Origin of the sequence: Massilia sp. METH4, from assembly GCF_037094685.1 — a bacterium.
In the GTDB taxonomy this organism is placed as follows: Bacteria; Pseudomonadota; Gammaproteobacteria; order Burkholderiales; family Burkholderiaceae_D; genus Rugamonas.
In genome coordinates this window covers 1,536,114-1,763,998 of record NZ_CP146614.1, presented here as the reverse complement: position 1 = coordinate 1,763,998, position 227,885 = coordinate 1,536,114, and the positions used below count along the sequence as shown (strand labels likewise).

209 protein-coding genes, 1 tRNA gene and 2 pseudogenes (2 of these 212 cut by a window edge) are annotated in these 227,885 nt (G+C 65.5%); 117 read left to right on the top strand and 95 right to left on the bottom strand.

What is annotated here, in order from left to right; translation table 11 throughout:
* Positions 1-941, top strand: the 3' portion of a protein-coding gene (locus V6Z91_RS07860; RefSeq protein ID WP_338761801.1) for an IS110 family transposase. 73 nt of this gene lie to the left of the window's left edge; the window shows 941 of its 1,014 coding nt (coding positions 74-1,014); the start codon falls outside the window, past its left edge; its stop codon occupies positions 939-941.
* A 439-nt stretch (positions 942-1,380) separates the two neighbouring features.
* Positions 1,381-3,615, top strand: coding sequence for an NADP-dependent isocitrate dehydrogenase (locus tag V6Z91_RS07855; protein ID WP_338768832.1), 2,235 nt, complete (start codon positions 1,381-1,383; stop codon positions 3,613-3,615).
* A gap of 221 nt (positions 3,616-3,836) precedes the next feature.
* On the opposite strand, the gene V6Z91_RS07850 is transcribed toward V6Z91_RS07855, so the two are convergent.
* From V6Z91_RS07850 to V6Z91_RS07840, 3 genes are all read right to left on the bottom strand, one after another.
* Positions 3,837-4,511, bottom strand: coding sequence for a PEP-CTERM sorting domain-containing protein (locus V6Z91_RS07850; RefSeq protein ID WP_338768830.1), 675 nt, complete (start codon positions 4,509-4,511; stop codon positions 3,837-3,839).
* A 14-nt stretch (positions 4,512-4,525) separates the two neighbouring features.
* Positions 4,526-5,941: a family 43 glycosylhydrolase gene (locus V6Z91_RS07845; RefSeq protein ID WP_338768828.1), complete on the bottom strand. Its 1,416-nt coding sequence runs from the start codon at positions 5,939-5,941 to the stop codon at positions 4,526-4,528.
* A 349-nt stretch (positions 5,942-6,290) separates the two neighbouring features.
* A complete protein-coding gene (locus V6Z91_RS07840; RefSeq protein ID WP_338768826.1) occupies positions 6,291-8,372 on the bottom strand; it encodes a TonB-dependent receptor in 2,082 nt (693 codons plus the stop codon).
* Between the two features lie 141 nt (positions 8,373-8,513).
* Here V6Z91_RS07840 and V6Z91_RS07835 point away from each other — a divergent pair, with 141 nt between their 5' ends.
* A complete protein-coding gene (locus V6Z91_RS07835; protein ID WP_338768823.1) occupies positions 8,514-8,792 on the top strand; it encodes an acylphosphatase in 279 nt (92 codons plus the stop codon).
* Between the two features lie 9 nt (positions 8,793-8,801).
* On the opposite strand, the gene V6Z91_RS07830 is transcribed toward V6Z91_RS07835, so the two are convergent.
* From V6Z91_RS07830 to V6Z91_RS07810, 5 genes are read right to left on the bottom strand one after another with little or no spacing between them, the layout of a single operon-like run.
* Positions 8,802-11,132 carry an FdhF/YdeP family oxidoreductase gene (locus V6Z91_RS07830; RefSeq protein WP_338768820.1) on the bottom strand — a complete coding sequence of 777 codons (2,331 nt, stop codon included), beginning with the start codon at positions 11,130-11,132 and terminating at the stop codon, positions 8,802-8,804.
* Between the two features lie 60 nt (positions 11,133-11,192).
* Positions 11,193-14,327 carry a CusA/CzcA family heavy metal efflux RND transporter gene (locus V6Z91_RS07825; RefSeq protein ID WP_338768817.1) on the bottom strand — a complete coding sequence of 1,045 codons (3,135 nt, stop codon included), beginning with the start codon at positions 14,325-14,327 and terminating at the stop codon, positions 11,193-11,195.
* 11 nt (positions 14,328-14,338) lie between these two features.
* On the bottom strand, positions 14,339-15,535 hold the full coding sequence (locus V6Z91_RS07820; protein ID WP_338768815.1) for an efflux RND transporter periplasmic adaptor subunit: 1,197 nt from the start codon (positions 15,533-15,535) through the stop codon (positions 14,339-14,341).
* Between the two features lie 22 nt (positions 15,536-15,557).
* Positions 15,558-16,811, bottom strand: coding sequence for a TolC family protein (locus V6Z91_RS07815; protein WP_338768812.1), 1,254 nt, complete (start codon positions 16,809-16,811; stop codon positions 15,558-15,560).
* Positions 16,812-16,859: 48 nt separating this feature from the next.
* Positions 16,860-17,207 (bottom strand): hypothetical protein, encoded by a 348-nt coding sequence (locus V6Z91_RS07810; protein ID WP_338768810.1) that lies wholly within the window; start codon positions 17,205-17,207, stop codon positions 16,860-16,862.
* Between the two features lie 70 nt (positions 17,208-17,277).
* Here V6Z91_RS07810 and V6Z91_RS07805 point away from each other — a divergent pair, with 70 nt between their 5' ends.
* Positions 17,278-17,778: a DUF1993 domain-containing protein gene (locus V6Z91_RS07805; RefSeq protein WP_338768808.1), complete on the top strand. Its 501-nt coding sequence runs from the start codon at positions 17,278-17,280 to the stop codon at positions 17,776-17,778.
* A gap of 13 nt (positions 17,779-17,791) precedes the next feature.
* Here the strand turns inward: V6Z91_RS07805 and V6Z91_RS07800 are convergent, their stop codons facing one another.
* Complete coding sequence (locus V6Z91_RS07800) at positions 17,792-18,154, bottom strand: hypothetical protein (protein ID WP_338768806.1); 363 nt, start codon at positions 18,152-18,154, stop codon at positions 17,792-17,794.
* 102 nt (positions 18,155-18,256) lie between these two features.
* A complete protein-coding gene (locus tag V6Z91_RS07795; protein WP_338768803.1) occupies positions 18,257-19,144 on the bottom strand; it encodes an AraC family transcriptional regulator in 888 nt (295 codons plus the stop codon).
* A 170-nt stretch (positions 19,145-19,314) separates the two neighbouring features.
* On the opposite strand from V6Z91_RS07795, the gene V6Z91_RS07790 reads away from it, so the two are divergent.
* The gene (locus V6Z91_RS07790; RefSeq protein ID WP_338768801.1) at positions 19,315-20,070 is read left to right on the top strand and encodes an SDR family oxidoreductase; all 756 of its coding nucleotides are present in this window, start codon (positions 19,315-19,317) and stop codon (positions 20,068-20,070) included.
* A gap of 119 nt (positions 20,071-20,189) precedes the next feature.
* On the opposite strand, the gene V6Z91_RS07785 is transcribed toward V6Z91_RS07790, so the two are convergent.
* Positions 20,190-22,424 (bottom strand): TonB-dependent siderophore receptor, encoded by a 2,235-nt coding sequence (locus tag V6Z91_RS07785; protein WP_338768798.1) that lies wholly within the window; start codon positions 22,422-22,424, stop codon positions 20,190-20,192.
* A gap of 385 nt (positions 22,425-22,809) precedes the next feature.
* Between V6Z91_RS07785 and V6Z91_RS07780 the strand changes: the two genes are divergently transcribed.
* From V6Z91_RS07780 to V6Z91_RS07765, 4 genes are all read left to right on the top strand, one after another.
* Positions 22,810-23,202, top strand: a complete 393-nt coding sequence (locus tag V6Z91_RS07780; RefSeq protein ID WP_338768796.1) for a GFA family protein — start codon at positions 22,810-22,812, stop codon at positions 23,200-23,202.
* A gap of 35 nt (positions 23,203-23,237) precedes the next feature.
* Positions 23,238-23,939 (top strand): response regulator transcription factor, encoded by a 702-nt coding sequence (locus V6Z91_RS07775; protein ID WP_338768794.1) that lies wholly within the window; start codon positions 23,238-23,240, stop codon positions 23,937-23,939.
* Complete coding sequence (locus V6Z91_RS07770; protein WP_338768791.1) at positions 23,932-25,125, top strand: hypothetical protein; 1,194 nt, start codon at positions 23,932-23,934, stop codon at positions 25,123-25,125. Before V6Z91_RS07775 ends, V6Z91_RS07770 begins: the two co-directional genes overlap by 8 nt.
* A 268-nt stretch (positions 25,126-25,393) precedes the next feature.
* Positions 25,394-26,299: a PHB depolymerase family esterase gene (locus tag V6Z91_RS07765; RefSeq protein ID WP_338768788.1), complete on the top strand. Its 906-nt coding sequence runs from the start codon at positions 25,394-25,396 to the stop codon at positions 26,297-26,299.
* Here the strand turns inward: V6Z91_RS07765 and V6Z91_RS07760 are convergent.
* The 3 genes and pseudogenes from V6Z91_RS07760 to V6Z91_RS07750 all read right to left on the bottom strand — a co-directional run bounded on the left by V6Z91_RS07760 (position 26,271) and on the right by V6Z91_RS07750 (position 27,561).
* Positions 26,271-26,960 (bottom strand): outer membrane beta-barrel protein, encoded by a 690-nt coding sequence (locus V6Z91_RS07760; protein WP_338768786.1) that lies wholly within the window; start codon positions 26,958-26,960, stop codon positions 26,271-26,273. The two genes, V6Z91_RS07765 and V6Z91_RS07760, sit on opposite strands and share 29 nt — an antisense overlap.
* 93 nt (positions 26,961-27,053) lie before the next feature.
* Positions 27,054-27,220 (bottom strand): annotated as a pseudogene (locus V6Z91_RS07755) (LysR family transcriptional regulator); the annotation flags it as partial.
* Positions 27,221-27,264: 44 nt separating this feature from the next.
* Entirely contained in the window at positions 27,265-27,561 is a 297-nt protein-coding gene (locus V6Z91_RS07750; protein ID WP_338768783.1) for a hypothetical protein, read from the bottom strand.
* A 57-nt stretch (positions 27,562-27,618) separates the two neighbouring features.
* Between V6Z91_RS07750 and V6Z91_RS07745 the strand changes: the two genes are divergently transcribed.
* Together V6Z91_RS07745 and V6Z91_RS07740 are read left to right on the top strand one after the other, a co-directional pair.
* Entirely contained in the window at positions 27,619-28,200 is a 582-nt protein-coding gene (locus V6Z91_RS07745) for an XRE family transcriptional regulator (RefSeq protein WP_338768780.1), read from the top strand.
* A gap of 258 nt (positions 28,201-28,458) precedes the next feature.
* On the top strand, positions 28,459-28,644 hold the full coding sequence (locus V6Z91_RS07740; RefSeq protein ID WP_338768778.1) for a hypothetical protein: 186 nt from the start codon (positions 28,459-28,461) through the stop codon (positions 28,642-28,644).
* Positions 28,645-28,662: 18 nt separating this feature from the next.
* Here V6Z91_RS07740 and V6Z91_RS07735 read toward each other — a convergent pair whose 3' ends face one another.
* From V6Z91_RS07735 to V6Z91_RS07725, 3 genes are read right to left on the bottom strand one after another with little or no spacing between them, the layout of a single operon-like run.
* A complete protein-coding gene (locus V6Z91_RS07735) occupies positions 28,663-29,508 on the bottom strand; it encodes a multidrug ABC transporter ATPase (protein ID WP_338768775.1) in 846 nt (281 codons plus the stop codon).
* A gap of 16 nt (positions 29,509-29,524) precedes the next feature.
* Complete coding sequence (locus tag V6Z91_RS07730) at positions 29,525-30,085, bottom strand: GNAT family N-acetyltransferase (protein WP_338768772.1); 561 nt, start codon at positions 30,083-30,085, stop codon at positions 29,525-29,527.
* Positions 30,082-31,149 (bottom strand): MBL fold metallo-hydrolase, encoded by a 1,068-nt coding sequence (locus V6Z91_RS07725; protein WP_338768769.1) that lies wholly within the window; start codon positions 31,147-31,149, stop codon positions 30,082-30,084. Before V6Z91_RS07725 ends, V6Z91_RS07730 begins: the two co-directional genes overlap by 4 nt.
* 596 nt (positions 31,150-31,745) lie before the next feature.
* Here V6Z91_RS07725 and V6Z91_RS07720 point away from each other — a divergent pair.
* From V6Z91_RS07720 to V6Z91_RS07685, 8 genes are all read left to right on the top strand, one after another.
* Entirely contained in the window at positions 31,746-34,733 is a 2,988-nt protein-coding gene (locus V6Z91_RS07720) for a TonB-dependent receptor (RefSeq protein WP_338768766.1), read from the top strand.
* A gap of 131 nt (positions 34,734-34,864) precedes the next feature.
* Positions 34,865-36,403: a tryptophan halogenase family protein gene (locus V6Z91_RS07715; protein WP_338768763.1), complete on the top strand. Its 1,539-nt coding sequence runs from the start codon at positions 34,865-34,867 to the stop codon at positions 36,401-36,403.
* A 16-nt stretch (positions 36,404-36,419) separates the two neighbouring features.
* The gene (locus V6Z91_RS07710; RefSeq protein WP_338768761.1) at positions 36,420-37,139 is read left to right on the top strand and encodes a SapC family protein; all 720 of its coding nucleotides are present in this window, start codon (positions 36,420-36,422) and stop codon (positions 37,137-37,139) included.
* Positions 37,123-38,124, top strand: a complete 1,002-nt coding sequence (locus V6Z91_RS07705; protein ID WP_338768759.1) for a cupin-like domain-containing protein — start codon at positions 37,123-37,125, stop codon at positions 38,122-38,124. The genes V6Z91_RS07710 and V6Z91_RS07705 overlap by 17 nt, the downstream gene beginning before the upstream one ends.
* A gap of 22 nt (positions 38,125-38,146) precedes the next feature.
* Positions 38,147-39,649: a tryptophan halogenase family protein gene (locus V6Z91_RS07700; protein ID WP_338768756.1), complete on the top strand. Its 1,503-nt coding sequence runs from the start codon at positions 38,147-38,149 to the stop codon at positions 39,647-39,649.
* Positions 39,650-39,819: 170 nt separating this feature from the next.
* Positions 39,820-40,314 (top strand): hypothetical protein, encoded by a 495-nt coding sequence (locus tag V6Z91_RS07695; protein WP_338768753.1) that lies wholly within the window; start codon positions 39,820-39,822, stop codon positions 40,312-40,314.
* 96 nt (positions 40,315-40,410) lie between these two features.
* Positions 40,411-40,773 carry a metalloregulator ArsR/SmtB family transcription factor gene (locus tag V6Z91_RS07690; RefSeq protein WP_338768750.1) on the top strand — a complete coding sequence of 121 codons (363 nt, stop codon included), beginning with the start codon at positions 40,411-40,413 and terminating at the stop codon, positions 40,771-40,773.
* Complete coding sequence (locus tag V6Z91_RS07685) at positions 40,760-41,719, top strand: SRPBCC domain-containing protein (protein WP_338768747.1); 960 nt, start codon at positions 40,760-40,762, stop codon at positions 41,717-41,719. Before V6Z91_RS07690 ends, V6Z91_RS07685 begins: the two co-directional genes overlap by 14 nt.
* Positions 41,720-41,722: 3 nt before the next feature.
* On the opposite strand, the gene V6Z91_RS07680 is transcribed toward V6Z91_RS07685, so the two are convergent.
* Complete coding sequence (locus V6Z91_RS07680) at positions 41,723-42,718, bottom strand: SDR family NAD(P)-dependent oxidoreductase (RefSeq protein WP_338768744.1); 996 nt, start codon at positions 42,716-42,718, stop codon at positions 41,723-41,725.
* 93 nt (positions 42,719-42,811) lie between these two features.
* Positions 42,812-43,696 (bottom strand): DMT family transporter, encoded by an 885-nt coding sequence (locus tag V6Z91_RS07675; RefSeq protein ID WP_338768742.1) that lies wholly within the window; start codon positions 43,694-43,696, stop codon positions 42,812-42,814.
* A gap of 93 nt (positions 43,697-43,789) precedes the next feature.
* On the opposite strand from V6Z91_RS07675, the gene V6Z91_RS07670 reads away from it, so the two are divergent.
* Positions 43,790-44,692, top strand: a complete 903-nt coding sequence (locus V6Z91_RS07670; RefSeq protein ID WP_338768739.1) for a LysR family transcriptional regulator — start codon at positions 43,790-43,792, stop codon at positions 44,690-44,692.
* Here V6Z91_RS07670 and V6Z91_RS07665 read toward each other — a convergent pair.
* On the bottom strand, positions 44,679-44,813 hold the full coding sequence (locus V6Z91_RS07665) for a hypothetical protein (protein WP_338768736.1): 135 nt from the start codon (positions 44,811-44,813) through the stop codon (positions 44,679-44,681). The genes V6Z91_RS07670 and V6Z91_RS07665 overlap by 14 nt on opposite strands.
* Entirely contained in the window at positions 44,810-46,009 is a 1,200-nt protein-coding gene (locus V6Z91_RS07660) for an MFS transporter (RefSeq protein WP_338768734.1), read from the bottom strand. Before V6Z91_RS07660 ends, V6Z91_RS07665 begins: the two co-directional genes overlap by 4 nt.
* A gap of 160 nt (positions 46,010-46,169) precedes the next feature.
* Between V6Z91_RS07660 and V6Z91_RS07655 the strand changes: the two genes are divergently transcribed.
* On the top strand, positions 46,170-46,445 hold the full coding sequence (locus tag V6Z91_RS07655) for a DUF2917 domain-containing protein (protein ID WP_338768731.1): 276 nt from the start codon (positions 46,170-46,172) through the stop codon (positions 46,443-46,445).
* On the opposite strand, the gene V6Z91_RS07650 is transcribed toward V6Z91_RS07655, so the two are convergent.
* Positions 46,389-47,336 (bottom strand): LysR substrate-binding domain-containing protein, encoded by a 948-nt coding sequence (locus tag V6Z91_RS07650; RefSeq protein ID WP_338768729.1) that lies wholly within the window; start codon positions 47,334-47,336, stop codon positions 46,389-46,391. The two genes, V6Z91_RS07655 and V6Z91_RS07650, sit on opposite strands and share 57 nt — an antisense overlap.
* 83 nt (positions 47,337-47,419) lie before the next feature.
* Here V6Z91_RS07650 and V6Z91_RS07645 point away from each other — a divergent pair, with 83 nt between their 5' ends.
* Positions 47,420-47,851, top strand: a complete 432-nt coding sequence (locus V6Z91_RS07645; RefSeq protein ID WP_338768727.1) for an SRPBCC family protein — start codon at positions 47,420-47,422, stop codon at positions 47,849-47,851.
* Between the two features lie 83 nt (positions 47,852-47,934).
* Here the strand turns inward: V6Z91_RS07645 and V6Z91_RS07640 are convergent, their stop codons facing one another.
* The 3 genes from V6Z91_RS07640 to V6Z91_RS07630 form a co-directional block, all read right to left on the bottom strand.
* A complete protein-coding gene (locus V6Z91_RS07640) occupies positions 47,935-48,588 on the bottom strand; it encodes a hydrolase (RefSeq protein ID WP_338768724.1) in 654 nt (217 codons plus the stop codon).
* A 160-nt stretch (positions 48,589-48,748) separates the two neighbouring features.
* Positions 48,749-49,213, bottom strand: coding sequence for a DUF2269 domain-containing protein (locus tag V6Z91_RS07635; protein WP_338768721.1), 465 nt, complete (start codon positions 49,211-49,213; stop codon positions 48,749-48,751).
* Positions 49,213-50,484 (bottom strand): SDR family oxidoreductase, encoded by a 1,272-nt coding sequence (locus V6Z91_RS07630; protein WP_338768718.1) that lies wholly within the window; start codon positions 50,482-50,484, stop codon positions 49,213-49,215. The genes V6Z91_RS07635 and V6Z91_RS07630 overlap by 1 nt, the downstream gene beginning before the upstream one ends.
* A gap of 71 nt (positions 50,485-50,555) precedes the next feature.
* Here V6Z91_RS07630 and V6Z91_RS07625 point away from each other — a divergent pair, with 71 nt between their 5' ends.
* Positions 50,556-51,035: a hypothetical protein gene (locus V6Z91_RS07625; RefSeq protein ID WP_338768714.1), complete on the top strand. Its 480-nt coding sequence runs from the start codon at positions 50,556-50,558 to the stop codon at positions 51,033-51,035.
* 106 nt (positions 51,036-51,141) lie between these two features.
* On the opposite strand, the gene V6Z91_RS07620 is transcribed toward V6Z91_RS07625, so the two are convergent.
* Positions 51,142-54,258: a response regulator gene (locus V6Z91_RS07620; protein ID WP_338768712.1), complete on the bottom strand. Its 3,117-nt coding sequence runs from the start codon at positions 54,256-54,258 to the stop codon at positions 51,142-51,144.
* A gap of 145 nt (positions 54,259-54,403) precedes the next feature.
* Between V6Z91_RS07620 and fnr the strand changes: the two genes are divergently transcribed.
* Positions 54,404-55,162, top strand: a complete 759-nt coding sequence (gene fnr / locus V6Z91_RS07615; RefSeq protein ID WP_338771765.1) for a fumarate/nitrate reduction transcriptional regulator Fnr — start codon at positions 54,404-54,406, stop codon at positions 55,160-55,162.
* A 120-nt stretch (positions 55,163-55,282) separates the two neighbouring features.
* Here the strand turns inward: fnr and V6Z91_RS07610 are convergent, their stop codons facing one another.
* The 11 genes from V6Z91_RS07610 to V6Z91_RS07560 all read right to left on the bottom strand — a co-directional run bounded on the left by V6Z91_RS07610 (position 55,283) and on the right by V6Z91_RS07560 (position 67,052).
* Entirely contained in the window at positions 55,283-55,786 is a 504-nt protein-coding gene (locus tag V6Z91_RS07610) for a FixH family protein (protein WP_338768709.1), read from the bottom strand.
* 10 nt (positions 55,787-55,796) lie between these two features.
* Positions 55,797-57,182: a cytochrome c oxidase accessory protein CcoG gene (gene ccoG, locus V6Z91_RS07605; RefSeq protein WP_338768707.1), complete on the bottom strand. Its 1,386-nt coding sequence runs from the start codon at positions 57,180-57,182 to the stop codon at positions 55,797-55,799.
* Positions 57,183-57,200: 18 nt separating this feature from the next.
* On the bottom strand, positions 57,201-58,130 hold the full coding sequence (ccoP, locus tag V6Z91_RS07600) for a cytochrome-c oxidase, cbb3-type subunit III (RefSeq protein ID WP_338768705.1): 930 nt from the start codon (positions 58,128-58,130) through the stop codon (positions 57,201-57,203).
* Positions 58,123-58,299, bottom strand: coding sequence for a cbb3-type cytochrome c oxidase subunit 3 (locus V6Z91_RS07595; protein ID WP_338768703.1), 177 nt, complete (start codon positions 58,297-58,299; stop codon positions 58,123-58,125). Before V6Z91_RS07595 ends, ccoP begins: the two co-directional genes overlap by 8 nt.
* Before the next feature lie 4 nt (positions 58,300-58,303).
* Entirely contained in the window at positions 58,304-58,918 is a 615-nt protein-coding gene (gene ccoO / locus V6Z91_RS07590; protein WP_338768701.1) for a cytochrome-c oxidase, cbb3-type subunit II, read from the bottom strand.
* A gap of 7 nt (positions 58,919-58,925) precedes the next feature.
* Positions 58,926-60,341 carry a cytochrome-c oxidase, cbb3-type subunit I gene (gene ccoN, locus V6Z91_RS07585; RefSeq protein WP_338768699.1) on the bottom strand — a complete coding sequence of 472 codons (1,416 nt, stop codon included), beginning with the start codon at positions 60,339-60,341 and terminating at the stop codon, positions 58,926-58,928.
* A gap of 284 nt (positions 60,342-60,625) precedes the next feature.
* Entirely contained in the window at positions 60,626-60,766 is a 141-nt protein-coding gene (ccoS, locus tag V6Z91_RS07580; protein ID WP_338771763.1) for a cbb3-type cytochrome oxidase assembly protein CcoS, read from the bottom strand.
* Positions 60,767-60,769: 3 nt separating this feature from the next.
* Positions 60,770-63,196: a heavy metal translocating P-type ATPase gene (locus V6Z91_RS07575; protein ID WP_338768696.1), complete on the bottom strand. Its 2,427-nt coding sequence runs from the start codon at positions 63,194-63,196 to the stop codon at positions 60,770-60,772.
* Positions 63,193-63,954, bottom strand: coding sequence for a sulfite exporter TauE/SafE family protein (locus V6Z91_RS07570; protein ID WP_338768693.1), 762 nt, complete (start codon positions 63,952-63,954; stop codon positions 63,193-63,195). Before V6Z91_RS07570 ends, V6Z91_RS07575 begins: the two co-directional genes overlap by 4 nt.
* A 9-nt stretch (positions 63,955-63,963) precedes the next feature.
* Positions 63,964-65,391: an oxygen-independent coproporphyrinogen III oxidase gene (hemN, locus tag V6Z91_RS07565; protein ID WP_338768691.1), complete on the bottom strand. Its 1,428-nt coding sequence runs from the start codon at positions 65,389-65,391 to the stop codon at positions 63,964-63,966.
* Between the two features lie 11 nt (positions 65,392-65,402).
* Positions 65,403-67,052 carry a methyl-accepting chemotaxis protein gene (locus V6Z91_RS07560; RefSeq protein ID WP_338768689.1) on the bottom strand — a complete coding sequence of 550 codons (1,650 nt, stop codon included), beginning with the start codon at positions 67,050-67,052 and terminating at the stop codon, positions 65,403-65,405.
* A 325-nt stretch (positions 67,053-67,377) separates the two neighbouring features.
* On the opposite strand from V6Z91_RS07560, the gene V6Z91_RS07555 reads away from it, so the two are divergent.
* The 10 genes from V6Z91_RS07555 (at position 67,378) to V6Z91_RS07510 (ending at position 74,508) form a co-directional block, all read left to right on the top strand.
* Positions 67,378-68,685 carry a DUF6861 domain-containing protein gene (locus tag V6Z91_RS07555; RefSeq protein WP_338768686.1) on the top strand — a complete coding sequence of 436 codons (1,308 nt, stop codon included), beginning with the start codon at positions 67,378-67,380 and terminating at the stop codon, positions 68,683-68,685.
* The gene (locus V6Z91_RS07550) at positions 68,682-69,023 is read left to right on the top strand and encodes a hypothetical protein (protein ID WP_338768683.1); all 342 of its coding nucleotides are present in this window, start codon (positions 68,682-68,684) and stop codon (positions 69,021-69,023) included. Before V6Z91_RS07555 ends, V6Z91_RS07550 begins: the two co-directional genes overlap by 4 nt.
* A 42-nt stretch (positions 69,024-69,065) precedes the next feature.
* Positions 69,066-69,482 carry a hypothetical protein gene (locus V6Z91_RS07545; RefSeq protein WP_338768680.1) on the top strand — a complete coding sequence of 139 codons (417 nt, stop codon included), beginning with the start codon at positions 69,066-69,068 and terminating at the stop codon, positions 69,480-69,482.
* 1,624 nt (positions 69,483-71,106) lie between these two features.
* A complete protein-coding gene (locus tag V6Z91_RS07540) occupies positions 71,107-71,394 on the top strand; it encodes a hypothetical protein (protein ID WP_338768678.1) in 288 nt (95 codons plus the stop codon).
* 99 nt (positions 71,395-71,493) lie between these two features.
* Complete coding sequence (locus V6Z91_RS07535; protein ID WP_338768676.1) at positions 71,494-71,817, top strand: hypothetical protein; 324 nt, start codon at positions 71,494-71,496, stop codon at positions 71,815-71,817.
* 75 nt (positions 71,818-71,892) lie between these two features.
* Positions 71,893-72,375 carry a hypothetical protein gene (locus V6Z91_RS07530; protein WP_338768673.1) on the top strand — a complete coding sequence of 161 codons (483 nt, stop codon included), beginning with the start codon at positions 71,893-71,895 and terminating at the stop codon, positions 72,373-72,375.
* A 40-nt stretch (positions 72,376-72,415) separates the two neighbouring features.
* Entirely contained in the window at positions 72,416-72,763 is a 348-nt protein-coding gene (gene cdiI / locus V6Z91_RS07525) for a ribonuclease toxin immunity protein CdiI (protein ID WP_338768671.1), read from the top strand.
* A 102-nt stretch (positions 72,764-72,865) separates the two neighbouring features.
* On the top strand, positions 72,866-73,192 hold the full coding sequence (locus tag V6Z91_RS07520; RefSeq protein ID WP_338768668.1) for a hypothetical protein: 327 nt from the start codon (positions 72,866-72,868) through the stop codon (positions 73,190-73,192).
* Between the two features lie 133 nt (positions 73,193-73,325).
* Positions 73,326-73,949: a hypothetical protein gene (locus V6Z91_RS07515; RefSeq protein WP_338768665.1), complete on the top strand. Its 624-nt coding sequence runs from the start codon at positions 73,326-73,328 to the stop codon at positions 73,947-73,949.
* A complete protein-coding gene (locus V6Z91_RS07510; RefSeq protein ID WP_338768662.1) occupies positions 73,915-74,508 on the top strand; it encodes a hypothetical protein in 594 nt (197 codons plus the stop codon). The genes V6Z91_RS07515 and V6Z91_RS07510 overlap by 35 nt, the downstream gene beginning before the upstream one ends.
* Before the next feature lie 111 nt (positions 74,509-74,619).
* Here V6Z91_RS07510 and yiaA read toward each other — a convergent pair whose 3' ends face one another.
* Both yiaA and V6Z91_RS07500 read right to left on the bottom strand, forming a co-directional pair.
* Positions 74,620-75,039, bottom strand: coding sequence for an inner membrane protein YiaA (yiaA, locus tag V6Z91_RS07505; RefSeq protein WP_338768661.1), 420 nt, complete (start codon positions 75,037-75,039; stop codon positions 74,620-74,622).
* A 42-nt stretch (positions 75,040-75,081) separates the two neighbouring features.
* Complete coding sequence (locus V6Z91_RS07500; RefSeq protein WP_338768659.1) at positions 75,082-76,008, bottom strand: DUF808 domain-containing protein; 927 nt, start codon at positions 76,006-76,008, stop codon at positions 75,082-75,084.
* A gap of 94 nt (positions 76,009-76,102) precedes the next feature.
* On the opposite strand from V6Z91_RS07500, the gene V6Z91_RS07495 reads away from it, so the two are divergent.
* The 5 genes from V6Z91_RS07495 to lipA all read left to right on the top strand — a co-directional run bounded on the left by V6Z91_RS07495 (position 76,103) and on the right by lipA (position 81,413).
* Positions 76,103-76,735: a LysE family transporter gene (locus V6Z91_RS07495; protein ID WP_338768656.1), complete on the top strand. Its 633-nt coding sequence runs from the start codon at positions 76,103-76,105 to the stop codon at positions 76,733-76,735.
* A gap of 98 nt (positions 76,736-76,833) precedes the next feature.
* Positions 76,834-78,981 (top strand): DUF6600 domain-containing protein, encoded by a 2,148-nt coding sequence (locus V6Z91_RS07490; protein ID WP_338768653.1) that lies wholly within the window; start codon positions 76,834-76,836, stop codon positions 78,979-78,981.
* A 377-nt stretch (positions 78,982-79,358) separates the two neighbouring features.
* Positions 79,359-79,634, top strand: coding sequence for a DUF493 family protein (locus V6Z91_RS07485; RefSeq protein WP_338768648.1), 276 nt, complete (start codon positions 79,359-79,361; stop codon positions 79,632-79,634).
* Positions 79,635-79,709: 75 nt separating this feature from the next.
* A complete protein-coding gene (lipB, locus tag V6Z91_RS07480; RefSeq protein WP_338768646.1) occupies positions 79,710-80,396 on the top strand; it encodes a lipoyl(octanoyl) transferase LipB in 687 nt (228 codons plus the stop codon).
* Positions 80,397-80,417: 21 nt separating this feature from the next.
* Positions 80,418-81,413, top strand: a complete 996-nt coding sequence (gene lipA, locus V6Z91_RS07475) for a lipoyl synthase (protein ID WP_338768644.1) — start codon at positions 80,418-80,420, stop codon at positions 81,411-81,413.
* Between the two features lie 106 nt (positions 81,414-81,519).
* Here the strand turns inward: lipA and V6Z91_RS07470 are convergent, their stop codons facing one another.
* The 3 genes from V6Z91_RS07470 to V6Z91_RS07460 are packed head-to-tail and all read right to left on the bottom strand — an operon-like array spanning position 81,520 to position 85,465.
* Positions 81,520-83,742: a molybdopterin cofactor-binding domain-containing protein gene (locus V6Z91_RS07470; RefSeq protein ID WP_338768642.1), complete on the bottom strand. Its 2,223-nt coding sequence runs from the start codon at positions 83,740-83,742 to the stop codon at positions 81,520-81,522.
* Complete coding sequence (locus tag V6Z91_RS07465; protein ID WP_338768640.1) at positions 83,739-84,203, bottom strand: (2Fe-2S)-binding protein; 465 nt, start codon at positions 84,201-84,203, stop codon at positions 83,739-83,741. Before V6Z91_RS07465 ends, V6Z91_RS07470 begins: the two co-directional genes overlap by 4 nt.
* Entirely contained in the window at positions 84,200-85,465 is a 1,266-nt protein-coding gene (locus V6Z91_RS07460) for a c-type cytochrome (protein WP_338768638.1), read from the bottom strand. The genes V6Z91_RS07465 and V6Z91_RS07460 overlap by 4 nt, the downstream gene beginning before the upstream one ends.
* A 287-nt stretch (positions 85,466-85,752) precedes the next feature.
* Between V6Z91_RS07460 and V6Z91_RS07455 the strand changes: the two genes are divergently transcribed.
* Positions 85,753-86,886, top strand: coding sequence for an FAD-dependent monooxygenase (locus V6Z91_RS07455; RefSeq protein WP_338768635.1), 1,134 nt, complete (start codon positions 85,753-85,755; stop codon positions 86,884-86,886).
* A 4-nt stretch (positions 86,887-86,890) separates the two neighbouring features.
* On the opposite strand, the gene V6Z91_RS07450 is transcribed toward V6Z91_RS07455, so the two are convergent.
* On the bottom strand, positions 86,891-87,799 hold the full coding sequence (locus V6Z91_RS07450; RefSeq protein ID WP_338768633.1) for a LysR family transcriptional regulator: 909 nt from the start codon (positions 87,797-87,799) through the stop codon (positions 86,891-86,893).
* A 106-nt stretch (positions 87,800-87,905) separates the two neighbouring features.
* On the opposite strand from V6Z91_RS07450, the gene V6Z91_RS07445 reads away from it, so the two are divergent.
* The 5 genes from V6Z91_RS07445 (at position 87,906) to V6Z91_RS07425 (ending at position 92,188) form a co-directional block, all read left to right on the top strand.
* Positions 87,906-89,003, top strand: a complete 1,098-nt coding sequence (locus V6Z91_RS07445; protein WP_338768630.1) for an alkene reductase — start codon at positions 87,906-87,908, stop codon at positions 89,001-89,003.
* A gap of 100 nt (positions 89,004-89,103) precedes the next feature.
* Positions 89,104-89,730: a M17 family peptidase N-terminal domain-containing protein gene (locus V6Z91_RS07440; protein ID WP_338768628.1), complete on the top strand. Its 627-nt coding sequence runs from the start codon at positions 89,104-89,106 to the stop codon at positions 89,728-89,730.
* Between the two features lie 123 nt (positions 89,731-89,853).
* Positions 89,854-90,609, top strand: a complete 756-nt coding sequence (locus tag V6Z91_RS07435; protein ID WP_338768626.1) for a helix-turn-helix transcriptional regulator — start codon at positions 89,854-89,856, stop codon at positions 90,607-90,609.
* Positions 90,610-90,633: 24 nt separating this feature from the next.
* On the top strand, positions 90,634-91,365 hold the full coding sequence (locus V6Z91_RS07430) for a hypothetical protein (protein ID WP_338768625.1): 732 nt from the start codon (positions 90,634-90,636) through the stop codon (positions 91,363-91,365).
* A gap of 160 nt (positions 91,366-91,525) precedes the next feature.
* A complete protein-coding gene (locus tag V6Z91_RS07425; RefSeq protein WP_338768623.1) occupies positions 91,526-92,188 on the top strand; it encodes a uracil-DNA glycosylase in 663 nt (220 codons plus the stop codon).
* A gap of 33 nt (positions 92,189-92,221) precedes the next feature.
* On the opposite strand, the gene V6Z91_RS07420 is transcribed toward V6Z91_RS07425, so the two are convergent.
* The 3 genes from V6Z91_RS07420 to V6Z91_RS07410 form a co-directional block, all read right to left on the bottom strand.
* Positions 92,222-92,662 (bottom strand): lysozyme inhibitor LprI family protein, encoded by a 441-nt coding sequence (locus V6Z91_RS07420; RefSeq protein WP_338768621.1) that lies wholly within the window; start codon positions 92,660-92,662, stop codon positions 92,222-92,224.
* Positions 92,653-93,381, bottom strand: coding sequence for a LysM domain-containing protein (locus V6Z91_RS07415; RefSeq protein WP_338768619.1), 729 nt, complete (start codon positions 93,379-93,381; stop codon positions 92,653-92,655). Before V6Z91_RS07415 ends, V6Z91_RS07420 begins: the two co-directional genes overlap by 10 nt.
* 140 nt (positions 93,382-93,521) lie before the next feature.
* Positions 93,522-94,385 (bottom strand): helix-turn-helix domain-containing protein, encoded by an 864-nt coding sequence (locus V6Z91_RS07410; RefSeq protein WP_338768617.1) that lies wholly within the window; start codon positions 94,383-94,385, stop codon positions 93,522-93,524.
* A 103-nt stretch (positions 94,386-94,488) separates the two neighbouring features.
* Between V6Z91_RS07410 and V6Z91_RS07405 the strand changes: the two genes are divergently transcribed.
* Positions 94,489-95,904, top strand: a complete 1,416-nt coding sequence (locus V6Z91_RS07405; protein ID WP_338768615.1) for a cytochrome P450 — start codon at positions 94,489-94,491, stop codon at positions 95,902-95,904.
* A gap of 30 nt (positions 95,905-95,934) precedes the next feature.
* On the opposite strand, the gene V6Z91_RS07400 is transcribed toward V6Z91_RS07405, so the two are convergent.
* The 4 genes from V6Z91_RS07400 to V6Z91_RS07385 all read right to left on the bottom strand — a co-directional run bounded on the left by V6Z91_RS07400 (position 95,935) and on the right by V6Z91_RS07385 (position 99,431).
* On the bottom strand, positions 95,935-96,417 hold the full coding sequence (locus V6Z91_RS07400) for a nucleoside deaminase (RefSeq protein WP_338768613.1): 483 nt from the start codon (positions 96,415-96,417) through the stop codon (positions 95,935-95,937).
* 56 nt (positions 96,418-96,473) lie between these two features.
* Positions 96,474-97,556, bottom strand: coding sequence for a BMP family ABC transporter substrate-binding protein (locus V6Z91_RS07395; protein WP_338768611.1), 1,083 nt, complete (start codon positions 97,554-97,556; stop codon positions 96,474-96,476).
* A 21-nt stretch (positions 97,557-97,577) separates the two neighbouring features.
* Positions 97,578-98,426, bottom strand: a complete 849-nt coding sequence (locus V6Z91_RS07390) for an outer envelope protein (protein WP_338768609.1) — start codon at positions 98,424-98,426, stop codon at positions 97,578-97,580.
* Positions 98,427-98,651: 225 nt separating this feature from the next.
* Complete coding sequence (locus V6Z91_RS07385) at positions 98,652-99,431, bottom strand: GntR family transcriptional regulator (RefSeq protein WP_338768607.1); 780 nt, start codon at positions 99,429-99,431, stop codon at positions 98,652-98,654.
* 237 nt (positions 99,432-99,668) lie between these two features.
* Between V6Z91_RS07385 and V6Z91_RS07380 the strand changes: the two genes are divergently transcribed.
* From V6Z91_RS07380 to V6Z91_RS07360, 5 genes are all read left to right on the top strand, one after another.
* On the top strand, positions 99,669-101,261 hold the full coding sequence (locus V6Z91_RS07380) for an ABC transporter ATP-binding protein (protein WP_338768604.1): 1,593 nt from the start codon (positions 99,669-99,671) through the stop codon (positions 101,259-101,261).
* Complete coding sequence (locus V6Z91_RS07375; RefSeq protein ID WP_338768602.1) at positions 101,248-102,339, top strand: ABC transporter permease; 1,092 nt, start codon at positions 101,248-101,250, stop codon at positions 102,337-102,339. The genes V6Z91_RS07380 and V6Z91_RS07375 overlap by 14 nt, the downstream gene beginning before the upstream one ends.
* Complete coding sequence (locus V6Z91_RS07370) at positions 102,336-103,259, top strand: ABC transporter permease (RefSeq protein WP_338768599.1); 924 nt, start codon at positions 102,336-102,338, stop codon at positions 103,257-103,259. The genes V6Z91_RS07375 and V6Z91_RS07370 overlap by 4 nt, the downstream gene beginning before the upstream one ends.
* A 68-nt stretch (positions 103,260-103,327) precedes the next feature.
* The gene (locus tag V6Z91_RS07365) at positions 103,328-103,750 is read left to right on the top strand and encodes a PaaI family thioesterase (RefSeq protein WP_338768596.1); all 423 of its coding nucleotides are present in this window, start codon (positions 103,328-103,330) and stop codon (positions 103,748-103,750) included.
* Positions 103,751-103,984: 234 nt separating this feature from the next.
* Positions 103,985-104,584 carry a LysE family translocator gene (locus V6Z91_RS07360; RefSeq protein ID WP_338768593.1) on the top strand — a complete coding sequence of 200 codons (600 nt, stop codon included), beginning with the start codon at positions 103,985-103,987 and terminating at the stop codon, positions 104,582-104,584.
* A gap of 10 nt (positions 104,585-104,594) precedes the next feature.
* Here the strand turns inward: V6Z91_RS07360 and V6Z91_RS07355 are convergent, their stop codons facing one another.
* The gene (locus tag V6Z91_RS07355) at positions 104,595-105,482 is read right to left on the bottom strand and encodes a LysR substrate-binding domain-containing protein (RefSeq protein ID WP_338768590.1); all 888 of its coding nucleotides are present in this window, start codon (positions 105,480-105,482) and stop codon (positions 104,595-104,597) included.
* 115 nt (positions 105,483-105,597) lie between these two features.
* Between V6Z91_RS07355 and V6Z91_RS07350 the strand changes: the two genes are divergently transcribed.
* The gene (locus V6Z91_RS07350) at positions 105,598-105,987 is read left to right on the top strand and encodes a RidA family protein (RefSeq protein WP_338768587.1); all 390 of its coding nucleotides are present in this window, start codon (positions 105,598-105,600) and stop codon (positions 105,985-105,987) included.
* A 40-nt stretch (positions 105,988-106,027) separates the two neighbouring features.
* On the opposite strand, the gene V6Z91_RS07345 is transcribed toward V6Z91_RS07350, so the two are convergent.
* From V6Z91_RS07345 to V6Z91_RS07320, 6 genes are all read right to left on the bottom strand, one after another.
* Entirely contained in the window at positions 106,028-106,540 is a 513-nt protein-coding gene (locus V6Z91_RS07345; protein ID WP_338768584.1) for a TlpA disulfide reductase family protein, read from the bottom strand.
* 15 nt (positions 106,541-106,555) lie between these two features.
* Positions 106,556-107,215, bottom strand: coding sequence for a BON domain-containing protein (locus V6Z91_RS07340; RefSeq protein ID WP_338768582.1), 660 nt, complete (start codon positions 107,213-107,215; stop codon positions 106,556-106,558).
* Complete coding sequence (locus V6Z91_RS07335; RefSeq protein WP_338768580.1) at positions 107,208-107,804, bottom strand: phosphoheptose isomerase; 597 nt, start codon at positions 107,802-107,804, stop codon at positions 107,208-107,210. The genes V6Z91_RS07340 and V6Z91_RS07335 overlap by 8 nt, the downstream gene beginning before the upstream one ends.
* A gap of 108 nt (positions 107,805-107,912) precedes the next feature.
* A complete protein-coding gene (locus V6Z91_RS07330; RefSeq protein WP_338768578.1) occupies positions 107,913-110,918 on the bottom strand; it encodes a triple tyrosine motif-containing protein in 3,006 nt (1,001 codons plus the stop codon).
* A gap of 25 nt (positions 110,919-110,943) precedes the next feature.
* Positions 110,944-111,300 (bottom strand): YraN family protein, encoded by a 357-nt coding sequence (locus tag V6Z91_RS07325; protein WP_338768576.1) that lies wholly within the window; start codon positions 111,298-111,300, stop codon positions 110,944-110,946.
* 25 nt (positions 111,301-111,325) lie between these two features.
* Positions 111,326-112,606, bottom strand: coding sequence for a penicillin-binding protein activator (locus V6Z91_RS07320; protein ID WP_338768574.1), 1,281 nt, complete (start codon positions 112,604-112,606; stop codon positions 111,326-111,328).
* A 10-nt stretch (positions 112,607-112,616) separates the two neighbouring features.
* Between V6Z91_RS07320 and rsmI the strand changes: the two genes are divergently transcribed.
* Entirely contained in the window at positions 112,617-113,525 is a 909-nt protein-coding gene (gene rsmI, locus V6Z91_RS07315) for a 16S rRNA (cytidine(1402)-2'-O)-methyltransferase (protein WP_338768572.1), read from the top strand.
* Between the two features lie 125 nt (positions 113,526-113,650).
* Here the strand turns inward: rsmI and V6Z91_RS07310 are convergent, their stop codons facing one another.
* Positions 113,651-114,262 carry a glutathione S-transferase family protein gene (locus V6Z91_RS07310; protein ID WP_338768570.1) on the bottom strand — a complete coding sequence of 204 codons (612 nt, stop codon included), beginning with the start codon at positions 114,260-114,262 and terminating at the stop codon, positions 113,651-113,653.
* Between the two features lie 13 nt (positions 114,263-114,275).
* Complete coding sequence (locus tag V6Z91_RS07305) at positions 114,276-114,893, bottom strand: hypothetical protein (protein ID WP_338768567.1); 618 nt, start codon at positions 114,891-114,893, stop codon at positions 114,276-114,278.
* A gap of 125 nt (positions 114,894-115,018) precedes the next feature.
* Between V6Z91_RS07305 and V6Z91_RS07300 the strand changes: the two genes are divergently transcribed.
* Positions 115,019-115,095, top strand: a tRNA-Pro gene (locus V6Z91_RS07300).
* 159 nt (positions 115,096-115,254) lie between these two features.
* Here the strand turns inward: V6Z91_RS07300 and V6Z91_RS07295 are convergent.
* The 13 genes from V6Z91_RS07295 to V6Z91_RS07235 all read right to left on the bottom strand — a co-directional run bounded on the left by V6Z91_RS07295 (position 115,255) and on the right by V6Z91_RS07235 (position 130,108).
* Positions 115,255-116,163, bottom strand: coding sequence for a hydroxymethylglutaryl-CoA lyase (locus V6Z91_RS07295; protein WP_338768564.1), 909 nt, complete (start codon positions 116,161-116,163; stop codon positions 115,255-115,257).
* Entirely contained in the window at positions 116,164-117,096 is a 933-nt protein-coding gene (locus V6Z91_RS07290; RefSeq protein WP_338768561.1) for a glyoxylate/hydroxypyruvate reductase A, read from the bottom strand.
* 10 nt (positions 117,097-117,106) lie between these two features.
* Positions 117,107-119,128: an acetyl/propionyl/methylcrotonyl-CoA carboxylase subunit alpha gene (locus tag V6Z91_RS07285; RefSeq protein WP_338768558.1), complete on the bottom strand. Its 2,022-nt coding sequence runs from the start codon at positions 119,126-119,128 to the stop codon at positions 117,107-117,109.
* Positions 119,129-119,260: 132 nt separating this feature from the next.
* On the bottom strand, positions 119,261-120,298 hold the full coding sequence (gene bioB, locus V6Z91_RS07280) for a biotin synthase BioB (protein ID WP_338768556.1): 1,038 nt from the start codon (positions 120,296-120,298) through the stop codon (positions 119,261-119,263).
* 16 nt (positions 120,299-120,314) lie between these two features.
* Entirely contained in the window at positions 120,315-121,133 is an 819-nt protein-coding gene (bioD, locus tag V6Z91_RS07275) for a dethiobiotin synthase (RefSeq protein ID WP_338768554.1), read from the bottom strand.
* Positions 121,123-122,343, bottom strand: a complete 1,221-nt coding sequence (gene bioF, locus V6Z91_RS07270; protein ID WP_338771761.1) for an 8-amino-7-oxononanoate synthase — start codon at positions 122,341-122,343, stop codon at positions 121,123-121,125. Before bioF ends, bioD begins: the two co-directional genes overlap by 11 nt.
* A complete protein-coding gene (gene bioA / locus V6Z91_RS07265; RefSeq protein WP_338768551.1) occupies positions 122,343-123,683 on the bottom strand; it encodes an adenosylmethionine--8-amino-7-oxononanoate transaminase in 1,341 nt (446 codons plus the stop codon). Before bioA ends, bioF begins: the two co-directional genes overlap by 1 nt.
* Positions 123,684-123,699: 16 nt before the next feature.
* On the bottom strand, positions 123,700-124,485 hold the full coding sequence (locus tag V6Z91_RS07260) for an enoyl-CoA hydratase/isomerase family protein (protein ID WP_338768549.1): 786 nt from the start codon (positions 124,483-124,485) through the stop codon (positions 123,700-123,702).
* 10 nt (positions 124,486-124,495) lie between these two features.
* Positions 124,496-126,100 carry a carboxyl transferase domain-containing protein gene (locus tag V6Z91_RS07255; protein ID WP_338768547.1) on the bottom strand — a complete coding sequence of 535 codons (1,605 nt, stop codon included), beginning with the start codon at positions 126,098-126,100 and terminating at the stop codon, positions 124,496-124,498.
* A gap of 10 nt (positions 126,101-126,110) precedes the next feature.
* Positions 126,111-126,566, bottom strand: a complete 456-nt coding sequence (locus tag V6Z91_RS07250; RefSeq protein WP_338768545.1) for a YchJ family protein — start codon at positions 126,564-126,566, stop codon at positions 126,111-126,113.
* 329 nt (positions 126,567-126,895) lie between these two features.
* Positions 126,896-128,161: a D-amino acid dehydrogenase gene (locus tag V6Z91_RS07245; protein WP_338768542.1), complete on the bottom strand. Its 1,266-nt coding sequence runs from the start codon at positions 128,159-128,161 to the stop codon at positions 126,896-126,898.
* A gap of 101 nt (positions 128,162-128,262) precedes the next feature.
* Positions 128,263-129,525, bottom strand: a complete 1,263-nt coding sequence (locus V6Z91_RS07240; RefSeq protein ID WP_338768539.1) for a serine hydrolase domain-containing protein — start codon at positions 129,523-129,525, stop codon at positions 128,263-128,265.
* A 97-nt stretch (positions 129,526-129,622) separates the two neighbouring features.
* Positions 129,623-130,108: a hypothetical protein gene (locus tag V6Z91_RS07235; RefSeq protein ID WP_338768537.1), complete on the bottom strand. Its 486-nt coding sequence runs from the start codon at positions 130,106-130,108 to the stop codon at positions 129,623-129,625.
* Positions 130,109-130,346: 238 nt separating this feature from the next.
* Here V6Z91_RS07235 and V6Z91_RS07230 point away from each other — a divergent pair, with 238 nt between their 5' ends.
* The 8 genes from V6Z91_RS07230 (at position 130,347) to V6Z91_RS07195 (ending at position 138,412) form a co-directional block, all read left to right on the top strand.
* On the top strand, positions 130,347-131,027 hold the full coding sequence (locus tag V6Z91_RS07230; protein ID WP_338768534.1) for a GntR family transcriptional regulator: 681 nt from the start codon (positions 130,347-130,349) through the stop codon (positions 131,025-131,027).
* Positions 131,028-131,097: 70 nt separating this feature from the next.
* The gene (locus tag V6Z91_RS07225) at positions 131,098-131,979 is read left to right on the top strand and encodes an N-acetylmuramic acid 6-phosphate etherase (RefSeq protein ID WP_338768531.1); all 882 of its coding nucleotides are present in this window, start codon (positions 131,098-131,100) and stop codon (positions 131,977-131,979) included.
* Between the two features lie 46 nt (positions 131,980-132,025).
* The gene (locus V6Z91_RS07220; protein WP_338768528.1) at positions 132,026-133,288 is read left to right on the top strand and encodes an MFS transporter; all 1,263 of its coding nucleotides are present in this window, start codon (positions 132,026-132,028) and stop codon (positions 133,286-133,288) included.
* A 141-nt stretch (positions 133,289-133,429) separates the two neighbouring features.
* Complete coding sequence (locus V6Z91_RS07215; protein ID WP_338768526.1) at positions 133,430-135,070, top strand: family 10 glycosylhydrolase; 1,641 nt, start codon at positions 133,430-133,432, stop codon at positions 135,068-135,070.
* Positions 135,071-135,964, top strand: a complete 894-nt coding sequence (locus V6Z91_RS07210) for a BadF/BadG/BcrA/BcrD ATPase family protein (RefSeq protein ID WP_338768524.1) — start codon at positions 135,071-135,073, stop codon at positions 135,962-135,964.
* A 29-nt stretch (positions 135,965-135,993) separates the two neighbouring features.
* On the top strand, positions 135,994-136,845 hold the full coding sequence (locus V6Z91_RS07205) for an N-acetylmuramoyl-L-alanine amidase (protein ID WP_338771759.1): 852 nt from the start codon (positions 135,994-135,996) through the stop codon (positions 136,843-136,845).
* Positions 136,846-136,898: 53 nt separating this feature from the next.
* Positions 136,899-137,792, top strand: a complete 894-nt coding sequence (locus V6Z91_RS07200; RefSeq protein ID WP_338768520.1) for a LysR substrate-binding domain-containing protein — start codon at positions 136,899-136,901, stop codon at positions 137,790-137,792.
* Positions 137,789-138,412: a M15 family metallopeptidase gene (locus V6Z91_RS07195; protein ID WP_338768518.1), complete on the top strand. Its 624-nt coding sequence runs from the start codon at positions 137,789-137,791 to the stop codon at positions 138,410-138,412. Before V6Z91_RS07200 ends, V6Z91_RS07195 begins: the two co-directional genes overlap by 4 nt.
* Here the strand turns inward: V6Z91_RS07195 and V6Z91_RS07190 are convergent.
* The 3 genes from V6Z91_RS07190 to V6Z91_RS07180 all read right to left on the bottom strand — a co-directional run bounded on the left by V6Z91_RS07190 (position 138,407) and on the right by V6Z91_RS07180 (position 142,364).
* Positions 138,407-139,378 carry a hypothetical protein gene (locus tag V6Z91_RS07190; RefSeq protein ID WP_338768516.1) on the bottom strand — a complete coding sequence of 324 codons (972 nt, stop codon included), beginning with the start codon at positions 139,376-139,378 and terminating at the stop codon, positions 138,407-138,409. The two genes, V6Z91_RS07195 and V6Z91_RS07190, sit on opposite strands and share 6 nt — an antisense overlap.
* A gap of 97 nt (positions 139,379-139,475) precedes the next feature.
* Positions 139,476-141,116 (bottom strand): D-alanyl-D-alanine carboxypeptidase/D-alanyl-D-alanine-endopeptidase, encoded by a 1,641-nt coding sequence (gene dacB, locus V6Z91_RS07185; RefSeq protein WP_338768515.1) that lies wholly within the window; start codon positions 141,114-141,116, stop codon positions 139,476-139,478.
* Between the two features lie 9 nt (positions 141,117-141,125).
* Positions 141,126-142,364 (bottom strand): nucleoside recognition domain-containing protein, encoded by a 1,239-nt coding sequence (locus tag V6Z91_RS07180; RefSeq protein ID WP_338768513.1) that lies wholly within the window; start codon positions 142,362-142,364, stop codon positions 141,126-141,128.
* Between the two features lie 166 nt (positions 142,365-142,530).
* Between V6Z91_RS07180 and V6Z91_RS07175 the strand changes: the two genes are divergently transcribed.
* The 6 genes from V6Z91_RS07175 to V6Z91_RS07150 all read left to right on the top strand — a co-directional run bounded on the left by V6Z91_RS07175 (position 142,531) and on the right by V6Z91_RS07150 (position 150,445).
* On the top strand, positions 142,531-144,264 hold the full coding sequence (locus tag V6Z91_RS07175; RefSeq protein ID WP_338768511.1) for an ABC transporter substrate-binding protein: 1,734 nt from the start codon (positions 142,531-142,533) through the stop codon (positions 144,262-144,264).
* Between the two features lie 178 nt (positions 144,265-144,442).
* Positions 144,443-147,196, top strand: a complete 2,754-nt coding sequence (locus V6Z91_RS07170) for a TonB-dependent receptor (RefSeq protein WP_338768508.1) — start codon at positions 144,443-144,445, stop codon at positions 147,194-147,196.
* A gap of 118 nt (positions 147,197-147,314) precedes the next feature.
* Positions 147,315-148,277, top strand: a complete 963-nt coding sequence (locus V6Z91_RS07165) for an LD-carboxypeptidase (protein WP_338768505.1) — start codon at positions 147,315-147,317, stop codon at positions 148,275-148,277.
* 137 nt (positions 148,278-148,414) lie between these two features.
* A complete protein-coding gene (locus V6Z91_RS07160) occupies positions 148,415-148,879 on the top strand; it encodes a helix-turn-helix domain-containing protein (RefSeq protein ID WP_338768502.1) in 465 nt (154 codons plus the stop codon).
* Positions 148,880-148,890: 11 nt separating this feature from the next.
* Entirely contained in the window at positions 148,891-149,469 is a 579-nt protein-coding gene (locus V6Z91_RS07155) for a PIN domain-containing protein (RefSeq protein ID WP_338768499.1), read from the top strand.
* A 61-nt stretch (positions 149,470-149,530) separates the two neighbouring features.
* Complete coding sequence (locus V6Z91_RS07150; RefSeq protein ID WP_338768496.1) at positions 149,531-150,445, top strand: YihY/virulence factor BrkB family protein; 915 nt, start codon at positions 149,531-149,533, stop codon at positions 150,443-150,445.
* Here the strand turns inward: V6Z91_RS07150 and V6Z91_RS07145 are convergent.
* Positions 150,426-151,730, bottom strand: a complete 1,305-nt coding sequence (locus tag V6Z91_RS07145; RefSeq protein ID WP_338768494.1) for an ATP-binding protein — start codon at positions 151,728-151,730, stop codon at positions 150,426-150,428. The genes V6Z91_RS07150 and V6Z91_RS07145 overlap by 20 nt on opposite strands.
* A 299-nt stretch (positions 151,731-152,029) precedes the next feature.
* Here V6Z91_RS07145 and V6Z91_RS07140 point away from each other — a divergent pair, with 299 nt between their 5' ends.
* Both V6Z91_RS07140 and V6Z91_RS07135 read left to right on the top strand, forming a co-directional pair.
* The gene (locus V6Z91_RS07140) at positions 152,030-153,046 is read left to right on the top strand and encodes a MipA/OmpV family protein (protein WP_338768492.1); all 1,017 of its coding nucleotides are present in this window, start codon (positions 152,030-152,032) and stop codon (positions 153,044-153,046) included.
* A complete protein-coding gene (locus V6Z91_RS07135) occupies positions 153,046-153,750 on the top strand; it encodes a hypothetical protein (protein ID WP_338768491.1) in 705 nt (234 codons plus the stop codon). Before V6Z91_RS07140 ends, V6Z91_RS07135 begins: the two co-directional genes overlap by 1 nt.
* Before the next feature lie 152 nt (positions 153,751-153,902).
* Here V6Z91_RS07135 and V6Z91_RS07130 read toward each other — a convergent pair whose 3' ends face one another.
* From V6Z91_RS07130 to V6Z91_RS07100, 7 genes are all read right to left on the bottom strand, one after another.
* Positions 153,903-154,586 carry a response regulator gene (locus V6Z91_RS07130; RefSeq protein WP_338768489.1) on the bottom strand — a complete coding sequence of 228 codons (684 nt, stop codon included), beginning with the start codon at positions 154,584-154,586 and terminating at the stop codon, positions 153,903-153,905.
* 94 nt (positions 154,587-154,680) lie between these two features.
* The gene (locus V6Z91_RS07125; protein ID WP_338768486.1) at positions 154,681-155,808 is read right to left on the bottom strand and encodes an acyl-CoA dehydrogenase family protein; all 1,128 of its coding nucleotides are present in this window, start codon (positions 155,806-155,808) and stop codon (positions 154,681-154,683) included.
* A 251-nt stretch (positions 155,809-156,059) separates the two neighbouring features.
* Positions 156,060-156,728, bottom strand: coding sequence for an SDR family oxidoreductase (locus tag V6Z91_RS07120; RefSeq protein ID WP_338768484.1), 669 nt, complete (start codon positions 156,726-156,728; stop codon positions 156,060-156,062).
* Complete coding sequence (locus V6Z91_RS07115) at positions 156,728-157,927, bottom strand: acetyl-CoA C-acyltransferase (protein ID WP_338768482.1); 1,200 nt, start codon at positions 157,925-157,927, stop codon at positions 156,728-156,730. The genes V6Z91_RS07120 and V6Z91_RS07115 overlap by 1 nt, the downstream gene beginning before the upstream one ends.
* A gap of 24 nt (positions 157,928-157,951) precedes the next feature.
* Positions 157,952-159,718, bottom strand: a complete 1,767-nt coding sequence (gene aceK, locus V6Z91_RS07110; RefSeq protein ID WP_338768480.1) for a bifunctional isocitrate dehydrogenase kinase/phosphatase — start codon at positions 159,716-159,718, stop codon at positions 157,952-157,954.
* A 49-nt stretch (positions 159,719-159,767) separates the two neighbouring features.
* Positions 159,768-160,952, bottom strand: a complete 1,185-nt coding sequence (locus tag V6Z91_RS07105; RefSeq protein ID WP_338768478.1) for an isovaleryl-CoA dehydrogenase — start codon at positions 160,950-160,952, stop codon at positions 159,768-159,770.
* Positions 160,953-161,053: 101 nt separating this feature from the next.
* The gene (locus V6Z91_RS07100) at positions 161,054-161,461 is read right to left on the bottom strand and encodes a MerR family DNA-binding transcriptional regulator (RefSeq protein ID WP_338768476.1); all 408 of its coding nucleotides are present in this window, start codon (positions 161,459-161,461) and stop codon (positions 161,054-161,056) included.
* A gap of 78 nt (positions 161,462-161,539) precedes the next feature.
* Between V6Z91_RS07100 and V6Z91_RS07095 the strand changes: the two genes are divergently transcribed.
* Positions 161,540-162,604, top strand: coding sequence for an MBL fold metallo-hydrolase (locus V6Z91_RS07095; protein WP_338768474.1), 1,065 nt, complete (start codon positions 161,540-161,542; stop codon positions 162,602-162,604).
* Between the two features lie 290 nt (positions 162,605-162,894).
* Positions 162,895-163,302: a hypothetical protein gene (locus V6Z91_RS07090; protein WP_338768472.1), complete on the top strand. Its 408-nt coding sequence runs from the start codon at positions 162,895-162,897 to the stop codon at positions 163,300-163,302.
* Positions 163,303-163,324: 22 nt separating this feature from the next.
* Here V6Z91_RS07090 and V6Z91_RS07085 read toward each other — a convergent pair whose 3' ends face one another.
* Together V6Z91_RS07085 and grxD are read right to left on the bottom strand one after the other, a co-directional pair.
* Positions 163,325-163,912 (bottom strand): UbiX family flavin prenyltransferase, encoded by a 588-nt coding sequence (locus V6Z91_RS07085; RefSeq protein ID WP_338768470.1) that lies wholly within the window; start codon positions 163,910-163,912, stop codon positions 163,325-163,327.
* Entirely contained in the window at positions 163,912-164,235 is a 324-nt protein-coding gene (gene grxD / locus V6Z91_RS07080) for a Grx4 family monothiol glutaredoxin (protein WP_338768468.1), read from the bottom strand. The genes V6Z91_RS07085 and grxD overlap by 1 nt, the downstream gene beginning before the upstream one ends.
* A gap of 153 nt (positions 164,236-164,388) precedes the next feature.
* On the opposite strand from grxD, the gene V6Z91_RS07075 reads away from it, so the two are divergent.
* The 3 genes from V6Z91_RS07075 (at position 164,389) to V6Z91_RS07065 (ending at position 165,884) form a co-directional block, all read left to right on the top strand.
* Entirely contained in the window at positions 164,389-164,703 is a 315-nt protein-coding gene (locus V6Z91_RS07075) for a PadR family transcriptional regulator (protein ID WP_338768466.1), read from the top strand.
* A gap of 13 nt (positions 164,704-164,716) precedes the next feature.
* Positions 164,717-165,256, top strand: a complete 540-nt coding sequence (locus V6Z91_RS07070) for a DUF2812 domain-containing protein (RefSeq protein WP_338768464.1) — start codon at positions 164,717-164,719, stop codon at positions 165,254-165,256.
* 85 nt (positions 165,257-165,341) lie between these two features.
* Positions 165,342-165,884: a DUF2812 domain-containing protein gene (locus tag V6Z91_RS07065; protein ID WP_338768462.1), complete on the top strand. Its 543-nt coding sequence runs from the start codon at positions 165,342-165,344 to the stop codon at positions 165,882-165,884.
* A gap of 55 nt (positions 165,885-165,939) precedes the next feature.
* On the opposite strand, the gene V6Z91_RS07060 is transcribed toward V6Z91_RS07065, so the two are convergent.
* Positions 165,940-168,288, bottom strand: a complete 2,349-nt coding sequence (locus tag V6Z91_RS07060; RefSeq protein WP_338768461.1) for a Tex family protein — start codon at positions 168,286-168,288, stop codon at positions 165,940-165,942.
* 173 nt (positions 168,289-168,461) lie between these two features.
* On the opposite strand from V6Z91_RS07060, the gene V6Z91_RS07055 reads away from it, so the two are divergent.
* From V6Z91_RS07055 to tatC, 31 genes and pseudogenes are all read left to right on the top strand, one after another.
* Positions 168,462-171,581 carry a DEAD/DEAH box helicase gene (locus V6Z91_RS07055; protein WP_338768459.1) on the top strand — a complete coding sequence of 1,040 codons (3,120 nt, stop codon included), beginning with the start codon at positions 168,462-168,464 and terminating at the stop codon, positions 171,579-171,581.
* Positions 171,581-172,591, top strand: coding sequence for an ATP-binding protein (locus V6Z91_RS07050; protein ID WP_338768456.1), 1,011 nt, complete (start codon positions 171,581-171,583; stop codon positions 172,589-172,591). Before V6Z91_RS07055 ends, V6Z91_RS07050 begins: the two co-directional genes overlap by 1 nt.
* 69 nt (positions 172,592-172,660) lie before the next feature.
* Entirely contained in the window at positions 172,661-173,341 is a 681-nt protein-coding gene (locus V6Z91_RS07045) for a response regulator transcription factor (protein ID WP_338768453.1), read from the top strand.
* 101 nt (positions 173,342-173,442) lie between these two features.
* Positions 173,443-174,141, top strand: coding sequence for a transposase (locus tag V6Z91_RS07040; protein WP_338768451.1), 699 nt, complete (start codon positions 173,443-173,445; stop codon positions 174,139-174,141).
* A 431-nt stretch (positions 174,142-174,572) separates the two neighbouring features.
* Positions 174,573-179,288, top strand: coding sequence for a glutamate synthase-related protein (locus V6Z91_RS07035; protein WP_338768449.1), 4,716 nt, complete (start codon positions 174,573-174,575; stop codon positions 179,286-179,288).
* A gap of 20 nt (positions 179,289-179,308) precedes the next feature.
* A complete protein-coding gene (locus tag V6Z91_RS07030) occupies positions 179,309-180,772 on the top strand; it encodes a glutamate synthase subunit beta (RefSeq protein WP_338768446.1) in 1,464 nt (487 codons plus the stop codon).
* A gap of 357 nt (positions 180,773-181,129) precedes the next feature.
* Positions 181,130-182,044 (top strand): CsgG/HfaB family protein, encoded by a 915-nt coding sequence (locus V6Z91_RS07025; RefSeq protein ID WP_338768444.1) that lies wholly within the window; start codon positions 181,130-181,132, stop codon positions 182,042-182,044.
* A gap of 457 nt (positions 182,045-182,501) precedes the next feature.
* Positions 182,502-183,305: an ABC transporter ATP-binding protein gene (locus tag V6Z91_RS07020; protein ID WP_338768442.1), complete on the top strand. Its 804-nt coding sequence runs from the start codon at positions 182,502-182,504 to the stop codon at positions 183,303-183,305.
* Complete coding sequence (gene mlaE / locus V6Z91_RS07015) at positions 183,302-184,087, top strand: lipid asymmetry maintenance ABC transporter permease subunit MlaE (RefSeq protein ID WP_338768439.1); 786 nt, start codon at positions 183,302-183,304, stop codon at positions 184,085-184,087. Before V6Z91_RS07020 ends, mlaE begins: the two co-directional genes overlap by 4 nt.
* 54 nt (positions 184,088-184,141) lie before the next feature.
* The gene (gene mlaD / locus V6Z91_RS07010) at positions 184,142-184,606 is read left to right on the top strand and encodes an outer membrane lipid asymmetry maintenance protein MlaD (protein WP_338768437.1); all 465 of its coding nucleotides are present in this window, start codon (positions 184,142-184,144) and stop codon (positions 184,604-184,606) included.
* 5 nt (positions 184,607-184,611) lie between these two features.
* Positions 184,612-185,373: a VacJ family lipoprotein gene (locus V6Z91_RS07005; RefSeq protein WP_338768435.1), complete on the top strand. Its 762-nt coding sequence runs from the start codon at positions 184,612-184,614 to the stop codon at positions 185,371-185,373.
* A 122-nt stretch (positions 185,374-185,495) separates the two neighbouring features.
* A complete protein-coding gene (locus V6Z91_RS07000; RefSeq protein WP_338768433.1) occupies positions 185,496-186,137 on the top strand; it encodes an ABC transporter substrate-binding protein in 642 nt (213 codons plus the stop codon).
* Between the two features lie 47 nt (positions 186,138-186,184).
* Positions 186,185-186,490, top strand: coding sequence for an STAS domain-containing protein (locus V6Z91_RS06995; protein ID WP_338768431.1), 306 nt, complete (start codon positions 186,185-186,187; stop codon positions 186,488-186,490).
* Positions 186,491-186,691: 201 nt separating this feature from the next.
* The gene (locus tag V6Z91_RS06990; protein WP_338768428.1) at positions 186,692-187,621 is read left to right on the top strand and encodes an ABC transporter ATP-binding protein; all 930 of its coding nucleotides are present in this window, start codon (positions 186,692-186,694) and stop codon (positions 187,619-187,621) included.
* Entirely contained in the window at positions 187,618-188,379 is a 762-nt protein-coding gene (locus tag V6Z91_RS06985; protein ID WP_338768425.1) for an ABC transporter permease, read from the top strand. The genes V6Z91_RS06990 and V6Z91_RS06985 overlap by 4 nt, the downstream gene beginning before the upstream one ends.
* Before the next feature lie 24 nt (positions 188,380-188,403).
* On the top strand, positions 188,404-188,643 hold the full coding sequence (locus V6Z91_RS06980; RefSeq protein ID WP_338768423.1) for a BolA/IbaG family iron-sulfur metabolism protein: 240 nt from the start codon (positions 188,404-188,406) through the stop codon (positions 188,641-188,643).
* A gap of 9 nt (positions 188,644-188,652) precedes the next feature.
* Positions 188,653-189,903, top strand: coding sequence for a UDP-N-acetylglucosamine 1-carboxyvinyltransferase (gene murA, locus V6Z91_RS06975; protein ID WP_338768421.1), 1,251 nt, complete (start codon positions 188,653-188,655; stop codon positions 189,901-189,903).
* 16 nt (positions 189,904-189,919) lie between these two features.
* The gene (gene hisG / locus V6Z91_RS06970) at positions 189,920-190,597 is read left to right on the top strand and encodes an ATP phosphoribosyltransferase (RefSeq protein ID WP_338768419.1); all 678 of its coding nucleotides are present in this window, start codon (positions 189,920-189,922) and stop codon (positions 190,595-190,597) included.
* Positions 190,598-190,617: 20 nt separating this feature from the next.
* A complete protein-coding gene (hisD, locus tag V6Z91_RS06965; protein WP_338771758.1) occupies positions 190,618-191,937 on the top strand; it encodes a histidinol dehydrogenase in 1,320 nt (439 codons plus the stop codon).
* A pseudogene (locus V6Z91_RS06960) lies at positions 191,934-192,674 on the top strand (site-specific DNA-methyltransferase); the annotation flags it as partial. The gene hisD and the pseudogene V6Z91_RS06960, both read left to right, overlap by 4 nt.
* 386 nt (positions 192,675-193,060) lie before the next feature.
* Positions 193,061-194,149: a histidinol-phosphate transaminase gene (gene hisC, locus V6Z91_RS06955; RefSeq protein WP_338768416.1), complete on the top strand. Its 1,089-nt coding sequence runs from the start codon at positions 193,061-193,063 to the stop codon at positions 194,147-194,149.
* 58 nt (positions 194,150-194,207) lie between these two features.
* Positions 194,208-194,810 (top strand): imidazoleglycerol-phosphate dehydratase HisB, encoded by a 603-nt coding sequence (gene hisB / locus V6Z91_RS06950; RefSeq protein ID WP_338768413.1) that lies wholly within the window; start codon positions 194,208-194,210, stop codon positions 194,808-194,810.
* 20 nt (positions 194,811-194,830) lie between these two features.
* On the top strand, positions 194,831-195,469 hold the full coding sequence (hisH, locus tag V6Z91_RS06945) for an imidazole glycerol phosphate synthase subunit HisH (protein ID WP_338768411.1): 639 nt from the start codon (positions 194,831-194,833) through the stop codon (positions 195,467-195,469).
* 42 nt (positions 195,470-195,511) lie between these two features.
* Positions 195,512-196,309 carry a 1-(5-phosphoribosyl)-5-[(5-phosphoribosylamino)methylideneamino]imidazole-4-carboxamide isomerase gene (gene hisA, locus V6Z91_RS06940; protein WP_338768409.1) on the top strand — a complete coding sequence of 266 codons (798 nt, stop codon included), beginning with the start codon at positions 195,512-195,514 and terminating at the stop codon, positions 196,307-196,309.
* A 1-nt stretch (position 196,310) separates the two neighbouring features.
* On the top strand, positions 196,311-197,072 hold the full coding sequence (gene hisF / locus V6Z91_RS06935) for an imidazole glycerol phosphate synthase subunit HisF (RefSeq protein WP_338768406.1): 762 nt from the start codon (positions 196,311-196,313) through the stop codon (positions 197,070-197,072).
* A 10-nt stretch (positions 197,073-197,082) separates the two neighbouring features.
* Complete coding sequence (gene hisI, locus V6Z91_RS06930; protein WP_338768403.1) at positions 197,083-197,523, top strand: phosphoribosyl-AMP cyclohydrolase; 441 nt, start codon at positions 197,083-197,085, stop codon at positions 197,521-197,523.
* The gene (locus V6Z91_RS06925) at positions 197,520-197,855 is read left to right on the top strand and encodes a phosphoribosyl-ATP diphosphatase (RefSeq protein WP_338768401.1); all 336 of its coding nucleotides are present in this window, start codon (positions 197,520-197,522) and stop codon (positions 197,853-197,855) included. The genes hisI and V6Z91_RS06925 overlap by 4 nt, the downstream gene beginning before the upstream one ends.
* A 19-nt stretch (positions 197,856-197,874) precedes the next feature.
* Positions 197,875-198,246, top strand: coding sequence for a histidine triad nucleotide-binding protein (locus V6Z91_RS06920; RefSeq protein ID WP_338768399.1), 372 nt, complete (start codon positions 197,875-197,877; stop codon positions 198,244-198,246).
* Positions 198,247-198,413: 167 nt separating this feature from the next.
* Complete coding sequence (gene tatA / locus V6Z91_RS06915; RefSeq protein WP_338768396.1) at positions 198,414-198,647, top strand: Sec-independent protein translocase subunit TatA; 234 nt, start codon at positions 198,414-198,416, stop codon at positions 198,645-198,647.
* 20 nt (positions 198,648-198,667) lie between these two features.
* Positions 198,668-199,195 carry a Sec-independent protein translocase protein TatB gene (tatB, locus tag V6Z91_RS06910; protein ID WP_338768394.1) on the top strand — a complete coding sequence of 176 codons (528 nt, stop codon included), beginning with the start codon at positions 198,668-198,670 and terminating at the stop codon, positions 199,193-199,195.
* Positions 199,195-199,950, top strand: coding sequence for a twin-arginine translocase subunit TatC (tatC, locus tag V6Z91_RS06905; protein ID WP_338768391.1), 756 nt, complete (start codon positions 199,195-199,197; stop codon positions 199,948-199,950). The genes tatB and tatC overlap by 1 nt, the downstream gene beginning before the upstream one ends.
* A 188-nt stretch (positions 199,951-200,138) precedes the next feature.
* Here tatC and V6Z91_RS06900 read toward each other — a convergent pair whose 3' ends face one another.
* The 5 genes from V6Z91_RS06900 to V6Z91_RS06880 all read right to left on the bottom strand — a co-directional run bounded on the left by V6Z91_RS06900 (position 200,139) and on the right by V6Z91_RS06880 (position 209,213).
* Positions 200,139-202,004: a DUF885 domain-containing protein gene (locus V6Z91_RS06900; RefSeq protein ID WP_338768388.1), complete on the bottom strand. Its 1,866-nt coding sequence runs from the start codon at positions 202,002-202,004 to the stop codon at positions 200,139-200,141.
* Positions 202,005-202,112: 108 nt separating this feature from the next.
* Complete coding sequence (locus tag V6Z91_RS06895) at positions 202,113-202,598, bottom strand: hypothetical protein (protein ID WP_338768385.1); 486 nt, start codon at positions 202,596-202,598, stop codon at positions 202,113-202,115.
* 39 nt (positions 202,599-202,637) lie between these two features.
* Positions 202,638-202,997 carry a hypothetical protein gene (locus V6Z91_RS06890; protein ID WP_338768382.1) on the bottom strand — a complete coding sequence of 120 codons (360 nt, stop codon included), beginning with the start codon at positions 202,995-202,997 and terminating at the stop codon, positions 202,638-202,640.
* A gap of 97 nt (positions 202,998-203,094) precedes the next feature.
* A complete protein-coding gene (locus tag V6Z91_RS06885; protein WP_338768379.1) occupies positions 203,095-207,255 on the bottom strand; it encodes a DEAD/DEAH box helicase in 4,161 nt (1,386 codons plus the stop codon).
* Positions 207,252-209,213, bottom strand: a complete 1,962-nt coding sequence (locus tag V6Z91_RS06880) for a S9 family peptidase (protein WP_338768376.1) — start codon at positions 209,211-209,213, stop codon at positions 207,252-207,254. The genes V6Z91_RS06885 and V6Z91_RS06880 overlap by 4 nt, the downstream gene beginning before the upstream one ends.
* Positions 209,214-209,283: 70 nt before the next feature.
* On the opposite strand from V6Z91_RS06880, the gene hemE reads away from it, so the two are divergent.
* The 4 genes from hemE to V6Z91_RS06860 all read left to right on the top strand — a co-directional run bounded on the left by hemE (position 209,284) and on the right by V6Z91_RS06860 (position 215,866).
* Complete coding sequence (gene hemE / locus V6Z91_RS06875) at positions 209,284-210,363, top strand: uroporphyrinogen decarboxylase (RefSeq protein WP_338768373.1); 1,080 nt, start codon at positions 209,284-209,286, stop codon at positions 210,361-210,363.
* A 617-nt stretch (positions 210,364-210,980) separates the two neighbouring features.
* A complete protein-coding gene (locus V6Z91_RS06870) occupies positions 210,981-213,014 on the top strand; it encodes a primosomal protein N' (RefSeq protein ID WP_338768370.1) in 2,034 nt (677 codons plus the stop codon).
* Positions 213,015-213,147: 133 nt separating this feature from the next.
* Entirely contained in the window at positions 213,148-214,593 is a 1,446-nt protein-coding gene (locus V6Z91_RS06865) for a dihydrolipoyl dehydrogenase (protein ID WP_338768368.1), read from the top strand.
* A gap of 160 nt (positions 214,594-214,753) precedes the next feature.
* Positions 214,754-215,866 (top strand): HD domain-containing phosphohydrolase, encoded by a 1,113-nt coding sequence (locus tag V6Z91_RS06860; RefSeq protein WP_338768366.1) that lies wholly within the window; start codon positions 214,754-214,756, stop codon positions 215,864-215,866.
* Between the two features lie 10 nt (positions 215,867-215,876).
* On the opposite strand, the gene V6Z91_RS06855 is transcribed toward V6Z91_RS06860, so the two are convergent.
* Positions 215,877-216,359: an AtaL-like protein gene (locus V6Z91_RS06855; RefSeq protein ID WP_338768363.1), complete on the bottom strand. Its 483-nt coding sequence runs from the start codon at positions 216,357-216,359 to the stop codon at positions 215,877-215,879.
* A gap of 138 nt (positions 216,360-216,497) precedes the next feature.
* Here V6Z91_RS06855 and V6Z91_RS06850 point away from each other — a divergent pair, with 138 nt between their 5' ends.
* The 4 genes from V6Z91_RS06850 to V6Z91_RS06835 all read left to right on the top strand — a co-directional run bounded on the left by V6Z91_RS06850 (position 216,498) and on the right by V6Z91_RS06835 (position 221,148).
* Positions 216,498-218,570 carry a UvrD-helicase domain-containing protein gene (locus V6Z91_RS06850; protein WP_338768360.1) on the top strand — a complete coding sequence of 691 codons (2,073 nt, stop codon included), beginning with the start codon at positions 216,498-216,500 and terminating at the stop codon, positions 218,568-218,570.
* The gene (locus V6Z91_RS06845; RefSeq protein WP_338768358.1) at positions 218,567-218,779 is read left to right on the top strand and encodes a SlyX family protein; all 213 of its coding nucleotides are present in this window, start codon (positions 218,567-218,569) and stop codon (positions 218,777-218,779) included. Before V6Z91_RS06850 ends, V6Z91_RS06845 begins: the two co-directional genes overlap by 4 nt.
* Before the next feature lie 137 nt (positions 218,780-218,916).
* Positions 218,917-219,477 (top strand): porin family protein, encoded by a 561-nt coding sequence (locus tag V6Z91_RS06840; protein WP_338768356.1) that lies wholly within the window; start codon positions 218,917-218,919, stop codon positions 219,475-219,477.
* Positions 219,478-219,495: 18 nt separating this feature from the next.
* Entirely contained in the window at positions 219,496-221,148 is a 1,653-nt protein-coding gene (locus tag V6Z91_RS06835; protein WP_338768354.1) for a phosphoethanolamine--lipid A transferase, read from the top strand.
* On the opposite strand, the gene V6Z91_RS06830 is transcribed toward V6Z91_RS06835, so the two are convergent.
* Positions 221,141-221,776 (bottom strand): response regulator transcription factor, encoded by a 636-nt coding sequence (locus V6Z91_RS06830; protein ID WP_338768351.1) that lies wholly within the window; start codon positions 221,774-221,776, stop codon positions 221,141-221,143. The two genes, V6Z91_RS06835 and V6Z91_RS06830, sit on opposite strands and share 8 nt — an antisense overlap.
* Positions 221,773-223,005, bottom strand: a complete 1,233-nt coding sequence (locus V6Z91_RS06825) for a histidine kinase (RefSeq protein ID WP_338768350.1) — start codon at positions 223,003-223,005, stop codon at positions 221,773-221,775. Before V6Z91_RS06825 ends, V6Z91_RS06830 begins: the two co-directional genes overlap by 4 nt.
* A gap of 188 nt (positions 223,006-223,193) precedes the next feature.
* On the opposite strand from V6Z91_RS06825, the gene V6Z91_RS06820 reads away from it, so the two are divergent.
* Positions 223,194-224,045, top strand: a complete 852-nt coding sequence (locus V6Z91_RS06820; protein WP_338768348.1) for a type 1 glutamine amidotransferase domain-containing protein — start codon at positions 223,194-223,196, stop codon at positions 224,043-224,045.
* On the opposite strand, the gene V6Z91_RS06815 is transcribed toward V6Z91_RS06820, so the two are convergent.
* Entirely contained in the window at positions 224,023-225,333 is a 1,311-nt protein-coding gene (locus V6Z91_RS06815; RefSeq protein ID WP_338768346.1) for a GMC family oxidoreductase N-terminal domain-containing protein, read from the bottom strand. The two genes, V6Z91_RS06820 and V6Z91_RS06815, sit on opposite strands and share 23 nt — an antisense overlap.
* A 75-nt stretch (positions 225,334-225,408) precedes the next feature.
* Between V6Z91_RS06815 and V6Z91_RS06810 the strand changes: the two genes are divergently transcribed.
* Complete coding sequence (locus tag V6Z91_RS06810) at positions 225,409-226,800, top strand: hypothetical protein (protein WP_338768344.1); 1,392 nt, start codon at positions 225,409-225,411, stop codon at positions 226,798-226,800.
* A gap of 61 nt (positions 226,801-226,861) precedes the next feature.
* Positions 226,862-227,885, top strand: partial view of a molecular chaperone HscC gene (locus V6Z91_RS06805; protein WP_338768342.1) — the 5' portion only. The gene runs 689 nt beyond the window's last position; 1,024 of the gene's 1,713 nt are visible here — the first part of the coding sequence; its start codon is at positions 226,862-226,864; its stop codon lies beyond the right edge, outside the window.

Sequence of the window (227,885 nt, the reverse complement as noted above, 5' to 3'; positions counted from 1 at the left end):
ATGGGAAGCTCAAGAGCAAAGTGCTTCCGAACAACAGGGACGGTTACGCAGAGCTGATAAAGTGGTTGAAGAATCAGGATGTTACGCTCGATGCGGTCCATATTTGCATGGAATCGACAGGCGTGTACAGCGAGCCTGTTGCCCTGGCATTGAGCGACATGGGCATGAAGGTCAGCGTCGTCAATCCTGCCAGCATCAAAGGATTTGGCCAGAGTCTAATCATCCGAAACAAAAACGACAAAGCTGATGCAGCTCTCATTGCGCGATACTGCGCAGCGATGAGCCCAGCGCTTTGGCAGGCCCCTTCGCACGAGCAGCGGCAATTGAGGGCTTGGAACGAGCATCTGGCATCGTTGAAAGACATTCGACAGCAACAGGCCAATCGTATCGAAGCACTTGAGTTTGCAAACCAGACCGAGGTGGCAGCTCACGCCAAGACGCACTTGGATTGGCTGGACAAACAAATCAAGCAGCTGGAGAACGATATCGATGATCACATCGATCGGCATCCGGATCTCCGGCACGATGCTGAGCTGATTGAGTCGATCCCAGGCCTTGGCCGCGGGACCGCGGCCAAGGTACTTGGTCGTGTGGGGAACCTGCGGCGCTTCGGCAGCGCCAAGGAACTGGCGGCCTACATTGGGGTGACGCCACGCCAGAGGCAATCAGGCAGCTCGGTGAGGGGTAGGACTACCATTACCAGAATGGGCTGTCGCGACCTGCGGGCAGCCCTATACATGCCAGCACTTACAGCGATCAGAAAGAACCCGCTGTTAAGGGAATTTGCAAACCGGCTGCAGTCAACAGGCATGGCTAAGATGGCTGTCATCGCTGCCGTCATGCGCAAGCTCGTGCACCAGATGTACGGCGTCGTCCGCTCAGGAAAGCCATTTGACCCGAATCACATGGGCAAAAGGCTTGCGGGTGAACACGGTATCTGACCCCATGACACGAGCTCATCCATCTATCCATTGCTGTTCGTCCCTTACGCTGCCCCATGATCGGGTCAGGCCGATCGGGCGGGCTTACGATCGAATTGTTGAGGTCGTGTCACGGGGTCAGGCACCGTGACACGGGCTCGGCCATTGCCCCTGCGGCAAAAACTGGCATCCCACCCCAAGCTCGTGCATAATACCGTCCTGTCCTATATCTTATATAAGACTTGATCGGCAAGCAGGCCTGCCCGGCTACCGGTACCCGACTTCGGGCACAGCGAAACAGCGGCGATGCGAGCCCCTGCGATGTGCCGACTGGGTTATGATTTGGCGCTGTCCGTAGCGCCGCCCGGGGAGTGAAGGTGATGGAGGACTGGCGTTGACGCGCCGACCAGGCAGGCGATTTTTCAGTATCAGGAACCCCACGAATTCCGAGGAATAGCGCATGAGCAATGATCCGACCATTATCTACACGTTGACCGACGAGGCGCCCCTGTTGGCGACCCACGCATTCCTGCCGGTCGTCAGGACTTTCACCAAGCCCGCCGGCATCCGCGTCGACGAAGCCGATATTTCCGTGGCCGCGCGTATCCTCGCGAACTTCCCGGAATACCTGACGGAAGAGCAGCGCGTGCCCGACGTGCTGTCCGAGCTGGGCAAGAAGACGCTGGAGCCGGACGCGAACATCATCAAGCTGCCGAACATCAGCGCCTCGGTGGCGCAGCTGCAGGCCGCCATCAAGGAACTGCAGGGCAAGGGCTACAAGATCCCCGACTACCCGTCCGACCCGAAGACCGACGAAGAAAAAGCCATCAAGGCCCGCTACGGCAAGTGCATCGGTTCCGCCGTGAACCCGGTGCTGCGCGAAGGTAACTCCGACCGCCGCGCGCCGCGCGCCGTGAAGGAATACGCACGCAAGAACCCGCACTCGATGGCCGAGTGGTCGCAGGCATCGCGCACCCACGTGTCGCACATGACGCATGGCGACTTCTACCACGGCGAAAAGTCGATGACGCTGGACCGCGCGCGCGACGTGAAGATGGAACTGATCACCAAGTCCGGCCAGACCATCGTGCTGAAACCGAAGGTCTCGCTGCAGGAAGGCGAGATCATCGACTCCATGTTCATGAGCCGCAAGGCCCTGCTGGAGTTCTATGAAAAGCAGATCGAGGATGCCAAGAACACCGGCGTGATGTTCTCGCTGCACGTGAAGGCCACGATGATGAAGGTGTCGCACCCGATCGTGTTCGGCCACTGCGTGCGCATGTTCTACAAGGAAGCGTTCGAGAAGCATGGCGCCCTGTTCGACAGCCTGGGCATCAACGTCAACAACGGCATGGCTGACCTGTACAACAAGATCGCCACGCTGCCGGCCTCCCAGCGCGAAGAAGTCGAGCGCGACCTGCACGCCTGCCAGGAAAACCGTCCGCCGCTGGCGATGGTCGACTCGGCCAAGGGCATCACCAACTTCCACTCGCCGAACGACGTGATCGTCGATGCGTCGATGCCGGCAATGATCCGCGCCGGCGGCAAGATGTACGGCGCCGATGGCCGCCTGAAGGAAGTGAAGGCCGTGATTCCGGAATCCACCTTCGCCCGCATCTACCAGGAGATCATCAACTTCTGCAAATGGCATGGCGCCTTCGATCCGCGCACGATGGGCACCGTGCCCAACGTGGGCCTGATGGCCCAGCAAGCCGAGGAATACGGCTCGCACGACAAGACGTTCGAAGTGCCGGAAGATGGCGTGGCCAACATCACCGACCTGGCAACGGGCGAAGTGCTGCTCACGCAGAACGTGGAACAGGGCGACATCTGGCGCATGTGCCAGGTGAAGGACGCGCCGATCCGCGACTGGGTCAAGCTGGCCGTCACCCGCGCGCGCAACTCCGGCATGCCGGCCGTGTTCTGGCTGGACCCGTACCGCCCGCACGAGAATGAGCTGATCAAGAAGGTCAACACCTACCTGAAGGATCACGACACGACGGGCCTGGACATCCAGATCATGTCGCAGGTGCGCGCGATGCGCTACACGCTGGAGCGCGTGATCCGCGGCCTGGACACGATCTCCGTCACCGGCAATATCCTGCGCGACTACCTGACCGACCTGTTCCCGATCATGGAACTGGGCACGTCGGCGAAGATGCTGTCGATCGTTCCGCTGATGGCCGGCGGCGGCATGTACGAAACGGGCGCCGGCGGTTCGGCACCGAAGCACGTGCAGCAGCTGGTCGAGGAAAACCACCTGCGCTGGGATTCGCTGGGCGAGTTCCTGGCCCTGGCGGTGAGCCTGGAAGACCTGGGCATCAAGACGGGCAGCGCCAAGGCCAAGCTGCTGGCCAAGACGCTGGACGCGGCCACCGGCAAGCTGCTGGACAACCGCAAGTCGCCGTCGCCGAAGACCGGTGAGCTGGACAACCGCGGCTCGCAGTTCTACCTGTCGCTGTACTGGGCGCAGGAACTGGCGAACCAGACGGAAGACGCCGAACTGGCCGCCAAGTTCGCGCCGCTGGCCAAGGCGCTGGGCGAGAACGAGCAGAAGATCGTTGCCGAGCTGCTGGAAATCCAGGGCAAGCCGGTCGACATCGGCGGCTACTACAAGCCGGAAGATGCCAAGGTGAAGGCCGTGATGCGCCCGAGCGCCACGTTCAACCAGGCACTGGAAGTGCTGCAGGGCTGATAGTTGTTTGGCTCCAGATGAAAACGGCCGGTTGCGCGAGCAACCGGCCGTTTTTTCTTTGCCAGTGGTCGACCTTGGCGCAATCGGCAGCGCCAGCGCCTCGGTGCCGGACACCGGCTTCATGGTGTCCGACACCGGTTTTCGCGTGAAGCAGCCGACTCCGGCAAGGAAACCGGTGTCTGACACTATTTCCGCAGGAAATAGTGTCAGACACCGAACGTTCAGCGCCGCGGACTCGAGGCGCGCTTCCCGGAGCGCCAGCGGGCCAGGCCGAGGACCCCCAACCCACCCACCAGCAGCAAGCCCGTCGCCGGTTCCGGCACCGGGGAAACGCCGACGGCGACGTCCGTCATCCCCGCCAGGTGGCCATCGCCCAGCGTGGCGATGCGGAACCCCGTGAAGTACTCGCCGGCGCCGGTCGCCTGGAAGCCCTGGAACGTCAGGCCCGTCACCCCGTCGGCCAGCGTCACGCCGCCGAAGGTGTAGGTGGCCTGGTTGGTCGTGAGGGTGATATCCACCACCCTCGCAGCCCCCGGAACATCGCCTTCGGACACCGCGGCATCGAAGCCGAACAGCGTGTAGCCCGTGGCGATCGTGCCCGCCAGGCCGCTGAAGTAGTTATTGGACATCAGCGTGCGCAGCGTGCCGATGCCGAAGTCCGTGCCCGCGCCCACGGTCAGGTTCTGGTCCGACGCGTACGTGACGCCGCCGCGGGTGAACGGGTCGCCCGGCAGATGGAAGCCGGCGCCGAAGTCGTCGAAGTTGCTGTTGTAGGCAATGGTGCCGAGCGCGTTGAACGCGTCGCGATCGCCGATGACAACGACATCGGCCAATGCGCTGGCGGCAGTGGTGGCGAGCACCGTGGCCGCGGCCAGTTGAATGAGCTTGCTCTTCATGTCATCCCTCTTTTTTATTTACGCACCAGCGACCATTGCTGGCTGGCGCCGCCATGCAGCGGGTATTGCAGGACCGGCGCATTGTCCGCCGTGCTGCCGCCGCTCACCTCGGCCATCAGGCCGTTGATCTTGTTCTGGATCGTGTGCTTGCCGCTGGCGGCATTGGCGAAGCGCCACTTCTGGCCGTCGCCACCCCAGTACGACCACTGCGCCACCTTGGCACCCGGCGACATCGACACTTCCCAGTCATCCATGGCCAACAGGCTGTGCTCGCTGATCACGCTGTAGTCGCCGTTGCCGTGGCCGACCACGTACCAGTACTGGTTCTTCAGGTTGGCGAACGTCTTTTGCTGCACCATGGCGCCCGGCTGGGTGGCGCGCAGCGTCGCGGTGTCCGCCACGGTCATTGCCTTGCCGCTCGCGCCGTTCAGGAAGGTGTAACGGCCGTCGCTGACACCGTCGCAGCCTTCCTCGAAGCTGTCGAAATCGCGCGTGAGCTGCGGCCAGTCGATGTCGGTGCCGCGGTCGGCATACGTCATCTTCATGATCTGCAGCTTCGCGAAGCCGTTGTCCGCGGTGTCGTAGTAATGCGTGGAGACGAAGTTGCAGCCACCCTGCTTCAGCACGCCCACGTGGCCCGGGCCCTTGTGGCGGCCGTCGATATTGGCGAGGATGGTGCGCGGTTCCGAGTATGGGCCGTCCACGCTGGTGGCGCGCTGCACTTCCACGTAGTACGTGCTGTCGCTGCCCTTGCAGCAGGCGCCGCGGTTGGTGAACAGGTAGTAGTAATCGCCATTGCGGGTGATGTACGGCGCCTCGATGTCGCGGCGGGCATTGGTGCCGCCGGCGATCTTGGTCACATAGTTGGCCAGCTTGCCGGTGGACTGGTTGATCTCTGCCACGCCGATGCCGCCGAAGAAGGAGCCGAAGCTCATGTACACGCGGCCGTCGTGGTCGCGGAACAGGGCCGGGTCGATCGCGTTGATCTCGGCATTGCCCTTGTTGAACGATTCCACGACGATGCCCAGGTCCGTCCACACGGGATTCTTCAGCGAGGGGCTGCGCGCCACGCCGATCGCCGAGTTGGTGGTGCCCCATTGCGATACCGAGTAATAGATGTAGTACGCGCCATTCATCTGGATCACGTCCGGCGCCCAGTACGAGGAACCGTTGGCCTTGAAGTTCGGGATCTTCCGTTCCACCCAGGCCGGGTTGGTGGCGAACACGGGAGCGGGGCCGCCCTGCCAGGTCTTCAGGTCCTTCGACGTGGAATACCAGATTCCCGTGCCGGTCGTGAAATTGAAATAGGTGTCGCCATCCTTCGTGATCGTGCCCGGGTCGTGCGCATTCTGCAGCCCGGCCAGTTCGATCGCGCCGCCCGATGCGGCGCCGCATGCCAGCATTACCGCCGCTACCAGTTTTTTCAGCATTGTCTTCCTCCGTGTTGTTGTGACTTCGTAGTGTTGAATCGGTCCGGGTGCGACGGATGTGCGAACGCACCCTGCGCCGCTCGCGAGAGCGGTCGGAAAGGGGTTATTCCGAATGGCTGTAGCCGCGCGCCCTGTTGGGCCGGTGGCGCTACTGGCTATGACGACGAAACGGGAAAACGCGCGGCGGGAACGCGGCGGGCGATGCGGTTCATGGAAGTCTCCGATGGTTTGTCTTATAGGCTGCCGCCATTGCGGCGCTTTGTTGACAGCATCGTACCGAGATCGATTTGGGCGCACCAATGACTAATTTGCAAGGCGCGATACCGGTTTGGTTATCGGCGTCCTCGCGTCACTCGAACGTTTGCAACAGGCCCACCTGAAAGCGTCGGGCGACGAAATGATCGAAGCCTTCCTGGTGGAAGGAGTTCGTGCGCGTGCGGTACGTACGCTTGCTGCCATCGAAGATGTCGCTGGCGTTCACGGTCAGGCTCAGCGTGCGCGTCAGCCGGCGCTTCCACGTCACGTTCACGCTGCTGGTCGCACCATGGCGCGCCAGCGGCGTCATGCCCGCCGACTGCATGTGCGCGTCGAGCGACACGTCGTCGTCCCCCAAGCCGCACGTCACCCTGGCATTCAGGTAGCCCGACAGGCCCGCCTGGCGCACCATGCCCCGGCCATCGGGCGTGAACAGCATCACACGATACGCGCCGCCATCCATGCCCAGGCGCAGCTTGGGCCGGGGCGCCCAGTCGAGCGCGCCGGTCACGCCCGCCGAGCGCGCCCGTCCGCCATTCTGTTTTCCGGTGACGATCGCATTGCCGGCCAGCGTGCGCGCATCGGTCACGGTATCGCGGCTGCCGCGGTAGAAGGCACCCAGGTTGCCGCTCAGCGGCCCCGCCTTCACATCGGCACCGATTTCCCACGACGCGAGGACCTGGGGCTCCAGGCTTGGATTACCGCGGCTCAGGTTCTGCGCATCGACGTAGGTGGTGAACGGGTTCAGGTCGCGGGAATCGGGCCGCTGGAGACTGCGGCGGTAGGCCAGCGTAAGGTCCACCCACTCGCTGGCGGCATACCTCAGGTGCAGGCTGGGGTTGAAGGCCCGCCAATGCGCGGCGTGCGAGGTGCCGCCGGCAGGATGCACACGCCGCGTCATGCGCTCGATGCGCCCGCCCAGCAGCGCTTCCCATTTGCCTCCTCTCGCCAGGTGCGTCAGGTAGGCGGCGGACAGTGTCGTGGCCACGTCGTAGGCATTGGTGGTGCCGGCATCGGGAGTTTCCGCTCCGGTCACGGGATCGACGGCGGCCTGGTAATTGGCCAGTTCGTTGACCTCGTCCTGGAGATCGACGCCCATGCCCCACTGGCCCTGGCCGGATTTCCTGCTCCAGTCCAGCGTGGCCTGGTCGAGGCGGCGCGCCGATCGGGTGGACCCGTGGCTGAAGGCATCGGCGTGCACGGGCTGCACGAACACGTCGCGATACGATTTGTCGACCAGGGTCACCGTCCTGCTGCGCTGGACTATCGTCTTCAGCACGGTCCCGTTGCCCTGGCGGCTGTACGCCAGGCTCGCGCTGCCATCGGTCTGCTCGTTCGGGCCCTCTGAAATGCGATGGTAGATGCGCGCGCCGGCCTCGTCGTGGACGACGTTCAGCGTGTCGAGCAATGGCCGCGACCGGCGCGCATTGTGCCGCGCCGAGAGGCTGAGGGTTTCGGCCGCGCCCAGGTCGTACTCGATGCCCGCTGCCGCGCTTTCCACGGTACGGCGCACAAACACTTCGGAGGCCTGCCGCGCCTGCCCGGTTCGACCGCTCGGCGGATCGGTCCAGTCGACCGCCGAGCGGCGCGTTTTCAGGGTGCCGTCACGACGCACTCCCAGTTCCCCATGCACGCTGAACCGGTTGCCGTTCACGTCGCCGGACAGGCCCGTATTCCACAGCCCGTGGTCGGCCGCGCTGGCCCGCCATTGCGCGCGTGCGCCCGGCTTGCGGTTGCGCTTCAACACGATATTGACGATGGCGCCGCCATTGGCCTGGTGCGCGGCGGACGGGTTCGTGATGATCTCGACGCTGGCGATATCCGCGCCGTTCATGGTCTGCAGCGCCACCGCCCGCTCCTCGCCCGCCATCACGGCCGTCGGCTTGCCATCGACCAGCACGGTCACCTGCGGATTGCCCTGCACGGAGATCCGCCCGTCGGCGCTGACCGCGATCCCGGGCGTCGATTGCAGCACGTCCTGCGCGGTGCCGTTTGCCGCCCTCGGCATGGCCGACACGTCATGCACGGTCTTGTCCAGCTTCCTGGCGACGGGCTCCCTGCCGGCGGTGATCGTCACCGTCGCGATGGCCGGCGGCTCGGCCGCCGCCGGCAGCGCGATGAGCCCGAACAGCACGACTGGCCCGAACAGGATGGCGGAAAGCGGCGTTCTGCGCACGGCGTGTCCTCGATGAGAAGAGACCCGAGTATAGGAAGCGTGCCGGCCACCCGAACGCCGCGTGGGATGGATGGCGGAAGGTGTGGGACAGGCGCCGCAGCGCTACACTATCGGCACGACAAACCAACAATGGTATCCGCCATGCCAGTCCGACTGATCATCGAAGGAACCGTCCAGGGCGTGGGCTTCCGCCACGCGCTGGCAACGCAAGCCGGTGCCCTGGGCCTTGCCGGCTGGGTATGCAACCGCCGCGACGGCACGGTGGAAGCATGCCTCAAGGGCCCGCAGCAGGAAGTGGAAGCACTGGTGACGTGGGCGCACCACGGCCCGCCCGGCGCGCACGTGACCAGGGTCACGCGCACCGAGGCGGACGATGCGGACATTACGGGTACCGGCTTCCACATCGCCAGTACCCGCTAGTTGGCGGCATCAACGGTCCGTCACCGCCCTGTCCTGCCCACCCGCAGCCGCGCGCCGAATCACGATCGGCACCGATTTATACGAAGGCGTGCCGCTGCGTTCATCGTAATTGCCCAGCGCAACGAGGCTGTTCGCCTCCGGGTAGTAGGCGGCCGCCGAGCCGCGGGCGATGTCGAACGCCACGGCCACCAGGTTGCGCAGGATGCGCGGCTCGCCCGGGTGATCGCATTCCGCCACCGCCTCGATATCGACCATGTCGCCGTGTTCCAGTCCCCGCTCGGCCAGGTCGGCCTCGTTCACGAAGAGCACGTCGCGCCGGCCCGTCACGCCCCGGTAGCGGTCGTTCTTGCCGTAGATCGTCGTGTTGTACTGGTCGTGGCTGCGCACGGTGGCCAGCACCAGCGGGTTCCGTTCGCCCGGTCGGGCCAGCGGGCGCTGGCGCTTGCTGTCGAACACGATGAAGTTGGCCTTGCCCGTCGCCGTGCGCCATTCGCGCCGCATGGCCGGGCTCTCCAGGCGGAAGCCGCGCGGCTGTGCCACCCTTTCGTTGTAGTTGTCGAAGTCGGGGAACACGGCCTCGATCTTGTCGCGGATGCGGCGGTAGTCGGCAATCAACCAGTCCCAGTCCACCTTCGATTGCGGCAGCGCGGCCTTGGCGATGCCTGCGACGATCGCCGGCTCCGAGCGCAGGTGTTCCGAGGCCGGCGGCAGCGTGCCGCGCGAGATGTGCACCATCGACATCGAGTCCTCCACCGAGACCGATTGCGGGCCCGTGGCCTGGGTGTCCCGTTCAGTGCGGCCCAGGCAAGGGAGAATGAACGTGTTTTTCCCCACCAGCAGGTGCGAGCGGTTCAGCTTCGTGGCGATGTTCACGGTGAGGTCGAGACCGCGCACGGCGGCGAAGCACGCCTGCGGGTCGGGCATCGCCACCGGCAGGTTGCCGCCCAGGCAGATCAGCGCCCTGGCGCGGCCGTCGCGCATCGCCTCGATCGCCGCCACGGCGCCGTGGCCATGCTCGCGCGGCGCCTTGATGCCGAACACCCGCTCCAGCGAGTCGAGGAAGTCCTGGCTGGGGATTTCCGTGATCCCCACCGTGCGGTCGCCCTGCACGTTCGAATGGCCGCGCAGCGGGCAGATGCCGGCGCCCTCGCGGCCGACGTTGCCGCGCAGGAGCAAGAGGTTCATCAACTGCTGCACGTTCGACGTGCCATGCTTGTGCTGCGTGATGCCCATGCCGTAGCAGATGATCGTGCGCTTTGCCTTCGCATACACATCGGCCGCGGTTTCGATATCGGCGCGGGAGAGGCCCGATACCTCCTCGATCTCGTCCCACGTGGTGTCGTCCAGGTCGGCGGCCAGCGCGTCGAAGCCGCTCGTGTGCTCGCGGATGAATTCACGGTCCAGCAGGCTCGGGCCGCCATCGGCCACCTGCCGCGCGTCGGCGGCCCGCAGCGCCTTCATCATGCCCTTCAATACCGCGCAGTCGCCGCCGATGCGTACCTGGTAGTAGTGGGTGGCGATCGGCACCGCCTTCCCGATCGTCATCTCGACGGGGCTTTGCGGCGACTTGAAGCGCTCCAGGCTGCGCTCCTTCAGCGGATTGAATACCACGATGGGCGCACCGCGCAGCGCCGCGGCCCGCAACGTGGCCAGCATGCGCGGGTGGTTCGTGCCGGGGTTGTGGCCGAACGAGAAGATCGCGTCGCAATGGTCGAAGTCTTCCAGCGACACGGTGCCCTTCCCCACCCCGATCGACTCGGGCAAGCCCACGCTGGTGGCCTCGTGGCACATGTTCGAGCAATCGGGGAAGTTGTTGGTGCCGTACTCGCGTGCGAACAGCTGGTACAGGAAGGCCGCCTCGTTCGATGCGCGGCCGGACGCGTAGAACTCGGCCATGTTCGGGTGCGGCAGGCTGCGCAGCACGGCGCCGATGCGGGCGAACGCGTCGTCCCAGGAAATCGGCACGTAGTGGTCCGTGGCCGGGTCATACACCATGGGATGGGTGAGGCGGCCCTCGAACTCGAGGTTGAAGTCATCCCACTCCCACAGCTCGCCGACACTGTGCCGGGCAAAGAACTCCGGCGTGACCCGCTTGTTCGTCGCTTCCCACGACACGGCCTTCGCGCCGTTCTCGCAGAACTCGAACGACGAGCCGTGGCGCGGATCAGGCCACGCGCAGCCGGGGCAGTCGAAGCCTTCCGGCTGGTTCACCTGCAGCAGGATCGTGGTGCCGTGCACATTCATCTGCCCGCGCAACGCCTTGGCCACCGCCTGCAGCGCGCCCCAGCCGCCGGCCGGTCCGCCATACTCGCCGATCCCTGGAACATCTTTCCTTCCCATACAACCTCCCGGAGCTTTGTGTGGCGGTCGATTGTAGGGGGATCGGCATTCCGGCGAAGTTCAATACTTCTGGGTAACCGCTTCCGGCCGCCTGCGCCACGTGTACAGCGCCGGCAGGATCAGCAAGGTCAACGCCGTCGACGACAGGATGCCGCCGATTACCACGGTCGCGAGCGGCCGCTGCACTTCGGCACCCGTGCTGGTGGCCAATGCCATCGGCAGGAAGCCCAGCGATGCGACCAGGGCCGTCATCAGCACGGCCCGCAAGCGGCCCTGCGCGCCCTCGCGGATCGCCTGCTCCGGTGCGCGGCCCTGCTCGCGCAGCGCGCGCACGAACGACATCATCACGAGCCCGTTCAGCACGGCCACGCCGGACAGCGCGATGAAGCCCACGGCCGCCGAGATCGACAGCGGCATGCCGCGCAGCCACAGTGCCAGCACGCCGCCCGTCATCGCGAATGGAATGCCGGTGAACACGAGCAGGCCGTCGCGCAGGCTGCCGAACATCAGGTACAGCAGCGCGAAGACGATCGCCAGCGCCAGCGGTACCACGATGGCCAGGCGAGCGCTGGCCTTTTCCAGGTTCTCGAATTGCCCGCCCAACGCCAGCCACGAGCCGGCCGGCAGTTTCACGCCCCTCAGCTCATCCTTCAGGTCCGCCACGAAGGAGCCAAGGTCGCGCCCGCGCACATTGGCCGTGACGACCACGCGGCGCTTGCCGTTCTCGCGGCTGACCTGGTTCGCCTCGGGCACGAAGGACAGCGTGGCCACTTCGGAAAGCGGAATGCTCGCCGTCCGGCCATCCTGGGGCGGTAGCGAGATGGGCAACTGCCGCAGCGTGTCCACGTCGTTGCGCAAGCCTTCCGGCAGGCGCACCGTGATCGCGAAGCGCCGGTCGCCTTCGAACACCAGCCCCACGTCGCGCCCGCCGACGAGCGTGCCGAACGCTTCCTGCACGTCCGCCACGTTCAGGCCGTAGCGCGCGGCCTTGATGCGGTCCACCTGCAAGGTCAGCGCCGGCAGGCCCTCGGTCTGCTCGACCTTCACCTCGGCGGCGCCGGGCAGCTCCTGCAGGCGCGCGGCCACCTGCCGGGCCGTCGCCAGCATGGCCTCGGGATCGTCGCCGAACACCTTCACGGCCACGTCGCTGCGCACGCCGGAAATGAGTTCGTTGAAGCGCAGCTGGATCGGTTGCGAGAACTCGTAGTTGTTGCCGGGGATGCGGTTGGCCGCTTCCGTGATCGCCGCCACCAGCTCGGCGTGCGTCTTGCGCGGCCTGGGCCACTCGCTTTCCGGGCGCAGCATGATGTAGCTGTCGGCCGCGTTCGGCGGCATCGGGTCGGTGGCCACTTCCGACGTGCCGATGCGCGCGAACATGCGCTCGATTTCGGGGAATTGCTGCAACAGCGCGTGCTCCAGCCGCTGCTGCATCTGCACCGATTGCTGCAGGCTGGTACCGGGAATGCGCAGCGTGAGCACGGCCAGGTCGCCCTCGTCCAGGTTCGGTGCGAATTCCGTGCCCAGGCGCGTGGCCAGCAAGGCGCACAGCAGCACGGCCAGCGCGGCAAAGGTGAGCGCCACCGGCCGGTTGCGCAGCACCCAGTCGAGCACGGGCCCGTACAGGGCCCTGGCCTTGAGCATCACGCGGCTGTCGCGTTCGGCCACCGGTTGCGTGACGAACAGCGCCACGGCGGCCGGCACGAAGGTAACGGACAGCACCATGGCCGCCACCAGCGCCATCACGACCGTGATCGCCATCGGGTGGAACATCCTGCCCTCGATGCCGGACAGCGCGAAGATCGGCAGGTAGACGGTCATGATGATCAATTGGCCGAACAGCAGCGGTCGGCGCGCCTCGGCCGCCGCTGCCGCGACCTCGGCGAAACGCTCGTCGCGCGTGAGAGGCCGCCCCGCCGCTCCCTGCGCATGGGCGAGCCGCCGGATGCAGTTTTCCACGATGACCACGGCACCATCGACGATGATGCCGAAGTCCAGCGCGCCAAGGCTCATCAGGTTGGCGCTCACGCCCGCCTGCACCATGCCGGAAAACACCATCAGCATCGTCAGGGGAATCACCAATGCCGTGATCAGCGCGGCGCGCAGGTTGCCGAGGAAGACGAACAGGATCGCGATCACGAGCAGCGCGCCTTCGGCCAGGTTCTTGCGTACCGTGTCGATCGCCTTGTTGACGAGGACCGAGCGGTCGTACACGGGCAGGGCTTGCACGCCGGCGGGCAGCGAGCGGTTCACTTCCTCCAGCCGGTGGCGCACCGCGTCGGCCACGCTGCGGCTGTTTTCGCCGATCAGCATGAACACGGCACCCAGCACCACCTCGCGGCCGTTCTCGGTGGCCGCGCCCGTGCGCAGCTCGCGCCCCAGCTCTACATCCGCCACGTCGCGCACGCGGATCGGCGCACCCTGCACCACGTCGAGCACGATGTTGCGGATCTCTTCCAGCGTGCGCACCTGGCCTGGCGTGCGCACCACGAACTGCTCGCCGCCGCGCTCGATGTAGCCGGCGCCCGCGTTGCCGTTGTTGCGGTCGAGCGCCGTCACCAGCTGTTCCAGGCCCAGGCCGTGGGCGGCCAGCCGCTCCATGCTGGGCGCCACCTGGTATTCCTTCTCGTAGCCGCCGATGGTGTTCACTTCCGTCACGCCGGGCACGCCGCGCAATTGCGGCGCCACCACCCAGTCCTGGATCTCGCGCAGGTCGGTCGGCGTGTACGGCGTGCCGTCCGGCTTGCGGGCACCCTCCTTCGCTTCCACGGTCCAGTAGAAGATTTCGCCCAGGCCCGTGGCGATCGGGCCCAGCGAGGGTTCCACGCCGGGCGGCAGTCGCGAACGCGCCTGTTGCAGGCGCTCGCCCACGAGCTGGCGCGCGAAATAGATGTCGGTACCGTCGCGGAAGACGACGGTGACTTGCGACAGCCCGTACTTGGACAGCGAGCGCGTCCCCTCCAGGCCCGGCAAGCCATTCATCACGGTCTCGATGGGAAAGGTGATGCGCTGCTCGACCTCGAGCGGCGAATAGCCGTGCGCCGGCGCGTTGATCTGCACCTGCACATTGGTGATGTCCGGCACGGCGTCGATGGGCAGCCGCTGGTAGCTGTACAGCCCGAGCGCGGCCAGGCACAGCACGATGAACACGACGAGCCAGCGCCGCGCGATCACCGCGGCAATCAATTTTTCGTACATGGCGGCCCCTTTCAGTGATCGTGCTCGGCTTCGGCCTTGCCGAGGTCGGCCTTCAGCAGGTAGCTGCCGGCAAAGGCATAGCGGCTGCCAGCGGCCAGGCCCTTCACGATTTCCGTGCGCCGCCCATCCGAGCGCCCGGTGACGACCGTGCGCGCCTCGAAGCCGCCCGGCGTGCGCACGAAGACCACGCTGCGCTCGTGGATCGTCTGCACCGCCTCGGCGGCCACGGTAACGGGCGCGTCCCCTTTCGGTCCCAGCAGGTCGACCGTCGCCAGCATGCCGGGCCGCAGCCGCAGGCCGGGGTTCGGCAGCGTGACGCGTGCGGTGGCCATGCGCGTGGTTTCGCCCAGCACCGGGCCGACGAAGGACACGGTGCCCTGCACCGCTTCGGGCAGCGCGCTGGCCGTGATGGTGGCCGGCATGCCGGTCTCGACCTGTGCCAGGCTGCCGGACGGCACGGCTGCCTCGATCCATACGCGATCCAGGTCGGCGATGGTGGCCAGCGGCTGCGACACGTCGGCCGCCATGCCCGCCACGGCGGGGCGGTCGATGACCACGCCCGCCAGCGGCGCGTGGATGGTCACCCTGGCACCGCCCGAGACGGCGATACCGAGCGCGGCAAGGCGCTGCCGCGCGGCATCGGCCTGGACCCGCGCTTCGTCGTGGGCCGCCTGGGCGACCTCGAGGTCTTGCCGGGCCGAGATGCCCTCGTTCCACAGCTTGCGCTCGCGTTCGAGCGTGGTGCGCGCCAGTTGCAGGCGCTGCGCGGCGGCCGCGGCATCGGCGCGCCACTGCGCTACCTCCGGGCTTTGCAGCGTGACCAGGCCCTGGCCCTTGCGCACCACGGTGCCGGGCGACACGAGCACCGATTGCACCATGGCGCGCGCCGGTGCCGCGATGGCCACGGTGCGCTCCGCATCGGCCCGCACCTGGGCCGGCAGGTGCAGCATATCGCGGATGCTGGACGGTTGCGCCGCCTCGATGCCGATGCCGTTTGCCCTGACCTGGGCATCGGTCATCGCGATCGCGTCGGCGGCGCCCGGCGCCGGCGCCTCTTCCGCATGCCGGTCGTCATGGCCGTGCGAATCGGCGTGGCCTTCATGTTCGGGGGATTCGGTGCTTGCCGGCGCTCGCCACAGCATGAGGGCAGCCAGCAGGGCGGCGGCCACGCACATCAGCGCGATCGCCAGTTTCTGTTTTTTCGTCATGGTCGTTCTTTCAATCCTGTTTTCAATCCTGTCCTGTGGGGCCTGCCAGGCGCTCGATGTCGGCATGGGCGCGCCATGCCTCGAGCAGTGCCTGCCACTGGCGCGAACGGGCCTGGAACCAGGTGCGTTGGGCATCGAGCACGTCAAGGAACGTGAACTTGCCGTATTCGAAACCCTTCAGCGTGAGTTCGTGGACCGAGCGGGCTTCCGGCACCACGTCCTGCTCCAGGAGCAGCGCTTCGCCGCGGGCCTGGGCGTAGCGCAGGTGGGCGGCCGTGATCCCGGTGGAAGCCGCCAGCTCGGCCTGTTGCAGTTCCGCCCTGGCACCGTCGGCGCGGGCGCGCGCGGCCGCCAGGTTGCCGGTGTTGCGGTCGAACAGGGGTATCGGCACCGCGATGCCGACCACGGCCTGGCGGTGCGCCAGCTGGTCGTCGCGCTGGCTGCCGAGCGTGAGCGTCACGTCGGGAATGCGGGCGGCCCGCTCGGCGTCCGCCTGCGCCTGTCGCAGCGTCACTTGCTGGCGCGCGCGGCGCACGGCCGGCGCGCCGCCAGCCCGTTGCAGCAAGGCGGACAGCGGCTCTACCGGGGGCAGCGCGGCTGCCGTGCCGCCGGCCAGTTCGCGGCCCTCCAGGGGCTCGCCGAGCAGTGCACCGAGGGCATTGCGGGCAATCGCGAGTTCGGCGTTCGCCCGTTCCAGTTCGATACGGGCATCGGCTTGCGCGGCTCTGGCCTTGCTCGCTTCGACCGGCGAGACCTTGCCGGCGGCTACGCGACCGGTGACCGCCCCCAGGCTCTTGCCGGCCACGTCCAGCGTGGCCCGGGCAAGCCGGTACCGCTCCTGGGCGACCAGCGTGGTGTAGAACGCATCGATGACGTCGGCGCGCAGCGCCTGCCGGCGCAGCGCCGCATCGCTGCCGGCGAGCGCGAGCGCGCCTTCGGCGACGGCGATGCGGGCTTGCCGCTTGCCGCCCAGTTCGAGCGGCTGGTTGACCTGCACGGTCGTGGTGCGGCTGCCGGCGCGGTGGCCTTCGCGCACGTAGGCCAGTTCAGGGTTGGGCAGGCGGCCGGCCTGCTCGACGGTGGCCGCGCTGGCGTCGACCTCGTGCGCGGCGGCGCGCAAGGCGGGATGGCGCTCGGCAGCCAGCGCGATCGCGGCCGGCAGGTCGAGTAAAAGGTGGGGCGGAAGGGCCGTGGTTGGCTCGCCCGCCGCGGCAATGCCGCAGGCGAGTGCCAATGCCACGGCCGGGACGAAACGTCGTCCGGGCTGGATGAACATGGTGACTCCTGATGGATGATTCGGATCAGGCGTGCCGAAGGCCTGTGCTTACCGTGGAACGGCGGCGGCAACAGGCTGCCACTGCGGCCGTTCGGGGCGGCCGGGGCTATGGGATGTCAAGGTGGGTGTGGCGGTGGCGAACGTGGGCACGGTATCGTGCACGGCCGGGATTGCCGCGATCGTGGGCGGGAAACTGATCGTGTGGACGAACACGCAGGCGGCGCAATGCGGGTCGCTGGCGCTGCCGTGGTCGTCGCTGGTATCGAGTACCGGCTGGGCCGCCTGCACGTGGTGCGTCACGCCCTGCGGCGTCGTCAGGCAGCAGCGGTCGGCCATCGCCAGGGCAACCTGGAATGGATAGACCAGCAACAGCATGATGAGGATCCAGCGGCGCATGAGCATGATCGTTGGGCGACGGTACCGGATATGATACCCGGCATTACCCGAACAGCAAACAGGAGCCGCGATGATAGCGCCACCCCGTGTTTTCCTGCATTACCTGGACCGCCTCGACAAGCTGCTGGAACGCGTGGCCGCCTTCGATCCGGCCGTGGCCGCCAACCGGCTGCACCCGGACATGGCGCCGCTGCTGCGGCAGGCGCGCACCGCCATCGGCTTCACGCTGCGCGTGAGTTGCCCGCTGGCCGGGCGCGAGATCGTATCCTTCGAGGGCGATGAATTCACGCTCGATGGCGTGCGCGGCGAGCTGGCGCGTACGGCGGCCTATCTTGCCGAGTTGCCGGCCGAAGCGTTTGCCGACGTGGCGAACCGGCAGGTGGACACGGTGGCCGGCTTCGCCGCATTGCACTTCGGCGGGCCCGACTACTTCCTGATGTATGGATTACCGAACTTCTTCTTCCACTACAGCATGGTGTACGCCATCGCGCGCGCGGCCGGCGTGCCGGTCGGGAAGGCCGACTACGACGGGTATCACGCGTATCCGGCAGGGTTCTCGTTCCCCCCTTGAGTGGCTGCCGCCGTCAAGGCATGCGCGCGAAGGCGAGGAACAGCCAGGCCACGGTAATCACGACCATGCCGGTCATGGTCACGCACGACCAGGTGAAGAACCATGCCGACACCAGCGTGGCCTGCACGACTTTTTCGAACAGTACGCCAAGGCAAAAGTCGAATGCCGCCAACACGGACCAGCGGCGCAGGTAGACAGGCAGGTAGCGGCTCATGCGCCGGTTGTGCTGGCGCGCGGCGTGCCGCTCGAACAGGTCGCGCGCCGCGTTGACGTCGCGGAACAGCCAGTCGAAGAACAGGAAGCGGTACAGGAGCTGGCCGAACGACAGCTCCGGCTTGCCCGGTTCCTCCGGCAGTGGCTGTTGTTCGCTTGGCATGATGGCTTGGATGAGTGGATGACGCGGTGCGACCATACTATGTCGAATCCGGTAGCGGCAGCAATTGCCGCGTCAATCGTGCTCCAGGCGCACGCCTGGCGCTCACGCGGGTTGCACGCGCTCCCGGGCCGCGCGCGCATCGCGCGCCGGCGTGGTGCCAAACAGCCGGCCGTACTCGCGCGTGAATTGGGGCACGCTTTCATAGCCGACCGCGAATGCCGCCGTGCTGGACGTGGCGCCCTCGGCCAGCATCAGCCGGCGCGCCTCGATCAACCGCAGCTGTTTCTGGAATTGAAGGGGCGACAGCGATGTGACAGCGCGGAAATGCTGGTGAAACGACGAAGGGCTCATGCCCGCCACTTCCGCCAGCCGTTCGACGGGCAGCGGGCGCGCGAATTCCGCGCGCAGCAGCGCCACCGCCCGGGCAACGCGCTGCGCCGGGCCGTTCGGCCAGCCCAGCCGCCGCAGCGCGGGTCCGTGCCGGCCCACCAGCAGCCAGTAGTGCAGCTCGCGCACCAGCTGTGCGTGCAGCACGGGCACGGCGGCCGGCCGGTCGAGCAGGCGCAGCAATCGCAGCGCCGCGTCCGCCACTTCGACATCGGTCGCGCTCACGCGCACGGGCGCGTGTTCCCCTTCCGGCGCCGCACCCATCTGCACGGCCAATTCGGCGATGAGGGCCTGGTCCAGCTCGAGCACAAGAGACAGGTAGGGCGCCGCGAGGCTCGCCTGCGTGACCTGGCTCACCGTCGGCACGTCAGCGGTGACCAGCAGCGAATCGCCCGCGGAGAAATCAAAGGACTGCGCGCCCATCGTCACGTTCTTGCTGCCCTGGACCACGAGGCAGACGAGCGGCTTCGAGATCGCATGCTGCAACCCGCTGGGTGCGAAGGCGCGCACGGTCGCCAGGCCGGGGATGGGCGAGCGGGCCGTGCCGGCGGAGTCGGCGTGCAAGTCGGCGTAGCGGCGCACCGCTTCGAGGAGATCGGTCATTGGTAACGGGGAGATGTCTTCATGGCTTGCGTGACAGTTTCCCATGCCGGAAGCGAACCGGGGCAGCACTTTGGAGGATCAGGCAAAAAAGCCGTGATATCGCGAAATTTCCCTGTGCCCTTCGGCTGCACCATGACGGCTCCCGACAACATATCGCACAGGAGTCCAGCATGACCACCATCTCTCTCGTTACCGGCGCCAGCCGCGGCCTCGGCCGCAACACCGCCCTTGCCATCGCCCGCCGCGGCGGCGATGTGATCCTCACCTACCAGAGCCGTGCCGCGGAAGCGCAGGCAGTGGTAGCGGAGATCGAGGCATTGGGCCGCAGGGCGCTGGCGTTCCAGCTCGACAGTGGCAATGTGGCCGGTTTCGCCGCCTTCGCCGGCCGGCTGCATGGCGCCCTGCGCGAAACCTGGCAGCGCGACACGATCGACCACCTCGTCCACAACGCCGGCCATGGCGATCATGCGCTGGTGGCGGACACCACGGAGGCGCAATTCGACCGGCTGGTGGACGTGCATTTCAAGGGCGTGTTCTTCCTGACGCAGGCGCTGCTGCCCCTGCTGGCCGATGGCGGCCGCATCGTCAACCTGTCCACGGGGCTGACGCGCACCAGCTATCCGGGCTATGCCGCCTACGCGGCGGTGAAGGGGGCCGTCGAGGTGCTGACACGCTACCTTGCGAAGGAACTGGGCGGGCGCGGCATCACCGTCAATACCGTGGCGCCGGGCGCGATCGAAACGGATTTCGGCGGCGGCGCGGTGCGCGACAATGCGGACCTGAACCGCCAGTTCGCCGCGATGACCGCGCTGGGCCGGGTGGGCGTGCCGGACGATATCGGTCCCATGGTCGCCAGCCTGCTGTCGCCGGAGAACCGCTGGGTGACGGCCCAGCGCATCGAGGTGTCCGGCGGCCAGGCGATCTGAAGGCTTACAGGCTCGCGCGCAGCGACAGCGCCATGTGGCGCCGGCGCTGGTGTCGGACATCTTTTCCGGGGCATCTCCCGGAAAAGTGGCGGACACCGGTGTTCCCCGGAGCTCTCGCCCTACAGGCTCGCGCGCAGCGACAGCGCCACGTAGCGCGGATCGCCGTAGTAGTAGCTGATGCCCGTGGGCGCGAACTTCTTGTAGTAGACCTTGTCGAACAGGTTGTCCACGTTCAGTTGCAGCGCGTAGCGCTCGTTGAACCTGTAGCTGGCCATCGCGTTGAAGAGCGAGTACCCGCCCTGCCGCGTGGTCAGCCCGCCCGCGGTCACGTAGGTGCCATCCTGCGTGCGCACGCCGCCCCCCAGTGTGAAGCCCCGCAGCGCGCCATCGAAGCGGTAGCTGGTGAATACATTGAGCTTGTGGCGCGGGTCGATGCTGCGCAGCGGCAGGCCCGTGTTGGCGCTCACGGTATCGGTGATGTACTTCGTGCGGGTGTTCGTGTAGCCCGCCTGCACCTGCCAGCCCGGCAGGATTTCGCCGGCCAGCTCCAGTTCCCAGCCGCGGCTCTCGGTCTTGCCGCCGGCAACGCGGCAGAAGCCGGCCGTGTACACCGGCACGCACGGATTGATCGACGTGGGGTCCTCCACGGCCTTGCCTTCGTTCGTGATCTGGAACAGGCCCGCGGAAGCCGTCAGCCTGCCGCCGAAGAAATCGCCTTTCACGCCCGCCTCGTAGTCCTCGCCGCGGATCGGTTGCAGAATGTTGCCGTTCGCGTCCTTCGCATTTTGCGGCGTGAAGACTTCCGTATAGCTCAGGTAGGCGTTCACATGCTTGTTGAAGTCATACGTGAGGCCGGCGAATGGCGTGGCTTCGCGATCGATCTTGTAATTGCTGGACGGGGTGCGCGGCACCTCGTATTCCCACCAGGACAGACGCCCGCCGACGAGCAGCGTGAGCGGCTCGGTGACGGACAGGCGGGCCGTGCCGAACACGCCCTTCTGGCGCGTGTAGTTGGGGTTGGCGCCGCCGCTCACGGCCACGTCCCGCTCGGCATAGCTCGTGTACGGGTCCCAGGTGCGGATGTCGACGGTCTGCTGGTACAGGCTGCCCTGGCCCCAGCTGTCGATCGACTCGGTGCGCAGCGCCTCGCCGCCCACGATCAGCTCATGCCTGCGGCCGAACAGCGTGAATGGGCCATTGGCCACCAGGTTCGCCACCTTCTGCGTGCTCTCGGCGCCCGTGTACTGGGCCGTGGTCACGTTCATCAGCCAGGGATTGGTGGCGTTCGCCGGGCGCGCGAAATACGACTGCTTGAAGCCATTGTCCTTCAGCGCCAGGTGTACCCAGGCGGCGCTGGCTTTCACGTTCCAGCCGTTGCCGAAGCGGTGCTCGATCTCGGCGAAGGCCTGGTCGTTGTAGCGGTTCCAGCGGTTCCAGGCCACGCCCAGGTAGGTATCGCGCGGCAGGTACAGCGGGGAACCGTCGAGGTTGCCCGGCATGCCGCCCCAGGCGCCCGTCGCGTCCAGGTCGGTGTGCTGCAGGCTCGCCGTGATCGTGGTGTGCGGGGCCACGTCGTACTCGACCACGCCGTACAGCACCTCGCGCTTTTCCCGCTTGGCTGCCTGGAAGAAGTCCTTCTCGTCCGCCACCACCACGGCGCGGGCGCGCAGCGTGCCGGCCGCGTTCAGGGCACCGGATATATCGCCTTCCACGCGGTGGCGGTCCCAGCGCCCCACGGTGGCCACGCCGGACAGCCGGAATTCCCGCGTCGGGCGCTTGCGCACCATGTTCACGGTGGCCGACGGGTTGCCCGACCCGCGCAGCATGCCCGCCGCGCCGCGCAGCACTTCCACGCGGTCCAGCACGGCCGTATCGGGCTGCACGAACGCCGAGCCGCTCTGGCTGAACGTGATGCCGTCCACCTGCAGCGCATCGATCTGGTAGCCGCGCGAGTGATAGGTGACGCGCTCGCTGTCCGTGTAGTCGACCGACACGCCGGGCGTGTTCTGCAGCACGTCGTGCAGGTCGAGCAGGTTGCGCTCATCGAGCAGCTGGCGGGTGATCACGGTGACCGGTTGCGGGATGTCGCGCACCGTATCGAAACCCTTCATCACGCTGGCCTTGCGGCTGGCGAGCGATCCCGTGTTTTCGGTGTTGTTGTCCGCCGTGCCCATCACGGTCACGGTTTGCATCGTCTCTGCCGTTTCCGCCTCCACGGGGGCCGCTGCCGCGCGGGCTGCCAGCGGATAAGCCAGTGCCAGGCTTGCGTACAGCAGGGTCAGCGGCGCGCCGCGCCCCCTGGACTGCCGGCGAAACGGTTGCGGGGCGGGACTTGCTGCGCGATGGCGAAACATGGACAACTCCTGTATAGGGGTGGAAATGAGAATAAGAATCACTCTCAATTCTATCTGCCGGGTTGCCCCCCTGTCGATGCCCCTTTCTGGTAATTGCCAGCGCGGCGTCCTGCTGCGCCGAGCCGACGCCGGCCCCTTCGCGCTGCCGCGTACAGCTGGGTTCCCGCTTGCCGCCTTCGTCCTTGCTCCCGGCGCCGCGCATCAGGCTGGGATAACCTTCCGGCTGCGGCGGTTTGGCTTGCCTTCCAGCGCCAGCAGCACGATCACGGCGAAGATGCCGGCACGAGCGCCACCGGCAGTGAGGGAAATGGCAACATATGATGTGAAAAACCGTGCGATATCGACGCTTTCTCACTGCCCTTACATTTTTACGGAGGCGCGCAACATGCAATCACATACCGGCGGCTGCCTGTGCGGCAGCGTCCGCATCGTGGCGACAGGCGAACCAAACCGGGTGGGCATCTGCCATTGCCTGGACTGCCGCAAGCACCATGGCGCGCTGTTCCACGCCTCCGCGATCTTTCCGCAGCATGCGGTAACGGTCGAAGGCGAAACGCGCGACTACGCCGGGCGGTTCTTCTGCCCGCGCTGCGGCTCTTCCGTGTTCTCGCGCAGCGGCGACGAGATCGAGGTGAACCTGGGCGCGCTGGATGCGCCGAACCAGTTCCAGCCCACCTACGAACTGTGGACGATCCGCCGCGAGTCCTGGCTGCCGCCCTTCCCGCTCGCGCGAAGCTACGGGCACGATCGCGAGGGCACCGGCCGGGCCGAGGGTTGACCTATACTGGCGGGCATGCCAATCGCGCCGACCAGATGACGAACCGTTCCCTCTCCATCCTGGTGGTCGAAGACCACCCGACGATCGCCGCCCAGGTGGTGGGATTCCTCGATGGCTTGCAATGGCAAACCGACCATGCCGCCACCGGGGCGCTGGCCATCGAACTGGCCACGCGCGAACCCTACGACGTGGTGCTGCTCGACCTGAACCTGCCCGACATCGACGGCCTCGACGTATGCCGTGCGATCAAGGCGCGGGCGCCGCGCAACGTGCCGGTGCTGATGCTGACCGCCCGCGACGCATTCGAGGACAAGGCGCGCGGCTTCCACGGCGGCGCCGACGATTACGTGACCAAACCCTTTGACCTGCGCGAGCTGGCGCTGCGCTGCGAGGCGCTGGCGCGGCGCGGGCAGCTGCACGTGGAGCAGCAATTGCGCGTCGGCCCGCTCACGCTGCTGCCGAGGGAACGGCGCGCCTTCTGCAACGGCGTGCCGGTGACGCTGACGCAGGCCGGGTTCAAGATCCTGCTCATGCTGTGCACCGCCTGGCCACGGGCCGTGTCACGCTCGGCGCTGACGCACGAACTGTGGGGCGCCGACCCACCCGACAGCGATGCGCTCAAGTCGCACGTCTACGCGTTGCGCCGGCAGCTGGAGCGGGCCGGCGCGCCGGACCTCGTCGCGACCGTCCCGCAGCTCGGCTACCGGCTGCGGCCCGATGCGGCGACCGATGAGTAAGTCGATCCGGCACGGCCTGTTCGCCGTGCTTGCCGGCTTCACGGTGCTGATCTGTTTCTGCTACACGGGGCTGGCGCTGGTCATCGCCTACGTGACCGAGGACATGCTGGTCGACCGGCTGCTGGAGCGCGAAGCGGCCGCCATCGCGGCGCACTACCGCGCGCATGGCGAAGTGAAGGCGCCTGGCCTCGACCTCGTGCGCGTGTACCGCGGCATCGACACGCTGCCCGCCATCGTGCGCGAGCAGGCCGCCACCCGGCCGCGTGGTGAGATATTCACCGACACCGGCCAGCACTACCACCTGCGCACGCTCGACCTCGATGGCCGGCAGCGCATCTACCTGCTGGCCGATGCCGGCCCGCTGCTGGTCGTGTCGAAGCTGATCCAGGACGTCGGCGGCGTGGTGATCTTCGTTGCGCTGTCGCTGGTCGCGCTGGCGCTGTTGTTGGCGTGGTTGCTGGCCAGGTGGCTCGTCGCCCCCTTGCTGGTGCTGGCGCGCGAGGTGCGCAGCGCCGCGCCGGATGGCGAAATCCGCTTCAGCGCCCGCGAACGGCCGGACGAAATCGGCTACCTGGCGGACAGGCTCGGCACCACCCTCGCCGACCTGCATGCCGCGCTGCGCCGCGAGCATGCGTTCACGCGCGACGTGAGCCACGAATTGCGCACGCCGCTGACGGTGATGAACAACGTGCTGGGCCAGGCCGGCGACCGCTCCCTCGAGCGCGGCGAGGTGGCGCAGTTGCAGGCGGGCCTGGACGAAATCCGTGCCACCATCGACGTGCTGTTCGCCCTGGCGCGCGCCGAGCACATCGCGGCCGAACCGTTCGACTTGCGCGGCTGTATCGAAGACAGCCTGCTGCGGCTGGCGGAGCGGGGCTGGAACGACGACCGCCTGCGCCTCGACCTGCCCGACCGGCTGGCAGTGACCGGCAACCGCCACCTGGCCAGGCTCCTCATCGATAACTGCCTGGCCAATGCCGCGTTCCATGGCGCGCCCGGCCTGCGCGTTTGCTTCGCGAACGGAGTGCTGGAGATCGTCAACGCGGTCGACCCCGCCCGCAACGCCACGGTGCAGGGCTTCCTGCACGGCCAGAACCTGCTGGCACGCATCGCCACCGCGACAGGCTGGCAAATCGGCTTTCACGCCGGCCCCTCCACCTACCGGGTCGAAATTTTCCCCCAATGACACTAGGGACTGTCCCCGAATTTTTACAACAAACCGTACGGCGTTCTGCGCTGTGGATGAATTCCCGACACTCCTGGCGTTCAGCCGGCAGGGCGCCGTACGTTATTCGATCTGTTGCAAAAAATCGGGGACAGTCCCCACCGGACTTTTTGGCGCCAATACAACAGTAGTGCGGGCAGTGCGTGCGAAGGGGCCGCCGGATTTCACCGGCATTTCACCGGCCGCTGCCTATGCTGGGAGCCCGTCCACTCAAAACAGTGCCCGCACCATGAAGATCCTGACCACCCTCGTCATCCTCGCGTTGTCCATGCCCGCATTCGCGCAAGTGAAGTCGCTCATCCACAAGGAAGAGAAGCGCCGCTACCTCGTCTACACGCCGCCTTCCTACGCCAGCCAGCCCGGCAAATCCTTCCCTCTCGTGCTCAACTTCCACGGCGGGGGCATGACGATGGCCGAGCAGATGCTGTACACGCAGATGAACCGCGCGGCCGACCGGCACGGCTTCATCGTCGTCTACCCGGCCGGCATCAAGCAGGACTGGAACGTGGGCTTCGGCATGTCCTACCTGGAGGGCACCGACGATATCGGTTTCACCACCGCCTTGCTCGAGAAGCTGAAGCAGGATTACCGGGTCGACGGCGCGCGCGTCTATGCCACCGGGCTGTCGCGCGGCGGCTTCTTCGCGCTGCGCATCGCGGCGGAACTGCCGCACCTGTTCGCCGCCGTGGCGCCGGTGGGCGCGCCGATGCCTGAACCCGTCGTGCAGCATCATGCGAAGCCCGGCAAGGTCGGCGTGCTGCTCCTGCACGGTACGGCGGACCAGGTGGTGGCCTATGACGGCAAGGGAACCGGCTACCTGTCGGCGCAGGCGACCTATGACTACTGGGTGAAAACCAACGGGATCGACGCCGCGGCCAGCCGCCGCGCCATCGATACCGACACGGGCGACGGCACCGACGTGAGCTGGGTGGAAGCGGGCAACGGGCAGCAAAGCGTGGCGCTGGCCACGATCCGCGAAGGCGGCCATACCTGGCCCGGCGCCGATCCGTTCAATGTCGGGCTGCCGATCGGGAAGACCACGCGCGATATCGATGCGAATGAAGTGATCTGGCAGTTCTTTGCGAAACACCGCCGCCAGGCGGCCGTCAGAACTTCACTTTCAGGTTTGCCTTGAGTCCGCCGGAGTTGACCAGGCTGCCCCAGTTACCCGATTGCCCAACGGTATTGTGCTGAACGTCGAGCGTGGCCTTGTCGGTGACCTTGTATTGCGCACCCACGCCGAGGAAGGCACCCGTGTCGACCTCCTTCTTCGGCGCCGGCTTTTCTTCACCGAACTCGGTCTGCAGGGCCACGGCATTGCGGTTGGGCGTCATCACGCTGTGCGCGACTCCCACCTTGCCGTAAGCAAGCCACTTGTCGGTCAGCGGCAGCGTGTAATTGACGGCAAAGTAGCTGCTGAAGTTGTTGAAGTCCAGTGCCTTCGCCGCTTCTTCGGATTCGAAGGCGTCGATGCGGTGGAAGCCCCGGTTCAGCAGGCGCATATAGCCTCCCTCGATCGCCAGGTTCGGTGTCAGCTGCCAGCCGCCCACCAGCTTGGGATCGCGCTTGAACAGCCCCTTGAACAGTTTGTCGTTGGGGTGGGCGGCCTCGTTGCCGCCGAACGTGCGGGGATACGGCTGGAACGCCTTGTCGAACGATTCCTGCATGGTGGAGCGCTTCGGCGTCGAGTACAGCTTCGATGCCTGCGCTTCCTGCGATGGCTGCTCCACGACCTGGGCGTGCGCGAAAGCGGTGCACAGGATTGCTGCTGCAAAGGCGAAGCGCTGCGGGTTCATCGTTCCTCCATGTAGTGAATGCCGGTCGGGCGCTATCCTGTCATGGACTTATTGTAATGACAAGCGCGGTAACAAGTCATCACAAAGTGCACATCATGCACGCCACGCCGGCCGTAAGAGATGCCCGGCAAAGGCGCCAGCACCTCTACCCTGGCTGGCCGGGCGCGCGCCGACGGCGTGACGAAATACAGTCCGCCCATCGCCCATCCGGGAAGGCTGGCCACCAGCCGGCCGTCGCGCAGATAGTCGGCGGCGATGAATCCGGCAGCTCGCAGATGCGCGAGGCATTCTGTCCTTGATCCCCCTACGATGCCGCCTTCAGCCAATCGCGTCCCTTCTCGTCCAGTGCCGCATCGATGACATCCGGCGGCAGGCTGTACACGGTGGCCCAGGTGGCGCGGCCGTCGGCGGCGTTGGAAGGGAAGCTCGTCGTTTCGATCGGCCAGTGGTATTTGCGCTTCAGGGCGCGCACGATGGCGGCGAGGGTGACCCGGCCACGCAGCGGTTCGGCGCCGGCCTGGTCGGTGTTGGACAGCAGCACGGCGAGCACGGCGCCACGGGCGGTGCGGGGGCCTGGAAAGATCGGGGTTTTACGGGGCATGGCGTCATTGTAGTGCGGTGGATGGCGGCGCGGCGGCACGGCTGTATACTCCGCCGCATGGATATCAATCAAATCATCGCCCACCGCCTGCGCGAGCTGCGCGGCGCTCGCGCCATGACCCTGGCGGTGCTGGCGGAACAGAGCGGCGTGAGCCGCTCGAACATCTCGCTGATCGAACGTGGCGAGAGCAGCGCGACCGCCACGGTGCTCGACAAGCTGGCCGCCGCCCTCGGCGTGCCGGTCGCTTCGCTGTTCGAAAAGCCGGCCGATGTCTCGTCGCCCATCGCGCGTGCCGGCGAGCAGCCGGTGTGGACCGATCCCGCCTCCGGCTATGTGCGCCGCACCTTGTCGCCCACCGTGCCGTCGTCGATCCAGCTGGTCGAGATCACGTTTCCGGCCGGCTCCCGGGTCGCCTATGAAACGTCGTCGCACGACATCGACCGGCAACTGTGGATGATCGAAGGCCAGATGGAAATCACGGTCGGCGCCAGCCGCTGGGAACTGGTCGCCGGCGACTGCCTCCTCATGCGCCTCGACGAACCGAGCACCTACCACAACCCCGGCACCACTGCTGCCCGTTACCTGATCGCCCAGGTCATGCAGGCACCCATCGTTCCAAGGGCCATCGTCGAACGTTGATCCGCCCGCGGATGGCCGACAAGGCTCGTCCTGCGCCCGTGCCCGTGCCCGTGCCCGCGCCCGCGCCCGCGCCCGCGTGAAGCATGGCGTGTCGCGCACCGCGGCGCATCCGCTTTTCCTGCGCACCACTGCTCCTGTTGAAAAAACGCTACAAAAATCCAGTATACAAGAACGATCTGTCCGGTATACTGGATTTCAAGGATGGCCGCCGCAAGGTGCCCGGTCCGATGGCAGCGCATTGCCTCACGGGAGAGAAAAATGAACGAACACGTCATGGCGCCCCTGCCGGGCGCAGCGGAACCGTTGGAAAAGAGTGAACCACCGGCCCAGCCGCCGGCGCGCGAGACAGGCGAAGAAGCGAACGTTGACAGTGCCGCAGCGCCGGAGCGCCGCACGGTTCCAGGCGAGACGGCGAAGATGTTCTACTGGCTTGCCATGCGCTGACCGGAAGCCCGGCAATGCTCAGCCATTCGGCGGGAACCAGGCCAGCCACCACGGCATCTTCCCGCCGGACCGGTAGGCGCCGCCGTCGTAGCGCAGCGTGTATCGCTCAACCTTCGGCTCAACCTTCGGCTCAACCTTCGGCTCAACCTTCGGCTCGACCTTCGGCTCGACCTTGGGCTCGGTACGTGAGCCCTCGTTCGCTTCCCGGCTGATGCGCGCACTCACGATCAAGTCCGCGAAGCCGTGGGAGCTCGTCTTCGCCAGGCCCACGGAAAGCTTTGCTTCGTCGTAGACCAGTTCCTGCGCGGCGTTGCCGAAGCAGCCCTTGCGGGCCTCGGCGCGCGTCATGGCAAGGCCTTCGAGGACGGGCCGCAGCGTGTGGCCTTCGCGAATGAAGAGCGTCAGCTCGTCGCCCCAGCTGCCGTCGGCACAGCTGGCGCCGCGCGCATCGCTGTTGAAGCGCACGCCAAAAGCCCGCACGGTTCCCGAGAGCTGGTAGGGCGCGGTATCGATGGCCAGGCTGCGCTCGCCGAACGCCACTGCCGCATCCTCGGTGACCGCGCTTTCGTGGCTGGCGACGACTTGCCCGGTCTTCGCGTCCACCATCGCCACCACCAGCAGCTTTTCGTCCTCGCCTGCCGTGCCGAATGCGAAGGCCGACAGCAGCTTGTCGCGATCGTGCGGCCACGATCTGCAGGTGGACGAAGCAACCACGGCACCGCCTTTCAGCGCAATGCCGGCGCTCTTCGCGACGGCGGCGGTGACGTTGGCCGGGCAGGCATCGCTTGCCGCGGCATGGGCTGCCGGCGCCACCGACAGGCAGCCGATCAACAGGGCGGTGGTAGGGGAAAGAGCGGATTTCATGAGTATGGCAGACGGTTCAGCCGCACTGATTCCCGGCGAAAAAGAGGTACCAGTACAGCGCCGTTTCCCGTTGCGGCAACAGCAAGGTGCTGTACAGGTGGCGATCATGCCCGCCGAGCTGGAAACCGTACCGTGCGTACAAGCGGCAGGCCGGAACGTTGTTCGACTGCGTTTCCAGCCGCATGCCGGGAAGGCCCCGGGCCGCCGCCCAGGCCCGCGCGGTATCCAGCAGTTGCACACCCAGCCCGCGACGGCGCATGCCGCAGTCCACGGCCAGGTCGTCGACCTGGCAGAAATGGTTCCACGCGTGCGAGACGATGACATAGCCGCATACCCTTCCCGCGTCACGCGCCGCGAACAGGAACTGGCCGTCCGCCGGTTCCAGCTCGCCGTCGCTGTCGTAGGCCTTGCGGTATGGCGCGACCTGCACCACGTTGACGATATCGTTGCCGTCGAATGGCGGCACGGCTTCCTCGCTCACGTCGAACGAGAAATCGCAAGTTGCCAGCTCGCGTGCCGTGAGCCGTGCTTCCTGTGCGATGTGGAAGCCGTGCGGGCCGCCGCTGCCCACGGTCACGCCGTCTGCGGATCCGCCACCGGCATCCCCTCATCCTTCCAGCGCAGCATGCCGCCCGCCAGGTTCGCCACCTGCCCGAACCCTGCCTTGGCCAGCAGCACGCAAGCCTGCGCCGAGCGCACGCCGGAGCGGCACACCGCCACCACGGGTTTTTCCTTGTCCAGCTCCTGCAAGTGGTCCTTCAGCTGCGACAGCGGCAGCAGCCGCGCGCCGGGCAGGTGGCCCAGCTGGTCGATGAATTCGGGCGCTTCGCGCACGTCCACGATCTGCGCCTGCGCGCCATGCTCGAGCAGCGCCATCGGCTCGATCTCCCACACGCCGGAAAAGCGCAGCGTGAGCGGCGCCCAGCCGGGCGTCTCGTCCGGCACCTGGCCCCCTTCCGGCTGGCCGCAGCGCAGGTTGGCGGGAACGGCCACCGCGATCATCTTCGGATGCGGCAGGTTCAGGTTGTTCATATGGCCGGTGAAATCGCCCACGTCCACCTCACCACCCAGCCGCGGATTGAAACGGCGTTCCTCGGCCACGCTGGTGACGGTAATGCCGCGGTAATCGTGCGCCGGGTACAGCAGGCAATCGCCGGGCAGCGACAGGATCTGCTCGCGCACGGACGCGAACAACTGCTGCGGGCTGCCCTGCTGGAAGTCGGTGCGGCCGCAACCGCGGATCAGCAGGCTGTCGCCCGTGAAGGCCATGCTTTCGTCATCGAGCACGTAGGTCAGGCAGCCGTTCGTGTGGCCCGGTGTCGCCCGCACGGTGAGATGGCGGCTGCCGAAGCCGATGCGGTCGCCATGCCGCAATGGGCGGTCCACCAGCTCGGCGCCTGCCGCCTCGGCCAGGGCAATGCGGCTGCCGCAGCGCTGCCGCAGGCGCCATGCGCCCGTCACGTGGTCGGCATGCACGTGCGTGTCGAGCGTGGCCAGCAGCTCCAGGCCGAGTTCCTGCAGCAGCGCGAGGTCGCGCGGCACCTGTTCGTAGACGGGATCGATCAGCAGCGCTTCGCCGCCGTCGGCGAGCAGGTACGTGTAAGTCGATGAAGTGGGATCGAATAACTGGCGGAAGATCATGGTGGCTCCGTTCGAACGGCCGGCCTCGTGAGCCGGGCGCTGGGGGTGAGGATCCGTCATTCTAGCAAGCGGGCATCACGCCGGTCGCGCCATCTCGCCGTGCATCGTTGCCGGTACGGGAACCGCGCGCCACCGGCCGCTCCACGCCGCCGTACAGGTGAGCAGCGAATTGACGCAGCGCCAGGAGCATCGGCCGCCAGCGCATGCGTACAAGGAATGGCGCGATGTCGTGTGCGCCGCGCCGGGGAGGCTTGCTCCTTATGTGACAGGAACGCAACGCATGCTGCGGTGCGCATTGCGGCCGGAAAGTGGAAACGTTACCATCTAGCGTCATTCATCTTGCATGCGCCCGCCACCACGGCAATGAAGGAACGGCGACCCCGATGGCGAGATGCGCGACGGCATGCCGCCATGGCGAATGGAAGGCGATCACCTGCGCCGTCCAGCGCGCACTGGCACGGCAGTTTCACCACAGCAGCAACAACCAGGAAATGTATTCGGATTGACAACGCAAACAGCCGGCCCTACCATCTTCCAAGCGGAAATGGAAACGTTTCCATATTCTGGGCAAAAACCATAAGAACACAGGAGACCACATGCAATACCCCAAGACCAAAGTGAAACTGATCGCCCTCGCGGTATCCGGCGCGTGCGCCGCCGCGGCCCTGCCGGCGCTCGCGCAGGAGGTGGCGCAGGGGCCGGCGCAAGCCCAGGGCGCCGACCCGTCTTCGTCGCAGCCGATCCAGGCGGTGGTGGTGACGGGCATTCGCGCATCGATGCAATCGTCGCTGAACCTGAAGCGCAATTCCGATGGTATCGTCGACGGCATCGTGGCCGAGGACATCGGCAAGTTCCCCGATACGAACCTGGCCGAATCGCTGCAGCGCATCTCCGGTGTCTCCATCGACCGTTCGATCGGCGAAGGTTCGAAAGTCACCGTGCGCGGCGTGGGGCCCGACTTCAACATGGTGCTGCTCAATGGCCGCCAGATGCCGACCTCGAACCTGGGCGACCTGAATGGCCGCGCATTCGACTTCGCCAACCTTGCTTCGGAAGCCGTGTCGCAGATCCAGGTCTACAAGACCAGCCGCGCGGAGACGCCCACCGGCGGCATCGGTGCCACGCTGAACGTGATGACTGCGCGCCCGCTCGACCGCCCAGGCCTGCAGGCCGGCGTGGGGATCAAGGGCGTGTACGACAAGTCGTCGTCCAACCTGCCTGGCGACGTGAAGTCCGGCGACCGCGTCACGCCCGAGATTTCGGGCATCTACAGCAACACGTGGAACGACAATATGTTCGGCGTGGCGATTACCGGCAGCTACCAGGAGCGCAACCTGGGCTACAACACGGCATCCGTCTCCAGCGGCTGGAAGGGCCCGTACCCGGGCAGTTCGACCGTCTGGGGCACGATCCCGCAGCCGGGCGCGCCGGGCTCGGAGAACATCACGAACCGCCCCGGCCCGAACGATGTCTACTCGGTGCCCCAGAACCTGAACTACGCCTTCTCCGGCGTGCAGCGCGAGCGCACCAACGGCCAGCTCACGTTCCAGTTCGCCCCCCGCAAGGACATCACCACCACGCTTGACTACACGTACTCGCAGAACAAGATCCACACGCGGCGGCAAGACCTGTCGGCCTGGTTCAGCTTCGGTGCCTCCGCTTCGAACTGGACGAACGGCCCCGCCGCCGCGCCACTCGTCTACACGGAATTCCTGCCCGATGCCAGCAGCGACATCGCCATGGGCGGCGCCGACTTCGCCACCGTGAGCGAAAACAATTCCCTGGGCTTCAACGCCCTGTGGAAGGTGAACAGCGGCCTGCGCTTCGAATTCGACATCCACCACTCCACCGCCGAATCGCAGGCCGACAGCCCGTGGGGTTCGGACAACGTGCTGGGTACCGCGTCGTTCAGCCGCGGCGACACCACGGCCGACTTCACGCAGGATTTCCCCGTACTGTCGATCAGGGGTGCCGACTTCAACCGCGCGCGGCAGCAAGTCACCGGCTCGGCGTTCCGCAACGGCTACATGAAGGGGGAAATCGACCAGGCGCAATTGAAGGGCCGCCTGAAGCTGATGGAAAATTCGCAGCTGAACTTCGGTCTCTCGGCCACGGAAGTCAACAATCGCTCCGCGTTCTCCACGATGCAGCGGGACACCTGGACCGGCGCCACCAGCCCGGCCGATTACCCGAGCAGCGTGTGGCATCCGGAAACCGTGCGCGGCTACTTCGACAAGATCGACGGCTCGGGCAACCCGAACCTGTTCAACAACTTCCATACCTTCGACTTCGGGGAAGTACGCGACCTGGCCATCAAGGCATCCGGCCGGCCTGACCTGTACACGGTCAAGCCCACCTGGGATACCGACCAGCGCACGCGGGAAAAGTCGAAGGCGCTGTACCTGCAACTGAACACCGACTGGGACACGGCCCTGCCGATCCACACCGCGATCGGCCTGCGCTACGAGAAGACCGACGTGGTATCGACGGCGCTGGTGCAGACCGCCACCGGCATCGAGTGGATATCGCAGAACGAATTCACGGTGACGAAAGGCCCCCAGGACTTCACCACGCTGACCGGCAAATACCACCACCTGCTGCCGAGCATCGACAGCGATATCGAGCTGCGCCCGGACATGAAGCTGCGCGTCTCCTACGGGGAAACCATCGGCCGGCCGCGCTACGACCAGATCCAGGGCGGAACGGTGCTCGACAACCTGGCGCGCCTGGACGGCGGCACCGGCACCGCGGGCAACCCGGCGCTCAAGCCGGTAAAGTCGAAGAACCTCGACCTGTCCTACGAGTGGTATTACGGCAAGCAGAACTTCTTCGCGCTCGGCTTCTTCAAGAAGAACCTGGAAAACTACGCGGGCCAGTCGAAGATCGATGCCACCCCGTTCAACCTGCACACGCCGGTGGGCGGCGCGCTGTGGAACGAGGCCATTGCCAGCGGCTGCACGACGGCGAACACGACCTGCATCCGCAACTACATCTTCCGCAACCGTCCGACCGCGCCGGGCGTCACGCGCGGGCCGGACGACGGCGCCGGCAACCCCACCGGCACCATCGTCGGCCAGCCGGGCGATCCGGTCGCCAATTTCAGGATCACCACCTTCTCGAACCAGAAGAAGGCCGACCTGAAGGGACTGGAAGTGAACGTGCAGCACATGTTCGGCAATACCGGTTTCGGCATCTCGGCCAACTACACGTATGTCGACTCGGGCCTGGGCTTCGACAATGCCGGCATCGGCGAGCAGTTCGCGCTGGTGGGCCTGTCCGATTCGGCGAACCTCGTCGGCATCTACGAGGATGCAAAGTGGACGATCCGCGCGGCCTACAACTGGCGCGACAAGTTCCTGAACTCCACGTTCGACGCCGCCGGCCCGAACCCGAAGTACACCGAAGACTATGGCCAGTTCGACCTGTCGATCGGCTATGCCATCACGCCGCAGCTGTCGCTGCAGTTCGAAGGCATCAACCTGACCAATGAAACGACGCGCCAGCACGGCCGTCACGAGCGCATGCTGGTCGAAGCCCAGCAGTCCGGCCCGCGCTATATGTTGGGTCTGCGCTACAAGTTTTGACGATCGTTTTCATACTATGAGGGGGGAGTGGCTCCAGCGCCCGCGGAGCCACTCCGATTTTTCTTTTCAGGGTTAGTTTTTCGGTTAGACTAATTGCCTGATTTGCACTCAGGAACCATCTCAGGAAACCTATGTCCCAGCCTGTCCAGCATGTGGTCATCGTCGGCGGCGGATCGGCCGGCTGGCTGACGGCCGGCGTCATCGCGGCCGACCACCCGGCGCTCCAGGTTACGCTGGTCGAGTCGCCGGACGTGCCGCCGATCGGCGTGGGCGAAGGGACCTGGCCGTCCATGCGCGACACGCTGCACCGGATCGGCGTTTCCGAGTCGGCCTTCTTCCGCGAATGCGATGCCTCGTTCAAGCAGGGCTCCCGCTTCAACGGCTGGCGCGCGGGGGGCGGGGCCGAGGATTACTACTTCCACCCGTTCGTGCTGCCGCAGGGGTTCGGCGAGGCCGACCTGGTGGCGCGCTGGCAGCGCGATTTTGCGAACGTGCCGTTTGCCGACCTGGTGAGCTTCCAGCCGCACCTGTGCGTGCACGGCCGGGCGCCGAAGCAGCCGGCCACGCCGGAATTCGCGGCGGTGGCCAACTACGGCTACCACCTCGACGCGGGCAAGTTCGGCATCTTCCTGCGCAAGCACTGCCTGGAAATGCTGGGTGTGCGGCATGTGCCAGACCACGTCACGGCGGTGCACAGCCATGAGAACGGCGATGTCGCTTCCTTGCGGACAAAGGCGCACGGCGACCTGGAGGGCGACCTGTTCATCGATTGCACCGGCATGCAATCGCTGCTGCTGGGGGGCCACTACGGCGTGCCGCTGCTGCACCGCAAGGACGTACTGTTCAACGACAGCGCGCTGGCCGTGCAGGTGCCGTACGAACATGCGGACAGTCCAATCGCCTCGCAGACCACGTCCACCGCGCAGCGCGCCGGCTGGATCTGGGATATCGGCCTGCCGACCCGGCGCGGCATCGGCCACGTGTACTCCAGCGCGCATACGAGCGACGAACAGGCCGAGGCCGACCTGCGCGCCTATGTGGCGACTGTTGGAAATAAGGAGATGCCGGCGCCGCGCAAGCTGACGTTCCAGCCCGGCTACCGCGAGGAATTCTGGCACCGCAATGTGGTGGCGATCGGCCTTTCCGCCGGCTTCATCGAGCCGCTGGAGGCTTCCGCGCTGGCGCTGGTGGAAATGTCCGCGGCGATGGTGAGCGACGACCTGCCCGCCACCCGCGCGGCCATGGATATCGTGGCGCGCCGCTTCAACGATGCGTTCACGTATCGCTGGGAGCGCGTGATCGAATTCCTGAAGCTGCACTACGTATTGAGTACGCGTGCGGACTCCGGGTATTGGCACGACAACCGCCGTGCCGACACGATTCCTCCCCGGTTGCGGGAGTTGCTGACGCTGTGGCGGCACCGGCCGCCCTCGCGCCTGGACTTCAACCGCATCGAGGAGGTGTTCCCGTCCGCCAGCTGGCAGTATGTGCTGTACGGGATGGGTTTTGCACCCGACCGCGAACGCATCACGCGGCGCGATTCCGATGGCAACAGCGCCGACGGCTACTTCCGCGAAGCCGCCGAGCTCACGCGCAAGATGCTGCGCGGCCTGCCGTCGAACCGCGAATTGATCGACCATATCCGCCTTCACGGGCTGCAGAAAATCTAGAACAGACGAGACACCCATGCCGAACCACGTTTTACTGAACAACGTCCAGCACAAGGACCTGAAGATCATCACCCGCCACGGCGCCGGTTTCGGCGACGAAGTGATGTACGTTGCCACCTTCCCCGCCGAATTCCGCACGCTGCAGGCGCACTACCCGATCGTGTTCCGCAAGGCGGAAGATGGCCGCGGCTTCGAACCCATCGTGCTGTTCGGCTTTCAATCGGGCGAAAACCTGTTCCTGAAGGCCGATGGCTGGGATGCGACGGAAATCCCCCTGATGATCGAGCGCCAGCCCTTCCTGATCGGCCGCAACGGCGAGGAGATGCTGGTGCACGTGGATCTCGAGAGCCCACGCGTCTCCCGTACGGAGGGCGAGGCGGTGTTCCTGCCGCACGGCGGCATCACCGACTACCTGGACCGCATCAACTCGATCCTGTTTACGATCCACGAAGGCTTGCAGAGCAATGTGGGCTTCATCGACGCGCTGTTGAAGCACGAGCTGCTCGAATCGTTCGTGTTCGACATCGAGCTGGAGGACGGCTCGCAGAACCGCCTGGGCGGCTTCTACACCATCCACGAGGAGCGCCTGGCCGCGCTGGCGCCGGAAGCCATCGCGGCGCTGCACAAGGCGGGCTATCTGCAGGCGATCTACATGGCGCTGGCTTCGTTGTCGCAGTTCCGCGGATTGATTGACAGAAAAAACGGGAAGAACCGGAAGCATGCTGCCGGTCGCTGAACTGCGTGGCTTGACGCCGCGCGACCTGAACGCGCGCATCCTCACGTCCACGCAGCCGCTGCTGCTGCGCTCCCTTGTGTCGCACTGGCCGATGGTGCAGGCCGCGCTGCAATCGCAGCAGGCCGCGTCGGCCTACCTGATGCGCTTCTACCAGGGTGCGCCGGTGCTGGCGATGCTGGGCGCGCCCGACATCAAGGGCCGCTTCTTCTACAACGACGATATCTCCGGTTTCAACTACCGCCCCGTGCACGCGCCGCTGGGCGGCGTGCTGGCCGAGCTGGAGTCGCACCGCGACGACGTGGAGCCGCCCGCCATCTACGTGGGCTCCACCACGATCGACACGTGCCTGCCCGGCTTTCGCAGCGAGAACGACGTGGACCTGGGCGAGCGCGACCCGCTCGCCTCGATCTGGATCGGCAATCGCACGCGCATCTCGGCGCACTACGACGCACCGGACAACCTGGCCTGCGTGACGGCGGGCCGGCGCCGCTTCACGCTGTTCCCGCCGGAGCAGCTGGCCAACCTGTACGTTGGGCCGCTGGATTTCACGCCGGCGGGGCAGGCCATCAGCCTGGTGGATTTCCAGGCCCCCGATTTCGAGCGCTATCCGAAGTTCCGCGAGGCGCTCGCGCATGCGCAGGTGGCCGAGATGGAGCCGGGCGACGCGCTGTTCATCCCCAGCATGTGGTGGCATCACGTCGAGGCGCTCGATCCCTTCAACGTGCTGGTCAACTACTGGTGGCGGCAAACGCCGCACTACATGGACACGCCGACCAACGCGCTGATGTACGCGATCATGACCATCCGCGACCTGCCGCCCGAGCAGCGCAAGGCGTGGGAAGGGTTGTTCCGGCATTACGTGTTCGAGCAGGACGCGAATACGTCCGCTCATATCCCGCCTGCCGCGCGGCGGATGCTGGCGCCCATGACGGAAGACATGGCGCGCGCCCTGCGCGCCCAGCTGCTCAAGCGGATGAACCGCTGAACGAAGAATGCAAGGAGACAAGATGGAACAACAACGCTTGACGAAGCCGGTGCGCCGCGTGGTGATCGCGGGCGGCGGCACGGCCGGGTGGATGGTGGCCGCGGGCCTGTCCAAATCGCTGGGCAGGCTGCTCGACATCAAGCTGATCGAGTCCGACGAGATCGGCACGGTCGGCGTCGGCGAAGCCACGATTCCCACGCTGATGAATTTCCACCACCTCATGGAAATCAACGAGCAGGAATTCATGGCCGAGACGATGGCCACGTTCAAGCTGGGCATCAGCTTCGAGAACTGGCGCAACGTGAACGAGGATTACATCCACTCGTTCGGCAGCACCGGCACCGACCACTGGACGGCGGGCTTCCAGCACTTCTGGCACAAGGGCCGCGAGCGCGGCCTCGCCGGCGACTATGGCGACTACTGCCTGGAGCTGAAGGCGGGGCGGAAGAACCGCTTCGCGCACCTGCCGAACAACGGCATGAACTACGCCTACCACATGGATGCGGGCCGCTACGCCAGATTCCTGCGCCGCTTCTCGGAGCGATACGGCGTACAGCGCGTGGAGGGCAAGATCGCCGAGGTGCGCAAGAACCTGATCACGGGCGACATCATCGCCCTGCGGCTCGATTCCGGCGTGGAGCTGGAGGGCGACCTGTTCATCGATTGCACGGGCTTCCGCGCCCTCCTGATCGGGCAGACGATGGGTGTGGAATACGAGGACTGGTCGCACTGGCTGTTCAACGACAGCGCGGTGGCCTTGCAGACAACGTCGGTGCGCGATGCCGTGCCGTACACCCGCTCGATCGCCCGCGACGCCGGCTGGCAGTGGCAGATCCCGCTGCAGCATCGCGTGGGCAATGGACTGGTGTACTCGAGCCGCTACACCGACGATGAAACGGCGCTGCGCACGCTGACGGCGGCCGTCGACGGCGAACCGTTGATGACGCCGCGGGTGATCCGCTTCACGCCGGGCCAGCGCAAGCAGACCTGGAAGAACAATTGCATCGCCATCGGCCTGGCCAGCGGCTTCCTGGAGCCGATCGAATCGACCAGCATCCACCTGATCCAGCGCGGCATCATCCGCTTGATGCAGATGTTCCCGCAGGACGGCATCAGCCAGGCCGACATCGACGAATACAACCGGCAGGCCGACTACGAGATCGCCCACATCCGCGATTTCATCATCCTGCACTACACCGTAACGAACCGCCGCGACACGCCGTACTGGCGCGACGCCGCCACGATGAAGCTGCCGCCCTCGCTGCAGCACCGCATCGACCTGTTCCGCGACACGGGCCGCGTGTTCCGCGTCTCCAACGAGCTGTTCGCCGAAAACTCGTGGATCCAGGTGATGCTGGGCCAGGGCATCATCCCCGCTTCCCACCACCCCAGCGCCGACCTGATGGGCGACGAGGAACTGAACCACTTCCTCGGCAGCATCAGCAGCGCCATCGACCGCACCGTGGCCCAGCTGCCGTCGCACCAGAAATACGTGGAACAATACTGCTCCGGCACGGGGTGGTAAATCTACAACAGGGGACAGTCCCCGGTGTTGCGAAAATTCGGGGACAGTCCCCGTTGTTGTTTCGCGACGCGCGTGGCGATGGTGCTGGGGAAATGTTGCAATGTGACAAAGAGTGAGTTTTCGAACGGGAGCGATGCGCTATAACAGCGTTTTCGACCGCGGAGCCCATCTTGCGACTTGCCCCTGCCTTTGGCGCCCTGCTGGCGCTGTCCGCCACTCTCGCCAATGCCCAGGAATACCGGATGAAGGAGGAGGAGCCGCGTACCGGCACACTGCTCAAGCGCGAGAACGCGCGCCTCAGCCTGCCGCCTGACAAGACCTACGCCGAGCTGTCCGAGTCCGACAAGGCGCGCCTGCGCGGCATGTACGAGGGCATGGGCCCCGATGACGAGCCGCCGTATCCCGCACGGGGCTACCGCAGCCTGCTGCGCGCCATGTCGCAAGTGCAGGAAAGGCTGCACGTAACCGGCAATGTCGACATGGGCGTGATCGTCGGCGCCGATGGCCGGGCCAGCGAGGTAAAGGTCTATGGCTCGTCCGACCCGCAGCTCACGACCGTCATTGCCAATGTGCTGGTGCTGGAAAAGTACAAGCCGGCGCTGTGCCACGGCAAGCCGTGCTCGCAGGAATTCCCCTTCCGCATGCAGTTCACGCTACGGCACTAGGCGGCGCAACGTGCGTCTCCCCAGTTCTGATCGCTTGACAAACAGGCTGCCCCTACTTACATTACCAATAGGTTAAATAACCTTTTGGTTTACAGCATGGACGAGCAGTCATCCCACACCGAGCAACTGAGCCTCACGTTCGCGGCGCTTTCCGACCCGACCCGCCGGGCGATCCTGGCGCGGCTGGCCCGGGGCGAGGCTACCGTGTCCGAACTGGCGGCGCCCTTTGCGATGACGCAGCCGGCGATCACCAAGCATCTCAAGGTGCTCGAACGCGCGGGCCTGATTTCGCGCGGGCGCCATGCGCAGTGGCGCCCGTGCCGCCTCGAAGCGGCACCGCTGCGCGAAGCCGGCGGCTGGATCGCCCAGTACCGCCAGTTGTGGGAAGACCGCCTCGACCGACTCGACGATTACCTGGCCGGACTGCAAACAGAGGAGAACGAGCATGGCAAACGCTGACGAAGTTGGACTCACCATCCGCCGCGTGTTCGACGCGCCGCGCGAACTGGTCTTCACCACGATGACCGATCCCGACCACCTGCGTCACTGGTGGGGGCCAAAGGAATGCACGATCACGGTGGCACGCGCCGAGGCGAGGCCCGGCGGCGCTTTCCACTACTGCATGCACCCGCGCGAAGGCATGCCCGGCATGGAGGTGTGGGGCCGCTTCGACTTCCACGAGATCGCCCGTCCGCACCGCTTCGTATTCGTCAACGGTTTCGCGGACGAGCAGGGCAACCGTATCCGCTATCCCCTGCTGCCCGTCTGGCCGCTGGAAGTGCTGAACACCGTCACCCTGGAAGAAGACAATGGCAAGACGATCTTCACGCTGCACTCCGTGCCGGTGAATGCCAGCGATGCCGAGTGCGCGGCGTTCCGCGCCGGCCACGAATCGATGCAGCAGGGCTTCGGCGGCATGTACGACCTCTACGAGCAGTACCTGGCCACCGCCAATACCGCGGATCGCGAGATCGTCATCACGCGTACCCTGCGGGCGCCGCGCGAGCGTGTGTTCGATGCGTTCACCGATCCGCGGCAGATCAGCGTGTGGTGGGGACCGAACGGCTACTCGGTGGCGACGGCATCGATGGACGCGCGTGCCGGCGGCAGCTGGCGTTTCGAGATGACGGGGCCGGACGGCACACTCTGGCCGAACCTGGTCGAGTACCAGGAGGTGACGCGCCCCGAGCGACTGGTGTACCACCACGGCAGCGGCAGCGAGGGTGACCCGGGCTTCGACGTGCGCATCACCTTCGAGGAGGCCGGCGATGCCGAGACGCTGCTGACGATGCGCACGATCTTCGCGAGCCCGGAAGCGCTGGCGGCGGTGAAGAAATTCGGTGCCGAGGAGCTGGGCCGGCAGACTATCGGCAAGCTGGCCGAGTACCTCGAGCACGCGGCGTAGGCATCAGTCGCCGCGCCGGGCCGCGTTCTCGTTTTCGATACGCTCGCGATGCCCGCCATCGACACCCGTCGTGCCGGGCATCGGGCGGTGCACCGCGCCGGAGGTGGCGGGCGCCGGCGGCGCCGTCTCGAACTGGTAGTGATGGGCGACGTTGGCGGAAACGCGCTCCGCCAGATCTGGCGTCAGCCGCGAACCGAGATAGGCGGCCTTTGCCTTCCACCCCACCGCCAGCTCTTCCTGCGGGTGCACGGACACCCACACGATCGCATCGATCACCTTCTGCGGCTCGTCCATCAGCGGCATGCGCGGCGTGCCGCCCGAGTAGTTGGCCGCATGGCTGAAGAACGGTGTGTCGGTGGCCCACGGCAGCACGGTCGCCACCGAAATGTTGTCCGCGCCCGTCAGCCGCAATTCCTCGTTCAGCGAGCGCCCCAGCGACAGCGTGGCGGCCTTGGTCGCCGAATACGTGGCATGGAAGGCCTGCGGGATCACGCTTTCCACGGAACCGATATTGACCAGCGTGCCCGCACCCTGCTTGCGGAACTGTTGCACCGCCACGTGACTGCCGTAGATCAGGCCTTTCAAATTGACGTCGACGATGCGCGCATGATCTTCCAGCGGCACGGTATCGAACACGCCGATGGCGCCCACGGCCGCGTTGTTGATCCACACGTCCACCCGGCCGAAGCGCGCCACCGCCGCGTCGAGCAGGTGCCGCACCTCTTCCTGCCGCGACACGTCGGTCGGCACCACCAGCGCCGTGCCGCCACGTGCGCGCGCCTCGGCGGCCACCGCGTCCAGGGCGTCCGCGCGGCGTGCCGCCAGCACCACGTTGGCGCGCATGGCCGCCAGTTCGAGCGCCACGCCCTTGCCGAAGCCGCTGGAGGCCCCGGTGATCACATAGGTCTTGCCGGCCACCGCACTGCGTTCGTCGGCGGACAGCACGGTCGCGCAGCCGGCCAGCTGCGCGATGAACAACAGCACGATCAGGCACCGCATGCTTTTCTCCCCATTCGAATCGCGCCATGATAGGGAGATCGGCAAGCGCGCTCCGCACGATACCGCCGGGAACGAAGCGGTCGGGCACACCGGTCAGCGGTTCGTCAGCGTCACGCCCGCCGCCACCAGCACGCCGCCGGCCACCATCGATGCCAGCACCTGCTCGCCCAGCAGCAGCGCGGCCAGGCTGATGCCGAACACCGGCACCAGGTTGTTGAACACGGCGGTGCGCGAGGCGCCGATCGCCTTCACGCCCTCGTAGTACCAGACGAAGCCCAGCACCGTGCCGAACGCGCCCAGGTAGCACAGGCTGGCCCACACCTGCCAGCCGATGGCGCTCCATTGCAGCGATACCAGGTCGCGCGCCGCGCCAACGAGCAGGAACAGCAGGCCCCACAGCGCCGCGTAGGTGGTGGCGGCCACCGGCGTCAGGCCCTTCAGCGCGGCGCGGCCCACCAGCGTGTAGGCGGCCCAGCTGCTGATCGCGCAGATCATCAGCAATTCGCCTTTGCCCAGTGACTGCCCGATATCGTGCAGGGCCGCCAGCGGATCGCCGCGCGTGATCACGATGGCAGCGCCGCAGAAGGCGAGCGCGATGCCGATCCACTTCACGGCGTGCAGCCGTTCGCGCAGCAGCGCCGCGGCGGCAAGCGCCGTCACGATGGGATTGAGCGCGATGAACAGCGCCGCGCGGCCGGCCGGCATGGTGCCCAGCGCGCCGAAGAAGCACAGGTTGTACAGGAAGATGCCGGTCAGGCCCAGCGCGGCGGTCGCGGCCATCTGCCTGCCGGACAGGCGCGGCAAGCCGCCCTCCTTCTTCCAGGCCACCAGCAGCAGCAGGGCCGCCGCCACGGCGAATCGCAGCGCCGCCGCCGTCATGGCCGGCAGCGCGTGGGCCACGACGCGCCCCGCGATGAACGTGCCGCCCCAGAACAGGGTGACGCACACGAGTTTGACGTACACGAGATTGTTATTCATATTCGCACTTGCCTTTCGGGTGGAGGAAGCCATACAGTATTGCTTATCCAAACTCATGCGCAAATGAGCGAAAGCTCATGACCCATCGTCGCCATGACCTTCACCCAACTGGAAATTTTCGTGATGGTGGCCGAGATGCGCGGCTTCACGTCCGCCGCGCTGCGCCTCGGCATCAGCCAGTCCGCCGTCTCCCACGCGATCCGCTCGCTGGAGCAGGAGCTGGACGTGCAACTGGTCGAGCGCCAGCAAGCCGCCGTCGAGGTGACTGAGCTGGGCCGCCGCCTGCTGCTGCGCGCCCGTGAAATCCTCGGCCTGCAGGAAGCGATGCGCCAGGACGCCGCCGTGGCGCGCGGCCTGAACCAGGGCCTGATCCGCATCGGCTCGTTCGGCCCCACGTCGTCGCTGAAGCTGCTGCCGGCGATCCTGACGGCATTCCGCGCCCGCTATCCCGGCATCGAGGTGCAGATCGACGAGGGCCCCGATCCGGCGGTGATCAGCTGGGTGGCCGACCGCCGCGTCGATGTCGGCTTCGCCGTGCTGCCGGACGACCGCTTCGACACCGTGCCGCTGGTGGAAGACCAGCTGGTGGCGCTGCTGCCGCGCGACCATCCGCTGGCGGCCAAACGCTCGGTGACGCTGGAGGAACTGGTGGGCCTGCCCTTCATCATGCCGGAACAGGGCTGCTCGGCGCTGGTGGAGCCACTGTTCGCCAACGCGAGCCTGGCGCCGCACGTGCGCTATCGCATGTCGCAGATGGTCACCATCCTCGGCCTGGTCGACACCGGCGACGGCGTGACCGTCATGCCCGAGCTGGCGCTGCCGCACGCGCTGGCCGAAACCCACCCGCGCATCGTGGCACGGCCGCTGCGGCCCATGGTGAAGCGGCGCGTGGGGCTCATCCTGCGCAACCTGTCGCGCGCGGCGCCGGCGGTGCAGGCGTTCTGCGAGATCGCGCGAACGGCGGCGAAGGAGATGCGCCTGCTCAGCAAAGCGTAAACAGCGCGGCGATGGCCAGCACGCTGCCGGGCGCCAGCAGCGCGTCGGTGGCCCAGGCGCATACGGCGCACAGGGCGAGCACCGCCGCGACGAGGCCGAGGGTACCGCGCCGGTCCATCATGCCGCCCGCAGCCGCGCCACGGCGCGGTCGTCGATCGGCCAGTGCAGGGCGGCGGCGGCCAGTCCGATCGCCACCGAGAGCAGCCACATCGCCTCATAAGAGCGGGTCGCGTCGAACACGGCGCCCCCCAGCCACATGCCGAGGAAGCCGCCCAGCTGGTGGCCGACGAACACGAAGCCGAACAGCGTGGCCAGGTACTGCACGCCGAACACCTGCGACACCAGGCCGTTCGTCAGCGGCACGGTGCCCAGCCAGGTCAGCCCCATCACGAACGCGAAGACGTACACGCTTGCCGTGCTGACGGGCAGCAGCGCGAACGCCAGCATCGCGCCGGAACGCACCAGGTACAGCCCCGCCAGCAGGTATTTGCGGCGGTACAGGCCGCCCAACTGGCCGCACGCATAGGTGCCGGCGACGTTGGCCAGCGCGATGATCGCCAGCGCCGCCACGCCCGTTTGCGCTGGAAAACCCTGGTCCACCAGGAAGGCGGGGAAGTGCCCGGCGATGAATGCAAGCTGGAAGCCGCAGGCGAAGAAGCCCAGGTTCAAGAGCCAGAAGCCCTTGTGCGACAAGGCTTCGCGGATCGCGCCGCCCATCGACTGCGGCTGGCGCTCCGGTGTTGCCTGCTGCCGGTCGTCCAGCGGCCAGGCAAGGGGAAGCGCGAATGCCAGCACCAGCGCGAACACGGCCAGCGCTGCCATCCAGCCCAGGCCGCCGATCAATTGCTGCGTGGCGGGCACCATCGCGAATTGCCCGACCCCGCCGACGGCGCCCGCCATGCCGAGCGCCCAGCTGCGCCGCACCGGCGGCACGATGCGGCTAATGGCGCCGTACACGACACTGAAGGTGGTGCCGGAAAGCGCCACGCCGATCAGCAACCCGGCCGACAGCGCCAGCTGCACGCTCGTTACCGAGTACGCCATCAGGTACAAGCCCAGCGCATACAGCAGGCAGCCGCCGATGAGCACCCGCCGTGCGCCCCAGCGGTCGGCAATCATGCCGGTGACGGGCTGGGCCAGTCCCCAGACCAGGTTTTGCAGCGCGATCGCCAGTGCGAACGCTTCGCGGCCCCAGCCGCGGGTGCCGATCATCGGCAGCATGAACAGGCCCTGCACGTGGCGCATGCCCAGCGCCAGGCCGACGATGGCGCCGCCGCACAGCACGGCCGCCAGGGGGGAACGCAAGGTGTTCTTCATGTGACCTCCAGGTGAGGCCACAGCTTAGCGGCGTGCCGGCCGCCCGCGCCAGCGACAATTCGGCATGCGATCCATGCGCCGCGCGCATGCGGGCGATGCGTCCTTCTCGCTTGAGGCTTGCGGCAGCACCGCTGCACAATGCAGGCGGGAGGAATGAACGATGCGACTGATCCTGCACCCGATGGAACAGGCCACCCTGCAAGCCCGCGGCGCGGTACGCGTGCGCTGCCTGGGCGGCACGCTGTGGATCACCGGCGACGATGGCGCCGACCGCCTGCTGGAGAACGGCAACACGGCCGAGCTGCCGGCGCGGCAGGTCCGCTGCCTGTCGAGCGTAGCACGGTACAAGGCGGTCGACTTCGAGCTGGACGTGGTGCCGTCACGCCGCCCGAGCCGTGCTGCTGCCGTCCTGCGCCAGTTGCGCCAGCTCCTGTAACGTGATTGCCACCTGCTGTTGCAACCACTCCCGCACGAGAGTGACTTCGTGCCGCGGCTCCGGCGTGGCCTGCAACAGCCAGTAAGCATGGTCGGCGTGCGTGCGCCGCTCCATCTGCGCCACCAGCCGGCCATCCTTCAACATCGGCAGCACGAGGGCGAGCCGGCCCAGCGCCACGCCATTGCCTTCGATGGCTGCCTGGATCACCTGATCGTACTGGTTGAAGCGCAGCGTGGCCTGCGGGCGGTTGGGCAGGCCATGGCGCTGCAGCCACGGCGCCCAGTGCAGGAAGGCGTGCCCGGCATCGTCCAGGTCCAGCAGCACCTGGCGCGCCAGCGCTTCGGGGCTTGCAAAGGCGGTGGCGGCAAGCGCGGGGCTGGCCACCGGCACCACGTCCTCGTCGAACAGGCGCAGCGCGTCGGCCGGCACGGAGGAGGGCGGTGCATAGCGGATGACAAGGTCCACGCCATCCGTGCGCAAGTCCATCAGGCGGTTGCTGGTGGCCATGCGGATATCGACGTCGGCGTGAGCGGCCTGGAAAGCGCCCAGCCGGGGCAGGATCCACAGGGCGGCCACGCCGATGCTGGCGGAGATCGTCACGGGGCGGGGCACCGCATGCTTCAGGGTGTCGACGAGGTCGGCCAGCTGGTCCATCCAGGGCGAGGCCAGCTCGAATAGTTGCCGGCCCGCGTCCGTCAGGGCGATCGCCCGGTTGCCGCGCACGAACAGCGCCGTGCCGAGCCGTTCTTCCAGCGCCTGGATCTGCCGGCTGACGGCCGATTGCGTCAGGCACAGGTCCTGCGCGGCGGCGGTGATGGAGAGCCGCCGCGCGGCGGCAACGAAGCCGCGCAGCGCGTCGAGCGGCGGCAGGTTCAGCAGCGGGTGGGCCATGCGTCCTCCGGGAATGCGAGCGCCGATCATATCGCATTACAATAACCCGACCGAATGATGAAATGACCATGGATGGATGCGGCATGGACGAATGCGACATCGTGACGACCCGCGTGCTGGAAGCGCCGCGCGAGCGCGTGTTCCGCGCGTTCAGCGATCCGGCGCGGCTGGCGCAATGGTGGGGCCCGGAAGGCTTCACGAGTACCTTCCAGGGTTTCAATTTCGAACCCGGCGGGGTGTGGACGTTCGTCATGCACGGGCCCGACGGCACCACCTACCCGAACGAATCGCACTTCGTCGAGATCGTGCCGCAGGAGCGGATCGTGTTCGACCACGTTTCCGGCCACACCTTCCGCGCCACATTTGTCTTTACCGACCAGGGCGACAAGACGCTGCTGCACTGGACGATGCATTTCGGCGACCCGGCCGAATGCGCGAAGGTGGCCCGCTTCGTCGCGGGCGCCAACGAGCAGAACCTGGATCGCCTCGCGGCACTACTGCGCCGCGACGCTTGAACCAGCGCTACTGCGCCGCGACGCTTGAACCAGTGCTACTGCGCCGCGAAGCTTGAACGGGCCCGGCGCTCCGGGCCCCTTCATCAATGCCCTTCCGAGGCGTTGAACATCGACTTCGCGTAGACGATACCCAGACCGTAGGCACCGCCGTTGGCCACCGCCGTCTTCACCGTCTGGTCGTAGGTCTCGACGCGCGCCCAGTCGCGCTGCAGTTCGAGCAGGTATTGCAGCGAGGTGATCGGACGGGCACCGGCCTGCACCATCCGCTGCACGGCGCGTTCATGCGCTTCCTCGGTGATATCGCCCGAGGCGTCGGTGATCACGTACACCTCGAAGCCCTGGTCCAGCGCCGACAGTGCGGGGCCGACGATGCAGACGGAAGTCCACAGCCCGGCCATCACGATGCGGCCCTTGCCGATCTCGTTCACGCGGTCGGCGATACGCTGGTCTTCCCAGGTGTTCATGCTGGTGCGGTCGATCGGTTTCACATCCGGGAACACGGACTGGATCTCGTCGTAGATCGGGCCGGAGAACGATTCGGCGGCCACGGTGGTCAGGATCGTCGGCACCTTGAACTCGGCGGCCGCCTTCGACACCAGCGCGGCGTTATTGCGCAGCACCGTGGCGTCGATCGACTTCGTCGCGAACGACATCTGCGACTGGTGGTCGATCATGATCAGCGTGTGGTCGGCGCCGTTCAGCAGGGTTTTACCGGGTTGGGCTTTGGCGATTGGCATGTCAGTTCTCCTTGAGGTTTGTCGATATTTTCGAATGGTTGACGCCGCGTTGTTTTGTTTGCGCTGCGTCGATGGAATGAAGTATGAACAAACCAGGGAGAAAACAAAAACGGAAAGATTACCTTTCTATTATCGAAATTTTCGAATGGTTCGGCGGCCGTTACATCGGCTTGGCGACCATCAGCCAGAACACGGCCAGGAAGGCGAAGAAGGCGGGAATGCCCAGCACCACCCAGAACTTGAAGTAGCGCCAGAACTGCGGCGGCAGCGGCGTGTTCTCCGCCACCGCGGCGGCCGACAGGTCGCGCAGCCGCATCTGCAGCCACACCACGGGGAACCAGCAGAGTGCCGCGATCACGAATAGCACCACGGACCAGACGATCCACTTGCTGTGCAGCGGATAGCCGGCGATATGGATCAGGTAGAAGCCGGTGAGCGGCTGCACGATCATCGTCGTGGCCGTGAACAGCCAATCGGCGATGACGACGATGCGCGACACGACGGCGATGGCCGCCACGTTGCGGCTGATGACGGCGAACAGCAGGTACCACGCCGAACCGATGCCGGTACCGAACAGGAAGGTCGCGCTGAGGATGTGCAGCCACTTGACGATGAAGTATTCCATTATTGTTGCCCCTTTTCCAGTTCGTAGAGCAGCCAGATGGCGGCCAGCATCGGCAGGTTCTTGCTGAGCGGGCCGTACGGATGCCAGAGGAATTCCGGCAGGCGCAGCGCGATCACCACGGTGTAGAAGCCGATCAGCGCGATCTGCGCCAGCCACAGCGGCCTGCGCCAGCGCGGCGGCAGCGCCAGCGTCCCAATGCCGAACGCCAGGTCGAGGGCGCTCGCGCCGTACAGCATCAGCGGCGCCAGCATGGCCGGGATGCCGCTGCGTTCGAGCAGCCGGTAGCTGTCTTCCACCGGCCACGCGAAGGCGGAGACATAGGCTGTCCAGATCCACACGATTGCCAGGCTGATGCGCAGCATCGGCAACAGCCAGTCCAGCTGCGCTTCGCGGCGCTCGGCCTGTGGATGAGTGATGAACTTGTCCACAGCGCGCGGCGGGTGGCCCAGCAGGCGGGTCGTGGCCGACGGGTTGCCCGTGTTGCCGCGCGTGAGCATGCTCAGGGTGTCCGGCGTGAGCGGGCTGCCCGGCACGAAGCCGCCGAGCCGGGCCGCAAAGCGCGCGACGCTCGACGGCAGGCGCAGCACGCGCAGCCGGCCGAGCCCGAGCGCGCGGCGCAGGGCGGCAACGTAACCCATGAAAGGCAGCGGCGCCGGGCCCACCAGCGGTACGCGCTCGGTTTTCGGCCCGTGCTTTTCATCGAGCAGCGCCAGGATCGCCTGGCACACGTCTTCCACGTACACCGGCTGCACCGGCTGCGGCTCGCTGCCGAACTTCACCGCGAACGGCATCGTGGCCAGCATGCGGAACATGCGCGCGCTGGCGCCCTCGGGGCCGTAGATCAGCGAAGGTTGCACGATGCGGGAGCGGACCGGCAACGCGGCCAGGAAATCGTCCGCCGCCTTCTTGGACAGGTGGTAGCGGGTCGTTGCCGCTTCGTCGGCACCCAGCGCCGAGACCTGGATCACCAGGCGCACGCGGGCATCCACGCAGGCGGCGAACAGGGCGCGCGGAGTTTCCGTATGCAATCGTGCGAACGTCTGGCCGGGCGTCTCGCGGATGATGCCCACGGTGTTGATCACCACGTCCACGCCGGACAGGCGCGCCACCCACTGCGATTTTTCGCTATCGTGGGCAAAATCGGCTGCCACGAAGTCGCAGCCGGGTTGTTGCCTGCGCCCCGCGCACAGCACGCGGTGGCCCCTGGCGCGCAGCAGGGGCAACAGGCGGGAACCGAGAAAGCCGGTCGAACCGGTGAGCAGGATCAGCATCGAAGGGTCCTCGTCGTTCGGGAGGGCCCAGTATAGGGAAAAAGCCAATTTCGCAAAAAACCGGAGGATGCATGGATAACTGGAAGCAGGTGATCATCAAGGGCATGTTGCCGGGTACGCTGGCCAGCCTCACGTCGACGGGCGCGCTGGCGCTGCGCTCGAAGCAGGAAGCAGGCAGCATGTTCGCGGGCGCGAACGCGATCAGCCACTGGCTGTGGGGCGACAAGGCGTTCCGGCGCGACGCCCCCACCTGGAAATACACGCTGGTGGGCTATGCGATCCACCACGCCAGCGCGCACTTCTGGGCCAGCATCTTCGAACAGGTGGCCGGCAAGGTGCTGGACAAGCGCAGCGTGGCGCCGACCTTGGTGGCCTCGCTCGGCACGGCCGCCATGGCCTGCTTCGTCGACTACAAGCTCACGCCGCAGCGCCTGAAGCCCGGCTACGAGGAGCGCGTGTCGAAAGGGTCGCTGGCGCTGGTGTATGCGGCCTTCGCCGTGGGCCTGGCCGCCGGCGCCATGATCAACCATCGCGAGCGCAACAACACCTGACCCCGCAAAAATGTTTCCCGAAACCGGGGTCATACCCCGGTTTCAGGAAATGTTTCTCCAGATCGGGGTCTGACCCCGGTTCGAGGAAATGTTTCCGCGGCAGGGCTCAGGGCTCGCCCTGGCCCTGGGCCAGCCAGGCGCGGCCCGCTTCGAGCACCAGGGCAAGTTCATGCCGCACGGCGGCGAAGTGCGGGCCCAGCTGGCTGGCGGGCAGTTCCGCGATCGCCATCTCGGCATCCATCGTGGCCTTCGTCAGGCGCTTCGCACCCAGCACGCCGATGGCGCCGCGCAGCGCGTGGAAGGTCCGGGCCGCCGCGTGCACGTCGCCGGCCGCGAGCGCGCGCTCCGCTTCGTCTGCCGGGGCCATGCCGCCTTCCAGCGCACCTTCCACCATCTTGCGCATCAGCGCCCTGCCCTTCGGATCGCGGCCCATCACGCGGGCCAGGCTGTCCATGCTGAACACGGGTTCGTCGCTCTGCGCCGCGGGGAGCGCCTGCCGTTCAGGTTCGGGTAGCCGGCGCCGTGCCGGCAGATGCCGTTCGATCACCGTCATCATCTCGTCGACCACCACGGGCTTGGCGATGAAATCCGTGATGCCGGCGGCCACGCAGCGCTCGCGCTCGGAAGACAGCACACCGGCCGTCATCGCGATCACGGGCAGGGCCAGCTTCAGGTCCGTGCGGATCGCGGCCGTGGCCGAGAAACCGTCCAGCACCGGCATCTGCATGTCCATCAGCACGATATCGTAGCGCTGTGCATCGGCGCGCAGCACGTCGAGCGCCTGCTGGCCGTCGCCCGCCACGTCCAGCGTGGCCCCCGCATGTTCGAGGATGCCGCGCGCCACCGCCTGGTTCAGCGGGTTGTCCTCCACCAGCAGGAAATGTACGCCCTGCAGGCGGCCGGCACAGGTGTCGATCGCGGCCACCAGCTCGCTGCCGCCCGCCTTCACTACCAGCGCCTGGTGCAGCGCGTCGAACAGCGTGGAACTGGTGATGGGCTTGACCAGCACCGCATCGGCATGCGCGCTCCGCGAGATTTCCTCGAGCCGTTCGCGCGCGAAGGCATTGATCATCACCACGATCGGCTGCCGGTTCCCGTTCGACACGCGGCGGATCGCCATGGCTGGCGAATGTCCGTCCGGACCCGACATGTGCCAGTCCGCCAGCACCACGTCGTACTGGTTGCCGGTGCGCGTGCGGAACGTGTACATCGCCAGCGCGGCGCTGCCCGAATCGACGAGCTCGGCCTCCCAGCCCCAGGCGCGGATCAGGCGGCCGATCAGGTCGCGACTGGTGGCGTTGTCGTCCGCCACCAGCACGGAAAGGTGGCCGGCCGCCGGCTTGCGCGGCGCTTCCAGCCGCGGCAGCACACCGAACGGCAGCGTGAACCAGAACCGGCTGCCCTTGCCCGGTTCGCTCTCGACGCGGATCTCGCCGCCCATCAGTTCGACCAGGCGGCGCGAGATCGCCAGTCCCAGGCCCGTGCCGCCGAAGCGGCGCGTGATGCTCTCGTCGGCCTGCGTGAAGGCCTGGAACAGGTGCGACAGCTGCTCGGGATTCATGCCCATGCCGGTATCGCGCACCTCGAAGCGCAGCACGGCGCCGGACCCTTCCTCGCCCATGCGCTCAAGGCCCACCTCGACCACGACTTCGCCCTGCTCGGTGAACTTGATCGCATTGCCGGCCAGGTTCACCAGCACCTGCTGCAGGCGCAGCGCATCGCCGTGCAGCAGCCGGGGCACCTCGGGGTCGACGACGATGGCCAGTTCCAGTTCCTTCTCGCCGGCATTCATCGCCATCGTCGTACCCAGGGTGCTCATCGATTCATCGAGGTCGAACTCGACCGGCGACAATTCCATCCGCTGCGCCTCGATCTTGGAAAAGTCCAGCACGTCGTTCAGGATGCCCAGCAGCGAATCGCCGGCCGTGCGGATCATGTGCAGGTACTTGCGCTGCTGGGGGCTGAGGTCGCTGTTCTGCAGCAGCTGCGCCATGCCCAGCACGGCGTTCATCGGCGTGCGGATCTCGTGGCTCATATTGGCCACGAAGTCGCTCTTGGCGCGGTTGGCCGCCTCGGCCCGGTCGCGCGCCCGTTCCAGCTCGGCCGCGCGCTTTTCCAGCTCATCCATCAGCTCGCGCGCATGGGCGTCCGCCACCGAGCGCTCGCGCATCAGTTCGTTGAAGGCGGCCGTCAGCTCGCCGATCTCGTCGCGCGACGTGACCGGTAGTGCGGCAAAATGATGCGGTTCGCCGCGCAGGCCATGGATCGCGTTACGCAGCCGGACCAGCGGGGACATGAGCCGCAGCGTGATCCAGGTGATGACGCCGGCGGTGACGAGGGAAGCCAGCGTCCCCCACAGGGCCAGCCGCGACAGCAGGTCCTCGAAGGGTTCGAATGCTTCCTCCGCCGGCAGGTTCGCAATCAGGATCCAAGGTACCGTCTTCAGGTGCTTGTAGCTGAGCAGGGCGCGCCGGCCCTGGCCATCGGTACTGACGGTGGTGCCTTCGAAGCGCTGGCGGATCGCCATCAGCGTGGATGGGTAGCCGCCGGGGTTACGCGGCTTCATCAGCCGGGCCGGATCCGGGTGTACCACGTATAGCGACGGCTCATAGCCGGTGACGATGAAGTAATAGCCGGTGCGCCCCACCTTGGCGGTGCGCAGGTGGCCCAGCAGGTTGTCGCGGTACAGCCGCAGCACGCCGATCAGCACGCAGGCCACCTCGCCTTCCTCGCTGAGCACGGGCGCGACCATCTGCACGATCGGCTGGCCCACCGACTTGCCGATGACCGGTTCGGCGATCAGCGGGCTCTTCTCCCGCAGCACGCGCTGGAAATACGCGCGGTCGGCCACGCTGATGCCGGGGCGGCCAGGCAGCGCGGGAATGTCGGCCACGATCGCGCCGGCCGGGCTGACGACCAGGACATCGTCGAACAGGCGCAGCACGGCCCGGTAATCGTAGTACGCGCGCAGGGCCGGCGGATCATTGCAGATGTCACGCGGCTGCCAGCGCGCCGACTCGGCCACGATGTCGCGCAGCAGCACCATCTTCTCATCCAGCTCGAGGGCGGTGCGTGCGATCAGCGCGTCCTGCTGGGCGAACAGCACGCGCGTGAAGTCGTGCTGCATGCGCTGGGCCTGCAGCACGGTGACCAGCGCGATCATCAAGATGGACGTGATGGTCGTGGCCAGTGCGACTTTCGCCTTGATACCGAGCGGGCGCACGTCTCCCCCCTGCTTTGCTTTTATGGGGATACTATGCGCCGCCCGATGAATTGCAAACTGTGCGGAAGGGCACGCTACATGCAAGTTTTTGTCGATCCCGCGCATAGCCGGTACACTGGCGGTCAACCATAACCGGACCATGACGATGATGCACGAGCTCCCTTCCTTGACACTGCCCGGCGTGACCATCGAGAACCTGAAGGCGCGCTGCTCGACGTGCAGCATGCACCAGCTGTGCCTGCCGATGGGCCTGGACATGGGCGATATGGACAAGCTGGACAAGATCATCGGCCGCCGCCGCAAGGTGCAAAAGGGCGAGAACCTGTTCCGCATCGGCGACCCGTTCACGAGCCTGTACGCGATCCGGCTCGGCCATTTCAAGACGTACCAGATCAATGCCAACGGCGAGGAACAGGTAACGGGCTTCCAGATGGGCGGCGAACTGCTGGGCATGGACGCGATCAGCACCGACAAGCATTATTGCAGCGCGATGGCGCTGGAAGACAGCGAGGTGTGCGAGATTCCATTTGTCAGCTTGGAACACTTGCTGGTCGACATGCCCACCCTGCTGCGCCACTTCCACCGCATGATGAGCCAGGAAATCACGCGTGAGCAAAGCGTGATGCTCTTGCTCGGCAATATGCAGGCCACGCAGCGCTTCGCCGCCTTCCTCGTCAACCTGGCCTCGCGCTACGAGGCGCGCGGCTATTCGAGTACCGCGTTCCAGTTGCGCATGTCGCGCGAGGATATCGGCAACTACCTGGGGCTGACGATCGAAAGCATCAGCCGGCTGCTCAACAAGTTCAAGAAGCAGGGTTTGCTGAAAGTGTCGAACCGGGAAATCGAGGTGCTCGACCTGCCGCGGTTGAAGGCGATTACGGCGGGGACCGAAACCTGCGCCTGATGAGTGCCCGCGCATGCCTTGGTGTCTGACACTATTTTTCGCAGGAAAATAGTGTCAGACTCCGGTTTTCGGTGGAGGCAACCGGTGTCCGACCCCAGCGGCGGCACCAGCGCAGCCGGATCACTTCGACGCGATCGACAGCTCGCCTTCCACGGGCCACAGCCACTGCCCCTCCAGCCGCCAGCTCCGCTTCTCATCCTCCACCAGCACGGTCCACCGGCTGCGCTCGAGCGCCGGCAACGGCACGGCGAAGTTGCCGGCGGCATCCGGCCGCACCAGCAGGCGCAGGTCCTTCGCCGGCTGGGTGGCATGCGCCAGGTGCACCTGCAAGGCGCCGCGCACCGGCTCCATCGCCGACAGGCGGCCCTTCAGCACACCGTGGGCGGCGTCGTAGCGCAGTGTGACCCGCGCTTCCAGGGCGGCGGCGGCGCGATCGCGCCGCAGGTCCTGGTTGATCGCCTTGCCCTTCTTGTAATAATCGCCGACGACCAGCGCATCCTGCTGGGCGAAAGCCAGCCAGCCGGTGTAGCAGCCGGCGACCAGCACCGTGGCCGGGCCGGCCATCAGCAGCCAGGGCCACCGTTCGCGGTACCACGGGGTGGCGCTCAACGTCATCGTTTGCATGTTCTTCTCCTCAACGCGGCACGATGAATACCGCGCGCTCTTCCACCGCGAGCGCCGGATCGTCCAGCGCCGTCAGAGTAAATGTGATGTCATTGGAACCGGTCTTGCCGGCGCCATGGGGAGCCTGCACGCGCACCGGCACGGCGCGCGTCTCGGTGCCGGCCAGGTCGACCATGTCGCTCGTCGCCAGCGCCAGTCCGGGCATGCCGGCGGCAGCGATGCGGTAGCGGTGCGGCTGCTCGGAAGTGTTCATGATCTGCAGCCGGTACACGTTCTCGATGGCGCCGCCGTCCACTTCGCGGCCCATCGAACCGCGGTCGCGAATCACGTCCATCTTCAACGGCGTGCGGGTGGCCAATGCGAAGCCGACCGCGACGCAAACGATTGCCAGGGCGGCGCAATAGGCCAGCACGCGCGGCCGCAAGGCCCGCTGCCTCACTTGCACCTGCGCCTGCGCCGGCGACAGCCCGCAGGCCATGGCGCGGTCGGTGCTGTAGCGGATCAGGCCGCGCGGCTGGCCGATCTTGTCCATCACGCCGTTGCAGGCATCCACGCAGGCGGCGCAGCCGATGCATTCGTATTGCAGGCCGTTGCGGATATCGATGCCCGTCGGGCACACCTGCACGCACATCGTGCAATCGATGCAGGCGCCATCCTTTGCCTTCTTGCCGCGCGGCTCGCCCCGTTTCGCGTCATAGGTAATGATCAGCGTGTCGCGGTCGAACATGGAGCTCTGGAAGCGGGCATAGGGGCACATGTACTTGCACACCTGCTCGCGCAGCCAGCCGGCGTTGCCGTAGGTGGCGAAGCCGTAGAACAGCACCCAGAACGTTTGCCAGGGCCCCAGCGACAGCGTGGCGATGCCCGTGCCCAGCTCGCGCACGGGTGTGAAGTAGCCGACGAAGGTGAAGCCGGTCCACAGCGCGACGGCGCCCCAGGCCAGGTGCTTGGCGGTGCGCTTGCCGAGCTTGCGTGCCGACGGGCGTTGCCGGTCGAGCGCAATGCGCGCCGAGCGCGAACCTTCGATCCTTCGCTCGATCCAGAGGAAGATCGAGGTGTACACGGTCTGCGGGCAGGCGAAGCCGCACCACACGCGGCCGGCCATCGCCGTCACCAGGAACAGCCCCCACGCGCAAATGATCAGCAGCGCGGCAAGGTAGATGAAGTCCTGCGGCCACAGCACCAGGCCGAACAGGTAGAACTTGCGCGCGCCCAGGTCGAACAGTACGGCCTGGCGGTCGTTCCACGTGAGCCATGGCAGGCCGTAGTAGACGAGCTGCGTGAGCCACAGGCACAGCCAGCGCAGGCGCGCGTAGCGGCCATCCGTCTCGCGCGGGTGGATCGGCTGGCGCTTTTCATACATCCGGATGACTTGCTCCGGCACGGGGGCGTTCATGATCGGCTCTTTATCGCTTCAATGCTTTGTTTCGTTGGACAGGCCCCACACGTACGCAGCCAGCACGTGCACCTTGCCTTCGCCAAGGAAGTCGCCGAACGCGGGCATCGTGTTGTCGCGGCCGTTGCGGATGGTTTCCATGATCGTCTCGGCGCTGCCGCCGTACAGCCAGACCTTGTCCGACAGGTTGGGTGCGCCAAGCGCCTGGTTGCCGGTGCCGCCGGCGCCGTGGCAGGCCAGGCAGGCGGTGAACTTGCCCTTGCCGAACACGCTCTTGATCGGATCGGCGGCCGTGCTGCCGGAAAGGCTCAGCACATAGTGGGACACGTTCTCGATGTCCTTGTCCGAACCGACGGCAGCACCCATCGCCGGCATCACGCCGTGGCGGCCGTTCATGATGGTCTGCTTGATCACGTCCGGCGCGCCGCCGTGCAGCCAGTCCTTGTCCGTCAGGTTCGGAAAGCCCTTGTTGCCGCGGGCATCGGAGCCGTGGCATTGCGCGCAATAGGTGAGGAACAGGCGCTCGCCCATCGCCCTGGCCTGCGAATCGGCGGCGACCGCCTTCAGGTCCTGCTGGCGGTACTTGTCGAACAGCGGGCCGTACTCGCTGTCGGCCTTGGCCAGTTCGGCCTTGTACTGCCCGGCTGATTGCCAGCCCAGCTTGCCGGCATAGCTGCCCAGGCCGGGGTAGAGGAACAGGTAGGCAGCGCCGAACACGATCGTGAGGTAGAACAGCCACATCCACCAGCGCGGCATCGGTGTGTTCAACTCGGTGAGATCGTCGTCCCAGACGTGGCCTGTAGTTTCAACCACTTTGCCCGCGGCCACCTCGGCGGCGGAAACCCTGTGCACCGATTGCGTGTACAGCAGCACGCCGCAGCCGGCGATGCCCAGCACCGTCAGCACGACGATGTAGAGGTTCCAGAAATCGCTGGTGAAATCAGACATCTTGCTTCTCCTCTTCGCGCGTTTCGTCCATGAACGGCAATTGCGCCGCCTGCGCGAAATCCTGTTGCTTGCGGGCCGACCAGGCCCATGCCCAGATGCCGGCGAAGGTGATGAACGAGACCACCGTCATCACGCTGCTGGCGCTGTCGAAAATATGTTCGATATTCATGACGTCAGTTCCTTGATTTGATCAGCGTGCCCAGGCCCTGCAGGTACGCGATCAGCGCGTCCTCCTCGGTCTTGTCCACGAGGGTGGCCGGGGCGGCCTTGATTTCCTCGTCCGTGTAGCCGTCGCCCAGGCGCTGCAGCGCGCGCAGCTTCGGCACGATGTCCTGCGGTACCAGCCTGGTCTGCGCCAGCCACGGGTAGCCGGGCATGTTCGATTCGGGCACCACGTCGCGCGGGTTGCGCAGGTGCGTGCGGTGCCATTCGTCGCTGTAGCGGGCGCCCACGCGGGCCAGGTCCGGGCCCGTGCGCTTCGAGCCCCACTGGAACGGGCGGTCGAACACGAATTCGCCGGCCACCGAATAGTGGCCATAGCGCTCGGTCTCGGCGCGGAACGGGCGCACCATCTGCGAGTGGCAGGCATAGCAGCCTTCACGTACATAGACGTCGCGGCCCGCCAGGCGCAGCGGGGAGTAGCGTTCCAGGCCGGCCACCGGTTCGGTCGTCGACTTCTGGAAGAACAGGGGCACGATTTCCACGGCGCCGCCCACCGATACCACGAGCGTGACCAGGGCGATCAGCAGCCAGGGATTTTTCTCGATCCATTCATGTGAAAATTTCATTTTTTCCTCACGCTGCTTTCAGTTGCGGGATGGTGGCGACGGGCACTTCTCGGCCGCGCAGCGTCATCCAGGTGTTGTAGGCCATGATCACCATGCCGCCGAGGTACAGCGTGCCGCCGGCGAAGCGCACCACGTAGTACGGGTAGGTGGCCTTCACGCTTTCCACGAAGGTGTAGGTGAGCGTGCCGTCCGGGTTCACCGCGCGCCACATCAGGCCCTGCATCACGCCGGCGATCCACATGGCGGCGATGTAGAGCACCACGCCGATGGTGGCGACCCAGAAGTGCAGGTCCACCAGGCGGGTGCTGTACATCTTCGTCTGGCCGGCGAGGCGCGGCAGCAGGTAGTAGATCGAGCCCATCGTGATGAAGCCCACCCAGCCCAGGGCGCCGCCATGCACGTGGGCGATGCCCCAGTCCGTATAGTGAGACAAGGAGTTGATGGTCTTGATCGACATCATCGGGCCCTCGAAGGTGGCCATGCCGTAGAACGACAGCGAGACGATCATGAACTTCAGGATCGGGTCCGTACGCAGCTTGTGCCAGGCGCCGGAGAGGGTCATGATCCCGTTGATCATGCCGCCCCACGACGGTGCCAGCAGGATCAGCGAGAACACCATGCCCAGCGACTGCGTCCAGTCGGGCAGCGCCGTGTAGTGCAGGTGGTGCGGGCCGGCCCACATATAGGTGAAGATCAGCGCCCAGAAGTGCACGATCGACAGGCGGTACGAGTACACCGGGCGCTCGGCCTGTTTCGGGATGAAGTAGTACACCATGCCCAGGTAGCCGGCCGTGAGGATGAAGCCCACGGCGTTATGGCCGTACCACCACTGGATCATCGCGTCCTGCACGCCGGTGTACATCGAATACGATTTCGTCAGCGTGGCCGGCATGCTCATGCCGTTCACCACGTGCAGCAAGGTGACGGCCAGGATGTAGCCGCCGAAGAACCAGTTGGCCACGTAAATGTGCTTGACCTTGCGCTTGACGATCGTGCCGAAGAAGACGATAGCGTAGGCGATCCATACGACGGCGATCAGGATCGTGATGGGCCATTCCAGCTCGGCGTATTCCTTGCCGCGCGTGAGGCCCATCGGCAGCGTGATCACGGCCGACACGATCACCGCCTGCCAGCCCCAGAAGGTAAAGGCGGCCAGCTTGTCCGAGAACAGCCGGACCTGGCAGGTGCGCTGCACCACGTAGTACGACGTGGCGAACAGGCCCGAGATGCCGAACGCGAAGATCACGCCGTTCGTGTGCAGCGGCCGCAGGCGGCCGTAAGAGAGCCACGGCACGTCGAAATTCAGTGCGGGCCAGGCCAGCTGCGCGGCGATGATCACGCCGACCAGCATGCCGATCACGCCCCACACCACCGTCGCGATCGCGAACTGCTTCACGACCTTGTAGTTGTAGTTCTGTTCCAATTGACACCCCCGGAGTCTTTGCTTTGATATGACTCAAGGTTACGGAGGGGGGTGCTTAAAATCCTTGATGTAAGTCAAAATTGGCCGGATGCATCGACAGGCGTTGCAGCGTCCGCACCCCCCTTTTGTCGACCCACAAACGTTGCAAAAATTCGGGGACAGTCCCCATCCGTTGCGAAGCAACCAGCGCGGCCGTATCGGTGCAGAGTGCAGCGCGCGTGTTGTAAAAAATCGGGGACAGTCCCCGTGTTGTAAAGAGACCAGCGCGACTGTGGAAGCAGCGGTCAGTCGTCGTCTTGCAGGATGCGCAGGGCGGGGCCTTCGAGGTCGTCGAACTGGCCATCGTCCGAGGCCTTGAAGAAGATCCAGATCGCGCCGAACACCAGCGCGATGGACAGGGGGACGAGCAGGTACAGCGATTCCATCATCTATCTCCAGCGCAGCCGCAGCGCATTGAGGATCACCAGCGCGGAACTGGCGGCCATGCCGACGCCGGACAGCCAAGGCCCCAGCAGCCCGAGGGCGGCGGCGGGAATGGCCAGCGTGTTGTAAATGCTGGCCCAGGCGAGGTTCTGGCGAATGACGCGCATCGTGGCGCTCGCGGTGGCGGCGGTGTCGGCCACCAGGCCTAGCTGGCCGTGCAGCAGCACGGTGTCCGCATGCACCTGCGCGAGCGCGGCACCGGTGCCCATCGCGAACGACACGTCGGCGGCGGCCAGCACGGCGGCGTCGTTGATGCCGTCGCCCACCATCGCCACCACGGCGCCCTTGCGTTGCAAGGCTTGCACGTAATCGAGCTTGTGCGCCGGCAGGCAGTCGCCCAGCGCCCTGGCGATGCCCAGCTGCGCGGCCACCGCGTCGGCCAGCACCTGCCGGTCGCCGGACAGCAGAACCACCTGCTTGCCCTGCGCGCGGAAGTGGTCGATGGTGGCCTTCGCATCGGCACGCAAGGGATCGGTGATCGTGAAGCAGGCGAGCCAGCGGCCTTCGGTGCCGAGGTAGACGGCGGTGCGGTCGGGTAGCGCCGGCGGCACCGCACTGCCAGCCAGTTCGGCGACGAAAGTGCCATTGCCGAGCCGATAACGCTTCCCCTGCACCGTGCCTTCCAGCCCCTTGCCGGGCGTTTCCGCCAGGCCGGCCGCATGCCAGCCGTGCATCTGTGCCAGTTCCTCGTTCAGCGCCGCGATCGCCCGCCCGATCGGATGCAGGCTGCCTTCCTCGAGCGCGGCCGCGATGGCGATGCAGGCGTTGCGGTCCGCATCGCCATACACATGCTCCGATTGCACGGCGGGGCGGCCGGTGGTCAGCGTGCCGGTCTTGTCGAACACCACGTGGGTGGCGCGATGCAGTGTTTCCAGCACGTGCGGCTGCATGACGAGCATGCCCTTGCCCAGCAATGCATCCGTGGCGGCGGCCAGCGCCGATGGCGTGGCAAGCGACAGCGCGCACGGGCACGAGACGACCAGCACCGCGATCGCCACGGGCCAGGCCCGGGCTGGATCGATGAATTGCCACGCTACGAACGCCAGTAGAGCGAACAGCAACAGCGCCGCCGTGAAGCGCGAAGCCACGCGGTCGGCCCACTGAGCGATGCGCGGCTTCGCGCCGCCGGCGGCCTCCACCAGTTTCAGGAGGCCGGACAGGGTGCTGTGCTCGGCCGGCTGCATCACCAGCAGCACCACGGCGGGGCCGGCATTGATGGCGCCGCCGGGAACGTGCTCGCCCGGGCCGCGCGCTTGCGGCGCCGATTCACCCGTCAGCAGCGACAGGTCGACGGAAGTCCTGCCTTCGGCGATCACGCCATCGGCCGCGAAGGCTTCGCCGGTGCGGACGAACACATGGTCGCCCGGCACCAGCGCGGCGGCGCTGACCACGTTCGTGGCACCGCATGCGGGCCAGCCGGCGAAGCGCGTTGCCGATGCGGGGAGCGCATGGCGCATCCGCTCCAGGGCACCTGCTGCCTTGCGCCGCGCATGCAGTTCCAGCCAGCGGCTGGCCAGCAGCAGGAACACGAACATGGTGACGGAATCGAAGTACACGTCGCCGCTGCCGCGCACCGTGGCCACCACGCTGCCGCCGAACGCGGCGGCGATGCCCAGCGCCACCGGCACGTCCATGCCCAGCGCGCGGGCGCGCAGGCCGGCCCACGCGCCCTTGAAGAATGGCTGCGCCGAATAGAGGACGGCGGGAATCGTCAGCAGCAGGCTGGCCCAGCGCATCAGCGCGGCCATGTCGGCATCCAGCGTGCCGTCGTCGGCCAGGTAGGCTGGCGCCACGTACATCATCACCTGCATCATCGACAGGCCGGCCACGAACAGTTGCCGCCCCAGCGTGCGGCCGGCCTTGCGCAGGTGTTCCTCGTGGCGCGCCGTGTCGTACGGCCACGCGCTGTAGCCGATCGAGCGCAGCGCTTGCAGGATGGCCGAGATCTGCACGCTGTCCGGATGCCAGCGCACCGTCAGCCTTTCGGTGGACACGTTCAGGCTGGCGACGGAAACACCGGGCAGCGCGAGCAGGCGCCGCTCGATCAGCCACACGCAGGCCGCACAGCGGATGCCCTCGACGAGCAGCACGGCTTCCTTCTCGGCGCCATCGCCACCCGCGATGTATCGGGGATCGGCGTCGTACAGGCGCAGCTCGGGCGGCACGAGGTCCGCTTCCTCCGCGGTGGCCGCAAAACCGGTGCGTTCGCTGTAGTAGCTCTCCTGGCCGATGTCGACGATGGTCTGCGCGACGGCGGCGCAGCCGGGGCAGCACATGTCGCGCCGCTCGCCGCCAATCGTCACGTGCCAATCCGAGGCGGCCGGCACGGGCAAGCCGCAATGGAAACATTGCGGTTTCAGCACGGCGTTCATGCGGGTACCGCCAGGCACAGGACGTCGAGCCAGCCATGGGACAAGCCGGAGGCATGACGCGCGAGGCCGAGCACGCCGAAGCCCAGCACCATTGCTCCGCAGGCCGTGCGCACGGCGGGGTGCTGCATGGCCTGGCGCAGCCGCGCCCCGGCCATGCCAAGCCCCAGCAGCATCGGCAGCGTGCCGAGGCCGAACGCGAACATCACGGCTGCGCCGCGCGCCGCGGAGCCGGACAGCAGCGCCGTCAGCAGCACGCTGTACACCATGCCGCACGGCACCCAGCCCCACAGCACGCCCAGCGCGAAGGCCTTCGGCAAGGTATCGGCGGGCAGCAGGTATTTCATGGCCGGCAGCAGCCGGCGCCACAACCGGTTGCCGGCGGCCTCCACGCGCAGCAGGCCGTGCCAGGCATTCATCAGGTACAGGCCGAGCGCCACCAGCATGGCATTGGCCAGCAGGTAGGCGACCCCTTGCCAGTGCGCCGCCAGCGCCAATGCACCGGCGCCGTTCACGAAGCCGCCGGCCAGCGCGCCAGCCATCATGTAGCTGGCGATGCGGCCGGCGTTATAGGTGAGCACGCGCGCCGTGCCGTCGAACGCGGCGGCCATCGGCAAGGCCGGCGCGGCGGGGACGATGGGGATCGTCCGCCGCGGCGCGGTGGCACTCAGGGCACCGACGATCCCGCCGCACATGCCAACGCAATGCACGCTGCCGGCCAGGCCGACGGCGAGCACGGGCAGGAGGTTGAGCCCCATCATGTCCGTCCTTCAGATGGTGCGCGAGTAGCGCAGCGGTTGGGCGGCCACCGGCGCGGCGGCGGCCTGCTGGCGCGCCTGCCGCAGGTGGCGGTCGAACACCATGCAGATGTTGCGGATCAACAGGCGCCCTTTCGGCGTGACGGAGATCCAGTCGTCCTCGAAGGTCACGAGTCCGTCCGCCACGAAGGCTTGCAGCTCCTTCAGCTCGCTGGCGAAGTAGTCGCGGAACGGCACGGCCATGCCCTGCCCGACCGAGGCCACGGACAATTCGAAATTGCACATCAGCCGCTGGATCACGAGGCGGCGCAGCAGGTCGTCGTTGTCGAGCCGGTAGCCGCGCGCGATCGGCAGCTTGCCGCCATCGAGCCTCGCGTAGTACTCGTCCAGCGTTTTCTCGTTCTGGCTGTAGGTGCCGTTGACGGCCGAGATGGCGGAGACGCCGCAGGCCACCAGGTCCATTTCCGCATGCGTGGAGTAGCCCTGGAAGTTGCGGTGCAGGCGGCCCTGGCGCTGGGCCACGGCCAGGTCGTCTTCCGGCTTGGCGAAATGGTCCATGCCGATGTACACATAGCCGGCGGCCGTCAGGCGGCTGATGCACAGCGCGAGCATGTCCAGCTTCACCGCCGGTGCCGGCAGGTCTGCTTCCAGGATGCGCCGCTGCGGCTTGAACAGGTGCGGCATGTGCGCGTAGTTGTACAGCGCGATGCGATCCGGGTTCGCCACGATGATCTTCGAGAGCGTTTGCTCCATCGTCTGCATCGTCTGCTTGGGCAGGCCGTAGATGAGGTCCACGCTGATCGAGCGGAAGCGCGCGTCGCGGGCGGCGTTCACCACCGCCATGGTTTCCTCATACGGCTGGATGCGGTTCACGGCTTTCTGCACATCCGGATCGAAATCCTGCACGCCCAGGCTCACGCGGTTGAAGCCCTGCGCGCGCAGCGTATGGATGCGCCGCGCGTCCACGGTGCGCGGATCGATCTCGATCGAGTACTCGCCTTCCTGGTCCGGCGCGAACTCGAAGTGGCGGCGCAGGTGGGCCATCAGCTCGTCCATCTGCCGGTCCGAGAAGTAGGTGGGCGTGCCGCCGCCGAAGTGCAGTTGCTCCACGCGGTTCATGCCGGCGAACAGCTTGCCCTGCATGGCCGTTTCCTGCTTCAGGTAGCCCAGGTACGTAGCCGCCTTGGAGCGGTCCTTCGTGATGATCTTGTTACAGGCGCAGTAGTAGCACAGCCGGTCGCAGAACGGCACGTGGATGTACAGCGACAGCGGGCGGCGCCCGCCGCGGTAGGTGAGGCCCGCCACGGCCTCGAGGAAGTTGCCGTAGCCGAAACCGGCCGTGAAGCGGTCGGCGGTCGGGTACGAGGTATAGCGCGGTCCGGACATCGACAGCTTGTTGATGATGTCCGCATCGAATTGGACGGACGGCATGGTGTTCATGATGGTTCCAGTCAGGCGGCCAGTCGTTGCACGGGGTGTTTCCCGTCATGCGAGGGAGCGCGGCCAGGCCGCTCCTTGCGGGGTTGATTGCGTTTGCCGATCTTGAACAGGCTCACGGCGTTCGTCAGGCCGCGCGCCTCGTCGGCGAGGCTGCTGGCGGCCGCCGCCGCTTCCTCGACGAGGGCGGCGTTCTGTTGCGTCACTTCGTCCATGTGGGCGATCGCCTTGTTGACCTGGTCCACGCCGAGGCTCTGCTCGTGCGAGGCGGTCGAGATTTCCTGCATGATCGTCGTCACCTGCCGCACCGAGGACACCACGTGCTCCATCGTGGCGCCGGCGCGGTGCGCACGTTCCATGCCGGTGCCGACCTTGCCCACGGAGGCGTCGATCAGGCCCTTGATGTCCTTCGCGGCGGCGGACGAGCGCTGCGCCAGGTTGCGCACTTCGCTTGCCACCACGGCGAATCCGCGACCCTGTTCGCCCGCGCGGGCTGCTTCGACGGCGGCATTCAGGGCCAGGATGTTGGTCTGGAAGGCGATACCTTCGATAAGGCCGATGATGTCGACGATGCGTTTCGACGATGCGTTGATCTCGTCCATCGTGGCGATCACCTCGGCGACGATCTGGCCGCCCTCCTCGGCCACCTGCGACGCCGCCACGGCCAGCTCGCTGGCCTGGTGCGAATTGTCGGCATTGGCTTTCACGGTGGACGAGAATTCGTCGACGGACGATGCCGTTTCCTCCAGGCTGGCGGCCTGCGCTTCCGTGCGGCCCGACAGGTCCTGGTTGCCGGCGGCGATCTGGCGCGTGGCGACGGCCATCGTTTCGACGTTGACGCGCACGTCGCCGATCGTGGCGATCAGGTTGCTGTTCATTTGCTGCAGGGCGCGCAGCAGCTGGCCCACTTCGTCGGTGCTGTGCGTGTCGAACGAGCCGGACAAATCTCCGGCCGCGATGGCGCGGGCGCCGTCCAGCGCACGGGCCAGCGGTTGCAGCATGCCGGCGCGCAGCGTGTACCACAGGAACACATTGATCAGCAGGCCGACGAAGGTGGCGGCGAAGATGCCGTTGCGGGCGATGGCACTGTTTTCGTCGGCGAACAGGCTCGCCAGGCAAACCCCGAGCAGCAGTACGTTGACCACGCTGGTCGAGAGCCAGATGCGCATGCCGAGCGACACGTGCGACAGGCGCGCCAGCAGGTGCGGCAGGCCGCGGCGGATCACCTGTCCGTGGCGGATCGACAGTTCGCGGCTGCCATCGCGCAGCGCGGCATAGGCAGCGGCCGCTTCGGCGACCTGCTCGCGCGACGGCCGGGTGCGCACCGACATATAGCCGATCGTGCGGCCTTGCTCGCGCACCGGCGTGATATTCGCCTTCACCCAGTAATGGTCGCCGTTCTTGCAGCGGTTCTTGACGATGCCCGTCCACGGCATGCCGGCGCGGATCGACGCCCACAGGTCCGCGAAGGCCTCGGCCGGCATGTCCGGGTGCCGCACGATATTCTGCGGCGCGCCGATCAGTTCTTCTTCCGTGAAACCGCTGACTTCGATGAAATATGGGTTGACATAGACTATGTTGCCGTCGAGGTCGGTTTTAGAGACGATCGCATGCTCGTCGTCGAGCTCTACTTCGCGGTTCGTGACGGGCAAGTTCTTGCGCATCTGGGGTTACTCCTGGGCCTGGGATTCGTTGTAGTTATTTCTATGTGGCAATGCACCACGGTTCCCAGTTTAGGTAGAGCAACCCTCAAAAACCTTGATCCAAGTCAAAAAACCGGGATAGGTGTGGCTTCCGACGTTGTGCGGAAACAGGGCCTACTTCCGGATGCTTTCTGTGGACAGCTGCATTGCACTGCGTGCATGCCGCCAGTCGTTCTGGGCTGTTGAGCGTGATATTATTGTTTTTCTGATAAATATCATGGCTCGACATTGATGGAACGCAGAACGCTTTCATCGTCGGCCAGGCGTGTCGATCGAGGAGCTTGGCTTGTTACAGAACAGTAAAGAGCAAGTGCACTTCTGGCGGGAGTTGGAGCGGGCCGAACGATGGCTGAGTACGGGCGCCGGCGCCGCCGTGGGCCGCATCTACGACACCATGGGCCGTCCCGGCGCCCAGGCATTCGCCGGTTACGGCAGCCAGCTGGCCGCTGCGGGCGCCCGGGTCGACCGGGTGCGCGAGGCACTCGACCAATCCGGGCCCATGGCAAAGCGGCTGGTAATGCAACAGCTGTCAGGCGTCGGTCTCTCCGCGGTCTGGGATATCTTGATCGCCGCGTGCAAGGAAATCGCGCTGTACTATGGCGGCTCGGTGGTGGCCGGGGCAGTAGTGGGCGGTGCCATCGGCAGCCTCGCTTTGGGCGTGGGCGCCGTGCCTGGGGCGGTGGTCGGTACCGCGGCGGGTTCCCAGATCGGCATGTGGGTGCTGGCGCTGCTGGGGCTGAAAGAGCTCGCCGAGGGGCTCGGCAATATGTTCCCGGCCGCGATGCAGCATTACGAGCGCGGCTTCCGGGAAGCGTGGGGCCCGGCGCCGGACCATCGGCGCGATACCTGGAACAGTTCGGCTCAGCCTTCCGGCAATGCTTCCATCGGCGCATGGCATATGGCACAGGGACATGTCATCCTGGTGACGGCGATCCTCACCGCACTGGTGGCTTATCTCACGCGTGGGCGGGGTAACAAGGCGTTACTGATGCAGCAGATCCGGGAGAGCCGGAGGCTGGGGCCGAAGTTTGCAGACTGGGTAGTTGAAAATGAGCGGAGGTTGATCGCTCAGCCGCAGTTGCAGAGCAGGCCGAATAATTCGGTTGTCATGGCAGCGGGGGATTCGTTGCCGAGTGGTGGGCGCACTGAGACTGCGGTGAAGAGCGGTATTGCAACGGGTGCTGTTGGGACAAATAGCTCGGAGTCAAATATAGTGTACCGTGCGCTTACGCCTGCAGACAAAGCTTCGATTGAAGCTGGTACGGGAATTGCGGCAAAAGCACCAGATGGCACGTGGACAGCGGCTGAACATGTTGCGAACGCGGGCCCGGGCGCAGGTGGCGCTGCGTCCAATAGCCCTTGGATTTCCACTACGCGATTGCTTGATGTTGCCAAAGAGTATGAGGGTGGAAATGGCATTGTCGGGATCGATCTCAGCAAGGTTGAATCATTCCACACTGAGGTGTGGCAGACTGCTCCAAGGGTGAATGGAGTTGCAGGTCTTCCTTACCATCGGTCAATTTGGGCACAAGAAGTAACCATCTACCAGGAAATTCCACAGAACGCAATTATTAGGATCCCGGAAACAAAATGAATGATTTAGAGTTGGTTCAAGAGAATTTTCAGGAGAAGATCGGTAACCTTCTCCTGTCGGTCCAGACGACGAAAACCGTCGATTCTCAGGCATTTCAGGAGGTCGATAATAAGGCGAAGCTGTTGGCTCGTCTTCTTAAAGACCGGAAATTAATATCGAAGTCGTTGCTGAACGAATTGCACACCGCAGCAAAGATACTGCGGGCGGAGGCGCCGTACATGAAAGAGCACTCGGCCGCGCTGGTCAAGCTGGCGGAGCAGCTTGAGTTGACTTTTGACCTCATTCTTCGAGGAGAATGTCATGGCGATAGGGTCCCGGGCGTACCTCGGGTAATTTAAAAAACGAACAGTGATTTGATGGAAAATTTAGAGGACAACAGAATGTTCGTTGACTCCCAGCACGTGCCGGAACGGATTGAAGTATTGGGGTTCGAGGCTGCGGATGACAGCGTGCACATGCTTGCATGGCTCAGAAAAGGCAAAGACTTCCGCCAGTTTGTGGTCAACGATATCGAAACCGAGCTGTACGCGCAGGACGCGAATTCTCAGCTCCTGTCGGTGAACTGTAAAGAAAAGCCGACCTTTGATACGAAAGTGAAGACGGATCAACAAGCAAAAACTGGCGTAGTAACTCAATTCCGCGCAGCATTCCCAGTGTCTGTGCGTGTTCGCTCGGGTAACGGTGCCGTGTGGCGATTAGAGGTTGAGCACAGCTATCAAGCAATCAATCTTGACGTGCCTGACAAGTTTCAACTCAGGTTAGACTTTACGATCGTTGGCCATCAAATCGAAGCCTGATCTGGAGAGCTGAGCGGGACTAGGGAAGCGCTGATTTATTGCTGGTGGATGAGATTAGTCCTGAAAAACGTGTCCAAAAAGACGCAAATGCCGCGTCATACCAAGATATGGGCGGCATTTGCGGCGCAGTTGTGCGCGTTTTTCAGGGCTAAGATCGCCGCCCTGAATAAATCAGTGCTTCCCTAGGGTAGTGATGAAGTGTGGTAAGCCTGGTCAATACGCAGGGCGGGATAGTTCAAGGCGGGTAGATCTGGGCTTGCCGAGGCATGAAGATTTGACATGGCATTGCAATACTTGCAGTAGGCTAAGGGGCGAATAATCGAGCGCTCTTTGGGAAGAATTCCTTGAGTTCAACTGGCTGAGAATGGCAGAATGTACAAATTGTGGTTCTGAGCGCTGGCTTGTTATGGATAAAACCGGTCCGCGAGAGACATGGCGTTGCGAATCTTGTGGACAGAAGGAAACTTTCCATGTGTTCGATCCATCTAACCAGCCACGATTACCGGAAAATCTTGAACCGGTGTTTCGGTTTTACGGGCGCTGGGTTATCAAGCCATCAGTGCAACAAGTTTCGTAAATTCAAGCATCATTTTTCCTGCGTTAAGAAATGTGCCGGTTTCAGCGCTATTGCACAAAGCTTTAGAAAATCGGATATCGAACTTGGCCGTTTTACGGAATCTGAGATGCGTGACTTTGCTCCCACATTGCGGCAGCTGGGTATGGAAACTACGGTTTCCAATAAATAGCAGGGAGTAGTCAGGGCAGGCAGCACGGCCGCCATCGAAGCCATTAGCAGGACTGTCTCGGCCCGGAGAATTGCGAAATCAAGAAGCTGTGCGCTGCCATTGGATGCCTAGGCATGTTGCACACTCAAAGAAATCTTAATGGCACGCTTGGCTCGCGAACTCAGCCGGCCGAGCATCGTGAAACTATGTTTGGCTTCGATAATATGCTGGAGTGTTGCGTAAGTCGAAGACTTTGTAAATGAAAAGTGAGAATTTACGGGATGCTAACCTTACGTTGCCATGAAAGATGGCGGTGCGACACCACGAGACGTCTACAAAAAAGCTCTGGATGGATACAGAGAATCTGAATGCATGATGTTGATAGCCGGCGTTTTTGATCTTCCTTTGCATCAAGCACGAGAAATTGGTCATGAGATATATCGGGAGAACTTGGCTGCGCTAAAAGGCTAAGTAGCCGGCGCAGGGGCCGGGGCGCTTTCGTTTATCACAAGTGATTAGTCCGATTTTCCCGATGCTCAGATGGCGCTGAACAAAGCATCCTTTTGCAAGAAATGCCAGTAAAATTCAAAATAAAAAATTTGTTCAAGCTGCCTGAAAATGCCACCGTACTCGCATGTGAGGGAGAAGCGCTTGGTTTATCCACCATTGGTGGGCGCATCGGCAGGATTGAAAAGGATGGCGATTTACGGCAGTCAATTAGCTTCAGTTGTGAAAGAAAAATACTGAACCAAACGCGTCATAAGTCGGTCCACGCTTTTGAAACGTTCGAGAAAGTTCAACTTACGGTCGAGGAAGCGCAGAGTGGTAGGTGGATCTTGGCTATAGATTAACCCAGCAAGGCGGCAGGGCGTTTAGGGCCAATCCGTGCCCACGGCGAAATGGCTGATGAAACAGCTGTCCGGTATTGGTTTTCCCGTTGTCCCGGATATCCTTGTTTCCGCACGCAAAGAATCGCGCAGTACTTCAACGCTTTGATTCATATGAACAATCGTGAACTGGCAAAGGACGTTGAGGACTTCATCCATGGACACGGCGTAGGCTTGGATAGCTATTACATCGAGCAGACTCCATTCTCTGAAGTGCTGCGCTATAAGGATCATGATGGACGGGAGTTCGACTTGCCGATTAAGACCCTGAATTCGCTGATGCGGTTATCGCCAGATTGAAACAGTTAGGTGTCAAGCTCGTGAAGCTCGGGTAATTGTGGTGTGGCTACACGGGAGCAACATCCTTCCAGTCAAAACTCATCATATAGGGACAGGAAGATGGCGGGCGCGATTCTGATAGCGAAGAAGAATGGTGTGTCGCTGAGTACAATAAATTTCGACTACATCATAGAAAAAATCAGGGCCGACTTTTGTGGTAGCGAAGCTGCCATAATGGAGGAAATTCATAGTCCGGTGGATAACGGAGGTTTTTCCTTCATTTCGCTGGGAGAGCAAAACGGCCATGGATTCAACGTGTTCGTCCGCGCAGCGTCGATTGCCCGCGAAACCGACCTCAGGGAGCAGCCACTGTCGTGCCGCAGGCATTGCTGGGATGAGTTGATGATGGCGCTCCGCGCTGATCCGCGCGCGGAGAAATCCTAGGGAATCGCTTCTTTGATCCTGGCAAATGACATCGTCGCATGTCGAAGTATGCCGGCGCCGCCAGGACAATTTCCAATGCTGTTTGCAACTTTGCCTGTTGCTGTAAAACCGGAACTGTTCATGTTCATCGAACAAGAGATCGACGCAGACGCACTTGCTGCAATTTGCTTGTCTCCCGAAGATTTCGAGGAGGCAGCTGAAGCATTGTTGCTATTGGAGAGAAAGAACCGTCCGCTTGCCGGAAAAGTAGCATTGGAAGTCCTGACGGCGCGGATTGGCGACATATACTATCGTGCGCACGCTTTTGACGTCCTGTACAGTGCCGCCCTGGAAGTGGCAATAGAATATATCGAAATGCATGCCAGCACGGAGAGCGTCTACGTCCTGGGAACGATGCTGGAATCCGTCATGGAAGATTCCAGTGTTTTTGAAGGTCGAGATAAAATTCTGAAAGCCGTGTCATTATTGAGAAAGGCCGTAGGTGCCCGGCCGCAAGATGAACTTGATTCAATAGCGGAACAGATAGCGCTGTTCGAAGTGACTTATAAATATGGGTGACTAACGGGAGTTGTGATCATTTGCCGAATTTGCATTGAAAATGGATCTTCCAATCGTCCTCGATCGCTCCTTATTTCCTGCGCAAGCGTTCTTCAATGCGATGTCTGACTGGACTTTCATATCGACACTCGAGGCGTTTTCGAATTCGATAGGTGCAGGATTCAATGACGCAGTGTGCGAATTCCCAAGTGAAATAGAACCGGGCGATGAGTCCTTCGAGGGCGTGAAGTTCTATATTCTCGATGAGGAACTGGTAATCTCGGGCGCGGATTTTCTTTCGATTCTTGAGCAAGCATGCTCTATTTATCTGGCCAGACACCCTGCAGACCGGGATCGGGTGAGCAAGTTGTGCAGGAAGATCAGAGCGGAGCTGCCCGCCGATCATTAATGCCGCAGTTGCTCAGCTGCGGGCCAGACGGGCTGATCTAATCTTCCAGGAAGTCCACCAGACAATTGGTATGCCGTTATCTTGCAGCGCTGCGGTGCGAACATGATATTTATCCTGGACAACGATGTCTATAAAGTAGCACGGGTAACGGGGCCAGCACATAACTTCCTGGGCCTTCGCCTCGCCGATGATGGCCGCGAAATCGATGTCGTACAGCTTCCGATAAAAGTTGGGGAATACAACCGGATCGATCGGGATGCTGTCCTGGCTCAGGTCAAGCAAGGGCTGGTCGACATCAATGCGCAGTTAGGGAAGGCTTACGCGGTGTCGCAGATTTTCTTCGTTCCTTCGGATACACCGTCCACTTCAGTGTACAGGTACTTGACGGTCGAACTGATCAAATGGATCGACAGCCGCGGTGCGTTCTGATCACTAGCCCATCAGGGCATCCAGATCGCAACCGGGCGGCGGGTTCGAACGCGTCTCCTGCTCGAAGTGATGACAAAACTATCGCGGGGTCGCTGTGTCGCGACGGAATGGCGGGGAGGGGTAAGATCAAGGGATGACAGATCTCGAAAAGATCCTGGGACCGGCTTCGCCTGGATTGCTGGACCCGCAATATGTGGTTGCCGTTGCCCGCTATCAGGGAATGGTTCATTGGCTGTTGCTGGAGACCGAGAACCTGATCCTTGACTGGACAAAGTGGCGTAACGAATTCGTCGAGGCAGGCTATCAGGTGCCGGGCGTCGATGTAGCAGCGGCCCAGCGGGCCGGCATCGTGGTGCCGGATCGGGACACAGCGGGCGAGTTCTTCCATGCACCGGAAGTGCATCGGCTGAGCCTCGAATTTCTAAGGAAGGCGCTGCTGGAGCGGTTCGAAAATGCGCAGTCGTGGTGGGATGTTAGTTTCCTGTTCCCGATTGCTTTTGTCGATTTCGATAGCAGCCGTTTGGCCCCTTTCTATCACCAGGGACCGCAGCTGGAGCGATACGTTCCAGACGAGTGGGTCGGCGAGTTTGTCGACTTCGCCAATACCTATCCCGAGGAGGTGTTTCCGGCGGCGGACAAGTTCTGGGTAGTCGATGGCCGGGATTTGCTGGATGAGCTCAACGAGCGCGGTCGCTCCGCTGAAGCGAGCCGTGCGGCGGTTGATGAGCCAGATCAAGGTACGTACACCATCATTTGATCGGCGGTGTTATTTCACGCCTGACGACAAGAGCGTAACCATGCTTTTTCCGACAGATCCAGAAAAACGCCCGGAATTGTGGAGCAAGTTCACCGAAAAGATGGTGTCGGGCCAAATTGAGTTCCTGGCTCATCGTGGCGAAGTGATCAGCAGCGCGTATCGCCTGCCTGTACTGACTGAAGGACCCCATCGATTGATTGGTTCCTTTCGCTTGGCTGATGTCGTGCGGTTTGGAGCGAGTGGCGGACAACCGCTGGGACCTTATTTTGCCCTCGCGCTGCTCGCCAAAACGGCTTACCTCGTCGAATACGCAATAGATCACCGCACCCAATCGAACGAGGGTGCGGCGATGCAGGAGGCGCTACAGTCGATTGCGCTGAACCTTTTCTTCAAGTGCAGGCACATAATACGTATATCGCTTCCCCTTGTGCTTCCCGGATGGGAACTGAAGGAATGGAAAGCGCTGGCGGGCGAGAGCGGAACAACCTTGCTGAGACAGGCAAACACCGAGCCGGCCAAGGTGGATGAGGCCACGAAAAAACCGGTCGGCAAAACGTAAATCGCCGCCATACCGAAGTATGGCGGCGATTCGCAATGCAACGGAGCGCTTTTCTCGGCAGCCTCAATCAACGAAGAGATCGGTACTTCCCGGAGGACAGCGCCGTCGGCATTATTCCAACTTCTCCTGCACGACCTCCACCGGCCCGGCGCTGTCGCGCACATTCTTCTGTACCGCCACGGCCGCGAACAGGCTCAACGCATACGCCATCGCATAAAACCCCTTCTCGCTCAGCGCCAGGTTGGCATTCCACAAGCCCACGCCCAGCAGCGCGAGGGCAGCCAGCACGGAAACCCAGCACAGGTTGAAATACAACGACGTCACGCGGATACCTTCCATCCGATCACGCACGGATTTCTGCAGCGATACGGCTGAAAATAGCCCGTACAGCAGCAAGGTGAAGTAATACCCTTTCTCGTTCAGCTGCATCGTTGCATTCCACAAGCCGATGAGATAGGTGACGACGCCGACCAGCAGCGCCAGCCAGGATGCGCCCACGAAGGCGGAAGTAGGACGTTGACCAGTTGCCATGAATGCTCCTCAGTAAGATGTACGCGAATCAGACCAGAACGTTCAAGCCTTGCCCTTGACGCCGCGCAGCAGCTTGCCGACCAGCGTCACACCCACCAGGACGATGCCACCGGTCACGACGCCGACGACGATGTCGGCCAGGTGCGTCGTGATCGCACCCAGGATCGGGCCAGCCGCCGTCGCCGCGTGCTCGATCGCATGGTGCAGGAACGGCGCGCCGTGCGTGATGATGCTGCCGCCGACCATGAACATGGCCACCGTGCCCAGCACCGACAGCAGCTTCATCAGCCTTGGCGCCGTCGCCAGCAGGCCCTTGCCCAAGCCATGCAGCACGCCGGATGGGTGGCGATCCACCAGGTACTGGCCAGCGTCATCCAGCTTGACGATGCCGGCCACCAGGCCGTACACGCCGACCGTCATGGCCAGCGAGATGGCGACCAGCACCGACACCTGCTGCATGAACGGGGCGTTGGCGATGGTGCCGAGCGCGATCACGATGATCTCGGCAGACAGGATGAAGTCGGTGCGCACGGCGCCCTTGATCTTGTCCTTCTCCAGCGCAACGAGGTCGATTTGCGGATTGGCGACAGCGGACGCGAGTTCGGCATGGTGGGCCTCGTCTTCTTCCTTGCTGTGCAGGAATTTGTGCGCCAGTTTCTCGAAGCCCTCGAAGCACAGGTAGGCGCCGCCGATCATCAGCAGCGGGGTCACGGCCCAGGGGGCGAAGGCGCTGATCGCCAGCGCGGCGGGCACCAGGATCGCCTTGTTCTTCAGCGAACCCACGGCAACCGCCCACACGACCGGCAATTCCCGGTCCGCCTTCACGCCGGCCACCTGCTGCGCGTTCAGCGCCAGGTCGTCGCCCAGCACGCCTGCGGTTTTCTTGGCGGCGACCTTGCTCATGGCGGCAACGTCGTCAAGGATGGAGGCAATATCGTCGATCAGGGCAAGCAGGCTGGTTCCGGCCATCGGGCAATCTCTCTGTAATGAAAATGCGGCAATCTTACCTTACTGGCAGCGGCTGCCAGCGCGCTACAATCGCTTATTTACGCAGGACTTTCCCATGAGCTTCGCCACCTGGTTCGGTTTCGCCATCTCCGCCATCATCATCGCCCTGTCGCCGGGCTCGGGCGCCGTGCTGTCGATGTCGCATGGATTGTCGTATGGCGTGAAAAAAGCGAGCGCTACCGTGATCGGCCTGCAACTGGGCCTGTTGCTGGTGCTGTTCATCGCCGGCGCAGGTGTGGGCTCGCTGCTGCTCGCTTCCGAAGTAGCGTTCAATATCGTCAAGACGGTAGGTGCGCTGTACCTGATCTATCTGGGCCTGGCGCAATGGCGCGCCAGGGTAAACGAAGGCACTGAAGTGGTGGCAGCCCGCTCGGCGGTGCCTTCCGTGAAGCGTCGGCTGCTGACGGGCTTCCTCACGAATGCGACCAATCCGAAAGGCATCATCTTCATGGTGGCCGTGCTGCCGCAGTTCATCACGCAAAGCGAACCCGTGCTGCCGCAACTGCTGATTCTCGCCGCTACCATGGTGACGATCGATCTGACAGTCATGCATGGCTACGCCTTCCTGGCGTCGACCATGCAGGGCTATTTCCGCGACGCCCGGGCAATGCGCATCCAGAACCGCGTCTTCGGCGGCCTGCTGATGGCGGTCGGCACGGCGCTGTTCTTCGTCAAGCGTAACGCCTGAGCCGCGATTCGAAAATATTTGTAACGGACGTCTTCTTCGGCATCGTTCAGCCGTTATATGGTGGATAGCTGAACCACATAACGATTCCGGAGATAACGATGTCCCGCAAATTACTGCATTTCCTATTGCTGGCGGCCCTCGTGGCCGCTTCGTCGTTTGCGCTGGCCGTCGAGCCGCCGACGCTGGTCGGCAGGATCTCCGCGGCCGAGGGCCAGGTCACGGTGCAGACCGATGAAGGCGACGAGACCGGCTCCCTGCTGAACTGGCCCGTCAAGCGCGGCGACCGGATCTCCACGGCGCGCGGCGCGCGTACCGAATTCCGCGTCGGCCCCGTGGCAGTGCGCCTCGATGGCGACAGCGCGCTCGACATCGAGGAACTCGATGAAGACGTGATGCACCTGCGGCTGAACTACGGTTCGGCCAGCGTGCGCGTGCGCGATCCGCAGGCGCTGTCCGGCTTCGAGCTGGCCACGCCGCATGGCCGCGTTGTCCTGACCGAGCCCGGTACCGTGCGCGTCGATACCGACCGCGAGCCGGATACCACGTCCGTCTCCGTGCTGATGGGCGTGGCCCGCCTGGAAGCGGCCGGCACGGCGCTCACGCTGCGCACCGGCAAGCGTGCCGACATCCGCGGCGACGACGTGCGCACCGGCCAGGCCTTGCAGGATGGCTTCGATTCCTGGGCCTTCGCGCGCGACCGCCGCGACGAAGGCGCCATCGCCACCCGTTACATTCCCACGTACGTGACCGGCTACGAAGACCTGGATCATTACGGCAGCTGGACGGTCGACGACATCTACGGCCCCCTGTGGACGCCCCGGTCCATCGCCAGCGGCTGGTCGCCGTACAGCGACGGCCGCTGGGCCTGGGTCGCTCCCTGGGGCTGGACGTGGGTCGACAATGCGCCATGGGGCTACGCGCCCTTCCACTATGGCCGCTGGGTGACGGTACGCAACCGCTGGTACTGGGCGCCGGGCCGGATCGTCGGCCGCCCCGTGTGGGCACCGGCGCTGGTGGGCTGGGTGGGTGGCGCCGGCTGGTCCGTCGCATTCAGCGACCGCCGCCATCGCCCCGGCCTGGGCTGGTATCCGCTCACGCCGCGCGACCGCTACGTGCCGCATTACCACGTGTCGCCGGATCATGAGCGCCGGCTGGGCTGGGACTGGCGGGGCGGGCGCTGGAAATCCGTGCCGACCCGCCGCGAAGGCATTACGATCGTGCCGCGCGAGCAGTTCGAGGACCGCCGCAGCGTGCGCGTGAACAACCTGCCGCGCGCCTCGGTGGCATCGAACCCGTCCAGTCTCCCGCTGGCCGCGCCTGTGGTGCCCGGCTTTGCACGCGCGCCCGACCGCAACCGCGACGGCATTGCCGACCGGCCGCAGGTCAACCGTATCCAGACCGACCGCAACAACGACGGCCTGCCGGACCGGATGCAAGTGGGCCGTGACCGCGAGAGCATTGCCGACCGCCCGCAAGCGGACCGCAACCGCGACGGTACGCCTGATCGCTTGCAGGCCGACCGCAACCGCGACGGCACGCCCGACAGCGTGCAGGTCGACCGTAACCGCGATGGCACGCCCGACCGCCTGCAGATCGACCGCAGCCGCGATAACGTCATTTCCACGGACCGCGTGCAAGCCGACCGCATCATCGCTCCCGCCGAGCGCAGCCAGGTCGACCGCAACCGCGACGGCATAACCGACCGCTTCCGTGCCGAGCGCAATATCGACAGCGTGGCCGAGCGCATGCAGCGCGAACGCGACATGGCGCCGCGCCCGATCGTGACCGAGCGGCCGCGTATCGAGCGGCCGCAGGTGGACCGCCCGCGCGTGGAAGCGCCGCAGATCCAGCGCCCCCAGGTGGACCGGCCGGTGAGCCAGCCCGCGTTCAGCGCACCCCCGCCGGTGACGACCGTGCCGCCGCCCGCTCCGGTGCCGCAACCGGCACCGCGACCGCAGATGGAACAGGCGCCGTCGCGCTCCTTCATTGCCAACGAGCGGTTGGAGCGCCAGCGCGAGATGATGCAGGAGCGTGCCGAGGCGCGCCGCGAGATGGAAATCCGTCGCGAGCAACGCATGTCCATCCAGCAACCGCCGCCTGCGGCACCGGCACCCCAGCCACGCCCCGAGCCCATCGCCCGCCCCGCCCCGGTAGCCCAGCCGGCACCGCCCGCGCCCGCTCCGAGCGTGCAGCCGCGCGGCGAGCGCCCCGGCCGCGACCGCGGTGACGGCGCTCGCGAGCGCTAACAGCGAAATATTCCACGGCTGGGCCACATTTTTGCGGCCCAGCCCGGAATTTTGTTCATTCATCCGCGTTTTCGCGCAGCCTGTCACAAAGCAGTAGCAACCTGTCCTTACACTGACTACAGTGTCCATATGCCGGGAAAGCACGCACGACAGGGCCCTTGATGGTCCGCAGCGAGGCAATTTCCGTGACCGTTCAGGTGTCCCAACTATTCCGTGCGCAGTTTTTCTCAGCCCAGAATAGTTTTTCGGCCAGCCTTCAGGGCTGGCCATTTTTTTGCGCCGCCCCGGCGCCGGCCGCTTTCGCTAAAATAGCGGATTGGCGTGGTCATTTTCCAGGATCAGGCGCCGCTTACTCATCTGTTATCGAAGGAAGAATCATGGCTGCGATCCCACCGAAAGAGTCCCTCATCGAATACCCGAGCGACTTCCCGATCAAGGTGATGGGCCCCACGCACGATGCCTTCACCGTCACGATCATCGAAGTCATCACGAAGCACGACCCGACTTTCCACGAAGGAAAAGTCGAGACGCGCCCTTCGTCCGGCGGCAAGTACACGGGCTTGACCGTGACCGTTCGCGCCACGAGCCGCGAACAGCTCGATGCGCTGTACGCCGAGCTGTCTGGCCACCCGATGGTGAAAATCGTTCTCTGAAGTAACTGCTCACCCTTTGAGCATGAGCAAGGCCCCAGGCGTATAATAGCGGGGCTTTCTCCAACGCTACCTGCCATGTCCACCACGAGACCCGAACCGGCGGTGATCCGCCACCTCGGTCAAGCCGACTACGAACCCACGTTCGCGGCGATGCGCGCCTTCACCGATGCACGCACGCCGGAGACGCCCGACGAGCTGTGGATCGTCGAGCACCCGCCCGTCTACACGCTGGGCCTGGGCGCCGACCGCGGCCACCTGCTGGGCGGTGCCTCGCGGATTCCCGTGGTGCAGACGGACCGCGGCGGCGAAGTGACGTACCACGGCCCCGGCCAGGTGGTGATCTACCTGCTGATGGACCTGCGCCGCAACAAGCCGGGCGGCAAGCTGTATGCCCGGCAGTTCGTGCACAAGATCGAGCAGGCGATCATCAACGTGCTGGCGTCGTATCGACTGGCCGGCGAGCGCATCGAAGGCGCGCCCGGCATCTACATCGCCGAAGGCCCCAGGCGCGGGGCGAAGATCGCCGCGCTCGGATTGAAAGTGCGGGGCAACGGCTGCACCTACCACGGCGTGTCCCTGAATGTGGCGATGGACCTGGCGCCGTTCACCTGGATCAACCCCTGCGGCTACGCCGGCCTGGAAACCATCGACATGCGCTCGATGGGCGTGGACGCGGCGTTGGCCGACGTGCAACTGGCGCTGGCCAACGAGCTGGTGCGCCAGCTCGAAGCCAGCCAACCCGATCTACCCGCTGCCGCCTGACCGAATCTAACTGGAAACCTTATGACCACCGAGACCACCACAGCCAACGCCAACGCAGCCGCTTACAACCCGAGCGAAAAGCAGAAGGGCGCCAGCAAGACCTCGCGCATCCCGATCAAGATCGTGCCGATCGAGCAGGTGGAACGCCTGAAGAAGCCCGAGTGGATTCGCGTGAAGGCGGCATCGGCTTCCAGCCGCTTCTACGAAATCAAGGACATCCTGCGTGAAAACAAGCTGGTGACCGTGTGCGAGGAAGCTTCCTGCCCGAACATCGGCGAATGCTTCGGCAAGGGCACGGCTACCTTCATGATCATGGGCGACAAGTGCACGCGCCGCTGCCCGTTCTGCGACGTGGGCCACGGCCGCCCGGACCCGCTGGACGTGAACGAGCCGTCCAACCTGGCCAACACGATCGCCAAGCTGCGCCTGTCCTACGTGGTGATCACATCGGTCGACCGCGACGACCTGCGCGACGGCGGCGCCGCCCACTTCGTCGAGTGCATCACGAAGACGAAGGAACTGTCGCCGAAAACCCAGATCGAAGTGCTGGTGCCGGACTTCCGCGGCCGCCTGGAAAAGGCGCTGAACATCTTTGCGGACGGCCTGCCGGACGTGATGAACCACAACCTGGAAACCGTGCCGCGCCTGTACAAGGAAGCCCGCCCCGGCGCCGACTACCTGCACTCGCTGAAACTGCTGAAGGACTTCAAGGCCCTGTACCCGAACGTGAAGACCAAGTCGGGCCTGATGGTCGGCCTGGGCGAGACGGACGAGGAAATCCTGCAGGTGATGCGCGACATGCGCGAGCACGACATCGACATGCTGACGATCGGCCAGTACCTGGCCCCGTCGAACAGCCACCTGCCGGTGCGCCGCTACGTGCACCCGGATACGTTCAAGATGTTCGAGGAAGAGGCGTACAAGATGGGCTTCGGCCACGCCGCCGTGGGCGCCATGGTGCGCAGCTCGTACCATGCGGACGTGCAGGCGCATAACCTGCTGGAAGCAGCCGGCTGATCTGCCGCCGAGCTCGTGTCACCCTGGTGCCAGGCACCGAGAGACACGGGCTCGACAACAAAGTATTCCCGACGGCGGCCTCCTGGCCGCCGTTTTTGCATCCTGGTCAACCCGCTGCCAGCAGCGGCAACCCGAATACCCTCTTGCCGGCAGCCTGCGCGAAGGCATTGGCCAGCGCGGCCGCCATCGGGCCCTGCGCCGCCTCGGCCACGCCGAGGAACGGCTGCCCTGGCTGGTCCAGCAATGCGATATCGAGCGTGCGCGGCATGCCGGAAAATCGCAGGATCGGATAGGTCGCCCAGTCGAAGCTCTTCACGCCATCCTCGCCATGGTGCAGCGCTTCAAGCAGCGTCCAGCTGGTGGACTGGATGATGCCGCCTTCGAGCTGGTTCCTGGCCCCGTCCGGGTTGACGACCTGCCCGCAATCGGCCGCCGCCGATACCCTGAGCACGTGGACCTCATGCTTGTCCTGGTCGAAGAAGATTTCGATGGCGATCGCCACGTAAGCCATCGTGTTCTTGTACTGGCCGAAACCGAATCCGATGCCATGCCCGGGCCGCGCAGCCCGTTGCCGCGACCAGCCGAACCGCTGCGCCGCACTGCGTATCACGGCCTGCGCGCGTGGCACGGCGGCGAGATGCCCGAGACGGAACTCGACCGGGTCGATACGCGCCAGCGCGGCCAGCTGGTCCATCGTGCCTTCGATGGCCACGATATTGAGGTGCGCTCCCAGCGAACGCATCGCCGACGTGCGCAGCGGCGTCACCGGCAGGAAATGGTTCACCACCCGGATGTTCGGCACTGCGTACAGCGGCAGCGCATTGCGGTCGCCGCCGCCCTCTGGCTGCGGCATGGGCAGGGAGGGCGACGGCACGAACGGCCTGGCAAGCAGCTGCGCGGGCAGCAGCTTGCCCGCGTTGCCGGGCCTTTCGTTGTGCGAACCGCTCCATACCTCGTACTGCCAGTAGTCGATCCGGTTCTCCGGACCCAGCGCGGCAACGACCGTGCTCACCATGGCCGGGGCGAAAGGCTCCCACAGGTGTTCCTGGTCGCGCATCAGCTGCACCCGGATCGGCCGGCCGGGTACTTCGCGCGCCAGGAGCGCCGCGTCCGCGGCCACGTCGTCGGCGCCGTTCTGCCCATAGCAGCCCGATCCCTCGGTATGGATGCAGCGCACGGCGTCCGGCTTCATCGCCAGCATTTCTGCGAGCGCCTGACGCAGGGGAAAAACGCCCTGGGTGTGCGTCCACACCGTCATGCGCCCCGCGTCCAGGTGCGCCACGGCGCAGGATGGGCCGATCGAGCCGTGCAGCACATACTGTTTCGTGTACCGGTTGCGAATCGTGCGCAGGCCGGGACGCAGCGGGCCGCCGCGCTGGAGGATCGTCTCGTCCTGCGATGGTATGCGCTGCAGGTAGTCATGGATCGCACGCCGGCCCGGCAGCGCCGCGCCGCCCTCCCATTTCGCCGTGGCCGTCAGAGCGTACATCGCCTGGATCGCATGCCATTCTTCCACCGCGATGACGGCCAGGTAGTTGCCATTGCGGACCACGGCGTGCACGCCCTTCATTCTCCGCACCGCTTCCACGTCCACTGCGGCCAGTTGCGCGCCGGGGCGCGGCGGACGCACGACACGCGCATGCAGCATGCCAGGCAAGCGCAGGTCCTGCACATAGGCCTGGCCGCCGGTCACCTTGGCCGGAATATCCACCCGCCGCACAGCCTTGCCGATCACCGCATACGCGGCCGGCGGCTTCAGGTCCGACACTTCGGAGGCGGCACGCCGCAGCGTGATGCCGGCAATCGCCTCGCCGTAGTGCATGGACCGTCCATCGGGCGCGACGGCCCGGCCATCGCGCAACCGCACCTGGTGCGGTGCCACGCCCCAGCGGCGCGCCGCTCCCCCGCGCAACAGCGTGGCGACCTGGGCGCTCGCATGCAGCAGTGCCGTGCCGCTGTCGGCCATCGTGTGGCTGCCCGCGGTGAAGCCTTCGTTCGGCGTCAGGTCCGTGTCGCCGGCGATGAAGCGAATGGCCGGCAGGGGCAGCGCGAGCTGCTCGCAGGCGACCTGCATCAATGCCGTGCGCACACCGGTACCCAGTTCCACCTTGCCGCTGCAGACGGTCACGCGGCCATCCGCGGCGATGCAGATCCAGGAGTCGAGCATGGGCGTGCGCTGCAGGCTGCCGGCCAGCTTCGGATTGGCCACCGGCGGTACGCCCATGCCGTTGAATTCGGCGCGCGCCAGCGACGGCAGCAGGGAAAAGGCGACGACCAGCGCGCCACCTTCGAGGAACGCGCGGCGCCCCGCATGGACCGGGCGGCTCACGCCTTGCCCCCGCTGGCGGCGTCCTTGATGGCCGCGAAGATGCGCGTGTGCGTTCCGCAGCGGCACAGGTTCGGCTCCATGTGCTCGCGGATCTGCTGGTCGGTCGGGTTCGGAACCCGGTCCAGCAGGGCCTGCGCGCGCATCAGCATGCCGGCGATGCAGTAGCCGCACTGGGCCGCCTGGTGCCGGATAAACGCGGCCTGGAGCGGCCCCGGCGCGGCGGCCGTTCCCAGCCCCTCCACGGTACGCACGGAACGCCCTTCCAGCGTGGCCAGCGGTGCCAGGCACGAGAACACGGCCTCGCCATCGACGATCACGGTGCAGGCGCCGCACTGCCCCATGCCGCAACCGAACTTCGCGCCGTTCAGCTTTCCTTCATTGCGCAGTACGTAGAGCAGCGGCGTGTCCGGGTCGGACGAGAACCGCGTCGCGCGGCCGTTCAGAGTCAAGCTGGTGGTCATGGTTGAAGTTCCTTGCGAATGGCTGCGCTTTGCCTGGCGACGTCGTGCCAGGCTTCCTGCCCGTCCAGGTCCTGGCGCAGGTAGGCCGCCAGGCTGGCGATCTGCTCGTCGCTCAAGGTCGCCGCGAACGGCGGCATGTACACGGCGGAGCCGCCGTGCCAAGGTATGCCCGCGAGGACGGTCTGCACGAAATTGACCGGCGTTCCGGACAAGAGGGCACTGCTGCGGGCGAGCGCGGGGCGGCCACCGATGCGCATCATGGCGGCCGGTGCGGCATGGCAGCTGGCGCAGGCGGCATCGAACACGATCCTGCCCTGGGCGATGGCGCTTCCGGCCGGCGCCGTTGCCGGTGGCGCCTTGCCGGAGCCGGGCGGCGCACTCTCCTGGATGCTCATCAGGTAGCTGGCCATGGCCAGCGCATCCTCGCGCGGCACCTCGGCCAGCCGCTCGGCCACGGGCCGCATCGGGCCCTTGGCCGCGCCGTGGCCGAGGGCCAGCCCGCCGTGCAGGTAATCGGCGAGCTGCTGCGTGGACCAGGGGTTGCGCCCCTGCGTGAGCCGCGTCAGTGCCGGGGCATGCCAGCCGTCGATCTCGCCGCCGCCGAACGCCGGCTTGCGTTCCCCGCCCAGCACGTTCAGGCCGCTGTGGCAGGAAGCGCAGTGCCCGAGGGTGTCGACCAGGTAGCGTCCGCGCTCGATCGTCGCGCCATGCGCCGGCGCTTCGGCACCGTTGCCCGGCGTGAGGAACAGCACGTTCCAGAATGCCAGCAGCGGCCGGAAGTTCAGCGGAAAGACGAGTTCGTTCGCCGGCGGTGTGTAACGCACGGCCGGCCGGCTCATCAGGTAGGCGTAGGCCAGGCCAATGTCGCGGTCGCTCATGCGCGTGTAGTGCGTGTAGGGGAATGCCGGGTACAGCAGGTGACCGTCGCTGGCGACGCCGCGGCGCAGCGCGCGCGTGAAGGCGGCCTGGGTCCAGCGCCCGATGCCCGTCTCGGCATCCGGCGTGATGTTGGTGCTGTAGATGGTGCCGAACGGCGTCTTGAGCGGCAGCCCGCCGGCATAGGCCCTGCCGGTGGCCGAGGTGTGGCACACCATGCAGTCGCCCAGCGCGACGATGCGCCGTCCTTCTTCCAGCACCTGGGCGGATGCCGCGGGCATCGGTGCAGCCGCCGCGGGCATCGCCGGCTCGCTGCTCCATCCATACAGCACTGCGAGGATCGATACCGCGCCCAGCAGCCCGGTGACGGCAAGTTTGATGTTCATGGATCATCCTGTGGTGGCGGGCCCCGTGGCGTGGACGGTCATGCCCGTGCCAAAAATTATCGGACAACGCATTGCCGCAGTCCCCCGCCGTTTGGCCAGTCCGCGATCAGGCGATACAGGGATTCGGGCGATCCGCTCCACCGCTTAAGCTGCGTGACTCGAGATGGATTCTGCCAGCGGGCGGCCGCCCTGGCTTTGCATGATCGGCAAAGGGCCTTTGCGCCGCGTCGCGCTTCCCGAAAGCGGCCGCCCGCCCTACCTTGAAGCGAACGATGAAAGGATGTGCCATGAACGAGGAAGCGAAAACGGCTGGCCGCAAGGCGGTCGTCATCGGCGGCTCCATCGGGGGGCTGACCACCGCGGCGCTGCTGCGCCGCGAAGGATGGGACGTGGAAGTCTTCGAGCGCTCGCCGTCGGACCTGTCCGGCCGGGGCGGCGGGCTGGTGCTGCAGGGCGACATGCTGCGGGCACTGCACCAGGCCGACATCGGCTGGCACGGCACGCCGGGCGTGACGACGGTCGACCGGATCTTCCTCGCGCGGGACGACAGCGTGATCCGCCGGCTGCACATGCCGCAGACGCAGACCTCGTGGAACGCGCTGTACGGCATGCTGAGGGATGCCCAGCCGGCGGTGCATGCCGGGTTCGCATTGACGGGCTTCGAGCAACGGTCCGGCAAGGTGACCGCGCACTTCGCGAACGGCCGGCACGTGGAGGCCGATCTGCTGGTCGGCGCCGATGGCGCCCGCTCGCAGGTGCGCAGGCAAATGTTCCCCGGACTGCAGCCTCGCTATGCGGGCTACGTGGCCTGGCGCGGCCTGGTGCCGGAAACGGAGCTGCCGGACGGGCTCCGGGACCGGCTCGACCACACCTTCGTGTTCCAGCAAGGCGAGCGGCACATGTTCCTCACGTATCCGGTGCCGGGTGAGGATGGCGCCACCGGTCCTGGCAAACGCCGGTGGAACTGGGTGTGGTACCTCCCTGCGGACGCCGGCGCGGCGCTCGACGCCATCCTGACCGACAGCGATGGCCGGCGGCACGAGGCATCGCTGCCGCCTGGCGCCATGGCGCCCGCCACGACGCAGGGACTACTCGTACAGGCGGGCGATATCCTGGCGCCTTCGCTGCGGGCGCTGATCGAGGCGACCTCAAGGCCGTTCGTCCAGGCGATCGTCGATTTCCAGGCGCCGGCAATGCGGGACGGGCGTGTGCTGCTGCTCGGCGACGCCGCGGCCGTCATCCGGCCGCATACCGCCAGCGGTACCGGCAAGGCTGCGGCGGATGCGATGGCGCTGGCGCATGCACTGCGCGACGGCTATGCCGACAGTCGGCTGGACGGTTGGGAGCGGGTGCGCCTGGCGGCGGCGCGCGAGCTGGGCCAGTGGGGCGTGGAGCTCGGCGCAGGCATCATGGGCAGCTGATGCTTCACTGGTCCTTGAGGCGCTGTGCGATGAAGTCGACGAATGCACGTACTTTCCCGGAGCCGCGGCGGTTCGGCTGGTAGACGGCGAACACGCCGACATCCATCGGTCCCGGGTTGCTCTCGAAATCCGCCAGCAGGGCGGCCAGCCTGCCCTCTTCCACGTCCGCGCTGACCAGCCAGTCGGGCAGCAGCGCGATGCCCGCGCCATCGAGCGCCGCTTCGCGCAGCACGTCGGAACTGTTGGCGACCAGCCGGCCCCGCACCGCGATCTCGACGGTTTCGCCATCCTTCAGGAAACGCCATCCCGGCCGGCGCGACAAGCCTGTGTATGCGAAGCGCAGGCATTCGTGCTGGAGCAGGTCCGCGGGAACTTGCGGCATGCCGCGGCGCTCGAGATAGGAAGGGCTCGCGCAGACGATGCGCCGGTGGCCCGCAAGCCGCCTTGCCACCAGGTCCGGCTGGCTGTCCGCCGCGCCGATGCGGATCGCCACATCGATCGCGTCGCCTACCATGTCCGACAGCGCGTCGGACACCATCAGTTCGAGCTCCAGGCGGGGATGGACCTGCTGGAGTTCGGCCAGGTGCGGCGCGATATAGAGCCGGGCAAAGGCCACGGGCGCGCTCACCCTCAGCAGTCCCCGCGGCCCCGCGTGCGCCGAAGCCGCCGCGTCATCGGCCTCCTCCAGACTGGCCAGGATCGCCTGTGCCCTCGCGAAGTAGTCGGCGCCGGCTTCGGTCAGCGTGACCTGGCGCGTCGAGCGGTTCAGCAGCGGCGCACCCAGGCGCGCCTCGAGGCCGTCGACGAGGCGCGCGACCGTGGACGGCACCAGCCCGAGCTGCCTGCCGGCAGCGGAAAAGCCGCCGCTCGTGGCCACGGCGCAAAAAGCATGAAGTTCGGAGAAGCGGTCCATCGATTCCTTTGCAGATTGGGCAAAGCGCCTGTGCGGCCGGGCTGGCTTATCACGGCACCGTGCCATGGCTACGATGCCTCATCGACAACGAACACGGAGCAATGCCATGAAAGCCATCCTGCAATCCGCCACGCTCGGCGACCTCGCCATCGCCAACCGTATCGCCATGGCCCCGGTCACGCGCAGCCGCGCGGGCACGGACGGGGTACCCGATGACCTGGCCGCACAATACTATCAACAGCGCGCATCGGCCGGCCTCCTCATTTCGGAGGCCACCAATGTCTCCCCCGCGTCGGCGGCCTTCGAACTGGCGCCCGGCATCCACACGCCGGAACAGGCAGCGGGATGGCAGCGCGTCGCCGCGGCCGTCCACCGGGAAGGCGGCAAGCTGTTCATGCAGCTCTGGCACGGCGGCCGCGTCGGCTCGTATGCGCTGCTCGGCGGCGCGGCACCGCTGTCGCCATCGGGCGTCAACGACGACCTGCACCTGTTGCAGGTATACGGCATGCTGCGCAACGGCCAGTACACGCGCATCGCCGCTTCGCCGTCGCGCGCCATGGAGCGCGCCGAGATCTTCAGCGCCGTGCGCGCGTTCGGCATCGGGGCGGCCAACGCGCTCGAGGCGGGGCTCGATGGCGTGGAGATCCACGCGGCCAACGGCTACCTGCCGCAGCAGTTCCTGTCGCCCCACGTCAACCGGCGCACCGACGACTTCGGCGGCGGCATCGCGAACCGCGCAAGGTTCCTGCGCTTGGTGATCGAGTCGGTCATGCTGTCCTTTCCCGCCGCGCGCATCGGCGTGCGCATTTCGCCCTTTGCGCAGTACAACAACGCGCGCGACCCGGCCGTGGCCGAGACCTATGGTTACCTGCTGCGCATGCTCGACGAGTACGGGATCGGCTATGTCCACGCGGCCGACACGAACGCCTGGGGCGGCGCGCCGGACATGGAGGAACTCCTGTCGCTCGTCCGCACCAACTACCGGGGCTTCGTGATCGCCAACGGCGGATTGACCCCGGAGGCGGGCGATGGACTGATCCGCGACGGCCGGGCCGACATGGTGTCCTTCGGCCGGCAATTCATCGCCAACTCCGACCTGGTGCGCCGCATCGCGCAGGGTGGGCCCTACAACGAGCCCGATCCGTTCACGTTCTACGGGGGCGGCGCCAGGGGGTATGTCGATTACCCGGCACTGGCCGCCTGACTCCGACAGTCCAAAAGTGCAATGCCGCATGCCACTTTCGAACGATCCGATGCACCGTCGGGCACGGTAGCATGCGGGAGCCAATCGAACAGGAACACCCATGACCGATCACTCCACCACCCCGCTCCGCCTGTCGATCGGCAGCGCATGCGGCGTCCAGTTCGACGTCGTCGCCTGGGGGCCGGCGCAAGCCGACGTCGACCTGAGCGTTGCATGCATGTTCGAGCGCGAAATGACAAACGCCGGCATGTCCGGCGGACTACTGGCGCTTGACGGAGCCCTCGGCGGCCGGCTGGCACGCCTGCGGCAGGCCGGCGCCTTTCGGGCGCAGCCGATGGAAACCCTGTTGATCACAATGCCTCCGGCGGGCGTGGCGTCGCGGGCAATCCTGGTGATCGGCATGGGCGACCCGGCATTGCTGGACGGCGAAACGCTTCGTCGTGCGGCGCGGGTTGCCATGCGCGAAGCGATCCGGTTCGGTGCCGCCTCGATGGCCTTCGCTCCCAGCGTGCTCGATGCCGGCCATACCGATAACGCCGGGCTCTACATGCAGGACGTCATGGTGGATGGCATGCTGGGCGCCCTGCGCGCCGAGTACATGCTGGCTGAAGCCGGCCTGTCGCCCTTGCCGAATCTGCGGCATTGCAGTTTCGACGTTGGCGCCCCCCGGGCGCAGGCGGCACATCGCGCCTTCGTGGAAGCGTTCGATCGCCTGGCTACCCGTTGACCGCGGGCAATTTCCGACCTCCCCTGCATCGATATTCTTACCAATTCATCAATATTCACCTTCCCAGTCCTGCATGAATGGCCAAGAATACGGGCTATTCGATGACTGGCAGAAAGGGAAGTGATGAATTTCGGCGACAAGCTGAAGAAACTCCGCACCGAACGCGGCCTCACCCAGCCGCAGTTCGCCGAGCAGCTGGGGATCGAACAATCCTATCTGTCCAAGCTGGAGAACGACAAGTCGGTCCCTTCCGCCGACATGTTCGCTACCATCCTTGCCGGCACGGGCCTGGATGCCGCCACCTTCCTGGACGGCATCGACAAGCAACTCCTCGCCACCACCCTGCGGCACATCCCCGCTGTCAGCCAGTTCAACACCCAGGCCGAGGCGGAGCAGGTCCACGACCACAAGAAATGGCTGTACGGCTGCGGTCTCGCCTGGCTCACCGGTTTCGCCATGATGCTGGCGGCGAACGACGGCATTTTCTTCTCCAACAAGATCTACCGCTATGAGTCGCCCGGCGTGATCCTGCCCGGCGAAGCGGACAACATCTTCGACAAGCAGCAGGAAATCCTCAGTTTCCAGATGATGGCCAAGACCATCACGCATGAACAATTCGCCAGCCGGATGGCCGACTTCAAGGCCAACCGCGCCCGGCCCGCCATTGCCGAGACGAGGACCGATCGCGGCGGCTTCTACGTGGAGCCGGCGCGCAACGGCCACCGCCGCTTCGAACTGGTCAAGACGCGACACGAGGAAGCGCCGGAAAACCGCATTCTCCAGTTCCTTGGCGCGGTCGTGCTGGCATCCGGTTTCGTCGGCCTGTTCATCGAATGGCGGCTGCGCCGCATCCGCACCAGGCAAGAAAAACGCCCTTGACCAACCCTGAAAGGAGACACCCGCATGTCGCAGATCCGTACTTTCCTCACCGGCGCCATGACAATGGCTGCCGCGCTGGCCGCCGTGGTAGCGCTTACTGGCGCCAAAGCCGAACGCAAGGCCGAGTTCGACGAGATCACCGTCGGCCGCATCAATATCGTCGAGCCGGATGGCACGAAGCGGATGGTCATTTCCAACAAGGCGCAGTTCCCGGGCGACTTTCTTCAGGGAAAGGAACGCGAGCGACCGGATCGCCGCTCCTTTGCCGGCATGTTGTTCATCAACGACGAAGGCACGGAAAACGGCGGCCTGATCCAGAAGGGCGGCATCGGGCCCGATGGCAAGGTGACGTCCGGCGTCTCGCTGACGTTCGACCGCTTCCGCCAGGACCAGGCGCTGCAACTGATCAATACCGACAGCGCCACCACCCAGAGGACCGCCCTGATCATCAACGACGTGCCGCCCCATACCCTGACCGTGATCGGCGACGGTAAGCGGTTCGCCGAGGAAGCACGCAAGTTGCCGGAGGCGGAACGGCGCGCCTACTGGGACAAGCTGGCCGACGAAGGCAAGCTGAGCATGAACCGCATCTGGCTCGGCAACACGAGCGAGAAAGGCTCGTCGCTGCAATTGAAGGATGCCAGGGGGCGCACGCGGATGCAGCTGCAGGTATCGGCCGACGGCAAGGCGCAGATCCAGATGCTCGACGAACAGGGCAAGGTGGTCAAGTCGATCGAGCCCGGCACGGCAGGGTAGCGGTAGCTGGACGTTTCGCCGCGCGACCGTATAATCGGGCTTCCGCTGCACACAGCCGAGCTGCCGTCGACCGCGGACCATCTGGCGAGACGTCGGCTCTTCATGACCTGTCTGTACGGACGGCGGCTCACGGGCCGCCGTTTTCATATCGGGACCCGCCATGACCGTACGCATCGAACCCTCCTGGAAGCAGCACCTGCAAGCCGAGTTCGACAAGCCCTACTGGACCGAGCTCACCGACTTCGTGCGCGCCGAATACCAGGCCGGCCAATGCTGCCCGCCCGGCAGGCACATCTTCCGCGCCTTCGACCTGACGCCCTTCGACAAGGTGAAAGTGGTAATCCTCGGCCAGGACCCATACCACACGCCCGGCGCCGCGATGGGCTTCTGCTTTTCCGTCCCCGAGGGCAACCGCCCGCAACCCAGCCTGCAAAACATCTTCCAGGAACTGGAAAACGACCTGGGCGTGCGGCGCACCCGCACCGATCTCTCCGACTGGGCGGAACAGGGCGTGTTCCTGCTGAACGCCGTGCTGACCGTGCGCGCCCGCGCCGCCGGTTCGCATGCCGGCAAGGGCTGGGAGACGTTTACCGATACCGCGATCCGCACGCTGTCGCAGGAGCGCGAGCACCTGGTGTTCATCTTGTGGGGCAGTTATGCGATCGCCAAGAAGGCGCTGATCGATACGAAGAAGCACCTCGTCATCACGTCGCCGCATCCTTCGCCGTTTTCGGCGCACAAGGGGTTCTTTGGGAGCAGGCCGTTTTCGAAGGCGAACGATTATTTGCGGGCGGTAGGCAAGGAGCCGATCCGGTGGTGTTGAACGTCTCCAGCAAAGATAAAGGCTTTGTTCGACTCATTTAAGATATAGAGACGAGGAAAACCGTGTCAACTGATTACTACGTTCCCTATTTAATTCGTAAATGCAAGCCAGACGCCGTAATTCCAGAGCATTTCCAATTGCCCCTCCACCGAGCGCAGCAGCTAATGCGCACTGTTCGTCCCGGTATTTCAAGAAGGCACGTTTAGAAATGTTGAACTGCATATGAGCGGCAGCTATGTATTTTTGCCGTTCATCCCAACGGCTCATGGTTGCAGCAAATTTTTTTTCCGCTGCGTTCACGGCTGTCGAACTGTCGCGTACGCTATCTTCCAGGCAGTCACGCATCCCTGCTTGGGAACTGTACGAGCAAGTGTCGAGTATTTCTTCAACTGGAGCGATGTTCTGCTGATCGGCGCTATGCGCACTGAAAAGAATCAGCCAAAGCCCAAGAGCGGACCAAGTGTTCAAGCGCATGTGGCCTCCGAACCATATTTCACCAACTTGAGAGCGAAACTGAGCTTTTCTGCGTACCTCACATCCCCACCACCATTGTAGAGCTTTGCAACGTCTTCGATGGCGAATGGTAGCCAGCCGACTATCACCCTTTGTACGGCGCCCTTTCGATACAAAAGAACCTGCCCAGGGCGCAAGATCGTCGCTTTAGGATTCAGCTGACGCAGGATGTCAGTCGTAGTGCCACAAACCTTGGCAATTCTTGCCATACTGTCGCCTCGGTTGACAGGGGCCTCGTATATTTTCGGGTCGTCAGACACGACGCTGCGAAATTCGAATTTCGCCATCCTCATCAAGAGGTATGCTATACCTGCACGTATGTTGTAGGACGGTATAGTTCTCGCGGCGTTGTGATCCAGCGTGGCTTTCAAGCTGGGCGGCATGATTATGTCTCCACCTTCTTTCCCACCAAGTAGGGCATCGAGCCCTGGATCGCCTAGAACGCCGATTTGCATCGGCTTTACTCGCCATTGTATATGACCTGCGCCGGTTTCTACCCAAAGCATGGCTTTTACAAGACGCCAATCCACAATGACATACCCAGGGGAGCCGGCTAAATGTCGATCAAATTCCGAAATGGAGGTTTTGATTTCGCAATCATACGTATGCCACTTTGCTTGGCCGACACCCTTGATCAAACCATCCTTCCACATCTCGAAGGAGCCCTTCGGAGTTGCCATTGGTTCCCCCATGCGTGCAGTGATTCATTCGCTCGATGATAATGAACAAAGCAGGGGATGACTTTGCTTCAGGGCAATGGTCTGCTAAATGCGACTGTCAAGACTTGAGTCAGCAATGAAGTTGCTAGTTATTAACGTGCTCACCACCAGATCCGATACGGCCAATAACTCTCATCCGTCTGCGCCAGACGGATGATCTCCCGCGGGCTGGCACCAATCAGTTCCCGCGCCTCGCGTGACAAATGCGCCTGGTCGGAATACCCGCCGCGCAGGGCGACATCGGACAGCGATAGCTGCCCGGCCTGCTGCTCGTCGCGCGCCGCCAGCAGCGATTCCTCGACACGAGCGAGCCGCCGCAAGGTGCGCAGCGGATGCCCGGCCCAGGCGCGCACGCGCCGCTCGACCATCCGAGCGCTGCGCCCTGCGCCTGTCGCCGCGGCGCGCACGGCCAGCGCCTGCACCCAGTCCCGTGCCGGCGACCACGTCGCCGCGCCGGAAGCGACGCCGCGCGCGACACGCCAGCGCGGCTCCAGCCAATCCTCGAACAGCCGGATGCGCGCCTCGTCGTCCGCCGCCGCCAGCACGGCGCCGGACACCGCATCCCACTCATCGCCGAGCACCGCGTCGACCTGGGCCATGGTGTCGAGCTGCGCCGCCATGTCGAGGCCTGTCAGCGCATGCAGCGCGTCGGCGAAGAACAGCACCGTGAACGTATGCACGGGACCGGGATTGCCGGTCATGAAAGGCTGTGTCCATGGCCCGGAAAAGATGGCCATGCCTTGCTGGGCCACGGCGCCGGCCCTGGCCGGTTCCAGCAATTCCCCGCTGCCCTCGATCATCCATGTGATTGAGCAGAACGGCGTGGCTGGAAAGCGGTTCAGGCGCTGCCCGGGGGCCAGCTGTACACCGAGCGTGCTGCGCACCATGTAGCCGCGAATGCAGGATGCCAGCGCCACGCGGGGCGGCACGAGGCGGGCGGCGGTCGGAGGCAAAGTCGTGGTCATGGCGTGATGTTAAACCAGTCATCGAGTGCCCACGTGTCGCAAACATTCAAGACCGGCGGTGCGCCGCACGGCACACTGGCACCATCGAATGCAAGGAGCCAGCATGAGCGTTGCCACCCTCAAGACCCCCCTGCCGCAAACCATCGCCGAGCTGCCGGCCCCGCGCGGCCTGCCGCTGCTGGGCAACGCCCTGCAATTGCGGCCGTCGACCATCCATCTTGCGATGGAACGATGGAGCCGGAAATACGGGCGCATGTTCCGCGCCCGCATCGGGCCGCGCGAAGTGGTCGTGCTGTCCGACAGCGCTGCCATCACGGCCGTGCTGCGCGACCGGCCGGACGGTTTCCGGCGTCCTGCCATCACGGCCGAGGTCTCCGCCGAACTCGGTGGCAACGTGGGCCTGTTCCTGGCCGAGGGCGACGCGTGGCGCAACCAGCGCCGCATGGTGATGAGCGCCTTTTCACCCACGGCGATCAGGGCCTACTTCGACCGCATGGCGCAAGTCGCGCAGCGGCTGGAGCAGCGCTGGGTGGCGGCCGGCGACGGCGAAATCGACCTGACGGGCGATTTGAAACGCTACACGGTCGACGTGATCGCGGGTCTGGCATTCGGCGCGGACGTCGACACAATTGGCAATGGCGACGATGCGATCCAGCAGCACGTCGAAACGGTGCTGGCGGGGGTGGCACGCCGTTCGCTGCTGCCCTTCCCTTACTGGCGCTGGTTCAAGCTCCCGGCCGACCGCACGCTCGAGCGTAGCGTGCGCGCTGTTCGTGAAGCCACGGATGGTTTCATCGCCAGCGCACGCGAGGCGATGGCTGCCGATCCCACGCTGCGGGAACAGCCGGCGAACATGCTGCAAGCGATGCTGGCCGCAGCCGACCGGCCGGACAGCGGCGTCGACGACAGCTCCGTGGCCGGCAACGTCACCACCATGCTGCTGGCGGGCGAGGACACCACGTCCAGCGCGCTGGCCTGGCTGATCTGGCTGCTGTGGCAAAACCCGGATGCGCTGGCGCGCGTGCAGGAGGAAGTACGCCAGCATGCCCAGGTGCCGACGCTGGAAAGCATCAACGCGCTCGACTACCTGGAAGCATGTGCCCTCGAAGCGATGCGCCTGAAGCCGCCCGCGCCGTTCATCCCTTTGCAGGCGCAGCGCGAAACCACGGTGATGGGCGTGAAGCTGCCGAAGGATACACTGCTGTGGTGCGTGCTGCGGCACGACAGCGTGGATGGCGGCGTGTTTCCGGAGCCGCACAGCTTCGAGCCGGAGCGCTGGCTGGCGGGAGGCGGCGCGGACAAGGGCGTGGCGCTGCCCTTCGGTGCCGGCCCGCGCATGTGCCCAGGGCGGTACCTGTCGCTGATCGAGTTGAAGGTGGCGATGGCGATGTTGCTGGGGCGGTTCGAGCTCGTCGATGTGCAGGCGCGGGATCGGTTGGCGCCGGACGAGGTGATGGGGTTTGTGATGGGGCCGACGGCGATGAGCATGCGGTTGCGTTCGAGGAAAACCGCTGGCTGACCCCGCCGGCGCCGGGGGCGTAATGAAATGTCAGCTCTTGTGCCAGAACCCCTGGTGGGCCACCTTCGCCTCCTCCTCCCGCCACGGCCCGATCACCTCGGTCGGCCTTTGCCCGGCGGCGAACACCTGCCGGCACGGCAGCGACAAGGTCGGATTCTCGGGATCGCTGCCCGTGAGCGACAGCAGCGTCGCTTCGGACATCGCGTACACCACGCGCCCCACGCCGCTCCAGTAGGTGCCGCCGGCGCACATCGCGCATGGTTCGGCGTTCGTGTACATCGTGGCGCCCGCGAGCTTCTCGGGCGAATACTGCGATGACGCGATGCGCAGTGCATTCATTTCCGCGTGTGCGGTGCGGTCGCTGCTCGATGCGTTCATCGCCTGCGCGATCACATTGCCATCCGCATCGGCGATGATCGCGGCAAACGGATGGTGGCCTTCGTCGCGCGAGCGCTGGGCCAGCGCGAGCACGTCCGTCAGGAACTGGTGGTCGCGCGCTGTCGGTTCTGCCATATCGTTATCTCGAAAAAAAAACGGAACGGGGGCAAGCCCGTTCCGCCAAAAGGAATTTACTTTGGAATCGTGCCTTCCACGCCCTGCACGTAGAAGTTCATCGACATGAGCTCCTTCATCGGCATCGCCACGCCGGCAGGCACCTTGAGGGCGCCCGACTGGTCCTTGATCGGGCCCGTGAACGGCGTCGAGGTGCCGGCCGTGAAGGCGGCCTTCTTCGCCTCGAAGATCTTGGCCGCGTCGGCCGGCACCACCGGGTTCAACGGCGACATCTTGACCATGCCTTCCTTCAGGCCGCCGTGCACGTGGCCGGTCTTCCAGGTGCCCGCCAGCACGGCCTTGGCCACCTCGGTGTAGTAGCCGCCCCACTGGTTGGTGCTCGCGGTGAGGTGCGCCTTCGGTGCGAAGCGCTGCATGTCGGAATCCCAGCCGAACGCGTACTTGCCCTTTTCCTGGGCCGCCTGCAGGGTGGCCGGGGAGTCGGTGTTCTGCGTCAGCACGTCGGCCCCTTGCGCGATCAGCGTTTCCGCGGCCTGGCGTTCCTTGGCCGGGTCGTACCAGCTGTTCACCCAGATGATCTTGGTCTTGATCCTGGGGTTCACGCTTTGCGCGCCCAGGGTGAAGGCGTTGATGTTGCGGATCACTTCCGGCACCGGGAACGAGCCCACGAAGCCCAGCGTGTTCGTCTTGGTCATCTTGCCCGCGATGATGCCCTGCAGGTAGGAACCTTCGAACAGCCGCGCCTCGTAGGCGCCCATGTTCTTCGTGGTCTTGAAGCCGGTGGCATGCTGGAACACCACGTTCGGGAATGCCCGCGCCACTTTTTCCGTGGGGTTCATGTAACCGAATGACGTCGTGAAAATGAGCTTGTTGCCATCCGCCGCAAGCTTGCGGATTACACGCTCCGCGTCCGCGCTCTCGGGCACGTTCTCGACATACGTGGACTTCACCTTGCCGCCCAGCGCCTTTTCCATTTCGAGGCGGCCCTGCTCATGGGCATAGGTCCAGCCGGCATCGCCCACGGGGCCGATGTAGACGAAACCCACCTTCAGAGGTTCCTGCGCCTGCGCCGGTGCGATGACGGCCGCGCCCAGCGCGGCGGACAGGGAGGCAAAGGCGAGCAGCTTGCGACGATTCATGATGTTCCTCTTTCAGGTTGGTCAGAAATGGTATTCGGCACGCACCATCGGGGTTCGTGCGGTGGCGCCGGGAACGGTCTTCGACGGGTTGCCGAATTTGTTCTTCCAGTACTGGTAGGCCACGCCGAGCTTGAAGGTGTTCTTGTTCGCGCCGACCAGCGAGCTGACGTCGTACATCAGCTTCATGTCCACGTTGATCTCGACCGCGGTGGGGCCGCCGTATTCGTTCTTGCCCTTGGTGCCGATGTAGTTCGCATAGCCTTCGAACGCCAGCGGCACGTTCGGGAACGGAATGCTCCAGGAGCTCATCAGGGCAGCGTGCGTGTCGTAGCGGTAGCGGTTGGTGGCCGTTTGCGTATAGCCGTTGTACGGAGCGTTGGATTCATGCAACGCTACCAGGCTCACGTCCCAGAAACCGGGCACGTCGAACATGAACGTGGGGCCGAGCACCAGCATGCGCTTCTTCGAGTTGTAGCCCGCGTCGGTCTTGCTGTTGATGTCGAAGCCGGCCACGATGCCCAGGCCGCGGATCGGGCCGTACTTGAAGCTTTTGCCGGTGATCTTGCCCAGGTCGAAGGTGTGGCGATACAGCGCATAGGCCTCGTGGGCCCCCGACTTGGACCCGACCGCGGACGGGTCGTTCTCGTCCGACATCAGGTAATCGACACTGAAGAAATTGGTGCCGTACTTGTAACCGCTGGCATGGCTGAAGTTCACGACGTGTTTCACGATATCGGCACCGTTGTACGGCTCGGAAAACTTCGAGCCGTAGCGATAGCTCAGCGACGTATCGCTCCAGTCGGCGGCCTGGGCGGCGCAGGCGGCGGTGGCGGCGAGAGCGAAGGTAGCAGCGAAACGAATGGTGTTCATGCGTGGTCCTTGTAAGTGTTGTGTAACGGATTGCATCCAATGTGCCGATTGATTGCATGCAACGTCGACAGTACCTTAGCAAGTACCGGGCCACCCCTCCTGTGTCCTATGCAGGTGTGTCCTCCGCTCTTAAGCCCCGCACCAAGACGGTTCGCTCCACGGTGCCGATGTGCAATGCCGGTGCATTATGCACACAACTTTGGAGCGTTTTGTATACAATCTTTTTTATAGCCCGGCTAGCGCTTCGGCCAAACTCAGCTTGCGTTCGGGTGTGCCCAAATGCAGCCGCGCCTCGATCTCTTCCAGGTGGTGTTCGATCAGCCTGGTGGCGCCCTCCACATCCTTCTTCTCGATCAGTGCCAGCAATTCGTCGTGCTCGTGGTTGCCGCACATCGGCGTGCCCGGATTCTCGTAGACGGCGATGATCAGCGAGGAGCGCGACACCAGTTCCACCATGAAGCGCTGCAGCACCGTGTTGCCGGCCAGTTCGGCCAGCAGCAGGTGGAATTCGCCGCCCAGGCGGATCCACGCCGCACGGTCACCGTTGCGGCGCGCCGCTTCCTCCTCGTCGAGCGCGGCGCGGATGCGCTTGATCGATGCGGGCGTGATATGCCGGATCACCAGCGGCACGATCTCGCGCTCGATGGCCCGGCGCGCCGTGAACACGTCGCGCGCTTCCTCCGGCGATGGCGAGGCAACGACGGCGCCGCGATTCGGCCGCAGCACCACGATGTGGTCGTGCGCCAGTCGCTGCAGCGCCTTGCGCACCGTGGTGCGGCTTACTTCATACAGTTCGCAGAATTCCGCCTCGCCCAGCCGCGTGCCGGGCGGCAGGCGGTGGCTCATGACCGCGTTGACGACGGCGCTGTAGATGCGCAGGTCGACGGCGGCGGCGCCGCGCTTGCCCGGCTGGCGTGGCCGGGTTGGCTGGTTCGTTCCTTCGGCCGGGTCGGCCTCGGGCGTGCGGTGGCTTCGTGGGCGCTCCGCTGGGGCTTGCTTGGTCATTGACAGTCTCCGCTTCGCTCGGGATCGGGCTCGATCCGTACGCGATCGTAGTTGTAAAGCAGGAATCGTGCACGACACGGAAGAGGGATCATCGGCAGGATGCACGCAATTGGTGAGATAGTGCACATGTCATGGTGCAGTTTGTATACAAATCGACGCATCCGTTGTTCCCATCGCGGCGAAAACGGTGGCATGTTCCTTGCAGAAGCCTTGCGGTTACCCATGAAGGAGCCGTACATGACCGAACCACAGGCCCCGCCGGACGGGCGGCAGAAAACCGAACCGAGGCTGCGGCTGCTCGGGATTTCCAAGATCTACCCCTCCGTGGTCGCCAACGACAGCGTGGACCTCACCGTGATGCCGGGCGAAATCCACGCCGTGCTGGGCGAGAACGGCGCCGGCAAGAGCACCTTGATGAAGATGATCTACGGCGTCACGCACCCGGACGCCGGCGAGATGCTGTGGGAAGGCAGGCAGGTGACCATTCCCTCCCCGGCCGCCGCGCGTCGCCTGGGCATCGGCATGGTGTTCCAGCACTTCGCGCTGTTCGAGACCCTCACGGTGGCCGAGAACATCGCGCTGGCGCTGGACGAGAAGATCACGCCCGCCAGACTCGCCCCGCGCATTCGCGAAGTATCGGCACGCTACGGCCTTCCGCTCGATCCGGATCGGCGCGTGCACAGCATGTCCGTCGGCGAGCGCCAGCGCGTGGAGATCGTGCGCTGCCTGCTGCAGTCGCCGCGCCTGTTGATCATGGATGAACCCACGTCCGTCCTCACGCCGGACGCGGTGCAGAAGCTGTTCGTGTCGCTGCGCCAGCTCGCCGCGGAAGGCGTGAGCATCCTCTACATCAGCCACAAGCTCGACGAGATCCAGGCCCTGTGCGACAAGGCCACGGTGCTGCGCGCCGGCCGTGTATCCGGCACCGCCACACCGAAGACCCAGACGGCCCATGAACTGGCCGAACTGATGATCGGCGGCGACCTGCCCACGTGCACGCTGGCGCCGCGCGAACCCGGCGAGGTGCGGCTGGCGCTGGACAAGCTGTCGCTGCCCAGCCCCGAGCCTTTCGGCATCGACCTGCGGAACATCACGCTGGACATCCACGCCGGCGAGATCGTCGGGCTGGCCGGCGTTTCCGGCAACGGCCAGCAGGAATTGATGAAGGCCATCTCCGGCGAGGTGCCATTGCGCCACGCGCAGGGTATCCGCCTGTTCGGCCAGGACGTGGGCCGCATGAACGCCGCCGCGCGCCGCCGCCTCGGCCTGGGCTTCGTGCCGGAAGAGCGGCTCGGCCGCGGTGCCGTGCCGGGCATGTCGCTGACCGATAACGCGCTGCTGACGGGATACCTGGCCGATGCCGCCGGCATGCTCGCGCATGGTCTCATCCGGCACGGCGCGATCCGCGAATTCGCCGGGCGCGTGATCGAGCGCTTCAAGGTGAAATGCGGCGGGCCCGGTTCGGCCGCCTCCAGCCTTTCCGGCGGCAATCTCCAGAAATTCATCGTCGGCCGCGAGATCGCGCTCGCGCCGAACGTGATGGTGCTGGCCCAGCCCACCTGGGGCGTCGACATCGGCGCGGCGATGCTGATCCGCCAGGCGATCATCGATCTGCGCGACCAGGGCGTGGCCGTGCTCGTGATTTCCGAGGAGCTCGACGAATTGTTCATGATGTGCGACCGCATCGCCGTGCTGGCGAAGGGCCGGCTGTCGCGCGCCGTGCCGGTGAAGGAAGCCACCATCAACCAGATCGGAGTGTGGATGAGTGGCGACTTTTCCACAGCCAGCGAACCACTGTCCAAGGAAGGAAGCGACCATGTCCCGGCTTGAAGCCCGCTCCGCACCCTCGCGCGCGATGATGCTCGCGTCGCCGCTCCTCGCCGCGCTGGCCATGCTCGTCACCGGCTCGATCCTGTTCCTGTTCCTGGGCCAGGAACCGCTGCACGCGTTCTACGTCTACTTCATCAAGCCGGCCACCACGCTGTACGGCATCGGCGAACTGCTGCTGAAGGCCACGCCCCTGATCCTGTGCGGAGTGGGCCTGGCGATCGGCTTCCGGGCCGACGTGCACAATATCGGCGCCGATGGCCAGCTGACGATGGGCGCCATCGCCGCTGGCTGCGTGGCCCTGTATTTCGATGGCGTCGAGGCGCCCTGGGTGCTGCCGCTGATGCTCGCTGCCGGGGCGCTGGGCGGCATGGCGTGGGCGGCGATCCCCGCCCTGCTGCGCACGCGCTTCAACACCAGCGAGATCCTGGTGAGCCTGATGCTGGTGTACGTGTCCTACCTGCTGCTCAGCTACCTCGTGCACGGCCCGCTGCGCGATCCGGACGGCTACAACTTCCCACAATCGAAGATGTTCGGCGAGGCGGCCACGCTGCCGCTGCTGGTCGAAGGCTTGCGCGTGAACGCCGCGTTTCTGCTCTCGCTGGTCGGCGTCGTCGGCGCCTGGTTCTTCTGCAAGCATACGTTCGCCGGGTACCGCATGCAGGTCAGCGGCATCTCGCCGGCCGCCGCGCTGTATGCGGGCTTTTCGGCGCCGAAGAACGTGTGGCTGGCCTTTCTCGTCAGCGGCGCGATGGCGGGGCTGGCGGGTGTCGGCGAAGTGGCGGGACCGCTCGGCCAGCTGCAGCCTTCCGTGTCGCCCGGCTACGGCTTCGCGGCGATCATCGTCGCGTACGTGGGCCGCCTGCATCCGGTGGGCGTGCTGCTCGCGGCGCTGCTGATGTCGCTGCTGTACATCGGCGGCGAAGCCGCGCAGATCGAGCTGCAACTGCCATCGGCCATCACCGGCCTGTTCCAGGGCCTGCTGCTGTTCTACCTGCTGGCGGCCGACCTGTTCATCCATTACCGCTTCAAGCCGCGCGTGCGCGCCCTGCCGCACGCCAGGAAGGAGATCACCGCATGAATGCCGAATACGTGATCGCATTCCTGGCCAGCACCGCGGGTGCCGCCACGCCACTGGTGCTGGCTTCGTCCGGCGAACTGGTGGCGGAACGCTCAGGCGTGCTGAACTTGGGCCTCGAAGGCATCATGCTGGTCGGCGCCGTGACGGGTTTCATGACCACGCTGCATACAGGGTCGCCGGCGATCGGCATGCTGGCCGCGCTGGCGGCCGGCATGGCGATGTCGCTGGTCTTCGCCTTCCTCGTGCTCACCTTGCAGACGAACCAGGTGGCCACCGGCCTGGCACTGACGCTGTTCGGCATCGGGCTTTCCGCCTTCCTCGGCCGCGATCTCGTGGGCCAGACGGTCGCGCCGATCGCGCCGCTGTCATTCCCCGGCTTGTCGGACATTCCCTTCATCGGGCCGTTGCTGTTCCGCTTCGACGCGGTCGTCTACCTGTCCCTGCTGCTGGTGGTGCTCGTCGGCTGGATACTGGCGCGCACGCGCATCGGCCTGCAGATCCGCGCCGTGGGCGAGGCGCCGCACAGCGCCCATGCGATCGGCATGCCGGTCGTCAAGCTGCGCTATGCCGCCGTGCTGTTCGGCGGCGCCATGGCCGGCGTGGGCGGCGCCTACATGTCGCTGGCGCTCACCCCCATGTGGGTCGAGGGCATGGTGGCCGGCCGCGGCTGGATCGCGCTGGCGCAGGTCGTATTCGCCACCTGGAAGCCGCGTAATCTCGTGCTGGGCGCCTACCTGTTCGGCGGCGTGACCGTGCTGCAGTTTCACGGCCAGGGACTGGGTCTGGCCGTGCCGTCGCAGTTCCTGTCGATGCTGCCGTATCTCGCCACGATCGCGATCCTGGTGATCATCTGCCGCGATCCCAAGACGATCTTGCTGAACAAGCCGATGTCGCTGGGGCAGAACTTCAAGGCCGATTAGAAGTCACGCTCGGCCGGCGCGGCGCCTCCCCTGGTTTATCATGCAACGATTCAAACCGGGGAGACACCATGGACGAGATCCAGCAAAAACTCGAACGCTTCAACAGCCGCGCCAACGGCACGCTGCCGGACCACATGAACATCCGCTTCACGCAAGCGGCGGAAGGCGAGCTGTCGGCGGAGATTGAAATCCAGAAGCACCACCTTGCGCCGAACGGCTTCCTGCATGCCGGCACGGTCGTCACGCTGGCCGACACGGCCTGCGGCTACGGCTGCTTCGTCAACCTGCCCGAGGGCGCCGAGAACTTCACCACCATCGAGCTGAAGTCGAACCACCTGGGCACGGCGCGCGAAGGCACCATCGCGGTGACCGCCCGGGCGGTCCACATGGGCAAGACCACGCAGGTGTGGGATGCCACCGTGAGCAACAAGGCGACCGGCAAGACCATCGCCCTGTTCCGCTGCACGCAGATGGTGTTGTACCCAAAATAAAATGCTGTACGCGGGATTAGCCATCATCGCGGCAGGGATCGTGGCGGCGATATCGCCCATCCTGCGCGAGTGGTACCAGCACAAGAGGCGCAAGGAGCGCGAGGAGCAGGATCGACGGTAGGAAAGTGTACTGGTACGATTGCCTGCACTAGGACAGGAAGTTTCGTGGCCACTGTATCGGTACTGTACCAGTCGCTTCGATTAGCATGGATTCGTCACCCGCGGAGCGAAGCCATGAACACCCTGATCCCCTTCCTGCCATTGATGATGTTCGCCTTCGTGTCCTCGATCACGCCCGGGCCGAACAACATCATGCTCACCTCTTCGGGCATCTGGTTCGGCTTTCGCCGCTCGATCCCGCACATGCTGGGCATTACGATCGGCTTCGGCGTGCTGTTGGCCATCTGCGCGGCCGGCATCGGCGCCCTCGTGATGGCGGTGCCGGCGGCGCAGTTCGCGCTCAGGGTGGCGGGCTCCGGCTACCTGCTCTACCTCGCCTGGCAACTGCGCGACATGCGCTTCGATGGCCCGGCCGAACAGGTCCGCCGGCCCATGGGCTTCTTCGCGGCGGCCGTCTTCCAGTTCGCCAATCCGAAAGCGTGGGTGATGGCGATCACCGGCAGCTCGGCCTTCCTGCCGCAGGGCATGCCGGTGCCGCTGGCGATCTTGCTGTTCTGCCTGATCTTCTGCGCGGTGAACCTGCCCTGCATCTCGGTGTGGACCGGGGCGGGTGCCCTGCTGCGGCGCTACCTGTCGCAGCCGCTGTGGCGCAAGGTGTTCTGCTGGACGATGGTGGCGTTGACGGTGTATTCGGCACTGGCGATGTGGATGTAGTTCACCGGTATCAACGGACAGTCCCGGCCTCGGTGCGCAGCCAGCCGAGCGCCGCCTCCACATGCGGCGCCGGCGCATGCCCGGCACTGCGCACGAGGTGATAGGTATGGCCGGGAAGCGCCGGCCCGAACGGTTGGACGAGCCGCCCTGCCGCGATCTCGGCCGCCACGAGGTCGAGGCTCAGCAAGCCTACGCCCTGCCCGGCCAGCACGGCGCCGATCGCATGGGCTTCGTCCGAAAAACGCAGCTGCCGGAGCGCCGATTGCCATGCCAGCCCGGCGGCGGTAAACCAGTTTTCCCAGGTTGGGTTGAGCGGATGCTGCCGTTCCCACTTGAAGTCGACCAACGGCATCCGTTCCAGGTCGGCAGGCGTGGCCACGCCCAGCTCAGGCGCGGCAACCGGCGCGAAGCGATCCGTGAACAGCGGCTCGGCCACCATGCCGGGATACCGCCCACGCCCATAACGTATCGCCAGGTCGGCACCGCCATTGCCCAGCTCGACGGTTTGGTCGGATGCATGAAATTCCAGGTCGATCTCCGGGTGCAGGGCGCCGAAGCCCGCCGCCCGCGGCGCCAGCCAGTAAGCCATGAAGGCGCTGGTGGTCGAGATGGTGACGCGCTGCCGCGCCGGCGCCCGGGCAAGGCGCTGCAATGCCAGCTCGAACGTATTGAACCCATCGCGCAGCACCGGATATAGCGACTTGCCGGCGTCGGTCAGCACGACCTTGCGCACCTGCCGCTCGAAGAGCGGCAAGCCAGTGTATTCCTCGAGGGCGCGCACCTGGTGGCTGACGGCGGTTGGCGTGACCGACAGCTCGCTGGCCGCTTCCTTGAAGCTGCCATGCCGTGCCGCCGCTTCGAAAGCGCGCAGTGCGGAGAGAGGGGGAAGCCGGCGCATGGGTTTATAGGTGAGTCCTGTTCATCTGACGCCTGACGATTTCGAGTTTGTCACGGCTGCCCGGCGCTCGTATCTTCTCCGTGCCGGCACCCACCAATATCGAGAGGACTTTATCATGCTAGAACGCGTCATTACCCAGCCCGACAACTACGAACCTTATCTGCTGTCGCAGGCGATCCGATTCGGCAACCTGCTGTTCGTATCCGGCCAGGCCGGTGCCGGCGACGATGGAAAGATCGTGGCAGGCGGCTTCCGCGCGCAAGGCGAGCAGGCGTTCGCGAACCTGCGCCGGGTCCTGGAGGCGGGCGGCTCCAGCCTGAAGGACGTCATCAAGGTCACGATCTTCGTGACCGACATGGGGCACTTCCAGGACGTGGTCGAACTGCGGCGGGAGTTCTTCAGCGCGCCCTACCCGGCCGATACGATCGCCGAAGTCAGGGCGCTGTACGACCCGGCGGCGATGATCGAGATCGAGGCGATCGCCGCGGTGCGGACGAAGAGTTGACGGCCTGAAAAACAAAAAAGACGCCGCAGCGTCTTTTTCGTCACCCCTTCAGCGCCTTCGCCAGCAGCTCGTGCAGCGCCGCGAATTCCGGCTTGCCTACATAGCGCTTGATGATCTTGCCATCCTTGTCGATCACGAAGGTGGTGGGCGTGAGCGACACGTCGCCGTAGGCCTTGGCGGCTTCGCCGGTGATGTCGAGCGCCACCTTGAACGGCAGGCGCCGCGTTTCGGTGAAATTGACCACGTAGTTGGGCGGGTCGTATTTCATCGCCACGGCGATGAATTCCAGGCCCTGGCCCTTGAACTTGTTGTACGTGTCGACCATTTCCGGCATCTCGGCCACGCAGGTGGCGCACGAGGTGGCCCAGAAATTGACCATCACCACCTTGCCGCGCAGGTCGGCCGGCGTGATGCGCTCGCCCTTGATGCCGGTGAACGTGACCTGCGGCGCGGCGGGCGCGCTGTTCAGCGAAGAGTAGGCGGCAAAGCCCAGGCCGGCGATCACGGCGGCCGCGATCGCCGGCTTGATCCAGGCTTTGGAAGAGGTAGTCATGATGCCGCCGGACGGTCAGTTCGACGCCTGCGCCGGAGCCGGCGTGTTCTGGAACTGCTTGTACTCCTCTTCCGAGATGTACTCGAACACGCGCACCACCTTCGTCACGCCGCTCACGCCGCGCGCGATCTCGGTCGCGCGGTTGGCTTCGAACTGCGTTACGCGGCCCATCAGGTAGACTTCGCCGCGCTCGGTCACGACCTTGAAGGAGTTGGCCGAAATATCCTTTGCATCCACCAGGCTGGCCTTCACTTTCGTGGTGATCAGCGTGTCGTTGGAGCGGGAGGTGTAGCTGGTCGGGCCGGAGATGGCCAGCTCGTTGACGACCGACTGCACGCCCTCGATCGCCTTCACTTCGCGCTCGACGGCTTCCTTCTTCGCCTGGTTGGGCACCTCGCCGGTGATCAGCACCTTGCGGTTGAACGCATTCACGTTCACATGGCCGGTATCGTCAAGGATGTTGCGCAGCCGCACGTCGGCCTTGACGGCGATCGCCTTGTCTTCCGTCTGCGCGCCGAAGGTGCGCCGGTCGGACGCGGCCATCGTGCCGGCGACGGCACCGCCGACCACCAGGCCGACGCAGCCCGACAGGCTGCTCATCAACGCGCCGCCCAGCAGGGCGATCGCGACGGGACGCTGCAGACGGCTCAGCAAGGCCGGGTAACGACTACTCATGCACATCTCCTCCGAACAGGGCGACGTCGATGCCGTCGCAGATGCAATGGATGCAAGTGAGGTGGACTTCCTGGATGCGGGCCGTGCGCTCGGCCGGCACGCAGATATGGACATCGGCATCGGTCAGCATCTTGCCGATCGCGCCGCCGCCCTTGCCGGTCAGCGCCACCACGCGCATCTCGCGCTCCAGTGCCGCCTCGATCGCCGCCATCACGTTGGCCGAGTTGCCGGACGTGGAAATCGCCAGCAGGATATCGCCGGCCTGGCCGAACGCCTGTACCTGCTTGCTGAAGATTTCACGGTAGCTGTAGTCGTTGGCCACCGCCGTGAGCAGCGACGTATCGGTGGTCAGTGCCAGCGCGGCCAGCGGCACGCGCTCGCGCTCGAAACGGCCGACCAGTTCCGCAGCAAAATGCTGGGAGTCGGCTGCCGAGCCGCCGTTGCCGCAGGCGAGAATCTTGTTGCCGTTGGAAAGGGCTGAGAACATCAGGTCGATCGCCTGCGCCAGCGGTTGGGCGAGCACGGTGGCGGACTGGATCTTGGTTTCTGCACTTTCGTGGAAGTGCGAAAGGATGCGTTGATTGGTCATAGTCTTCAAATTATATAGTGCTGTGGACCGCCACGACCGGCAACACCTGTTAATAATGCTTACAAAAGCGGCTTAACAAAAGGACATCTGTCGATGTCCCTACCTGGCTCAGTAGGCCTTTTTGGCGGGAACGGTGACCGTGATCCGCGCACCGGCGCCCGGCTTGCTGTCGATTTCGAGCGTGCCGCCGATGCAATTGGCGCGCTCGCGCATCCCCACCAGCCCATAGTGGCCGGGGCGGTGGCCGGCCGTCGCCACGGCCTCGTCCAGGCCACGGCCATCGTCGCGGATCCGGGCAACGAATGCGCCGGCGCCGTATTCCAGTTCCAGGGCGATGCGCGTCGCTTCCGCGTAATGCGAGGCGTTGAACAGCGCCTCGCGGGCGATGGCATAGATTTCCTCGTGCACGTCGGGGCGCAGCGGCCGCGGCTTGCCGAGCACCTGCATGTCGAACGCGTGCGGCCGGTGCGCCGCCAGCCCCTTGCCGAACTGGCCGAGGGTCAATTCCAGCACCTCGGGCGCGGAGGAGGCACGCAGCGCCATGATCTGGTCGCGGCCTTCCACCAGCAGCTGCTCGGCCAGGTCGAGCGTATGGTCCAGGCGCGCACGCTCCGGTGTACCTTCCTTCAGGTGCAAGCTCTGGGCGTGGAACGACAGCAGCAGCGACTGGATGCTTTGCAGTAGCGTGTCGTGCAGGGCGCGGGCGATGCGGGTCCGTTCCGTCAGGCGCGCATCCCAGCGCTCGCGCATGCGGCGCGTTACGTATCGCAGGCGCAAGGCATAGGCGGCGTACAGCAGCAGGGCGCCGCTGGCCACCAGCAGGAGCTTGAACCACATGCTTTGCAGGAAAGTCGGGGGAATGTCGATGTCGAGCACCGCGCTATTCGTGTTCCACAGACCGTCCTCGTTCGAGGCGATCACCTCGAAGCGGTATCTGCCCGGCGCCAGGTTCGTGTAATGCGCCTGGCGGCGCCCGGCCCCCTCCTGCCACGCGGGATCGAGGCCCACGAGCCGGTAGCGCAGGCGCACCCGCTCGGGAATCGACAGCGAGAGCGCGGTGAAGTCGAGCTGCAGGTTGCGCGTTCCCTGCGGCAGGTTCAGGACTCCGTCGCGGATGGCGTAACGCACGCCCTCGGAGACTGCGTCCACGATTTCGACCGGCGGTGGCAGCGGGTTGCGCAGGATATTGGCCGGGTCGATGGTGCCCACCGATCCCGCGGTCGCGTACCACAACAGGCCGTCGCTCGACCGGCGCAGCGACGGTACCGGGCGCAATTGCGGCGCATGGCCCTGCATGCCATCCTGCGCATCGAAACGCTCGAATGGCACGGCCGTGGATGGGGCCTTCAGCCAACGGTCCATCGCGGGCGCGGCAATGCGGTACAGGCCGTCGGCGCCGTGGAGCCACAGCTCGCCGCCGGGCAGGCGGACGATGCCGGATATACCGCGGAAGCGTTCGTCGCGCGCGCCGTGCAGGGCGGTGATACGGCCATTCCGGTACAGCGCCACGCCCTCTTCTCCACCCAGCCACATCGACTTGCCATCGGCATGAAGCGCAAGGATGGTGCCCAGCCGCAGGCCCTGGTCCGGTCCGATCCCGCGCACGTTCGCCGCGCCGACGATCGTGACGAGACTGCGCAGATGCCCCATCCAGAGGTTTCCTTCGGCATCGCGTGCCATGGTCGTGGTCAACAGGTCTGGAATGCCTTGCCGCCCGCCCGATTTGCTCCAGGCGCCGTCGACTAACCTGTAGACGCCTTTGCCCGCCGAAAACGATGCCCACAGCGCGCCATCGCCGTCCTGCTGGAGGGCGTGCACGCGCAGCCCCTTCACTTCGTCCGGAAAGCCGATCGTGGTCACCGTGCCGTCCCGATCGCGCCGCACCACGCCTTCCATGCCGCCCAGCCATACCACGCCGTCCGGTGCCGTGTAGCTGGCTGTCAGCTTGCCCGGCACTTCGCGGGCGATGGGCCCATCGGGTCCATACCGCCACAGGTCGCGCGCATAGTCGCCCACCCACATATCGCCTTCCGGTCCGGCCACGAGCGCCGGAAACTCGAGCTGCCGGGGGAAAGGCGTGGTGCGCAGGCGATTCGGCCGCAGCCGATCGATACCGCGCGACGTGCCGAACCACAGATTGCCTTCGCGGTCCTGGAACGATGCGCCCAGCATGGGGCCGCTGATGCCGTTCGCCGTGGACAGTAGCTGGTCCGGCATGGCGCGGCCATCCGGCGTCACCTTGCGCTCCACGCTGTTCGCATGCAACATCCACATCGTGCCCTGGCGGTCGAAGCGCATGCTCACGCCTGCGAGCTCGGGGCTGCCCGGGTACCCGGCGGGCGGTGCCGCCGTGCGCACCCTGTGGTAGCCGCCCTCGAAATCGTTGCCCCATATCGTGCCGTCCGGCGCCTCGCATAGCGAAACGAGGGTCTTGCGCGGCCATGCGTGGGTGAAGCGGCGCTCGCCGGACCGGCGGAAGTAGGCGCCCGAGTTCGTCCCGATCCACGTCGTGCCATCGCGCGCGAACAGGATCTGGAACACGCCCAGCGCCGGCAGGCCCTCCTCCGCGCCAAGGTAGCGGAACCGGTCACTGCCCGGTGCGTGTACTGCCACGCCATCGCGCATCGCCACCCACATCGCACCGTCCGGTGCCGGCTCGATATGCATCACGCCGACGGGTTGCAGGCCCCCGTTCTCCGTGTAGGTGCGCGTGCCATCCTTCCTGAATACCGACACGCCGCCGACGCGGTAGCCGACCCAGACCGCGCCGTCCGGCGTGGCGGTCAGGCCCATGATGTTGCTGGACTCGAGCCGGTGTCCGTAGACCTTGTCCATGCGCTCGAAACGCACGCCGTCGAACCGGTACAGGCCGTTCGGCGTGGCGATCCACAGCCATCCGTCGGGCCCCTGCGCAAACTTGGTGACGCCGCCGGGGGCGCCATCGACCTCCCTCCACGCGGTGTGCGTGTAATCGGAAAGCAGGGGACCCGGCGCGGCGGAGGAAGACGGATGCCCGATAATCAGCAGCAGCAGGAGCAGCAGCAACAGCGGCAGGGTCTTGAACGCGCGCAGGATCATCAGGTGGAACGGAGGGGCAGGCCGGAAACCGGTCATGGTAAAGCATCCGCCCGCCGGACTGTCACCGGTCGTCCACCATCACGTTCTTCAGCCACTCGATCTCGTCGCCATCGATCGCCACCACGTCGAAGCGGCAGGGCGGCAGCCTGGGAAAACGCAGCAGGTAGACCTGCGCGGCGATCTTCATGCGGCGCTGCTTGGCGGGCGTGATGCTGGCGGCGGCACCGCCGAAGGCGCGGCTGCGGCGCCGGCGCACCTCCACGAACACGAGGTTGGCGCCGTCGCGCATGATCAGGTCGAGTTCCCCGCCCTTGCAGCGGAAGTTGCGCTCCACCAGCGCGAGGCCGTGGCGCCGCAGGTGCTCGAGGGCGGCATCCTCGCCCAGCTGGCCGTTTTCCTGTTTGTCGGTGCGGGCCATGGGGTATGGACCTCAGGCGTGGAACTCAGGGCGTGGCGAGGGGCACGGGCACGCCGTTGCGGTAGACGGCGGCAGGTTCCAGGCGCTTCACGCGCGCCGGGCCGCTGCCAAAGTCGATCGAGAGCTTGCCCGTCACGCCATCGAGCGAGATCGGCTGGCCGGGGCGCAACGCGATTTCGCGCGCCACGCGGAAGGCGTCGATGCCGAGCGCATACAGGCGCTCCATGTCGGCGGTGAGGCGCTCCTCGTCGCGCGGTACCGGTTGCGGGTAGCTCGCCACCATGGGGCTGTCGCGCTGGATCTGCCAGGGCAGGTCGAGCAGCTTCACGCCGTCGAGCTCGGGGCCCTGGTACAGCGACACGCGGCCGGGGTTCAGCGACGAGGTGCCGTACAGCGGAATCTCGCCCAGCGGCGGGGCGGAGAGGGCCACGCGCAGCTGGCGGGCCTGGTCGGCGTCGAGCGCGGCGAACAGCAGGTCCACCGGCTGCTCGACGAGGCGGGCGCGCAGCGCCACCAGTTCCGGATCGCTCAGGTAGCCGTTCAGCGCGGTGAGTTCGAGCGTCTTGGTGGCCATGCCCACTTTCGGCGCATGATCGGCGAATGCGGTGGCGATGCGGCGCTGCCATGCGGTGCTGCCGGAGACGATGATCACGTTCGCGCCGGGGTGCTCGCGCGCCGCCCAGTCGGCCACCTGCCGCGCCTCTTCCTCGATCGACAGGCCGATCGACAGCATCTTCGGCGGCAGCACGGTGCCTTCGCGGCCCTCCGGATGGTTCAGCGCGATGGTGGGCTTGTTCACCAGCGGGCTGCCGGCGACGGCGGTAACGGCGGAGCGGGCCAGCGGGCCCACGATAATGTCGTGCTGCGCCTGGGCGTTCTGGTAGGTGGAGAGGACATCGCTTGCCGCATCGCCCGTCTCGACGACGGTCACTTCGAAGCCGGCGCCTTCGCGTTCCCACGCCGCCATGAAGCCGGCGCGCACCGCGTCGGCGGCGCGGCCCAGCGCTTCGGAGCGCAGCGGCAGCATGAGGCCCACGCGCACCGGCTGGCCGGGCACCGCGGCGGCGGCCTGTTCCTCGGGCGCGGCGCCGGGCATGGCGACCGCGAAGGTTTCCACCTGTGCCGCTTCTTCCGGCGGCGGCGCGGGCGGCCGCTCGGGCGGCGCCGTCACGCGCGGCGGCGGGCTTGTCACGGTTTCGATTGGCGCGCACAATGCCCCCGGGCTGCCGCACGGCGTGCTGCAAGCGGACACGGAAAGCGCGGCCACCACGCACAACAGCAGTGTTTTGATCTTTTCAGCGAGCATCCTACCCCCAATGACAGTTCACGAATCCAGCCCGATCGCCGCCCTGCCGGTGCTCGGCGAGACCGCGCTTCAGACATATCCTACGGCAACATTGTATGTAGTGGCCACCCCCATCGGCAATGTTACCGACATCGGCCTGCGGGCGCTGCACGTTCTCGGACTGGTCGACGCGATCGCTTGCGAGGACACGCGCAACACTGCCCACCTGATGCAGCGCTTCGGCATCAGCAAGCCCCTGCTGGCCGCGCACATGCATAACGAAAGGGAAGCGGGCGAGGCGATCGTGCGGCGCCTGCAGGGGGGAGAGCGCATCGCCCTGGTGTCCGACGCGGGCACGCCCGCAGTGTCCGACCCGGGCGCGAAGATCGTCGACGCGGTTCGCGCCGCGGGCTTGCGCGTGGTGCCGCTGCCCGGCGCGTCGGCCGCTATCACGGCGCTGTCCGCCAGTGGGCTCGTGAACGACCAGTTCCATTTCGTGGGCTTCCTGCCGGCGAAGCCGAAGCAGCGCGAGACCGTGCTCGCCAGCCTGCGCAACGTGGCCGCAACGCTGGTGTTCTACGAGGCGCCGCATCGCATCGCCGAATTCACGCAATCGCTCGTGGCCGCATTCGAGCCCACGCGCCAGGTCGTGTTTGCCCGCGAGCTCACCAAGCTGTTCGAGGAAATCCACCGCTGCCCACTGGCCGAAGCTGCGGCCTGGCTGGCCGGCGACGCGCACCGGGAGAAGGGTGAGTTCGTCGTGCTGGTCGAAGGCGCACCCGCGCAAACCGATGCCCAGGAGGCGGAGGCCGAGCGCATCCTGAAGATCCTGCTGGCCGAGCTGCCGCTGAAACAGGCCGCCAGCCTGGCCGCGCAGATCACCGGGCAAAAGAAAAACGCCCTGTACGACCGGGCGCTGGCATTGAAAGGTGAAGGCTAGGAAAACTTTCCTCAAAAATGGGGACAGACCCCATTTTCCAGGCAACTATTTCCAGAAAAATGGGGTCTGTCCCCATTTTTGGAGCAATTTTTTGCACTGGCAAATATCGGGGCCTGTCACCGGTTTTACGGCGTGTCGGGCCCGCAATTCTCGGCATAGCCCGGCACTTGCGCCAGCCGCTCCATGTAGGCGGCCACGGCGGGCAGGTCGACGCGTTCGATCGGTGTGCCGCGCCAGCGGTGCACGGAAACGCCGATGACCACGTCGGCCAGCGAGAGCTTGTCGCCCGCAACGAAGGCGCCGGTGCGCTCCAGCTGGCGGTCCAGCAACGTCATTTTCGCGTTCCACGCGCGCACGCCGGCCGCCACCTCTTCCGGCGTGAATTGCGTGCTGCCGCGCAGCAGGGTCAGCACGGGCGCGCGCCATGCCGGGTTCAGTTCGGTGGCTTGCCAATCCATCCATTGTTCGATGCGGGCACGCTCGAGCCGGTCGGCCGGCAGCAGGAACGTGTCGTGCGCGAGGTAGCGGCAGATCGTGTTCGATTCCCACAGCACCGTGTCGCCGTCGCGCAGCACCGGCACCTGCGCGTTGGGGTTCAAGGCCAGGAACTCGGGCACGTTCGGGTCGCGTTCCCCCTTGCCCCACGGCTCCAGCTCATACGGCAATTCCAGCAGGCGGCAAGTCCACAGCACCTTGCGCACATTGATCGAGGGGCGTTTGCCCAGGATGGTCAGCATCGTTGTCCTTTCGTCAGAATTTGCAGCCACTGTCTTTCTTGTCCATCAACATGACGAGCGGCGCCAGCAGGCCGGCGCCCGCGTACGCGGTCTTGCAGTCGGGGCGCGCGGAGTTCTCGATATTGCGGCCCAGGCGCTGTTCCTTCGTTTCCTTCCACTCCTTGCCCTTGTTGAGCTTTTCGGCCACCCAGTTCTTCGACGGCCCATCCAGGTCGTTCGCCATGCCGCGCGCCGCGGCCCGCGCCGCTTCCGGATCGAACTTCGGCGCGCTCTCCTCGGCGGCCGGTTCGGCGGCGGGCGCCGGCACGACCGTCATGGCCGGCGGGGCGGCATTGTCGGACTCCGGCTGTGCGCGTTCTGCCATGGCACGCGGCGGCGCCCGCCGGACAACTGGCTTGTCCGGCTTCGCCGCTGGTTCCGGCGGCTCGGCGCGGGCCACCGGCTTCGGCGGAGGTGGCAGGATGCGGACCGTGAGTGGCTCCGTCCAGCGCCGCGCGTCCGACGGCACGGGCGGCGTGGTCGGCGTGCGCCACAACGCCAGCAGCAACACGTGCAGCAAAATCGAGACGGCAAGGCCCGCCACGAGCCCGCCGCGGCGTGGCCCGTTGGGGTAAGTCAGGGTCTGTTGCATGGCTCCAAGTCCTGGAACAGGGATGCTTATATTCTCATATTGCTCATTTGATATGTGCATCCCGTGACGAATATTTCGTACGTGACTTGACTGGCGGGGTGGTTCGGCGTATTATCACTGCTCTTCGGAGTGTAGCGCAGCCCGGTAGCGCATCTGGTTTGGGACCAGAGGGTCCAAGGTTCGAATCCTTGTACTCCGACCAAGATTCAACGGAAAACCCCGCAAGTTTCGGCTTGCGGGGTTTTTTGTTTGCGCGCCGGCCTGATGGTGAGCCTGGCCAGCAGGCATTGCCCATGTGTCTCGGACGTTTGGGGCCGTGTCCCCGGGGTCTGGCCCCGCGAGACACGAACTCGGCAGCCAATCAACCGCCGCGCTTGGCCAGCAGCGCGTTCCCGGCGCGGCTGGAGCTCTTGCGGCCGAGGAATTGCGAGATGTAGTGGCCGGCGTCGACCACGGCGTCGAGGTCCACCCCGGTCTCGATGCCCAGGCCATTCATCATGTACAGCACGTCCTCGGTGGCCACGTTGCCGGTGGCGCCTTTCGCATACGGGCAGCCGCCCAGGCCGGCCACGGACGAGTGGAAGATCGAAATCCCCAGTTCCAGCGAGGCGTAGATATTCGCCAGCGCCTGGCCATACGTATCGTGGAAGTGGCCCGACAGGCCATCGATGCGAAAAGCGCGGATCGCCGTTTCCATCACCGCCTGTGCATGCCGCGGCGTGGCGACGCCGATCGTGTCGGCGATATCGATCTCGTCGCAGCCCAGGTCGCGCATGCGCGCCACTACGTCCGCCACCGCTGCCAGAGGCACCTCGCCCTGGTAGGGGCACCCGAACGCCGTGCTGATGCTGCCGCGCAGCCGCACGCCGTGTTCCTTGGCGGCGCGTGCCACCGGTTCGAAGCGGGCGATCGACTCGGCGATCGAGCAGTTGATGTTGCGCTGCGAGAAAGCCTCGGATGCGGCACCGAAGATCACCACCTCGTCAGCCCTTGCCGCCAGCGCGGCCTCGAAGCCCTGCATGTTCGGCGTCAGCGCCGAGTAGATGACGCCCGGCTTGCGCGCGATGCGCTCCATGACCTCGCCGCTGGTCGCCATCTGCGGCACCCACTTCGGCGACACGAACGCGGCCGCCTCCACGTTCGGGAAGCCGGCGGCGCTCAGGCGGTCGACCAGTGCGATCTTCACCTCGGCAGGCACGTTTTCCTTCTCGTTCTGCAGGCCGTCGCGCGGTCCCACTTCGACGATCTTCACTTTTTTCGGCAGGTTCATTCAGTACCCCAGTTCTCTGTTGATGACATCCGCAACCGGCTCGCCCCGCTCCAGCTGCCCGATCTTGCCGGCGATTTGCCGCACGCTCTCGTCGCGCAGCGTCAGCGCGGAGATGTGCGGCGTGATCGTGATGCGTGGCTCGTCCCAGAACGGATGCTGGCGCGGCAGCGGTTCGTTGCGGAACACGTCCAGCGTCGCACCGGCGATGTGTCCCGACCTGATATAGGCCAGCAGGTCCGGCTCGGAGACGTGGGCACCGCGCGCCACATTGATCACGTAGGCGCCATGCGGCAGCTTGCCAAGGTTGGCGCGGTTCAGGATGTTGGCCGTGGTATCCGTCAGCGGCAGCATGCAGACCACCACGCGTGTGCTGCGCAGGAAGGCATCGAGTCCCTCGTTGCCAGCGAAGCAGCGCACGCCGTCGATGTCTTTCTCGCTGCGCGACCACGCCTGCAAGGGAAAGCCGAACGGGCGCAGGCAGTCCAGCACGCGCCGGCCCAGCGCACCGGCGCCCATCACGCCGACCGTGAACGTGGCACGATCGTGCGTGACCAGCGCTCGCCATTCGCCCACCGCGGCCTGGTCCTCGTACTGGTCGAAGCGGCGGTAATGGCGCAGCACCGCATGGACGACGTACTCGCCCATCTGCACGCCCATGCCCGCGTCGCCCAGCCGCACGAGCGGCACGTGAGCGGGGAGGGCGCTGCCATGCTTGAGAATCGCGTCGGCGCCGGCACCCATCAGGAACACCGCCTTTACCTCGGCCAGCTCGCGCAGCATCGCCTCGGGCGGCGCCCACACCACCGCGTAGTCGCAGGGCGGCGGCTTGTCGCCTTCGCTCCACGTCACGCACTCTGCCCCGGGCAGGTGGCGCGCGAAGTCGTCGGCCCAGGGTGCCGTGTTGCCATCGCTCCGGTACAGCAGGATGCGCATTGCGGCTACCTCAGGCGGCGGCGCGGAACGCCAGCAGCGGTGCGCCATCCGTCACCTGGTCGCCGACCGCGTACAGGATCTCGTCGACGGTGCCGTCGTGAGGGGCGGCGATCGTATGTTCCATCTTCATCGCCTCCATGATCACGAGCGGTTCGCCCTTCTTCACTTCCTGGCCCTGGGCAGCCAGCACGGCCACCACCTTGCCGGGCATCGGTGCCGTCAGGCGGCCGCCTTCGGCCTCGCTCTCGCCGGCATGCGCCAGCGGGTCTGCGTAGTGCAGCACGTGGTGGCCGCCGCCGGTAAATACGTGGAACGTGTCGCCATCACGGCGCACGGTACCGTGCACCGACGCATCGCCGAGCCGCACCGACAGGTGCACGCCGTCGCGCGACAGCAGCGCCACATCGACCGAGAGGCCCTTGATCGACAGGTCCCAGCCATGCGGCAGGTAGGTGAACACGGGGGCGTAGTCCTTGCCGCCTTCGTCGCGGAAGGCCAGCGTGCGGGCGTAGCGGGAATTCAGGCGCCAGCCCAGCGCCTGGCTCCACGGGTCGCCCGCGTTGGTGCCGCGCGCCAGCGTCTTTTCGTGCTCGATCAGCGCCACGGCGGCCAGCGCCAGCGCGGCCACCGGAACCGAACGGGCGGGCGGGAAGAGCGTATCGCCGTTGCGTTCGATCAGGCCCGTATCCAGGTCGGCATTGGCGAAGGCGTCGCTTTCCACCAGGCGCTTCAGGAACGCCACATTCGCGGCCAGTCCCACGATCTGGTACTGCGACAGCGCCTGCGCCATGCGGGCCAGCGCCTGCTTGCGGTCGGCGCCCCAGACGATCAGCTTGGCGATCATCGGATCGTAGAACGGCGAGATGGCGTCGCCCTCGCGCACGCCGGAATCGACGCGCACCGCGGCCGGCTGGCCGGGCGTGCCGCCCAGTTCGAATTGCACCGCATCGGGCGTGTCGAGGTGGCGCAGCGTGCCGATCGAGGGCAGGAAGCCCTTGTCCGGATTCTCCGCATAGATGCGCGCTTCCAGCGCATGGCCGTGGATCTTCAGGTCGTCCTGTTTTTTCGGCAGCGGTTCGCCGGCCGCCACGCGCAGCTGCCACTCCACGAGATCGAGGCCGGTGATCATTTCCGTCACCGGGTGCTCGACCTGCAAGCGCGTGTTCATCTCCATGAAGTAGAAGCTGCCGTCCTGGTTTGCGATGAATTCCACCGTGCCGGCGCCGACGTAGCCGACCGCCTTGGCCGCGGCCACGGCCGCATCGCCCATCGCCGCGCGGCGCTCGGCCGTCATGCCCGGCGCCGGCGCCTCTTCCAGCACCTTCTGGTGGCGGCGCTGTACCGAGCAATCGCGCTCGAACAGGTAGAGGCAGTTGCCGTGCGTGTCGGCGAACACCTGGATCTCGATGTGGCGCGGGCGCTGCAGGTATTTTTCGGCCAGCACCTTGTCGTCGCCGAAGGAGCTGATCGCCTCGCGCTTGCAGGAGGCCAGCGCATCCCTGAACCCTTCCGCATTCTCGACGACCCGCATGCCCTTGCCACCGCCGCCGGCGGAAGCCTTCAGCAACACCGGGTAGCCGATGCGATCGGCCTCGCGCTGCAGGAAGGCGGCATCCTGCTCGTCGCCGTGGTAGCCGGGCACCAGCGGCACGCCGGCCTTTTCCATCAGCGATTTGGCGGCCGACTTCGAGCCCATCGCGCGCATCGCCGCGGCGGGCGGACCGATGAAGACGAGGCCGGCTTCCGCGCACGCCTCCGCGAACTCGGCGTTCTCGGACAGGAAGCCGTAGCCGGGGTGGATCGCTTGCGCGCCGGTGGCCAGCGCGATGGCGATGATCTTGTCCCCGCACAGGTAGCTTTCCTTGGCCGGGGCAGGGCCCAGCAGCACCGCTTCGTCGCAGACGGCCACGTGCTTCGCATTGGCATCGGCTTCCGAATACACGGCCACGGTGCGGATGCCCAGCTTGCGGGCGGTGGCCGCCACGCGGCAGGCGATTTCGCCACGGTTGGCGATCAGGATTTTCTTGAACATGTTGTCTCCGTTCTTGTAACCCCAGCTCTTGCACCTGGGGTGCTGCATGCTCTCGTGGAGCGCTAGACGAAGGGCTTGTGGCCCGGATGAACGTTCAGGTGCCGCGCCCTCTGCGGGGCGCTGGCGAAGACATCAGCAGCCGCAGGCTTCCTTCTGCACCGACTCCAGCGTGGCGGCCCGCGTCGGCAAGCCCAGCTTGGCCAGCAGCGCGCGGTCGTCGTTCGCTTCCGGGTTGTCGGTGGTCAGCAGCTTGTCGCCGTAGAAGATCGAGTTGGCGCCCGCCAGGAAGCACATCGCCTGCACGGCCTCGCCCAGTTCGCGGCGGCCGGCCGAGAGGCGCACGCGCGCCTTCGGCATGGTGATGCGCGCCACGGCGATCGTGCGCACGAATTCCAGCGGATCGAGGCAATCGAGGCCGTGCAGCGGCGTGCCTTCCACCTGCACCAGGTGGTTGATCGGCACCGATTCCGGATACGGATTCAGGTTGGCCAGCTGGGCGATCAGGCCGGCGCGCTGGTCGCGCGTTTCGCCCATGCCCACGATGCCGCCGCAGCAGACCTTCAGGCCGGCATTGCGCACGTGGCCCAGCGTGTCCAGGCGGTCCTGGTATTCGCGGGTGGAGATCACGTTGTTGTAGAACTCCGGCGCCGTGTCCAGGTTGTGGTTGTAGTAATCGAGGCCGGCGGCCTTCAGGCGCTCGGCCTGCTCCGCTTCCAGCATGCCCAGCGTGGCGCAGGTTTCCAGGCCCAGCGCCTTCACCTCGCGCACCATGGTCTCCACCTTGTCCATGTCGCGGTCCTTCGGGCTGCGCCAGGCGGCGCCCATGCAGAAGCGCGTCGCACCGTTTTCCTTGGCCTGCTTCGCCGCTTCCAGCACCGTGTCGGTATCGAGGATCTTCTTGGCTTCCACGCCGGTGTCGTAGCGGGCGGCCTGCGGGCAGTAGCCGCAATCCTCTTCGCAACCGCCGGTCTTGATCGACAGCAGCGTGGCCAGTTCCACGTCGCCATCCGGGAAGTTGGCGCGGTGCGCCTGCTGGGCACGGAACATCAGGTCATTGAACGGCAGTTCGAACAGGGCCAGCACCTCTTCGCGCGGCCACGGGCCTTCCGGCAGCTTGATGGCCGCGGTCGGGCGGTGCAGGGCGACGGTTTTCGGTTCATGCAGGGACATCGGTTTTCCTTAAAAATTATTTCGTGTTGCGGCGAACCGGCCAGTTCGGCAGGCTCGTGAAATCCAGGTACCCGGCCGCGGCGGCGGCACTCGGTTCGGCCAGGCGCGGCACGCGGCCCAGCAACGGCGCCGGAATGCGGTCGGCCAGCGCTTCGATATTCTCGTCGGCGAAGGCCATTTCCGGTTCCACGGCATTGGCCACCCAGCCGACCAGCTTCAGGCCGCGCGCGGCGATCGCTTCGACGGTCAGGAGCGCGTGGTTGATGCAGCCCAGCCGCATGCCGACGACGAGCACCACCGGCAGGGCGAGCTGCTGCGCCAGGTCGGCGGTATCGTAGTTGTCGGTCAGCGGCACGCGGAAGCCGCCGACGCCTTCGACCACGGTCGCATCGCTGGCGGCGGCGATCTCGAGGTAGGAGGCGAGGATCGGCACGGGATCGATCGCGACGCCTTCCAGCGCGGCCGCGATATGGGGCGCGGCCGGCTCCTTCAGCAGGAAGGGCGTGGTGATCGATTGCGGCAGGTGCACGTTGCCGGCCGCTTCCAGCTGGTCGCAGTCGTCGTTGTGCAGGTGGCCCTCGCGCAACACTGCGCCGGCCGCGACCGGTTTCATGCCGCAGGCCTTCACGCCCTGCTGCACCAGCGCGTGCAACAGGGCGGACGAGATCAGCGTCTTGCCGATTTCGGTGTCCGTGCCCGTCACGAAGCAGGCGAAGCGGGGCGGGATGCCCGTGGCGGCCACCGCGGGCGCCGGCGCCGGCTCCTCGACAACGTCGGCAACGGCATCGGCGGCGGTTTCCTGTGCTGGAATGATCACCGGGTCTTCAAGTGCCATCTCGGCTCCTTTCCATATGGGTGTTGATTTCCGCATTGACCTCATTCACGGCGTCGATAAGCCGGGCCACGTCGGCCGCCGTGTGACCGGCGGACAGCGTCACGCGCAGCCGCGCCGAGTCGGCCGGCACGGTGGGCGGGCGGATGCCGCCGACCCAGATGCCGCGCTGGTACAGGGCCGCGGCGGCCGCCATCGTCGCGTCGTTGGCGCCGATGACGACGGGCTGGATCGCGGTCTGCGATGGCAGCGCGCGCCAACCCGTCAATTGCAGGCCATCGTGCCATTGTGCCACCAAACCGGCCAGGTGCGACCGGCGCTCGCGTCCTTCGGCGCCGGCGATGATGTCCAGGCTCGTCAGCAGCGCGTGGGCCAGCGCCGGCGGCGCGGCCGTCGTGAAGATGTAGGGGCGGGCGCGCTGGACCAGCGTTTCGATCACGGTGGCGTGCGCCGCGACGAAGGCGCCGCCCACGCCGGCCGCCTTGCCCAGCGTGCCGATATAGACGAGATAGGGCGAGCGCAGGCCGAAGTGCTCGAGGGCGCCGCTGCCGTTGGTGCCCAGCGTGCCGAAGCCGTGCGCATCGTCGACCACCAGCCAGGCGCCATGCTTTTCGCACAAGGCCAGCAGGGCGGGCAGGGGCGCCAGGTTGCCGTCCATCGAGAAAACCGAATCGGTGACGACGATCTTGTTGACGGCGCGGCTGGTGCCCAGCAGCTCGTCGAGCGCTTCCACGTCCGCATGCGGATACACCTTCACGGTGGTGCGGGCCAGGCGGGCGCCGTCGATCAGCGAGGCATGGTTCAGCGCTTCGCTGAAGATTTCCGTGTCCTTGTCGCCGGCCGCCAGCGCAGTGATGGCGGCCAGGTTGGCCATGTAGCCGGTGCTGAAGTACAGCGCGCGGACTTCGACGAGGCTGGAGCCGACGAATTCGGCCAGGCGCTCTTCCAGCAAGGCATGGGCGCGGCTGTGGCCACTGATCAGGTGCGAAGCGCCGCTGCCGGCGCCGTACAGATCGGTGCCTTCCTTCAGCGCCGCCGTGACGGCAGGATGCGCGGCCAGGCCCAGGTAATCGTTGCTGCAGAAGGCCAGCAGTTCGCGGCCCTCGACGGTGACGCGCGGGCCGCACGGCGTCTCGACCGTGCGGCGCTTGCGAATGAGGTTCTTGTCGGCCAGCGCTTCCAGGTTCGCGGCGAGCTTGTCCAGCAATTCCATCATGCCTCCGCCAGCGTCTGTTCGAACACGGCTTGCGTGCGGGCCGCCAGGCCGGCGATTTCCTCGTCGTCCAGGATGTATGGCGGCATCACGTAGACGGTGGAACCGATGGGGCGCAGCAGCAGCTCGTTGCGCACGGCATTGGCGAAGAAGCGGCGCGAAAACGTCTTGTCCACGTCCAGCGCGTCGAACGCCAGGATCATGCCGCGCTGGCGCAGGTTCGCCACGCGCGGGTGATCGGCCAGCGGCGCCATCGCGGTTCCCAGCTTCTCCGCGCGGGCGCGATTCGCCACCAGCACGCCGTCTTCCTCGAAGATGTCGAGCGTGGCCAGCGCTGCCCGGCAGGCCAGCGGATTGCCCGTGTACGAGTGCGAATGCAGGAAGCCGCGCGTGATATCGGCGCTGTAGAACGCCGCGTAGATCTCGTCTTTCGTGAGCACCAGGGAGAGCGGCAGATAGCCGCCGCTGATGCCCTTCGACAGCGTGATGAAGTCGGGCCAGATACCGGCCTGCTCGCAGGCGAAGAAGGTGCCGGTGCGGCCGCAGCCGACGGCGATCTCGTCCAGGATCAGGTGCACGCCGTGCTTGTCGCACAGTTCACGCACCAGTTGCAGGTACAGCGGATCGTGCATGGCCATGCCGGCCGCGCACTGCACCAGCGGTTCGATGATGATGGCGGCGATCTTGTCCGCCTTCTGTTCGAACAGCCGTTGCACGTCGGCGGCGGCTCGGCGGGCCACGTCCTGCGCGGTCTCGCCGTCGCGGGCCTGGCGCGCATCCGGCGACATCACGGTCTGCGTGGCGCGGAGCAGCGGGCCGTAGGCATCCTTGAACAGCGCCACGTCGGTGACGGCCAGCGCGCCGATCGTCTCGCCGTGGTAACTGCCTTGCAGGCAGACGAATTCCTGTTTTTCCGTGCGGCCGGCGTTGCGCCACGCATGAAAACTCATCTTCAGCGCGATTTCCACGGCCGACGCGCCGTCCGACGCGTAGAAGGCGTGGCCCAGCACGCCGCCCGTGAGGGCCGCCAGCCGTTCCGACAGGCGGATCACCGGCTCGTGCGTGAAGCCGGCCAGCATGGCGTGCTCCAGCATGTCCAGCTGGTCGCGCAGCGCGGCGTTGATGCGCGGGTTCGCGTGGCCGAACAGGTTGACCCACCATGAGCTGATGGCGTCGAGGTAGCGCCGGCCGTCGTGGTCGTACAGCCAGGGGCCGCGGCCGTGACTCACCGGGATCAGTGGGACAGGGTCACTGGAACGCGCGTGATGCTGCATCTGGGTGCATGGGTGCCACACGCTCTTCAGGCTGCGCGACACCCAGTCGCTGCTTTGATTATCCAAACTGCTTACTCCATATCTAGCTGAGCCAGGAAGGCTTGCGCTTCTCGAGGAACGCGGCCACGCCTTCGCGCCCTTCGCGGGATGCGCGGATGCGTGCGATGCGGTGGGCCGTATCGGCCACCAGCGCATCGGTGACGGGCTGGTTGGCGATCTCGCGCACCAGCGCCTTGGCCTCGCGCACGGCGTTCGGGCTGTTGGCGGCCAGCGCAGCGGCGATCGTGTCGACCTGGCCGTCCAGCGACGACACGGTGGCCACATCGTGCACGAAGCCGATGCGCAGCGCTTCCCTGGCATTGAAACGTTCGGCGGTGAGGAAGTAACGCCTTGCGGCGTTCTCCCCCATTGCCTTGATGACATACGGCGAGATGGTGGCCGGGATCAGCCCGAGCTTCACCTCGCTGAGGCAGAAATGCGCATCCTCGGCGGCGATCGCGATGTCGCACGCGGCCACCAGGCCAACGCCGCCGCCATAGCAGTCGCCGTGCACCTTCGCCACCACGGGCTTCGGGCACGCATGGATGGTGCGCAGCATGTTCGCCAGCTGCATGGCGTCGGCGCGGTTCTCGTCATCCGAATACTGCGCCATCTTCTTCATCCAGTTCAGGTCCGCGCCGGCGCAGTAGGCGGTGCCGTTCGCGGCCAGCACGATGGCGCGGATCGCGTCGACCTGGCCCAGCGCCGTGAAGGCGGCCGTCAGCTCGGCGATCGATTGCTCGTTGAACGCGTTGCGCACGTCCGGGCGGTTCAGCGTGATCGTGGCGACGGCGCCGGCCGTGTCGAGGGTGAGGGTATCGTAGTTCATCGAACTCTCCTTACATGCGGAAGACACCGAACTTCGTGTCCGGGATCGGCGCGTTCAGCGCCGCCGACAGGCCCAGGCCCAGCACCATGCGCGTGTCGGCCGGGTCGATGATGCCATCGTCCCACAGCCGCGCGCTGGCGTAGTACGGGTGGCCCTGCTTTTCATACTGCTCGCGGATCGGCTGCTTGAAGGCCGCTTCTTCGTCCTGGGACCACTGGGCGCCCTTGGCTTCGATGCCGTCGCGCTTCACTGTGGCCAGCACCGAGGCGGCCTGTTCGCCGCCCATCACGGAAATGCGGGCGTTCGGCCACATCCACAGGAAGCGCGGCGAGTAGGCGCGGCCGCACATGCCGTAGTTGCCGGCGCCGAAGCTGCCGCCGATGATCACGGTGAACTTCGGCACCGCGGCGGTGGCGACCGCCGTCACCATCTTGGCGCCGTTGCGGGCGATGCCTTCGTTTTCGTACTTGCGGCCCACCATGAAGCCGGTGATGTTCTGCAGGAAGACCAGCGGGATCTTGCGCTGGCAGCACAGTTCGATGAAGTGCGTGCCCTTCAATGCCGATTCCGAGAACAGGATCCCGTTGTTGGCGATGATCCCCACCTGCATGCCGTGGATATGGGCGAAGCCGCACACCAGCGTGGTGCCATAGCGGGCCTTGAATTCGTCGAACTCGCTGCCGTCGACGATGCGCGCGATGACTTCGCGGATATCGAAGGGCTTGCGGGTGTCGACGGGGATCACGCCGTAGAGTTCTTCCGGGGCGTACTTCGGCTCGGCCACTTCACGCACGGCCACTGGTGGCTTTTGCCGGTTCAGGTGCGAGACGATGTTGCGGGCCAGGGCCAGCGCGTGTGTGTCGTTCTGCGCCAGGTGGTCGGCCACGCCCGAGAGGCGCGTGTGCACGTCGCCGCCGCCCAGGTCCTCGGCCGTCACCACTTCGCCGGTCGCCGCCTTCACGAGCGGCGGTCCGCCCAGGAAGATCGTGCCCTGTTCCTTGACGATGATCGACTCGTCGCTCATCGCCGGCACGTAGGCGCCGCCGGCCGTGCAGGAACCCATCACCACGGCGATCTGCGGGATGCCCTGGGCCGACAGGTTGGCCTGGTTGTAGAAGATGCGGCCGAAGTGGTCGCGGTCGGGGAACACCTCGTCCTGGTTCGGCAGGTTGGCGCCGCCGGAATCGACGAGATAAATGCACGGCAGCTGGTTCTGCTCGGCGATTTCCTGGGCACGCAGGTGTTTTTTCACCGTTATCGGGTAATAGGTGCCGCCTTTTACCGTGGCGTCGTTGCAGACGATGACGCATTCCTGGCCCGAGACGCGGCCGATGCCGGTGATGATGCCGGCCGACGGTGCCGCGTCGTCATACATCTCGTAGGCGGCCAGCTGGGAGAATTCGAGGAACGGGGTGCCGGGATCGAGCAGCATGCGCACGCGCTCGCGCGGCAGCAGCTTGCCGCGTGCCGTGTGCTTCGCGCAGGCCGCCTCGCCGCCGCCTTCGGCCACCTTGGCGACGCGGGCGCGCAAGTCGTCCACCAGCGCCTGCATGGCGGCGGCATTGGCGCGGAAGTCTTCGCTGCGCGGATTGAGTTTGCTGTCGATGTGCGGCATGCGTGTCCCCTTATTCTTTGGTCGGAAATTCTCCGTCGACGTAGAACCAGCGCGGCGTGCCGCCGAGGCTTGGATCGGGCTCGCGCAGGAAGCGGCTGACCTCGTGCAGGCGCTGCCCCTTGCCGTTCTGGCGGAAGCGGGCAACGAATTCGACGAAATCCTCGTCCGGCTCAAAGTTCGGCAAAACCACTTTACGTTGACGTAAACGTAAAGTCGATTTTACCTCAAGTCCCAGCCATTGCAACGGCTCATCCGGATCGACAATGCGCTCCTTCGGGCGCGTGCTGGGGTGCCACGTGGCCAGCAGGTAGGGCTCGTTCTTCAGCGTGTAAGCCGTGTAGCGGGAGCGCATCAGCAGCTCGGCCGTAGCCGGCAGGGCGGCACCTTCGATATACGGGCCGCAGCACGCCGCCAGCGACGGCCCACCCCCGCAAGGACACCCGGCCGGTATCTTCGTCTTGGACATGGCAGGTCGGACAATGAAAAGGCGACATTATCCGCCATATCGCCCCCACCCCGCTCGCCCCTGCAAAAGTTGCCCCAAACCGGGGTCAGACCCCGGTTTTGAGAAACATTTCTACGGAGCTAGGAAAATCTTGAGCGAAGGACGTGCGCGCTCGGCCGAGATAAAGGCGGGTGCCTGTAAAAGCGGGTGCCGGTCACCGGGGCTAAGGAAATATTTCAAAAACCCCGGTGCCTGTCACCGGGGCTCAGGAAATGTTCCAGAAAAGCCGGTGCCTGTCAGCGGGGTTTAGGAAATGTTGCAAAAAGGCCGGTGCCTGTCACCGGTTGTTGTCACCGGTTGTTGGTGGGCCAGGCGAGGAAGTCGAGGGGGAAGGGCGGGGGTTGGCCGGCCATCAGGTCGGCGAGCAGGGCGGCGGTGCCGCAGGCGAAGGTGAAGCCGAGTGGGCCGTGGCCCACGTTCAGCCACAGGTTGCCGTGCCGGGTGGGGCCGAGAAGCGGCGCGCTGTTCGGGGTGGCGGGGCGCAGGCCGGCCCAGGGTTCGATGCGCGAGTAGTCGGCGGCGGTGGGCATCGTTTCGCGCACGAGGCGCGCCAGGCCGGCGACGCGGCGCGGGTTGAGCGTGGTGTTTTCGCCCACCATGTCCACCATCGCCGCCACGCGCAGCTGCCTGCCGATGCGTGCGTACAGGGTCTTGCGCTCGAAATCCGTCACGCTGATGTCCGGCGCCGTGTGCTCCGGCCCGATGGGCGCGGTCAGGCTGTAGCCCTTCAGTGGATACAGCGGCAGCTTGATGCCGGCGGTCGCGGCCAGCGTGCGGCTCTGGATGCCGGCCGCCAGCACGAAGTGCTCACCCGTCACCCAGCCGCTGTCCGTCTGCACCGCCGTGATCTTGCCGTTTTCCTCGAACAGCATGGTGGCTTCGGCGTGGAGGATGCCGTCGAAGCGCGGATGCGCCAGCAGGCGGCGCTCCAGCGCGACGCAGAACGCATGGCAATCGGCGACGGCCTCGCCGGCGTTGAAGATGCCGCCCGCCAGTCGCGGCGCGAGCTGGGCCAGCGCGGGTTCCAGCGCGGCCGTCTCGGTGCCTGTGAGCACGCGGCGGTTGTTTTCCGGGTCCGGCTTGGCGATGGCTGCCTCGAACAGCGCCTTCGAGCGGTAAACGACAAGCTTGCCCGCGTCGCGCCAGCCGAATTCCGCCAGTGGCACCACCGATTCCAGCCGCGCCATCATGCGGCGGCTGTGTTCCCCCAGTTCCAGCAGCTTGACCGTGGTGTGCCGGTTGCTTGCCGCATTGCAGTTGGCGAGGAACTGCGCCAGCCAGCGCCACTGGCGCAAGTCCGCTTCCGGCCTGAAACGCAGCGGCCCGGCATCCTGAAACATCCAACGCAGCGCCTTCCACGGGACGCCGGCATCGGCCAGCGGCGACACGTAGCGGTAGCTGAGCTGCCCGCCGTTGCGGTAGCTGGCGCCGTTGCCGACATCGGGCGCACGTTCGAGCAGGGCGACACGGAAACCCGCCTCCACCAGCCACCATGCCGTGGTGAGCCCGACGACTCCACCGCCGATGACGACCACCTGGTGTTCTTTCTGCTGCATGCTGCGATTGCTCCCGATCCGGCGTGACGACAGAGCTTACGCGCCGCTCGCGCGGCCCCGCCAATGAAAGCTCGTGCGGCGGCCATAACCGCAAGTGATGCTCACGGTGCGACGGCGCCGCGGTACAGCGTCGTGAGAACCGCTTCCTCGGCCCGCGTATGCGCCGAATAGCGCCCCGGATCGCGCTCCGGGTCATTGCCCACGCCGCCGATCAGCGAGACGATGCCGTTGCGGTTCGCGAGGTCGACGGCAAACGTCGAGATCAAGCCGTACGCCTCGCCCAGGTGGCCGACGGCGGTGAACCGCCCGCCGTCGACGAGCCGGTTGCCCTTGCCGTCGAAGTCCGCGAAACGCTGCACGCCGAGGCCCCAGCTGTGATACAGCCCGCCCAGCGTGTCGCCGTTGGTGCCGTCGTAGCGCCAATGCTCGGCGAACATCAGCGCGAGCGTTTCCGGCTTGAGAAGCCGCCGGCCTTCGTGCTGCCCGCCATCGACCAGCATCAGCATCACCTTGCCCAGGTCCCCCGCCGAGATCCGCAAGCCGCCGGTGGGACTGAACGGCGTGGCATTCGTACCGGGCACATAGCGCTCGATGCCGGCCGGCGGCAGGGGTGGCCGCGTGGCGAAATCGTCCACCTGCGCGATCCACGGCCCGGCCGGATTCCAGACCTCCGTATCGGTCGTGCGGCGGCGGTACAGCGTGGCGGTATCGGCCACTTCATCGGGCGCGAAGGCCGACGGGTTGTAGCCGCCGCGCAGTCCCATCGGGTCCAGCAGCAGGCGCCGCATCAGCAGGTCGAAGCGCTCGCCCGTCACCCGCTCCATCACGGTGCCGATCACGCCCCAGCCCAGGTTGCAATAACTGAAATAGCTGCCCGGCGGCGCCTGCGCAGCCCAGGCCGGCCCGCGCAGCATGTCTTTCAATCCCACGCCGGCACCCCACGAATAGCCGGCATCGTCACGCAGCGATGAAGTATGGGTGAGCAGGTGACGCAGCGTGATCGACCGCTCGGGGAAATGCGGATTGCGCACCGGATAGCCGAGGTAGGCCCCGATATCCTCGTCGAGCGAGACCTTGCCCTCCTCGACGAGCCGCATCAGCCCGAGCGCAGTCATCATCTTCGAGATCGAGGCGATGCGAAACATCGTGCGCGGCGTGACGGGCACGGGTACCGGGCCGATGCGGGCTAGCCCGAACTGGCCCGTGTACGCCACTTTTCCGTCCCGCACCGCCAGCACGGCCAGGCCGGACAGCGGCCGCGCCGGGTCGGCCACGATTGCCGCCAGCTTGCGGTCCAGTCCCGGCCCGGCCGCCAGTGCCTGGCCGGCCAGCAGGGCCGCGCCCAGGATTGCCGTACCTTTCATGCGCGCTCCATTGCCAAAAGAAACAGCATAAGCGCGGGCGGTTCGATGGGCCAATGAATTCGAATGATGGTGCCATCACCGCGCGGCATGGGCGGCCTTACTTGCCTTTGGGCGGATTCATCGCCCGCACGAAGGCGACGTTGGCGCGCTGCTCCTTGGTGAATTTGGCGAGCATGTCGGCCGCGCCCTTCTTGTCCATCGAATTCTCGAACATCACGTAGATGCCCGCGTGCAGCAGGGCGAACGAGGTGAGCGCATAGTCCCGGCTCGTCAGGCCGTGGCGCTTCAGGGCCGCCATCGCTTCCTTGTTCGATTCGATCTCGCGCACCAGCTCTTCGGGCGTGGGATTGTCCTTCTTGCCGCCTTTTTTCGCGTCGCGGCCATCGTCTTCCTCGTCTTCATCGTCCGCCCCGGGCTTTTTCTTCCCCGACTTCTCGAACTCGGCCTCGATCGCCTTGATCTTGGCCATCGTTTCCTTGGTGATCAGGTAGTGGTCGGGATCGAGCTTCGCCGCCGCGGCGGCGCCGGAACAGGCGATGCCGGCGGCGAGCAACACGGCGGCGATGGTGCGGAACAATGTCATGGATGGCCTCTTGAGGGTGCGGCATGAGCTGCCGTTATGCGGTTACCGCGTTTTTTCATGCGGAACGAACGAGGCGGCCATTCTCCATCGCCGTTACACTACGAGGTATAGGAGAATTGTCATGATTTTGCAGCAAGCCCAGGAAAACGCACCCCAGCCGCAGGCCGGGCAGCGCGCTGGTTCACAGCCGGCTGGTTCACAGCCCGCAGGTTTACAGCCCGATACATCGCCGCTGTACATGCAGATTGCCCGCAAGCTGACGGACGACGTGCGCGCGGGCCGTTACCAGGTGGACCAGGCCCTGCCGTCCGAGCGCACGCTGTCCGAGCAGCTGAACGTCTCGCGCGTCACGGCGCGCAAGGCCATCGACCAGTTGGTGGAGCAGGGCCTCGTCGTGCGCAAGCGGGGTTCCGGCAACTACATCGCGCCGCGCATCGAGCAGCCGTTGTCGAACCTGTCCAGCTTTTCCGAGCAGTTGCAGCAGCGCGGCTACAGGCCGGGCACGCGCTGGCTGCGCCGCGGCATCGTCGTCGCCAGCGCGGACGAGCAGATGAGCCTTGCGCTCTCGCCCAACACGAAAGTGGCACGCCTGGAACGGCTGCGCTTCGCCGACGACGTGGCGATGGCCTACGAAGTGAGCGTGCTGCCGGCCACCGTGGTGCCCGATCCGGAAGCGATCGGCGATTCGCTGTACCAGTACCTTGAAAAGATCGGCAAGGCGCCCGCGCGCGCACTGCAGCACATCCGCGCGATGAACGCCTCGGCCGAGCTGGCGCGCCAGCTTGATGTGCCGGAAGGCCAGGCCGTGCTGTTCATCACCCGCATCGCCTATCTGGAAAACGGCGAAGCCGTGGAACTCACCCATTCCTATTGCCGCAGCGACCATTACGACTTCGTCGCCGAAATGCGGCGGGGCTGATAACTTTTCGGTATGCCTGCCCCAGCACCTTTCATGGCTGGAGCGGCCCCTTTGGTATTACACTGGTCCCATGCTGAAAACCGAGACCCCGAGCAGCGACCATGCGCAGCTGGACCAGTATGCGGTACCCGAACTGGTGGCGGCGTTCGTCGACGACCAGTTCAACGCCGTGCACGCGGTGCGCGCCGCCGCGCCCTCGATCGCCGCGGCGATCGAGGCGGCCGTTCCCCGTGTCGAGGCGGGCGGACGGCTGATCTACGTGGGCGCAGGCACTTCCGGCCGGCTCGGTGTTCTCGACAGCGTGGAGCTGTACCCTACTTTTTCCTGGCCGCACGAGCGGGCCGTCGCCCTGCTGGCCGGCGGCGAGGGCGCGATGTTCGTGGCCGTCGAAGGAGCCGAGGATGACCGCGGGCAGGGCGCCCGCGACCTGCTTGCCGTGACGCCCACTCCCAACGACGTGGTGCTGCTGCTGGCCGCCTCGGGCGGCACGCCCTATGTGCTGGGCGCCCTGCACGCGGCGCGGGAAGCCGGCGCGCTGACGATAGGTATCGCCAACAATGCCGATGCGCCGGTGGCCGGCGAGGCGCACGTGGGCATCACGCTCGATACCGGCCCGGAAGTCATCTCGGGCAGCACGCGCCTGAAAGCCGGCACCTCGCAGAAGATCGTGCTGAACACGATCTCCAGTGCCATCATGGTCCGGCTGCACAAGGTGTACCGGAACTTGATGGTAGACTTGAAGCCCACCAACGCCAAGTTGTACGCGCGCACGGTGCGCCTGACGGTGCATGCCACCGGCGCCGACGAAGCCGCCGCGCGGGCCGCGCTGGAGCGGTGCGGCTTCCACGTGAAGGTGGCTATCGTCGCACTGCTGAAGAAGGTGCCGGTGCCGCAGGCCGAAACCCTGCTGGCACGAGCCGGAGGCAGCGTGCGCGGGGCCCTGAACGCCTGACGTGCCGCCAGCATCCGTGGATAGAGTTCGTGGAACAAAGGATGTAATGAAAGCAGTGCAGCGCAATCCCTGGTGGTGGGTGCCCACCCTCTACTTCGGCCAGGGCATTCCCTATTTCGCCGTCTTGAACCTGTCGCTGGTGATGTACAAGAACACCGGCTTCTCGAACGCGGAGATCGCGTTCTATACATCCTGGCTATACCTGCCGTGGGTGATCAAGCCGCTGTGGGCGCCGGTGGTCGAGATGTTCGGCACCAAGCGCCAGTGGACCGTGGCCTTGCAGGGCCTGACCGGCGTGGCGCTGGCGCTGGTGGCGTTCACCACGCACCTGCCCGCGTTCTTCCAGATGAGCCTTGCCGTGCTGTGGCTGATGGCGTTTTCCTCGGCCACCCACGATATCGCGGCGGACGGCTTCTACATGCTGGCCCTGCAGCAAAAGCAGCAGGCCGCCTACGTGGGCGTGCGCAGCACGTTCTACCGGCTCGCCAATATCACGGGGCAGGGCGCGCTGGTGGCGCTGGCCGGCATCCTGATCACGCACACGGGCGACCCGCGTACGGCGTGGTCCGTCGTGTTCGGCCTGCTGGGCGTCGTGTTCGCGGTGCTGTGCGCCTACCACTTCTTCATGCTGCCGCGGCCGGCCGCCGATGCGCCGGCGCGCCTGCGCGGCAATCCGTTCGCCGAGTTCTTCCTCACCTTCGCGAGCTTCTTCCAGAAGAAGGGCATCCTCACGATCCTCGGCTTCCTGCTGCTGTTCCGCCTCGGCGAATCGCAACTGCTGAAGATGGCCGTGCCTTTCCTGCTCGATCCGGTGGCCGAGGGCGGGCTGGGGCTGGACAACACGCGAGTGGGCGTTGTCTACGGCACGGTGGGTGTCATCGCGCTGACCATCGGCGGGCTGCTGGGCGGCGTGGCCATTGCCCGCTATGGCCTGAAGCGCTGCCTGTGGCCGATGGCGTTCATCCTGCACCTGCCAGGGCTCGTGTTCGTCTACCTGGCGTACACCCAGCCCGGCAATATCGCGCTGATCACGGTGGCGATGGCGGTGGAGCAGTTCGGCTACGGCTTCGGCTTCGCTTCCTACCTGATGTACATGATCATGGTCGCCGAGGGCGAGCACAAGACGGCGCACTACGCGATCTGCACGGGATTCATGGCGATGGGAATGATGCTGCCGCAGATGGCCAGCGGTTACCTGCAGGAGATCATGGGCTACCGGCACTTCTTCATCTGGGCGTGCCTGGCCACGATTCCCGCGTTCGCCATGACGGCGCTGGTGAAGATCGACCCGGAGTTCGGAAGGAATTGAGGGCGGCAAAGGAACCCGTGTCGGACATCATTTTCCGGACGCTTCAACCGGAAAATGGTGTGCGACACAGGTTTTCCCATGCATTGCGCGCGCAGGAATACCGCCGACCAGTATTACAATATTGCCGCTTATTTCACAGGAGTGGTCTTGGCTTTCGATCGTAACAAGCGGCTGATGCTGGCCGCGGGCGGCGCCGGCGTGCTGGCGGCCATCATGAGCGCATGCTCGACATCCCCGACGCGGCCCGAGGCGCCTCCCGCCGGTCCCGCTGGCGCCGGCCCCGTGCCGCATCCCGAACCTGTGCGCTACACGGGCGAGGCGCCCCCCGCTGCGCCGCGCGAATTCCGCGCCGCCTGGGTATCCACCGTCGCCAACATCGACTGGCCCAGCCGCAGCAATGCGCCGCCGGCGAAGCAGCAGGCGGAGGCCATCGCCATCCTCGATCGCGCCAAGGCGCTGAACCTGAACGCCATCGTGCTTCAGGTGCGCCCCAGTGCGGACGCGATCTATCCATCCAGGCTGGAACCCTGGTCCGAGTTCATGACCGGCCGTTCCGGCAAGGAACCGTCGCCCATGTGGGACCCGCTGCAATTCTGGATCGCCCAGGCGCACGCCCGCGGCATGGAGCTGCATGCCTGGTTCAATCCCTACCGCGCCCGCCATGCGGCCGCCCGCACGCCGCTGGCGAAGGACCATATCGCCAACACGCACCCGCAGGCCGTGAAAACCTACGGCAAGCTGCTGTGGATGGACCCGGGCGAGGAGGCCGCGTCGCAGCGCACGCTGGACGTGATCCTGGACGTGGTGCGCCGCTACGATATCGACGGCGTGCACATCGACGACTACTTCTATCCCTATCCGATCGAGGCGCCGGCCGCCTCCGGCGGCGAAGCCTCGGCGCTCGACACGCCATCGTGGCAAAAGCCGGAACTGCCGTTCCCGGACGAACCGTCATGGCAGCGCTACGTGCGCGGCGGCGGTACGCTCGACCGCGCCGGGTGGCGGCGCCAGAACGTGGACAAGCTGATCGAGCAGATCTACCTGGGCATCCGCCGCGAAAAGGCGTGGGTCAAGTTCGGCATCAGCCCGTTCGGCATCGGCCGCCCGGACCGCCGGCCGCGCGGCATCGCCGGCTTCTCGCAATACGACAAGCTGTATGCCGACGCCGAGTCGTGGCTGCAGAAGGGCTGGCTCGACTACCTCGCGCCGCAGCTGTACTGGCCCATCGCGCAGGCGCCGCAAGCCTATCCCGTGCTGCTGGACTACTGGCTCGCGCAGAACACGCGCGGCCGGCACGTGTGGCCGGGCCTGTTCACCAGCCGCACGGCGGACGGTTCCGCGAAGCCCTTCGGGCCGGACGAGATCGTGCAGCAGATCGACGTGACGCGCAGCCGCCCGGCGGCCCAGGGCCACGTGCACTTCTCGATCGCGCCGCTGATGCAGAACCGCGGCGGCCTGTACGACAAGCTGAAGGCGATGAGCTACCAGAGCGCCGCCCTGGTGCCGGCCTCGCCATGGCTGGGCGACAAGCCGCCCGAGGCGCCCACGGTGGCCGTCAAGCGTGGCGAAGGAGGGCTGGCGGTGGCGATCGGACCGTCGAAGGGCGCCGCCACCTTTGCGATCTGGGCGCGCTATGGCGACGAGTGGCGCTTCACGACGGCGCCGGCCGCCAAGAACGAGGTGGTACTGCGCGACCTGGCCGGCGTGCCGGCGCGCGCCGTGGTCGTCACGGCCGTCGACCGCGTGGGCCTCGAGAGCGCCCGCGCCGGCGCGAAAGTCTAGATGGACACCGGCCTGGGCATCGACGCGGGCGGCACGCAAACGCGCTGGGCGCTCGCCGACGCCACCGGCGCCATCGTCGCCGAAGGCCGCGTGGCCGGTTCTTCCGCCTTGCAGATGGCCAGCGCCGACGGACGCGCACGGCTGCGCGCCACGTTCGAGGCGCTGGCCGCCAACGTGCTGGCGCACGGCCGCCCGCGCCGTATCACGGCCGGGCTGACGGGATTCGGCGGCGACAGCACCGTGCTCACGGGCTGGCTGGCCGAATTGCTCGGCGTGGCGCCACGCGACATCAGCCTGTGCAACGATATCGAAATCGCCTACCTGGACGCGTTCGCGCCGGGCGGCGGCTACCTCGTCTATGCCGGCACCGGCTCCATTGCCGCGTTCATCGATGCCGATGGCACGTTCCACCGCGCCGGCGGCCGGGGCGTGGTGCTGGACGATGCCGGCGGCGGTTTCTGGATCGCGCGCGAAGCGATGCGCCGCATCTGGCGCCGCGAGGATGAGCAGCCGGGCGCCTGGCAGGCATCGCCGCTGGCTCACGCGGTGTTCGACCACGTGGGCGGCAGCGACTGGTCGTTTTCGCGGCAGTTCATCTACACGCGCGAACGGGGCGAGATCGGGCAGCTGGCGCTGGCGGTGGCCAGGAGCGCGGCCGGGGATGGGGAGGCGCGCGCGATCCTGCGCCAGGCCGGCATCGAGCTGGCCCGGCTGGCCCGGGCACTGGTCGCGCGCTTCGGCGCGCGGCCCGTCGTGCTGTCGGGCCGCGCGGCCGAGCTGCATCCGCTCATCGCGCAGGCGATGCGGGAAGCACTGCCGGCATCGCTGGCAATGGAACAAAGAACGGCGCGGCCGCATGCGGCGGCCGCGCGCCTGGCCGCAAGGCCGCACTGATGCGCATCGACGCCACCGAGACTCAACCGATGAAGAAGATCCTGCTCGCCTCCCTGTTCGCCGCCGCGCTGGCCGGCTGCGCCACCACCCCGCCCGCGCCGCCCTACAAGGTCGACCATTCGCTGACGGCCAAGGGCCAGGCGAGCCGCGTGCGCTTCATCGTGCTGCACTACACGGTGGCCGATCTGCAGCGCTCGATCATGCTGCTCACGGAAAAGGATGTCAGCGCCCATTACCTGCTCACGGACGAGCCGCAGCCGAAGTTCTACGCCCTCGTCGATGAAAAGAACGCGGCCTGGCATGCTGGCCTGTCGAGCTGGAAGTCGTTCACGAACCTGAACAACAGCTCGATCGGCATCGAGATCGTCAACCCCGGCTTCGCGCTCGCGCCGGACGGCCGCCGTGTCTATCAGCCCTTCGCCCAGGCGCAGATCGACCAGCTGATCCCGCTGCTGAAGGACCTGGTGAAACGCCATAACGTGGCACCGGAAAACATCCTCGCCCACTCCGATATCGCGCCGCAGCGCAAGCAGGACCCCGGCCCGCTGTTCCCGTGGAAGCAACTGGCGGACGCGGGCCTGATCCTGTGGCCGGACGCAAACCAGGTGGCGCTGCACAAGGCGCGCTTCGAGACGGCGTTGCCCGATATCGCATGGTTCCAGCAAAAGCTGGCGCAGCACGGCTACGCGGTGCCGAACACCGGCGTGCTGGATGAAGCCACGCACAATGTGCTGGTGGCGTTCCAGACCAAGTACCGGCAAGCGAACTGGGATGGCTGGCCCGACGCGGAGAGCGCGGCGATCCTGGAAGTGCTGACCGCGCCGAAACCGCCCGCACCGCCGGCACCGGCAGCCACGGCCGCCAAGCCGACCCAACCCTGAGGCATTGCACCGTGGCGGCGTTTCTCCTATCCTGACCAGTGAAAGGGGAGCCCATGCGCCTGCGCCACATCGAAGTCTTCCACGCCATCATGCAGGTCGGCACCATCAGCGGTGCCGCCCAGGTGCTGCATATCTCGCAGCCGGCGGTCACGAAAGTGCTGCAGCACTGCGAGCTGCAGCTCGGCATGCCGCTGTTCGAGCGCGTGCGCGGCAAGCTGTATCCCAAGCCGGAAGCGCACCGGCTGTTCGCCGAAACGGAAAAGCTGAACCGCGACCTGCAAGGCATCCGCCGGCTGGCCGCGAGCCTGAAGGGCCGCGCCGTGGAGACGATCCGGATGGTGTCGACGCCGACGCTGGCGATCTCGGTGCTGCCGGATGCGATGAGCGAGTGGCGCCGCGATTTCCCCACCACCCGCTGCGAACTGGCCACGCACCACACGAGCGAAATCGTCAACATGCTGCGGCTGGGCGAAGCGGATTTCGGGCTGTCGCTGCAGGATCCGCGCCACCCCGGCATCGTCGCCGAACCGATTGCGCAGGGCGTGATGACGGCCATCGCGCCACCCGGCACGTGGCGCGACGACGAGCTGGCGCTGCCGCTGTCGCCGTGCGGCCTGCAGGGCGAGTTGATCGGCTATGCCGACAACGACCCGCTGGGCGAACTGGTGGTGGCCGCCTGCGAGGCGCAGGGCATCCACCCCACGTTTCGCACCGTGGTGCAGACGTACCAGATCGCCCGCTCGCTCGTCCAGGCCGGGGGCGGCATGGCCGTCGTCGACCCGTTCACCGCCGCGTCGTCCTCGCGCATCCAGCGGCGGCCTTTAACCCCCGCGATCGGCATCCAGCTGTACCTGCTGACGGCCGGGCATTCGCCGCTGTCGCACGGTGCCCGCCAGCTGGCCGACTGCATCGCGCAGGCGGCCCGTACCTGCCTGGGCACGGCATGACAGCCCCGGTTGCCGCCACGATCACCAGCGAGCAGGTGCCGGGCCACCCGGACTACCGGCACCTGGCGTCGATCGCCGGCATCCGCGTCGACCTGCGCTATGCGACCCGCGACAATTTCGTGGGCCGCGACCTGTACTCGCCGCTCGACTGCGCGTGGCTGCACCGCGAGGCCGCCGCAGCGATCGAGCGGGCCGTCGCCCGGCTGGCGGAACTGCGGTCCGGCTGCACGCTGGTCATCCTCGATGCGCTGCGCCCGCACCGCGTGCAGGAACAGCTATGGGAAGCGCTCGCCGGCACCGACCTGCGCATGTACCTGGCCGATCCGGCGCGCGGTTCCATCCACTCGTTCGGCATGGCGGTGGACGTGACGATCGTCGACGAAGCTGGGCGCGAACTGGACATGGGCACCGGCTTCGACGACATGACGGAGCTGTCGCACCCGGCGCTGGAGGAGGAGATGCTGGCCTGCGGCCGGCTGAGCGCCGGGCAGGCCGCCAACCGGCAATTGCTGCGCGACGCCATGTTCAGCGCCGGCTTCGTGGGCATCAAGACTGAGTGGTGGCACTTCGACTGCGGCGACCGGGAACGGGTGCGCGCCGTCTATACCCGCGTGCTATAGCGCAGCGCCGTGCCGGCGGGCCGCGCCAGCCTGGGGAAACGCGCAAACCGCGATCGGCAGCAGGAAGGGATACAGGTCCCACACGATGCGGCCCTCGACCCGCACCGACAGCGTGGCGTACAGCGGCGGCAGCGCCATCAGGATGGCCAGCCCCTTCAGCGGTGCCAGCCGGGGCGCGCAATGGCGCCACCCGGCGGCCGCCAACGGGAGCACGATGACCGATGCCGCCGCCAGCGACAGCATGCCGCGCTTGTCCTGCAACGCGTTCAGCAGGGTGCCGATATTGGGCACCCAGGTGTACGAGGGCAGGCCGGGCAGGATCCACCAGCGTACCGCCACCAGCCAGGCGCCCGCCAGCGCCAGGAACAGGATGCCGGTGGGTACGCTGGTGCGGCGCGTGGCGAGCAGCCATGCCAGCAGCAGGATGTTTTCCTCGCGCACCGCGGTGCCGGCCAGCCCGGCCGCCAGGGATAGCCAGGGCGCACCCGTGACCACGCCCAACACGAAGGCGGCGCGCGCGCAGATCGATCCGGGGTCGGTCAGCAGGTAGGGCGCATACCAGAAGGTGGGCACGGAGACGAGCAGCAGCAGGCCGGCGCCGATGGCGCGGGCGTTGGAAAGGCCGGCCCTGGCAGCGGCCACGGCCAGCATCAGCGCCGCCGCCGACATGGCCAGCCAGTTCAGCAGGGCGAAATTGTTGCGCACGTCGCCCGGCAGCAGCGCCGCCAGCGCCGGCATCGCCAGCCGGTACGGGAAGGGCGCGCGCAAGGCATCGAAAGCGATCTCGCCGCGCAGGTAGCGGGCCGTATTGAAATAGGCGAGCGAATCCTCGATGGTGCCGCCCCAGCGCCAGCACATGACCAGCGCCGCCGTCGCGGCGAAGGCGATGGCAACGATGATCCATTGCCTGGCTTGCCAGGACGAAGTCGGAGAGGCCGTGGCGCCGGCCGCGCTGCTGTGGTTCATGGTCCTTGCTGGAGGCGTGAGAGAGCCGCGAGGATACACGCGGCCGGACCGACCGTCCAGATTGGCACGGGTTGCGCGGCGATGGGCCAGGCCCGCATCACATCGCGTTGCCGCCGCTGCTGTTCGCCGTCCACTCGATCAGCGCATCGACGATGCCGCGCCCGGCGGCGTGGTCGATATTGTCGTGATTGATGATGGCCACCACGATGCATGGCTCGCCGTTCGCGTCCGGCACATAGCCGGCCACCGCCACGCCGTTGCGCAGCGTTCCCGTCTTGATGCGGGCGCGCGCGGCGGCCTGGGTGCCTTTCAGCCGCCGCTTCATCGTGCCGTCGACGGCCACGATCGGCAGGCTGGCCTGGAATTCCGGGGCCCACGGGGATTCGCTGGCGGCCGCCAGCACGGCCGCCAATTGCACGGGCCGCACGCGTTCGATGCGCGACAGGCCCGCGCCGTTTTCCACCACCATGCCGCTGTCGTCGATGCCATGGCGCTTGAACCAGTCGCGCATCACCGCTTCGGCGCGCGCTTGCGTGGTGGCGGGCATGGCCGCGTCGCCACCGCCGCCCGGTGTCGTGCTGCCGCCAGTGCCGCCGTTCGCCACCATCAGCATCGCCAGCCTTTGTCCGGCCGGCAGCGGGCGGCTGCCCAGCGTGTCATCCTTTTGCAGGCTGCCCAGCGCCAGGAACAGCGTGCGGGCCCAGGCATTGTCCGAAATCTTCATCATGTCGCGCACCAGTTCGGGCAGCGAGCGGGAAACGTGCTGGGCGAGCAGGCGCGTGCCGTCGGCGTCCATGCCGTTCGGCAGCGCCTCGGGAGCTTCCACATCGCTGGTGCCGATCGCGCCCTGTGCCGTCGCGGCGGCGGCCAGCATCGACGTGTGCTCGGCCAGGTCCACCGCGCGCGTCCTGCCGGCAATCGTGCCGCCCAGGCGCTTCCACGTGGCGCGGATCAGGCGGTCGGCATAATCGTCGCGATCGAGCACGTTGATGCGGTAGGTCTGGCGGCAGTTGCGGGGGAAGGTGCCGTGCAGGACGACGGTCAGGCGCTCGCCGTGCTTCGCCACGGTCGGCGGCTTCCAGCCGTCTTCCCAGCTTGCGCAGGCGGCATCGACCAGCGTCTGCTCGGAGCGCACCGCCACGCGATCCAGCTCCGGCAGCGCCGCCGCCTTCACCCGGCCCTTGCCAGTCGAGTCCATGTCCACCGTCAGCAGGTTCATGTTCAGCAGCAGCGCATCGGGCACCACGTTGTAATACGCTTCCGGCGCGTCGTCGAACTGCTGCCGGCCGATGTCCATGCGGGCCGGCTGGAACAGCTGGCGGTCCAGCACCAGGTCGCCGGCGATCTTGCGCACGCCCAGCGCGCGCAGGCGTTCCAGCATGTGCACCAGCGCATCTTCGGTGAAGTCCAGGTCGGCGCCGCCTCGTACCAGCAGGTCGCCTTTCAGCACGCCGCCCTCGATCTCGCCCTTGCTGCGCAATTCGGTGCGGCCGCGAAACGCCGGGCCCAGTTCTTCCAGCGCAACGACGGCCGTGAGCACCTTCATCGTCGATGCCGGCACCATCGGCCGGTCGGCTTCGTTCGAGACGAGGATGGTGTCGCCGCGCAACACGACGGCGCCGATCGCCGCTTCGGGAATGCCGGCCGCATGGGCCAGGCGGGACACCGGCTCCGGCAATTCGGCGCGCGCGGCGCCAACGATGAACAGGCCAATCAGGGCCAGGTGACGCAAGCGCATCGCTACTCCTTAACCAAAGAACACATAGGCCACGCAGATCGCGGTGATCACGCCGGCCAGGTCGGCGATCAGGCCGCAGGAAATCGCATAGCGCGTCTTGCGGATGCCCACAGAGCCGAAATACAGGGCCACGATATAGAACGTGGTGTCGGCCGAGCCCTGGAAGATGCAGGCCAGGCGGCCCACGAAGGAATCGGGGCCGTAGGTTTGCATCGCATCGATCATCATCGCCTTCGAGCCGCTGCCGGACAGCGGCTTCATCAGCGCCGTGGGCAAGGCCGGCACGAAGTCCGTGTTCATGCCGAGGCTCGAGAACAGCCATTCGAAGCCGCTGACGATGAAGCCGAACACACCCGCGTTACGGAACACGCCGATCGCCACCAGCATGCCGACCAGGTAGGGAATCACGGTGATCGACGTCTGGATGCCGCCCTTCGCGCCTTCGATGAAGGCTTCGTAGACGTTGACCTTCTTGCGCATCGCGCCCACCAGGAACACGGTGATCACGCCCATCAGGATCAGGTTGCTGACGACTTTCGATACTGTCTCGATCTCCGTCTTCGTGAGGAAGTTCGTGAAATACCAGATCATCGCCAGGATGGCGGCCGTGATGCCGCCGATCCAGGACAGCAGCACGGAGTCGAACAGGTTGATCTTCTGGCGGATCGACACCGCGATGATGCCGGCCACGGTGGCCACGTAGGTGGCGATCAGGCAGGGAATGAAGATGTCCGACGGGTCCCTGGCACCCAGGATCGCGCGCTGCGCCATGATCGCCAGCGGGATCAGGGTGAGGCCGGAGGTATGCAGCACCAGGAACATGATCTGCGCATTGCTGGCGGTATCCTTGTTCGGGTTCAGCGATTGCAGGCTTTCCATCGCCTTCAGGCCGAACGGCGTGGCGGCGTTGTCCAGGCCCAGCAGGTTGGCCGAGAAATTCATCACCATGTGGCCGGTCGCCGGGTGGTCCTTCGGCACTTCGGGGAAGATGCGCGAGAAGAAGGGGGAGATCACTTTCGCGAACCAGGCGATGGCGCCGGCCTTTTCGCCGATGTTCATGATGCCGAGCCACAGCGTCATCACGCCGGCCAGCGGGAGGGCGATATCCATCACGGCGCTGCGCGCCGAGTCGAAGGTGCCGTCGATGATCTTCTTGAAGATCTCCGTATCGCCGAGGAAGATCCACTGGGCCAGCGCGGCCGCGAAGCCGACGAGGAAGAAACCGGCCCAGATGTAATTGAGAGACATAGGCAGACTGAAATGAGGCGGACAAAGCGGACAAAAGAAGGTGATTCTCGATTCTGCAGGCAAAGTATAGAGTGCGCGATGAAAGAATGCCGGTCCTCCATGCGAAAAAGTTATGGCAGGGAAAATGAGCTGGTGCACGGCAAGCGCCTGCTTTATGCTGCGCCACATGATACGCGTCCGCAAAATCGCCGCCATTCTGCTGCTTGCAGCCTGCACCGCCGCGGCGGCGCAACCGAAAGTACTGCGCGCCCTGCTGTCCACCGGTGAAACGGGGCTGGACCCCGCCGTCGCCTCCGACCTGGCCAGCCTGTCGCTGCTGGAAAACCTGTTCGACCCGATGCTGCGCTACGACTACCAGGCGCGCCCGGTGAAGCTGCGCCCGAACACGCTGGTGAAGATGCCGTCGGTGGACGCGGCCGGCACGACCTGGACGTTCCGCCTGAAGCCCGGCATGCACTTCACGCCCGATCCCGCGTTCGGCGGCAAGCCGCGCGAGGTAACGGCCGCCGATTATGTCTACACGATCAAGCGGCTGTACGACCCGGCGTTGAAGTCGCCCTGGCTGTTCCTGTTCGAGGGCAAGCTGCTGGGCGATGACGTTTTGGCAAAAAACTTCAACCATGCGGCCGATATCCCCGGCCTGAAGGCCACCGGCCGCTACACGCTGCAACTGCGCCTGCGCGCGCCCGATCCGGCCCTGCCGTTCTACCTGGCCCTGCCGGCGACGGGCGTGGTGGCGCGCGAGGTGGCGGAACAGTACGGCGCGCAGATGGGTAACCACCCGGTGGGCAGCGGCCCGTTCCGCATCGGCGAATGGAAGCGCAGCGACAAGATCACCCTGCTCGCCAATCCCGATTATCACCAGCGCTGGGAGGGGAAGAAGCTGCCGCTGGTCGACCGCGTGGAAGTAAAGATCATGGAGGAATACCAGTCGCGCGTGCTGGGTTACCTGAACGGCGAATTCGACTACATCGAGCAGGTGCCGGAATCGATGCGCGACCTGGTGCTCGACCCGGCGTCGCAGCAGCCAAGGCTGAAACGGGAACTGGCGCGGCGCGGCATGGTGCTCGATCCGTTCCCCGTGCTGCAGACGTACTACATGTGGATGAACATGGAAGACCCCGTCATCGGCGGCTACACGCCGGCCAAGGTGGCGCTGCGCCGCGCGATCGCGCTGGCCTACGACGGCGCGCAGGACGTGGCGCTGCTGAAGAAAGGGCTGGCGATCCAGGCGCAGTCGCCGCTGCCGCCGAACGTGCTCGGATACGACCCGGCGTATCGCAGCCCCGTCGCGCATGACCTGGCGCTGGCCCGTGCGCTGCTGGACCGCCATGGCTACCGCCAGGGCAGGGATGGCTACCGCACGCTGCCCGATGGCCGGCCACTGCTGCTCACGATGCACAGCGAACCGACGATGGTGGGCCGCCTGCGCGATGAGCTGTGGCGCAAGACCTTCGAGTCCATCCACCTGCGCGTGGTGTTCAAGACGGACAAGAAGACGGAGATCATCAAGGCTTCCCGCCTGGGCAAGGTGATGATGTTCGAGACGAACTGGGTCGCGGACTTCCCCGACGGCGACAATTTCTATCAATTGCTCTATGGCGGCAACGTGGGCCGCGCCAACTATGCCCGCTTCAACCTGCCGGCCTACAACGTGCGCTACGAGCAGGCGCGGACCATGAGCGACAGCCCGGCGCGCACGAAGCTGTACAACGAGATGGCCGACCTGCTGCATGCCTACAACCCCTGGGTGCTGCTGACGCATCCGATCTCGGCCGACATCCGACAACCGTGGCTAAAAAACTACAAGCGCCATCCGGTCGAATTCACGAACTGGCGATATCTCGATCTCGACCTTTCCGCCCGGGATGGGGCCGCTAAAATGGCCCCTCGGGAATGACATCTTGTTATGCATTCCATAAAGTTATGGCCGGGTTTGCAATTTTCATTGGCTGGCGCGAATTTCATCGCGCTACCCTGACCCGGCGCGGGATAGGCAGCCGCCATGACGGCGCCACCCATCCATGCGGACCGGAAGCGAGGGCCGGCGAGCACCACTTGAACATCGGGAGAAGGCCGTGAAGGTTAAGAAGCTGGCGCACATGATTGCGCTGATGGGTGTCGTGGGGCCGGCCGTCGCGCAGGATGCGCAGCCCATGCAGCGCGTGGAGATCACCGGTTCGAGCATCAAGCGCGTGGCCAGGGAAGGCGCGCTGCCGGTGCAGACGATCACGCTCGACACCATCCAGAAGGCCGGCGTGACGAATGCCGAGCAATTGCTGCGCCTCGTGTCGGCCAACGGCACGGGGGCGGACAACGCCACGTCCGGCAATAACGTGTTCGGCGCCGATGCCGACCGCACGTCCGGCGGTGCGTCGTTTGCCTCGCTGCGCGGCCTCGGTCCGAATGCCACGCTGGTGCTGCTCAATGGCCGCCGCATGGGCAACAACGGCGGCAGCGGCAAGGCCGTGGACCTGAACTCGATCCCGCTGGTGGCGATCGCGCGCGTGGAAATCCTGAAGGATGGCGCCTCCGCGATCTACGGCACCGATGCGATCGGCGGCGTGGTCAATTTCATCCTCAAGACGGATTACCAGGGCCTGGAAGCTGCGACCACCCTGAACGGCACGGAAGCGGGCGGCGGTATGGAGCGCCGCTACTCGCTGCTGGGCGGCGTGGGCAACCTGGACACCGACGGCTGGAACGTGATGGCCAGCGTGACGCGCGACGTGAACGACAAGCTTGCCTCGAGCCAGCGCGACTTCGCCAATGGCTACCAGCCGTGGCGCGGCCTGTCTCCCGATACCACCGGCACGCCGTACGCCAATATCCTCACGGGCGCCGGCTCGGCGCTGGGCACCGGTTTCCGCATGCCGGGCGACAGCACGACCTACCTGCAAGCCAGCCTGTTGAGCCTGCAGGGCAACTGCGATTCCGTGCCCGGCATGTCGCAGTACGCCAGCGAACTGTGGACCAATGTCACGCCGATCACGCGCACGAGATATTCGTGCGCGTATGACTACGGCGGCGACTACGTGATGACGTTCCCGGTGGAGCGCACCACGGGCGTGTCGCGCGGCACCTTCAAGTTGAATGCCGACCACCGCATGTTCGTGGAACTGCTCGGCTCGCGCACGGAAACCACGGCGGAACTGACGCCGCTGCAGATTTCCACCACGCTGGCCGCCGGCAATGCATACCCTGTGAACGGTCCGTATTACCAGGACCTGTCGCCGTATATTTCCACCTACGACCGCACCAGGCCGATCCTGTACAAGTGGCGCGCCTCGGCGGTGGGCAACCGCACGCAGGATATCGTGCTCGATAACTACCGCGCGCTGGTGGCGCTGGAAGGCACGCTGGCCGGCAGGTACGACTACAAGCTGGGCCTGTCGAAATCGGGCAGCAAGGCGCAGATGGACCTGGTGAACGGCTATGCATGGACGGACAAGCTGTACGCCGCCCTCGGCACCGGCATCATCAATCCCTGGGTGGGCGCCGGCCAGTCGCAGACGCAGGAGGCGATGGACCTGATCGAATCGACCAAGTATTACGGCCCCTTCCAGCATGGCCGCACGACGATGACGCAATTCGACGGCGCGATTTCCGGCGAGGTGTTCAACCTGCCGGCCGGCGCCGTGTCGATGGCGGCCGGCTTCGACCTGCGCAAGGAAACCTATTCGTTCGGGCAGGACGTGGATGCGACGAAGATCCTGCTGGCGCCCGGCAATGCGAACCTGGAGCAGGCCACGCGCTATGTTCGCGCCGTGTATGCCGAGGCGCTGGTGCCGGTGCTGAAGGACCTGGAAGTGCAGCTGGCGATCCGCAAGGACAACTACAGCCTGGTGGGCGCCACCACGAACCCGAAAGTGGCGTTCCGCTACCAGCCCACCGAGCGGCTGCTGCTGCGCGGCTCGGCCAGCAAGGGCTTCCTGGCGCCCAGCTTCACCCAGCTGTACGCCGGCCGCCTGTCGCAGGAATTGCCGAATGGCGTGATCGACCAGGAAGGCTGCGCGAGGAACCCGGGCAATCCGGACTTCTGCGCGATCCCGCGCCTGGACTACAACACGGGCGGTAACCCGAACCTGCGGCCGGAAACGTCCAAGCAGGGCACGCTGGGCATCGTCGCCGAACCGTTCAGGAACTTCTCGGTGTCGCTGGACTGGTGGGCGATCAACATCAAGGACCGCATCATCAACCGCACGCCGCAGATCGTGCTGCAGAACTGGCAGTACCTGCAGCAGTACATCGTGCGCGACCCGGCCACCGGCGTGATCGACCACGTGGAAGCCGGCTGGATCAACGCGACGGGGCTGAAGACGCGCGGCGTGGACGTGGGGCTGCGCTACGATGGCAGCTACAATGGCTACAAGTACGCAGCGGTGCTGGACGGCACCTACATGGACAGCTTCAAGTTCGCCGAGTTCGAGGGGCAGGACTACAAAGAGCAGGTCAGCCAGTTCAGCACGCGCGACGTGTACCTGCGCTGGAAGCACACCGCCAGCGTGACGGTCTCGAAGGGCAACTGGAGCGCGCTGCTGCTGCAACGCTATGCCTCCGGCTACAACGACCAGGTGCCGAACGGCGGCAAGAGCGGCTTCCCGGCCGGCTTCGACCCGCGCGTGCACCACTACACGAAGTACGACCTGTCGGCCACCTATACGGGCTTTCCGAACACCACGCTCACGGTCGGCATCCAGAACCTGTTCGACGAAGACCCGCCGTTCACCGCGCACAACGTCGACGAGGTGGTGGGCGCCGGCTGGGACCCGCGCGTGGCCGACCCGCGCGGCCGGGCGCTGTCGTTCAACCTGAAGTACAAGTTCTTCTGACGGAGTGATCGACCGGCGCGGCTTCGGCCGCTTATTGGCAACCTCGGTCGCTGCCTCGCTGGCCGCCACCGTTTTTCCCGCGGTGGCGGCGCCCCGTTCGTCCCCGCAGCGAAAACCCATGCAACTGATCAAACCGCCCCGGCTGCTGCCCGGCGACACCATCGGCCTCGTCACCCCCGCCGGCCAGGTGTCGCGCGCGGCGATCGACAAGGCCATCGCCAACACCGCGGCGCTCGGCTTCAAGGTGAAGCTGGGCCGCTACCTGGAAGAAGTGCTGGGCAACTACGCCGGCCCCTGGCAGCACCGGCGCGACGACCTGCACGGCATGTTCACCGATCCCGACGTAAAGGCGATCTGGGCGATCCGTGGCGGCTCGGGCGCGATGCAGCTGCTGCCGCACCTCGACTACGCGCTGATCCGGCGCCACGCGAAGATCCTGGTCGGGTATTCCGACATCACGGCACTGCACCTCGCCATCCATCAGTATGCGGGGCTCGTCACGTTCCACGGCCCGGTGGGCATGTCCACGCTGTCCGGTTACTCCGCCGAACACTTGCTGAACGTGCTGATGCGGCCGGAAGACGAATACGTGATCCCGATGGCGCTGCAAAACAGCCGCAAGGCCTATTACGAGCCGGACAACGCGCATTACGCATTGCGCACCGTGGTGCCCGGTACGGCGAGCGGGCGCCTGATGGGCGGCAACCTGGCACTGGTGAGTGCGCTCGCCGGCACGCCCTACGCAGCCGATATCCGCGACACGCTGCTGTTCCTCGAGGAAGTGAACGAGGAACCATACCGCGTCGACCGCATGATGATGCAGCTGGACCTGAACCAGCCGTTCCGCACCGCCGCCGGCATCATGCTCGGCATCTTCGAAGGCTGCGGCCCTGCCGGCGACGGCCCCTCGCTCACGCTGGACGAAACCACCGACCAGCACCTGCGGCCGCTCGCGATCCCGGCCGTGACCGGATGGTCGTTCGGGCACATCCGGCATCAATTCACCTTGCCGATGGGTATCCGGGCGCGCATGGATACGGGGCGGCAGACGTTGACCCTGCTGGAGCGGGCGGTGCGGTAATCGTACCGTTGGTTGCGTTTATTTCGTTAATTTCGTAGAATTCATTTACAACTAGAAAAGTTGTAGATAGTCGTAGCCTCGAGTCAAGCCCCGCCTTCCTGCGAGGTAGCTTTTTGCACGAGTAACAGGAGATGAAAATGTCCGAAGTGACCGACCGGCTGGACAGCAAGGAAGAAGTCGAGCTTGCCAAGGCGGCTCAGCGTTGCATTGTCAGTGCATTGGATCATTCACGCGCAGTCAATATCGCGATCGTTGCGGAAGGTGCGGAGAACATCGAAGATGCGCCGCAACTCAAGCTCCCTCCGAAAGTGCTGCGTCTTTTCGCCGACATGCTGGGTTCGCTGGCGCAAGGTAAAGCCGTCGCCATTATGCCCAAGGAACTGGATGTGACGACGCAGGAAGCGGCAATGTTCCTGAACGTATCCCGCCCCTATCTGGTACGCCTGCTGGATGAAGGAAAAATCCCATTCCATAAGGTTGGAACGCACCGGCGCATCCGGTTCGAAGATGTTGTCGCATACAAGGAAGCACGACGGCAAGCGTCGCACAAGGCCTTGCAGGAACTGGCCGATCAGGCACAAGAGCTCGATATGGGATACTAACGGGGCAGCTGATGGCAGGCTACTACCAGTACACGGCCGTGCTGGATGCTTGCGTCCTGTATCCGGCTCCGCTGCGTGACCTGCTTATCAGCCTTGCGGCCGAGGGAGTATTCCGTGCCCGCTGGACGGAGCGCATCCATGACGAATGGACGCGCAACCTGCTGGCGAAAAGACCTGACCTGACACCACAACAGCTTGCCAGGGCTGTCGAGTTGATGAATAGCGCGGTCGAAGACTGCCTCGTCGAAAACTACGAATACCTGATCGAGTCTCTCCATCTTCCTGATGCGGATGACCGGCACGTGCTCGCCAGCGCCATCGTCGGGCATGCCAATGCGATCGTCACCTTCAACCTGAAGGATTTTCCGGAGAAATCGGTCGCGTCGCATCAGATCGAAATTCTGCACCCGGACGACTTTCTGGTTGCTCAGTACGCCCTCGACCCGATCGGGATGCTCGGCATCGTGAAGGCGTGCCGCGAACGGTTGAAAAAGCCGGCAAAGACCGCGGAGGAGTTCATCGCGACTTATGAACAGCAGGGTCTCGCACAAACCTGCATCCTGCTCCGCAAGGCTATCGAACTGATTTAGCTTTCACCGGCCCCGCTCAGCCGGGCGTCGCGCCGGCAACAGCCTCGCTAGAATCGGCATCATGCCAATCCTCAACCGCCAGGCTGTCGCCGTCGTGCTCGGCCATCCGCTGCGGTTCGCGCTGCAATGCCTGCGAGGCTTCCGCGCGAACCAGGGCCTGCTGCTGGCCGGCGCGGTGGCGTATTACTCGCTGCTGTCGATCGTGCCGCTGCTGATGCTGGTGGTGGTGGCGCTGTCGCACGTGATCGATCCGGCCGAGCTCATCGAGACGATCGGCCATTACCTGGAATGGCTGGTGCCGGGCCAGTCGCGCGCCATCGTGGACGAGGTCGCGCATTTCCTCGACCACCGCGACCTGGTCGGCTGGTTCCTCGTGCTGACGATGCTGTTCTTCAGTTCGCTCGCCTTTACGGTGCTGGAAAACGCGATGTGCGTGATCTTCATCCATCGCGTGGCCGTGCGGCGGCGGCATTACCTGGTTTCGGCCATCCTCCCTTACTGCTACATCCTCTGCCTGGGCATTGGTGCGCTGATCGTTACGCTGGTGGCGGGCAGCCTGCAAGTCATCGGCGCGGAAAGCGTGCGCCTGTTCGGTGTCGAATGGTCCTTGCAGGGCTTGTCGGGCGCGCTGCTGTACATGCTGGGGCTGGCCGGCGAGGTGCTGCTGCTGTCGTCGATCTACATGGTGATGCCGGTCGGCCGGCTGAGCTGGCAGCATGCGCTGATCGGCGGCGTCACCGCCACGGTGCTGTGGGAAATCGCGCGGCATGTGCTCGTCTGGTATTTCTCCACGCTGTCGCAGGTGAACGTGGTGTACGGGTCGATGACGACGGCGATCGTGGTGATGTTCAGCCTGGAGATCGGCGCCACGCTGCTGCTGTTCGGCGCGCAGGTGATTGCCGAATATGAGAAGGTGGTGCACGGCGCGCCGGACGTCGTCACCCAGCTGACGGCGCCTAGGCAGGGGGCAAACTGATCGTGAAACGGGCGCCTCCCAGCGGTGAGGTTTCGATCGTGAGCTTGCCGCCGTGCAGCGACACGGCCTTGCCGGCAATCGACAGGCCCAGCCCGAAGCCGCCGGTGTTGCGGTCGCGTGAACGGTCGAGCCGGTAGAAGGGTTCGAACACCCTTTCCCTTTCTTCTTCGGGAATGCCGGGGCCGTCGTCATCCACGGTGATCGTCACGCCGCCCAGCTTGCTGATCGCGGAGAGCGCCACTTTGCTGTTCGCGTATTTCTGCGCATTGCGCAGCAGGTTGCCGGTGGCGCGCATCAGCAGGCGGCAATCGCCGTAGTAGGTGCCCATGCCGTCGGGCACCGAAACGTCGAGCGATACGGTCGCGGGCGGCAGCGAGTTGGCGCAGCTGCGCAAGGCCTCGGTGAGGTCGAAGGTTTCGTAGCGCAGCGGCTGGTCGCTGTCCAGTCGCGCCATGCCCAGTAGCTCATTGACGAGCGACTTCAGTTCCGTCAGGTCATCCTGCATGCTGCCGATGCGCTTTTGCAGCAGCGTGTCTTCGGCCGTGTCGTGCAACAGCTCGAAGGCGAATTCCAGGCGCGCGATCGGCGTGCGGATTTCGTGCGATACGGAGTGCAGCAGGCCGCGCTGCGACTCGAGCAGTGTTTCGATGCGGCCCGCCATGTGGTTGATGCGCTCGGCCAGCGGGTAGATGCTGTCGCCGTGCTTCATTTCCGCGCGCGCTTTCAGCTGGCCGGCGCCGAACTCGTCCGCCACCTTCATCAGTTGCTGCAAGCCCCGCCAGTGCGCGCGCGACCAGAAGCCGATCGGCACCAGCAGGGCCAGCGCCACGATCAGGTAGCGCACCGCCTCCATCTGCAAGGCCACCTTGATGTCGATCGGGAGGTTTTGCGCGTGGATCGCTTCTTCGTCGCTGCCGATGTACTTGTCCCCGGTCAGGTCGACGCGGCGGTACAGCGAGCGGCTGGCCAGGTCGATCACCACCTCGCCCCGGTCGAAGGCCTCGCGCTCGGCCGTGGACAGTTGCTCGCGCGCGCTGGTGTTCGGGATCAGGTCGAAGCGCACTTCCGACACTTCGCGCACCTTGTTCAGGCGGTCGAGCCAGCCGTCCGCCGGGGCCTGGTCCACGTATTGCTCGAGCAGGAAGATCTGTGCCGCCGCCTGGTTGCGGGCGATGTTCGCCAGCGGGTCGCCGAACAGCCGGTCGATGGTGAAGTACACGATGAAGGCCGCCACGCTGATCGACAGCATCACAAGGATGAAGAAGCGTAGAAACAGGCGGTTCATGTTGCAATTGTATAAGAAACAATGCCTTGAAAACCTGTGCCGACAAATTTATGACAAAAAGCCGACATGTGTGTGCGGACAGTTTCGGGTGACGCTGGATAGGATGGCAAGACTTGTTTTCCAGGAGCTAGCGATGCGCCCATACCTCTTCGCCGATCATGCCACTGCGGCGCCGTCGGTCATGCTCGAGCGGAGCGGCTTGCGCGGAATAGTGTCGTCACACACTCTTACTTGACTGTGTTCAATCTTCGGCCCCAAGCCATATAAAATGGGAGGCATTGCTTTTTGAGAATGCACACATGGTCAAGTTTCTCGTACTTGCGCTCGCAGGCGCATGCGGCGCGGCCCATGCGCAAACCCCTGCCACCAATCCCATGCCCGACGGTAGCCGTGATATGTATGTAGGCCTTGGTGCCCAGTACGCCCCCCGCTACGAGGGAGCGCGGGACCGGCGCACGACCGCGTTGCCCATGCTCCAGATCGAATGGAGCAATGGCATCTTCATTTCGGGGACGAGCATCGGCATGCATCTGTCGGGTTCCCCCTCCGTCGAATACGGCCCGCTGCTGGCACTGGCGCCGGGGCGTGATGCATCGGGTACGAGGATGCTCCGCCTGGGCACGGTGGGCGACGGTGCCGGCGATCCGGGCGGCCCGACCACTTCGCTGCCAGCTCCTGTCGATGGATTCCCTCCGGCCACCTCCCAGCCGGGGACCGACGACGGATTCTCGCCCGATACCTCGGTGCCGGGACCCGTGGATGAAGTTCCGCCCGGCGACACGGCCGAGGGCGTGTCCGATTCCGGTGTGGGAGGCGAGGGGATCGAGGCGGACAACACCATCAACCGCCTGGAAGGCATGCACCACATGAAGCGCCGGGTGCTGTACGGCGGCTTCGCCAATTTCTACCTTACGCCGCGGATCAGGCTGGCTACCAATGCGCTGTACGGCGCCGGCAACGGCAGGAATGGCCTGCGCGTGCACGTGGCCTTGCAGCACCTGCAGCAGGACATCGCGGCGCATCACGCGCTGGCGCTGTCGGCCGGCCTCACGCTCGTCAACCGCGCCTACAACATGGCGTATTTCGGCGTGAGCCGCGAGGAGGCCGAGTCCTACTGGATCAACCCGGAATACCATCCCGATGGCGGTATCGCGGACGTGCGGGTGGGCGCGCGCTGGAATTGGGCGCTGTCGCCGGCCTGGATGCTGACCAGCGGCTTGCAGCTCAGCCGCTTGATGGGCGATGCGAAGAAGAGCCCGCTCGTTGAGCGGCCGACCAATGTCTCCCTGTCGACGGCGCTGGTCTACCGGTTCTGATGATGGCCTCGCCCCGCTTCCTCGCCGCCTCTGTCCCGTTGCTGCTCGCCCTGTACGCGGGCGGCGGCGCGGCACAGGCGCAGGAAGCGGGATGGGTCAGCTATCGCGACGCCTACCGGGCCATGGTCACGTTCGCGAAATACGGCAAGGCGAAGAACTTGCTGCAGAATCACTACCAGGTGGCGCCCAAGGATGGCAGCCAGTCCCTGGAAGGCCTGCGCCTGACGCTGTCCGGCCGCACCACGCAATTGAACCTGCCGCTCGATGCCACCGGCCGCACCACCTTCCCGCTGTTGAAAGCGGCGTACGACGAGAACGCAATGCTGCTGCTGAACCGCCGGATCGGCGATTACACGTTCGGCCCGCGGATCTCGATCGTGCCGCGGGTCGACGGACTCTACGAAAGCGCCGACCTGCGCGCCGCCTGCGACCAGGCGCTGCAATACATGCGTTATACGGACCCGGGCTACGGCAACCGCCACTGCGCCGGCGTGCGCTTTGCTTTCCTGCCGAAGAGCGACGCCGCGGTGCGCGTGCGCGATCCGTTGCGCGAATCGGCCTTGCCGGTTGGGGTGGGGGCCGCGTTCGATGGCGATGCGAACACGAATTTCCGGGTGATGGTGTACCGCTTTGCCGAGTGGCCGGAGAAGGTGCAGGTGATCAGCCAGAATGCACCGGTCGCGATTGCACCGGTGATCGAGTGAGGCTGGCTAAAACCGGCCATGGCGTCGTTACAACGCGTTGCCGTGCTGAACGCCGGTGATCGAGTGAGGTGAAGCGCGGAAAACCGGTGTCGGACACTTTTCCCTGCGGGAATAGTGTCCGACACCGGACTTCGTTCGCTGTCGGCGGCGATTTACTGCGACCAGGCCGACGGCGAGAACAGGTACCCCTCGCCCCACACGGTCTTGATCTTCTCGGAATCGGCATCGTCGAACTTGCGCCGCAGTTTAGAGATGCTGTTGTCGATGCTGCGGTCCAGGCCGTCGAATTCGATGCCGCGCATCTTCTTCAGCAGGGCGTCGCGCGACAGCACGGTGCCAGCGGATTCGGCAAGCACCAGCAGCAGCTTGTATTCGGTATTGCTCAGCACGCAGGGTTCGCCGCGCCACGTGACCGTGCGGTCGCTGGTGGCGATGGACAGGGCGCCGAAGGTCAGCATGTCGGTGGCCTGCTTGCCCTGGGCGCGGCGCAACAGGGCGCGCAGGCGGGCGAGCAGCACCCGCGGCTGCACCGGTTTGTTGATGAAATCGTCCGCCCCCTGTTCCAGCAGCGATACCTCGTCGTAGGAATCTTCGCGGGCCGTCATGATCAGGATCGGCACCTTGGTAATGTCGCGCAACTGGCGGCACACCAGCATGCCGTCCAGGCCCGGCAACATCAGGTCCAGCACCACGATATCCGGTGGATTCGCCTTGAAGCGCGCCAGCGCCTCGTCGCCGCGCGACACCACCTCCACCTTGAATTCATAGCCCGCCAGATACTCCGTGACCAGGTCGGCCAGGCGGGCATCATCTTCCACCAGCATCACTCGATACATAGCAATCTCCTATTTGTCTATTGTATAAGAGCAATGGCAAAAATAGATCATCCGGCGACGTGGGGCGACAAAACCACTACAGTTTCGCGACAACTCACAATGACCGGGCGATCAGCAGTTTCTGGATGTCGGAAGTGCCCTCGTAGATCTGGCACACGCGCACGTCGCGGTAGATCCGTTCCACCGGGAAGTCGGATACATAGCCATAGCCGCCGTGGACCTGGATCGCATCGGAGCACACGCGCTCGGCCATTTCCGAGGCGAACAGCTTCGCCATCGCCGCTTCCTTCAGGCAGGGCAGTCCGGCATCCTTCATCGACGCCGCGTGCAGGATCAGCTGGCGCGCCGCCTCGATCTGCGTTGCCATCTCGGAGAGTTTGAATTGTACCGACTGGTGCTGGAAGATTGGTTGCCCAAATGTCTCACGGTCTTTCGCGTAGGCGAGCGCGGCTTCGAAAGCGGCACGCGCCATGCCGACCGACTGCGAGGCAATGCCGATGCGCCCGCCTTCCAGTCCGGAGAGGGCGATCTTGTAACCCATGCCTTCCTCGCCGATCAGGTTTTCCGCCGGGATGCGGCAATTGTCGAACACGATCTGCGCGGTATCGGAGGAATGCTGGCCCATCTTCTGCTCGAGGCCGGCTACGATGTAGCCTGGGGCGGACGTCGGTACCCAGAATGCACTGATGCCTTTCTTGCCGGCCGCCTTGTCCGTCACGGCCAGCACGATCGCCACGTCCGCGTACTTGCCGGATGTGATGAATTGCTTGACGCCGTTGAGCACGTAATGATCGCCATCGCGCGTGGCGGTAGTACGCAGCGCGGCAGCGTCGCTGCCCGTGTGCGGTTCCGTCAGGCAGAAGGCGCCCAGCATGGCGCCGCTCGCCAGCGGCTTCAGCCATTGCTCCTTCTGCGCCGGGTTCGCATACATCATCGCGATGCTGCACACGGGGCAGTTGTTGACGGAAATGATCGTCGACGTGCCGCCATCGCCCGCGGCGATTTCCTCCAGCACCAGCGCCAGCGACACGTAGTCGAGGCCGGCACCGCCATATTCCTCCGGCACCGCTACGCCAAATGCGCCCAGCGCCGCCAGTTCCTTCAACTCTTCCCGGGGGAAGTGGTGCTCCCTGTCCCAGCGTGCCGCCTGCGGCGCCAGGCGCTCGCGCGCATAGTCGCGCAGCGCGTCGCGGATCATGCCGTGTTCTTCGCTCAATACCATGGTGTCTCCATTTTTATTAACCCAGAGGCGTAACCCTGGGGTCAGGCCCACTGGGGCGTAGCCGGGGGTGGAGCAGGGATTTCGCGGAGCATGCTCCGCGCCTGCGGAACGATGCAGCCCTGCAGGGCTGCATCTTCAAGGAGCATCGCTCCTTGCCGGCGTAGCGGTGCTCGCTTACAAGCGAGCACTCCTTCCTGACCCCGGTTCCTGCTTTTGGGGTTCGAGTATGCACTCCCGGCCCTTTTACCGGCCTACCACCCGATCCGCTGCCCGTCGTAGTTGACGAACACGGGTGTCGCGGAAGCGGGCAGGGCTGCCAGCGTGGCCCGGATGCCGCTGGCGCTGTCCTCCGGCGCCAGGTCGGCGCCGGTGCCGCCCATGTCGGTGCGCACCCAGCCGGGATGCAGGGCCACACAAGTGGCGCCCTGTGCGCCGAAGGTGAGGGCGGTGTCGATCAGCACGGAATTCAATGCCGCCTTGCTGGCGCGGTACAGCGAGCCGCTGGCGCTGTTTCGCTCGCTGAGCGAACCCATCTTCGACGACATCACGGCCAGCTTGCCACCCGCCGCGGCCACCAGCGGGGCGACGATCGGCAGCAGCCGCATGGCCGCCAGCACATTGGTGTGCATCACGTTGTCGAAATCGGCCTGCACGGGAAAGCCGTCATGGCGCGGGCCGTATACGCCCGCGTTCAGGATTGCCACGTCGATGTGTTCGCCGTCGAGTTTCCAGCCCAGGCCGGCGACGGCTTCCACGTTGTTGACGTCCAGCACATGCGTTTCGGCCCCCAGCGCGGCCAGTCCGGCGCTATCGTCCGCCTTGCGGGCGGTGGCGATCACGCGCCAGCCGTCGCGCAGGTACTGGCGCGCGAGCTCGTGCCCGATGCCGCGCGACGCGCCGATGATCAACGCCACCGCCATTACACGAGCTCCACGCCGACGGCCGTTGCCTCGCCGCCGCCGATGCAGAGCGCCGCCACGCCCCGCCTGGCGCCGCGCTCCTTCAGCGCGCCCAGCAGGGTCACGATGATGCGCGCGCCGGAAGCGCCGATCGGGTGGCCCAGCGCGCAGGCGCCGCCATGCACATTCACCTTTGCATGCGGAATGTCGAGCTCGTGCATGGCGGCCATCGGCACGGCCGCGAACGCCTCGTTGATCTCGAACAGGTCCACGTCCGACTCCTTCCAGCCGTTCTTGTCCAGCAGCTTCTTGATCGCCCCCACGGGCGCCGTGGTGAATTCATTGGGCGCCAGCGCATTGGTGGCATGGCCGACCAGTTTCGCGAGGATGGGCGCACCCAGTTTCTTCGCCGTGGATTCGCGCATCATCACGAGCGCGGCGGCGCCGTCGTTGATCGACGACGACGAAGCGGCCGTGATCGTGCCATCCTTCTTGAACGCGGGCTTCAGGCTCGGGATCTTTTCCAGCTTCGCCTTGGCCGGGCCCTCGTCCTTGTCGATGACGGTTTCGCCGCCGCGCCCGGCAACCGTGACCGGGGCGATTTCCCAGGCAAACTTGCCGCCGGTCGCGGCCGCCTGGGCACGCTTCACGGATTCGATCGCATAGGCGTCCTGCTGCTCGCGCGTAAAGCCGTATTTCGTCGCGCATTCCTCGGCGAACGTGCCCATCGAGCGGCCGCCGCCCGATTTTTCATCCTTGCTGTAGGCGTCTTCCAGGCCGTCCAGCATCATGTGGTCGAACAGCATGCCGTGGCCGATGCGGTAGCCGCCGCGGCCCTTCGGCACGAGGTAGGGAGCATTGGTCATCGATTCCATGCCACCGGCCACCACGACATCGGCGCTGCCCGCAACCAGCTGGTCGTGCGCGAAGATCGCCGCCTGCATGGCCGAGCCGCACATCTTCGACAGCGTCACGGCGCCCGTGGACGTGGGCAGGCCCGCCTTCAGCAGCGCCTGGCGCGCCGGTGCCTGGCCTTGCCCCGCCATCAGGCAATTGCCGAAATACACGTGCTCGACGAGTTCCGGCGCGATGCCCGCGCGCTCGACGGCGGCGCGGATCGCCACGGCGCCCAGGTCGTTCGCGGAGAGGCTGGAAAAATCGCCCTGGAAGGCACCCATCGGGGTGCGGGCGGCGCCGGCGATAACGATCGGATCATTCATGTTTTATCTCCAGTGAGGACGGCCTCAGGCCGTGGAATTACAGAATCGGATTGCTTGCGGATACGGAAAGACATCCTCGACGATGCCGCCCTTGATGCGCTGCTTGCGGGCCTGCCACCATTCGGGCGTGAGCAGTTCGGCATGGTGGCGCAGGAAGCAGCGGCGAATGTTCGGATTGCCGAGTAAGAATTGCCCGAACTGTTCGGGGAAGACGTCGTGCTTCGCCACCGGATACCACGGCTCGGAAGCCATTTCGTCTTCCTCGTTGCGGGCCGGCGGAATCGCGCGGAAATTGCAGTCGGTGATGTACTCGATCTCGTCGTAGTCGTAGAACACCACGCGGCGGTGCCGCGTCACGCCGAAGTTCTTGTACAGCATGTCGCCGGGGAAGATGTTCGCCGCCACCAGGTCGCGGATCGCATTGCCGTATTCGATGACGCCGTGTTCCAGTTCCGCGTCGTTGCCGCTCTGCTCGGCCTGCGTGAGCCAGATGTTCAGCGGCGTCATGCGCCGTTCGATATACAGGTGGCGTATCACGAGCTGATCGCCTTCTTCCTCGATCAGCGACGGGGCGTAGTATTTCAGCTCCGCCACCAGCGCTTCCGAAAAACGCGACCGCGGAAAGGCCACGTTCGAGTATTCCAGCGTATCGGCCATGCGGCCCACGCGGTCGTGGTTCTTCACCAGCACGTATTTCTCTTTCACCTGGGCGCGCGTGGTGTCCTTCGGCGGTGGGTAGAAATCCTTGATCACCTTGAACACATAGGGGAAGGAGGGCAGGGCGAACACGAGCATCACGAGGCCGCGAATGCCTGGCGCCGTTTCGAACAGGTCCGAGGAATGCTTCAGGTGTTGCAGGAAGTCGCGGTAGAACGCCGTCTTGCCCTGTTTTTGCAGGCCCAGCACCGTGTAGATTTCGCTGCGCGGCTTGCGCGGCAACAGCGTGCGCAGGAATTGCACGTAGGCGGACGGCACTTCCATGTCCACCATGAAGTACGCGCGCGTAAACGAGAACAGCGCTTCGACCGGCTCTCCCCCCATCAGCACGGTATCGAGCGCGAGCTTGCCGGCCGGCCCATGCAGGATCGGCAGCGCGAACGGCAGCTCCCGGTCGCCATTGACGGCCTTGCCCACGAGGTAGGCACCCTTGTTGCGGAAGAACGGGCTGGACAGCACCTGGAACTGCGCGTTCGGCGCCATGTCGTCGAAGAACGAGGCCAGCCGTGCCTCGACCCGGGCGATATCGCGGCCGAGGTCGGCGAACGGCGTGGCGAACTGGAAATTCGTGACGATGCGCGACAAGGTGAAGCGCATGCCGTCCGCCTGCGGGTAATACACCCGGTAGGTGGGCGCCAGTTCCTCGGTCTCGATGTATTCGGTCGACACCACGGGCCGCACGAAGATGAATTCGTTGTTGAAGTAGCTGCGGTGCAGGATGTTGCAGCAGACGGAATTGAAGAACGTTTCCGCCAGCTCGGGGCGCTTGTGGCACGTCAGCAGGCCGATGTAGTGCAGCTTCGCCTCGCGCCACACTTCATCGGTCAGGTCCTCGGGCACGTAGTCGTCCTCCAGCGCATGCACGCATTCCTGCACGCGGCGGTCGTAGTAGCCGATCCGCTCGCGCGCCGCTTCCTGCGCCACCGCCCACTCGCCGCGTTCGAAATAGCCGCGCGCATTCCGGCTGGCCTGCCGGAACAGGCGGTAGTGCTTGTCGAAGCCGTCGAGGATCGCGCGCGCGATGTCGAACGCGATCTGGGAGGACAGCAGTTTGGGGAAGGCGGGCTCGGTCATCGTCGCGTATTGGTATTGTCCAGCCCGTGTCCAGCCCGCTTGAAGGCAATTACATCGTCTCCGCGAACAATTCGCGGCCGATCAGCATGCGGCGGATTTCGCTGGTGCCCGCGCCGATTTCGTAGAGCTTCGCGTCGCGCCACAACCGTCCGACCGGGTATTCGTTGATGTAGCCGTTGCCGCCCAGCGCCTGGATCGCCTCGCCGGCCATCCAGGTCGCCTTTTCGGCGCTGTACAGGATCGCGCCGGCGGCATCCTTGCGCAGCGCGCGCACCTGTTCCGGCACGGCGGCGCGGTCGCAGGCCTGGCCCACTGCGTACACATAGGCCTTGCAGGCCATCATGGTCGAGTACATGTCGGCCAGCTTGCCCTGCATCAGCTGGAACTCGCCGATCGCCTGCCCGAACTGCTTGCGGTCGTGGACATAGGGCACCACGACATCCATGCACGCCTGCATGATCCCCAGCGGCCCGCCGGACAGCACGGTGCGCTCGAAATCGAGGCCGGACATCAGCACGTTCACGCCCTTGCCCACGCCGCCCAGCACGTTCTCTTCCGGCACCTCGCAATCCTCGAACACGAGTTCGCCCGTGTGCGAGCCGCGCATGCCCAGCTTGTCGAGCTTTTGCGCGACCGAGAAGCCCTTGAAGCCTTTTTCGATCAGGAAGGCCGTGATGCCGCGCGGGCCCGCTTCCAGGTCGGTCTTGGCGTACACGACCAGCGTGTCCGCATCCGGCCCGTTGGTGATCCACATCTTGGTGCCGTTCAGCACGTAGCGATCGCCGCGGCGGTCGGCGCGCAGCTTCATGCTCACCACGTCGGACCCCGCGTTCGGTTCGGACATCGCCAGTGCGCCGATGTGCTCGCCCGAGATCAGCTTGGGAAGGTACTTGCGCTTCTGTTCTTCATTGCCGTTGCGCTTGATCTGGTTGACGCACAGATTGGAATGCGCCCCGTACGACAGGCCGACGGAGGCGGAAGCGCGGGAAATCTCTTCCATTGCCACGATGTGAGCCAGGTAGCCCATGTTGGCGCCGCCGTATTCCTCGCCGACGGTAATGCCGAGCAAGCCCAGCTCGCCCAGCTTGCGCCACAGGTCCATCGGGAACTGGTCGGTGCGGTCGATGTCGGCCGCGCGGGGAGCGATTTCCGCCGCGGCGAACTGCTGCACGGCTTCGCGCAGCGCGGCGATGTCCTCGCCGTGGTCAAAGGTCAGGCCTGGGAGATGCAGCATGTCTTCCTCGTCTTCTCGTTAAATGTTGTCGATGCGTTTCGAATGACGTTAACGTAAACGTAAAGTGCCGCGCAGGCAAGGGCCGGATGACCCTCATGCGCTCAGCCGTTGGCCAGCCGTTCGCCATTCTCCTGGGCGGCGAGCAGCCGGCGGCACTCTTCCTCGTGCGCGGCGATCTCGGCCAGCGACATTTCGATATCCTCGCGCTGCTGCTCCAGCGTTTCACGGTGCTGGGCCAGCACGGCCAGGAAGCGGTGCATCTGCGCCGCCGTATCCTTCGGCGTTTCATACATGTCGACCAGGCTCTTGATTTCGGAGAGCGACAAGCCCAGCCGCTTGCCGCGCAAGGTCAGTTTCAGGCGGGTGCGGTCGCGCGGCGTGTAGACGCGGTTGCGGCCGCCGGCGCCTTCGCGCGAGGGCGCCAGGATGCCCTGGTCTTCATAGAAGCGGATGGCGCGCGGCGTGATATCGAACTCGCGCGCCAGCTCGGTGATGGTATAGGTCGGCATGGCTTACAATGGGTTGCTAACGTTTACGTAACGTCAATACGACAGCACATTGTAGCGCACCGCACCCCCGGAGGATCGATGAACCCGCTCGAAGCCCAGCTCCATTATCCGTTCGGCGACACCGTGCCCGCGCCTGGCGACGCCATCGATGTGGGGCCGGGCATCCGCTGGCTGCGGCTGCCCCTGCCGTTCGCGCTGGACCACATCAACCTGTGGCTACTCGACGACCTGGACGGCACGTATACGGTCGTCGACTGCGGCGCGTCCACCGATGCCAGCCGCGCCGGCTGGGAACGGGTGATGGCGGCGCACTTCAACGGCAAGACACTGGCCCGCGTGCTCGTCACCCACTGCCACCCCGACCACGTGGGCCTGGCCGACTGGCTGTGCCGCCGCTGGAACGCGCCGCTGGCGATGACGGCGGGAGAATATGGCTTTACCCGCATGATGGCGGCCGCGCTGCCGGGCGTCGACGGCACCGGTGCCGTCGAACATTTCCGCCGCCACGGCCTGACCGATCCGGACATGCTGGAAAAGATGCAAAGCCGGAAGAACTACTATCCTTCGCTGGTGCCCGCCGTGCCGGCGTCGTATTTCCGCCTCCAGGATGGCCAGCACGTCGATATCGGCGGGCACGGGTGGCGCGTTATCACCGGCTTCGGCCATTCGCCCGAGCATGCCTCGCTCTACTGCCCCCGGCTGAACGTGCTGATCGCCGGCGACATGGTGTTGCCGCGTATTTCCACGAATGTGTCCGTATTCGCGGTCGAGCCGGAAGGCAATCCCTTGCAGCAGTACCTCGACTCCCTCGAACGCTTCGCCGGCCTGCCGGACGATGTGCTGGTGCTGCCCGCCCACGGCAAGCCCTTCCGCGGCGTGCATACGCGCATACAACAGTTGCGAGATCACCACAGTGCGCGGCTGGAAGAAGTGGTGGCCGCCTGCGCCCAACCCTGTTCGGCGGCCGACATCGTGCCGCTGATGTTCCGGCGCCCGCTCGATGCCCACATGCTCAGCTTCGCGCTCGGCGAAGCACTCGCGCATCTCCATAAATTATGGCGTGACGGTATCGTGCGCCGTGAAACGGATAGTGGCGGCATCATACGTTTCAAGATGAAACCCACGACCGCACGGGCTAAGTAGCGGTCCCACAACGAATTCATTTAGGGATGCACGAGCCGGGGAAGTGAAGATAACACTCCTCTGTCTCGTGACGTCCCTATTGTTGTGCCGGTTTCAACAGTTGTGGCTGTCACGACTGGCAATCGCACCGGCCCCATTGCCCGAAAAATATGCAAAAAAGTTGCTCTGGGGACTGGCGGGGGTGATTGATTGGAGGTTACAATGTTAATTTTGGCCTCCCCAAATCTGTCACAATTGGTCTGAGCACGCTTGAGACTGACTTTCAGATCGTGACGTGAAATAGTGCAACTATGAATTCTTCGAATGAACGCGAAAGCTTTAGCCAGCGGCTGCAACAGGCTTTAAAAAATGCTCACTATTCTCCGGACAGCCCGACCCGGCTGGCGCGGGAATTCAATATCCGGTTCGAGGGGCGGCCGATCACGGTACACGCGGCGCGCAAGTGGCTGGTAGGCGAGGCGATTCCCACGCAAGAGAAGCTGCGGATGATTGCCCAGTGGCTGGGTGTGCCGGCGGAATGGCTGCGTTTCGGCGGGCCGGAATCGGCGGCACCGGCGGGGGACGGGACGAACGGTTTGTCCCGTTTCGAATCGGCCGATGTGAAACTGATTGCCGACCTGCAGCGCCTCGACGAGCACCACAAGCAGATCGCGCGGGAGTTCATCCGCATGCTCGTGCGGGTCAACTACACGAAATAAGCTTGCCCGGCCTGGCCGGCTATTAGCCGGTGAGGCCGTTCCAGCGCGGGGCGGCGCTGCTGACCTGTTCCAGGCCGATCAGGTCGAGTACCCGCGCCACCGTATGATCCACCAGGTCGTCGATGGTTTGCGGCCGGTGGTAGAACGCCGGCAGCGGCGGGAACACGATCCCCCCCATTTCCGTCACGGCGGTCATATTGCGCAGGTGCGCCAGGTTGAACGGTGTTTCGCGCACCATCAGCACCAGCCGGCGGCGCTCCTTCAGCATCACATCGGCAGCGCGCGCGACCAGGTTGTCCGCCAGGCCATGCGCCACGGCGGCCAGCGTTTTCATCGAACAGGGAGCGATCACCATCGCATCGGCTTGGTACGACCCGCTGGCGATCGAGGCGCCCACGTTGTGGGCCTTGTGCACGACGTGCGCGAGCGCTTCCACTTCGCGCCGGGCCAGGCCCGTTTCCTCGTGCAGGGTGAGGACCGCGGCGTCGGAAATCACCAGGTGAGTCTCGACGCCGGGCAGGGTTTGCAGCGTTTGCAGCAGCCGCACGCCATACACGGCGCCGGTGGCCCCCGTGATGGCGACGACGATCCGCCGCGCCCGCGCGGTCATTACTGTTGACCGTTATTGGCCAGCAGCGCCTTCAGCTCGCCCGATTCATACATCTCGCTCATGATGTCGGAACCGCCGATGAACTCGCCGCGCACATACAGCTGAGGGATGGTCGGCCAGTTCGAGTATTCCTTGATGCCCTGGCGCACTTCCGCGTCTTCCAGCACGTTCACGGTGGCGATGTTCTCGACGCCGCACGCCTTCAGGATCTGGATCGCACGGCCGGAGAAGCCGCATTGCGGGAATTGCGCGGTACCTTTCATGAACAGCACCACCGGGGTACTGGTCACGGTTTCCTTGATCCACTGTTGTACGTCGCTCATAGCTGCCTCGAAAAAAGAAAAATGTCGGATAGCGGCATTTTACAGGCATTCCAGCGCCCGCTGCAGGACAGGGCCGGGGCGTGACGATCCTCCCCGGCTGGGTGCTATTATGGCTGCCGATATATCGGGTCACGATATAGTGAAGGAGAAGCGATGGATATTGCCAGGCTGCTGCCGTTGTCGGAAGCGAGTTATTACCTGTTGCTCGCACTCGACCAGCCGTCGCACGGCTATGCCGTGATGCAGCAGGTCGAGCAGGCGAGCGGCGGAAGGGTCCGGATCGGGCCGGGCACGCTGTATGGCGCCTTTGCCGCGCTGGAAAAGCAGGGCTTGATCGAAAAGGCGGGCGAGGAAGAGCGGCGCAAGTACTACCGGATCACGGCGCAGGGGCGCGCAGCCGCGGCGGCGCAACTGGACCGGCTGGAAGCGATGGTGCGCCACGGCCGGCATGTCCTGGAAAACAAGTGAAATAGGGAGACATATGGGCACGGAATTGGTGACTAAATGGAATTTCACGGGTGGGTGGAACGACGAGCGGATCGAACGCTGGCTGGAGCGGATGGCGACCGAAGGCCTGCATCTCGTCTCCGCGAAGCCGTTCGGCCGCTATGTGTTCCGGCGCGGCGCTCCCCTGCGCATCAGCTATCGACTCGACGTGGCGGCCGGGCCGCGAGTCGATGTCGACTATCTGCAACTGCTGACCGATGCCGGCTGGCGCATGGCGGCCCAGCGTGCCAATACCTATTTCTGGTGCAATGAGCGGGCCGATGCGGCAGAGTTGTTCACCGATGCACCATCGCGCGCGCTCAAGTACGAACGGCTTGCCAAGACCACCGCGCTGATTCTGGTCGCGCTGGCGCTGGCGCTGTCCAAACCCGTCACCAACCTGATCACCGGTGAGCCGCTCTCCGGGCTCGACAAAGTCACCGCACCGGTATGCCTCGCCGTCGCCGTCTACAGTGCATATGCTTTTGCACGGCTGAGGGCGCGCATCCGCGCTTTGCGCGACCCCGCACAGTAGCCGTTTGTGCTGCAATGCATAGTTGCCTCCGTGCTACCATGATTCGCTGGTAGCGCTCTCTGAAATTGGCACAGGAGATATGCGGATGAAAGGGGACCAGTGCACGACGCGGGTCAGGAAGTTCAAGCTGGGCGCCGCGTGGCATCCCGAGCGCATCGAACGGTGGCTGGAAGCCCAGTCGGCCCAGGGCCTGCACCTGGAGTCGGTGGCGCCGTTCGGCATCTACACGTTTTGCCGCGACTTGCCGGAACCCCATGATTACCGGATCGACTTCGCTTCCACCCGGGAGATCGAAGACCCGCACTATGCGGAAGCGCCCACCGCCGCCGGCTGGAAACTGGCTGGCCACTCGATGAGCTGGATGCTGTGGCGCGCACCGAAAGGGGAGGCGCGCGACATTTTCACGCACGCCCCGGCCCGCGTAACGACTTACCGGCGGCAAGCCGTGGCGATGCTGATCATTGCCGCCATCCAGGTGCCGACGCTGGTGAGCGGCACGCTGGCGCTGCAACGGCACGACGAGCTGGCCTGGGCCAGCGTGCTGATCCTGTCGTCGGCCGTGATGTCGCTGGCGCTCTACGCGCTGGCCCGCGTGGCGGGCCGCCTGTTGAGCCTGAAGGATTCCTGATAGCGCTGCCGCGCGCGGGCAGCGCCTCGCGCCACGGCCAGGATCCGGTTGTCCCTCAACCGCGCAGCTTGGCGAACGCGGCCGCCATCGAGCCGGCCATGACCGGTTCGCGCGACTGGCTCTTCTGCTGCTGGCCCATGGCGCGGCGATCGTTGCGATCGCCCCGTTGCTCCGGCCGCGAACCCGGCGCCGGTGCGCTGTCGGACAGGCGCATGGTGAGCGCGATGCGCTTGCGCTTGACGTCCACTTCCAGCACCTTCACCTTCACGACCTGGCCCGCCTTCACGACGGTGTGCGGGTCCTTCACGAAGCTGTTCGACAGCGCCGAGATGTGCACCAGGCCGTCCTGGTGCACGCCGATGTCCACGAAGGCGCCGAACGCCGCCACGTTGGTGACCACGCCTTCCAGGATCATGTCCGGCCGCAGGTCGGCGATCTCTTCCACGCCTTCCTTGAACGTGGCCGTGGTGAACTCGGGGCGCGGGTCGCGGCCCGGCTTTTCCAGTTCCTTCAGGATGTCCGTCACCGTCGGCACGCCGAAGGTTTCGTCGGCGTACTTCGCGGGCGACAGCGTCTTCAGCACGGCCGTGGCGCCGATCACGGACTTGATGTCCTTCCTGATGTCCGCCAGGATCTTTTCCACCACCGGGTACGATTCCGGGTGCACGGCCGAGGCGTCCAGCGGGTTGTCGCCATTCATCACGCGCAGGAAGCCGGCCGCCTGTTCGAACGTCTTGTCGCCCAGCCGCGGTACTTTCTTCAGCGCCGCGCGCGACGTGAACGCGCCCTTCTGGTCGCGGTAGCTGACGATGCTTTGCGCCACGCTGGCCGACAGGCCGGAGACGCGCGCCAGCAGCGGGGCCGAGGCGGTATTCACGTCCACGCCCACGGCGTTCACGCAATCTTCCACGACGGCATCGAGCGTGCGCGCCAGCTGGGTCTGGCTCACGTCATGCTGGTACTGGCCCACGCCGATCGACTTCGGATCGATTTTCACCAGTTCGGCCAGCGGGTCCTGCAGGCGGCGCGCGATCGAGACGGCGCCGCGCAGCGACACGTCGAGCTCCGGCAGCTCGCGGGAGGCGAATTCGGAGGCGGAGTACACCGAGGCGCCCGCCTCCGAGACGACGATCTTCGTCAGCTTGAGCTCGGGCCGGCGCTTGATGAGGTCCTGCGCCAGCTTGTCCGTCTCGCGGGAAGCGGTGCCGTTGCCGATCGAGATCAGCGACACATCGTGTTTCGCCGCCAGCTGGCCCAGCGTGTGCAGCGTGCCTTCCCAGTCGTTGCGTGGCTGGTGTGGATAAACGGTGGCGGTATCCACAACCTTGCCGGTCGCATCGACCACGGCGACCTTCACGCCGGTGCGCAAGCCCGGGTCCAGGCCCATCGTGGCGCGCGGGCCGGCCGGGGCCGCCAGCAGCAGCGCCTTCAGGTTGGTGGCGAACACATTGATCGCATCGAGTTCCGCCTTCTCGCGCAGTGCTCCCATCAGTTCGGTTTCCAGGTGCATGAAACTCTTCACGCGCCAGGTCCAGCGCACCGTGTCACTCAGCCACTTGTCGGCCGGGCGGCCGGTGGCCTTGATGCCGAAGTGCGCGGCGATGCGGCTTTCACACGGGTTGTGCGGCGCATCCCATTTCGGCTTTTCCGCTTCCGTGTCGAGGCGCAGCGTCACGTCCAGCACGCCTTCGCGGCGGCCGCGCATCAGGGCGAGGGCGCGGTGCGAGGGCACGGTGGCCAGTGGCTCCGAGTAATCGAAGTAGTCGGCGAATTTTTCGCCTTCTTCCTGCTTGCCTTCGATGACTTTCGATTCCACCACGCCATGTTCCTGCACGTATTCGCGCAACTTTTGCACGAGGTTCGCATCCTCGGCGAAACGTTCCATCAGGATCTGGCGGGCCCCGTCCAGCGCGGCCTTCGTGTCGGCCACGCCGGGGTTGTTGCCGTCTTGCGTCGTGAACGCTTCACGCAGGTATTTCGCCGCCTCGGTTTCCGGGTTCAATGCCGGGTCGGCCAGCAAACCCTCCGCCAGCGGCGCCAGGCCCGCTTCGATGGCGATCTGCGCCTTCGTACGGCGCTTCTGCTTGTACGGCAGGTACAAGTCTTCCAGCCGGGTCTTGTCTTCCGCGTGCAGGATTGCATCCTGCAACTGTTGCGTCATTTTCCCTTGCTCGGCGATCGATGCCAGGATGGTCGCGCGGCGTTCTTCCAGTTCGCGCAGGTAGCGCAGGCGTTCTTCGAGCAGGCGCAGCTGGATGTCGTCGAGCCCGCCGGTGGCTTCCTTGCGGTAGCGGGCAATGAAGGGAACGGTGGCACCCTCGTCCAGCAGGGCGATCGCGGCGGCCACCTGGGCCGGCTTGGCGGCCAGTTCGGCGGCCAGGCGTTGTTCGATGGAAGGCAGCATGTGTTTCATTCTCAACAGACAAGCCTTCCATCATACAGGAGCTCACCCCGTCATGGCATGGATGCCGATAAGTTGGAACATAAGTTAGAAGATGAGCAAACACAGGAAGGCCGTTGGCGGATAATATTGCATGTTGCTGTTTTTGAACCGTCCTGATTACAACGATGCGACCAATGGATTTGACCCGCGACGAAGCTCCCGCAACTCCCGCCGCCCCCGCCACCGCTCCTGCCAGCCCGCCGGCCACCCAGCTGCCGTACGCGGTCGCCATCTGGTTGCAGCGCGTCGACGCGGCGGCGCACCCGAAGGCGAAACTGGCACCGGTCGATCCCGATCCGAAGCAAACGAGCTACAAGCTGATCTACGTTCTTGCGCCCACGTCCGGTGGACGCCACGTGGCGCTGGCACTGTACAAGGCACGCCTGCGCCCGAACGGCGACGTGGCCGCCGCCAGCCCCGTCAATGAAGTGTTTTCACTGCTGTCCGCCCCGCCGCCTTTCCTCGAGCCGGGAGACGAAGACCTGGTGCGCTTCTTCGTTGCCATGCGCACCGGGCCGAATTCGCCAACGGGCAGCGCCACGGAACCGCGGGGCAAGATCGGCGCGGCGCTGCTGCAGATGCTGTCCGAACAGGAAAAACTGCTGTGGGCGAACTCGTGGGCCGACGTCGGCAACGGCCTCGTCTACCCGATGAAGGCCGGCCAGCAACGCACCGCGAACCTCGCCTGGCGCGAGGAGGGCAAGGGCCTGCGGCTGGGCTGGAAAGTCGAGGCCCCCGAAGATACCCGCCACGCGGGTGCGGACCAGATCGACTACATGCTGCCGACGGAACCGCCATGGTATATCGACAATCTGTCGTGCGGCGTGCTGCACCTGAACCAGGGCGGCGCCGACATTCCGCTGGCCGAATTGCAGGCCCTCGTTGCTCAGGCTCCATTGCTGATGCCGAACGACAAAATGAGGGTGTCGCAGCTGCTGCTGGCGCACGGCTTGCAGCAACTGATGCCGCTGCCGCAGCCGCTGCCGCAGCGCCTGCGCGAAGACGTCAAGCCGCGGCCCATCCTCGTGCTCGATGCGGCGCAACTGTCCGATGGCACGGCGCAGAAATGGCATGACTACGCGGTGCTGTCGTACGACTACGACGGCGAGCGGGTGTCGTTCGACCCGTCGCAGCGCGTGGTGCGCCAGCGCGGCGAAGTCACCGAGATCATCGTGCGCAACGAGGCGGCCGAGACTGCGGCGCTGGAAACGCTGACGCAGCTGGGCTTCCGCAAGCCCACGGCGCTGCCGCTGTCGTCGGTGCGCGGCGGCTTGCTGCTGGCCAGCCAGGCCGACTGGATCCGCTTCGCCGAATCGGGCATCGATGCCCTGAAGGCGGAAGGCTGGCAAGTCGAGAAAACGTCGAAATACCGCTACGACATGGCGGCGGTCGACGAGTGGTATGCCGAGATCGAGGAAGAGGGCGCGGAGACGGGCAACGCCTGGTTCGAGCTGGAACTGGGCATCACGGTGGGCGAGGAGCGCGTGCCGCTGCTGCCGGTGCTCGTGCAGATGATCCGCACCATGCCGAACGATTTTTCCTCCAGGGCCTTGTCGGCGCACGGCGAAACGGACCAGATGCTGGCCACGCTGCCCGGCGGCACCCGCGTGGCGCTGCCCTGGGCACGGGTCAAACCCATCCTGGCCACCCTGGGCGAGCTGTACTTCAACGACAAGATCCGACATAGCGTCCGCATGAGCACGCTGGACGCGGCGCGGCTGGATGAACTGGCGCGCACGGGCAATTTCCACTGGACGGGTGGCGAGGAGCTGCGCGAGATGGGCCGCCGGCTGAACCAGTTCTCGTCGGTGAAACGCGTCGCCACGCCCGCCGGGCTGCAAGCCACGCTGCGCGACTACCAGACCGAAGGCTTGTCGTGGATGCAGTTCCTGCGCGAATACGGCCTGGCCGGCATTCTGGCCGACGACATGGGCCTGGGCAAGACGGTGCAGACGCTGGCGCACATCCTGGTCGAGAAGGAATCGGGCCGGATGACACACCCCACGCTCGTCATCGCCCCTACCTCGCTGATGGGCAACTGGCAGGACGAGGCGGCCCGCTTCGCCCCCAGCCTGAAGACGCTGCTGCTGCAAGGCAAGGACCGCGCCGAGCTGTTCGACAAGATCCCGGAAGCGGACCTGGTGCTGACGACGTATGCGCTGCTGCCGCGCGACGAGGAAAAGCTGCGCGAGCACGATTTCCACCTCGTGATCCTGGACGAATCGCACTACATCAAGAACACCCGCTCGAAGGCGGCCCAAAGTGCCAGCCTGCTGCGCGCGAAGCACCGGCTGTGCCTGTCCGGCACGCCGCTGGAAAACCACCTGGGCGAGCTGTGGTCGCAATTCCACTTCCTGCTCCCGGGCTTGTTGGGCGACGAAAAATCGTTCAATTCGCAATTCCGCCATCCGATCGAGCGGCAGGACGACCCGCAGCGCAGGACCTTGCTGAACCGCCGCATCAAGCCATTCCTGCTGCGCCGTACCAAGGACTGCGTGGCGAAAGAATTGCCGCCGAAGACGGAAATGGTGCGCAAGGTGGAGTTGACGGGCGCCCAGCGCGACCTCTACGAAACCGTGCGGCTGGCCATGGATCAGAAAGTGCGCGAGGAAATCGACCGCAAGGGCGTGGCGCGCAGCCAGATCGTGATCCTGGAAGCCCTGCTGAAACTGCGCCAGGTCTGCTGCGATCCGCGGCTGGTCAAGTCGCTGTCGACCCGCAAGCAACAGGCGGCCGGCTCGGCCAAGCTGGCCGACCTGATGCAGATGCTGGAAGACTTGCTGGAAGAAAAACGCAAGATTCTCGTGTTCTCGCAGTTCACGTCGATGCTGGAACTGATCCAGGAAGAGCTCGATTCACGCGACATCCCGTACGCGCTACTGACGGGCGAAACGCGCGACCGCGGCGCCCAGGTGGCGGCGTTCCAGCAGGGGGCCGTGCCGATCTTCCTGATCAGCCTGAAAGCGGGCGGCGTGGGCCTGAACCTGACGGCCGCCGACACGGTGATCCACTACGACCCGTGGTGGAACCCGGCCGCCGAGCAGCAGGCCACCGACCGTGCCTGGCGCATCGGGCAGGACAAGCCGGTGTTCGTCTATAAATTGATCGCCAAGGGCACGCTGGAAGAAAAGATCCAGGTCCTGCAACAGAAGAAGGCCGACCTGGCGCAATCCGTGCTGGCCGAGGGCGAATCGCAGAAGATGGCGCTGACGCAGGAAGACCTGCAGCAGATCTTCGCGCCGCTGGTGGATTGATGAACGGGGCGGACTATCAACTGCTGCTGGAGCATGGCACCGATATCCACTGGATGCTCGACTGTGACTCCGGGCGCTTGCTGTACGTGAGCCCGGCCGCGGCGCGGCGGTTCGGCTGGGCGGCGGAGGCAGTGCTGGCCCAAGCCCAGGCGCTCGCCGAACCGTTGTTGGCCGATCTGCCGGCGCGGCTGGAGCGTCTGCGCCAGGGGGACGAGACGCGCCGCACCGTATTGCGCGAGGTGGAGCTGGAAGGTGCCGCCTTCGAGATCGAATCGACGGTGGTGCCGGATGGGCGCCTGGTCGGCGTGGTGCGCGACATCACGGCGCGCCGCGAACTGGAGCGCCAGCAGAAAAAGTTCGCCTCGATGCTGTCGCATGAATTCCGTGCGCCGCTGGCCACGATCGATGGCGCCATCCAGCGCCTCGTGATGACCGATCGCGGCCACGACGAAGGCACGACGAAGCGCTATCACAAGATCCAGGGCGCAGTGGACCGGCTGCTGGCCATGGTCGACGAATACCTGTCGCCCGAACGGCTGGCGGCGATCGGCCGGCGGCCGCGCGAGAACGGCATCGCGCCGGCCGCCCTGCTGGAAGCGGCGGCGGCGCATGCGCGCCCGCGGCGCCCGGCCATCCGCGTTGAGGCGGGCAATGCGCCGGCCTGGGTGCGTGCCGATCCGGAAGGCATGCGGATGTGCCTCGACGTGCTGCTCGACAATGCAATCAAGTACACGCCGCCCGATTCACCGATCGTCCTTCAGACGGGCAAGGCCGCCGAAGGCGGTATCGAATTTACCGTGGCCGATGGCGGCCCGGCGATTCCCGACGCCGAACTGGCCCGGGTATTCGACAAGGGTTACCGTGGCAGCGCCGCCGCGGCAGTGCCCGGGTCTGGAATCGGTTTGTATATGGCAAAAGCCGTCATTGAGGTGCATGGCGGCACGCTGGGCGTCCAAAACTTGCCGGAAAGCGGCAAGAAGTTCCGGATTTGGCTTCCAGTCACTGTGTAAAGCTTGCACCTCTTCGTTACTCCCGTGATAATTCTTTGAGTAACGAAACAACATAAAAAATGGCCATCGATGACGCAAATACTGATCGTGGAAGACAACCTGGAATACGCCGAAGAAATGGCGGATTACCTTGGGGAAATGGGACACGTCGTCAGCATTACCAATAACGCCGGCGAAATGTGGTCCGCGCTAAGCCAGGGTAATGTTGGCGTCGTCGTACTGGACCTCGGCCTTCCCGACGAGGATGGTATCAATGTGATACCGAGGATGCGTCAATTGTACCCACAGATCGGCTTGCTGGTGCTGACGGGACGCGTGAATTTCGACAGCCGCATCCTCGGGCTGCGCCTGGGCGCGGACCATTACCTGACCAAGCCGATCAAGTTCCCGGAGCTGGCTGCCCATATCGAGGCGCTGGACCGCCGCGTGGGCCCGCAGGAAGCCGCTCCCGCGCCGAGCAAGTGGACGCTGCGCCTGGCCGCCCGCCAGCTGGAGCTGCAAGGGCAGGCGATCACGCTGACGGAAAAGGAGTGCAACTTCCTGCACCTGCTGACGATCAATACGCGCCCCGTGCCGCGGCAGGTAATCGTCGCCGGCATTGGCGGCGACGATCCGGATGCCGGCCGCCGCGTCGACATGCTGGTTTACCGGCTGCGCAAGAAGGCCAGAACGGGCCTGGGGCAGGACTTGCCGCTGCGCAGCGCGTACGGCGAGGGGTACAGCCTGTCCACCAGCTTCAATTTGTCCTGATCAGGGACAGAGTCACAGGGAAATTTTAATTTTCCATAATAATCGGGGACAGGGTGCTCGCGGCCGCGGTATCATGCGGCTTTCGTTCGATTCGCATCGCCATGGCCCGCCTGCCCCGCTTCATCGTTCCCTCGCAGCCCCACTATATCATCCAGCGCGGCCTGAACGGCCAGCCGGTGTTCCAGGATACGGACGATTACACGATCTTCCTCGGCTGGCTGCGCGCGGCGGCCCGCACGTACAAGGTGGCGATCCATGCATACGCGCTGTTGCCGGACCAGTTCCACCTGCTCGCTACACCCGCCGACGAGGATGGGCTGGGGCAGATGATGCAATGGCTGGGCCGCTGCTATGTGCCTTACTACAACCAGAAATACGGCCGCGCCGGCACGCTGTGGCACGGGCGCTACAAGACGTCGGTCGTCGACGCCGACCATTTCCTGCTGACCTGCTGCCGCTACATCGAATACGTCCCCGTGCGCGCGGCGCCGGCCGCGGCCGCCGAAACGTATCCTTGGTCCAGCTATGCCCATCACGCGGGCATCCGCAACGACCCGGCCGTCACCGACCACCCGGCTTATTGGTCGCTCGGCAATACGCCATTCCAGCGCGAAGCGGCCTACATCGAACTGTCCGCCCAATACCTTTCCGCCGCCGAGATCGCCACGGTCGAAGCGGCCGTGCTGAAGGGCTGGCCGCTGGGCACCGACAAATACAAGAAAGACCTGGAACAGAAAGCCAAGCGCCAAGTCCTCCCCGCCAAGCGCGGCCGCCCCTTCAAGCAGCCGCAGTCTATCTGAGTACACCACCGCCATATTCCCCAGACCGGGGTCTGACCCCGGTTTCACGCAACTCTGTCGTAATACAACCAGCTCAGCCATTGCCTCGTGCCCCAACTGATTGATTTTCAAGGCTGTTGTAAAAATTCGGGGACAGTCCCCTTCTCCGAGGCAATGTTCCCAAGAACCGGGGCGCGACCCGGGTTGGGGGTAACTTTTGCTGCTTGGCTACGTGGATTTCCCGGCGTGAGCAATCTTTGTTCGTGTAGTTTACTCTGTCCCTATTTAAATTTTTACGGGAAAACGGCCGAATTAATTCGACTCCGACCCCATTTAAATTTGTTGAGTTTTCTTGTGCGATGCACTAACCTCAATTCTCAATTTGCAAAACCGGAGCCATGCGTACCCGCCACGGTAGGTGTTCACGGCTCTTATGCTTCGGAGAAAGTGCCATGAACGCGCAAGGTTTGTACGACCCAGCCAACGAACACGACGCCTGCGGTGTCGGTTTCGTCGCCCATATCAAAGGCCAGAAGAGCCATTCCATCGTCGAGCAGGGTCTGCTGATCCTGAAGAACCTCGATCACCGGGGCGCCGTTGGTGCCGACAAACTGATGGGTGACGGTGCCGGCATCCTGATCCAGATCCCCGACCAGTTCTACCGGGACGAGATGGCCAAGCAGGGCGTGGAACTGCCGCCGCCGGGTGAGTACGGTGTGGGCATGGTCTTCCTGCCGAAGGAAAACGCGTCGCGCATCGCCTGCGAACAGGAAATCGAGCGCGCCGTGCGCATCGAAGGCCAGGTCGTGCTGGGCTGGCGCAACGTGCCGGTCGACACGGAAATGCCGATGTCGCCGCTGGTGCGCGCGAAAGAGCCGGTGATTCGCCAGATCTTCATCGGCCGCGGCCCGGACATCATGGTGACCGACGCCCTGGAGCGTAAGCTGTACGTCATCCGCAAGTCGTCCGGCCACGCCATCCAGGCGCTGAAACTGCAGCACGGCCACGAATTCTTCGTGCCGTCGATGTCGGCCCGTACCGTCGTCTACAAGGGTCTGCTGCTGGCCGACCAGGTGGGCGTGTACTACCGAGACCTGCAGGACCCGCGCTGCATTTCCGCGCTGGCCCTGGTGCACCAGCGCTTCTCCACCAACACGTTCCCGGAATGGCCGCTGGCCCACCCGTACCGCCTGATCGCCCACAACGGCGAGATCAACACGGTGAAGGGCAACTTTAACTGGATGCGCGCCCGCGAAGGCGTGATGAAATCCGCCGTGCTGGGCGAAGACCTGCAAAAGCTCTTCCCGCTGATCTATGAAGGCCAGTCCGACACGGCCTGCTTCGACAACGCGCTGGAACTGCTGCTGATGGCAGGCTATCCGCTGGCGCAGGCGATGATGATGATGATCCCGGAAGCGTGGGAAAACCACACGCTGATGGACGAGAACCGCAAGGCGTTCTACGAATACCACGCCGCGATGATGGAACCGTGGGACGGCCCGGCCGCCATGGCCTTCACCGACGGCCGCTATATCGGCGGCACGCTGGACCGCAATGGCTTGCGCCCCGCCCGCTACATCGTCACGGACGACGACCTGGTCGTGATGGCCTCCGAATCGGGCGTGCTGCCGATCCCCGAGTCGAAGATCATCCAGAAATGGCGCCTGCAGCCGGGCAAGATGTTCCTGATCGACCTGGAAGCGGGCCGCATCATCGACGACAAGGAACTGAAGGACACGTACGCCAACGCCAAGCCGTACAAGGCCTGGATCAACGCTGTCCGGATCAAACTCAATAGCCTGAAACTGGCCGAAAGCCAGCTGTCGCACAACGTCGCCAAGTACACCGCGCAAGGTGAAAAGCTGCCGGCATCGCTGCTGGACCGCCAGCAGGCGTTCGGCTATACCCAGGAAGACCTGCGCTTCCTGCTGGCGCCGATGGCCACCGCCGGCGAAGAAGCCGTAGGCTCGATGGGCAATGACTCGCCGCTGGCCGTCATGTCCAACAAACTGAAGCCGCTGTATAACTACTTCAAGCAGCTGTTCGCCCAAGTGACGAACCCGCCGATCGACCCGATCCGCGAAGCGATGGTGATGTCGCTGGTGTCGTTCATCGGCCCGAAACCGAACCTGCTGGACACGAACAACGTGAACCCGCCGATGCGACTCGAAGTGTCGCAGCCGGTGCTGTCGTTCGACGACATGGCGCGCCTGCGCCACATCAGTCAGCACACGGGCGGCAAGTTCAAGTCGTATGAACTGTCGATCTGCTACCCGCTGGCATGGGGCAAGGAAGGCGTGGAAGCCTCGCTGGCATCGCTGTGCGCCGAAGCTGTCGATGCGATCAAGTCCGGCCACAACATCCTGATCGTCTCCGACCGCGCCGTGTGCGCGGACCGCGTGGCGATCCCGGCCCTCTTGGCCACCTCCGCGATCCACCAGCATCTGGTGAGCAAGGGCCTGCGCGCCTCCACCGGCCTGGTGGTCGAAACGGGTTCGGCCCGCGAAACGCACCACTTCGCGCTGCTGGCGGGCTACGGCGCCGAAGCCGTGCACCCGTACCTGGCGATGGAAACGCTGGCCGAGATGGCCCACGCCATGCCGGGCAACCTGACGCCGGAACAGGCGCTCTACAACTACACGAAGGCCGTCGGCAAGGGCCTGATGAAGGTGATGTCGAAGATGGGCATCTCCACCTACATGTCCTACTGCGGCGCGCAGATCTTCGAAGCGGTGGGCCTGAACAAATCCGTCGTGCAGAAGTACTTCAAGGGCACCGCTTCGAACATCGAAGGCATCGGCCTGTTCGAGATCGCCGAGGAAGGCCTGCGCCTGCACAACCTCGCTTTCGGCAACGACCCGGTGCTGGCCGAGTCGCTGGATGCCGGCGGCGAGTACGCCTACCGCGTGCGCGGCGAAGACCACCTGTGGACGCCGGACGCGATCGCCAAGCTGCAGCACTCGACCCGCGCCAACAACTTCAGCACCTATAAAGAGTACGCGCAGATCATCAACGACCAGAGCCGCCGCCACCTGACCTTGCGCGGCCTGTTCGAGTTCAAGATCGATCCGAGCAAAGCGATCCCGCTGGACGAAGTGGAACCGGCCAAGGAAATCGTGAAGCGTTTCGCGACCGGCGCGATGTCGATGGGCTCGATCTCGACCGAAGCGCACGCCACGCTGGCGATCGCCATGAACCGCATCGGCGGCAAGTCGAACACGGGCGAGGGCGGCGAAGATCCGAACCGCTTCAAGGCCGAGCTGAAAGGCATTCCGATCAAGCAGGGCGCCACGATGGCGGACGTCATCGGCAAGGAACAGGTTGTCGTCGACATCCCGCTGCAGGAAGGCGACTCGCTGCGCTCGAAGATCAAGCAGGTCGCTTCCGGCCGCTTCGGCGTGACGGCGGAGTACCTGAACTCCGCGGACCAGATCCAGATCAAGATGGCGCAGGGCGCCAAGCCGGGCGAGGGCGGCCAGCTGCCGGGCCACAAGGTGTCGGGCTATATCGCCACGCTGCGCTTTGCCGTGCCGGGCGTGGGCCTGATCTCGCCGCCGCCGCACCACGACATCTACTCGATCGAAGACCTGGCGCAGCTGATCCACGACCTGAAGAACGTGAACCCGCGCGCGTCGATCTCGGTGAAGCTGGTGTCGGAAGTGGGTATCGGCACCGTGGCCGCCGGCGTTTCCAAGGCAAAAGCGGATCACGTGGTGGTGGCCGGCCATGACGGCGGTACCGGTGCCTCCCCGCTGTCGTCGGTGAAGCATGCCGGCACGCCTTGGGAGCTGGGCCTGGCCGAGACGCAGCAGACGCTGGTGCTGAACGGCCTGCGCAACCGGATCCGCGTGCAGGCCGACGGCCAGATGCGTACCGGCCGCGACGTCGTCATCGCCGCCATGCTGGGCGCCGACGAAATCGGCTTCGCGACCGCACCGCTGGTGGTCGAAGGCTGCATCATGATGCGCAAGTGCCACCTGAACACCTGCCCGGTGGGCGTGGCCACGCAGGACCCGGTGCTGCGCGCCAAGTTCCAGGGCAAGCCGGAACACGTGGTGAACTACTTCTTCTTCGTCGCCGAAGAAGCGCGTCAACTGATGGCGCAGCTGGGTATTCGTACTTATGACGAGCTGATCGGCCGTTCGGACCTGCTGGACAAGTCGAAGGCGATCACGCACTGGAAGGCGCAGGGCCTGGACTTCTCGGCCATCTTCTTCCAGCCGAAGGTCGACACCGGCCTGTGCATGTACCACAACGAAGAGCAGGAACACGGCCTGGAAAAAGCGCTGGATCACAAGCTGATCGCGCAAGCCAAGGCCGCGCTGGAGAAGGGCGAACGCGTGTCGTTCATCTCGCCGGTGAAGAACCTGAACCGTACCGTGGGCGCGATGTTGTCCGGTGAAGTGGCGGCACGCTACGGCCATGCCGGCCTGCCGGACGACACGATCCACATCCAGCTGCAAGGTACCGCCGGCCAGTCCGCCTGCGCATTCCTGGCGCACGGCATCACGATCGACCTGGTGGGTGAAGGCAACGACTACGTGGGTAAAGGTTTGTCGGGCGGCCGCATCATCGTGCGCCCGAATACCGAGTTCCGCGGCTGGGCCGTCAACAACATCATCGTGGGTAACACGGTGCTGTACGGCGCGATCGCCGGCGAAGCGTTCTTCAACGGCGTGGCCGGCGAGCGTTTCGCGGTGCGTAACTCGGGCGCCACGGCGGTCGTGGAAGGCACGGGCGACCACGGTTGCGAATACATGACCGGCGGCACCGTGGTCGTGCTGGGCGCGACTGGCCGAAACTTCGCGGCGGGCATGTCGGGCGGTATCGCCTACGTGTACGACCCGGACGGCGAATTCGAGAAGAAGTGCAACCTGTCGATGGTGAGCCTGGAGGAAGTGCTGCCGGCCTCGGAGCACGCGGACAAGGCCACCTGGCACGCGCAGCACCGCAACGGCACGCCGGAGTCGGACGAAGCGATCCTGAAGCGCCTGATCGAACGCCACTTCAAGCACACGGGCAGCACCCGCGCCCGCCTGTTGCTGGACAACTGGGCGGAAAGCCGTGGCAAGTTCGTCAAGGTCTTCCCGAACGAGTACAAGCGCGCACTGGTCGAGCTGGCGGACAACGCCGCGATCGAAGCGGAAACCCAGGCCATCGCCGCGTAATTAGTTAGGAATAAGAGAAAATGGGAAAAATCACCGGTTTCATGGAATTCCAGCGCCAGGACGAAAGCTACCTGGCCCCGGAAGCGCGCCTGAAGAACTATAAAGAGTTCGTCCTCAAGCTGACGGACGAGCAGGCCAAGGTGCAGGGCGCCCGCTGCATGGATTGCGGCATCCCGTTCTGCAACACGGGCTGCCCGGTCAACAACATCATTCCGGACTGGAACGACCTGGTGTACCGCCAGCACTACCGCCAGGCGCTGGACGTGCTGCACCAGACGAACAACTTCCCCGAGTTCACCGGCCGCATCTGCCCGGCGCCGTGCGAAAGCGCCTGCACGCTGGGCATCAACGACGACCCGGTGGGCATCAAGTCGATCGAGCACAAGATCATCGACGAAGGCTGGGAACACGGCTGGGTCAAGCCGCAGCCGGCCGACCACAAGACGGGCAAGAAAGTGGCGATCATCGGTTCCGGCCCCGCCGGCCTGGCGGCTGCACAGCAGCTGGCGCGCGCCGGCCACGACGTGACGGTGTTCGAGAAATCGGACCGCGCCGGCGGCCTGCTGCGCTACGGCATCCCCGACTTCAAGCTGGAAAAGTTCCACATCGACCGCCGCATCGAACAGATGGAAGCGGAAGGCGTGAAGTTCCGCATGAACACGCTGGTCGGCAAGGATTTCCCGGCCAACGTGAACAACTGGGCCAAGGAAACCATCTTCCCCGAAGACCTGGAGAAGGAATTCGACGCCGTGGTGATCGCCGGCGGCGCGGAACAGCCGCGCGACCTGCCGGTGCCGGGCCGCGAACTGAAGGGCGTTCATTTTGCGATGGACTTCCTGCCGCAGCAGAACAAGGTGAACGCCGGCGACAAGGTGAAGGACCAGATCAAGGCCACCAGCAAGCACGTGGTCGTGATCGGCGGCGGCGACACGGGTTCCGACTGCGTGGGCACGTCCAACCGCCACGGCGCCGCGGCCATCACGCAGTTCGAACTGATGCCGATGCCGCCGGAACAGGAAAACAAGCCGCTGGTGTGGCCGTACTGGCCGACGAAGCTGCGCACCTCCTCGTCGCACGAGGAAGGCTGCGAGCGTGACTGGGCCGTTGCGACCAAGCGCCTGGAAGGCAAGAACGGCAAGGTCGAGAAGCTGATCGCCTGCCGCGTCGAGTGGAAAGACGGCAAGATGGTCGAGGTGCCGAACACCGAGTTCGAAGTGAAGGCCGACCTGGTGCTGCTGGCGATGGGCTTTGTGTCGCCAGTACAACAGGTGCTGGATGCCTTCGGCGTCGAGAAGGATGGCCGCGGCAACGCCCGCGCCGCGACCGAAGGCGAGAACAGCTACAAGACGAGCAAGCCGGGCATCTTCGCCGCTGGCGACATTCGTCGCGGCCAGTCGCTGGTCGTATGGGCGATCCGCGAAGGCCGCCAGTGCGCCCGCGCGGTGGACGAGTACCTGATGGGCCACTCCGTCCTGCCGCGCTGATCCTGCCTTACCCCTGGAAAGCCCGTCCGGCCCCGCCGCGGCGGGCTTTCTTTTTGTTGTAACTGCACACCGGGACAGTCCCCTGTTGTAAATCCACACTGGGGACAGTCCCCTGTTGTAAGGCCGCACCAGGGATTGTCCCTGTTGTTATTCCACAGCGGGGACTGTCCCTGTTGTAAATCCGCGTCACGACTTTGAAGGTGACCTGTTGCCCCAAAGCGCAGTACAGCACTTTGTAACCGCAATTCCTATAGTGTAGAAAAATTGTAATTGCGACAATTGGTGAGAATTTAATAGTTGCATGCGTATTAAGATAGTAGCTTTGTTTTCACAACCCAGCGCCGGCACCTACTTTCCATGAAAACCACTGTCCATTCCCCGAAAACCTCGAAGATCGCCGGCCAAGCGCTGGCATTGGGCGTACTGTTGACCCTGGCGGGCTGCGCCGGCACGGCCCCGCAACTGGGCGGTGCCCCCACGGTGGCTACCGGCTCGGCCGGCGGCGCCAACGCGAATAACGCCAATGCGGCGCTGGAAAAATGCGAGCGTCCGCTGGGCACGCTGAGCGTCGTCGAAGACCAGGCTTCGTCGTGGTACATCCAGCTGTCGCAATACAAGCTCGGCTCGACCGTGCCGGTGCTGCGCAAGCTGATCCAGCAGTCGAACTGCTTCGTCGTCGTCGAGCGCGGCGCGGCGATGAACAATCTGATGGCCGAGCGCGACCTGGCCGCCTCCGGCGAAATGCGCGCCGGCAGCCAGTTCGGCAAGGGCCAGATGGTGGCGGCCGACTATACGATGAGCCCGACCATCAACTTCAGCCAGAAGGGCACGCAAGGCGTGGGCGGCGCGCTGGGCGGCTTTGGCCTGATCGGCAGCGTCGCCGGCATGGTGGCCGGGGGCATCAAGGCCAACGAAGCGTCGACGACGCTGCTGATGGTCGACAACCGCTCCGGCGTGCAGCTGGCGGCAGCCGAGGGCAGCGCCAAGAACTTCGACTTCAATATGTTCGGCGGGCTGTTCGGTGGCGGCGCGTTCGGTACCGCCGGCGGCTATTCGAATACGCCGGAGGGCAAGATCCTGATCGCCGCCTTCATGGATTCGTATAACCAGCTGGTGCAGGCGGTGCGCAACTACAAGGCGCAGGAAGTGGCGGGCGGCCTGGGGACCGGCGGTGCGCTGGGCGTCCAGGGCGGCATCACGCCACCGGCTGCGGCGGCATTGGCGCCAGCTCCGGCACCGGCCACGGCGAAAAAAACCGCGAAGAAGAAATAATCCGGCAAGCCGGGCGGAAACGCCGGCGCGATGCCGGCGTTTTTTTTCGCCGCCGACTCCAAGGATGGGGCTGCCGCGCGCGCCTCGGACAAGCCCGACTGCAGCTGAACGACCCGTGTCAGCACGCCGGCACCGCGATGCAGACGAGGGCAGTGCTCCTCGAGCGCCCGCGATGGCACGAGGGGGCCGAGTCGAGCATTTTCGCCGTTCGGGTCAAAGCACGCGTTTCTTCAGCATCGGTGCACATCCATGACGGCGGCGCAGTCCCCAATTTTTGCCAATCTTGCAGTGCAACAATTTAACACGCTTTGCCGATTGTAAGTTACTGACTCAGCGGTTATTAGTGTTGTATTATTTCAAACTTATCCTTTGCAATATAAGCCGGGCTCAAGGCAGCGTCAGCAGACTATGAGCTTTCTGCATTACAATATCGCATTAAAAATAAAGACAGTCTGCCGTGGCAAACCTCGTTGAAATCCGTGACTTGCACTTCTCGTATGGGAAGCGCCCCATCCTGGCGGGGCTTAACATGGACTTTCCGAAAGGAAAGGTGGTGGCGGTCATGGGTGGTTCCGGCAGCGGCAAGACCACGGTATTGCGCCTGATCGGCGGCCAGCTGCGGCCAAACAAGGGCCAGGCCATTGTCGACGGCCAGATCGTCCACAAGCTGAAGACCCGCGAACTGTATTTGTTGCGCCGCAAGATGGGCATGCTGTTCCAGCACGGCGCGCTGTTCACCGACCTGACCGTGTTCGAAAACGTGGCATTCCCGCTGCGCGAGCACACGGACTTGCCCGAAGAGTTGATCCGCGACCTGGTGCTGATGAAGCTGAACGCCGTCGGCCTGCGCAACGCGGCGCCCCTGAAGCCGGGCGAGATTTCCGGCGGCATGGCACGGCGCGTGGCGCTGGCCCGTTCGATCGCCCTGGACCCGCAACTGATCATGTACGACGAGCCCTTCGCCGGCCTCGACCCGATTTCGATGGGCGTGACGGCGAACCTGATCCGCAACCTGAACGATGCGCTCGGTTCCACCAGCATCCTCGTGTCGCACGACGTGAAGGAATCGTTCCAGATCGCGGACTACGTGTATTTCCTGTCGCAGGGCAAGATTGTCGCCCACGGCACGCCTGCTGAAATGATGGTATCGACCGATCCTTACGTAAAACAATTCGTCCATGCCGAGGCGGACGGCCCCGTGCCCTTCCACTACCCGGGCAAGTCGCTGGCCGAGGACCTGGGCCTGGGAGCGCGCCGATGATCGCCCGCCGCGTCCTCGCCGGTGTCGGCAACACGGTGCGCGACTATGTCGAGAGTGTCGGCTACGCCACGCGCACGTTCTTCACGATGCTGGGCCTGTCGCCGGGCATGATGCGCCGGCCGCACCTCGTCGTCGAACAACTGCACTTCATCGGCAATTACTCGCTGCTGATCATCACGCTGTCCGGCCTCTTCGTCGGCATGGTGCTCGGCCTGCAGGGCTATTACACGCTGAACAAATACGGCGCGTCTGAATCGCTGGGCTTGCTGGTGGCGCTGGGCTTGACCCGTGAACTGGGCCCCGTCATCACCGGCCTGCTGTTCGCGGGCCGCGCCGGCACGTCATTGACAGCCGAGATCGGCCTGATGAAGGCCGGTGAACAGTTGTCGGCCATGGAGATGATGGCCGTGAACCCGATCCAGCGTGTGCTGGCACCGCGGTTCTGGGCCGGCGTGATCGCCGTGCCCCTGCTGGCGTCGATCTTTTCCGCCGTCGGCATCCTGGGTGGCTACCTGGTCGGCGTGGGCCTGATCGGCGTCGATGCCGGCGCGTTCTGGTCGCAGATGCAGGCCGGCGTGGACCTGTGGAAGGACGTGTTCAACGGTTTCGTGAAGAGCGTCGTGTTCGGCGTGGCCATCACGTTCATCGCCCTGTACCAGGGTTACGAGACGCGGCCGACGCCGGAAGACGTGGCCGGCGCCACCACCCGCACGGTGGTCGTGTCGTCGCTGATGATCTGGTGGCTCGACTTCATGCTGACGGCGCTGATGTTCAGCAAGTGATTCCTTGCGGCAACGCTCAGCGTAGTTTAAGAAAAACAGATAGGATAAGTAAAAATGCAACGCAAATCTCTGGATGTGTGGGTCGGCCTGTTCGTCGTGATCGGCGTGGCGGCGCTGATGTTCCTGGCCCTGAAGGCCGGCAACAACAGCACGTTCTCGCTCGCGAAGACGTATGAAATCACCGCCAAGTTCGACAATATCGGCAGCCTGCGCCCGCAGGCCGCCGTGAAGGCGTCGGGCGTGGTGGTGGGGCGCGTGGCGCGCATCGCCTTCGACGACAAGTCGTACAAGGCGGCCGTGACGCTGGAGATGGACGCGACCTACAAGTTCCCCAAGGATAGCTCGGCCAAGATCCTGACGTCGGGCTTGCTGGGCGAGCAATACATCGGTATCGAAGCCGGCGGCGAAGAGCAGAACCTGGCGCAGGGCGACAGGATCGCCCGCACGCAGTCCGCCGCGGTGCTGGAAGACCTGATCAACCAATTCATCTACAGCAAGGCCGCTGAAGGAAAGGACTGAAATCGATGCGCCGTAACCCCTCCGTTTTGCTGGCCGTGGCAGCCGCAGTGACCCTCTCCGGTTGCGCCGTGGGCCCGGACAAGCGCGATCCCATGGAAAACTGGAACCGCGCGGTCTTCAAGTTCAACGATACCGTCGATACGTATGCGCTCAAGCCGGTGGCCACCGGCTACAAGAACGTCACCCCCGACTTCGTGCAGACGGGCGTGAACAATTTCTTCGGCAACCTGCAGGACCTCTGGACCGGCGGTAACAACCTGCTGCAAGGCAAGCCGGGCGATGCCGTGTCCGACTTCGGCCGTTTCGCCCTGAACTCCACGTTCGGCATGCTCGGCCTGTTCGACATCGCTTCCGAAGCGGGGCTCTCCAAGCACAAGGAAGATTTCGGCCAGACGCTGGGCCGCTGGGGCGTGCAATCGGGCCCCTACGTGATGCTGCCGCTGCTGGGCCCGTCCACCTTGCGCGACACCGTCGGCCTGCCGCTCGACTTCGCGGGCGACGCGTGGAGCTACAAGGACCCCGTCAATGTGCGCAATATCGGCGCCGGCGTGCGCGTGATCGACCAGCGCGCCGCGCTGCTCGACGCGTCAACCCTGCTGGAAGATGCCGCGTTGGACCGTTACGAATTCATTCGCGACGGTTTCCTGCAGCGCCGCCAGAGCCAGGTGTATGACGGCGAGGTACCGGAAACGAAGGAAGAGGAAAACGTGCCGGAGCAGCCGGCCGTGAAGCCCACCGGCGAAGGCGCCACGCAGCCGGCGACCTGACAGGGCCGCGGCCAGCGCGGCGCGGGCCTGGCCGGCCGTGGGTATAATGCCCCGACCGGCTGCGCAACGCCGCCAGCCGTACCCTGTAACGAACATCGGTATAACCAGATAGGCAAAACCACATGAAACTGCTCAAGCAACTGCTCGCCACCGCCACGATCGCGTTCGCCGCCACCGGCTTCGCCGCGGCGCAAAACGCGAACGAAGCGCCGGACCAGCTGGTCAAGCGCATCAGCACCGACGTGCTGACAATCGCCAAGACCGACAAGGATATCCAGGCCGGCAACACCCGCAAGGTGATGGACCTGGTGGAAACGAAGATCCTGCCCTACGTGGACTTCGAGCGCATGACCGCGCTGGCCGCCGGCCGTTACTGGCGCGAGGCCACGCCGGAGCAGAAGCGCGCGCTGTCGGCCGAATTCCGCACGCTGCTGATCTACACGTACTCGGGCGCCCTGTCGCAGGTGCGTAACGAAACGATCGAGTTCAAGCCGCTGCGTGCCGACGCCACGGACACCGAAGTCGAAGTGCGCTCGCAGGTGAACACCTCGCGCGAGCCGATCCTGCTGAACTACCGCGTGGCCAAGACCCCGGCCGGCTGGAAGATCTACGACATCAACGTGCTGGGCGCCTGGCTGGTGGAAACCTACAAGGGTACCTTCAACACCGAGATCAGCAAGGGCGGCATCGATGGCCTGATCAAGACGCTGGCCGCGAAGAACAAGCAGCTGGCCAGCAAGCCGCTGGCAACGGCCAAGAAGTAATCTCCACGGGGCCGGGAATCCATCCGGCCCGCTTTTCGACTCCCATCATGTCCAATTCCGCAAACAACATGCTGTCCCTGACCGCCCTGACCGTCGATAACGCCACGGCGGCGCTGGAACACGGCCTGGCCGCGCTGCGCGCGGGGCAGACCGAATTCGACATGCGCAATGTGGTGGCGGTGGATTCGGCCGCCGTGTCCGTCATGCTGGCATGGCAGCGCGCCGCCCACTCGGCCGGCGTCACGCTGCGCCTCGTGAACCTGCCGCCGATGCTGCAAAGCCTGACGAAGCTGTATGGTGTCTGCTCGCTCGTCGCCCCCCAGGGCGCCGATGCCGAACTGCATCACCATTGACCCCCGCCTCCCCCCTCCGCTGTATTTCCGCCGGCCCGGGCATGATCGGGTCGAAATTCCAATATAATTGACCGTTGCTCTTGCCAAATTGGCGCGAGCTCCCGCAGGAGCGGATCCAGGCGGGGTACCACGCGCATCCGGCATGCGTTCCGGATCGCCAGCGCAGCGGCCACCGTTGCACAGAAAACAAACAAGCCAAGCATGACAGCAATCCACATCAGCAATGTCCAAAAGCGCTACCAATCGCTGCAGGCGCTGGGAGGCGTGTCGCTCTCGATCGAGGAAGGCGAGTTTTTCGGGCTGCTCGGGCCCAACGGCGCGGGCAAGACCACGCTCATTTCCATCATCGCCGGCCTGATCCGCGCCGATGCGGGGAGTGTGGCGATCCACGGCCATGATGTCGTGTCCGACTTCCGCGAGGCCCGCAAGAAGCTGGGCGTGGTGCCGCAGGAACTGGTGTTCGACCCGTTCTTCACGGTGCGCGAGACGCTGCGGCTGCAATCGGGCTACTTCGGCTTGCCGAACAACGACAAGTGGATCGACGAGGTGATGGAAAACCTCGACCTGACGAACAAGGCCGACACGAATATGCGCGCGCTGTCCGGCGGCATGAAGCGCCGCGTGCTGGTGGCGCAGGCGCTGGTGCACAAGCCGCCCGTCATCGTGCTCGACGAACCGACCGCCGGCGTGGACGTGGAACTGCGCCAGACGCTGTGGAAGTTCATCTCGCGCCTGAACCGCGAGGGCCACACCATCGTGCTGACCACCCATTACCTGGAAGAAGCGCAGGCCATGTGCAAGCGCGTCGCCATGATGAAGCTCGGCAAGGTCGTGGCGCTGGACACGATGTCCTCGCTGATCCGTCGCATCTCCGGCTCGCAGCTGAACCTGCACCTGAAGCAGGGCGACCTGCCGCAGGACCTGCGCCACCTGGTATTGCACGCCGAAACCGTTGCTCAGTTGCCAAATTCCGGGCGCAAGTACACCCTGAAGGTGAACGAATACATGGAAGTGGAAACCATCCTGGCCCGCCTGCGCGAGAGCGGCGCCGTCATCGACGAGATGCAGCTGCAGCAGGCCGACCTGGAAGATATCTTCATCGAAATCACCGGCGGAGGTGCGCCGCAATGATCTCGACGGGCTTCCGCACCCTGGTGTACAAGGAAACGCTGCGCTTCTACAAGGTGGCCACGCAAACGATCGCCGCGCCGATCCTCACGGCCATGCTGTACCTGCTGATCTTCGGCCACGTGCTGGAAGGCCGCGTGCAGGTGTACGAAGGCGTGTCGTACACCGCGTTCCTGATTCCCGGCCTGGTGATGATGAGCGTGCTGCAGAACGCCTTCGCCAACTCGTCGTCGTCGCTGATCCAGTCGAAGATCACCGGCAACCTCGTGTTCGTGCTGCTGACACCCCTGTCGCACTGGGAAATCTTCTCCGCCTACACGATCGCCGCCATGGTGCGCGGCCTGGTCGTGGGCCTGGGCGTATTCATCGCCACCGCGTGGTTCGCGCACATGTCGTTCGCGTGGCCGCTGTGGATCGCCGTGTTCGCCCTGCTGGGCGCCGCGATCCTGGGTACGATGGGCCTCATCGCCGGCATCTGGGCCGAGAAATTCGACCAGCTGGCCGCCTTCCAGAACTTCCTGATCATGCCGCTCACCTTCCTGTCCGGCGTGTTCTATTCGATCCACTCGTTGCCGCCGTTCTGGCTGACCGTGTCGCACCTGAACCCGTTCTTCTACATGATCGACGGCTTCCGCTACGGCTTCTTCGGCCAGTCCGACATCAATCCCTGGACCAGCCTGGGCATCGTCTCCGCCTTCCTGGTGGTGCTTGCCCTGCTGGCCATCCGCCTGCTCAAGAGCGGCTACAGGCTCCGACACTAAGCCGACACTAAAGAGGTACCGATCATGACCACGACTCCCGAAGCAATCCACGGCTACATCGCCGCCGGCCTCGAATGCTCCCACCTGGAAGTGGAGGGCGACGGCCAGCACTTCACCGCCGTCATCGTTTCGCAGGCATTCGCCGGCAAGCGCCCGATCCAGCGCCACCAGATCGTCTACGCGGCGCTGGGCGACCGCATGCGCGAGGAAATCCACGCGCTGTCGATGAAGACGCTGACCCCTGAAGAATTCGCGGCGAAATAAGGAACATCGATGGATAAACTGCTCATCACCGGTGGCAAGCGCCTGGTCGGCGACATCCAGATCTCGGGCGCCAAGAATGCCGCGCTGCCCATCCTGTGCGCGGGCCTGCTGACGGCCGGCGACCTGCGCCTGTCGAACGTGCCGAACCTGCACGACGTGGCGACGATGCTGAAGCTCCTGCGCCAGACCGGCCTGGCAATCGAGCAGGATGGCGACAAGGTCACGCTGAACGGCGCGGCCATCAACAAGCTCGAAGCGCCGTACGACCTGGTGAAGACGATGCGCGCCTCGATCCTCGTGCTGGGTCCCCTGGTGGCCCGCTTCGGCCAGGCCAAGGTGTCCTTGCCGGGCGGCTGCGCGATCGGTTCGCGCCCAGTCGACCAGCACATCAAGGGCTTGCAGGCGCTGGGCGCCGAGATCTCGATCGATGCCGGCTACATCTACGCCAAGGCGAAGAAACTGAAGGGCACCAGCATCACCACCGACATGATCACGGTGACGGGCACGGAAAACCTGCTGATGGCCGCCACGCTGGCCGAAGGCGAAACGGTACTGGAAAACGCCGCCTGCGAGCCGGAAGTGACCGACCTGGCCAACCTCCTGGTTTCCATGGGCGCGAAGATCGACGGTATCGGCACGAGCCGTCTGGTGATCCAGGGAGTGCCGGCGCTGAACGGCGCCTCGCACGCCGTGATCTCGGACCGCATCGAAGCGGCCACCTTCCTGTGCGCCGTGGCGGCCGCCGGCGGCGACATCACGATCCGCAACACGCGCACCGACATCCTCGACGCGGCGCTGGAAAAGCTGCGCGAGATGGGCGTGCGCCTGACCGTGGGCGACGACTGGATCCGCGCGCAGATGGATGGCCGCCCGGCGCCCGTGTCGTTCCGCACCACCGAGTACCCGGGCTTCCCGACCGACATGCAGGCGCAGTTCATGGCCGTCAACACGATCGCCAGCGGGCATTCCAGCGTGACGGAGACGATTTTCGAGAACCGCTTCATGCACGTGCAGGAGATGAACCGCCTGGGCGCGCAGATCCGCATCGACGGCAATACCGCGTGGATCGACGGCGTGCAGCAGCTGATCGGCGCGCCCGTGATGGCCACCGACCTGCGTGCCTCGGCCTCGCTGGTGATTGCCGGCCTGGCCGCCAAGGGCGAAACGCTGGTCGATCGCATCTACCATCTGGACCGTGGCTACGACCGCATGGAAGTGAAGCTTTCCGCCGTCGGCGCCAATATCACCCGCGTCAAATAAGCGCGCATCAACTATCATGAGTACGCTCCCAACCCAGGCCACCGACCGCTCGCAACTGATCCTCGCGCTGTCCAAGGGCCGCATCTTCGAGGATACGCTGCCCCTCCTGGCCGCGGCCGGCATCACCGTCACGGAAAATCCGGAAACCTCGCGCAAGCTGATCCTGCCGACCAACGACCCCGGCGTGCGCGTGCTGATCGTGCGCGCCAGCGATGTGCCCACTTATGTGCAGCATGGCGCGGCCGACTTCGGCGTGGCCGGCAAGGACGTGCTGTTCGAGCACGGCGGCGAGGGCCTGTACCAGCCGATCGACCTGAACATCGCGCGCTGCCGCATGTCGGTGGCAGTGAAGGCCGGCTTCGATTACGAGACCGCGGTGCGCCAGGGCGCGCGCCTGCGCGTGGCCACCAAGTTCACCGAGATGGCGCGCCAGCACTTTGCCAGCAAGGGCGTGCACGTGGACCTGATCAAGCTGTACGGCTCGATGGAGCTGGCGCCGCTGGTCGGCCTGTCCGACGCGATCGTCGACCTGGTCAGCACCGGCAGCACGCTGCGCGCCAACAACCTGGTGGAAGTCGAAGAGATCATGGATATCTCGTCCCGCCTGGTCGTCAACCAGGCCGCGCTGAAACTGAAGCGCGCCCGCCTGCAACCGATTCTCGAGGCGTTCGAAAAGGCCTCGCAAAAAGCATAGCAAGGAAAGTAAGGCCAGCCATCATGATCCAGATCCGCAAGCTCGACTCCACCGCCATCGATTTCCAGGAAACGCTCGACGCGCTGCTCGCGTTCGAAGCGGAAACCGACTTCGCCATCGAAAAAGCCGTCACCGAGATCATCGCCCAGGTGCGTGCCCGCGGCGACGAAGCGGTGGTCGAGTACACCAACAAGTTCGACCGCATCCCGCATGGCGGCGCGGCCGGCATTGGCGCCTTCGAGATCGGCCAGCAGGAGCTGGACGCCGCGCTGGCCGCGCTGCCCGATGCGCAGCGTGCCGCCCTGCAGACGGCAGCCGAGCGCATCCGTGTGTTCCACGAGCGCCAGAAGCAGGAACTGCAAGGCTTCACGTACACCGAGGCCGATGGCACGATCCTCGGCCAGCGCATCACGCCGCTGGACCGCGTGGGCATCTATGTACCGGGTGGCAAGGCGGCATACCCATCCTCCGTGCTGATGAACGCCATTCCGGCCAAGGTGGCCGGCGTGGGCGAGATCGTGATGGTGGTGCCGACACCGGATGGCGTGAAGAACCAGATGGTGCTGGCCGCCGCGGCGATCGCCGGCGTGGACCGCGTGATCGGCATCGGCGGCGCGCAAGCCGTGGCCGCGCTGGCCTACGGCACCGAGACGATCCAGCCGGTCGACAAAATCGTCGGCCCCGGCAATGCCTACGTGGCCGCCGCCAAGCGCCGCGTGTTCGGCGCCGTCGGCATCGACATGATCGCCGGCCCTTCCGAGATCCTCGTCGTGTGCGACGGCACCACGGACCCGGACTGGGTGGCGATGGACCTGTTCTCGCAGGCCGAGCACGACGAGCTGGCGCAGGCGATCCTGCTGTGCCCCGACGCGGAGTACATCGCGAAAGTGGAAGCATCCATCCAGAAGCTGCTGCCGACGATGCCGCGCCAGGAAACCATCCGCACTTCGCTGACGGACCGCGGCGCGCTGGTCAAGGTGCGCGACATGGAAGAAGCGTGCGAAATCGCCAACGCCATCGCCGCCGAACACCTGGAGATCTCCGCCGAGGAGCCGCAGCAGTGGGCCGACAAGATCCGCCACGCCGGCGCGATGTTCCTGGGCCGTTTCTCGTCCGAATCGCTGGGCGACTACTGCTGCGGCCCGAATCACGTGCTGCCCACGTCGCGCACGGCGCGCTTCTCGTCGCCCTTGGGCGTGTACGACTTCCAGAAACGCTCGTCGGTCATCCAGGTCAGCGAAGCCGGCGCCCAGACGCTTGGTAAAATCGCGGCCGAGCTGGCGTACGGCGAAGGCTTGCAGGCGCATGCGCGCAGCGCGGAGCTGCGGTTGAAATCATGAGCGACTGGCTAGATCGGGTGTTCTGCGAGGATGCGCTGGAAGGCCTGCACCGCATCCCCGACGGTTCCATCGACCTGATCCTGACCGACCCGCCGTACAACCTGGGCAAGGATTACGGCAATGCGTCCGACCAGAAATCGGTGGACGAATTCCTGGCGTGGACCGAACAGTGGGTCGATGCCGCGCTGCCGAAGCTGAAGGAAAACGGCAGCCTGTATGTGTTCACGACGTGGCGCTCGGCGCCGGAAATCTTCGTGATGCTGAAACGGCGGATGACGATGATCAACGAGATCATCTGGGACCGCCGGGTGCCCTCGATGGGCGGCACGGTGCGCAGTTTCACGTCGGTGCACGACACCATCGGCTTTTTCGTGCGCCGCAAGGATTACTATTTCGACCTCGACGCCGTGCGCATCCCGTACGACGCCGAGACCAAGAAGGCCAGGTCGCGTTCCATCTTCGTGGGCGCCAAATGGCTGGAGCAGGGCTACAACCCGAAAGACCTGTGGAGCGTATCGCGGCTGCACAGGCAACATGCGGAGCGGGTCGATCACCCCACGCAAAAGCCGCTCGAGATCATCGAACGGATGGTCAAGGCATCGTGTCCGCCCGGTGGCGTGGTGCTGGACCTGTTCATGGGCAGCGGCACCACCGCCGTCGCGGCGCGCAACACGGGCCGCCACTTCACCGGCTTTGAACTGAATCCCGACTATTGCAGGATCCTGGCTGAACGCCTGGAGCAACTGGACGCCGACCCGGAGCCGGCGGCCGCGGATCCGCAGCCCGCGGCCGCCGATCCGCAGGGGTCTGGCCCCAAGGCCCGCCGCCGTGCCAAGGTCCGCGCCGTGGTTCTGGGGTCTGACCCCGGTTTTCCGGCGATGCAGCCAGCGGCGGTGGATCCGCAGGGGTCCGACCCCAAGGCCCGCCGCCGCGCCAAGGTCCGCGCCGCGATCCCGGGGTCTGACCCCGGTTTTCCGGCGATACAGCCCACGGCCCTGGATCCGCAGGGGTCTGACCCCGGTTTTCCAGCAGCGCCGCCCAGGAAGCGTGCCGCCAGGAAACCCTTAGTAAAGGCTGTTGCCGCAATCGACAGCCCCGAATAACGCATTGGAGTGTTAAAAAGATGTCCCTCGACAGCCTGATCAGCAACACCATCCGCCCGGACGTGCGCAGCGACAAGAGCTACCACGTGCCGGACGCGAGCGGCTTCGTGAAGCTCGATGCGATGGAAAACCCGTACCAGCTGCCGGAGGACCTGCGCCGCGAGCTGGGCAACCGCCTGGCCGAAGTGGCGCTGAACCGTTACCCGGCTGCCTCGTACGGCCCGCTGAAGGAGCGCATCCGCGCCACGCTGGGCATCCCGGCCGGCTACGATGTCCTGCTGGGCAACGGTTCCGACGAACTGATCGCCATCATGGCCGCCACCTGCGCATGGCAGGACCGGCGCGCCGTCATGCTGGCGCCGGTGCCAGCCTTCGTGATGTTCCAGCGCTCGGCCCAGGTGGCCGGCATGGATTTCGTGGGCGTGCCCCTGAAAACGGACCTGGCGCTCGACCTGCCGGCCATGCTGGCGGCCATCGAGGCGCACCGCCCGGCGCTGATCTTTCTGGCTTACCCGAACAACCCGACCGGCAACCTGTTCGACGCGGCCGACATCGAGGCGATCCTGCGCGCGCAGGGCGAGCGCGGCCTGGTCGTGGTCGACGAAGCCTATGAGCCGTTCGCCCAGCAGAGCTTCATGCCGCGCCTGCCGGAGTTCGACAACCTGATCGTGATGCGCACCCTGTCCAAGCTGGGCCTGGCGGGCATCCGCCTCGGCTACATGAGCGCGCACCCGGCCCTGCTGGAGCAGTTCGAGAAGGTGCGCCCGCCCTACAACGTCAACGTGATGACGCAGGCGGCGGCCGAGTTCGTGCTCGACCACGTGGAGATCCTGAACGAGCAGGCGCGGCTGCTGCGCGAGCAGCGTGCCGCGCTGGCCGAGGCGCTGGCGGCCTTGCCAAGCGTGCAGGTGTTCCCGTCGGCGGCCAATTTCATCACGATCCGCGTGCCGGATGCCGACAGCGTCCATGCCAAACTGGTAAGTCGTAAAATTCTGATTAAAAATTTGAGTAAAATGCACAGTGTGCTGGCGAACTGTCTTCGCGTGACCGTCAGCACGCCGGACGAGAACGCCGCTTTCCTGGAAGCGTTGAAAGCATCGCTGAGCTGATAACCGTATTGACCGCTCATCGAGCCCCGTTGGCGCCCACCTAACCCTGAGTTCCCCCATGAATTTGCCCGCAGCCCGCATTGCAGAAGTAATCCGCAACACCAACGAGACGCAGATCCGCGTCGCCCTGAACCTGGACGGTACCGGCGTGCAAAAGCTCGATACCGGCGTGCCCTTCCTGGACCACATGCTGGACCAGATCGCCCGCCACGGCCTGATCGACCTGGACGTCAAGGCCGTCGGCGACACGCATATCGACAACCACCACACCGTCGAAGACGTGGGCATCACCCTGGGCATGGCGGTGGCGAAGGCGATCGGCGACCGCAAGGGCATCCGCCGCTACGGCCACGCCTATGTGCCGCTGGACGAAGCGCTGTCGCGCGTCGTCATCGATTTCTCGGGCCGCCCGGGCATCGAATACCACATTCCATTTACGCGCGCGATGATCGGCACGTTCGACGTCGACCTGACGCTGGAATTCTTCCGCGGCTTCGTCAACCATGCCGGCATCACGCTGCATATCGACAACCTGCGCGGCACCAATGCCCACCACCAGTGCGAGACAGTATTCAAAGCATTTGGGCGCGCGCTGCGCATGGCCGCCGAGCTCGACGAGCGCGCGGCCGGCACGATTCCCTCCACCAAAGGAAGCCTGTAAAAACCATCGGCTTTCAGACCATGAAAAAAATCGTTGTAGTTGACTACGGCATGGGTAACGTGCGCTCCGTTGCGCAGGCCCTGCGTGCCGTCGCGCCGGAAGCGGACGTGTCGATCTCCGGCGTGCCCGCCGAGATCGACGCGGCCGACCGCATCGTCCTGCCCGGCCAGGGATCGATGCTCGACTGTATGACCCACCTGCGCGAATCGGGCGTGCACGACGCGCTCATGCGCGCGGCCGCCAGCAAGCCCATGATGGGCGTATGCGTGGGCGAGCAGATGCTGCTCGAGCGCAGCGAGGAGCGCGATGCCGAAGGCCTGGGCCTGTTCCCCGGCAAGGTGGTGCGCTTCCAGCTCGACGGGCAATTGCAGGAAGACGGCTCCCGCTTCAAAGTGCCGCAGATCGGCTGGAACAAGGTGAAGCAGACCGCCCCGCACGCGATGTGGGCGAATATTCCCGACGACGCCTACTTCTATTTCGTCCACAGCTATTACGCGCGGCCGGAAAATCCGGCGCACAGCGTGGGCGAGACCGTCTACGGCGCGCCGTTCTGCTGCGTGATCGCGCGGGACAATATCTTCGCCACCCAGTTCCACCCGGAGAAGAGCGCGGCCGCCGGCCTGCAGCTGTACAAGAATTTCGTCCACTGGAATCCCTGAGCCCTACCGAGCCAACCAATTACCTAAACGACCTTTATAACCATGCTGCTCATTCCCGCCATCGACCTCAAGGACGGTCACTGCGTTCGCCTCAAGCAAGGCGACATGGAACTTGCCACCGTGTTTTCCGACGATCCCGCCGCGATGGCCCGCCATTGGCTGGAGCAGGGCGCGCGCCGCCTGCACCTGGTGGACCTGAACGGGGCCTTCGCCGGCAAGCCCAAGAACGAAGGAGCCGTGAAGGCCATCCTGAAGACGGTGCAGGATTTCGCGGCCGAGAATGACATCGACGAGATTCCCGTGCAGCTGGGCGGCGGTATCCGCGACCTGGACACGATCGAGCGCTACCTGGACGACGGCATCAGCTACATCATCATCGGCACCGCCGCCGTGAAGAGCCCGGGCTTCCTGCACGACGCCTGCGGCGCCTTCCCGGGCCACATCATCGTGGGCCTGGACGCCAAGGACGGCAAGGTGGCGACGGATGGCTGGAGCAAGATGTCCGGCCATGAAGTGATCGACCTGGCGCAGAAATTCGAGCAATACGGCGTGGAATCGATCGTCTACACCGACATCGGCCGCGACGGCATGATGGGCGGCGTGAACATCGAAGCGACGGTGCGCCTGGCCCAGGCCGTGCGCATCCCGATCATCGCCTCCGGCGGCCTGCACAACCTGGCCGACGTGGAAGCGTTGTGCGCGGTGCAGGACGAAGGCATCGAAGGCGTGATCTGCGGCCGTTCGATCTACGAAGGCACCATCAACCTGAACGAGGCACAGCTGCGTGCCGACGAACTCAGTGGCGAAACCCGCGGCGAAGTACCGTCGAGCGAAGAATAATATGCTGGCCAAACGCATCATCCCCTGCCTGGACGTGACCGACGGCCGCGTCGTCAAGGGCGTCAATTTCACCGAGCTGCGCGATGCCGGCGACCCCGTCGAGATCGCGCGCCGCTACGACGAGCAGGGCGCCGATGAGCTGACGTTCCTCGACATCACGGCTTCGTCCGACAACCGCGGGCTGATCCTGGACATCATCGAGCGGGTCGCCGCGCAGGTGTTCATTCCGCTGACCGTGGGCGGCGGCGTGCGCAAGGTCGAAGACGTGCAGCGCCTGCTGAACGCCGGCGCTGACAAGATCAGCCTGAACACCTCCGCCGTCAGCAATCCCCAGCTGGTACACGACGCGGCCCTGAAGCACGGCTCGCAGTGCATCGTGGTGGCGATCGACGCCAAGCAGGTCGCCCCCGGCAAATGGGAAGTGTTCACGCACGGCGGCCGCAACGCCACGGGGCTCGATGCGGTGGAGTGGGCCGTCAAGATGGCATCGCTGGGCGCCGGCGAGCTGCTGCTGACCAGCATGGACCGCGACGGCACCAAGAGCGGCTTCGACCTGGCGCTGACCCGCGCCGTGTCGGACGCGGTGGGCATTCCCGTGATCGCCTCGGGCGGCGTGGGCAGCCTGCAGGACCTGGCCGACGGCGTGACGAAAGGGCATGCCGACGCGGTGCTGGCCGCCAGCATTTTCCACTACGGCCAGCACACGGTACAGGAAGCCAAGCAGTTCATGGCGCGGCAAAACATTCCGATGCGCCTGGTCTGAGAGAACAAAGATGAGTATCCCGACGACGACGCCTAGCGTAGCCAAGGCAAAATGGCTGAATCGTGTCCGCTGGGACGAGCATGGCCTCGTGCCGGTGATCGTGCAGGAGCGCGGCAGCAACGACGTGCTGATGTTCGCCTGGATGAACCGCGACGCGCTGTACAAGACCGTGGAACTGCGCGAAGCCGTGTACTGGAGCCGTTCGCGCAAGAAGCTGTGGCACAAGGGCGAGGAATCCGGCCACGTGCAGAAGGTGCTGGACATACGCCTCGACTGCGACGAGGACGTGGTGCTGCTGAAGGTCGAACAGGCCGGCGGCATCGCCTGCCACACGGGGCGCCATTCCTGCTTCTTCCAGCAATTCGACGGCGACGCCAGGGATGGCGACTGGCGCGACGTGGAACCCGTGCTGAAGGACCCGGAAACCATTTATACGGACAAGAAGAAATGACGGACACCATCCTGGACCGCGTGGCGGCCACGATTGAATCGCGCAAGGGCGGCGACCCGGCCGCCTCCTATGTGGCCAAGCTGTTCGCCAAGGGCGACGATGCGATCCTGAAGAAGATCGGCGAGGAAGCCACCGAGACCGTGATGGCCGCCAAGGATGCCCGCGTGTCCGGCGACGGCAGCAAGGTGCTGTACGAGGTGGCCGACCTGTGGTTCCACTCGCTCGTGCTGCTGGCCCAGTTCGGCCTTACGCCCCAGCAGGTGCTCGAAGAGCTGGCGCGCCGCGAAGGCGTGTCCGGCATCGCCGAAAAAGCCGCCCGCCAGGACAACTGATAGCAAAGGAAACCGACACGTGGATAACTGCCTGTTCTGCAAGATTGCTGCCAAACAAATTCCTGCCTCCGTCGTGTATGAGGACGACGAGCTGCTGGCCTTCAAGGACATCAATCCGGCCGCGCCCGTGCACCTGCTGGTGATCCCGAAGAAGCACATCGCCACGCTCAGCGAGGCGCAGCCCGAAGATACCGCGGTGCTGGGCAAGATGCTGGCGCTGGCGCCGAAGCTGGCCGAGGAACATGGCGTTTCCGTGGTTTACGGTAACGACGGCAGCCCCACGCGCGGCTACAAGACCCTGATCAACAGCGGTCCGGATGGCGGGCAGGTGATCTACCACCTGCACATGCACATCTACGGCGGCCCGCGCCCGTGGCGCGGCATGCATTGATCGCCGCATACGGCTGAGCGGCCAGCGAGGCGCGCCTTGTTGCAGCCAAGCGAGCAGCCGGAAGAGTTATTTCCGGCCGTTACTGTGACAAGCACATGACAAGCTGAGAGTCGTGTAAACTGTTCGTTCTTACCGAATTCGGGCGTTATCGTCCAAGGAGAAATATTATGGGTTCCATGAGCATCTGGCACTGGCTGATCGTCCTGGTCGTCGTCATGCTGGTTTTCGGCACGAAAAAACTGGGCAATATCGGCTCGGACCTGGGCAAGGCCGTCAAGGGCTTCAAGGATGGCGTGAAGACTGACGAGAAGGAAACGGCCGACCAGCCCGCCCCGCCGCCCGCGCACGTGACCGACAAGGGCACGATCGAGGTCGACGCCAAGGAAAAGACCAAGCACTGATTCCCGCCTGTCGCTGATACATGATCGATCTCGGTCTTTCCAAGCTGGCCATCATCGGCGTCGTGGCGCTGATCGTCATCGGTCCCGAAAAATTGCCGAAAGTGGCAAGAATGGCGGGCACGCTGTATGGCCGCGCGCAACGCTACCTGCACGATGTGAAGAGCGAGGTGAGCCGCGAAATCGAGCTGGAGGAATTGCGCAACCTGCAAAAGAACGTGCAGGAACAGGCGCAGAACATCAAGGCCGACGTTGAGAACTCGATCCAGAAGAACGTGTCGGAAGTCGAGGGCGCGTTCAACTTCGACGAAGCGTCGCACGACGCCACGCACGACACGGCCGGCGATCACACAAGTACTTACCACGCGGTAGCCACGGAAGACCAGGCCCGCAAGGCCAAGGAATTCCGCCGCAAGCGCCTGGTGCGTACCTCGGCCGTGCCGCTGTGGTACAAGCAGCGCAACGGCGCCCGCTTGCACGTGGTATCCGGCGCGGCGCGCGTGGCCCGCTTCCGCCCGCGCAACGGTAAACCTCCCGCCTCCTTTTACTGATGAGTACTGAACAACCGGCTGAAGAAACCTTCATCAGCCACCTGGTAGAACTGCGCGACCGGCTGCTGAAAGCTTCCATCGGTGTCCTGATCGTCACGGCCCTGCTGATGGCCTGGCCGGGGCCCACCGTGCTGTACGACTTCCTTGCCCAGCCGATGATCGACGCATTGCCGCAGGGATCGAAGATCATCGCTACCGGCGTCACGGCACCCTTCCTGGTGCCGATGAAGGTCACGCTGATGCTGGGCGTCATCCTCGCGCTGCCGTGGGTGCTATACCAGGCGTGGGCCTTCGTCGCCCCCGGCTTGTACACGCACGAAAAGCGCCTAGTGGCGCCGCTCGTCATCTCGTCCTCGCTGCTGTTCGTGGCCGGCGTGGCGTTCTGCTACTTCTTCGTGTTCGGCCGTGTGTTCCACTTCATCGCCACTTTCGCGCCCAGCTCGATCGCCGTCACGCCCGATATCGAGAATTACCTCGATTTCGTGATGTCAATGTGCCTGGCCTTCGGCGCCGCGTTCGAAGTGCCCGTCGTGGTCGTGATCCTCGTGCGCATGGGCATCGTCTCGCTGGCCAAGCTGAAGGAATGGCGGCCCTACGTGATCGTGGGCGCCTTCGTCATCGCCGCGATCGTCACGCCGCCGGACGTGGTCAGCCAGTTCGCCCTCGCCATCCCGATGTGGATGCTCTTCGAACTGGGGCTGCTCGTGTCGCCGATGTTCGTCAAGATGACGCAGGCGCCCGAGAACCAGACCTGAGCTGGCGCTGGATGCATTGGTGTCGTACACCGGCGAGCCGGTGTACGACACCGGTTTTTCCTGCCGAAGTCACAACACCCGGTTTTGCCTGCTGAAGTCGGCGAGCTCTCGGGAAAACCGGTGTCGCACACCATTTCCTCTGGAAATGGTGTGCGACACCAGCGACAGCAACTGCCCGGCGGCCGGGGTTACTGCATCAATTCCCGGATCACCTTCACCGGCGCGCTGCCGTAGCCAAGGAACTCCTCGTTGAAGGCCTTCTGCGAGAACCGCGCGCCCAGCGCATTGCGGCGCTGCTCGCGCAATTCCATGATTTCGCTGTAGCCGCTGAAGTAGGACGTGAGCTGCACCGAGGTGAGCGTGGCGCGGCGCCATTTCTCGGCCGCTTCCTGCTTCGTCTGGAACGCCTGACGGGTCAGCAGGTCGAGCGCCTGTTCCTGCGTCATGTCCAGCACGTGCACACTGTAGTCGAGGATCGTGTTCGTCACGCTGCGCAGGTTCCACTTCGAGTACATCAGCCACATCTCGGGCGAGTTGTCGTAGCCCGATTCGAGCATCATGCGCTCGCTGAACACGGCCCAGCCCTCGACCATCGCGCCGTTGCCGAAGATCGACTTCACCAGGGAAGGCGACTTGTTCGCGTACACCAGCTGCGCATAGTGGCCGGGGATGGCTTCGTGCATGTTCAGGATCTGCAGGATCCAGTGGTTGTACTCGCGCAGGCTGCTTTCGGCCTGCTCCGGCGTGGCACCGGTCAGCGGCGTCACGTTGTAGTAGGTGCGGTCCTGCGGGCGGTAGGGGCCGGGCGCCTCGATGCTGGCGCCGGCCACGCCGCGCTGGTAGGCGGGCGTTTCGCGCACGACCAGCGGCTTGTTCGCATCCAGCTCGAGCAGGTCGTTCTTCGTCACCCATTCCTGCAGCTTCGGGATCTGCGCCTTGATCTCGTCCACGAAGCGCTCCGGCGCCACGTGGTTGGCCGAGAGCTTGTCGATCATCATGCCGATCTTGGCGTAGCGGTCCGCCGGCTTGGCCACGTCGGGCAGGTACTTCGGCCACAGCTCGTCGCTGATGCGGTCCATGTTCGCCAGCAGCTCGTCGCGCGCCACCAGCGCCTTGCGGTACGTCTGCTCGGCGGTGCTGGCGGACTGGATGTCGAAGGCGAACTTCTGTTCATACAGGTCGCGGCCGATGCGGAACGAGCGCGCTCCCTGCACGGCCAGCATCTTGTCCAGCTCGCCCAGCCAGGCGGCGTAGGCTTGCACGGCGGTCTTCGACTCGGCAACGCGCTGCGCGAACAAGCCTTTCTCGTTGGCGGCCAGGGAAGAAGCCTGGGCTTCCTTGTCCAATTCCTCGAGCAGGGCGATCACGCCGGGCGCCTGGGCGATCGCCAGCTGCGTGTGCTCGCGCGTCGGCGTCGTGATGTTGTTGCGCGCCGCCTCGTAATAGGCCGGCACGTTGGCGAGGCGCCGCAGCAGCGTGCGCAGGCGCTGCGACTTGGCCGCGTATTCGGTGTGCAGGATGTAGTCGATCGGGCCGGCGATGTTGTACATGGCCGGGTTCCACTCGAATTCGCGGAACGTGGTCAGGTACCAGCGATCCGAGTTCAGCTTGTTGACCAGCAGGGCCAGGTCGGTGCGCTGGCTCGGCGACAGCTGGCGCGCATCGAGCCTGGCGAAGCGGCCCAGCCAGTCGTCGATGAAGGCGATCTGCAACTGCCGGGTGGCGAGGTCGGGCACCGTCAGCGTGAAGGCTGTGTCGTACTTGCCCACCGTAATCGCCGTTTCCGGGTCCATCCGCCACAGGGCGGTGAGGAACTGGCCGGAAAGGTTGTTGAACGCACGGTCGGCGCGGCTCTCGAGGGGCAGGGCCGCGGCGGCGACCGCGGTGGCGGCCGCGGCTTTCTTGACGGTGGATCGGGATTTCGAGGATTTCGAGGTTTTCTTCGAGGACGCGGTCTTGGTCACCTTGGCCTTCGTCGGCTTCTTGGCGGCTTCGGCAGGCGAGAACGCCAGCGCCAGCATCATGGCGGCCAGCGCGAGTTTGGTCTTGATCATCGTGTAACTTTCTCTTACCGGGGTCAGGCAGGGAGCGGGCGGATCGCCTGACACTGGTCATCGATCAGCTCGCCGTAACCCGGCATGTTACACGACAGCTTCCTGGAATCACGCCAGGCGGTCGTCGCGCAGCATCTGCTGGTGCCGCTCGTTGATGATCGCCACCGCTTCGCGCCCGCGCGCCATGTGCGAGAGCATGATGGCGCTGGCATCGGTGAAACGGTGGGTCACCCGGATCGACCAGGAGCGCGTCAGCCAGCTGCGGAACGATTGCACATAGAACGCCTGGTCCAGGTCGCGCCACTTGATGCCCCGCACGCCGCGCTGCCAGGGCAGCACGCCCGAATACAGCCACACGCCCACGTCGTCGTAATACAGCTGGAAACTGCGGATCAGCAGCACCCGGTAGCCGATCAGCAGGGCGGAGGCGGCCAGCACGGCGGCGGCGGCCAGTTCCGAATGGCGGAAGGCGAGCCGCAGCACGAAGACCATGACCACGGCCAGCAGGAAGCAGCCGCCATAAGCCGTCCAGGCCTTATGGCAGAGCGGGATGCCGTGCCCGGCGGGGGAGAGTTCGTTTTCCTTGAGATCCATCCCCGGATCATGGCACGGAATGACCGTTCGGCGAAAGGGTCAGGCGGGATCCTGGCGGCTGGTCATCCGTTCCGCCTGGTCGTGCACGGCCAGCCGGTCGAGGATATTGTTGACGCGCGCGCCGTCGCGGTCGTTTTCCACTTCGACTTGCAGGATGCAGGTGCTGCGCTGCACGGCGGCGCGGATTTCCGAGTTCTGGCCGGCGCGGTTCGGATTGTCCATCGACGGCGTGGGCTTTTCGGTGAGATCGACCACGAAGTTGCCCTCGACGGGGCCGGCTTCGTCATTGCGGGAATCGAGGGTGATGGCGGCAGCGGGGATGCCGGAGGCGATCAGCGCTTCGCGCGCATGTTCCGCCAGGGCGAAGCTGTCGAAGACTCGCAGCAGGGTATCGGCCATGGTGTGCTCCTGAGATGGCATTTGTCATTACGGCCATGATAGCGAAGGCGGCTTGACGGCCGCGTCCCGTTAGCATCAGGAAAAATTCAGACCCGGATCAGCGCCGGAGCCCTTCCTCCAGCATCGCCAGCATGTCCGCCGCATTCATGCGCGCCGCCATCTCGCTGCCGTCCAGCAGGCTGTCGGCCAGTTCGCGCTTGTGCGCATGCAGGTCGACGATGCCTTCCTCGATCGTGTGCCGCGCCACCAGCCGGTAGATCGTCACCGGGCGCTGCTGGCCCATGCGGTGGGCGCGGTCCGACGCCTGGTCTTCCACGGCCGGGTTCCACCACGGGTCCATGTGGATCACGTAGTCGGCCGCGGTGAGATTGATGCCCACGCCGCCCGCCTTCAGGCTGATCAGGAAGACATCGCCGTCGCCCGCCTGGAACGCATCCACGCGCTGCTTGCGCGCGGCCGGCGGCGTGGCGCCGTCCAGGTACTGGTAAGTCACGCCGCCGCGGTCCAGGTGTTCGCGGATCAGCGCCAGGTGGTCGACGAACTGGCTGAACACGAGCACCTTGTGCCTGTTTTCCAGCAAGCCGGCCAGCAGTTCTGCGAACGCGGCCAGCTTGCTGCTGTCGAGCTTCAGCTCGGGCGCGACGAGATTCGGGTTGCAGCAGGCGCGGCGCAGCTTCATGATCTCGGCCAGGATCTGCATCGACTTCCTGTCGACCGGCGCGTCGATGGCGTCCAGCTTGTCCAGCGCCTCGCGGCGCAGTGATTCGTACAGCGCCGTTTCCTCGGGCGACAGGTCCACTTCCAGCACGATCTCGGTGCGCGCCGGCAGTTCCGTCAGCACCTGGGACTTCGTGCGGCGCAGGATGAAGGGACCGATCAGCCGGCGCAGCCGGTTGCGCGCGCCCACTTCGGCCTTGCGGTCCTGCTGCCGCTCGATCGGGCCGGCAAAGCGCAGGTTGAACTGGTCCAGCGATCCCAGCAAGCCAGGATTGATGAAGCGGAACAGGTTCCACAACTCGCCCAGGTGGTTTTCCAGCGGCGTGCCCGTGCACGCCATGCGGAAGTCGCCCGACAGCGCCATCACGGCCTGCGAGCGCTTCGTGGCGGCGTTCTTGATCGCCTGCGCCTCGTCCAGCACGATGGTGTGCCAGCGCTGCTTCGTAAAGCGTTCCGACTCCAGTTGCAGCAGGCCGTAGCTGACGATCACCAGGTCGAAAGGCCCGGCGCTGTCGATCATTTCGGCCCGGTCGCCGGCACCGAACAGTTTTACGTTCAGCGTGGGGGCAAAGCGCGCCGCCTCGCTGGCCCAGTTCAGGCACACGGAGGTGGGCGCCACCACCAGCGCCGGGCCCTGTGGCGCGCGCAGCAGCAGCAGGGCGAGGGACTGGATCGTCTTGCCGAGCCCCATGTCGTCGGCCAGGCAGGCGCCCACGCCCCAGTGGGCCAGCCGCGCCAGCCATTCGAAGCCTTCGCGCTGGTAATCGCGCAGCTCGGCCTGCAGGGTGGACGGCACCTGCGGCCGGTATTCCGCCTGCGCGGCGATGCGGGCGATATGTTCGCGCCACAGCCGATCCGCTTCCAGGCCGCCCACTTCGCCGGCCAGCTCCTCCAGCACGAAGGCGGCCAGCTGGTGCACCTTCACGCCGGCATCGTCGTCCTCGCCATAGGCATCGAGTTCAGACAGGCGGCGGTACAGCTCCTCGGAGAGGGCCAGGAACTGCTTGTCCTTCAATTCGATGAAGCGGCTCTTGCTGGCCCGGATCAGGTCCAGCAGCGAACGCAGGTCCATCACGCGGTCCTCGTCCACCTGCAACTGGCCGCTGGCGGCAAACCAGTCCTTCTTGCTCTTGATCGACAGTTTCAGCTGCTTGGTGTACACGGGCTTGGTCACGCTGAACTTCTCGCCTTCCGGCCAGCCGATCACCACGCGCTCCGGCCCCAGCTCCTGCAATTCGGTGAGCAATTGCAGGCACAGGGCCGGCTGGCCGATCAGCCATTCGCCGTGTTCCTGCTCGGCGCCCTCCAGGGCGGTGCAGCGCAGCACCAGCTGGCGTTCCGCATCGCGCTCGCCGGCCAGGCTGCGGCGCACCTGAACCTGCCTGCCGCCCACGTCGGTGATCACGGTCTCGGCTCCGGTGCCCGGCGCGTAGTACGGTCCGGCGTCCGGCAGCGGGCGCACCTGCACCTGCATGCGCAAGCCTTGCTGGTAAGGCAGCAGGTGCACGTGCAGGCGGGTATCGGCATCGACCTGGTTGCCGTCGGCCGTGCCGCCGCCGATGTCCGACTGCACGGTGACGCTGGCGGCCACCGTGCCGATCGCCTTGAGTACCTGTTCCTTCGCGTGCATCGGCACCGTCAGGCCGTCGCCCACGATGGCGGCGATGCGACGGTGCTCGTCGTTGATGGTCGTCACGCGCAGGCGGTTCGGCGCTTCGCGCTGCACGATCGTCGTGTCGGTGGCCGAAGGCGCCGGATGCAGCGACAGGTGCAGCTTGCCCTTGCGCTCCTGCACCAGCAGCTCCGGCTCGCCGCCCACGATTTCCACGCGCGTTTCCGGCGCGTCGTACCAGAACACCAGCGGATGCCCCACCAGCGCCGGCGCCGCGGCGGCCGGATCGATGTCGTAGCGCAGGCCGGACGAATACGGCTGCCGTGAAGGGCTGATGAACGTGGCCAGGCGGATATCCTGCGGCGTCGCGAAGTCCCATTGCGCGGCATCCTCGGCCAGGCGCTTCAGGGCGATCGGGCGGCCATTGCTCCACTGGCCCTTCGCGCTGCGCTTCTGTTCGCGCGGCTCCAGCTCCGTGATCCCCGTGCGGTCGCTCCACAGGATCATCCAGGCCAGCCGCGTTTCGCTGACGGCGGCAGGCGCGCCCTGGTGCAGGTTGATCAGCGCATCGAGCTGGCGCTTCCAGCCTTCCTGGCGCTCGAACCACGTCGCCATGTCGGGCAGTCCCAGCTTCGACAGCATGTCATTGGCGCGCGCCGCCGCCTTGTCGTCGCCCAGGTGCCCCAGCAGGCTTTCGGCCTGCGCGGCGATCAGGATGTAACCGTTGGCGCCCGCGTCCTGTGCGAGGTCCTGCAATTCGGCGCGGCGCTTTTCCAGCTGCGGCAGGCCGAGCCACCAGTACACGAGTGCCTGGAACAATTGCGCCTGCAGCGGCGTTTCCCACGCGCGCGCCACAACCACCTCCGCCTGCATCGTGCCGGCGCGCACCTGGCGCAGCATCGACAGCATGGCGTAGGTGCCGCTGTCCGGGTTCTGCTGCGCATGCACGGCGAGGTCGAGGTAGCTCTCGGCCGACTTCAGCGCCTTGGCATCGCCGGCGCGCAGCAGCGCCAGCACGTACAGGTAGCCGCCGAAGCCGGCAAACACCTGCTTGCGCTTGCCGGTCTCCCGGCGGACCGATTTCAGGGCGTTCTCGAAGCCGGCGACCGCGTCATTCACGTGACCGCGCAACAGCATCAGGACGCTGGCGTAGAACAGGGCCAGCGGGCTCCTGGCCACTTCCAGATAGGTGAAGGCCTGCGGCAGGTTGCCGGCCAGGATCGCATCCTCGCCCAGCGCCAGCCGCAACCCTTCGGAGACATCGTCGCCCGCCTTCTCGCGGCGGTCGAAGTGCCGCTGGGCGGCGCCGCGCACGTCCGGCGCCAGCGCCGGTTCGCGCTGCGCATGCTGGAGCAGCAGCATCAGGATATCGTCCTGCATCGACGGGTGCACCAGCAGCAGCATGCCGGCCTCGAAGGGCCGCGCGAAGATGTCGACGATCGGGTGCAGCTGCGCCGCTTCATAGGAGCGCAGGCAGGCGGCCAGCAGCGGGGTCACGTCCTGCGGCGGCTGCCCGCGCAACAGCGCCATGCGCAGCCGCGCCACGCCGTGCCGGTAGCTGCGGGGTTCCGGCGTGCCGTTCCAGCTGCTGCGCATCGGGTTGACCGCCTCGTAGGCCTTGCAGATATCGTCCAGCATGTGGGCGCCGATGGCGGCGCGGATGGCCGGCCAGCGCAGCCTGGCGTTGCAGAGGTAGCCCCGGCCAACCACGAGGCTGGTGAACGCCAGGCGTTCCAGGTGTTCGACGATCTCGTTGCTTTTCGTCTGGTTGAAGGCGTAGCCCTTGTCGTCGCGCAGGCCCATCTTCACGATGTGATCCAGCACGGCCGACTTGCCCATCGGCTCGCCCACCAGCGCCAGCAGCGCCAGCACCGTTTTCTCGTTCGGGTGCAGCGCGTCGAATTGGTCCTGCAGGGAACTGTCGCTCATGCCGCCCCGTCGAGGTTATCGATATGCACGGGCGCCGGCGCGGCGGTGTCGTGCAGGCCGAACATGCGCCGATAGAAATACAGCTCCGCCTCCAGCGTTCGAACGATCGTCTCGGCTTTCCTGAAGCCGTGTCCCTCGCCTTCCAGTTCCACGTAGGCGACCGGCACGCCGCGCTGGCGCAAGGCCTTCACCATCGTTTCCGATTGCTGGGGCGGCACCACCTTGTCATCCAGGCCCTGGAAGAAGATCATCGGGCAGCCCAGCTTGTCCACGTGGTGGCTGGGGGAGCGTTCCAGGTACACCTGCCGCGCCTGAGGCTGCGGGGCGATCAGGTATTCGTTGTAGTGCGATTCGAATTTGTGCGAATCGTCGTCCAGCCCCTGCAGGTCGGCCACGCCATAGTAGCTGGCGCCCAGCTTGAATACGTCGTGGAAGGCCAGCGCGCACAGCGTGGTGTAGCCACCCGCGCTGCTGCCGCGGATGATGAGGCGTTCGCCATCGGCGCGCCCCTGTTCGACGAGCCAGCGCGCGCCGGCCACGCAATCCTCCACGTCGACCACGCCCCATTGCCCCTTCAGCGCGTCGCGGTAGGCGCGGCCGAAGCCGGTGCTGCCGCCGTAGTTCACGTCCAGCACGCCAAAGCCGCGGCTGGTCCAGAATTGCGTGGTCAGCTTGAGCGTGCTGGCGGCCATGCCGGTCGGGCCGCCGTGGCCGATCACGATCACGGGCGGTTTTTCGCCGGCCGGTGCGGCGGCGTCGCGGTTATGCGGCGGGTAGAAGAAGGCGTAGGCGGTGCGGCCATTGGCGCTGGGATAGCGGATGCTCTCCGGTACCGACAGGTAGCCCACGTCGGGCAGCGTGTCGATGGACCGGGCCAGCACCTCGAGTTCGCCGTTGGCCAGGTCGATGCGCGCAATCTCGGCCGGAATCGTCGGGCTGCCGCCCAGCAGGGCGATGAAGCCGTCGCCAGTGCGCAGCTCGCGGATCTCCTGGTATGGATTGGCGATCGGCTCCACGCGTGTGCCACTTCCTGCGCTGCCGATCACCAGGCGCGCCAGCCTGCTCACCCCCTGGTCGATATACGTGCAGGCGATCTCGTTCGCATTGAGGAAACCGTACATCGAGTTCCCGAACGCCCAGTGCGGGCCGGCGAATTCCGCCTCCAGCGGGCAGATTGCCTCCAAGCCGTCGCCATGGCGATACAGGTTCCACCAGCCGCTGCGGTCCGACACGAAGTACAGCCGTCCGTCCGGCGACCATTCGGGCTGGCAGATCGATTCTTCAGGCCCGCCCGCCACCAGCGCGGGCGTTGCGAGGCTGCCGTCTTGGCCGATATCGGCCACCCACAGCTCGGTACCTTGCCAGGGCATGCGCGGGTGGTCCCATGTCAGCCAGGCCAGCCGGCGCCCATCCGGCGCGAGCCGGGGCGACGAATAAAAGTCGTGGCCCCGCGCGATCACGGTCTCGGCGCCGTCGAAGTCTACCGCGCACAGGGCGTTCTCCGGTTGCGCGTGCGAGGCGGGATCGTCAGGGTGCAGTTCGCGCACGGCGATCAGGCGATTTCGGGCCCGGTCGACGACGAAATCGGCAAAGCGCTGCCGGCCTTCGGCCGTGAACGGCCGTGCTTCCTCGTCGCCTTCCATGCGATACAGGCGGTTGTCGGCCGCGTTGGAAAAGAACACCGTCTCGCCGTCCACTGCATAGGCACCGCCACCATATTCGTGCACGCGGCTGCGCACGTTCAGGGGCAGCGGCGTCAGCTCATCGGTCCTTTCCCCATGGAACCGCAGCAGCGTGTTGCGGCCGCCCTCGCTGGCACGGCCGGCCAGCCAGAGAACGTCCGTGCCGGCGATGGCCAGCGAGGACAGCGGGGTGGCGCCGGCGGCCACCATGGCAGCCGAAATGGGGGAGGGCCAGGTGCCGAAGGATGCGCTTTGCAAGGCGGTCGGAGCGGTCATTTCAAGGACGCGTGAAAAGAACGGGGGGATGCGATAATACCTGCTTTCGTCCCGCTTTTCATTGCCATCCATGCCACAATTCGCCCCGCTTCAGAACGACACCTTCCTGCGTGCGCTGCTGCGCCAGCCGACCGATTACACCCCCGTGTGGCTGATGCGCCAGGCGGGCCGCTACCTGCCCGAATACCGCGCCACGCGCGAAAAGGCCGGCTCGTTCATGGGGCTGGCCACGAATCCCGACCTGGCCACCGAGGTCACGCTACAGCCGATCGACCGCTATCCGCTCGATGCGGCCATCCTGTTTTCGGACATCCTCACGGTGCCCGATGCCATGGGTCTTGGGCTGCATTTCGTCGAGGGCGAGGGACCGAAGTTCGAGCGCCCCCTGAAAACGGAAGCAGACGTACAGGCGCTGCGCCTGCCCGAACCCGGCTCGCTCGATTATGTGTTCAAGGCCGTCACGCAGATCCGCACGACGCTGAACGGCCGCGTGCCGCTGATCGGCTTCTCCGGCAGCCCATGGACGCTGGCGTGCTACATGGTCGAAGGCCAGGGTTCGCGCGAGTTTCATACGATCAAGAAGATGCTGTACAGCCGGCCGGACCTGATGCACCACATCCTGGATGTGAACGCGCGCGCCGTGGCCGAGTACCTGAATGCCCAGATCGAGGCGGGTGCCCAGGCGGTGATGATCTTCGACTCGTGGGGCGGTGCGCTGGCCGACGGGGCCTACCAGCAGTTTTCGCTGCAGTACATGCAGCGCGTGGTGGCGCAACTGAAGCGCGAGCACGAAGGCGAACGCATTCCCGCCATCGTGTTCACGAAAGGCGGCGCGCACTGGGCGGAGGAAATCGCCGCGATCGGCGCCGATGCGATCGGCCTGGACTGGACCGCCAATATCGGCAAGGTGCGCGCGGCGGTCGGCGACAAGGTCGCGTTGCAGGGCAATCTCGACCCGGCGATCCTGTTCGCGGGCGCCGAGCAGATCCAGGCCGAAGTATGCCGCGTGTTGGATGCCTACGGCCCCCACACCACTGGCCACGTGTTCAACCTGGGCCATGGTATTTCGCAATTCACGCCGCCGGAATCCGTGGCCGTCATGGTCGATACCGTCCACGCCCATAGCCGGAACCTGCGCTTCGGCGCTTGAGCGGTACGCGGCGCCGAGCCTGTCAAACCCACAGCCAAACCCGACTTATGCACAATTTTTCTGGTTGCCAAAGCAAAAGGCAACCAGGAAAGTTTTAGGACGGCAATAAATTCAAGTGCTTGATTTTGCTGGGTAATTTTGCTCAGCCGTGCATCTGTTCTTGGCGGTAAGTAAACCTTCTTCCCCACTCCGGGAAATGTTGTGGAGCCATTCTCCACAAAGTTATCCACAAAAACTGTGGAAAAATGTCAAAAGCGCTTAGTAAACCGCGACTTACCCCATTTCCTGCGGCATTGCACAACTATTGGGCAGGGAATAGTACTCGCTAAGGTCGAGTTCGCTTGGTAGAATAGCGGGTTCCGCCCCGCGGTTTTCCGTGATCGCGTATCGATCACGACGGTGAGCGGAGGCGACTTATACACAGCAAGATTAAAAAATCCCTTGTTTTCGCCTCTCTGGCGAGCGTTTTTTAACACTTTGATTTACAAGGGAAAAAATTGTGAACTCCGGTGTTTCCAGGCCTCATTATTGCCTCGGAAATGCTGCTTGCCGGGAATTACGGGTCTAATGTCCACAAAGTTATCCCCAGAATTTGTGGATAGTTCACGGGTGAGCTGATGCCCCATTGCATACTCAGGATCGCGCTGGATACGCCGCTCCATGCCGTGTTCGACTACCGCTGGCCCTGCGCGCCCACGGAGCGACCCCAGGTCGGGCAATTGGCACTTGTTCCGTTCGGCCCGCGCGAAGTGGTGGGCATCATCGTCGCGGTTGCCGACGAGACCGACGTGCCGGCGGAAAAGCTCAAGGATGCACTGGCCGTGCGCTCCCAGCTGGCGCCGTTGCCGCCGCAATGGCTGGCGCTGGCCGGTTTCGCCGCCGAGTACTATCAGCGCCCGCTGGGCGAGGTGGCGCTGCCGGGCCTGCCGAAGAACCTGCGCCTGCCCACCACAGTCAACCTGGACCGGGCGGTCAAGAAGCTGGCCAAGTCCACGATCGGCCACGATCCCGCGCCCGTCGGCATGCCGGAACTCAATGCTGCCCAGCAGCGCGCGGCCGATGCGATCGGCGGTGCCCAGGGTTTCGCGCCCATGCTGCTGTATGGCGTGACGGGCAGCGGCAAGACCGAGGTCTACCTGCAAGCCTGTGCCCAGGTGCTGGCGCGCGAGCCGGACGCGCAAATCCTCGTGCTCGTTCCCGAGATCAACCTGACGCCGCAGCTGGAAGCGAATATCCGCGCCCGCTTCCCGGGCGTGATGCTGGCCACGCTGCACAGCAGCCTCTCGGAAGGCGAGCGCATGCTGCATTGGCTGGCCGCGCATCAGGGGCAGGCCCGCATCGTGCTCGGCACCCGGCTCGCGATCCTGGCCTCGCTGCCGCACCTGAAGCTGATCGTGATCGACGAGGAACACGATCCTTCGTACAAGCAGCAGGAAGGCTTGCGCTATTCGGCGCGCGACCTCGCCGTATGGCGTGCCTGGCAACTGAAGATTCCCGTCGTGCTCGGCTCGGCGACACCGTCGCTGGAAACGTGGCACCACGCCCAGGTGGGGCGCTACCGCAAGCTGGAGTTGCGCGAGCGCGCCGTGAAGCAAGCCACGCTGCCGGCCGTGAAGCTCGTGAACATGGAGCACGACAAGCCGAAGGATGGCTTGACGGCGCCGCTCGTGGCGGCCCTGAAGCTGCGGCTGGAGCGGGGCGAGCAATCGCTGCTGTTCCTGAACCGGCGCGGCTACGCCCCCGTGATCTGCTGCGATTCCTGCGGCTGGGTCAGCGATTGCCAGCGCTGCACGGCATTCATGGTGCTGCACAAGGGGGAGTTCAAGCTGCGCTGCCACCACTGCAGCCTGGAAATGCGCATCCCCCGCCATTGCCCCACCTGCGGCAATATCGACCTGCAACCGCTGGGCCGCGGCACGCAGCGCATCGAGGAAGGCTTGCAGGCGATGTTCCCCGAGGCGCGCATCCTGCGCATCGACGCCGATTCCACGCGCCGCAAGGGCAGCGCGCAGGAAGCGTTCGAGACGGTGCACCGGGGCGATGTCGACATCCTGGTCGGCACGCAGATGGTCGCCAAGGGTCACGACTTCAAGAAGCTCACGCTGGTCGGCATCCTGAACCCGGACACGGCGCTGTTCTCGCAGGATTACCGCGCCAGCGAACGGCTGTTCGCGCAACTGATGCAGGTGGCCGGCCGCGCCGGCCGCACCGCACAGGCCGATGGCGGCAGCCCCAGCGAGGTGCTGGTGCAGACGCGCTATCCGGAACACCCGCTGTACGGTGCCGTCGTCAATCATGACTACGACCGTTTTGCCGGCGCGCTGCTGGAAGAGCGCGAACAGGCCGGACTGCCGCCTTTCCTGTACCAGGCCATGCTGCGGGCCGAGGCGGGTGAATTGGCGAAGGCGCTGGATTTCCTGCAGGCCGCGCGCGACTGCGCCCATGGGGAAGGGATCGCCGAAGGCATCACGGTCAACGACCCGATCCCAATGAGCATGACCCGGGTGCACAACGTCGACCGCGCACAATTGCTGGTGGAATCGCCGTCGCGGCCGGCCTTGCAGGCCTTCCTGAAGGAGTGGATGGCAAGGCTGCGCGACATGAAGTCGCGCGTGAAATGGTCGCTGGAAGTCGATCCGGTCGATATCTGACCATTCGATGGAGGCCTGCCTCCCCGGCACGAGCGGGCGCACAGCCGTGGCGATAGGCGCTGCGCGGCCGAACCATTGCCCCGCTCGCAGTGCGGCGTGGTGGTGTACGATGCGGGAAATTCCTGGAGGAACAATGAACCTGATTCGTTGCGACGTGGCGGTCATTGGTGCCGGTACCGCCGGCCTGTCCGCCTACCGCGCCGCGCGTGCCGCCGGCAAGCATGCGGTACTGATCGAAGGCGGTCCCTACGGCACGACCTGCGCGCGCGTCGGCTGCATGCCCAGCAAGCTGCTCATTTCCGCTGCCGAGGCGGCGCACGCGCTGCATGCGGCGGCCGGGTTCGGCGTGCATGCGGGAACGGTGCGGATCGACGGCCCGGCCGTGATGGACCGCGTGCGGCGCGAGCGCGACCGGTTTGCCGGCTTCGTCGTCGAGAATGTCGAAGGCTTGCCGGCCGCGGACAAAATCCGCGGCTATGCCCGCTTCGCGGCACCGGACCGCCTGGTGGTGGACGACCACACCGAGGTGCAGGCCGAGCGGATCGTCATCGCCACGGGTTCCACGCCGATCGTGCCCGAGGAGTGGGCCAAGGCCGGCCCGCGCGTGATCCACAGCGACGCCGTGTTCGAATGGACCGACCTGCCCGGCTCGGTAGCGGTGATCGGCACCGGCGTGATCGGCCTGGAGCTGGGCCAGGCGCTGCACCGCCTCGGCGTGCGCGTGGCCCTGTACGCGCGCGGCAACAGCATCGCGCAACTGAGCGACCCCGCGGTGCTCGCGGAAGCGGCCAAGGTATTGCGGCAGGAGCTGGACGTGCGCTTCCAGACCCAGGTGGTGTCGGTACAGCCGGACGGCGACGGGGTGGTGCTGACCACGCGCGACGGCGCCGGCAACGAGCGGCAGGAGCGTTACGACTACGTGCTGGCGGCGATCGGGCGCGCCCCGAACGTGCAGGCATTGCGCCTGGACCTGGCCGGCATCGAGCGCGACCGCCGCGGCGTGCCGCTGTATGACCACACCACGATGCAATGCGGCACCAGCCCGATCTTCATCGCCGGCGACGCCAACGATGAATTGCCGCTGCTGCCGGAAGCGGCCGACCAGGGCAAGATCGCCGGCCACAATGCCGCGCTGTACCCGGACGTGCAGCCCGGCCTGCGCCGCACGCCGCTCGCGATCGCGTTCACGGAGCCGCAGATCGCCACGCCGGGCGCGCTGTGGCGCACGCTGCACGGCAGCCACGAAGGCCGCTTCGCCATCGGCGAGGTATCGTTCGCCAACCAGGGGCGCAGCCGGGTGATGCTGCAAAACCGCGGCATGCTGCGCGTGTATGGCGAATACGGCAGCGGCCGGTTCCTGGGCGCCGAGATGATCGGCCCGCGCGCCGAGCATATCGGCCATCTGCTGGCGTGGGCCGTGCAGGCCGGGTTGACGGTATCGGCCATGCTCGACATGCCGTTCTACCACCCGGTGGTGGAAGAGGGCGTGCGCACCGCGCTGCGCGACCTGGCCGAGGCATTGAAGCACCCGCCGCCCGAACCGCCGCAGCCGTGCCCGGACTGCACACCGGGAACGTAGCGAGGAGTGCAATTCGGCTGGCTTAAAAACAACATGTATTGATATACCCAAAGGAAATTGCTGCGGGATTTCCTTATTGCTATAGACTATTGACATATAGCAAGAATCGCCAGCGGTATGCTCCGTAAAGTCATACGCGCAGGCAATATTTGGGGACATCATGACGATACGGCGACTGACCAGAAGCGACCTGCGGGTGGGCGAACTGCTCGCCTGGAACGTATTCGGGGAAAACGGCGCGCTGCTGGCACGCAAGGGCTTCATGCCGTCTTCCGATGCGCAGGCCGATAGCCTCGTCGAGCGGGGCTACGTCGATGACCCGGCCGTTCCCGCGCCCGCCGGCGCCAGCACCGAGCCGCCCTCGGTGCTGCGCCTGCTGAATCACGCGGTAGCGGAACTGGAGCCCCTGCTGCACCGGATCGCCGCCGGGGGCGCCGGCGTGCAGGCCGAGCTGGAGCAGGTGGCGCTGCTCGTGGCCCAGGCCGTGGAGATCCATCCCGAGGTCGCGGCCGCGTGCATCCTGCACAACCAGCGCGCCGCCCCGTACGCGGTGCGGCACTGCATCGATACCGCCGTGGTGGCGCAGATCGTGGCCCGCGCCGTGAAGCGCCCCGCCGCCGAGATGCAATCGATGACACTGGCCGCGCTGACGATGAACGTGGCGCTGCTGCGGCTGCAGGACGAGCGCGGCACCTTGTCCGACGAGGAAAAAGCCCTGGTGCGCAGCCATCCGGAACGGGGCGTGGCGCTGCTGCGCCAGGCTGGCGTGACCGACCCGCTGTGGCTCGACTGCGTGCAATCGCACCATGAAAACGAAGATGGCAGCGGCTACCCGCGCGCGCTGGTGGGCGACGCCATCGCCTTGCCGGCCAAGCTGGTCGCCTTGGCCGACCGCTACTGCGCGCGCGTGTCGGACCGGCCGTACCGCAAGCCGATGCTGCCGAACGCCGCGCTGCGCGACATCCTGCTCGAGGCGCGGCATGCGCTCGACGCGCAACTGGGCGCCGTGCTGATCCGCGAACTGGGCATCTACCCGGTCGGCACCTTCGTGCGGCTCCTCAACGGCGAGGTGGGCGTGGTCTCGCGCAAGGGCCTCAATTCGACGACACCCTGGGTGCAATCCTTCATCGGCCCGCGCGGCGCGCCGCTCGACGTCTTCCTGCAACGCGACACGCGCGGCGACCTGTCATCGATCCGCGACGTGCTGTCCGCCGACCAGGTGGACGCGAACATTCGCATGGACCAGGTGTGGGGCAGGACGGCGCTGCCCTGACGCCATCACATCAATTCAGGGTTGCGTCCAGCCGGCCTTCTCCGGCCAGTTCGCGCAGCACGCGGATCGTGTCGATATCCGATTCCTGGTAGGCCGAGCGCCGGAAATCGTCGAACATCGCGTTTTCCTCGTCCTCGCGGGCGTTGTGGGCATCCTCGTACTCGAAGCGCACGAACAGGTGGTCCTGGCCGTGCGATTCGATCGTCATCGTCAGGCTCGACTTGCTGATCTCGCCCTGCGCGTCCACCTCGTAGCGGATGCGGTTCGGGTATTCCAGCACCACCGTATCCTCGATCACCAGGTCCCCGTAACGCTGGGTACGCTTGAAGCCCCTGGCGGTGCGCTCGCCGATGTGCACCTCGTCCAGGTGGGGCACGAACAGTTTCGGCGATTCGGCGCGCAGCACGAGCCCGCGCCACAGTTGCTCGTGCGAGATGGTATCGATCAGCGGATTCAGCGGATCGTTGATTTCAATCAGATGTTCGAATTTCATAGGATGGCAAAAATGTCGTGAGCCGAATGCCACTATATTCCTTCGGAGCGGGAAATATCAATGCCGAGGCGGTAGAATGGCGGACTGCGTGACCGGCTGTGCCTGCTTCTATCACGCTTGAACCCTACATTTCTTCCCATGTCCAACGCACCCAGATTCGGCCTGAACGGGCCGCAAAGCGAAGCCGTGCTGTATCTCGACGGTCCCGCCCTCGTGCTGGCCGGCGCCGGCTCGGGCAAGACGCGCGTGATCACGCAGAAGATCACCTACATGATCGAGGAGCGCGGCTACGATCCCCGCACCATCGCCGCCCTCACGTTTACCAACAAGGCCGCGCTCGAGATGCAGGAGCGGGTCGCCAAGCTGCTCAAGCAGCCCAAGCAGGCCAAGCTGCTGACCGTGTCCACCTTCCACTCGCTGGGCGTGAAGATCCTGCGGCAGGAGGCGAACCACCTGGGCCTGAAGGACCGCTTTTCCATCATGGACAGCGACGACTGCTATTCGCTGGTGCAGGACATGGCGCTCACCACCGACAAGGGGCTGATCCGCCGCATCCAGAACGATATCTCGCTGTGGAAGAACGGCCTGGTGACGCCCGAAGTGGCGATCCGCAACGCCAAGGACGAAGATGAGGCGCAATCGGCGCGCATCTACGCCAGCTACGTCGCCACGCTGTCGGCCTACCAGGCCGTGGACTTCGACGATTTGATCCGCCTGCCGGTGGAACTGTTCCGCGACAACGAGCCGGTGCGCGACAAGTGGCAGCGCCGCCTGCGCTACCTGCTGGTCGACGAATACCAGGATACGAACACCTGCCAGTACGAGCTGCTGAAACTGATGGTCACGGGGATCGGCAAGAAGCCCATGTTCACGGCGGTGGGCGACGACGACCAGGCAATCTACGCCTGGCGCGGCGCCTCGGTGGAAAACCTGGCCAACCTGCAGGTCGATTTCCCTGACCTGAAGCTGATCAAGCTGGAGCAGAACTACCGCTCCACCACGCGCATCCTGCAGGCGGCCAACGCGGTCATCTCGAACAACCCGAAGCTGTTCGAGAAGGCGCTGTGGTCCGAGCACGGCCTGGGCGAGCCGATCAAGGTGCACGCGATGGCCAACGACGAGCAGGAAGCCGACCAGGTGGCCATCATGATCTCGGCCGACCACTTCGAGCGCCGCAACAAGTGGTCCGACTACGCGATCCTGTATCGGGGCAACCACCAGGCCCGCATCATCGAGCAGGCGCTGCGCAACCAGCGCATCCCCTACACGATCTCGGGCGGCCAGAGCTTCTTCGACAAGGCCGAGATCAAGGACATCATCGCCTACCTGCGGCTGCTGGCGAACCAGGACGACGACCCGGCCTTCATCCGCGCCGTGACCACGCCGCGCCGCGGCATCGGCCAGTCCACCCTCGAGGTGCTGGGATCGTTCTCCGGCCAGTGGCAATGCTCGCTGTTCGAAGCCGTGTTCAAGGGCGGCATCGAGGCCAAGCTGAACGACCGCCAGCTCAAGCCCCTGCGCGACTTCTGCAACTTCATCAACGACCTGGAAGCGCGCGCCAGCCGCCCCGGTCCGTCCGGCAGCGGCGATAACGCGGCCCAGGTGCTGGACGACCTGATGGAAGCGATTCACTACGAGCACTACCTGTACGACACGCTCGAGGAGCGCGCCGCGCAAAGCAAATGGCAGAACGTGCTGGATTTCGTCAGCTGGCTGAAGGACCGTGGCCGCGGCGGCAAGGAGCGCGACGGCGAAGAGAAGAACGTACTGGAACTGACGCAGATGGTCGCCCTGATGTCCATGCTGGAAGGAAAGGACGAAGACCCGGACGCGATCCGCATGTCCACCCTGCATGCCTCGAAAGGCCTGGAATACCCCCACGTGTTCCTGGTCGGCGTGGAAGAGGGCATCCTGCCGCACAAGGGCGACCCCGACGCGCCGGTCGAAACGCTGGCCCAGCGCATCGAGGAGGAACGGCGGCTCATGTACGTGGGCATCACGCGCGCTCAGCGCACGCTGCAGCTCACCTGGTGCAAGAAGAGAAAGCGCGCCGGCGAGCAGGTACACTGCGACGTTTCCCGCTTCATCGCCGAGATGCAGCTGGACGTGGGCGATGCGCCGCCGAAGGAAACCGAGGTGATCTCGCCGCGCGAACGCCTGGCCCGCATGAAGGAATTGCTGGCCACCTCCAAGCCCAAGGAAATCACGTGAACCCCGAAGACCCAACCATCGAACGCTTCGTCGACATCGAAATCAAGTTGGCGCACCAGGAAGACCTGGTGGAATCGCTGAACCAGCGCATCTACGAACAGCAAAAGCAGATCGACCAGCTCGAAGCCATGATCGCCAAGCTGGCCGAGCATGTGCGCACGCGCGACGCCGCCCAGGCGCCGCTCAACGAGCGGCCGCCGCACTACTGATCGCAAGCCGGCACGCCAGTGCCGTTCGTCATGCCCTTGGGCCATGACGGATGGCACATGTGGCAAATCACCCTGTTTCCTACACTGCGCCAGCGATGTGGCCGGATCGTCCGGCTGCACGCCAGTGAAAGGAAAACATGAAACACAAGACTCTCGTCGCGCTGCTGCCGCTGCTGGCGGTATTTGCCGCCTCTTCCGCCCTCGCCCAATCGTATGCCGGCATTTCGCTCGGCAAGCGCGGCACGCAGCAATGGCGCGAAGCTTCCGGCACCGTGCTCGAGCCGACGGACAAGGCGGTGCCTGTTACCGTGTACGGCGGCTGGCATCTGAACGACACCTGGGCGCTGGAAGCAGGCTATGCGCGGCTGTCGGACGCCGATTACGCCACCGCCGGCGGTAAAACGTCGGCCCGCTCCGGCGCGCTGTACGCGGCCGGCAAAGCCACCTTCCCCATCAACGACAAGCTGGCCTGGTACCTGAAGGGCGGCGTGGCGCGCAATTACCTGGTGCTGAAGACACCCGGCGGCCGCGAGGAAAAGGAGCACAACTTCCGCCCGATGGGTACCGTGGGCATGGAATACCGCGTCACGCCGCGCGTTGCCGCGGTGGCCGAACTGGCTTCCTACGGCAAGATCGAAACGCCCAAGGCGCGCATGCGGCACAACGTGCTTCAGCTGGGCGTGCGATTCGATTTCTGATGCACGCCTGGCCGAACCATGCAAACGCTGCTCGCGCGGCTGGCCCTGGCGCCGCGGTGGCCCGGCGCCCAGCCAGGCCCTTACACGGCGGAACAGTTGATCGTACTTTCCAGCCTGTACTGCTGCATCTTCCTCAACAACGGCTTCTGGCGCCTTGCCCTGGGGGGCGCCACGCTTGCCGGGCTACGTGACTGGTTGCTGCCGGCGGCGCTGTTCGCGGTCGTCACGGCCGCGCACTGCCTGCTGTTCGGCATGCTGGCGGCGGGGCGCGCGGCGCGGCCCGTGCTGGCACTGCTGCTGCTTGCCGCCGCGCCGGTGTCGTATTTCACGTCGCGCTACACGGTGTATGTCGATCCCGCCATGGTCGGCAATGTGCTGCACACCGATGTGCGCGAGGCATCCGAATGGTTCAATGCCGGCCTGCTGTGGCACGTCGCCTGGGCGGGAATGCTGCCCGCCACATGCGTGCTGGCCGTGCCGATGCGCCGGCGGCCCTGGCGCGAAGCCTGCCGGGCACGCATCGTTTTCCTGGCCGTGGTGCTGGCCGCAGGGGGCGCCATCGTGCTATTGGCCGCGCGCGAGCTCGCACCGCTGGTACGCAATCATCCGCAGTTGCGTTACCTCGTCACGCCGGGTAACCTCGTTACGTCCGCGCTGCGCCATGCAACGGCCAGGACGGGCATGGACGATGCGCCGCGCCACCCGGTCGCGCCGGATATTGCCCGTGGCGCGGCCTGGGCCAGCTTCGACAAGCCGCTGCTGCTCGTCATCGTCGTCGGCGAAACGGCTCGCGCGGCCAATTGGGGCCTGAACGGCTACCGGCGCGACACGACCCCGCACCTGGCCGCCGCCGGCGGCATCAATTTCACGGACGTGACTTCGTGCGGCACGAGCACCGAAGTGTCGTTGCGCTGCATGTTCGCCCCGTTCGGGCGCGCCGGCTATAGCGAGCGCCGGGCGCGCACCCACGAATCGCTGTTGCACGTACTGGAGCGCGCCGCAATACCGACCGCATGGTTCGACAACCAGAGCGGCTGCAAGGGCGTATGCGCGGGGCTTGCACAGCATCACCTGGCGCAATCCTGCCCGGGCGGCTGCCTCGATGAAGTGCTGCTCCAGGGGCTGGCGCCGCATCGCCTGGCAGCGGGCCGGCCCCAGGTGATCGTGCTGCACCAGATCGGTAACCACGGCCCGGCGTATTTCCGGCGCTATCCGGAGCGCATGGGGCGCTTCCAGCCGGCCTGCGCGAACGAGGATTTCGGCCATTGCACGCGCGAGGAGATCGTCAACGCCTATGACAATGCGCTGGCGTATACCGACCACGTGCTGGGCCGCGCCATCGCCGCGCTGCGCGAGCAGCGCACGCATCACGCGGCACTGCTGTATCTGTCCGACCATGGCGAATCGCTCGGCGAAAAAGGGCTGTACCTGCATGGCATGCCCTACGCGATCGCGCCCGCGGAACAGACCAGGGTACCGATGTACCTGTGGCTCTCCGACGGGTTCGCGGCACGTACCGGCATCGACATGGCCTGCCTGCGCCGCCAGGCCGGCGCACCGCGCAGCCACGACGACCTGTTCCACTCGATACTCGGCATGCTGCATCTGGCCACGCGCGACTACCGGCGCGCCAACGACTTCACGGCGGCGTGCCGTGGCGGGATCAGATGATCTCCAGCTCGATCCCGCGCAGCACGGCGCGCACGCGGTCGCGCACGCCCAGCTTGGCCAGGATGCTGGACACATGGTTCTTCACGGTGCCTTCGCCGCAGCCCAGGTTGGCGGCGATCTCGCCGTTGCTGAGGCCTCCGGCCATCAGCGCCAGGATTTCGGTCTCCCGGCCGGTCAGGGCGCTGACGCCGGCGGGGACAGCCACCTGGCCGCGGCGGAACGCGGCCCGCGTGCGCTCGGTCAGGGCGGGACGAAACAGTGTTTCGCCTGCCATCACGGCCCGGATTCCGTCGGCCAGCCGCTCCAGCGAGATATCCTTCAACAGGAAGCCGCGCGCCCCGGCACGCATGGCATCGAACAGGGCGTCGTCGTCGTCGAACGTGGTCAGCATGATCGTCGGCGGCAGCGCCGCCGCTTCGCGCAGCAGCTCCACGCCGCCGCGGCCGGGCATCCGCACGTCGAGCAGCAGCACGTCCACCGCCGTCTCGGCCAGCATGCGGGCCGCCTCGTGGCCATCGGCCGCTTCGGCCACCACACGGATATCGTCCGTCAGGTCCAGCAGGCCCCGGATGCCGCTCCGCACGAGCGTCTGGTCGTCCACCAGCGCTACCCGGATGACGGGGATCACGCCGCGCCTCCCGGCAGGCGCATTTCCAGAGCCAGCCCGGTGGGCCTGCCGGCCGCGATGAGCAGCGCGCCACCCATGTCCGTCAACCGTTCCCGCATGCCGCGCAATCCGTTGCCTTCCACGATGAGCGGGTTGCCCCGCCCATTGTCGGCCACGCGAGCGACCGTCATGCCGGCGCTCGATTGGAGCTGTATCGTCAGCTTCGTCGCGCCGGCATGGCGCAGCGCATTCGTGACCGCTTCCTGGATGCAGCAGAACAGCGCGTGCGCCACATGGGGCGGATGCTGCGCGGCGTCCGCATCGATATCGAGCTCCGTTTGCAGCGCCGGCAGGCCCGCACACAGGACGCGCAATGCCTCCTCCAGGTCGATTGCCTGGTCGCGGCGGGCATGCGTGACCACGCCGCGCACCTGGGCGAGCAAGTCCTGTCCCAGCCCACGCGCCGTGCCGAGTGCCGCCGGCGCGTTGCTGCCGGCCTGGCGCACTGCCAGGTCGAGGTGCAGGTTCAGCGCGGTCAGGTGATGGCCCAGGGTGTCGTGCAGGTCGCGCGCGATGCGCATCCGCTCTGCCCCTCGCAGCGTTTCACCCAGCAGCGTCTGGGTGGCCAGCACCTGGGCATGGGCGGTGGCAAGGGCAACGCGGGACCGGCGTTCGCGCAGCACCAGGTCGGCAATGTAGAAGGCGGGGCAGATCAGCAGGCGCTCCAGGGAGAGATAGGCGAACATCGACCAGCGCAGCGCATGTTCGACACTGGCCTGGGCCGTGGCGACCAGCGCTGCGTCGGCCGCCACACCGAGCAGATACATCACTGCCAGCCAGCGCAGGCCGGTGCGCGTGGGCAGCAGCAATGCCAGCTGCGCCGCCACCAGCATATGGAACACCAGGGAGTCCATCGCCAGCGCGCAGGCCAGCTGGCCTGCCAGGCACAGGAAGCGGCGGTGTGGCCATACCGTCCTGCTTGCGCCGTATGCCATCGCGGCGCATGCGCACGTCACGATGGCCTTGCCGGCTACATACAAGTCGAAAGTCAGTGCATTGACCCCCGTGTCGGCGACCCGCTTCGCGATCACGTAGCCCAGTTCGCCGATCGGGTTGTGCAGCGAGGTGCGGCCGAACCCTTCCGTGAGCACGGCAACCAGGTCGAGCGATCCGAACATCAACGGCCCCGCCATCGCGATCGCCCATGGGGGCAGCTGGAGGATTTTCAGTCCGGCGAAGAGTTGGCGCATTGTCGGATCGGCAATTGAAAGCGGCATTGTAGTGTGCATTGGCGGCAAATTGGGCATCCGGAGATCGCTTCCGTTCGCGGGCGGGGCAGGGACTTTGCTCTGTAACGCAAAAATCAAATGCTATCGAACGCATTTATGTCCCGTCGCAATCTGAATACAGTGTGCGCTTTGCAAAACGAGGAGCACGAATGAAACGATTGACAAAGCTTGCCGCCGGCGCCGCGCTGCTGGCCGCAGCGCTGGGCATGCATGCGGCGCAAGCTGCCAATGTGCTGGTCCTGCTGTCCGACGCGCACGAGCTGGACCTGAAGGATGGCAAGCGGTACCCGACCGGCTTCTTCCTGAACGAGCTGATGGAACCCGTGAAGATGTTGCTGGACGCGGGCCACCAGGTCGCGTTCGCAACGCCCGAGGGGCGCGCGCCGGCGGTGGACAAGGTGTCGGAGGATGTTCAGTACTTCCATGGCGGGGCAGCGGCCTATGCCGAGCATCGCGCCTTGCTGGACAAGCTGGCGCTGACATCGCCGGCACGCTCGCCGGTAGTCAGCCTGGACCGCATCGAGCAGCAGGGCTATGGCGCCTACGATGCAGTCTACGTACCAGGCGGCCACGCACCCATGCAGGACCTGATCCGCGATCCCCGCGTGGGCCGCCTGCTGTCCGCGTTCCACGCCGCCGGCAAGACGACCGCGCTGACCTGCCATGGTCCGGCCGCACTGCTTGCCACCGTCGCGCAGCCGGACTTCGTGGCGCGGCTGGAAGCGGGCCAGCCGGTCTCCCGGCCTGCCTGGATCTACGCCGGCTACCGCATGACGGTGATCAGCAATGTGGAAGAAGAGCAGGCCAAGGGAGTATTGAACGGTGGCGCGATGAAGCTGTTGCCGCAGAACGGTTTGCAGGCGGCTGGTGCCGACTACCGCAGCAATGCGCAGCCGTGGACGCCGTTCGTGGTGGAAGATCGCGAGCTCATCACGGGCCAGAATCCCGCGTCCGCGGCGGACGTGGGCAAGGCGCTCCTCAAGCGGCTGGGCGCTCACTGAGGGCGGTGGCAAGATGCCGCCCTAGGCGCCGGCCGAGACACAGCAAGGTCAGCGTGGGCGGCAGCCCCCATGGCGCGGGCAGCACGGCGGCGTCGCAGACGAACAGGCCCGGCATGCGCGTTTGCAGGCCCGTATCGACCACCTTGCCGATCTGCGCCGTGCCGCCCGGGTGCGCGGCGAAGTGATGGCTGCCGAACACGTGCTTCGCGCCCGCGTGCAGCAGGACGTCGCGCGCGATCGCGATGCCGCGCTCGAACTTCGCACGGTCCGCCGCCGTGAGGGTCTTGTCCACCCAGCGCGGGCCGACGCCGCCGCCCGTATCATCCGCGATCTTCACCATGATCGACAGCGTGCGCGCGTGCGCATGCAAGCGGTCGAAGCGGCCCACCTGCGCCGCGAAAGCCTGGTACATCGGGCGTGGCAGCGCCAGGTCGGCGAACGACAGGCCTTCCTCCGGCAGCGCGAACCCGGCCGCCATCGGTACCTCGGCACCGCCTTGCAGGTCGCCGACCGTGCCCATCACCGCCACCACCGGGTCGCTGAAGAACGGCACGCTCGCCGGCCCGAGCCCGGAGCTGTGCAGCAGCCGCGGCGTGCCGATGCCGCCGGCCGCCAGGATCACGAGCGGTGACAGCACCGTGTGGGGAGCGCCCTCGTGCGTGACTTTCACGCCAGCCGCGCGGCCGTTCTCCACGATCACGCGCTCCACGCGGGTGTCCGCCGCCAGCACGGCACCATGGCGGCAGGCTTCGTCGATGAAGTCGCGCGCCGTCCATTTCGCGCCGAACGGGCAGCCGTACACGCAGCGCCAGCAGCCGGTGCGGCATGCCTGGGGGCGGATCATCTTGTCCAGCTTGCGCCAAGGAAGGCCGGCCGCCTGCGCCGCCGTGGCGATGCGGCGTGCCATCGGGCCGACGAGGTTGTCCGGCAGGGCCCCGAGCGGCAGCTCGGCGCGCAGCGCCCGTTCGTCGTCCGCCAGGTCGATGCCGTAACGGGCGAACAGCGCGGCGGGCGGCGCCGCGGCCGTCGCGAAATTGATCGTGGAGCTGCCGCCCGCCGTGATGCCGCGCACCAGCAGCGACGCGTCGCGATGGAAGAACGCCCCCTTGCCGGGTACTGCCGCCATGCCCGCCATCTGCGTGAGCGTGCCGGCCACCGGTGCGGCGCCGCCCTGTTCAAGGATCAGCACGCGCGCGCCGGCCGCGGCGAGCGTGCGCGCGACACTTGCGCCGCCGGGGCCGGAGCCGACCACGATAGCGTCATACAAGGAACCGATAGAGCGAGGCATGTGGCGATCGTACCACTGGAAGTTGGCGCCGTGCCGGCATCGGGTTATCATTTCATGTTTCCGCAAGGCACTAAAATGGCCACAGACGACAGCGACGTGCAGGACGCCCCGTCCTTCCTGCTCCACCTCGGGCTTGCAAGCGATGCCGACGAGCGGTCGATCCGGCGCGCGTATGCGCGGCAGCTGAAGCAGATCGACCAGGACCGGGAGGTCGAGGCATTCACGCGACTGCGCGCGGCATACGAGCATGCGCTGGCGTGGGCCGCGATGTCGGGCGAGCCGGTGGCGCAGGAAGACCATGCGCCGGCACCTGCCGCGCCGTCCGCGGCATTGGAAACGCCGGAGGTGCCGCATGCCGCTGTTCCGCTGCCGGATGCAACGGTACCTGATGCGACGGTACCTGATGCAACAGTGCGGGATGCGACGGTACCGGATGGCACGGTACCTGATGCGACGGTACCTCATGCCACGCTGCCGGCGCCAGGCGAGGCCGCCGCCGAGGAATACGGGCGCTTTGACGCCGTGTTCGACGCGCTGGTGGAGGAAGGCACGCCTGGCCTGCGTCCAGCGGTCGATGCATTGCGGCGCAGCCTGGCCAGCGATGCGCTCGTGAACCTCGACGAAGCGGCGGCATTCGAGTTGCATCTCGCCGCGCGGCTGGCGGATGGTTGGCGGCCGGGCCACGAACTGCTGCTGCCTGCCGCATGCGAAGTGTTCGGCTGGGAGCAGGACCTGTCGCGGCTGGCGCGCATGGCTGGCGTTGGTCTGGTGCTGCATCACGCGCTGGACGAAAAGGGCATGCTGGACAGCCTTCCCGCCGACGAGATCGAGGCGCAGGAACAGGTGCTCCTGTGCCTGCGGCACGATGCACAGCTCGACGGCGAAGCAAAGCAGCGCCTGTATCCGGCTTTCATGCGCCTGGGTTCGGGCGCTCCCATGTGGCTGCGCCTCGTTGCCCCGGCGGAGGTTGCCGCGCGCTGGCGGCAGGAACTGCACAAGGAACTGCAGCAGGCCCGGTTGCACGACGAGTTGACCGCCGGCCTGATGCCGCCATCGAAACCGACGCCGCTGTTCCTCGCCGTGCTGCCGTTGCTCGTCATGGTCACGCTCGTGCTGCTGCTGGTCGCAGCGCGTAGCCGCTCGTCGACGCTTTCGCAAAGCGACATCGAACAGACGGTTACGAGTTCAGCCCAGCCTGGCCCCGCCGGCCGCACCGTGCTGCCGGACGAGTACCAGCAGCGCATCCAGCAAGGCATCGACTACCCATACGGCCCCGCCGGACTGCCGCACACGGCCACCTACGAGGTATTCCTCGACGCGAACAAGGACGTGCTCTCGGTGTTCTCCGCCAGCCGAGGGAAAAACGTTGGCTACGATGCGGCGGTGGAGCAGGCGGTGCGCAAGGCACAGCCTTATCCCGCCGACATGGCGGCGATCTTCACTGTCACCGTCGCACGGCCGCAATAACGGCGGCGGCAGATCTCAACCGTGCCACGGGCACGCCGCATACACTTATCGGGAGCATCACATGATCGTCGGGATCGACCTCGGCACCACCAACAGCCTCGTCGCCGTCTGGGAAAACGGCGGCGCCCACCTGCTGCGCAACGCGCTCGGCGAAGTCCTGACGCCGTCGTGCGTCAGTATCGACGACGACGGCACGGTGCTGGTCGGCAGGGCGGCGCGCGAGCGGCTGCAAACGCATCCGGATCGCACGGCCGCGATGTTCAAGCGCCACATGGGCAGCAACCGGGAGTTCAGGCTTGGCAAGCGCGTGTTCCGCGCGGAGGAGCTGTCGGCACTGGTGCTGCGCGCGCTGAAGGAAGACGCCGAGGCCGCGCTGGGCCAGCCGGTAACGGAAGCCGTGATCACCGTGCCGGCCTATTTTTCCGATGCCCAGCGCAAGGCGACCCGCGCCGCCGGCCAGCTCGCCGGGCTCACGGTGGCGCGCCTGCTGAACGAGCCGACCGCCGCGGCGCTGGCGTATGGCATCCACAACCGCGACAGCGAGTCGAAGTTCCTCGTCTTCGACCTGGGCGGCGGCACGTTCGACGTGTCGGTGCTCGACCTGTTCGAGAACGTGATGGAAGTGCGCGCGTCGACGGGCGACAACTTCCTGGGCGGCGAGGACTTCACGGACGCCATCGTGCAGCGCTTTTTCGCTGAAGCGAAACTGCATCCGCTCTGGAAGGACGACGCCCGCTTCATGGAGCGCGCGCGGGCACAGGCCGAAGCGGCCAAGCGCGAACTGAAAGAGGGGCGGCGCGGCCGCATGGCGCTGCATGTCGGCGATGACGAATGCGTGATGGAACTGGACGAAGCGGATTTCGACCAGCTTGCCGCGCCGCTGCTGGCGCGGCTGCGCGATCCGGTGGAGCGCGCGCTGCGCGATGCGCGCATGTCCAGTGCAGACCTGGACAGCATCGTGCTGGCCGGCGGAGCCACGCGCATGCCCGCGGTGCGCCGGCTTGCGGCGCGGATGTTCGGCCGCTTCCCCGAGTGCGACCTGAACCCGGATGAGGTGGTGGCGCTGGGCGCGGCGGTGCAGGCCG

Bases quoted from the DNA above. Each gene is read 5' to 3' on its own strand.
- V6Z91_RS06825 (WP_338768350.1), bottom strand. From the start codon at position 223,005: ATGCGCCAACTCTTCGCCGGACTGAAAATCCTCCAGCTGCCCCCATGG.
- V6Z91_RS07230 (WP_338768534.1), top strand. From the start codon at position 130,347: ATGCAGATTGCCCGCAAGCTGACGGACGACGTGCGCGCGGGCCGTTAC.
- V6Z91_RS07675 (WP_338768742.1), bottom strand. From the start codon at position 43,696: ATGAATAACAATCTCGTGTACGTCAAACTCGTGTGCGTCACCCTGTTC.
- V6Z91_RS07355 (WP_338768590.1), bottom strand. From the start codon at position 105,482: ATGCGCCGGCTTCCCCCTCTCTCCGCACTGCGCGCTTTCGAAGCGGCG.
- V6Z91_RS07455 (WP_338768635.1), top strand. From the start codon at position 85,753: ATGAACGAGGAAGCGAAAACGGCTGGCCGCAAGGCGGTCGTCATCGGC.
- V6Z91_RS07835 (WP_338768823.1), top strand. From the start codon at position 8,514: ATGCCAGTCCGACTGATCATCGAAGGAACCGTCCAGGGCGTGGGCTTC.
- V6Z91_RS07735 (WP_338768775.1), bottom strand. From the start codon at position 29,508: ATGAAATCCGCTCTTTCCCCTACCACCGCCCTGTTGATCGGCTGCCTG.
- V6Z91_RS07485 (WP_338768648.1), top strand. From the start codon at position 79,359: ATGGCTGCGATCCCACCGAAAGAGTCCCTCATCGAATACCCGAGCGAC.
- V6Z91_RS07465 (WP_338768640.1), bottom strand. From the start codon at position 84,203: ATGACCACCAGCTTGACTCTGAACGGCCGCGCGACGCGGTTCTCGTCC.
- V6Z91_RS06880 (WP_338768376.1), bottom strand. From the start codon at position 209,213: ATGACCGCTCCGACCGCCTTGCAAAGCGCATCCTTCGGCACCTGGCCC.
- V6Z91_RS07830 (WP_338768820.1), bottom strand. From the start codon at position 11,132: ATGGGAAGGAAAGATGTTCCAGGGATCGGCGAGTATGGCGGACCGGCC.
- mlaD (WP_338768437.1), top strand. From the start codon at position 184,142: ATGCAACGCAAATCTCTGGATGTGTGGGTCGGCCTGTTCGTCGTGATC.
- ccoS (WP_338771763.1), bottom strand. From the start codon at position 60,766: ATGGAATCGCTGTACCTGCTCGTCCCCCTGTCCATCGCGCTGGTGTTC.
- V6Z91_RS07290 (WP_338768561.1), bottom strand. From the start codon at position 117,096: ATGCGCATCCTGCTGTACCGGAGCGATGGCAACACGGCACCCTGGGCC.
- V6Z91_RS06835 (WP_338768354.1), top strand. From the start codon at position 219,496: ATGCAAACGCTGCTCGCGCGGCTGGCCCTGGCGCCGCGGTGGCCCGGC.
- V6Z91_RS07425 (WP_338768623.1), top strand. From the start codon at position 91,526: ATGACCGTACGCATCGAACCCTCCTGGAAGCAGCACCTGCAAGCCGAG.
- V6Z91_RS07680 (WP_338768744.1), bottom strand. From the start codon at position 42,718: ATGCGGTGCCTGATCGTGCTGTTGTTCATCGCGCAGCTGGCCGGCTGC.
- hisA (WP_338768409.1), top strand. From the start codon at position 195,512: ATGCTGCTCATTCCCGCCATCGACCTCAAGGACGGTCACTGCGTTCGC.
- V6Z91_RS06850 (WP_338768360.1), top strand. From the start codon at position 216,498: ATGTCCAACGCACCCAGATTCGGCCTGAACGGGCCGCAAAGCGAAGCC.
- V6Z91_RS07115 (WP_338768482.1), bottom strand. From the start codon at position 157,927: ATGAATGATCCGATCGTTATCGCCGGCGCCGCCCGCACCCCGATGGGT.
- V6Z91_RS07780 (WP_338768796.1), top strand. From the start codon at position 22,810: ATGCAATCACATACCGGCGGCTGCCTGTGCGGCAGCGTCCGCATCGTG.
- V6Z91_RS07025 (WP_338768444.1), top strand. From the start codon at position 181,130: ATGAAAACCACTGTCCATTCCCCGAAAACCTCGAAGATCGCCGGCCAA.
- V6Z91_RS07705 (WP_338768759.1), top strand. From the start codon at position 37,123: ATGCTGCCGGTCGCTGAACTGCGTGGCTTGACGCCGCGCGACCTGAAC.
- V6Z91_RS07610 (WP_338768709.1), bottom strand. From the start codon at position 55,786: ATGCAAACGATGACGTTGAGCGCCACCCCGTGGTACCGCGAACGGTGG.
- V6Z91_RS07435 (WP_338768626.1), top strand. From the start codon at position 89,854: ATGAATTTCGGCGACAAGCTGAAGAAACTCCGCACCGAACGCGGCCTC.
- V6Z91_RS07805 (WP_338768808.1), top strand. From the start codon at position 17,278: ATGATAGCGCCACCCCGTGTTTTCCTGCATTACCTGGACCGCCTCGAC.
- V6Z91_RS07810 (WP_338768810.1), bottom strand. From the start codon at position 17,207: ATGCGCCGCTGGATCCTCATCATGCTGTTGCTGGTCTATCCATTCCAG.
- aceK (WP_338768480.1), bottom strand. From the start codon at position 159,718: ATGACCGAGCCCGCCTTCCCCAAACTGCTGTCCTCCCAGATCGCGTTC.
- V6Z91_RS07790 (WP_338768801.1), top strand. From the start codon at position 19,315: ATGACCACCATCTCTCTCGTTACCGGCGCCAGCCGCGGCCTCGGCCGC.
- V6Z91_RS07850 (WP_338768830.1), bottom strand. From the start codon at position 4,511: ATGAAGAGCAAGCTCATTCAACTGGCCGCGGCCACGGTGCTCGCCACC.
- V6Z91_RS07670 (WP_338768739.1), top strand. From the start codon at position 43,790: ATGACCTTCACCCAACTGGAAATTTTCGTGATGGTGGCCGAGATGCGC.
- V6Z91_RS06980 (WP_338768423.1), top strand. From the start codon at position 188,404: ATGACCACGACTCCCGAAGCAATCCACGGCTACATCGCCGCCGGCCTC.
- V6Z91_RS06870 (WP_338768370.1), top strand. From the start codon at position 210,981: ATGCCCCATTGCATACTCAGGATCGCGCTGGATACGCCGCTCCATGCC.
- tatB (WP_338768394.1), top strand. From the start codon at position 198,668: ATGATCGATCTCGGTCTTTCCAAGCTGGCCATCATCGGCGTCGTGGCG.
- V6Z91_RS07140 (WP_338768492.1), top strand. From the start codon at position 152,030: ATGGTCAAGTTTCTCGTACTTGCGCTCGCAGGCGCATGCGGCGCGGCC.
- V6Z91_RS07550 (WP_338768683.1), top strand. From the start codon at position 68,682: ATGAATGATTTAGAGTTGGTTCAAGAGAATTTTCAGGAGAAGATCGGT.
- hisH (WP_338768411.1), top strand. From the start codon at position 194,831: ATGAAAAAAATCGTTGTAGTTGACTACGGCATGGGTAACGTGCGCTCC.
- V6Z91_RS06990 (WP_338768428.1), top strand. From the start codon at position 186,692: ATGACAGCAATCCACATCAGCAATGTCCAAAAGCGCTACCAATCGCTG.
- V6Z91_RS07335 (WP_338768580.1), bottom strand. From the start codon at position 107,804: ATGACCAATCAACGCATCCTTTCGCACTTCCACGAAAGTGCAGAAACC.
- V6Z91_RS07375 (WP_338768602.1), top strand. From the start codon at position 101,248: ATGTCCCGGCTTGAAGCCCGCTCCGCACCCTCGCGCGCGATGATGCTC.
- hisC (WP_338768416.1), top strand. From the start codon at position 193,061: ATGTCCCTCGACAGCCTGATCAGCAACACCATCCGCCCGGACGTGCGC.
- V6Z91_RS07740 (WP_338768778.1), top strand. From the start codon at position 28,459: ATGAACGAACACGTCATGGCGCCCCTGCCGGGCGCAGCGGAACCGTTG.
- V6Z91_RS07450 (WP_338768633.1), bottom strand. From the start codon at position 87,799: ATGGACCGCTTCTCCGAACTTCATGCTTTTTGCGCCGTGGCCACGAGC.
- V6Z91_RS06860 (WP_338768366.1), top strand. From the start codon at position 214,754: ATGACGATACGGCGACTGACCAGAAGCGACCTGCGGGTGGGCGAACTG.
- V6Z91_RS07255 (WP_338768547.1), bottom strand. From the start codon at position 126,100: ATGCCGCACATCGACAGCAAACTCAATCCGCGCAGCGAAGACTTCCGC.
- V6Z91_RS07825 (WP_338768817.1), bottom strand. From the start codon at position 14,327: ATGTACGAAAAATTGATTGCCGCGGTGATCGCGCGGCGCTGGCTCGTC.
- hisB (WP_338768413.1), top strand. From the start codon at position 194,208: ATGAATTTGCCCGCAGCCCGCATTGCAGAAGTAATCCGCAACACCAAC.
- V6Z91_RS07135 (WP_338768491.1), top strand. From the start codon at position 153,046: ATGATGGCCTCGCCCCGCTTCCTCGCCGCCTCTGTCCCGTTGCTGCTC.
- V6Z91_RS07000 (WP_338768433.1), top strand. From the start codon at position 185,496: ATGAAACTGCTCAAGCAACTGCTCGCCACCGCCACGATCGCGTTCGCC.
- hisI (WP_338768403.1), top strand. From the start codon at position 197,083: ATGAGTATCCCGACGACGACGCCTAGCGTAGCCAAGGCAAAATGGCTG.
- V6Z91_RS06895 (WP_338768385.1), bottom strand. From the start codon at position 202,598: ATGGATCTCAAGGAAAACGAACTCTCCCCCGCCGGGCACGGCATCCCG.
- ccoP (WP_338768705.1), bottom strand. From the start codon at position 58,130: ATGTCTGATTTCACCAGCGATTTCTGGAACCTCTACATCGTCGTGCTG.
- V6Z91_RS07460 (WP_338768638.1), bottom strand. From the start codon at position 85,465: ATGAACATCAAACTTGCCGTCACCGGGCTGCTGGGCGCGGTATCGATC.
- V6Z91_RS07410 (WP_338768617.1), bottom strand. From the start codon at position 94,385: ATGACCACGACTTTGCCTCCGACCGCCGCCCGCCTCGTGCCGCCCCGC.
- V6Z91_RS07385 (WP_338768607.1), bottom strand. From the start codon at position 99,431: ATGACCAAGCAAGCCCCAGCGGAGCGCCCACGAAGCCACCGCACGCCC.
- V6Z91_RS07345 (WP_338768584.1), bottom strand. From the start codon at position 106,540: ATGACTACCTCTTCCAAAGCCTGGATCAAGCCGGCGATCGCGGCCGCC.
- V6Z91_RS07160 (WP_338768502.1), top strand. From the start codon at position 148,415: ATGTCCGAAGTGACCGACCGGCTGGACAGCAAGGAAGAAGTCGAGCTT.
- V6Z91_RS07770 (WP_338768791.1), top strand. From the start codon at position 23,932: ATGAGTAAGTCGATCCGGCACGGCCTGTTCGCCGTGCTTGCCGGCTTC.
- V6Z91_RS07820 (WP_338768815.1), bottom strand. From the start codon at position 15,535: ATGACGAAAAAACAGAAACTGGCGATCGCGCTGATGTGCGTGGCCGCC.
- V6Z91_RS06820 (WP_338768348.1), top strand. From the start codon at position 223,194: ATGAAACGATTGACAAAGCTTGCCGCCGGCGCCGCGCTGCTGGCCGCA.
- dacB (WP_338768515.1), bottom strand. From the start codon at position 141,116: ATGCGCTTGCGTCACCTGGCCCTGATTGGCCTGTTCATCGTTGGCGCC.
- V6Z91_RS07845 (WP_338768828.1), bottom strand. From the start codon at position 5,941: ATGCTGAAAAAACTGGTAGCGGCGGTAATGCTGGCATGCGGCGCCGCA.
- V6Z91_RS06995 (WP_338768431.1), top strand. From the start codon at position 186,185: ATGTCCAATTCCGCAAACAACATGCTGTCCCTGACCGCCCTGACCGTC.
- V6Z91_RS07640 (WP_338768724.1), bottom strand. From the start codon at position 48,588: ATGCCAATCGCCAAAGCCCAACCCGGTAAAACCCTGCTGAACGGCGCC.
- V6Z91_RS06900 (WP_338768388.1), bottom strand. From the start codon at position 202,004: ATGATCAAGACCAAACTCGCGCTGGCCGCCATGATGCTGGCGCTGGCG.
- V6Z91_RS07515 (WP_338768665.1), top strand. From the start codon at position 73,326: ATGACAGATCTCGAAAAGATCCTGGGACCGGCTTCGCCTGGATTGCTG.
- V6Z91_RS07210 (WP_338768524.1), top strand. From the start codon at position 135,071: ATGGACACCGGCCTGGGCATCGACGCGGGCGGCACGCAAACGCGCTGG.
- V6Z91_RS07570 (WP_338768693.1), bottom strand. From the start codon at position 63,954: ATGATGGGGCTCAACCTCCTGCCCGTGCTCGCCGTCGGCCTGGCCGGC.
- V6Z91_RS07575 (WP_338768696.1), bottom strand. From the start codon at position 63,196: ATGAACGCCGTGCTGAAACCGCAATGTTTCCATTGCGGCTTGCCCGTG.
- V6Z91_RS07030 (WP_338768446.1), top strand. From the start codon at position 179,309: ATGGGAAAAATCACCGGTTTCATGGAATTCCAGCGCCAGGACGAAAGC.
- V6Z91_RS07305 (WP_338768567.1), bottom strand. From the start codon at position 114,893: ATGCAACAGACCCTGACTTACCCCAACGGGCCACGCCGCGGCGGGCTC.
- V6Z91_RS07500 (WP_338768659.1), bottom strand. From the start codon at position 76,008: ATGGCCGGAACCAGCCTGCTTGCCCTGATCGACGATATTGCCTCCATC.
- V6Z91_RS06855 (WP_338768363.1), bottom strand. From the start codon at position 216,359: ATGAAATTCGAACATCTGATTGAAATCAACGATCCGCTGAATCCGCTG.
- V6Z91_RS07195 (WP_338768518.1), top strand. From the start codon at position 137,789: ATGACAGCCCCGGTTGCCGCCACGATCACCAGCGAGCAGGTGCCGGGC.
- V6Z91_RS07250 (WP_338768545.1), bottom strand. From the start codon at position 126,566: ATGTCCAAGACGAAGATACCGGCCGGGTGTCCTTGCGGGGGTGGGCCG.
- V6Z91_RS07785 (WP_338768798.1), bottom strand. From the start codon at position 22,424: ATGTTTCGCCATCGCGCAGCAAGTCCCGCCCCGCAACCGTTTCGCCGG.
- V6Z91_RS07630 (WP_338768718.1), bottom strand. From the start codon at position 50,484: ATGCTGATCCTGCTCACCGGTTCGACCGGCTTTCTCGGTTCCCGCCTG.
- V6Z91_RS07775 (WP_338768794.1), top strand. From the start codon at position 23,238: ATGACGAACCGTTCCCTCTCCATCCTGGTGGTCGAAGACCACCCGACG.
- V6Z91_RS07750 (WP_338768783.1), bottom strand. From the start codon at position 27,561: ATGCCCCGTAAAACCCCGATCTTTCCAGGCCCCCGCACCGCCCGTGGC.
- V6Z91_RS07225 (WP_338768531.1), top strand. From the start codon at position 131,098: ATGCTGAAAACCGAGACCCCGAGCAGCGACCATGCGCAGCTGGACCAG.
- V6Z91_RS07120 (WP_338768484.1), bottom strand. From the start codon at position 156,728: ATGGCGGTGGCGTTGATCATCGGCGCGTCGCGCGGCATCGGGCACGAG.
- V6Z91_RS07510 (WP_338768662.1), top strand. From the start codon at position 73,915: ATGAGCCAGATCAAGGTACGTACACCATCATTTGATCGGCGGTGTTAT.
- V6Z91_RS07495 (WP_338768656.1), top strand. From the start codon at position 76,103: ATGAGCTTCGCCACCTGGTTCGGTTTCGCCATCTCCGCCATCATCATC.
- V6Z91_RS07330 (WP_338768578.1), bottom strand. From the start codon at position 110,918: ATGACCGGTTTCCGGCCTGCCCCTCCGTTCCACCTGATGATCCTGCGC.
- V6Z91_RS07245 (WP_338768542.1), bottom strand. From the start codon at position 128,161: ATGCAGCAGAAAGAACACCAGGTGGTCGTCATCGGCGGTGGAGTCGTC.
- hisF (WP_338768406.1), top strand. From the start codon at position 196,311: ATGCTGGCCAAACGCATCATCCCCTGCCTGGACGTGACCGACGGCCGC.
- V6Z91_RS07085 (WP_338768470.1), bottom strand. From the start codon at position 163,912: ATGACCGCGCGGGCGCGGCGGATCGTCGTCGCCATCACGGGGGCCACC.
- V6Z91_RS07125 (WP_338768486.1), bottom strand. From the start codon at position 155,808: ATGGTATTGAGCGAAGAACACGGCATGATCCGCGACGCGCTGCGCGAC.
- V6Z91_RS07005 (WP_338768435.1), top strand. From the start codon at position 184,612: ATGCGCCGTAACCCCTCCGTTTTGCTGGCCGTGGCAGCCGCAGTGACC.
- V6Z91_RS07545 (WP_338768680.1), top strand. From the start codon at position 69,066: ATGTTCGTTGACTCCCAGCACGTGCCGGAACGGATTGAAGTATTGGGG.
- lipA (WP_338768644.1), top strand. From the start codon at position 80,418: ATGACCACCGAGACCACCACAGCCAACGCCAACGCAGCCGCTTACAAC.
- V6Z91_RS07370 (WP_338768599.1), top strand. From the start codon at position 102,336: ATGAATGCCGAATACGTGATCGCATTCCTGGCCAGCACCGCGGGTGCC.
- V6Z91_RS07095 (WP_338768474.1), top strand. From the start codon at position 161,540: ATGAACCCGCTCGAAGCCCAGCTCCATTATCCGTTCGGCGACACCGTG.
- V6Z91_RS07595 (WP_338768703.1), bottom strand. From the start codon at position 58,299: ATGAATATCGAACATATTTTCGACAGCGCCAGCAGCGTGATGACGGTG.
- V6Z91_RS07420 (WP_338768621.1), bottom strand. From the start codon at position 92,662: ATGCGCTTGAACACTTGGTCCGCTCTTGGGCTTTGGCTGATTCTTTTC.
- V6Z91_RS07360 (WP_338768593.1), top strand. From the start codon at position 103,985: ATGAACACCCTGATCCCCTTCCTGCCATTGATGATGTTCGCCTTCGTG.
- hemN (WP_338768691.1), bottom strand. From the start codon at position 65,391: ATGAACACCATGCCGTCCGTCCAATTCGATGCGGACATCATCAACAAG.
- V6Z91_RS07240 (WP_338768539.1), bottom strand. From the start codon at position 129,525: ATGAAAGGTACGGCAATCCTGGGCGCGGCCCTGCTGGCCGGCCAGGCA.
- V6Z91_RS07190 (WP_338768516.1), bottom strand. From the start codon at position 139,378: ATGAACCACAGCAGCGCGGCCGGCGCCACGGCCTCTCCGACTTCGTCC.
- hisG (WP_338768419.1), top strand. From the start codon at position 189,920: ATGAGTACGCTCCCAACCCAGGCCACCGACCGCTCGCAACTGATCCTC.
- V6Z91_RS07045 (WP_338768453.1), top strand. From the start codon at position 172,661: ATGACGCAAATACTGATCGTGGAAGACAACCTGGAATACGCCGAAGAA.
- V6Z91_RS07440 (WP_338768628.1), top strand. From the start codon at position 89,104: ATGACCGATCACTCCACCACCCCGCTCCGCCTGTCGATCGGCAGCGCA.
- V6Z91_RS07535 (WP_338768676.1), top strand. From the start codon at position 71,494: ATGGCGGGCGCGATTCTGATAGCGAAGAAGAATGGTGTGTCGCTGAGT.
- V6Z91_RS06985 (WP_338768425.1), top strand. From the start codon at position 187,618: ATGATCTCGACGGGCTTCCGCACCCTGGTGTACAAGGAAACGCTGCGC.
- V6Z91_RS07690 (WP_338768750.1), top strand. From the start codon at position 40,411: ATGGACGAGCAGTCATCCCACACCGAGCAACTGAGCCTCACGTTCGCG.
- V6Z91_RS07660 (WP_338768734.1), bottom strand. From the start codon at position 46,009: ATGAAGAACACCTTGCGTTCCCCCCTGGCGGCCGTGCTGTGCGGCGGC.
- V6Z91_RS07205 (WP_338771759.1), top strand. From the start codon at position 135,994: ATGAAGAAGATCCTGCTCGCCTCCCTGTTCGCCGCCGCGCTGGCCGGC.
- V6Z91_RS07040 (WP_338768451.1), top strand. From the start codon at position 173,443: ATGGCCCGCCTGCCCCGCTTCATCGTTCCCTCGCAGCCCCACTATATC.
- V6Z91_RS07130 (WP_338768489.1), bottom strand. From the start codon at position 154,586: ATGTATCGAGTGATGCTGGTGGAAGATGATGCCCGCCTGGCCGACCTG.
- V6Z91_RS07180 (WP_338768513.1), bottom strand. From the start codon at position 142,364: ATGTCTCTCAATTACATCTGGGCCGGTTTCTTCCTCGTCGGCTTCGCG.
- V6Z91_RS07635 (WP_338768721.1), bottom strand. From the start codon at position 49,213: ATGGAATACTTCATCGTCAAGTGGCTGCACATCCTCAGCGCGACCTTC.
- V6Z91_RS07445 (WP_338768630.1), top strand. From the start codon at position 87,906: ATGAAAGCCATCCTGCAATCCGCCACGCTCGGCGACCTCGCCATCGCC.
- V6Z91_RS07765 (WP_338768788.1), top strand. From the start codon at position 25,394: ATGAAGATCCTGACCACCCTCGTCATCCTCGCGTTGTCCATGCCCGCA.
- V6Z91_RS07645 (WP_338768727.1), top strand. From the start codon at position 47,420: ATGGACGAATGCGACATCGTGACGACCCGCGTGCTGGAAGCGCCGCGC.
- V6Z91_RS07415 (WP_338768619.1), bottom strand. From the start codon at position 93,381: ATGGCAACTCCGAAGGGCTCCTTCGAGATGTGGAAGGATGGTTTGATC.
- cdiI (WP_338768671.1), top strand. From the start codon at position 72,416: ATGGATCTTCCAATCGTCCTCGATCGCTCCTTATTTCCTGCGCAAGCG.
- V6Z91_RS07220 (WP_338768528.1), top strand. From the start codon at position 132,026: ATGAAAGCAGTGCAGCGCAATCCCTGGTGGTGGGTGCCCACCCTCTAC.
- V6Z91_RS07090 (WP_338768472.1), top strand. From the start codon at position 162,895: ATGAATTCTTCGAATGAACGCGAAAGCTTTAGCCAGCGGCTGCAACAG.
- V6Z91_RS07625 (WP_338768714.1), top strand. From the start codon at position 50,556: ATGGATAACTGGAAGCAGGTGATCATCAAGGGCATGTTGCCGGGTACG.
- V6Z91_RS07295 (WP_338768564.1), bottom strand. From the start codon at position 116,163: ATGAACCTGCCGAAAAAAGTGAAGATCGTCGAAGTGGGACCGCGCGAC.
- V6Z91_RS07405 (WP_338768615.1), top strand. From the start codon at position 94,489: ATGAGCGTTGCCACCCTCAAGACCCCCCTGCCGCAAACCATCGCCGAG.
- V6Z91_RS07200 (WP_338768520.1), top strand. From the start codon at position 136,899: ATGCGCCTGCGCCACATCGAAGTCTTCCACGCCATCATGCAGGTCGGC.
- V6Z91_RS07100 (WP_338768476.1), bottom strand. From the start codon at position 161,461: ATGCCGACCTATACCATCACCGAGCTGGCGCGCGAGTTCGATATCACG.
- mlaE (WP_338768439.1), top strand. From the start codon at position 183,302: ATGATCGCCCGCCGCGTCCTCGCCGGTGTCGGCAACACGGTGCGCGAC.
- V6Z91_RS07145 (WP_338768494.1), bottom strand. From the start codon at position 151,730: ATGAACCGCCTGTTTCTACGCTTCTTCATCCTTGTGATGCTGTCGATC.
- V6Z91_RS07070 (WP_338768464.1), top strand. From the start codon at position 164,717: ATGGGCACGGAATTGGTGACTAAATGGAATTTCACGGGTGGGTGGAAC.
- lipB (WP_338768646.1), top strand. From the start codon at position 79,710: ATGTCCACCACGAGACCCGAACCGGCGGTGATCCGCCACCTCGGTCAA.
- V6Z91_RS07430 (WP_338768625.1), top strand. From the start codon at position 90,634: ATGTCGCAGATCCGTACTTTCCTCACCGGCGCCATGACAATGGCTGCC.
- V6Z91_RS07490 (WP_338768653.1), top strand. From the start codon at position 76,834: ATGTCCCGCAAATTACTGCATTTCCTATTGCTGGCGGCCCTCGTGGCC.
- V6Z91_RS06815 (WP_338768346.1), bottom strand. From the start codon at position 225,333: ATGCCTCGCTCTATCGGTTCCTTGTATGACGCTATCGTGGTCGGCTCC.
- V6Z91_RS07340 (WP_338768582.1), bottom strand. From the start codon at position 107,215: ATGAGTAGTCGTTACCCGGCCTTGCTGAGCCGTCTGCAGCGTCCCGTC.
- bioB (WP_338768556.1), bottom strand. From the start codon at position 120,298: ATGTCCCTGCATGAACCGAAAACCGTCGCCCTGCACCGCCCGACCGCG.
- V6Z91_RS07260 (WP_338768549.1), bottom strand. From the start codon at position 124,485: ATGAACTACGATACCCTCACCCTCGACACGGCCGGCGCCGTCGCCACG.
- V6Z91_RS07175 (WP_338768511.1), top strand. From the start codon at position 142,531: ATGATACGCGTCCGCAAAATCGCCGCCATTCTGCTGCTTGCAGCCTGC.
- V6Z91_RS07655 (WP_338768731.1), top strand. From the start codon at position 46,170: ATGCGACTGATCCTGCACCCGATGGAACAGGCCACCCTGCAAGCCCGC.
- V6Z91_RS07390 (WP_338768609.1), bottom strand. From the start codon at position 98,426: ATGAACACCATTCGTTTCGCTGCTACCTTCGCTCTCGCCGCCACCGCC.
- V6Z91_RS07715 (WP_338768763.1), top strand. From the start codon at position 34,865: ATGTCCCAGCCTGTCCAGCATGTGGTCATCGTCGGCGGCGGATCGGCC.
- V6Z91_RS07365 (WP_338768596.1), top strand. From the start codon at position 103,328: ATGGACGAGATCCAGCAAAAACTCGAACGCTTCAACAGCCGCGCCAAC.
- V6Z91_RS07065 (WP_338768462.1), top strand. From the start codon at position 165,342: ATGAAAGGGGACCAGTGCACGACGCGGGTCAGGAAGTTCAAGCTGGGC.
- V6Z91_RS07760 (WP_338768786.1), bottom strand. From the start codon at position 26,960: ATGAACCCGCAGCGCTTCGCCTTTGCAGCAGCAATCCTGTGCACCGCT.
- V6Z91_RS07035 (WP_338768449.1), top strand. From the start codon at position 174,573: ATGAACGCGCAAGGTTTGTACGACCCAGCCAACGAACACGACGCCTGC.
- V6Z91_RS07855 (WP_338768832.1), top strand. From the start codon at position 1,381: ATGAGCAATGATCCGACCATTATCTACACGTTGACCGACGAGGCGCCC.
- V6Z91_RS06885 (WP_338768379.1), bottom strand. From the start codon at position 207,255: ATGAGCGACAGTTCCCTGCAGGACCAATTCGACGCGCTGCACCCGAAC.
- V6Z91_RS07320 (WP_338768574.1), bottom strand. From the start codon at position 112,606: ATGCTCGCTGAAAAGATCAAAACACTGCTGTTGTGCGTGGTGGCCGCG.
- tatC (WP_338768391.1), top strand. From the start codon at position 199,195: ATGAGTACTGAACAACCGGCTGAAGAAACCTTCATCAGCCACCTGGTA.
- murA (WP_338768421.1), top strand. From the start codon at position 188,653: ATGGATAAACTGCTCATCACCGGTGGCAAGCGCCTGGTCGGCGACATC.
- rsmI (WP_338768572.1), top strand. From the start codon at position 112,617: ATGACAGTTCACGAATCCAGCCCGATCGCCGCCCTGCCGGTGCTCGGC.
- V6Z91_RS07075 (WP_338768466.1), top strand. From the start codon at position 164,389: ATGGATATTGCCAGGCTGCTGCCGTTGTCGGAAGCGAGTTATTACCTG.
- V6Z91_RS07400 (WP_338768613.1), bottom strand. From the start codon at position 96,417: ATGGCAGAACCGACAGCGCGCGACCACCAGTTCCTGACGGACGTGCTC.
- V6Z91_RS07815 (WP_338768812.1), bottom strand. From the start codon at position 16,811: ATGTTCATCCAGCCCGGACGACGTTTCGTCCCGGCCGTGGCATTGGCA.
- bioD (WP_338768554.1), bottom strand. From the start codon at position 121,133: ATGGCACTTGAAGACCCGGTGATCATTCCAGCACAGGAAACCGCCGCC.
- V6Z91_RS07165 (WP_338768505.1), top strand. From the start codon at position 147,315: ATGCAACTGATCAAACCGCCCCGGCTGCTGCCCGGCGACACCATCGGC.
- V6Z91_RS07685 (WP_338768747.1), top strand. From the start codon at position 40,760: ATGGCAAACGCTGACGAAGTTGGACTCACCATCCGCCGCGTGTTCGAC.
- V6Z91_RS07650 (WP_338768729.1), bottom strand. From the start codon at position 47,336: ATGGCCCACCCGCTGCTGAACCTGCCGCCGCTCGACGCGCTGCGCGGC.
- V6Z91_RS07665 (WP_338768736.1), bottom strand. From the start codon at position 44,813: ATGATGGACCGGCGCGGTACCCTCGGCCTCGTCGCGGCGGTGCTCGCC.
- V6Z91_RS07105 (WP_338768478.1), bottom strand. From the start codon at position 160,952: ATGCTGCATCTCCCAGGCCTGACCTTTGACCACGGCGAGGACATCGCC.
- V6Z91_RS07235 (WP_338768537.1), bottom strand. From the start codon at position 130,108: ATGACATTGTTCCGCACCATCGCCGCCGTGTTGCTCGCCGCCGGCATC.
- ccoG (WP_338768707.1), bottom strand. From the start codon at position 57,182: ATGAACGCCCCCGTGCCGGAGCAAGTCATCCGGATGTATGAAAAGCGC.
- V6Z91_RS07710 (WP_338768761.1), top strand. From the start codon at position 36,420: ATGCCGAACCACGTTTTACTGAACAACGTCCAGCACAAGGACCTGAAG.
- V6Z91_RS06810 (WP_338768344.1), top strand. From the start codon at position 225,409: ATGGCCACAGACGACAGCGACGTGCAGGACGCCCCGTCCTTCCTGCTC.
- V6Z91_RS07350 (WP_338768587.1), top strand. From the start codon at position 105,598: ATGCTAGAACGCGTCATTACCCAGCCCGACAACTACGAACCTTATCTG.
- V6Z91_RS07055 (WP_338768459.1), top strand. From the start codon at position 168,462: ATGGATTTGACCCGCGACGAAGCTCCCGCAACTCCCGCCGCCCCCGCC.
- V6Z91_RS07310 (WP_338768570.1), bottom strand. From the start codon at position 114,262: ATGCTGACCATCCTGGGCAAACGCCCCTCGATCAATGTGCGCAAGGTG.
- V6Z91_RS07540 (WP_338768678.1), top strand. From the start codon at position 71,107: ATGGCTGATGAAACAGCTGTCCGGTATTGGTTTTCCCGTTGTCCCGGA.
- V6Z91_RS07700 (WP_338768756.1), top strand. From the start codon at position 38,147: ATGGAACAACAACGCTTGACGAAGCCGGTGCGCCGCGTGGTGATCGCG.
- V6Z91_RS06840 (WP_338768356.1), top strand. From the start codon at position 218,917: ATGAAACACAAGACTCTCGTCGCGCTGCTGCCGCTGCTGGCGGTATTT.
- V6Z91_RS07380 (WP_338768604.1), top strand. From the start codon at position 99,669: ATGACCGAACCACAGGCCCCGCCGGACGGGCGGCAGAAAACCGAACCG.
- tatA (WP_338768396.1), top strand. From the start codon at position 198,414: ATGGGTTCCATGAGCATCTGGCACTGGCTGATCGTCCTGGTCGTCGTC.
- V6Z91_RS07745 (WP_338768780.1), top strand. From the start codon at position 27,619: ATGGATATCAATCAAATCATCGCCCACCGCCTGCGCGAGCTGCGCGGC.
- V6Z91_RS07530 (WP_338768673.1), top strand. From the start codon at position 71,893: ATGCTGTTTGCAACTTTGCCTGTTGCTGTAAAACCGGAACTGTTCATG.
- V6Z91_RS07050 (WP_338768456.1), top strand. From the start codon at position 171,581: ATGAACGGGGCGGACTATCAACTGCTGCTGGAGCATGGCACCGATATC.
- V6Z91_RS07520 (WP_338768668.1), top strand. From the start codon at position 72,866: ATGATATTTATCCTGGACAACGATGTCTATAAAGTAGCACGGGTAACG.
- V6Z91_RS07720 (WP_338768766.1), top strand. From the start codon at position 31,746: ATGCAATACCCCAAGACCAAAGTGAAACTGATCGCCCTCGCGGTATCC.
- grxD (WP_338768468.1), bottom strand. From the start codon at position 164,235: ATGAGCGACGTACAACAGTGGATCAAGGAAACCGTGACCAGTACCCCG.
- V6Z91_RS06925 (WP_338768401.1), top strand. From the start codon at position 197,520: ATGACGGACACCATCCTGGACCGCGTGGCGGCCACGATTGAATCGCGC.
- V6Z91_RS06890 (WP_338768382.1), bottom strand. From the start codon at position 202,997: ATGGCCGATACCCTGCTGCGAGTCTTCGACAGCTTCGCCCTGGCGGAA.
- V6Z91_RS07560 (WP_338768689.1), bottom strand. From the start codon at position 67,052: ATGCGCAAGAACTTGCCCGTCACGAACCGCGAAGTAGAGCTCGACGAC.
- V6Z91_RS07150 (WP_338768496.1), top strand. From the start codon at position 149,531: ATGCCAATCCTCAACCGCCAGGCTGTCGCCGTCGTGCTCGGCCATCCG.
- V6Z91_RS07795 (WP_338768803.1), bottom strand. From the start codon at position 19,144: ATGACCGATCTCCTCGAAGCGGTGCGCCGCTACGCCGACTTGCACGCC.
- hemE (WP_338768373.1), top strand. From the start codon at position 209,284: ATGCCACAATTCGCCCCGCTTCAGAACGACACCTTCCTGCGTGCGCTG.
- V6Z91_RS07155 (WP_338768499.1), top strand. From the start codon at position 148,891: ATGGCAGGCTACTACCAGTACACGGCCGTGCTGGATGCTTGCGTCCTG.
- V6Z91_RS07060 (WP_338768461.1), bottom strand. From the start codon at position 168,288: ATGCTGCCTTCCATCGAACAACGCCTGGCCGCCGAACTGGCCGCCAAG.
- V6Z91_RS06865 (WP_338768368.1), top strand. From the start codon at position 213,148: ATGAACCTGATTCGTTGCGACGTGGCGGTCATTGGTGCCGGTACCGCC.
- yiaA (WP_338768661.1), bottom strand. From the start codon at position 75,039: ATGGCAACTGGTCAACGTCCTACTTCCGCCTTCGTGGGCGCATCCTGG.
- V6Z91_RS07285 (WP_338768558.1), bottom strand. From the start codon at position 119,128: ATGTTCAAGAAAATCCTGATCGCCAACCGTGGCGAAATCGCCTGCCGC.
- ccoO (WP_338768701.1), bottom strand. From the start codon at position 58,918: ATGAAATTTTCACATGAATGGATCGAGAAAAATCCCTGGCTGCTGATC.
- V6Z91_RS07725 (WP_338768769.1), bottom strand. From the start codon at position 31,149: ATGATCTTCCGCCAGTTATTCGATCCCACTTCATCGACTTACACGTAC.
- fnr (WP_338771765.1), top strand. From the start codon at position 54,404: ATGATGCACGAGCTCCCTTCCTTGACACTGCCCGGCGTGACCATCGAG.
- bioF (WP_338771761.1), bottom strand. From the start codon at position 122,343: ATGGAATTGCTGGACAAGCTCGCCGCGAACCTGGAAGCGCTGGCCGAC.
- V6Z91_RS07800 (WP_338768806.1), bottom strand. From the start codon at position 18,154: ATGCCAAGCGAACAACAGCCACTGCCGGAGGAACCGGGCAAGCCGGAG.
- V6Z91_RS07325 (WP_338768576.1), bottom strand. From the start codon at position 111,300: ATGGCCCGCACCGACAAACAGGAAAACGGCCAGCTGGGCGAGGATGCC.
- V6Z91_RS07395 (WP_338768611.1), bottom strand. From the start codon at position 97,556: ATGAATCGTCGCAAGCTGCTCGCCTTTGCCTCCCTGTCCGCCGCGCTG.